Source organism: Paenibacillus polymyxa (assembly GCF_001719045.1).
GTDB classification, from domain to species: Bacteria; Bacillota; Bacilli; order Paenibacillales; family Paenibacillaceae; genus Paenibacillus; species Paenibacillus polymyxa_B.
Map to the genome: position 1 here is coordinate 2,512,059 of NZ_CP015423.1, position 230,686 is coordinate 2,742,744.

204 protein-coding genes, 5 pseudogenes and 3 riboswitches (2 of these 212 only partly in view) are annotated in these 230,686 nt (G+C 45.8%); of the genes and pseudogenes, 86 read left to right on the top strand and 123 right to left on the bottom strand.

All coding sequences use genetic code 11. The features are described 5' to 3' along the window. From AOU00_RS11230 to kduI, 5 genes are all read right to left on the bottom strand, one after another. Window positions 1-1,063, bottom strand: partial view of a winged helix-turn-helix domain-containing protein gene (locus AOU00_RS11230; protein WP_061831953.1) — the 5' portion only. It extends 89 nt beyond the left edge of the window; 1,063 of the gene's 1,152 nt are visible here — the first part of the coding sequence; the start codon lies at window positions 1,061-1,063; the stop codon falls past the left edge of the window. After that, window positions 1,044-2,282 (bottom strand): CynX/NimT family MFS transporter, encoded by a 1,239-nt coding sequence (locus AOU00_RS11235; RefSeq protein WP_061831954.1) that lies wholly within the window; start codon window positions 2,280-2,282, stop codon window positions 1,044-1,046. Before AOU00_RS11235 ends, AOU00_RS11230 begins: the two co-directional genes overlap by 20 nt. Window positions 2,283-2,528: 246 nt before the next feature. Next, window positions 2,529-3,305, bottom strand: a complete 777-nt coding sequence (gene kduD, locus AOU00_RS11240; protein WP_061831955.1) for a 2-dehydro-3-deoxy-D-gluconate 5-dehydrogenase KduD — start codon at window positions 3,303-3,305, stop codon at window positions 2,529-2,531. Window positions 3,306-3,354: 49 nt separating this feature from the next. Next, window positions 3,355-3,999, bottom strand: a complete 645-nt coding sequence (locus tag AOU00_RS11245) for a bifunctional 2-keto-4-hydroxyglutarate aldolase/2-keto-3-deoxy-6-phosphogluconate aldolase (RefSeq protein ID WP_025683172.1) — start codon at window positions 3,997-3,999, stop codon at window positions 3,355-3,357. 79 nt (window positions 4,000-4,078) lie between these two features. Beyond that, on the bottom strand, window positions 4,079-4,909 hold the full coding sequence (gene kduI / locus AOU00_RS11250; RefSeq protein ID WP_061831956.1) for a 5-dehydro-4-deoxy-D-glucuronate isomerase: 831 nt from the start codon (window positions 4,907-4,909) through the stop codon (window positions 4,079-4,081). Between the two features lie 340 nt (window positions 4,910-5,249). Here kduI and AOU00_RS11255 point away from each other — a divergent pair, with 340 nt between their 5' ends. Then, a complete protein-coding gene (locus AOU00_RS11255; RefSeq protein WP_061831957.1) occupies window positions 5,250-6,206 on the top strand; it encodes a sugar kinase in 957 nt (318 codons plus the stop codon). Here AOU00_RS11255 and AOU00_RS26240 read toward each other — a convergent pair. The 3 genes from AOU00_RS26240 to AOU00_RS11265 form a co-directional block, all read right to left on the bottom strand. Next, window positions 6,203-6,379, bottom strand: a complete 177-nt coding sequence (locus AOU00_RS26240) for a hypothetical protein (protein ID WP_155765236.1) — start codon at window positions 6,377-6,379, stop codon at window positions 6,203-6,205. The two genes, AOU00_RS11255 and AOU00_RS26240, sit on opposite strands and share 4 nt — an antisense overlap. A gap of 9 nt (window positions 6,380-6,388) precedes the next feature. Continuing rightward, window positions 6,389-7,402 carry a LacI family DNA-binding transcriptional regulator gene (locus tag AOU00_RS11260; RefSeq protein WP_061831958.1) on the bottom strand — a complete coding sequence of 338 codons (1,014 nt, stop codon included), beginning with the start codon at window positions 7,400-7,402 and terminating at the stop codon, window positions 6,389-6,391. Between the two features lie 257 nt (window positions 7,403-7,659). Next, window positions 7,660-9,069 carry an MATE family efflux transporter gene (locus AOU00_RS11265; RefSeq protein ID WP_023990870.1) on the bottom strand — a complete coding sequence of 470 codons (1,410 nt, stop codon included), beginning with the start codon at window positions 9,067-9,069 and terminating at the stop codon, window positions 7,660-7,662. A gap of 357 nt (window positions 9,070-9,426) precedes the next feature. Here AOU00_RS11265 and AOU00_RS11270 point away from each other — a divergent pair, with 357 nt between their 5' ends. From AOU00_RS11270 to AOU00_RS11280, 3 genes are all read left to right on the top strand, one after another. Next, window positions 9,427-10,434: an acrylyl-CoA reductase family protein gene (locus AOU00_RS11270; RefSeq protein ID WP_061831959.1), complete on the top strand. Its 1,008-nt coding sequence runs from the start codon at window positions 9,427-9,429 to the stop codon at window positions 10,432-10,434. Between the two features lie 235 nt (window positions 10,435-10,669). After that, entirely contained in the window at window positions 10,670-11,230 is a 561-nt protein-coding gene (locus AOU00_RS11275; RefSeq protein ID WP_025721972.1) for an RNA polymerase sigma factor, read from the top strand. Continuing rightward, window positions 11,190-12,875, top strand: a complete 1,686-nt coding sequence (locus AOU00_RS11280; RefSeq protein WP_061831960.1) for a DUF4179 domain-containing protein — start codon at window positions 11,190-11,192, stop codon at window positions 12,873-12,875. The genes AOU00_RS11275 and AOU00_RS11280 overlap by 41 nt, the downstream gene beginning before the upstream one ends. A gap of 108 nt (window positions 12,876-12,983) precedes the next feature. On the opposite strand, the gene AOU00_RS11285 is transcribed toward AOU00_RS11280, so the two are convergent. The 18 genes from AOU00_RS11285 to AOU00_RS11360 all read right to left on the bottom strand — a co-directional run bounded on the left by AOU00_RS11285 (window position 12,984) and on the right by AOU00_RS11360 (window position 34,825). Beyond that, the gene (locus AOU00_RS11285; protein ID WP_061831961.1) at window positions 12,984-13,808 is read right to left on the bottom strand and encodes a carbohydrate ABC transporter permease; all 825 of its coding nucleotides are present in this window, start codon (window positions 13,806-13,808) and stop codon (window positions 12,984-12,986) included. Continuing rightward, the gene (locus AOU00_RS11290; protein WP_069290633.1) at window positions 13,808-14,674 is read right to left on the bottom strand and encodes a carbohydrate ABC transporter permease; all 867 of its coding nucleotides are present in this window, start codon (window positions 14,672-14,674) and stop codon (window positions 13,808-13,810) included. Before AOU00_RS11290 ends, AOU00_RS11285 begins: the two co-directional genes overlap by 1 nt. A 16-nt stretch (window positions 14,675-14,690) precedes the next feature. Beyond that, window positions 14,691-15,923 (bottom strand): ABC transporter substrate-binding protein, encoded by a 1,233-nt coding sequence (locus AOU00_RS11295; protein ID WP_061831963.1) that lies wholly within the window; start codon window positions 15,921-15,923, stop codon window positions 14,691-14,693. A 330-nt stretch (window positions 15,924-16,253) separates the two neighbouring features. Then, window positions 16,254-17,636 carry a lanthionine synthetase C family protein gene (locus AOU00_RS11300; protein ID WP_061831964.1) on the bottom strand — a complete coding sequence of 461 codons (1,383 nt, stop codon included), beginning with the start codon at window positions 17,634-17,636 and terminating at the stop codon, window positions 16,254-16,256. Next, window positions 17,633-19,516 carry an ABC transporter ATP-binding protein gene (locus tag AOU00_RS11305; RefSeq protein WP_061831965.1) on the bottom strand — a complete coding sequence of 628 codons (1,884 nt, stop codon included), beginning with the start codon at window positions 19,514-19,516 and terminating at the stop codon, window positions 17,633-17,635. Before AOU00_RS11305 ends, AOU00_RS11300 begins: the two co-directional genes overlap by 4 nt. Beyond that, window positions 19,513-22,701 (bottom strand): lantibiotic dehydratase, encoded by a 3,189-nt coding sequence (locus tag AOU00_RS11310; RefSeq protein WP_061831966.1) that lies wholly within the window; start codon window positions 22,699-22,701, stop codon window positions 19,513-19,515. Before AOU00_RS11310 ends, AOU00_RS11305 begins: the two co-directional genes overlap by 4 nt. A 27-nt stretch (window positions 22,702-22,728) precedes the next feature. Beyond that, on the bottom strand, window positions 22,729-23,496 hold the full coding sequence (locus AOU00_RS11315; RefSeq protein ID WP_061831967.1) for an ABC transporter permease: 768 nt from the start codon (window positions 23,494-23,496) through the stop codon (window positions 22,729-22,731). 10 nt (window positions 23,497-23,506) lie between these two features. Then, on the bottom strand, window positions 23,507-24,307 hold the full coding sequence (locus AOU00_RS11320; protein WP_061831968.1) for an ABC transporter permease: 801 nt from the start codon (window positions 24,305-24,307) through the stop codon (window positions 23,507-23,509). Then, the gene (locus tag AOU00_RS11325; protein WP_061831969.1) at window positions 24,304-25,032 is read right to left on the bottom strand and encodes an ABC transporter ATP-binding protein; all 729 of its coding nucleotides are present in this window, start codon (window positions 25,030-25,032) and stop codon (window positions 24,304-24,306) included. Before AOU00_RS11325 ends, AOU00_RS11320 begins: the two co-directional genes overlap by 4 nt. Before the next feature lie 166 nt (window positions 25,033-25,198). Further along, window positions 25,199-25,375 (bottom strand): gallidermin/nisin family lantibiotic, encoded by a 177-nt coding sequence (locus tag AOU00_RS26245; RefSeq protein ID WP_155729784.1) that lies wholly within the window; start codon window positions 25,373-25,375, stop codon window positions 25,199-25,201. A 450-nt stretch (window positions 25,376-25,825) separates the two neighbouring features. Further along, window positions 25,826-27,904, bottom strand: a complete 2,079-nt coding sequence (gene abc-f / locus AOU00_RS11330) for a ribosomal protection-like ABC-F family protein (protein WP_069290634.1) — start codon at window positions 27,902-27,904, stop codon at window positions 25,826-25,828. Window positions 27,905-28,007: 103 nt separating this feature from the next. Continuing rightward, window positions 28,008-28,151, bottom strand: a complete 144-nt coding sequence (locus AOU00_RS26595; RefSeq protein ID WP_016822706.1) for an RAxF-45 family protein — start codon at window positions 28,149-28,151, stop codon at window positions 28,008-28,010. 80 nt (window positions 28,152-28,231) lie between these two features. Next, on the bottom strand, window positions 28,232-29,410 hold the full coding sequence (locus AOU00_RS11335; protein WP_061829462.1) for an MFS transporter: 1,179 nt from the start codon (window positions 29,408-29,410) through the stop codon (window positions 28,232-28,234). Between the two features lie 69 nt (window positions 29,411-29,479). Further along, window positions 29,480-29,579: riboswitch (purine riboswitch) on the bottom strand. A 57-nt stretch (window positions 29,580-29,636) separates the two neighbouring features. Then, window positions 29,637-30,596 carry an acetylxylan esterase gene (locus tag AOU00_RS11340; protein WP_061829463.1) on the bottom strand — a complete coding sequence of 320 codons (960 nt, stop codon included), beginning with the start codon at window positions 30,594-30,596 and terminating at the stop codon, window positions 29,637-29,639. A gap of 11 nt (window positions 30,597-30,607) precedes the next feature. Beyond that, entirely contained in the window at window positions 30,608-31,657 is a 1,050-nt protein-coding gene (locus tag AOU00_RS11345; RefSeq protein ID WP_061829464.1) for a glycoside hydrolase family 130 protein, read from the bottom strand. A gap of 60 nt (window positions 31,658-31,717) precedes the next feature. Beyond that, window positions 31,718-32,551 carry a carbohydrate ABC transporter permease gene (locus AOU00_RS11350; protein ID WP_061829465.1) on the bottom strand — a complete coding sequence of 278 codons (834 nt, stop codon included), beginning with the start codon at window positions 32,549-32,551 and terminating at the stop codon, window positions 31,718-31,720. Between the two features lie 2 nt (window positions 32,552-32,553). Then, window positions 32,554-33,438 (bottom strand): carbohydrate ABC transporter permease, encoded by an 885-nt coding sequence (locus AOU00_RS11355; RefSeq protein WP_061829466.1) that lies wholly within the window; start codon window positions 33,436-33,438, stop codon window positions 32,554-32,556. A 67-nt stretch (window positions 33,439-33,505) separates the two neighbouring features. After that, the gene (locus AOU00_RS11360) at window positions 33,506-34,825 is read right to left on the bottom strand and encodes an ABC transporter substrate-binding protein (RefSeq protein ID WP_061829467.1); all 1,320 of its coding nucleotides are present in this window, start codon (window positions 34,823-34,825) and stop codon (window positions 33,506-33,508) included. Between the two features lie 235 nt (window positions 34,826-35,060). Here AOU00_RS11360 and AOU00_RS11365 point away from each other — a divergent pair, with 235 nt between their 5' ends. From AOU00_RS11365 to AOU00_RS11375, 3 genes are all read left to right on the top strand, one after another. Next, a complete protein-coding gene (locus AOU00_RS11365) occupies window positions 35,061-36,236 on the top strand; it encodes an AGE family epimerase/isomerase (RefSeq protein ID WP_061829468.1) in 1,176 nt (391 codons plus the stop codon). Then, complete coding sequence (locus AOU00_RS11370) at window positions 36,233-37,432, top strand: glycoside hydrolase family 130 protein (protein WP_069290635.1); 1,200 nt, start codon at window positions 36,233-36,235, stop codon at window positions 37,430-37,432. Before AOU00_RS11365 ends, AOU00_RS11370 begins: the two co-directional genes overlap by 4 nt. Window positions 37,433-37,644: 212 nt before the next feature. Continuing rightward, window positions 37,645-38,658, top strand: a complete 1,014-nt coding sequence (locus AOU00_RS11375; protein ID WP_069292036.1) for a substrate-binding domain-containing protein — start codon at window positions 37,645-37,647, stop codon at window positions 38,656-38,658. Between the two features lie 155 nt (window positions 38,659-38,813). On the opposite strand, the gene AOU00_RS25790 is transcribed toward AOU00_RS11375, so the two are convergent. Both AOU00_RS25790 and AOU00_RS11385 read right to left on the bottom strand, forming a co-directional pair. Next, window positions 38,814-39,026: a cold-shock protein gene (locus AOU00_RS25790; RefSeq protein ID WP_025721956.1), complete on the bottom strand. Its 213-nt coding sequence runs from the start codon at window positions 39,024-39,026 to the stop codon at window positions 38,814-38,816. 119 nt (window positions 39,027-39,145) lie between these two features. Beyond that, window positions 39,146-39,661 carry a DUF2179 domain-containing protein gene (locus AOU00_RS11385; protein ID WP_023990890.1) on the bottom strand — a complete coding sequence of 172 codons (516 nt, stop codon included), beginning with the start codon at window positions 39,659-39,661 and terminating at the stop codon, window positions 39,146-39,148. A 156-nt stretch (window positions 39,662-39,817) separates the two neighbouring features. Here AOU00_RS11385 and AOU00_RS11390 point away from each other — a divergent pair, with 156 nt between their 5' ends. Further along, window positions 39,818-39,994: a CsbD family protein gene (locus AOU00_RS11390; protein WP_013312524.1), complete on the top strand. Its 177-nt coding sequence runs from the start codon at window positions 39,818-39,820 to the stop codon at window positions 39,992-39,994. 255 nt (window positions 39,995-40,249) lie between these two features. Further along, on the top strand, window positions 40,250-41,296 hold the full coding sequence (locus AOU00_RS11395; protein ID WP_069290637.1) for a stalk domain-containing protein: 1,047 nt from the start codon (window positions 40,250-40,252) through the stop codon (window positions 41,294-41,296). Window positions 41,297-41,377: 81 nt separating this feature from the next. Here AOU00_RS11395 and AOU00_RS27705 read toward each other — a convergent pair. Beyond that, a pseudogene (locus tag AOU00_RS27705) lies at window positions 41,378-42,175 on the bottom strand (copper amine oxidase N-terminal domain-containing protein). Between the two features lie 238 nt (window positions 42,176-42,413). Here AOU00_RS27705 and AOU00_RS11405 point away from each other — a divergent pair. Continuing rightward, on the top strand, window positions 42,414-44,969 hold the full coding sequence (locus tag AOU00_RS11405) for a LamG-like jellyroll fold domain-containing protein (RefSeq protein WP_069290638.1): 2,556 nt from the start codon (window positions 42,414-42,416) through the stop codon (window positions 44,967-44,969). A 110-nt stretch (window positions 44,970-45,079) separates the two neighbouring features. Here the strand turns inward: AOU00_RS11405 and AOU00_RS11410 are convergent, their stop codons facing one another. Then, window positions 45,080-46,261: an NAD(P)/FAD-dependent oxidoreductase gene (locus tag AOU00_RS11410; protein ID WP_061829474.1), complete on the bottom strand. Its 1,182-nt coding sequence runs from the start codon at window positions 46,259-46,261 to the stop codon at window positions 45,080-45,082. 27 nt (window positions 46,262-46,288) lie between these two features. Next, on the bottom strand, window positions 46,289-46,720 hold the full coding sequence (locus AOU00_RS11415) for a DUF1641 domain-containing protein (protein WP_013312528.1): 432 nt from the start codon (window positions 46,718-46,720) through the stop codon (window positions 46,289-46,291). Between the two features lie 501 nt (window positions 46,721-47,221). Here AOU00_RS11415 and AOU00_RS11420 point away from each other — a divergent pair. Then, a complete protein-coding gene (locus AOU00_RS11420) occupies window positions 47,222-47,617 on the top strand; it encodes a rhodanese-like domain-containing protein (protein WP_023990896.1) in 396 nt (131 codons plus the stop codon). A 24-nt stretch (window positions 47,618-47,641) separates the two neighbouring features. Here AOU00_RS11420 and AOU00_RS11425 read toward each other — a convergent pair whose 3' ends face one another. Continuing rightward, window positions 47,642-48,469 carry an HNH endonuclease gene (locus AOU00_RS11425; RefSeq protein ID WP_061829475.1) on the bottom strand — a complete coding sequence of 276 codons (828 nt, stop codon included), beginning with the start codon at window positions 48,467-48,469 and terminating at the stop codon, window positions 47,642-47,644. Between the two features lie 263 nt (window positions 48,470-48,732). Here AOU00_RS11425 and AOU00_RS11430 point away from each other — a divergent pair, with 263 nt between their 5' ends. Next, on the top strand, window positions 48,733-50,229 hold the full coding sequence (locus AOU00_RS11430) for an alpha-amylase (protein WP_069290639.1): 1,497 nt from the start codon (window positions 48,733-48,735) through the stop codon (window positions 50,227-50,229). Window positions 50,230-50,293: 64 nt separating this feature from the next. Here AOU00_RS11430 and gpmA read toward each other — a convergent pair whose 3' ends face one another. The 5 genes from gpmA to AOU00_RS11455 all read right to left on the bottom strand — a co-directional run bounded on the left by gpmA (window position 50,294) and on the right by AOU00_RS11455 (window position 56,151). Further along, window positions 50,294-51,043 carry a 2,3-diphosphoglycerate-dependent phosphoglycerate mutase gene (gpmA, locus tag AOU00_RS11435; RefSeq protein ID WP_013312531.1) on the bottom strand — a complete coding sequence of 250 codons (750 nt, stop codon included), beginning with the start codon at window positions 51,041-51,043 and terminating at the stop codon, window positions 50,294-50,296. 134 nt (window positions 51,044-51,177) lie between these two features. Beyond that, window positions 51,178-51,918 (bottom strand): Bax inhibitor-1/YccA family protein, encoded by a 741-nt coding sequence (locus AOU00_RS11440; RefSeq protein WP_069290640.1) that lies wholly within the window; start codon window positions 51,916-51,918, stop codon window positions 51,178-51,180. Window positions 51,919-52,061: 143 nt separating this feature from the next. Next, on the bottom strand, window positions 52,062-52,349 hold the full coding sequence (locus AOU00_RS11445) for a hypothetical protein (protein WP_069290641.1): 288 nt from the start codon (window positions 52,347-52,349) through the stop codon (window positions 52,062-52,064). 242 nt (window positions 52,350-52,591) lie between these two features. Continuing rightward, a complete protein-coding gene (locus AOU00_RS11450) occupies window positions 52,592-54,886 on the bottom strand; it encodes a glycoside hydrolase family 2 protein (protein WP_069290642.1) in 2,295 nt (764 codons plus the stop codon). A 200-nt stretch (window positions 54,887-55,086) separates the two neighbouring features. Then, window positions 55,087-56,151: a LacI family DNA-binding transcriptional regulator gene (locus tag AOU00_RS11455; protein ID WP_069290643.1), complete on the bottom strand. Its 1,065-nt coding sequence runs from the start codon at window positions 56,149-56,151 to the stop codon at window positions 55,087-55,089. 179 nt (window positions 56,152-56,330) lie between these two features. On the opposite strand from AOU00_RS11455, the gene pepT reads away from it, so the two are divergent. Together pepT and AOU00_RS11465 are read left to right on the top strand one after the other, a co-directional pair. Further along, window positions 56,331-57,566, top strand: a complete 1,236-nt coding sequence (pepT, locus tag AOU00_RS11460) for a peptidase T (RefSeq protein WP_069290644.1) — start codon at window positions 56,331-56,333, stop codon at window positions 57,564-57,566. A gap of 200 nt (window positions 57,567-57,766) precedes the next feature. Next, the gene (locus AOU00_RS11465) at window positions 57,767-58,603 is read left to right on the top strand and encodes a methyl-accepting chemotaxis protein (RefSeq protein ID WP_069290645.1); all 837 of its coding nucleotides are present in this window, start codon (window positions 57,767-57,769) and stop codon (window positions 58,601-58,603) included. 185 nt (window positions 58,604-58,788) lie between these two features. On the opposite strand, the gene AOU00_RS11470 is transcribed toward AOU00_RS11465, so the two are convergent. Next, a complete protein-coding gene (locus AOU00_RS11470) occupies window positions 58,789-59,664 on the bottom strand; it encodes a DNA-binding protein (RefSeq protein WP_069290646.1) in 876 nt (291 codons plus the stop codon). Between the two features lie 445 nt (window positions 59,665-60,109). On the opposite strand from AOU00_RS11470, the gene hxlA reads away from it, so the two are divergent. Next, the gene (hxlA, locus tag AOU00_RS11475; protein WP_013312540.1) at window positions 60,110-60,745 is read left to right on the top strand and encodes a 3-hexulose-6-phosphate synthase; all 636 of its coding nucleotides are present in this window, start codon (window positions 60,110-60,112) and stop codon (window positions 60,743-60,745) included. A 5-nt stretch (window positions 60,746-60,750) separates the two neighbouring features. Further along, window positions 60,751-61,308 (top strand): 6-phospho-3-hexuloisomerase, encoded by a 558-nt coding sequence (hxlB, locus tag AOU00_RS11480; RefSeq protein ID WP_069290647.1) that lies wholly within the window; start codon window positions 60,751-60,753, stop codon window positions 61,306-61,308. Between the two features lie 142 nt (window positions 61,309-61,450). Here the strand turns inward: hxlB and AOU00_RS11485 are convergent, their stop codons facing one another. The 8 genes from AOU00_RS11485 to AOU00_RS11520 form a co-directional block, all read right to left on the bottom strand. After that, window positions 61,451-63,583, bottom strand: a complete 2,133-nt coding sequence (locus AOU00_RS11485; protein WP_069290648.1) for an endo-1,4-beta-xylanase — start codon at window positions 63,581-63,583, stop codon at window positions 61,451-61,453. Window positions 63,584-63,644: 61 nt separating this feature from the next. Further along, the gene (locus tag AOU00_RS11490) at window positions 63,645-64,568 is read right to left on the bottom strand and encodes a carbohydrate ABC transporter permease (RefSeq protein WP_069290649.1); all 924 of its coding nucleotides are present in this window, start codon (window positions 64,566-64,568) and stop codon (window positions 63,645-63,647) included. A gap of 592 nt (window positions 64,569-65,160) precedes the next feature. Continuing rightward, on the bottom strand, window positions 65,161-66,141 hold the full coding sequence (locus tag AOU00_RS11495; protein ID WP_069290650.1) for an ABC transporter permease: 981 nt from the start codon (window positions 66,139-66,141) through the stop codon (window positions 65,161-65,163). Between the two features lie 14 nt (window positions 66,142-66,155). Then, a complete protein-coding gene (locus tag AOU00_RS11500) occupies window positions 66,156-67,823 on the bottom strand; it encodes an ABC transporter substrate-binding protein (RefSeq protein WP_069290651.1) in 1,668 nt (555 codons plus the stop codon). Between the two features lie 210 nt (window positions 67,824-68,033). Then, window positions 68,034-69,797 carry a sensor histidine kinase gene (locus tag AOU00_RS11505; protein WP_069290652.1) on the bottom strand — a complete coding sequence of 588 codons (1,764 nt, stop codon included), beginning with the start codon at window positions 69,795-69,797 and terminating at the stop codon, window positions 68,034-68,036. Continuing rightward, window positions 69,794-71,425, bottom strand: a complete 1,632-nt coding sequence (locus tag AOU00_RS11510) for a response regulator transcription factor (protein ID WP_069290653.1) — start codon at window positions 71,423-71,425, stop codon at window positions 69,794-69,796. Before AOU00_RS11510 ends, AOU00_RS11505 begins: the two co-directional genes overlap by 4 nt. 269 nt (window positions 71,426-71,694) lie before the next feature. After that, complete coding sequence (locus AOU00_RS11515; protein WP_069290654.1) at window positions 71,695-72,468, bottom strand: class I SAM-dependent methyltransferase; 774 nt, start codon at window positions 72,466-72,468, stop codon at window positions 71,695-71,697. A 192-nt stretch (window positions 72,469-72,660) separates the two neighbouring features. After that, a complete protein-coding gene (locus AOU00_RS11520; protein ID WP_025721355.1) occupies window positions 72,661-73,002 on the bottom strand; it encodes a cupin domain-containing protein in 342 nt (113 codons plus the stop codon). Between the two features lie 228 nt (window positions 73,003-73,230). Between AOU00_RS11520 and AOU00_RS11525 the strand changes: the two genes are divergently transcribed. From AOU00_RS11525 to AOU00_RS11540, 4 genes are all read left to right on the top strand, one after another. After that, complete coding sequence (locus AOU00_RS11525; protein ID WP_069290655.1) at window positions 73,231-74,466, top strand: FprA family A-type flavoprotein; 1,236 nt, start codon at window positions 73,231-73,233, stop codon at window positions 74,464-74,466. A 36-nt stretch (window positions 74,467-74,502) separates the two neighbouring features. Next, complete coding sequence (locus AOU00_RS11530) at window positions 74,503-75,696, top strand: NAD(P)/FAD-dependent oxidoreductase (protein WP_069290656.1); 1,194 nt, start codon at window positions 74,503-74,505, stop codon at window positions 75,694-75,696. 2 nt (window positions 75,697-75,698) lie between these two features. Next, window positions 75,699-75,869 (top strand): rubredoxin, encoded by a 171-nt coding sequence (gene rd, locus AOU00_RS11535; protein ID WP_007432984.1) that lies wholly within the window; start codon window positions 75,699-75,701, stop codon window positions 75,867-75,869. A gap of 61 nt (window positions 75,870-75,930) precedes the next feature. Then, complete coding sequence (locus tag AOU00_RS11540) at window positions 75,931-76,635, top strand: Crp/Fnr family transcriptional regulator (protein ID WP_069292037.1); 705 nt, start codon at window positions 75,931-75,933, stop codon at window positions 76,633-76,635. 131 nt (window positions 76,636-76,766) lie between these two features. Here AOU00_RS11540 and AOU00_RS11545 read toward each other — a convergent pair whose 3' ends face one another. The 4 genes from AOU00_RS11545 to AOU00_RS11560 all read right to left on the bottom strand — a co-directional run bounded on the left by AOU00_RS11545 (window position 76,767) and on the right by AOU00_RS11560 (window position 81,234). After that, window positions 76,767-78,572 (bottom strand): glycosyltransferase 87 family protein, encoded by a 1,806-nt coding sequence (locus tag AOU00_RS11545; protein ID WP_069290657.1) that lies wholly within the window; start codon window positions 78,570-78,572, stop codon window positions 76,767-76,769. A gap of 99 nt (window positions 78,573-78,671) precedes the next feature. Beyond that, a complete protein-coding gene (locus AOU00_RS11550) occupies window positions 78,672-79,382 on the bottom strand; it encodes an MBL fold metallo-hydrolase (protein WP_061829497.1) in 711 nt (236 codons plus the stop codon). Between the two features lie 510 nt (window positions 79,383-79,892). After that, window positions 79,893-80,534: an SDR family oxidoreductase gene (locus AOU00_RS11555; protein ID WP_069290658.1), complete on the bottom strand. Its 642-nt coding sequence runs from the start codon at window positions 80,532-80,534 to the stop codon at window positions 79,893-79,895. Between the two features lie 100 nt (window positions 80,535-80,634). Further along, entirely contained in the window at window positions 80,635-81,234 is a 600-nt protein-coding gene (locus tag AOU00_RS11560; RefSeq protein ID WP_061829499.1) for a TetR/AcrR family transcriptional regulator, read from the bottom strand. 247 nt (window positions 81,235-81,481) lie between these two features. Between AOU00_RS11560 and AOU00_RS11565 the strand changes: the two genes are divergently transcribed. The 4 genes and pseudogenes from AOU00_RS11565 to AOU00_RS27585 all read left to right on the top strand — a co-directional run. Next, a complete protein-coding gene (locus tag AOU00_RS11565; RefSeq protein ID WP_061829500.1) occupies window positions 81,482-82,222 on the top strand; it encodes an ABC transporter ATP-binding protein in 741 nt (246 codons plus the stop codon). Beyond that, a complete protein-coding gene (locus AOU00_RS11570) occupies window positions 82,219-82,980 on the top strand; it encodes an ABC transporter permease (RefSeq protein WP_069290659.1) in 762 nt (253 codons plus the stop codon). The genes AOU00_RS11565 and AOU00_RS11570 overlap by 4 nt, the downstream gene beginning before the upstream one ends. Window positions 82,981-83,103: 123 nt before the next feature. Next, window positions 83,104-83,451 (top strand): KGG domain-containing protein, encoded by a 348-nt coding sequence (locus AOU00_RS11575; RefSeq protein WP_061829502.1) that lies wholly within the window; start codon window positions 83,104-83,106, stop codon window positions 83,449-83,451. A gap of 411 nt (window positions 83,452-83,862) precedes the next feature. Next, window positions 83,863-84,027, top strand: a pseudogene (locus tag AOU00_RS27585) (AraC family transcriptional regulator); the annotation flags it as partial. Between the two features lie 193 nt (window positions 84,028-84,220). Here the strand turns inward: AOU00_RS27585 and AOU00_RS11585 are convergent. The 3 genes from AOU00_RS11585 to AOU00_RS11595 all read right to left on the bottom strand — a co-directional run bounded on the left by AOU00_RS11585 (window position 84,221) and on the right by AOU00_RS11595 (window position 85,631). Next, window positions 84,221-84,826, bottom strand: a complete 606-nt coding sequence (locus tag AOU00_RS11585) for an ATPase (protein WP_061829503.1) — start codon at window positions 84,824-84,826, stop codon at window positions 84,221-84,223. Continuing rightward, entirely contained in the window at window positions 84,823-84,996 is a 174-nt protein-coding gene (locus tag AOU00_RS26600) for a hypothetical protein (RefSeq protein ID WP_172828283.1), read from the bottom strand. The genes AOU00_RS11585 and AOU00_RS26600 overlap by 4 nt, the downstream gene beginning before the upstream one ends. Window positions 84,997-85,457: 461 nt before the next feature. After that, window positions 85,458-85,631 (bottom strand): hypothetical protein, encoded by a 174-nt coding sequence (locus AOU00_RS11595; RefSeq protein WP_172828284.1) that lies wholly within the window; start codon window positions 85,629-85,631, stop codon window positions 85,458-85,460. Between the two features lie 311 nt (window positions 85,632-85,942). Here AOU00_RS11595 and AOU00_RS11600 point away from each other — a divergent pair, with 311 nt between their 5' ends. Beyond that, window positions 85,943-87,124: a serine hydrolase domain-containing protein gene (locus AOU00_RS11600; RefSeq protein ID WP_069290662.1), complete on the top strand. Its 1,182-nt coding sequence runs from the start codon at window positions 85,943-85,945 to the stop codon at window positions 87,122-87,124. Here the strand turns inward: AOU00_RS11600 and AOU00_RS11605 are convergent. Then, window positions 87,110-87,553: an Lrp/AsnC family transcriptional regulator gene (locus AOU00_RS11605; protein WP_069290663.1), complete on the bottom strand. Its 444-nt coding sequence runs from the start codon at window positions 87,551-87,553 to the stop codon at window positions 87,110-87,112. The two genes, AOU00_RS11600 and AOU00_RS11605, sit on opposite strands and share 15 nt — an antisense overlap. Window positions 87,554-87,709: 156 nt before the next feature. Here AOU00_RS11605 and AOU00_RS11610 point away from each other — a divergent pair, with 156 nt between their 5' ends. Further along, window positions 87,710-88,888, top strand: a complete 1,179-nt coding sequence (locus AOU00_RS11610; protein WP_069292038.1) for an MFS transporter — start codon at window positions 87,710-87,712, stop codon at window positions 88,886-88,888. 275 nt (window positions 88,889-89,163) lie between these two features. Here the strand turns inward: AOU00_RS11610 and AOU00_RS11615 are convergent, their stop codons facing one another. After that, entirely contained in the window at window positions 89,164-90,108 is a 945-nt protein-coding gene (locus tag AOU00_RS11615) for a helix-turn-helix domain-containing protein (RefSeq protein WP_069290664.1), read from the bottom strand. A 166-nt stretch (window positions 90,109-90,274) separates the two neighbouring features. Between AOU00_RS11615 and AOU00_RS11620 the strand changes: the two genes are divergently transcribed. From AOU00_RS11620 to AOU00_RS11630, 3 genes are all read left to right on the top strand, one after another. Further along, window positions 90,275-92,473 carry a glycoside hydrolase family 52 protein gene (locus tag AOU00_RS11620; RefSeq protein ID WP_069290665.1) on the top strand — a complete coding sequence of 733 codons (2,199 nt, stop codon included), beginning with the start codon at window positions 90,275-90,277 and terminating at the stop codon, window positions 92,471-92,473. A gap of 35 nt (window positions 92,474-92,508) precedes the next feature. Next, on the top strand, window positions 92,509-94,677 hold the full coding sequence (locus AOU00_RS11625; protein ID WP_069290666.1) for an alpha-glucuronidase family glycosyl hydrolase: 2,169 nt from the start codon (window positions 92,509-92,511) through the stop codon (window positions 94,675-94,677). 307 nt (window positions 94,678-94,984) lie between these two features. Beyond that, the gene (locus AOU00_RS11630) at window positions 94,985-98,575 is read left to right on the top strand and encodes a family 14 glycosylhydrolase (protein ID WP_069290667.1); all 3,591 of its coding nucleotides are present in this window, start codon (window positions 94,985-94,987) and stop codon (window positions 98,573-98,575) included. A gap of 192 nt (window positions 98,576-98,767) precedes the next feature. Here the strand turns inward: AOU00_RS11630 and AOU00_RS11635 are convergent, their stop codons facing one another. From AOU00_RS11635 to AOU00_RS11645, 3 genes are read right to left on the bottom strand one after another with little or no spacing between them, the layout of a single operon-like run. Further along, window positions 98,768-99,502 carry an ABC transporter permease gene (locus tag AOU00_RS11635; RefSeq protein ID WP_069290668.1) on the bottom strand — a complete coding sequence of 245 codons (735 nt, stop codon included), beginning with the start codon at window positions 99,500-99,502 and terminating at the stop codon, window positions 98,768-98,770. A 28-nt stretch (window positions 99,503-99,530) separates the two neighbouring features. After that, window positions 99,531-100,241, bottom strand: coding sequence for an ABC transporter permease (locus AOU00_RS11640; protein ID WP_069290669.1), 711 nt, complete (start codon window positions 100,239-100,241; stop codon window positions 99,531-99,533). Then, a complete protein-coding gene (locus AOU00_RS11645) occupies window positions 100,234-101,160 on the bottom strand; it encodes an ABC transporter ATP-binding protein (protein WP_061829513.1) in 927 nt (308 codons plus the stop codon). Before AOU00_RS11645 ends, AOU00_RS11640 begins: the two co-directional genes overlap by 8 nt. A gap of 296 nt (window positions 101,161-101,456) precedes the next feature. Here AOU00_RS11645 and papA point away from each other — a divergent pair, with 296 nt between their 5' ends. The 3 genes from papA (at window position 101,457) to AOU00_RS11655 (ending at window position 104,961) form a co-directional block, all read left to right on the top strand. Continuing rightward, entirely contained in the window at window positions 101,457-101,606 is a 150-nt protein-coding gene (gene papA, locus AOU00_RS26255; protein ID WP_155729687.1) for a freyrasin family ranthipeptide, read from the top strand. A 104-nt stretch (window positions 101,607-101,710) separates the two neighbouring features. Then, window positions 101,711-103,114 (top strand): PapB family radical SAM/SPASM ranthipeptide maturase, encoded by a 1,404-nt coding sequence (gene papB / locus AOU00_RS11650; protein ID WP_061829514.1) that lies wholly within the window; start codon window positions 101,711-101,713, stop codon window positions 103,112-103,114. Window positions 103,115-103,230: 116 nt separating this feature from the next. Beyond that, window positions 103,231-104,961, top strand: a complete 1,731-nt coding sequence (locus tag AOU00_RS11655; RefSeq protein WP_069290670.1) for an ABC transporter ATP-binding protein — start codon at window positions 103,231-103,233, stop codon at window positions 104,959-104,961. A gap of 94 nt (window positions 104,962-105,055) precedes the next feature. On the opposite strand, the gene AOU00_RS11660 is transcribed toward AOU00_RS11655, so the two are convergent. From AOU00_RS11660 to AOU00_RS11675, 4 genes are all read right to left on the bottom strand, one after another. Beyond that, window positions 105,056-106,084, bottom strand: a complete 1,029-nt coding sequence (locus AOU00_RS11660; protein WP_172828285.1) for an NADH:flavin oxidoreductase/NADH oxidase — start codon at window positions 106,082-106,084, stop codon at window positions 105,056-105,058. Window positions 106,085-106,404: 320 nt separating this feature from the next. Beyond that, window positions 106,405-107,709, bottom strand: a complete 1,305-nt coding sequence (locus AOU00_RS11665; protein ID WP_061829516.1) for an extracellular solute-binding protein — start codon at window positions 107,707-107,709, stop codon at window positions 106,405-106,407. A gap of 106 nt (window positions 107,710-107,815) precedes the next feature. After that, window positions 107,816-109,462 carry a response regulator gene (locus tag AOU00_RS11670; protein ID WP_061829517.1) on the bottom strand — a complete coding sequence of 549 codons (1,647 nt, stop codon included), beginning with the start codon at window positions 109,460-109,462 and terminating at the stop codon, window positions 107,816-107,818. Next, window positions 109,455-111,314 (bottom strand): sensor histidine kinase, encoded by a 1,860-nt coding sequence (locus tag AOU00_RS11675; RefSeq protein ID WP_061829518.1) that lies wholly within the window; start codon window positions 111,312-111,314, stop codon window positions 109,455-109,457. Before AOU00_RS11675 ends, AOU00_RS11670 begins: the two co-directional genes overlap by 8 nt. Before the next feature lie 122 nt (window positions 111,315-111,436). Here AOU00_RS11675 and AOU00_RS11680 point away from each other — a divergent pair, with 122 nt between their 5' ends. Beyond that, entirely contained in the window at window positions 111,437-112,333 is an 897-nt protein-coding gene (locus AOU00_RS11680; protein ID WP_013312582.1) for a carbohydrate ABC transporter permease, read from the top strand. Further along, window positions 112,333-113,163: a carbohydrate ABC transporter permease gene (locus AOU00_RS11685; RefSeq protein ID WP_013312583.1), complete on the top strand. Its 831-nt coding sequence runs from the start codon at window positions 112,333-112,335 to the stop codon at window positions 113,161-113,163. The genes AOU00_RS11680 and AOU00_RS11685 overlap by 1 nt, the downstream gene beginning before the upstream one ends. 72 nt (window positions 113,164-113,235) lie before the next feature. On the opposite strand, the gene lepB is transcribed toward AOU00_RS11685, so the two are convergent. Continuing rightward, window positions 113,236-113,856, bottom strand: coding sequence for a signal peptidase I (gene lepB, locus AOU00_RS11690; protein ID WP_061829519.1), 621 nt, complete (start codon window positions 113,854-113,856; stop codon window positions 113,236-113,238). A 331-nt stretch (window positions 113,857-114,187) separates the two neighbouring features. Here lepB and AOU00_RS11695 point away from each other — a divergent pair, with 331 nt between their 5' ends. From AOU00_RS11695 to AOU00_RS11705, 3 genes are all read left to right on the top strand, one after another. After that, complete coding sequence (locus AOU00_RS11695) at window positions 114,188-115,540, top strand: right-handed parallel beta-helix repeat-containing protein (protein ID WP_061829520.1); 1,353 nt, start codon at window positions 114,188-114,190, stop codon at window positions 115,538-115,540. A gap of 112 nt (window positions 115,541-115,652) precedes the next feature. After that, window positions 115,653-117,185: an MFS transporter gene (locus tag AOU00_RS11700; RefSeq protein ID WP_061829521.1), complete on the top strand. Its 1,533-nt coding sequence runs from the start codon at window positions 115,653-115,655 to the stop codon at window positions 117,183-117,185. Window positions 117,186-117,234: 49 nt separating this feature from the next. Next, window positions 117,235-118,362: a glycoside hydrolase family 88/105 protein gene (locus AOU00_RS11705; RefSeq protein ID WP_061829522.1), complete on the top strand. Its 1,128-nt coding sequence runs from the start codon at window positions 117,235-117,237 to the stop codon at window positions 118,360-118,362. 76 nt (window positions 118,363-118,438) lie between these two features. On the opposite strand, the gene AOU00_RS11710 is transcribed toward AOU00_RS11705, so the two are convergent. The 4 genes from AOU00_RS11710 to AOU00_RS11725 all read right to left on the bottom strand — a co-directional run bounded on the left by AOU00_RS11710 (window position 118,439) and on the right by AOU00_RS11725 (window position 125,864). Beyond that, window positions 118,439-119,371 (bottom strand): polysaccharide deacetylase family protein, encoded by a 933-nt coding sequence (locus tag AOU00_RS11710; RefSeq protein ID WP_061829523.1) that lies wholly within the window; start codon window positions 119,369-119,371, stop codon window positions 118,439-118,441. Between the two features lie 195 nt (window positions 119,372-119,566). Continuing rightward, complete coding sequence (locus AOU00_RS11715) at window positions 119,567-121,525, bottom strand: acyltransferase family protein (RefSeq protein WP_061829524.1); 1,959 nt, start codon at window positions 121,523-121,525, stop codon at window positions 119,567-119,569. A gap of 274 nt (window positions 121,526-121,799) precedes the next feature. Further along, window positions 121,800-123,149: a sodium-dependent transporter gene (locus tag AOU00_RS11720; protein ID WP_061829525.1), complete on the bottom strand. Its 1,350-nt coding sequence runs from the start codon at window positions 123,147-123,149 to the stop codon at window positions 121,800-121,802. A 162-nt stretch (window positions 123,150-123,311) separates the two neighbouring features. Then, the gene (locus AOU00_RS11725; RefSeq protein WP_069290671.1) at window positions 123,312-125,864 is read right to left on the bottom strand and encodes a DUF2339 domain-containing protein; all 2,553 of its coding nucleotides are present in this window, start codon (window positions 125,862-125,864) and stop codon (window positions 123,312-123,314) included. A gap of 674 nt (window positions 125,865-126,538) precedes the next feature. Between AOU00_RS11725 and AOU00_RS11730 the strand changes: the two genes are divergently transcribed. Beyond that, window positions 126,539-126,757, top strand: coding sequence for a hypothetical protein (locus tag AOU00_RS11730; RefSeq protein WP_061829527.1), 219 nt, complete (start codon window positions 126,539-126,541; stop codon window positions 126,755-126,757). A 37-nt stretch (window positions 126,758-126,794) separates the two neighbouring features. Here the strand turns inward: AOU00_RS11730 and AOU00_RS11735 are convergent, their stop codons facing one another. From AOU00_RS11735 to AOU00_RS11745, 3 genes are all read right to left on the bottom strand, one after another. Further along, complete coding sequence (locus tag AOU00_RS11735; protein WP_061829528.1) at window positions 126,795-127,526, bottom strand: hypothetical protein; 732 nt, start codon at window positions 127,524-127,526, stop codon at window positions 126,795-126,797. Between the two features lie 539 nt (window positions 127,527-128,065). Continuing rightward, the gene (locus AOU00_RS11740; protein WP_061829529.1) at window positions 128,066-128,245 is read right to left on the bottom strand and encodes an aspartyl-phosphate phosphatase Spo0E family protein; all 180 of its coding nucleotides are present in this window, start codon (window positions 128,243-128,245) and stop codon (window positions 128,066-128,068) included. A 224-nt stretch (window positions 128,246-128,469) separates the two neighbouring features. Beyond that, entirely contained in the window at window positions 128,470-129,864 is a 1,395-nt protein-coding gene (locus AOU00_RS11745) for a helix-turn-helix domain-containing protein (protein ID WP_061829530.1), read from the bottom strand. 178 nt (window positions 129,865-130,042) lie between these two features. On the opposite strand from AOU00_RS11745, the gene AOU00_RS26775 reads away from it, so the two are divergent. From AOU00_RS26775 to serS, 3 genes are all read left to right on the top strand, one after another. Next, window positions 130,043-130,474 carry an AbrB/MazE/SpoVT family DNA-binding domain-containing protein gene (locus AOU00_RS26775; protein WP_069290672.1) on the top strand — a complete coding sequence of 144 codons (432 nt, stop codon included), beginning with the start codon at window positions 130,043-130,045 and terminating at the stop codon, window positions 130,472-130,474. 35 nt (window positions 130,475-130,509) lie between these two features. Then, a complete protein-coding gene (locus AOU00_RS11755) occupies window positions 130,510-130,956 on the top strand; it encodes an AbrB/MazE/SpoVT family DNA-binding domain-containing protein (protein WP_069290673.1) in 447 nt (148 codons plus the stop codon). Window positions 130,957-131,252: 296 nt separating this feature from the next. Beyond that, a complete protein-coding gene (serS, locus tag AOU00_RS11760) occupies window positions 131,253-132,542 on the top strand; it encodes a serine--tRNA ligase (protein ID WP_069290674.1) in 1,290 nt (429 codons plus the stop codon). Between the two features lie 112 nt (window positions 132,543-132,654). On the opposite strand, the gene hmpA is transcribed toward serS, so the two are convergent. Beyond that, a complete protein-coding gene (gene hmpA / locus AOU00_RS11765; RefSeq protein ID WP_061829533.1) occupies window positions 132,655-133,884 on the bottom strand; it encodes an NO-inducible flavohemoprotein in 1,230 nt (409 codons plus the stop codon). Window positions 133,885-134,288: 404 nt separating this feature from the next. Between hmpA and AOU00_RS11770 the strand changes: the two genes are divergently transcribed. Beyond that, complete coding sequence (locus AOU00_RS11770) at window positions 134,289-135,830, top strand: family 43 glycosylhydrolase (RefSeq protein WP_069290675.1); 1,542 nt, start codon at window positions 134,289-134,291, stop codon at window positions 135,828-135,830. Window positions 135,831-135,925: 95 nt separating this feature from the next. Here AOU00_RS11770 and AOU00_RS11775 read toward each other — a convergent pair whose 3' ends face one another. The 5 genes from AOU00_RS11775 to AOU00_RS11795 form a co-directional block, all read right to left on the bottom strand. Next, entirely contained in the window at window positions 135,926-136,636 is a 711-nt protein-coding gene (locus AOU00_RS11775) for a GntR family transcriptional regulator (protein WP_039271892.1), read from the bottom strand. A gap of 202 nt (window positions 136,637-136,838) precedes the next feature. Beyond that, a complete protein-coding gene (locus tag AOU00_RS11780) occupies window positions 136,839-138,248 on the bottom strand; it encodes a glycoside hydrolase family 1 protein (RefSeq protein ID WP_039272181.1) in 1,410 nt (469 codons plus the stop codon). 72 nt (window positions 138,249-138,320) lie between these two features. Further along, window positions 138,321-139,649, bottom strand: coding sequence for a PTS cellobiose transporter subunit IIC (celB, locus tag AOU00_RS11785; protein WP_039271894.1), 1,329 nt, complete (start codon window positions 139,647-139,649; stop codon window positions 138,321-138,323). A gap of 84 nt (window positions 139,650-139,733) precedes the next feature. Next, window positions 139,734-140,066, bottom strand: coding sequence for a PTS sugar transporter subunit IIA (locus AOU00_RS11790; RefSeq protein ID WP_013312602.1), 333 nt, complete (start codon window positions 140,064-140,066; stop codon window positions 139,734-139,736). After that, on the bottom strand, window positions 140,059-140,376 hold the full coding sequence (locus AOU00_RS11795) for a PTS sugar transporter subunit IIB (protein WP_039271896.1): 318 nt from the start codon (window positions 140,374-140,376) through the stop codon (window positions 140,059-140,061). Before AOU00_RS11795 ends, AOU00_RS11790 begins: the two co-directional genes overlap by 8 nt. A gap of 317 nt (window positions 140,377-140,693) precedes the next feature. Here AOU00_RS11795 and AOU00_RS11800 point away from each other — a divergent pair, with 317 nt between their 5' ends. Continuing rightward, a complete protein-coding gene (locus AOU00_RS11800; protein WP_039271898.1) occupies window positions 140,694-141,407 on the top strand; it encodes an SAM-dependent methyltransferase in 714 nt (237 codons plus the stop codon). A 193-nt stretch (window positions 141,408-141,600) separates the two neighbouring features. Beyond that, window positions 141,601-142,716, top strand: coding sequence for a WG repeat-containing protein (locus tag AOU00_RS11805; RefSeq protein WP_061829534.1), 1,116 nt, complete (start codon window positions 141,601-141,603; stop codon window positions 142,714-142,716). 73 nt (window positions 142,717-142,789) lie between these two features. On the opposite strand, the gene AOU00_RS11810 is transcribed toward AOU00_RS11805, so the two are convergent. The 4 genes from AOU00_RS11810 to AOU00_RS11820 form a co-directional block, all read right to left on the bottom strand. Further along, window positions 142,790-143,227 carry a hypothetical protein gene (locus AOU00_RS11810; protein WP_061829535.1) on the bottom strand — a complete coding sequence of 146 codons (438 nt, stop codon included), beginning with the start codon at window positions 143,225-143,227 and terminating at the stop codon, window positions 142,790-142,792. 161 nt (window positions 143,228-143,388) lie between these two features. After that, a complete protein-coding gene (locus tag AOU00_RS26605; protein WP_172828237.1) occupies window positions 143,389-143,538 on the bottom strand; it encodes a hypothetical protein in 150 nt (49 codons plus the stop codon). A gap of 9 nt (window positions 143,539-143,547) precedes the next feature. Next, window positions 143,548-144,114, bottom strand: a complete 567-nt coding sequence (locus tag AOU00_RS11815; RefSeq protein ID WP_061829536.1) for a hypothetical protein — start codon at window positions 144,112-144,114, stop codon at window positions 143,548-143,550. Between the two features lie 13 nt (window positions 144,115-144,127). Beyond that, the gene (locus AOU00_RS11820) at window positions 144,128-145,714 is read right to left on the bottom strand and encodes a DUF4153 domain-containing protein (protein WP_061829537.1); all 1,587 of its coding nucleotides are present in this window, start codon (window positions 145,712-145,714) and stop codon (window positions 144,128-144,130) included. A gap of 147 nt (window positions 145,715-145,861) precedes the next feature. On the opposite strand from AOU00_RS11820, the gene AOU00_RS11825 reads away from it, so the two are divergent. Then, on the top strand, window positions 145,862-147,598 hold the full coding sequence (locus tag AOU00_RS11825; protein ID WP_039271905.1) for an ABC transporter substrate-binding protein: 1,737 nt from the start codon (window positions 145,862-145,864) through the stop codon (window positions 147,596-147,598). Between the two features lie 210 nt (window positions 147,599-147,808). Here AOU00_RS11825 and AOU00_RS11830 read toward each other — a convergent pair whose 3' ends face one another. Beyond that, window positions 147,809-149,209 carry a transcriptional regulator gene (locus AOU00_RS11830; protein ID WP_039271907.1) on the bottom strand — a complete coding sequence of 467 codons (1,401 nt, stop codon included), beginning with the start codon at window positions 149,207-149,209 and terminating at the stop codon, window positions 147,809-147,811. Between the two features lie 213 nt (window positions 149,210-149,422). On the opposite strand from AOU00_RS11830, the pseudogene AOU00_RS11835 reads away from it, so the two are divergent. Next, window positions 149,423-149,668 (top strand): annotated as a pseudogene (locus tag AOU00_RS11835) (DUF6953 family protein). A 104-nt stretch (window positions 149,669-149,772) separates the two neighbouring features. Here AOU00_RS11835 and AOU00_RS11840 read toward each other — a convergent pair. Then, window positions 149,773-149,985 (bottom strand): annotated as a pseudogene (locus tag AOU00_RS11840) (helix-turn-helix transcriptional regulator); the annotation flags it as partial. A 112-nt stretch (window positions 149,986-150,097) separates the two neighbouring features. Here AOU00_RS11840 and AOU00_RS11845 point away from each other — a divergent pair. Then, window positions 150,098-150,848: pseudogene (locus tag AOU00_RS11845) on the top strand (Gfo/Idh/MocA family protein). Window positions 150,849-150,895: 47 nt separating this feature from the next. On the opposite strand, the gene AOU00_RS11850 reads toward AOU00_RS11845, so the two are convergent. The 14 genes from AOU00_RS11850 to AOU00_RS11915 form a co-directional block, all read right to left on the bottom strand. Continuing rightward, window positions 150,896-151,912: an asparaginase gene (locus AOU00_RS11850; RefSeq protein WP_039271910.1), complete on the bottom strand. Its 1,017-nt coding sequence runs from the start codon at window positions 151,910-151,912 to the stop codon at window positions 150,896-150,898. Between the two features lie 230 nt (window positions 151,913-152,142). Beyond that, window positions 152,143-152,910 (bottom strand): amino acid ABC transporter ATP-binding protein, encoded by a 768-nt coding sequence (locus AOU00_RS11855; RefSeq protein ID WP_029518797.1) that lies wholly within the window; start codon window positions 152,908-152,910, stop codon window positions 152,143-152,145. Window positions 152,911-152,914: 4 nt separating this feature from the next. Continuing rightward, window positions 152,915-153,631 (bottom strand): amino acid ABC transporter permease, encoded by a 717-nt coding sequence (locus AOU00_RS11860; protein WP_013312615.1) that lies wholly within the window; start codon window positions 153,629-153,631, stop codon window positions 152,915-152,917. 30 nt (window positions 153,632-153,661) lie between these two features. Beyond that, window positions 153,662-154,471 carry a transporter substrate-binding domain-containing protein gene (locus AOU00_RS11865; RefSeq protein ID WP_039271912.1) on the bottom strand — a complete coding sequence of 270 codons (810 nt, stop codon included), beginning with the start codon at window positions 154,469-154,471 and terminating at the stop codon, window positions 153,662-153,664. Between the two features lie 143 nt (window positions 154,472-154,614). Continuing rightward, on the bottom strand, window positions 154,615-155,424 hold the full coding sequence (nikE, locus tag AOU00_RS11870; RefSeq protein ID WP_039271913.1) for a nickel import ATP-binding protein NikE: 810 nt from the start codon (window positions 155,422-155,424) through the stop codon (window positions 154,615-154,617). Window positions 155,425-155,462: 38 nt separating this feature from the next. Continuing rightward, window positions 155,463-156,287 (bottom strand): ABC transporter ATP-binding protein, encoded by an 825-nt coding sequence (locus tag AOU00_RS11875; RefSeq protein WP_039271915.1) that lies wholly within the window; start codon window positions 156,285-156,287, stop codon window positions 155,463-155,465. A gap of 20 nt (window positions 156,288-156,307) precedes the next feature. Next, complete coding sequence (gene nikC, locus AOU00_RS11880; protein WP_039271917.1) at window positions 156,308-157,138, bottom strand: nickel ABC transporter permease subunit NikC; 831 nt, start codon at window positions 157,136-157,138, stop codon at window positions 156,308-156,310. Beyond that, window positions 157,138-158,082 carry a nickel ABC transporter permease subunit NikB gene (gene nikB / locus AOU00_RS11885; protein WP_039271919.1) on the bottom strand — a complete coding sequence of 315 codons (945 nt, stop codon included), beginning with the start codon at window positions 158,080-158,082 and terminating at the stop codon, window positions 157,138-157,140. Before nikB (AOU00_RS11885) ends, nikC begins: the two co-directional genes overlap by 1 nt. Window positions 158,083-158,128: 46 nt before the next feature. Beyond that, a complete protein-coding gene (nikA, locus tag AOU00_RS11890) occupies window positions 158,129-159,754 on the bottom strand; it encodes a nickel ABC transporter substrate-binding protein (protein ID WP_069290676.1) in 1,626 nt (541 codons plus the stop codon). A 142-nt stretch (window positions 159,755-159,896) separates the two neighbouring features. Next, a complete protein-coding gene (locus AOU00_RS11895) occupies window positions 159,897-160,673 on the bottom strand; it encodes an ABC transporter ATP-binding protein (protein ID WP_069290677.1) in 777 nt (258 codons plus the stop codon). Next, window positions 160,670-161,587: an ATP-binding cassette domain-containing protein gene (locus tag AOU00_RS11900; RefSeq protein ID WP_069290678.1), complete on the bottom strand. Its 918-nt coding sequence runs from the start codon at window positions 161,585-161,587 to the stop codon at window positions 160,670-160,672. Before AOU00_RS11900 ends, AOU00_RS11895 begins: the two co-directional genes overlap by 4 nt. Next, window positions 161,587-162,402: an ABC transporter permease gene (locus AOU00_RS11905; protein ID WP_069290679.1), complete on the bottom strand. Its 816-nt coding sequence runs from the start codon at window positions 162,400-162,402 to the stop codon at window positions 161,587-161,589. Before AOU00_RS11905 ends, AOU00_RS11900 begins: the two co-directional genes overlap by 1 nt. A 14-nt stretch (window positions 162,403-162,416) precedes the next feature. Next, the gene (gene nikB, locus AOU00_RS11910) at window positions 162,417-163,346 is read right to left on the bottom strand and encodes a nickel ABC transporter permease (protein ID WP_039271928.1); all 930 of its coding nucleotides are present in this window, start codon (window positions 163,344-163,346) and stop codon (window positions 162,417-162,419) included. Between the two features lie 15 nt (window positions 163,347-163,361). Further along, window positions 163,362-164,942, bottom strand: a complete 1,581-nt coding sequence (locus tag AOU00_RS11915) for an ABC transporter substrate-binding protein (protein WP_039271930.1) — start codon at window positions 164,940-164,942, stop codon at window positions 163,362-163,364. A gap of 215 nt (window positions 164,943-165,157) precedes the next feature. Further along, window positions 165,158-165,362, bottom strand: a riboswitch (cobalamin riboswitch). 807 nt (window positions 165,363-166,169) lie between these two features. Between AOU00_RS11915 and AOU00_RS27040 the strand changes: the two genes are divergently transcribed. Together AOU00_RS27040 and AOU00_RS11925 are read left to right on the top strand one after the other, a co-directional pair. Continuing rightward, on the top strand, window positions 166,170-166,985 hold the full coding sequence (locus AOU00_RS27040) for a hypothetical protein (RefSeq protein ID WP_230585071.1): 816 nt from the start codon (window positions 166,170-166,172) through the stop codon (window positions 166,983-166,985). Between the two features lie 104 nt (window positions 166,986-167,089). Next, a complete protein-coding gene (locus AOU00_RS11925; protein WP_039271931.1) occupies window positions 167,090-168,160 on the top strand; it encodes a hypothetical protein in 1,071 nt (356 codons plus the stop codon). Window positions 168,161-168,242: 82 nt separating this feature from the next. Here AOU00_RS11925 and AOU00_RS11930 read toward each other — a convergent pair whose 3' ends face one another. Both AOU00_RS11930 and AOU00_RS11935 read right to left on the bottom strand, forming a co-directional pair. Next, entirely contained in the window at window positions 168,243-169,550 is a 1,308-nt protein-coding gene (locus AOU00_RS11930; protein WP_069290680.1) for a nucleobase:cation symporter-2 family protein, read from the bottom strand. Next, window positions 169,544-170,161 carry a xanthine phosphoribosyltransferase gene (locus AOU00_RS11935; RefSeq protein WP_069290681.1) on the bottom strand — a complete coding sequence of 206 codons (618 nt, stop codon included), beginning with the start codon at window positions 170,159-170,161 and terminating at the stop codon, window positions 169,544-169,546. Before AOU00_RS11935 ends, AOU00_RS11930 begins: the two co-directional genes overlap by 7 nt. Before the next feature lie 157 nt (window positions 170,162-170,318). Beyond that, a riboswitch (purine riboswitch) is annotated at window positions 170,319-170,422 on the bottom strand. A 352-nt stretch (window positions 170,423-170,774) separates the two neighbouring features. On the opposite strand from AOU00_RS11935, the gene rhaB reads away from it, so the two are divergent. The 5 genes from rhaB (at window position 170,775) to AOU00_RS11960 (ending at window position 177,925) form a co-directional block, all read left to right on the top strand. Continuing rightward, the gene (rhaB, locus tag AOU00_RS11940; protein WP_069290682.1) at window positions 170,775-172,256 is read left to right on the top strand and encodes a rhamnulokinase; all 1,482 of its coding nucleotides are present in this window, start codon (window positions 170,775-170,777) and stop codon (window positions 172,254-172,256) included. Between the two features lie 12 nt (window positions 172,257-172,268). Continuing rightward, window positions 172,269-173,525, top strand: a complete 1,257-nt coding sequence (rhaA, locus tag AOU00_RS11945; protein WP_069290683.1) for an L-rhamnose isomerase — start codon at window positions 172,269-172,271, stop codon at window positions 173,523-173,525. Between the two features lie 53 nt (window positions 173,526-173,578). Further along, window positions 173,579-174,424, top strand: a complete 846-nt coding sequence (gene rhaD, locus AOU00_RS11950; RefSeq protein WP_069290684.1) for a rhamnulose-1-phosphate aldolase — start codon at window positions 173,579-173,581, stop codon at window positions 174,422-174,424. Between the two features lie 198 nt (window positions 174,425-174,622). Beyond that, window positions 174,623-175,516 carry an AraC family transcriptional regulator gene (locus tag AOU00_RS11955; RefSeq protein WP_069290685.1) on the top strand — a complete coding sequence of 298 codons (894 nt, stop codon included), beginning with the start codon at window positions 174,623-174,625 and terminating at the stop codon, window positions 175,514-175,516. A gap of 138 nt (window positions 175,517-175,654) precedes the next feature. Beyond that, the gene (locus tag AOU00_RS11960; protein ID WP_172828337.1) at window positions 175,655-177,925 is read left to right on the top strand and encodes a GDYXXLXY domain-containing protein; all 2,271 of its coding nucleotides are present in this window, start codon (window positions 175,655-175,657) and stop codon (window positions 177,923-177,925) included. Window positions 177,926-178,035: 110 nt separating this feature from the next. Here AOU00_RS11960 and mmuM read toward each other — a convergent pair whose 3' ends face one another. Beyond that, window positions 178,036-178,983: a homocysteine S-methyltransferase gene (gene mmuM, locus AOU00_RS11965; RefSeq protein WP_069290687.1), complete on the bottom strand. Its 948-nt coding sequence runs from the start codon at window positions 178,981-178,983 to the stop codon at window positions 178,036-178,038. Between the two features lie 334 nt (window positions 178,984-179,317). Here mmuM and AOU00_RS11970 point away from each other — a divergent pair, with 334 nt between their 5' ends. Both AOU00_RS11970 and AOU00_RS11975 read left to right on the top strand, forming a co-directional pair. Continuing rightward, complete coding sequence (locus AOU00_RS11970; RefSeq protein ID WP_069290688.1) at window positions 179,318-180,373, top strand: AEC family transporter; 1,056 nt, start codon at window positions 179,318-179,320, stop codon at window positions 180,371-180,373. 17 nt (window positions 180,374-180,390) lie between these two features. Beyond that, a complete protein-coding gene (locus AOU00_RS11975; RefSeq protein ID WP_069290689.1) occupies window positions 180,391-181,410 on the top strand; it encodes a 2-hydroxyacid dehydrogenase in 1,020 nt (339 codons plus the stop codon). A 55-nt stretch (window positions 181,411-181,465) separates the two neighbouring features. Here the strand turns inward: AOU00_RS11975 and AOU00_RS11980 are convergent, their stop codons facing one another. Together AOU00_RS11980 and AOU00_RS11985 are read right to left on the bottom strand one after the other, a co-directional pair. Then, on the bottom strand, window positions 181,466-182,203 hold the full coding sequence (locus AOU00_RS11980) for a response regulator (RefSeq protein ID WP_069290690.1): 738 nt from the start codon (window positions 182,201-182,203) through the stop codon (window positions 181,466-181,468). Next, window positions 182,200-183,849, bottom strand: a complete 1,650-nt coding sequence (locus AOU00_RS11985) for an ATP-binding protein (RefSeq protein WP_069290691.1) — start codon at window positions 183,847-183,849, stop codon at window positions 182,200-182,202. The genes AOU00_RS11980 and AOU00_RS11985 overlap by 4 nt, the downstream gene beginning before the upstream one ends. Before the next feature lie 225 nt (window positions 183,850-184,074). On the opposite strand from AOU00_RS11985, the gene AOU00_RS11990 reads away from it, so the two are divergent. Beyond that, window positions 184,075-184,257, top strand: a complete 183-nt coding sequence (locus AOU00_RS11990; RefSeq protein WP_061829813.1) for a hypothetical protein — start codon at window positions 184,075-184,077, stop codon at window positions 184,255-184,257. Between the two features lie 97 nt (window positions 184,258-184,354). Here the strand turns inward: AOU00_RS11990 and AOU00_RS11995 are convergent, their stop codons facing one another. From AOU00_RS11995 to rlmN, 3 genes are all read right to left on the bottom strand, one after another. Further along, window positions 184,355-185,287 carry a dihydroorotate dehydrogenase gene (locus AOU00_RS11995; RefSeq protein WP_061829812.1) on the bottom strand — a complete coding sequence of 311 codons (933 nt, stop codon included), beginning with the start codon at window positions 185,285-185,287 and terminating at the stop codon, window positions 184,355-184,357. Continuing rightward, window positions 185,268-185,969, bottom strand: a complete 702-nt coding sequence (locus AOU00_RS12000) for a dihydroorotate dehydrogenase electron transfer subunit (RefSeq protein WP_069290692.1) — start codon at window positions 185,967-185,969, stop codon at window positions 185,268-185,270. The genes AOU00_RS11995 and AOU00_RS12000 overlap by 20 nt, the downstream gene beginning before the upstream one ends. Window positions 185,970-186,108: 139 nt before the next feature. After that, window positions 186,109-187,206: a dual-specificity RNA methyltransferase RlmN gene (rlmN, locus tag AOU00_RS12005; RefSeq protein ID WP_023991003.1), complete on the bottom strand. Its 1,098-nt coding sequence runs from the start codon at window positions 187,204-187,206 to the stop codon at window positions 186,109-186,111. A gap of 316 nt (window positions 187,207-187,522) precedes the next feature. On the opposite strand from rlmN, the gene AOU00_RS12010 reads away from it, so the two are divergent. Then, on the top strand, window positions 187,523-188,392 hold the full coding sequence (locus tag AOU00_RS12010; RefSeq protein ID WP_069290693.1) for an AraC family transcriptional regulator: 870 nt from the start codon (window positions 187,523-187,525) through the stop codon (window positions 188,390-188,392). A 102-nt stretch (window positions 188,393-188,494) separates the two neighbouring features. On the opposite strand, the gene AOU00_RS12015 is transcribed toward AOU00_RS12010, so the two are convergent. Beyond that, window positions 188,495-189,391, bottom strand: a complete 897-nt coding sequence (locus AOU00_RS12015; RefSeq protein ID WP_069290694.1) for a LysR family transcriptional regulator — start codon at window positions 189,389-189,391, stop codon at window positions 188,495-188,497. 157 nt (window positions 189,392-189,548) lie between these two features. Between AOU00_RS12015 and AOU00_RS12020 the strand changes: the two genes are divergently transcribed. After that, window positions 189,549-190,289, top strand: coding sequence for an SDR family NAD(P)-dependent oxidoreductase (locus AOU00_RS12020; RefSeq protein WP_069290695.1), 741 nt, complete (start codon window positions 189,549-189,551; stop codon window positions 190,287-190,289). 88 nt (window positions 190,290-190,377) lie between these two features. Here AOU00_RS12020 and AOU00_RS12025 read toward each other — a convergent pair whose 3' ends face one another. Further along, on the bottom strand, window positions 190,378-190,866 hold the full coding sequence (locus AOU00_RS12025) for a DUF2798 domain-containing protein (RefSeq protein ID WP_069292039.1): 489 nt from the start codon (window positions 190,864-190,866) through the stop codon (window positions 190,378-190,380). A gap of 161 nt (window positions 190,867-191,027) precedes the next feature. Further along, window positions 191,028-191,378 carry a winged helix-turn-helix transcriptional regulator gene (locus AOU00_RS12030; RefSeq protein WP_069290696.1) on the bottom strand — a complete coding sequence of 117 codons (351 nt, stop codon included), beginning with the start codon at window positions 191,376-191,378 and terminating at the stop codon, window positions 191,028-191,030. A gap of 166 nt (window positions 191,379-191,544) precedes the next feature. Here AOU00_RS12030 and AOU00_RS12035 point away from each other — a divergent pair, with 166 nt between their 5' ends. Beyond that, on the top strand, window positions 191,545-192,255 hold the full coding sequence (locus AOU00_RS12035) for an SDR family oxidoreductase (protein WP_069290697.1): 711 nt from the start codon (window positions 191,545-191,547) through the stop codon (window positions 192,253-192,255). 115 nt (window positions 192,256-192,370) lie between these two features. On the opposite strand, the gene AOU00_RS12040 is transcribed toward AOU00_RS12035, so the two are convergent. Beyond that, the gene (locus tag AOU00_RS12040; protein WP_069290698.1) at window positions 192,371-193,150 is read right to left on the bottom strand and encodes a YheC/YheD family protein; all 780 of its coding nucleotides are present in this window, start codon (window positions 193,148-193,150) and stop codon (window positions 192,371-192,373) included. 228 nt (window positions 193,151-193,378) lie between these two features. Here AOU00_RS12040 and AOU00_RS12045 point away from each other — a divergent pair, with 228 nt between their 5' ends. From AOU00_RS12045 to AOU00_RS12060, 4 genes are all read left to right on the top strand, one after another. After that, window positions 193,379-193,924, top strand: coding sequence for a glutathione peroxidase (locus AOU00_RS12045; protein WP_069290699.1), 546 nt, complete (start codon window positions 193,379-193,381; stop codon window positions 193,922-193,924). 132 nt (window positions 193,925-194,056) lie between these two features. Further along, window positions 194,057-194,635 (top strand): TetR/AcrR family transcriptional regulator, encoded by a 579-nt coding sequence (locus tag AOU00_RS12050; protein ID WP_061829804.1) that lies wholly within the window; start codon window positions 194,057-194,059, stop codon window positions 194,633-194,635. Between the two features lie 30 nt (window positions 194,636-194,665). Beyond that, entirely contained in the window at window positions 194,666-195,406 is a 741-nt protein-coding gene (locus AOU00_RS12055; protein ID WP_069290700.1) for an SDR family oxidoreductase, read from the top strand. A gap of 36 nt (window positions 195,407-195,442) precedes the next feature. Next, window positions 195,443-195,979, top strand: coding sequence for a Crp/Fnr family transcriptional regulator (locus tag AOU00_RS12060; protein WP_069290701.1), 537 nt, complete (start codon window positions 195,443-195,445; stop codon window positions 195,977-195,979). On the opposite strand, the gene AOU00_RS25815 is transcribed toward AOU00_RS12060, so the two are convergent. The 3 genes from AOU00_RS25815 to AOU00_RS12070 all read right to left on the bottom strand — a co-directional run bounded on the left by AOU00_RS25815 (window position 195,912) and on the right by AOU00_RS12070 (window position 197,910). Beyond that, window positions 195,912-196,433 (bottom strand): DinB family protein, encoded by a 522-nt coding sequence (locus AOU00_RS25815; RefSeq protein ID WP_081330704.1) that lies wholly within the window; start codon window positions 196,431-196,433, stop codon window positions 195,912-195,914. The two genes, AOU00_RS12060 and AOU00_RS25815, sit on opposite strands and share 68 nt — an antisense overlap. Before the next feature lie 67 nt (window positions 196,434-196,500). Continuing rightward, the gene (locus AOU00_RS12065) at window positions 196,501-197,445 is read right to left on the bottom strand and encodes a helix-turn-helix transcriptional regulator (protein WP_069290702.1); all 945 of its coding nucleotides are present in this window, start codon (window positions 197,443-197,445) and stop codon (window positions 196,501-196,503) included. 108 nt (window positions 197,446-197,553) lie between these two features. Next, window positions 197,554-197,910, bottom strand: coding sequence for a nucleotide excision repair endonuclease (locus tag AOU00_RS12070; RefSeq protein WP_023991017.1), 357 nt, complete (start codon window positions 197,908-197,910; stop codon window positions 197,554-197,556). A gap of 216 nt (window positions 197,911-198,126) precedes the next feature. On the opposite strand from AOU00_RS12070, the gene AOU00_RS12075 reads away from it, so the two are divergent. The 7 genes from AOU00_RS12075 to AOU00_RS12105 all read left to right on the top strand — a co-directional run bounded on the left by AOU00_RS12075 (window position 198,127) and on the right by AOU00_RS12105 (window position 202,983). Then, window positions 198,127-198,750, top strand: coding sequence for an acetate uptake transporter (locus tag AOU00_RS12075; RefSeq protein ID WP_069290703.1), 624 nt, complete (start codon window positions 198,127-198,129; stop codon window positions 198,748-198,750). A 177-nt stretch (window positions 198,751-198,927) separates the two neighbouring features. Further along, complete coding sequence (locus tag AOU00_RS12080) at window positions 198,928-200,466, top strand: FAD-dependent oxidoreductase (RefSeq protein ID WP_069290704.1); 1,539 nt, start codon at window positions 198,928-198,930, stop codon at window positions 200,464-200,466. Window positions 200,467-200,638: 172 nt separating this feature from the next. Beyond that, complete coding sequence (locus AOU00_RS12085; RefSeq protein WP_069290705.1) at window positions 200,639-200,890, top strand: spore gernimation protein GerQ; 252 nt, start codon at window positions 200,639-200,641, stop codon at window positions 200,888-200,890. 41 nt (window positions 200,891-200,931) lie between these two features. Then, complete coding sequence (locus AOU00_RS12090) at window positions 200,932-201,312, top strand: spore coat protein (RefSeq protein ID WP_061829827.1); 381 nt, start codon at window positions 200,932-200,934, stop codon at window positions 201,310-201,312. Continuing rightward, window positions 201,309-202,445 carry a zinc-dependent alcohol dehydrogenase gene (locus tag AOU00_RS12095; protein WP_061829796.1) on the top strand — a complete coding sequence of 379 codons (1,137 nt, stop codon included), beginning with the start codon at window positions 201,309-201,311 and terminating at the stop codon, window positions 202,443-202,445. The genes AOU00_RS12090 and AOU00_RS12095 overlap by 4 nt, the downstream gene beginning before the upstream one ends. Window positions 202,446-202,477: 32 nt before the next feature. Continuing rightward, window positions 202,478-202,687 carry a hypothetical protein gene (locus AOU00_RS12100; RefSeq protein ID WP_061829795.1) on the top strand — a complete coding sequence of 70 codons (210 nt, stop codon included), beginning with the start codon at window positions 202,478-202,480 and terminating at the stop codon, window positions 202,685-202,687. Beyond that, window positions 202,684-202,983, top strand: coding sequence for a spore coat protein (locus AOU00_RS12105; protein ID WP_025719163.1), 300 nt, complete (start codon window positions 202,684-202,686; stop codon window positions 202,981-202,983). Before AOU00_RS12100 ends, AOU00_RS12105 begins: the two co-directional genes overlap by 4 nt. A gap of 99 nt (window positions 202,984-203,082) precedes the next feature. On the opposite strand, the gene AOU00_RS12110 is transcribed toward AOU00_RS12105, so the two are convergent. After that, window positions 203,083-204,069 carry an aldo/keto reductase gene (locus tag AOU00_RS12110; RefSeq protein ID WP_069290706.1) on the bottom strand — a complete coding sequence of 329 codons (987 nt, stop codon included), beginning with the start codon at window positions 204,067-204,069 and terminating at the stop codon, window positions 203,083-203,085. A gap of 175 nt (window positions 204,070-204,244) precedes the next feature. Further along, complete coding sequence (locus AOU00_RS12115; protein WP_069290707.1) at window positions 204,245-204,874, bottom strand: YfbR-like 5'-deoxynucleotidase; 630 nt, start codon at window positions 204,872-204,874, stop codon at window positions 204,245-204,247. A gap of 218 nt (window positions 204,875-205,092) precedes the next feature. On the opposite strand from AOU00_RS12115, the gene AOU00_RS12120 reads away from it, so the two are divergent. From AOU00_RS12120 to AOU00_RS12140, 5 genes are all read left to right on the top strand, one after another. Continuing rightward, a complete protein-coding gene (locus AOU00_RS12120) occupies window positions 205,093-205,788 on the top strand; it encodes a response regulator transcription factor (protein ID WP_069290708.1) in 696 nt (231 codons plus the stop codon). Then, complete coding sequence (locus AOU00_RS12125; RefSeq protein WP_069290709.1) at window positions 205,781-206,785, top strand: sensor histidine kinase; 1,005 nt, start codon at window positions 205,781-205,783, stop codon at window positions 206,783-206,785. The genes AOU00_RS12120 and AOU00_RS12125 overlap by 8 nt, the downstream gene beginning before the upstream one ends. Window positions 206,786-206,887: 102 nt before the next feature. Beyond that, window positions 206,888-207,649 (top strand): ABC transporter ATP-binding protein, encoded by a 762-nt coding sequence (locus AOU00_RS12130; RefSeq protein WP_061829789.1) that lies wholly within the window; start codon window positions 206,888-206,890, stop codon window positions 207,647-207,649. After that, on the top strand, window positions 207,639-209,579 hold the full coding sequence (locus tag AOU00_RS12135; protein WP_069290710.1) for an ABC transporter permease: 1,941 nt from the start codon (window positions 207,639-207,641) through the stop codon (window positions 209,577-209,579). Before AOU00_RS12130 ends, AOU00_RS12135 begins: the two co-directional genes overlap by 11 nt. Before the next feature lie 73 nt (window positions 209,580-209,652). After that, on the top strand, window positions 209,653-210,162 hold the full coding sequence (locus AOU00_RS12140; RefSeq protein WP_237166363.1) for a hypothetical protein: 510 nt from the start codon (window positions 209,653-209,655) through the stop codon (window positions 210,160-210,162). 6 nt (window positions 210,163-210,168) lie between these two features. On the opposite strand, the gene AOU00_RS12145 is transcribed toward AOU00_RS12140, so the two are convergent. The 3 genes from AOU00_RS12145 to AOU00_RS12155 form a co-directional block, all read right to left on the bottom strand. Further along, window positions 210,169-211,143, bottom strand: coding sequence for an aldo/keto reductase family protein (locus tag AOU00_RS12145; protein WP_069290711.1), 975 nt, complete (start codon window positions 211,141-211,143; stop codon window positions 210,169-210,171). 186 nt (window positions 211,144-211,329) lie between these two features. Then, window positions 211,330-212,292, bottom strand: coding sequence for a radical SAM protein (locus AOU00_RS12150; protein WP_069290712.1), 963 nt, complete (start codon window positions 212,290-212,292; stop codon window positions 211,330-211,332). 97 nt (window positions 212,293-212,389) lie between these two features. Then, on the bottom strand, window positions 212,390-213,118 hold the full coding sequence (locus AOU00_RS12155; protein ID WP_061829784.1) for a hypothetical protein: 729 nt from the start codon (window positions 213,116-213,118) through the stop codon (window positions 212,390-212,392). Window positions 213,119-213,329: 211 nt separating this feature from the next. On the opposite strand from AOU00_RS12155, the gene AOU00_RS12160 reads away from it, so the two are divergent. The 3 genes from AOU00_RS12160 to AOU00_RS25825 all read left to right on the top strand — a co-directional run bounded on the left by AOU00_RS12160 (window position 213,330) and on the right by AOU00_RS25825 (window position 216,047). Then, a complete protein-coding gene (locus AOU00_RS12160; protein WP_061829783.1) occupies window positions 213,330-213,806 on the top strand; it encodes a DsrE/DsrF/DrsH-like family protein in 477 nt (158 codons plus the stop codon). Window positions 213,807-213,941: 135 nt separating this feature from the next. Beyond that, window positions 213,942-215,450: an aminotransferase class V-fold PLP-dependent enzyme gene (locus AOU00_RS12165; protein WP_069290713.1), complete on the top strand. Its 1,509-nt coding sequence runs from the start codon at window positions 213,942-213,944 to the stop codon at window positions 215,448-215,450. 81 nt (window positions 215,451-215,531) lie between these two features. After that, window positions 215,532-216,047, top strand: coding sequence for a DUF1036 domain-containing protein (locus tag AOU00_RS25825; protein ID WP_081330705.1), 516 nt, complete (start codon window positions 215,532-215,534; stop codon window positions 216,045-216,047). Window positions 216,048-216,166: 119 nt separating this feature from the next. On the opposite strand, the gene AOU00_RS12175 is transcribed toward AOU00_RS25825, so the two are convergent. Further along, entirely contained in the window at window positions 216,167-217,219 is a 1,053-nt protein-coding gene (locus tag AOU00_RS12175) for an LLM class flavin-dependent oxidoreductase (protein ID WP_069290715.1), read from the bottom strand. Window positions 217,220-217,469: 250 nt separating this feature from the next. Between AOU00_RS12175 and AOU00_RS12180 the strand changes: the two genes are divergently transcribed. Then, window positions 217,470-218,225: an AIM24 family protein gene (locus AOU00_RS12180; RefSeq protein ID WP_068939217.1), complete on the top strand. Its 756-nt coding sequence runs from the start codon at window positions 217,470-217,472 to the stop codon at window positions 218,223-218,225. A 41-nt stretch (window positions 218,226-218,266) separates the two neighbouring features. Here the strand turns inward: AOU00_RS12180 and AOU00_RS12185 are convergent, their stop codons facing one another. Together AOU00_RS12185 and AOU00_RS12190 are read right to left on the bottom strand one after the other, a co-directional pair. Beyond that, complete coding sequence (locus AOU00_RS12185) at window positions 218,267-218,605, bottom strand: zinc ribbon domain-containing protein YjdM (protein ID WP_013312677.1); 339 nt, start codon at window positions 218,603-218,605, stop codon at window positions 218,267-218,269. A 293-nt stretch (window positions 218,606-218,898) separates the two neighbouring features. Beyond that, on the bottom strand, window positions 218,899-219,765 hold the full coding sequence (locus AOU00_RS12190) for an SDR family oxidoreductase (RefSeq protein ID WP_061829777.1): 867 nt from the start codon (window positions 219,763-219,765) through the stop codon (window positions 218,899-218,901). A gap of 138 nt (window positions 219,766-219,903) precedes the next feature. On the opposite strand from AOU00_RS12190, the gene AOU00_RS12195 reads away from it, so the two are divergent. Then, entirely contained in the window at window positions 219,904-220,794 is an 891-nt protein-coding gene (locus AOU00_RS12195; RefSeq protein WP_069290716.1) for a diacylglycerol/lipid kinase family protein, read from the top strand. A gap of 18 nt (window positions 220,795-220,812) precedes the next feature. On the opposite strand, the gene AOU00_RS12200 is transcribed toward AOU00_RS12195, so the two are convergent. Then, window positions 220,813-221,355, bottom strand: a complete 543-nt coding sequence (locus AOU00_RS12200) for a hypothetical protein (RefSeq protein ID WP_023991046.1) — start codon at window positions 221,353-221,355, stop codon at window positions 220,813-220,815. Between the two features lie 95 nt (window positions 221,356-221,450). Here AOU00_RS12200 and AOU00_RS12205 point away from each other — a divergent pair, with 95 nt between their 5' ends. Both AOU00_RS12205 and AOU00_RS12210 read left to right on the top strand, forming a co-directional pair. Then, window positions 221,451-222,365 (top strand): phosphatidate cytidylyltransferase, encoded by a 915-nt coding sequence (locus tag AOU00_RS12205; RefSeq protein ID WP_069290717.1) that lies wholly within the window; start codon window positions 221,451-221,453, stop codon window positions 222,363-222,365. Between the two features lie 160 nt (window positions 222,366-222,525). Continuing rightward, window positions 222,526-222,873, top strand: a complete 348-nt coding sequence (locus tag AOU00_RS12210; RefSeq protein ID WP_061829774.1) for a DUF3243 domain-containing protein — start codon at window positions 222,526-222,528, stop codon at window positions 222,871-222,873. 74 nt (window positions 222,874-222,947) lie between these two features. Here the strand turns inward: AOU00_RS12210 and AOU00_RS12215 are convergent, their stop codons facing one another. Continuing rightward, window positions 222,948-224,321 (bottom strand): MocR-like pyridoxine biosynthesis transcription factor PdxR, encoded by a 1,374-nt coding sequence (locus tag AOU00_RS12215; RefSeq protein WP_069290718.1) that lies wholly within the window; start codon window positions 224,319-224,321, stop codon window positions 222,948-222,950. A 109-nt stretch (window positions 224,322-224,430) separates the two neighbouring features. Here AOU00_RS12215 and AOU00_RS12220 point away from each other — a divergent pair, with 109 nt between their 5' ends. Then, on the top strand, window positions 224,431-225,330 hold the full coding sequence (locus AOU00_RS12220) for a DMT family transporter (protein WP_061829772.1): 900 nt from the start codon (window positions 224,431-224,433) through the stop codon (window positions 225,328-225,330). An 87-nt stretch (window positions 225,331-225,417) separates the two neighbouring features. Here the strand turns inward: AOU00_RS12220 and AOU00_RS12225 are convergent, their stop codons facing one another. Then, a complete protein-coding gene (locus tag AOU00_RS12225) occupies window positions 225,418-227,397 on the bottom strand; it encodes a PTS fructose transporter subunit IIABC (protein ID WP_061829771.1) in 1,980 nt (659 codons plus the stop codon). Between the two features lie 169 nt (window positions 227,398-227,566). Then, window positions 227,567-229,519 (bottom strand): BglG family transcription antiterminator, encoded by a 1,953-nt coding sequence (locus tag AOU00_RS12230; protein ID WP_069290719.1) that lies wholly within the window; start codon window positions 229,517-229,519, stop codon window positions 227,567-227,569. 150 nt (window positions 229,520-229,669) lie between these two features. Between AOU00_RS12230 and AOU00_RS12235 the strand changes: the two genes are divergently transcribed. Together AOU00_RS12235 and AOU00_RS12240 are read left to right on the top strand one after the other, a co-directional pair. Next, the gene (locus tag AOU00_RS12235) at window positions 229,670-230,398 is read left to right on the top strand and encodes an SDR family oxidoreductase (protein ID WP_061829769.1); all 729 of its coding nucleotides are present in this window, start codon (window positions 229,670-229,672) and stop codon (window positions 230,396-230,398) included. Between the two features lie 26 nt (window positions 230,399-230,424). Beyond that, window positions 230,425-230,686: the 5' portion of a MerR family transcriptional regulator gene (locus AOU00_RS12240; RefSeq protein ID WP_061829826.1), read on the top strand. Its footprint extends 155 nt past the window's final position; the window shows 262 of its 417 coding nt (coding positions 1-262); it begins with the start codon at window positions 230,425-230,427; its stop codon lies off the right edge, out of view.

The following is a 230,686-nucleotide window of genomic DNA, read 5'->3' on the forward strand; positions in this document are numbered from 1 at the left end:
GAGCCGCATATTTCTCTTCCAGCGTGGGATAGGTGCCACAGAGCTTCAAAAAACCGCGGATTTGGCAGACCGCCTTGATTTTTAGCAATTCCTGTTTAGCCATATCAAGGGTATCCAGCCCTTCATCCATAAGCCGCTCGGCGTTGTTCACATCTCCAGTACGCAAAAACATAAGTCCGCGCATCATGCGATAACGGCCCAGTTCGCGTAAATACGGAGCCTCCGACAGCATGCCTTCCAGACGATCAGACAGTTCCGCAGCCTTTTCCATATGATTGGAAACCAGATGCATGTACATCTCCATCAGTGCAACAGGCATCACAAATTTATCGAGATTATCCCGTTCCATTACCCTCAAGGTTAGTGGTAGACCTTCCTGTGCGCGTTCAGGTTCTCCATTTTCCACATAAGCCTCCAAGATGTTGAGAATGCGTAATTCCCGTTCCTGTTCACTGGACAGCAGCCTGCTGGAAAGCGCACACTCACATAGAGCAATCTCCTCATCCGTTACCCCTGCTGTGCCCGTAAATAGCAGCAACATCCAATACAATCGGTCTACAGGGGCAAAATCCTCCCGCTTCAAGAACCAGGACACATCCGCCTGTACAAAACGGGTATACATTTGATAAAAGGCGGACATTTGAAAACCCAACTGCTCCTGCTGGGCAGCCAGCGCTACGATGGAATTCCCCTGCCCCAACAGCTGGTATTTCCGGAAAAGTCCATGTACGGCGTCCTGCACCTCCTGATCGAGCAAGGACGGATGATTCTGTGGCTGCACGTCAGTCAAGGTCAAGCTGTAGCCATACCCTCTAACCGTATGAATACGGAGCCCATCCCATGACTTCAGTTTTTTGCGCAATCTATAGATATGATCATCCACCGTACGTTCCACCGGATACTCCAGCGGCCACACACGATTCAGCAGTTGTTCCCGGGTGAACACCTGACTCCGGTTATCGTACAGAAAGCGCAACAGCGCAAATTCTTTAGCCAACAACATAACACGATCTGCATTACAGACCACACTGTAGCCATCTGCATCAAATTGTAGCCTGATCATCCACCTCGCCTCCGACATATCGTTTCTTAGCTGCACCCAGCCCTATAAACATAAGCAACACACTCAGATACAAGAGCAGCAGCAGTGGGATTGTCCAGCCTTGCGTCGCATCATGCAAATAACCGAACAGTGTCGGCCCGGTCGCTGCTAGCAAATAACCAAAGGATTGTGCCATACCAGACAGCTCTGCTGCCTGCTGCGGTGTCCGCGTCCGCAAATTAAAGAACATCATCACTAACGGGAAAGCAAAACCACCCGCTATACCGATACAAATGACCCAAATCACACTCCACTGTGTAGCCCCAAGCAGAAATCCACCCAGACCGATAAAATACAGCGCAGCCATAATTAGAACCAATACCCGCTGATCCTTTACCCGCGCTGCCCAAATAGGCACAATAAAAGTAAATGGCATTTGTGAAAACTGCAGCACGGACAGCATCCATCCCGCAGTCTCTGAATCCATCCCCTGTCCGCTCATCATTTCGGGAAACCAAGCGGCAGGAACATAGAACAGGGCAGATTGCAGCCCCATAAACAGCGTCACCTTCCAAGCCAAAGACGATGTATACACATTCACAGTTCGGGCAGACACTGCCGCTTTATTGGCTGTTTTGCGGGCCTTAAGGAGTTGGGGCACCCAGAGTAAGATTCCTACGACACCCACAATCGCCCATATTCCCAGAGCACCGCGCCAGCCCATACCTCCGTTCAGAGCCAGCGGTATACTCAGCCCGGATGCTGTTGCAGCAACCACATTCATGGATACTGAGTATACGCCGGTCATCAGTCCGCTGTTGCGAGGAAACTCCTCTTTGATCAGACTGGGCAGCAACACATTACACACGGCAATAGCCAGTCCCAGCATGGCGGTCCCGACAAATAATGCGGTCACCCCCAGCGTTGAGCGCACCACAATACCTGCGGTCAACAGCAGCAAGGCTGTAAAAATAATAAGAGATGACCCGAAGCGGCGCGACAGTTTAGCTACAAAAGGCGACAACAGGGCAAAAGCCAGCAACGGCAATGTCGTTAATAGGCCACTCAGTGTATTCGAAATATGCAAAGAATCCTTAATCAAACCGATAAGAGGTCCTACCGAGGTAATCGAGGCGCGCAGATTGGCACCTACCAGAATGATCCCTATGGCAAGCACCCAAGGACCGGCATGCCACAAAGATTTGTATACCAAAGCTCGTTGGTGTTGCTGTGAACTCATCTCTCCATTCTCCAATCTATCTGTGTTATGCTCAAAGGCTCCAACCAAGTGTACGGCTGGAGCCTAGCAACTTTTCTCTCATTAAATTATAAAGGCATTCGTGCCATATGCATAGGACGGATCGAAACAGCGCTCCAAGTCTTCAAGTTCAGCATATAGCTTCATTAAAAAATAAAAGCTGCCTGAAAGGATAGTTCCCTTTTGAGGCAGCTTTCAGTTCATAAACTTCGATGCGACCAGCGCTGCTTAACGTACCAGCCAGCCGCCGTCCACCGCCAAGATATGACCGTTCATGTAGTCGGAACCCTGACTGGCGAGGAAAACCACAACTCCCATCAAATCAGACGGATCGCCCCAACGACCCGCAGGAATACGCGACAAGATTTCTTGATTGCGACTTTCATCCGCACGGATTGGAGCTGTATTTGCCGTAGCAATATAACCCGGCGCAATCGCATTAATCTGAACGTTATGAACCGCTAGCTCGTTCGCAAATGCCTTGGTCAAACCAGCTACCGCATGCTTGCTCGCTGTATACGGCGGAACGAACTTGCCACCCTGAAAAGCAAGCATAGAAGCGACATTGATAATCTTCCCGCTTTTTTGCTCTACCATCACCTTTGCCACTTCCTGGCTCAGGTGATATACGGCATTCAGGTTAATCTCCATAACAGCGTCCCAATCCTCATCTTTATACTCCAGCAGAGGGGCGCGACGAATCGTACCTGCATTGTTTACAAGGATATCAATTTTACCGAATTCATTGACGCATTCTTCTACAATTTTCTTAATGGATTCTTTCTCTGTCAGATCAGCCTGATAAAAGGCAACCTTCACACCCGTTGGCTCCAGCAAACGTCTTGTTTCTTCATATTCATCATTGTTAGCTACAATGAACAGATTTGCACCTGCTTTGGCCAAGGCTACGGAATATCCTTGACCCAAACCAGTGTTGCCTCCTGTTACAATCGCCGTTTTACCTTTTAGACTGAAAAAATCCAATGAAAAATTGTCCAGACCCATGCCTACGCCTCCATCACAAATTAGTATAAAAACCTATAATTCCTGAAGCCTACAGCGCTGCGCGTACTTCCTTATATTTAGCTACATAACGTGCTGCATTTTCTGTGATCAAGTCGTAGCGACCTTCCTTGGCTGGAGCCGTCAAATTACCCCCAATTCCCACGGCTACACATCCGTTACGCAGCCAGGTTTCCATATTGTCCAGATCAACGCCACCAGTTGGCATAATCTGTACATGAGGCATTGGACCTCTGACAGCCTTAACAAAGTCCGCCCCCATTGCACTGCCTGGGAACAACTTCACGACATCGCTACCCAATTTCATGGCTTCCTTGATCTCATTCAGCGTCATACAGCCGGGCATATAAGGAATCGCGTACAAATTGCATAGCTTCGCTGTTTCTTCTTCAAAAGAAGGACTCACGACAAACTCTGCTCCGGCTAGAATAGCAATTCTTGCCGTCAGTGACTCCAGTACCGTTCCTGCACCAATCACTGCCCGATCCTTAAATTCGTCTCTCAATCTTCGAATGACCTGATCCGCATCCGGCGTCGTAAACGTAAGCTCAATATTATCCAAGCCGCCTTCAATGCAGGCTTTAGACATTAGATATGCTTCCTCCGCCGTGTTTCCCCGAATGACTGCGACGACACCTACTGAAGTGATATGTTCCAAAACTTTCTTTTTCGTCATGTTCCTGATCCTTTCCACGAATGGGATGACCATGTACCCTCAGCCACTTGCAGATTCACGCCCCAATACACTAATTGGATTAACGCAACTCGCTCATGGCAACCTGATCCATGTCTTTATATGTTTTATTTTCACCGGCCATGCCCCAAATGAAGGTATAGCTGCCCGTAGCCGCACCGCAGTGGATAGACCAAGGTGGAGAAATAACGGCTTCATCATTTTTCATCACCAGATGGCGCGTTTCGTTCGGTTCACCCATCAGGTGGAACATTCTCGCATTCTCATCCAGTTCAAAGTAGAAATACACTTCCATCCGACGGTCATGAACATGTGTCGGCATGGAGTTCCACACACTGCCGTTCTCCAACGTCGTCATCCCCATAACCAATTGGCAACTTTGAATGCCTTCATCATGGATAAAGCGACGCAACGTACGGTTGTTAGCTGTTTCCTGCGAACCCAGACTTTCAGACGGTACATCGGCAAAAGACTGCTTCGTCGTCGGATACGTGGTATGAGCCAAGGCCGAAACGATATAAAATTTCGCAGGCTTTTCACTGGAATCGCTTTCAAAGATCAACTCCTTGCCCCCTCTGCCTACATAGAGACAGTCTTTTGTGGCCAGCTCGTAAGTTTCACCGTCCACCTTGACCGTACCGCTGCCGCCGACATTAAAAATGCCCAGTTCGCGGCGCTCCAGGAAAGTTTCCGCTTTGATTTGATCGTTACCTTCCAGCGCAACAGATTTATTCACGGGATAAATGCCCCCGATAATGACACGATCTTCATGCGTATAGACCAGCTTTACCTCCTCAGGTACAAACAGTTCCTGGATCAAATAGTGCTGACGCAACTCTTCAGTCGTAAAATGCTTGGCATGTTCGGGATGAGTTGAATAACGCATTTCCATAAAAACATTCCTCCTGTTTAGATAAACTTTTTTATCAACGGAATTGTTATAAAAGCGGTTTCTAACTCTACTTCTTAGCTAGAATTGTAATAATTATCTAAGAGGGTGTCAACCCAAAACTTCACTATTCCTAGAAAAACCCTTAGTACATACGAAGTTTTACACGCTTTTTACCTTTTGATAAACAAAACCACATTTTTTTATCTGTATTACCTAAAAAGTTTTTATCCAATATATCAACTTCATCATTGTGAAAAACCGATTTATGTGATAATTTCAATTTATTCAGTTGGTGCATGCGCTTACAGATTAAGTTTACTAAACATAAGGAGGAATACAAATGACCGCAACATTGGATGCTGTTACCTTCGGAGAACCGATGGCCATGTTTTATGCCAATGAAGCAGGCTCTCTGGATGAGGTGCGTTCATTCACCAAAGCGTTGGCCGGGGCAGAGACGAATGTTTCAGCCGGTTTGGCGCGTTTGGGTCTACGGGCGGGACTCGTGACCAAACTCGGCGAGGATACGTTCGGCAAGTTCATTGCCAGTGCGCTACGTGAGGAAGGGATCGACACACAGAACGTCATGTTTACCAAAGACCACTCTACCGGAATGCTGATTAAATCCAAAGTTACAAGTGGGGACCCCGAGGTGGAATATTTCCGCAAACATTCCGCCGCTTCTACATTAAGCATCGCCGATTTTAACGAGGCTTACTTTTCCGGAGCTCGCCATCTGCATTTTACAGGTATTTCTGTCGCCCTCTCCCCTGAGTGCCGTGATTTCGCACGTCATGCACGGCAATTTATGAAAAAGGCTGGCAAAACCGTATCCTTTGATCCGAACCTCAGACCTAAGTTATGGCCTGACACGAAAACGATGGTGGAGGCGATTAATGAGGCATCTGAGGGGTGTGACTGGCTTCTACCCGGCATTCATGAAGGTAAAATATTAACAGGCTACACCTCACCGGAGGATATCGCTTCGTTCTACCTCGATCGCGGCACCTCGCTGGTCATCATCAAGCTGGGAACCGAAGGCGCCTATTACAAATCCGCAGATTCGGAGGGATATGTCAAACGTTTCCGCGTAGATCATGTCGTAGATACCGTCGGCGCAGGTGACGGCTTTGCCGCAGGTGTGATTAGTGCGCTGCTGGAGGGCTTACCCCTGGCTGAAGCGGTCAAGCGCGGGAATGCACTTGGTGCGCTGGCTGTCATGTCAGCCGGAGATATGGATGGCTATCCGACGCGAGCCGAACTGGAATCCTTTTTGCTCAGCGCCAGCACAAATTAGTCCGGGTTTATTCCCCGCATAACCTTCACCGCTATAAGCGCAAGCTCAACAAGGCCGAATCCAAAGTCAGCCTTAACTTCCAATAGCCCGTATTCGCGTTTGTACGATCTGAGCAGCATACGCATACTCAGATCGTACAAAGGAATACGGGCTATTTTTATAATATATGACACATTGCTCGTCTACAGCGTTTTGACGGATTCTCCCCGATTGATATCCGGCACAAATCGGTAAATAATCGGGACTGATTCGCCGCCTTCCTCAATGCTGGACAGCAGTGTCTTTGCCGCTTGCTTCCCCATATCCGCAATGGGTTGTGTAATGGTCGTAATCGGCGGATTGTAAATATGGGCAAACTCCGCATCGTCAATCCCGATAATGGACAGCTCTGCCGGAATACGTATACGGCGGGCATTCACATACTTCAACACCTCAGCCAACACGATATCATTCCCGGCCAACAGCGCAGTCGGCGGCTCCGGCAGTTGGAACAGCTCCTTCAGCGTCTGCTGGATTTCTTCTCTCGGCACACTGTGCATATATTCTTCACGAGATGGCAAGCCATGCTCCTCCAGCGCCTTTTTGTATCCGCTGAGCCGTTCCACTCGTGGAGTAATCCGATTCAAGCCAAGGGGCAAAGTAATCAGCGCAATTCGCTCATGCTTGTGAGCCACAAGTTCCTGAATCGCCAGCTTAATCGCCATTTCGTTATCCAGTAGCAGGCTGCGCGTATTTACCCCATCTACCAAACGGTCCAAAAACACTAACGGATACTTTTCACGAATGAGTTGGTTGTAAATATCTGCATGCTTGCCTGTCGGAAAGATGATCAGGCCGTCCACCTGCCGAGCCTTGAGCATCTCAATATACTGGCCCTCCTTGTCTGGATTTTCATCGGCGTTGCAAATGATCACCTGAATGCCGAAGCGCTGCAATTCCTCCTCAATCGCACGGATAGATTGGATCGACAGCGTATAATCAATGTTGGCTACAATAACTCCCACCATAAACGTCCGGTTTTGCTTCAAGCTGCGGGCCAGCCCGTTAGGCTGATAGTTCAGCTCTTGAATAACCTCGGCAATCCGGTCTCTGGTCTGGTCGCTCATATATTTATATCGTTTGTTCAGAAATTGCGAGACAGTGCTTTTAGACACTCCTGCCTTCTGGGCAACATCTTCAATCGTCGGCTTCTTCATCGGTACACTCCTTGTCTTTCATGTACTGCGTTAGTGCAACAAAAGTATATCTTTTTTTTAGTAAATTTACCATACTTCTATTTATGAATGCCATTATGATATAAGTCGAACTTCAAAGTTGCCTATCGTGCCACCGTGTAGAAGTATGGTTCTCCAGCAGCAAAAAGAGGCAGTTCAAGATGTTCTCTTGAACTGCCTCCGCGTACACAACTCTATCGAAAAGCTAGGCTCCAGCTGGCCCTAAATGCTGCTCGACATCAATGTGCCGGAACGGGCGTTGCAGACTGATCTGGTGTATCGTGCTCGACCAGCGCATGCTTTTCCCATAATCGGCTTTTCCAGCGAGCATACATGATGACAGCACGAGTCCATTCATCAGCAGCAATCGCCAGCCACACGCCGGCGAGCCCCATGTCCAGCTTGAACACAAGCAGATAACCAAGCGGCAAGCTCATGCAGACCATGGAGATCAGACCCATAAAGACCGGGAACTTCGCATCTCCAGCAGCACGCAACGAGTTAATAATGACGATATTCGTGGTCCGGCCAGTTTCTAGCAGAATGCTAAGTAAAATGACCTGTGCTCCCAAACGGATAATTTCAGGGTTTTCCGTGAACAAACCAAGCAAGGGAACACGGAAAAAGATGACCACCGCATCAATAATCACGGTCACGAGTAGCGCCCATTTCACACTGGTCAATACACGTTTATAGGCAGTATCCTTCTGTCTGGCTCCCACGAGCCTTCCTACCACAATAGCCGTACCCATACCGACTGCCATACTGAACAAGTAAATATAGCTCGAAATATTATTCGCATATTGACGTGTCGCCATTGCTTCTGCGCCCAGATAAGTCACGTACAGTGTGAAGATGAGCTGACACGACTGATACATAATGGACTCCAGCGCGGATGGTACACCAATGCGCAATATTTTAGAAATGAACTTTTTGGACAATTGGACGTAATATTTCCACTCAACACGAACCTCTGTGACCCGGTACATCAGCCAGAAGAAGATCAGGAGACAAATAAAGCGGCTACCTACTGTAGAAATAGCAGCACCTTCTACTCCAAGTGCAGGCATTCCCCAATGCCCAAAAATCAAAACATAGTTGCCGACCACGTGGATCACGTTCATAAAAACCGAGACATACATTGTTTCTTTGGTAAAACCATGTGTACGAATAGTCGCCGCCAGCGCATTAATCAATGCTTGAAGAAAAATGGCACCTCCGACGATGCTCATATAAGACTCCGCGTAAGCCAGAATCTCACCCTGGACATTCAGCCATTGCAACATGTGCGTACCAAATACGAGGAAAATTACGCTAAGCAAAAGACCTACCATCAAATTCAACGTAATGGCCGTACCTGTAACCTGGGCCGCTTCGACTAGTTTCTTAGAACCGATATATTGAGCTACGACGATAGCAGCGCCGTTGCCGATAACCTCCAGTACAAGGATAGCAATTGAAATAATTTGATTGGACGCGCCCACACCCGACACCGCATTATCAGATACAGAACTGATCATGAATGTGTCGACGCTCCCCATTAGCATAAACAGAAACAATTCAAGGAAAATAGGCCATGTTAAACGGAACAAATTCAGTTCCTTAGCTTCGGACAATACCGAACCTTTTTTTAGTGCTCTGGTTGTCATTCATTCACCTTTCTTCATAGATTTATTTAACGATCAAAAGGTATGTTAGCACAGTCATTCTGAAAATACATCCCGTTTACGTAAAATGATTTGCAAAATGCGTAAGAATTCATTTATCACCCTCTTTATAATTGATTATCGAACTTTATTGAAACAGGATATTGCAAGAATATATCAGTAGTCTGGTCTTTTCGACGCAATTATGAGCTAAAGAGTATAATAGAATACGAGCCTGTGAGCATTGCCGCTGACAGGTTGTGAAGATTGTTGTATGCTTCCTAAGCATAATTTGTGAATTAAAGATGGAATATATAGGACATTCATAGGGTTAAAAGGTAATAAAGGAGGCTTTTACAGATGACTCAATCATTTCAAGCTCTTGTCGTCGATCAGACACAGGACGGTGAAGTTCAAGCAGAGGTACGTTCTCTGGAAGCTGGCAGTTTACCTGCTGGAGAAGTATTGATTCGTGTCGCTTATTCCAGCATCAATTATAAAGATGGGCTTGCTGCCCGCAAGGATGGCAATATTGTCAAAGCCTATCCGTTCGTACCAGGCATAGATTGCTCGGGAACCGTCGTCTCTTCGGAGGATAGCCGCTTTAGCGAAGGACAAGCGGTGCTCGTTACCGGATACGGGCTGGGTGTGTCTCAATTCGGAGGATTCAGCCAATATGCACGCGTGCCTGCGGACTGGGTGGTTCCACTTCCAAACGGACTCACGCCGAGAGAGGCAATGATTTTCGGGACAGCCGGATTCACCGCAGCCCTGTCGTTATATCGACTGGAACAAAACGGCGTTACTCCCGAGCAGGGCAAGGTACTCGTCACCGGAGCGACGGGCGGCGTAGGCGGGGCAGCCATTGCCTTGCTGAACAAGAGAGGCTACCATGTCGTAGCCAGCAGTGGTAAGGCCGATGCGCTCGATTACCTCAAGGCGCTCGGAGCAGCCGAGGTTATTTCCCGCGAGGAGGTCTACGACGGTGCGGAGAGCATCCGCCCGCTGGGCAAGCAGCTTTGGCAAGCGGCTGTTGATCCTGTAGGTGGAAAGCCGCTCGCTTCGCTGCTCAGCCAGATCGCCTACAACGGCTCCGTTGCCGTGAGCGGCCTGACGGCAGGCACCAAGCTGCCTACGACGGTGCTGCCGTTTATTTTGCGCGGCGTAAGTCTGCTGGGCATAGACTCTGTCTTCTGCCCATACGACACTCGCGTAGCAATCTGGAAGCGGCTCGGCAGCGAATGGAAGCCGGAACAGCTGGAGCAGCTCGTTGAGCGCGAAGTCGGATTGGCCGACCTGCCAAGCGCGCTCGAAGACATCCTTGCAGCCCGCTCGCAAGGAAGAACGCTAGTACGGCTGGTTGACTAAGCGGAGTAGTCCGCAAGCTATCCATTGACGTGTTTTCGCGTGAAGAAGTGTCATCCCTTAGGGTCTAGCTTAGGAACATGTAAGAAGCCTGTAAATCTGCAATTTTGAGATTTACAGGCTTCTTTTTTTCGTGTGGTACATTTGAAGCAGACGGTTTACTTTTCGCAACCAAATGAACCTTTTGAGAACCTCAGTTGTTATATAGATAAACTGCACGAGAAAGGAGAGCACATCATTGGAGAGCAATCGAGAGTTGTTTGATTTGTATCAACGAGATGTATACCGAACCTGCTACTACATGGTACATAATGCATCGGATGCAGAGGATTTAACGCAGGAAGTGTTTATCATCCTGTTTCGCAGCAATCGTGAACAGATCGAACAACTAAAAGCCTGGATTATGAAGATCACGGTCAATCATTGTCTGAATTACCTTAAACGCCAGAAAAGCCTGCATTTGAAGGTATCGGCTAATCCCTATCTATTTAGCGGGGCGGAAGGTAAACCTGTAGACAGGCTGGTGGAAGAACGCGAATCGGCAGAGGAATGGGCCGTTTATATGAATCGCCTTCCGGCCAAAATCCGCGCTGTGCTGACACTCCGCTATATGCATGATTTCACGCTGGCGGAAATATCAAAACTGCTGGAAATTCCGCTGGGAACCGTCAAATCGAGGACTCACAAAGGACTAAAGTTATTGGAGCAAATATTGCGGGATGCAGGGGTACAAATTCCCGAGATGGAAGGAGAGAACTATGAACAACATAGAAAAGGCATTGAAGCGCAAGTTAAATGATGATTCGGAAATGGCCTATCCTGACTTCGATGAGATGTGGAACCGGATGGAACAGACAGGGCATACTGCCCCTACGCTAACCGACACTTCCGATTCATTCACTCCCCACCGACACAGAAACTGGCGCAAAATAGCTATTGCCGCCTCTCTAAGCGCACTTCTGGTTGCAGTTCCTGTCTATGCCGCCATCCACTACAACTGGGACAATCTGCTACGCGGAAGAAGTGGCATCCAGACAGCATTAAAGCAAAACCTCGGGCAACCGCTGGAGCAGTCCGTGACCAGAGACGGAGTGAAGCTAACGCTGCATACAGCTATTGTCGATGAGAACCGGACCGTGATCCTGTACAGCTTGGAGGTCGGAAAACGTGCAGACAACGAGTTTTGGAATGTCAAAGGCGTATCGCTAAAAAGTGCCGCGGGGGAAAGCAATGCAGGGGAATATAACTTTCAGCAATGGGACCCGAAAAATCAACGGTACAACGGGTACTTTGAAAGTGATTGGACACCGCAGCAAGAAACAGAGAACGTGCAGCTGACCATAGATCATATAGAGCTCACCAGCGTTCAGGAACTGGATTTGCCGCTCGATATTCGGTCGCCTCAAATACAGACGTTCAAGCTGGATCGTAGCGGCTTACAAGATATGAAGGTACAGGTATTCGAACAAGGTAAGGACAAACTGATGCTGTCCTCAGCGATTACCTTCGATTCGTCCATACCCAAGAGATGGGACAATCCACAAATTATTGCCTACAAAGGCGACGAGCCTGTGATGTCGCAGCCTGGAGGGGCTTTTGGCAAACCCGGTGATAACGGGGAGTATACAGCACAGCAATATTTTTCCAAAGCGGATATGCCGGAAGGACAGACTACCTTCAAACTTCAATATGCGCAAACCGAGAAAAGTATAAATGAACCTATAAAATTTGACCTGCAGCTAAGCAAGAAGAAGATGGAAAGCGGGACGATTAAAAGTGCGCTGAATATCCCACTGGAGAAAGGCAATCCAAATGTTTTGCTAAAACAAATGATTGTCACACCTACGCAAATCCGTGTCACGATCAGAAGCAAGGAGAAGTTCGCCATGTTACCTTATCAAAAGTACTTTCTTTCTGTGAACGGCACAACATTAGAAGGTAGTCGTTGGTCTTCACCTGATCAGGAACACGATCTGAACACGATCCGTTTTGAACGACCTTCCAATCTTGTGATTACCAAGGACAGTCCTATTACTTTTACAGGCAAATACAAGGTTACGACCCATTCGGATGACAAAACGCCACAGCGTTTAACTGATATTTCTGAGCAAAAGCAGACGCTAACGACGCAAATCGGTGGCTATCCTGTGAAGTGGACCTACTACAAACAGGGATCAGACTTATTCGTAGAAACCGAAAGCGGGGATGCTCACTTTGGAGGGATTAACCAGACGCATATTGGCCTGGGTAAAGAACGGATTATCGGCAAGCCGATCACAGCCAATTTTGCCGGAGACGGCAATAACAAGGCAGTGGATGTCTACAAGAACTTCAAAAAGAAGGAAGCTTCTATCTATATGTTCTACTATACAACGGACGACCCGGAAGCAGAGACAACCGTACCCTTACAGCCTCTGACAAGCAACAGCGAAGCATCTAAATAGCAATGCTATAAAAAGAGGGTCCTCTATACCTGTGTGAACCGTGGTATAGGGGACCCCTTTTTATTTTCCTAGGAAGGCACATTCTGCCTGAAACGATTGACTCCCGTCCTACTTTACAGAGCCTTGCGTAACGCCGTTGATGATCCATTTTTGTGCCAGCAGATAGACAATAATCATTGGTAGCAAGGCCATTAGATACGAGGCAAAGGCCAAATTAAAGTCGGTATTGAACTGCCCCTGAAATACATACTGGACGAGCGGTAGCGTATATTGCTCCGCATCGCTAATAATAATGAGAGGCAGCAGGAAGTCGTTATATGTAGACAGACAAGTGAGAATTCCCACCGTAGCACTAATCGGCGCCATCAGCGGGAATATAATGCGCCAAAAAGTACCCCATGTCGTCGCACCATCTACCGTGGCTGCCTCTTCCAATGCCACCGGAATGGATCGAATATAACCGACATACACGAAAACATTAAACGCCAAACCATACACCGTATGCAGCATAATGAGACCCAACAGATTAGTCATATGAAGGCCCGAGGCCAGTTTTACAATCGGCAGCATGATGATCGGGAACGGTATAAACATGGCGCTCACAAAATAAAAATATAATCCCTTAAAAAAGCGTCGCTGCATATTACGCGCAATCGCATAAGCGACCATCGAATTGGTTAGCAAAGTCAATATGACCGTCGATGTCGTGACCATCACACTGTTCTGAAAAGCGCTGAAGAAGTTGGTCATTTCTACTGCACGACTAAAATTTTCCCAATGCAGCTCGGTCGGAAAGGCAAAGGCGGAATGTGCCATCTGTTCGGGATTTTTAAGTGCTATCGTCACCGTCATATAGAGGGGAAACAGGATAAATATTGTCCCCAACGCTACCAGAAGCAGCACAGGCCAGTTGGTACGTCTGCTTGTTTTCATCAGTTATCCATCTCCCTTCTCTGGAGGAATCGCAGCTGTAAGATGGAAATGATCGCGATCACAATAAAGTAAATAACAGAGTTAGCCGACTGATAAGCAAATTCTCCGCCTTTAAATCCCCCGGTGTATATCAGGTGGGAAATCGACTGGGTGGCTCGTCCCGGCCCGCCATTCGTCAAAGCCACGATCTGATCGAACACCATCAGGGAATTTTTCATCGCCAATACCATATTAATCGTGAAAAACGGTGCAATTAACGGAAAGGTAATGCTCCAGAATTCGCGCCATTTACCCGCACCGTCCAGGTTGGACGCCTCATACAGACTTGTCGGAATGGTTTGCAGCCCGGCCAGATAGAGAATCGTATTAAAGGCAATCCCCTGCCATACAGCTACGATGACAACCCCCACCCAAGCCAGTTGTTCGCTGCCCAAAATGTTCGTCGACAATGAGGTAATACCTAAATTTTGCCCCCAAATCGTAAACACGTTCGAGAATAAATAATTGAATATGTAACCCACGATTAGCACGCTCAAAATATTAGGCAGAAAATAAATACCGCGGAAAAAGTTACGAAACCGTATTTTAGCATTCAGCCCTAGCGCAATCAGCAAACTAAGGATATTAGTCGCAATGGTAACCACAATCGCAAATTTGAAAGTAAACCAGTATGCGTTCCCCACATTGTCGTCCTGAAACAAATTAATATAGTTCTTAAACCCGACAAAGTGATACTGATGACCAAAGCCGTTCCAGTTCGTAAGCGAATAATAAAAGCCCTGCAAGGCAGGCAAGGTCAAAAATACAAAAAACAATAGCACCGCCGGCACCGTCATCCAGTAAAAAGTCGTTAGTCGCTTATTCATGTCTCCTCCTCCTCTCCTATCGGCGGTTAGCTACCTTATCCCATTCTCGGTCCAGCTTGGCCAGATAAGCGTCGATGTCTCTGTTTTGCAGGAAGGCCTGCACAATCGAATTCAATTGGACCGCCTTGGGAATATAGTGATCGGCAAAATCAACGACGCGGCCCGATTTAAAATACGGCAACAGCTCTGCCACACTCGGATCATCCTGCGTGACTCCCTTCACCGCCGAAAACAGCGTTTGCTCTGTAATGTATTGCTTGCTGTTCTCCGGCTTCAACAAGAAGGCAATGAACTCCTCGGCTTCCTTTTTATGCGGAGTGCTCTCCGATACGGCTAATAGCGTATCTATACCGGACACCAGCTTGACTGCCTTTTCGTCATTCCCTGTTGGTAATGGGAAAAATCCAAGCTCCACTTTCGGATTGGCTTTGCGAATTTCAGATATGGCCCACGAGCCCTGAATGTACATCAATCCCTGCCCGTTAGCGAAGGCACGGTTACCGTCGGCATAGTTTTTGCCAAAATTATCACCATGTCCGTATTTCAATAGCTCCAGCTGCTTTTCAGCAACCTCGCGGTACTTGTCCTGAAAAGTGACCTGATTTTCACGCCGTTGCAGGAAAAAATCAATGCCCACCAGATTCGGGCCCAGCGCATTAAAGGGGAGGTTCGTTTGCCAATCATCTTTATATGTAAAATAGAACGGGATTTTTCCAGCAGCCTTGATCTTTTGCGCCGTTGCAATCAGCTCATCCCACGTTTTGGGCACCCGTAATCCCATTTCCTTAAAAAGCGTTTTGTTATACATCACACCATTCGCATTCGCAGCATAAGGAATTCCATACACGGGGTCGACCCCGGTTACATCCTTAAGCATTTTGAGGTAAATAGGATCAATCGTACGTGGCAATTCTGTATTCGCCAGGTCCGTAAAAATACCACTTTGTGCCAAAATGGAGTAGGTATCGGTGGCCCCAAGCCCTACAATGTCAGGTACATCGTTTTTGACAACCCGGGTCAATAACACAGTCTCTGCCTCTGGCGGATTGACCTGTGTCACTTCAATACCGGGATGTTCCTGATTGAATTGAGAGATTAGCTTATCGAATGAACCCTTGGCCTCCGGCTTGTTTTGAAAAAACTCAATTTTCACCTTACCCGAAGCATCGCCCTTGTTGCATGCGCTTACAAAAAAAGCCAATAAAAGGATCGCCGCCAGTGTAGACAGCTTTTTGACCCAACACCACATACTCATACCTCCTCTTCCCCTATGTCAATCTATGCGAGACTAGACAATTAATACCCGTCCCTTATGGAAAAGAAACGATACTGCTACAGCATGAACCATTATCTTTTATTTTCCGTCCATATGTACGTCAACTTACAACTATAACAATGGCAGGTCATGAAGCAGTCCCAAGAAAAAGGCATCGGCTATCTGGGCTCAAAGACTGCTCCGGTATACTGAGAAATAATATCAGGAGGAATTAATGTTAAAAAAGATCCTAATGACCACAAGAGTCGATTGGATCTTTTTCGCTTTTATAATGTTCAGGCTAGATAAAAAACGTGGTATATCTCAGTGAATTAGAAAAGCAGCATCCCAATCTGGATTTTTATTTCCAATTAAGGAAGCTAACGCGAGAGCTACTCCCGCACTTCCATTCAGAAGACCAGCCTCATCCACTTCTGCCAGCTTTCCATCCAATAGGCTATGATCATAGAAGCCAAACAACGAATTAGTATCGAACATATCTAATACATCTTCCAGTAATCTGTCCCGCATCATCCCTAACTGCTCGTGGGCAGTATCTGAGTACATGCGTTGAACCAGATGCAATAATCCCCCAATACCATGACACAATGTAGAAGAAGATAATCCACCTTTGCGGTAAAGCCTTTTTTCAATATCCAAATATGCGCGTAGCCCCGTTTCGATCCATTCTTCATTGCGAGCAGCTTGTCCTGCCAGCCAGATAGAACGTGCAATACCTGGTACACCGTAACACCAGGAATCACGATGATTTTGAGTACTGCCTGGAGATGGTTGGTCTTCCAGCCACTCCTCAAAAGAAACTCGACCAGGCCAAATCATACCCTCCACATCCTGAACACGCCAATGATGTATAAACTTTGCCAGTCTATGTATATCGTTTATTAAAAGAGGAGAGTCCACACCATGAAGGGCAGACAAACTCAGGAAACATAAGGGACCTGAAATACCATGCGAAAGCCCTAAATTAAAATTCCCCTGAGGATATTGTAGCTTTTCATTCTCCTGAAACTGATATTCCGAGGAAATGTGCCAAGAGGGTACAGTGTGACCATTTATATTTTTCTCACCGCACATGACATGGAACAAATCCATTGTCTTTTCCCATACCATTCGCATAGCTGGACGGTTTTGGAACAGCATAGCAATACGCCCCACCCCCGTAAAGCCAGAGATGGTGTCATATTGACTCATCTGTAACTGCCCCTTTTCCCATTCCACTTGATGTAGGGATAGACTATGTAAAGCAGCTTCTTCAAACCATGAAGCAAGCGTATCCAGCATGCCTTGATAACGTGTGCCATTCCTAGATAAGGAGTAAATGGCCAACAAAATACCTGCTAATCCACTATACAGGGATAAGTCGTGAACACCTCTTTGCTCCACCATCATACGAATTCGCTCTAAATATTGATGTCCTACAAGATCCCAATCATCCTCGGGATACAGATAATCCAGCTGACCCATAAGTAAACATATTCCCGTAAATCCACTGCCCAAACTTTCATCTGACCAACGTTCTATCTTCATTCCGTCGGTTTCTATTGGAGGTATCTTTTTCATCCATAAACGCACCTGATCCGGGTCTCTATAGCGTTCAGTAATTTCCTGCAATACTGCGGATATCTTATCCTTCATTTCTCCCTTGACGGGTATCCAGTTGTCGCATGTATATGAAGTCGTCGTCATCCTGATACTCTCCCTCCGGTTTGGACCAAAGCTTCTTCTTCATTGAATGAACTAGCTTGAATGTTGTACATCTCTGCATATAATCCATCTAGTAGCATCAGCTCCCTATGGGTTCCCTGCTCAACAATTGTCCCATTATCCATGACCACGATTTTATGCGCCAAACGTGCCGAAGAAGTTCGATGTGTTATAAAAATTCCGATGCTACCCTTCATTAACTCTAGAAATAACTCCAGCAAATCCCTTTCTGCTACTGGATCCAAGAAGGAACTCGGCTCATCCAAAATATATACATCTGCCTGGCGCAAGAAAGCCCGAGCAATTGCGATTCTCTGCCATTGTCCTCCCGAAAGCTGGAAGCCACCCTCGAACCATTTTCCGAGTTGCGTGTCTAATCCTTCCGGAAGATCGGTTATAATTTGGTCTATAGCCGCATATTGAGCCGCACGGATGAGCTCCTTGTCCTCCTCCAAACGCTCTAGCGATCCAAACCCGATATTATGACGTGCTGACATTTCATAATGCATAAAGTCCTGGAACACGACTCCTATTTTATCCTGAACTTGCTGCAGATCATAACCCTGAACCGGAAGGCCATTAATCTTAAACACACCTTCATAATTAGAGTAAAGCTGCATCAGTACTTTCATAAGCGTTGATTTACCTGAACCGTTCTTTCCTACAATGGCTATGGTTTGTCCTTTACTCATGGTTAAATGAATATCACGTATAGAGGGAACCGTTTTACCCGAGTAAGTAAAAGAAACACCTTCTATAGATATTTGCTCAATACACAAATTTCCGTTTCTATCTCGAGCAGTCGGTAGCGCTTGTTCCTTTTGCTGCCGGACCGGGTCTGATGTGGGGAGCTGTAAAAATAAAAATAGCTGCTCCATATACAAATTATTTTGAGAAAATTGTACAATTCCCTGAATCAATGCCTGCATCTGGCTTTGCGTCAGCATAATTGCTTGAATATAGCCATATAAGCTACCTATTAAAATTTTCTTCTCAAAGGTCTCCCTAATAGCCACCCATACTACTCCCAACAACACAGCAAGCTCCAACAGACTGTACATAAAAGTAATTGTGACCCGTTTACCTAGAATTCGTCGGTCCTCTACAAAAAATCTCTGCAGCAAATCCCCATATCTCTTGAGCAAATAAGAACTCATATTAAAAATTTTGACCTCCTTGACTGCACGATCATTGGTCAACAGGTAGGTCATATACCAAGATTCTCGATATAACGGAGTTCGATTCATGTAGATTTCAAATTGTTCTTTGTTTAGCTTAAAAATAGAGTATACAGACACCAGAGAGATCACAAATAGAATGATGACCACCCACCATTTCCACAGAAAAATCAAGGTTGCGGAAGACACCATGGTGACCAAGCTGGATAAAATGCCCGCCATTTGCGTATACAGTTGATACGGCCGATAAGAGGCCTCTTGGGAGGCGCGCTTTAATTGATCGTTAATTTCCGAATTTTCATAATCGGCTAATCCTAGAGAGCTCGATTTTTCCCCGATCATCATATTCAAGGACTTGGACAGCACCGCTTCCAGTGTGCCTTCAACAAACGTTTGGCTCATGGTAACTACACTTTTCAGTACGTGAATCGCTATGAACAGACCAAACTGTAACATAATCAGGGAGATGCCTTGAGTGCCAGAGGAAACAATGCTGTTAAGCAGGTTTTGCATAATTATCAGTGTCAAAACAGGCATCAAGCCCTGAACAATATGCAAAAAAATGCTGGATACCATATACGTCTTATTCATACCAAATACCAACGAAAACAGCTTTAATCCCTGTCGTACAGACCTCCAGATAGTAGAAGACTCAAGATTGGTATTCGCTTGAATATCGGTCATTGTCGATTCCCCCGATATTGAACTAAACTGTTCAAAGCATGTCTGGCCATAATCATGATCTTCCGTTCTCGATCCCTGTCTATCCCGAGCAGTCGGTTCAAATGCATATGAATCACACTTAATACAATATCTTCTCTCGTGTTAGTGGATAACCCTTCCACTTCATGCTCATAGAGTACATGGATATACTGCTCTACTGCTCCTTTTCTTATGTTGAAAATACTCTCTATAGCCTGGAGGTTGGATTGTATGGAGTCTGAAGTTTCCAGATCAGATGCCATCCATTGTAAAAAAAACTTCCTTTCTTTGCGAAAATCCTCCAAATACTCTTTGACATCGAAATATCGATTTAGTAATTTAAACGCAGCCTTCTCATGGTAACCAAACTGATAAAGGAGATTGATAACACTTAAAGTGGCTATAATATCCGCTTCTAAGGAAACTTGGTTAAATCGAATGAGGTGTACAAGCTTAGCTGTTACCTCACTGTCGCAAGAAAACATTCTTTCCGCCCAGATCATGAGTTTACTCCCACCGTATCGCTCTATTTCGGGCTCATACGTGTCGATGACCACTCTGGCTATCATCCCTTCATGCAGGAGCCTCTCTGTCCATTTATGAAACGTAGAGAGAAACTCATCTACTGTCCTATTCTTCGAAAGCTCAAATCGGACACGCAGGTGCTTGTCCGGATCGGCATATCGGATAAAATATGCCTGAAGGATGGTACCACAGTCCTGATGCTCCCGCACAAATTCTTCCCAATACCCACCTATAAACTCATTTTGCCGGCTGTTCATACCGTATAGCTTCGCGTAGAACCAAGATTCTCCAGGCAGATAAGCATGGACTGTGTTTCTCAGTTGTTGCTCACTCTCTCTTGCAACCAATTCAAGAGAAGCTGCAGTCTCTTCCATAAAACGTTGCGTATCCACAGTCTGATTTCGAACGAGCGGACAAACAAACTCAGCCGTTAAATGTCCTTTTCCACAGGAGACAGGTGAATTGTCAAGACCACCAATGTGCTCTATCAAGGTAACCTTTCCTTTAGACTGGAGATCCCTGCATAATTGTTCGATATGCAGCGGATGATCCATATCCAGTAAAATACGATTATCTGATTCAATCATATAAACATAACGTGGTATGTTCCATTTCTCCTGAAATGAACCTATCTCCTTGACGAAGTCCACCATGTTCTTCGACGGGCTACTTGCTGTCTTACTTGCAATTCTCCACGTTCCCGGATAGAGAATAATATGCTTGTACCTGAGGCGTGGAGTAAAAGGGGCCTGAGCCACAAAACCCCACTCCATAGGTGACCAATGGCGATAGCCATTATCGCTAACCTCCACGAGAAAACGGTATATATTGGGAGTCAACTCCGCATTAAGCATGTGTCCTGGACTAGCAATGACCTCTCTATTGCGGCTCTTTGATTTTAAATAAAAGTGATCGTTCCGCACACCAACGACTAGATCGGAAATATGAATTTGTCGATCTTCCGGCATTGTATGATTAGTCCCTATTGCGATCTCATAAGGTCGGGTTTGTTTCGTTAACACTACATTTGCCGATCTTCCCGAGCTCGGCAAGTAAGATATTCCAGCCAGCAGCTTTTCGGGTTGCAAACGCTGCTCTTCCAACTGGATACTAGAGAAGATATCGTTAAAAGACTCCCCGAACAGGTCCAAAAATCTACCAAACGTCTTTCCTGCTGCATCAGACCCCTGATTAGGTGCTAGGAGCAGTGTATATTGGCCTTGATCCAAAGCCTGCTGGTCGGAAGCGATTAGCTGAAAAAATAATTCCATGGAAGGTGCTGCTAGCCATTTCTCCTCTTCCTGACCCTTTATCAATTCGTCTACCATGCCATCTGTCAATACAATTTCATACTTTCCTTCATGAATAGCAGATACAAACCATTGAAACAAAAGCTTCTCCTGATGCGATCTCGACTTGGATGGAGACATGTTCTGTAACCGTACTCGACGGCTCGTGGGGTGTTTATAGCCTGCCGGAGTCCCTAGCCCTGTGTCCTCATCCAGCAAATCCAGCAAAGGCACTTCCCGATATGGTCCGTATTTCTCCAAAAATTCCACACAAAACTCATTCAAAGGTCTGTTCTCACGCGTTGAAAGTTTGGTCAATAATTCAGCAACACACTCAATATCCTTACGTATGGAGTGCGGAAGAATGATACCTTGATCTTCCAGAGAGAGGTCGATTTGCAAGCTTGATTTCGCACTGAACATTTTGTTCATTTTTTGTCTTAAACTCTCTAGCAACTGTTCCCCTTGACCTATAGGAAGAAGATTATATTTAGCAGAAGTATCTGCGATGTTATCAAGATCCTCTTTTAACTCTTCAATACCTGTTACTGGGCTCAGAACAGATCGTATATGATTTAGCGGTTCAGTAGTCGTCGTAGGTGGAATAAGTTCGGAAATCAGAAATTCTTGCTCGAAAAGTTGCCACACATAACGTTCAATCACCTCAACATTAGCACCCTCAAATGTTTTGTTAAGATGATCGACTAAATCTAGATATGGTATGAAGGTTGAGCTTGCATCCATCACACAATCAAATACCTGAGTTATACGAACAGACACACTCTGATCTTCGCCATCAACCATACTGCCATGCCTTGTCGTATAAGGAATTTTAGCTCGGTTACCCTGACGATAAATTAATGTATTACTCCGAATCTGCAGCTGACGCACAATCTCTCTACGGCTTTCGACCATCTCAACTGCTTTCATTAGCCATTCCATGTCGGGTCTTGCACGCTTTTTAAACGTGTTCGTTTCTTGTAAAAAAAGATGCGATTGTTCCCCGAATCGCCCATATGTGATACCAGATAGTAAACCAAACGGTGTTGGCCGTGTAATCATTCTAATGATATAACGCATAAATGCTTTGATTACTTGTCCTTGTTTGCGCTGATTGTCTTGATTACTGATATGTACTAAAGATTCAAGCAAAGTGGGACTGGAAGCCGCTAGCGCTTCACGAATGAACGGATCGCGGGACAATTCCAATAGACGCTCTAATGCAATCTCCCTGGCATCTTCCCCCTCTTTAATACTGACCGGAAAGCATTTAGAAAACTCTTGGACGGGTAATACAGGAGTACGAAGCATGAAAAAATCTAACGTTTTGTACAGATTTTCTGTTGTCTTCATGAGGAACCTCCGTTCTAAAACAAACTTTTAAATTATTTTTTTTTGCCAACGTACAAAGCTGATAACTGAGCCGATCAATGTAATAGCGATTAAGCACATCCAAAAATTAAAGGAACCTTCCACCCTTAAAGCAAGCACAATTTGTTGAAAGGGATCCATTAGCAAGACAAGCGGTCTAACCACCTGATAAAGAGCGGCGGATAAAACAAAAATAGCAATAAAAGCAAACAAGGGTCTTGAAATAAACAAGCATACAGCACTACTCAACAACAACTTTGCCACACAGGCCAGTGTTAAAACTAAATAGAATGCAAGTGTATATGGGATTGCATCCGATGAGGGAGACGCTGTTCCTGAACCATATTTAAAAAAGGTGGAAGTATGAGGAAAAAGCAACCAGCCAGCTACTATACCTATCACTAGGGCCGTCCCTGTAAAGACGACTGTTGTAACCGATAAAGCGAGTAGCTTGCCAAGCCAGAATTGAAAACGACGATACGGTCTCAATACATATAGCCGATATGCTCCGGTATGAAGATCGCCACTTAACTGATCGACATACAGAATAGGCAACATGGCTAAGATTAAAAATAGAGAAATCTCGCTCATCATAAGCCAAGGCAGATTCAAATTATTAACAATTACCGTCCCTTCACCAAACCGAAATCGCATTGTACCATTCGTCTTGAGACTCCATATATTCACAAAAACAATAAGAAGCATTGCTATATATAATAAAAAAGTAGATTTACGATTCCAAATTCGCTCTAATTCACTCAACCAGATTCCAGACATACAGATCCTCCTAATACAAATAATCATCAGCTGTAAAACGACGGTAAGCCCACCCTGTAAAAAAAATCAGGTGGAACAAGACGGCAATCACAATCGCACCATTAACGGACCAATTCCATATCAGCGATTGATCCAGCCCCTTGTATTGTAAATATGGAATTAATAAAAAAGTAACCAGATTCTTTAAGAGTGGAATAGAAGAGAATACAGCAGCCAACTTCAAGTACAACGGATCAAATAACAAAACACCCAGATTGTACGTCATACAAATACCAATTGCATACGTTACACTTTTACTGCACATAGCAATAAAAGAATAGAGGGAACTGATAGCTAATAAAGAGGCAAATGCCCACCCATAGTATTCAAACGCTTGGAGCCATATTTGCCCGAAAATACCCATACCGTTTATATTATGTGAGAACCTCCAGACAACAACGATTACTTGCGAGGATATAGCATATACGATCAGAAGAAGTAAAATAGAAGTGTTCACAACTAATAGCTTACTCCAGAAAATCTGACCACGGGTAAAACGACGCATAAATAACAATCTCAGCTGTCCGCTCCTAAACTCCTCCGTAAATACAGCAGCCACCAAGGTAGCCACAGCAAAATTGCATATTAAATATAGATTTTCACGCAAGCCTGCAACAATGAAATTTCTGGATAAAACCTCCACAGGAACCCTTAACGTATGCAATATATATATCCCTGTCGAATAGACCAATACAGGGGTACATATAATTAGTAACCAGAACCATTTTCTTTTCCACAATCTCTCAAACTCGCTATAAATGAGTGTCTTCATAGTCCCATCAGCCCCATAAAAGCATCCTCTAACCGTTGACCCTCCTTGACAAGTTGATCGGCGCCTCCCTTCCAAATAAGCGTCCCTTCTTTGATGACAATCAGTTCGTCACACATTTGCTGCAATTCATCTAACAGATGGCTGGAGACAAAAAAGGCATAATTGTCTGAATCACGCAAACGAAGAATTATATCTCTTAGCTCACGCATCCCCATAGGATCGAGACCATTGGAAGGCTCATCAAGCAACAATAGCTCAGGGTTACCCAACATAGATTGGGCTATACCAAGCCGTTGTTTCATTCCCAGCGAATAGGTTTTGACCTTATCATCCCCACGATTTTCCAGCCCCACCCGTTCCAACAATTCTTTAATATGGCTTTCTCGATCAGAGGATACAACTCCCGAGTGCAATCGGGACAAATTACGCAGCACCTGTCTGCCTGTCATATAATCAAAAAAGACCGGAGATTCAATGATAGCGCCCACTTTGGACAGCGCCTTTTCCCGATCCGTCTGTACATCATATGAAGCTATCCTTACAGAACCACTAGTGGGCTGCATCAGCCCCGTCATGATTCGCATCATCGTCGTTTTCCCAGCTCCGTTCGGGCCAATGAATCCATAAATCTTCCCTTTTTCAAGCTCAAAGGAAATATTATTTAACAAGCTTCTTTTGCCCACATTTTTGTTTACCTGCTTTACTTCTAATAAGAAATCGGTCATACTTTTCCCTCCATTACCAAACACAATATCCAAATATCTTTAAATATTTTATAGTTAAAAAATAAATACTTATCAAACAAGAAGAAGGGACTTTAAGGTCCCTCCTTCTTGTTTTTCTTTTATGGAGTACAATAAAAATCATTATTTAAAAAAGCAACAATCGGGATTAGCAGAGTGAACCAACGTTTGTAAAACATCTGTTGCCACAGGTTTCAACACAACTGGCAGCAGTTTTGCCGCTACCACATCCACTAGAACATGCCACAATGCTCAGAACCTGAGGCTCTACAGAACCTTGAGATTTGTTTACTTGAACGTCCAGATCAAATAAGTTTTCAGCCATTGCATTCCCCCCCTTTCGTTTAGATACACCATCAGCCTTCAACGAGATTCATGTCCCGTCGAAATACTCCCCTTCTCCAGTAGGATAGAAGGATTTATATGAACAAAATCCCGACCAGATCGTCATCCATTCGAAATATTGTCATATATGACCATGTGGGAAATCTTATGTATAATCTTTGTTGACAATACAAACTTCATCTAACAGTGATTAGTGTCGCCCTTACAAATGAAATAATATCACGTGTTGCAAAATGTAAATCTATTACTTTATATGTAAAACTAAATGATAAGAAATCATTATAATGTATTAATTTTAATATATGGTTATTATATTCCCACTTCCATTCTCATTAACAAAATAAAATAGCCCTTCAGTAAACGTTCTACCTCAGGGCTACCCTCTATATAGAATAAGCTGTTTTCTATCCAGTAACTACTAACCTGTCACCTACTCCAGTTCAATCCACTCGCCGAGCAACGTGTCCAGCTCCGCTTGCAGTCGCTCACGCGCGTCCCACAGCTCCGCCATGTGTATCGTGTCGCCGCTTGTGCCGAGCAGCTCCAGCTCGGCATCCGCCGCCGCCAATTCTGCTTCTTTGGCGGCGATGGCCCGCTCCAACCGCTCGCTGGATGCAGCGGGCGGGCGTGATGGCTTCGCGGCGGCCTTCGTTTCGCGTGCCCCAGACCCGGCAGCGGGCGAGCCCAAGCGACCTGAGCGTGCACGGCTCGCATCGTCTTCCGTAGTCGCTCCCGTATGCGCAGCCGCCCCCATGCCATTGCTCGCTGCACTGGAATGTACAGCTGTGCCCGAGCCAGAGCCGCCACCCGATGCGGCTCTGCTTGCAGATGTCGGGCGTGTCCCGGTATCCCCCTCGCTCTGTAGACGAGCGTTCTCCAGCTCCCGCTTCTTCGCTCGGTACTCATCAAAGCTGCCTAGATAAAAGGTCAGCCTTCCATCCTCCAGCTCCCACACGCGCCCTGCCAGCTTATTCACAAAGTAGCGGTCATGTGAAATCGCCAGCACCGTTCCCGTGTAGGTGTCTAACGCTTCCTCCAGTGCCTCGCGTGAGTCAATGTCCAGATGGTTCGTCGGCTCATCCAGCACCAACAAATTTGGCTTTTTCATGACTAGCAACGCCAGCCGCAAGCGGGACCATTCGCCACCGGACAGCATGCTCACGGGCTTAAACACATCGGCACCGTAAAATAAATACTTCGCTAGCAACCCGCGTGCCTCGCCTTCTTCCACCCCTGCTTCCTCCTTGAAGTAGGCAAGCACAGTTGCCCGGCTATTCCGTTCTCTTTCTTGCTGCGCCAAATATCCGTACTCCACGCGCGCACCCCACTGGACCGTGCCTGCATCTGCGCTTTCCTGACCAAGCAGAAGCTTGAGCAACGTCGTTTTGCCTGACCCATTATCACCCAGCAAGGCCACCTTTTCGCCAAATTCCAGACTACCCGTTGCCCCATTTAATATCTGTCGCTCTCCATAGGCTTTAACAATTTCTTCAAACTGCAGTACCCGGCGACCGGAACGATCCTCCAGCTTTAAGTGAAATTCCGCCCCCTGCGGGTCCAATACAGGCCGCTTCACCAGTTCCATGCGCTCCAACGCCTTACGAATGGAGGCTGCCTTTTTGAAAAACTTTTCGTTATCGCCATTGCGACCCCACTCTTCAAAACGCCGAATGGCCTCTTTCATCTTTTTGATCCGCTTTTGCTGTTCCTTATAATCTTCAAATTGTAGTAGCAATCGTTCTTCCTTTTCCTTAACATAGCCGCTGTAGTTCGTATAATACGTAAACGCCTCGCCATCCTCGAGCTCAATCATTTTAACGGCGACCCGATCCAGAAAATAACGATCATGAGATACAACCACACACGCACCTGTATAGCCCTGCAAAAATTGCTCCAGCCACTCCAGCCCTTTCAAATCCAGATGGTTGGTCGGCTCATCCAGCAGCAGCAAATCCGGTCGTCCGATGAGCTGTGATGCCAGCGCTATTTTTGTTTTCTCTCCACCCGACAGCGAGCCGAAGCTGCGCGTATACATACCTTTGGGAATACGCAGCCCATCCGCTACCTGGTCAATGTTTGCATCCATTTCATAGCCGCCATTGCGTTCAAACCGTTCCTGCAAGGCAGCATACGATTGCAGTAGCTTCTCCAGAAGGCTCGCATCCGCTGCCACAACCGGATCTGACATTTCCCGTTCCAGTGTGGTCATCTGATTGCGGCAATCCTTCAGCTCACGATAGGCGTAAGCCAGCGTTTCGTACACGGTGAAGCTCTCAAACTCCGCCGGAATTTGCGGTAAATAGCCGATTTTCGTATCCTTGGCGATGACGAGCTGCCCTTCATCCGGGCGGGACAAACGTGCGATTAGGCGTAATAGGGTGGTTTTACCGCTTCCGTTGCGGCCGATGAGCCCCACCTTTTCTCCCGTATGGATATCAAACGATGCACCATCCAAAATCAGATTGGCAGCGTGGTATTTTTTCAATTGTTGACCGTTTACTATATACATGTTCAGGCTCTCCTTTATTTAGGAAGACCCTTACCCGGGTAACACAAAAAGAGCCGCAGGAGCAACCCTGCGACTCTTCGGAAGATACAGAAATCCGTTCGAGTTAAGGTAGGCGTCTTCTCGCGATGTTTACAACCGTATGATTAAAATTGGACAGACTTCTCCCGTTGTATGGAAAAGCATGAACAATGCCAGCCATAGCAATCGGCAGCTGGCTAATACGGTTGTTCAGCATCTCGTGATTCACCTACCTCACCTCCTTCTTCATAATTGTGTGTAGTATAACATGTTTGCTCGTATTATGAAAGAGGACGATGGTCCATCGAACTATGAAACAGAGTGGTGTCCTCTGACAGCCTGCGAAGTCCCGGCTCTGGTAATCGAAAATACGCCGCAGACAAAAGCAACAATCACAAATGCCCCACCCACCCAAGCGTTCGTGGCAACAGATTCACTATTCTCAATCACTACTCCTCCCAAGGCAGAACCGAGAGCGATCCCGACCTGGAGTGCGGAGAAATTAAAGCTTTGCTGAATACTACCCGATTCGGGTGCATTTTCAATAAGATAACTTTGCATCGGGGGCGACAAGGCCCAACTCAGTATGCCCCAGATAATCAGTAGTGGTGCAAATACATAAATCGAGTGAATTGAGAATGGCAGCAAGAACATCACGGCGATAAACACGCCTACGACGACTAGAATACTTTTCGCTGTGCCGAACCGATCTGCCAAAGAGCCGCCAATAAAACCACCGCTCACTGCCGCCAGCCCAAAGACAAAATAGGCCACACTAACCCACGAAGCGGTCAAGCCCATCATATTTTCTAAAAACGGAGTGAAATACGCATATAACGTGTAATGGCCCGCCAGTGTCAGCGTGGTCACCAAATGAGCACTGATGACTTTAACATTTTTTAAGGATTTCAACTGATCACGCATAGGTACAACATGTTCTGTCGGAATCCGCTCCATAAACAAGTTGATAACGATCATAGCAACGACCGTCAACAAAGCGATGATCAGGAAAAGCACCCGCCAGCCAAATGCATTTCCAATCAGCACCCCGGCTGGAATACCTAGAACGATGGAGGAGCTAACCCCCATGGAGATGACACCGAGGACACGGGCCTGATAAGCCTTGGACACCACTTTGACTGCAATGGTCAGTGACAATGTCACGATCAGCGACCCGCTTGCAGCGGTAATGATACGGGATACAAACAAGACTGCATAATTCGGACTCCAGAAGGCCAGCAGACTTCCCAGAATAAAAATAAACATCGACCACAGGTACAGTCGTTTTCGTTCAATTTTGGCTGTCAACGCCAACAGAGTTGGCCCAGCAATAGCATACACGAGCGCATAGATCATGATAAGCTGTCCTGCCGTGCTTACGGAGACATTCAAATCCTGTGCAATTTGGGGTAGCACGCCACCGATAATCAGCTCCACCAGCCCCACCGTAAAGGTCGCAATCGTTAAAATAACTACTTTGAAGTTCATTACATTAGCTCCTTTGCTGTCATGTAAATTCCCTCGTATTACGCAAAAAAATCCTGACCACAAGAAATGTACAAGACGTACACTTTTTGTAATCAGGACTTATCGGTTCCTGGTAGAGACCCTCAAACCATATTATTGAGGTTATACAAATGGGGCATTCATTTATTACGCATTCACGAAGGTTATAGCTATTACTATAAAGGAGCCTGTGGCTAAGTTCAACCCCCTACAGCCGCAAAAATTCGCTCATAGCACGATCCGACAGATAAGGTAGGTACTCATGACCGTATTCGTGATACAGGAGCATTTCCTTGTCTGATACGATTTTATTGTACACCGCAAACTGCGTGGAAGGCGGACAGATGATGTCCGACAGTCCTGTCACAAACAACACACGACCACGAATACGATCTGCCAAATGTTGAATATCAATGTAGCCTAGTCGGTGAAACAGCTCCTCCTCGCGCAGATGGTTCGGATCAAACCAACGAAAATAATAAACCAGTTCTTCATATGCAGATGTAGTGGCATCCAGCATCCAGGCTCTTTTATAGTCCGACAGAAACGGATATACCGGAACTGCCATACGGACACGCGGCTCCAATGCAGCGCAGGCAACCGTCAGGGCCCCTCCCTGGGAGCAGCCAAATGCGCCGATCCTTTCAGGGTCGACCTGCTCCATAGACATCAGAATGCGCACCGTCTGCACGGTATCCAAAAATACATTGCGGTAATACAACCGATCCGGGTCCGGGTCGTCAATCCCTCGGATGATATGGCCGCGTACCGTCGTTCCTTGAACCTGCAAATTGTCCTCGGACAGCCCACCTTGCCCCCGGCAATCCATGGCCAGCACAGTGAATCCGTGTGCCGCATAGCTTACCTTGTCGAACCAGTCGCCACTGTCGCAGGAATATCCATGAAACATGGCCAAAGCTGGCCCTTGTTCCGTAAGGTGCTTGGGACGAGCCAGCTTCCCATGAACCTTTGCTCCGCCCACTCCAGTAAAATATAGATGGTAACACTCCACCATCGGAGAGATAAAATCAGCAGGCTCCAGTGTATAATCAAGCGGCTGCCGCTCCAGCTCCTGTAATGCCCGTTCCCAGTATGCGTCAAAATCCGGCGACTTCGGGTTACTCCCCATATATGACTGCAATTGCTGTAAAGACATATCCTCCGGCATTCAAGTTCCTCCTACATCCGACCTGACTCACGGTCGTCTGCGACCACTTCATCCGTTGCGATGACATACTTCATAATGTCGGACACTGTCGTGTATGCAATACCTACATACGTGTCAGCGGCTCCATAATAAATCGCAATCCGGCCCGTGTCCGCATCATGCAGCGTAGCACACGGGAACACCACATTCGGCACAAAACCCCGTTCTTCGTACCATTCCTCCGGGGTCAGCACGAAATTCGAGGAACGATATTTAACTTTAGACGGATCATCCAGGTCAAGAACGGCTACGCCCATACTGTATACCAGCCCATTGCACGTGCCTGTCACCCCGTGGTAGAACATCAGCCAGCCCTCTGTCGTCTCAATCGGAGCCGGTCCGCCGCCAATCTTTACCGATTGCCACCAGCCCTGTCCGCCCTTGCTCATGACATGACGGTGCTTGCCCCAATAGATCAAGTCAGGACTTTCACTCAGAAAGATGTCGCCAAACGGTGTATGTCCGCTGTCGCTCGGACGGGATAGCAACATAAAGTTTCCGTTTAGCTTGCGGGGCAACAGCACACCATTACGATTAAACGGCAGGAACGGATTTTCCAATCGTACAAAGCTTTTAAAATCCTTCGTTTGTGCTATTCCCAATGCTGCACCGTAAAAATCTGTACACCAGATGATATAATACGTGTCCTCCACGCGAACCAGACGCGGATCGTAAGCATAATTTGGCTGATAATCTTTCCCTTCCTCATCAACCAAATGCAAACGTTCTGTCTCAATGTCCCAAGCCAACCCGTCGTCACTCCAGCCTAGGTGCAAATGCGGACGTCCATTAATCGTTTCAGCCCGAAATACTCCTACAAACCGTCCCTCATATGGAGCTACTGCACTGTTGAAAATACGGGCAATGCCCGGTACCGGATTCCGTCCAATGACCGGATTCTCACTATATCTCCATACCGGAGCCTCACTGCCTTCAGGCTTATCCTGCCACGGCATTTCCGGCAGACTACCTCCCACAATTCGTACGCTATCTACTCCCAAATCCACATTCAATTTATTCATACGTGTATTCCCCTCTCACCGAGATATTTGATTCACCAAATTTTCTATTTCGCCATTGTTCTATTTCACCGAACCCTGCGCGAAACCGTTATAGATATATTTTTGTAATGATAAAAACGCAATCAGCGTCGGAATAATGGCAATGATTATGCCCGCGCTAATGACTTCCCATTGCGAGCCATATGGCCCTTTAAACTTGAACAGCGCCGTCGATATGACCTGAAGGCTTGTTTTGGGCATATACAGGAACGGGGTGTAAAAGTCGTTGTAAATATTAACGCCCTTGATAATGATCACCGTCACAATGGCAGGCTTCAGCAGAGGCAAGATAATGCGCCAGTAGATCGTCAGATAGGAGGCCCCATCCAGCATGGCCGATTCATCTAGCGCCACCGCGATGGAATCCAGAAATTGCAGAAAAATATACACCGCAATAATATCCGTTCCCAAATACAGCAAGATCGCCGCCCAAGGCGTGTTAAACAGCTCCAGCTTGTTGATTATTTGGAATGTCGACACCTGTGTCGTCACCCCCGGAATGAGCGTGGCGAGCAAGAACGCACCCAGCATGAGACTTTTGCCCTTAAATTTAAAACGGTTCAAAATATACGCGATCATGGAACCCGTCAACGTAGCTCCGATGATCGAAATCAACAGGATAAAAGCTGTGTTCGCAAATCCGGTCAGCATATTTCCGTTGATAAAGGCTTTGGTATAGTTAGCCCAATTCAGCCAGTTCACAGGGGGAGTCAGAGGACTGGTTGCCGCATATTCAGCCTTCGTCTTCAAAGATGCAAACAAAATTACGACAATCGGCAGCAGTGCAATGAACGCACCTAGTAGTAGCGCGGCATACTTGATGCTGCTACCCAGTATTCTTTTCAGCTTATACATGATTAGTCCTCCTCTCCCCGAATTAGCAACCGTTGAAGCAGTGTGACAGCAATCACGATCAGCAGCAGAACGACCGCCATCGCTGAGGCCAAACCGACCTTGCTGTATTTGAATGCCACATCAAGCGTCTGAATGACGAATGTTTCACTGCCGTTGGAGCCACCGGTCATAATATACGGGATGTCGAACGCACTGATCGCCCCGCTAATCGCCAAGATGAGGTTCAACTGCAAAATCCGCTTGATACTCGGCAAAATAATAGAGCGGAATTGATGCCAGCGGTTAGCCCCGTCTATATCAGACGCTTCATACAGATCACTGGATATGGAGGAAATCGCACCGAGAAACACGATAAAGTTAAAGCCCATGTATCTCCAGATCGACGTGCCAGCCAGCGAAATATTGATAATCTCCGGGTTGCCCAGCCACAGCTTGACATACGAACCCAGCCCCATCGCCTGAAGCAGTGTATCAAGGGTACCGTCTGGCTTAAAAAAGAATAGAAAAATAAAACCAATAGCTACCCCGTTCATCAGGGAAGGAAAAAACAAAACGCCTTTAAAGAAATTTTTAAACCAGGTTTGAAAGCTGAGAATGGTTGCAAAATAAAGGGCCAGCCCCATCTGTACAAACGTGGCTACAAAGTAATACAGACTGACTTTAAACACCGAGAAATACTCGGGGTCGGTAAAGATTTTGATATAGTTTTCAAAGCCCACATATTCCAGACGCTTACTATAGCCGTTCCAGTCCGAAAAGCTGTACTTAAACATATTGATCACTGGCAAGTACGCAAAAGTGATCAGCAGCGCTAGCGGAATAATTGAAAAGGCAACAATAATCGCCAATCTTTGTTTGGAGTAGCTGAGATTCGAAAATTTTAACATGCTGCACCTCCTGGCTATCCGTCCATCGACTGCTACGTCGATCCTTTCTTTTCGTCAGTTCAGATGGCTATTTTGCTTCCTTTGCAGCCACTTCAGCACGCGCCTTCACCCATGCGTCGTTCAGATCCTTCATAATGGTGTCATACGATTCCGGGCGGTTACCGACCGCTGCCTCAATAATGCGTTTTTTGAAGTCAGGCTGCCACAAGCCGATTTCTCCCTTTTTGTCGATTTTATCGACAATCCCTTCCTGTCCTTTTGGAGACGGAGTAAGCGTTTCAAAAACGACTCCCTGATCTTCGTATTGCTTCAAAATGCTAGGCATTGGGGCACCCTTCAGCGGACTAATGCTACCTGCCTGCTCTACGGCATAGTTGGACTTTTCGGTAAACCAATCCACCCAGGCACGGGCCGCCGGTTTATTTTCACTGTTTACGTTAATACCGAGGTTAAAATCACCAGCCAGAGGCACAAGTACCTTGGAGGCATTCGTCGGGAAAGGCATAAAACCGATATCATCCTTGTTAGCAGCTGTGCTTTTGATCTGGTCAATCGCCCAAGAGCCAAGCACCATTGTACCGATTTTGCCTTGAGCGAGATCCGCCTTGGAGGTCTCCCAATCTGTAGTGGTTGGATCTTTTTCAATCAGGCCTTTTTTAGCCGCATCGTACAGGACCTTATACAGTTCATAGTGGGGCTGGCCCTTCGTGAAATTGTCATCTGTATTCGGTTGTGTGACATTCACATATTCCTTCGTACCCGCCAATGTTGCCAGACTAGACTCCCACTGGGTCAGTGCCCAACCAGAGGCATAGTTCGTAAACAGCGGCACTGCCTTGGTTTTGTCCTTAATCTGCTGTAACGCTGTCAGGAATTGGTCCGGTGTTTTGGGAAGCTGCGTGATTCCTGCGTCCTTGAACACCTTTTTGTTATAAATCACACCAGAGTAAACCATCGCAATCGGAATACCGTAGCTGTTATGATCCACCGTACGTTCTTCAAGGCCGGTATACTTGTTTTTTATCTCCTCATAAGTACCCAGTGGCTCGAAAAAGTTGGGCAGCTCTTCAACTGGAATACTGCCAGGAATCAGCAAAACATCTCCATAATCCCTGGTCCCCATCCGGATTTTAATTTGACCCTCATAATCGGCCAATGCCTGAAAATTGACCTTCACGTTCGGATAAAGTTTGTTAAATTCCTTGGCGTAATCCTGAAATACGGTATCCACAATATCAGTCCGCTGTGTGATAACCGTAATTTCACCTTCCACACCCTTCGGATCAGAGCTGGCAGCTGGCTCATCCTTCTTTGAGGTACAGCCAGTAAACAGCCCCGCTAACAAAACCACGGATAGTAATGACATCAAAACCTTGGACAACTTCATGAGACGACTCCTCCTGTTGTTTTCAAATAAGGTTATCGTTAAAGTAACAAAATCATTTTATTATGTTAGCGCTTACTATGTCAATTGCAATATTCTTTTTGTAAAGTAGAATGGGTCACATCTTATGAAAAAACACCAATTTAGCATGGTTGACAGTTTACAAACAGCTAGATATGATAATCCTGTAAAGTTAACGATAACCTAATAATTTATTTTCCGAAGGAGGCTTTGTCTCTTGGAAACATTACTGGACGAAATTAGACAGGAATGGAAGGAACACATACTCCCATTCTGGCTTGGACTGAAGGATGAGACACACGGTGGGTTTTACGGCGAGGTGGACGTGGATCTGCACATTCATAACCAAGCCAATAAAGGCGGGATTGCCACTGCACGGCTACTCTGGTCATTCTCGGCGGCTACCCGTGTAACAGGGGAAGATACCTATGCAGAAGCCGCACGACATGCATTCACATTCCTGCGGGATCACCTGCTTGATCCATTACATGGAGGAATGTACTGGATGGTGGACTACACCGGGCAACCCGTGGACACGTGCAAGCATGTATACGCGCAGGCATTTGCGATCTATGCGATAGCAGAGTATGCACGTGCCACAGACGACCCGAATGCATTACCACTAGCTATGGAGCTGTTCCACCTGCTGGAGCAAAAAGGATATGATCCCACCCGGCAGGCATACGGCGAACAATATGACCGCTCGTGGAACACGCAGCCTAATGAGCTACTCAGCGAAAATGGGGTTACCGCGCATATCACCATGAATACGCATATTCATGTTTTGGAGGCGTACACCCAATTGCTGCGCGTCTGGCCAAATGAAGAGGTTCGAGATGCACTGACGAACGTACTGGATATTTTATATCATCGTGTTTACGATGCTTCTGCTCGACGACTGGGGGTATTTTTCGACCGTGAATGGCGCTCTCTGCTTGACCTAACCTCATATGGTCACGACATCGAAGCCAGCTGGTTGATTGAGGATGCTATGAATGTGCTGGGTTATTACCCGTCAGAATACGTGGATATGGTGATAGATATTGCCAATGCGGTAGCAGAGCGCGCTGTTCAGCCAGACGGATCGCTCATCAATGAGCGGGAAGGAGAGCGGGTGGACACCTCACGTATCTGGTGGGTACAGGCCGAGGGGATGGTTGGTTTTTATAATGCGTTTCAACGTACAAAAGACGAACGTTTTTTGCAAATTGTGAAAAATCTATGGTCCTATACCCAGCAACATATCATCGATCCGCGCCCCGGAGGCGAATGGTTCTGGTCAGTTCAAGCGGATGGTAAGCCTGATGCGAGAGAGATTGCAGGACCCTGGAAGTGCCCTTATCACAACAGCCGATTTTGCATAGAAATGCTAGAAAGGATGGAAAACCAATGATCCATAGCAAATATAATGAGCTGCGGTTGCAGCAAGAGGAACTGATTACACGCCTCAATGAGGTTAAAACTACCTTTTATAATGGTATCTACGAACGCTACATCTACCCAGTGCTCACACGCCATCATGTTCCACTTCACTGGCGGTTTGATCTGGATGCGCAAACCAATCCCTTTTTCATGGAGCGGCTGGGTGTAAATGCGGCATTGAATCCAGGGGCGATCTATCATGAAGGAAAATACATTCTTGTTTCGCGTACCGAGGGACTGGATCGAAAGTCATTTTTTGCTTTGGCAGAGAGCGATAACGGCATTGATCAATTTCGGTTCATTGACGTTCCCCTCGTATGGGAGGATATCGACCCGGAAGAAACAAATATGTACGATATGCGATTGGTAAAGCATGAGGACGGCTGGATTTACGGTATTTATTGCTCAGAGAAAAAAGACCCTGACGCGCCACCCCACGATACCTCCAGTGCTGTCGCTCAGGCCGGACTGGTCCGCACTCGTGATCTTCGTACATGGACCCGGCTTCCCAACATCACTACCCAGTCCCCCCAGCAGCGCAACGTTGTCCTGCACCCTGAATTTGTGGACGGTCAATATGCCTTCTATACTCGTCCCCAGGACGGGTTTATTTCCACCGGTTCAGGCGGAGGCATCGCCTTCGGCCTGTGCAAAGATATTACACAACCCGTGATTGAACACGAAACCGTCATTGATGAGCGCTGTTATCATACGGTGTACGAAGCCAAGAACGGACAGGGCCCTGCCCCGATCAAGACCAGTCGCGGCTGGATTCATATCGCTCACGGGGTACGCAATACAGCCGCCGGGCTACGGTATGTGCTATATACCTTTGCCACCAGTCTGGAAGACCCTACGCGCGTCATTGCTAAGCCTGGCGGGCACTTTCTGGCTCCTTATGATGAGGAACGCGTGGGCGACGTCTCGAATGTTATTTTTTGCAATGGAGCAGTCGTTAACGAACAAGATGAAGTCTTTATTTACTACGCGTCCAGCGATACCCGTATTCACGTAGCGACGACCACCATCGCTCGACTGGAAGACTACACCTTCAATACACCATCCGATCCCTTGCGCTCTCTCGGCAGCGCCGCTGTTCGCCGCGAGCTAATTCATCACAATGAAGCGCTATTGCAAGCACACTCCCGTCCTTCCCAGCGGACATAAGCTGCAGGCTTTATCCTGCTTGCGGAACCATGTATACTATCCATAGAACAACTGTTATCCGCAGGCTAATAGTTGTTCTATGGGCAGCTACGCTGCTAAGTTTTTTGGATTTTACAGGCGGCTAAGCTACTGATATATTCCCCAGCATTTTGCATCCATTCTCTGGATTAGGCAAAATGCTTATCTTTTTAAAATTGGAAGGCGGAACAGGAATGAAGAGCAACGTTACGATGCGGGATATTGCAGATAAGCTGGGAGTAAGCAGCGTGACCGTGTCGAAGGCGCTCAATGACAAGGATGGGGTTAGCGAGGAGCTAAAAGAGCGCATTAAGACGCTCGCGGGCGAAATGGGTTATCGTTTCAATACCGTTGCCAAGTCCATGAAGGAGGGCCTCACCTATAACATAGGTGTTGTCATTCCTGAACGTTTTACTGGCCCCGGCCAATCGTTTTATCTGCACATCTACCAGCAAATTTCACGAGCACTGGAGCCATACGGCTACTATGGCATTCTTCACATCCTTCATCGCGAAGACGAAGAACAGCTTAATCTGCCACGTATCTATTACGACCGCAAGGTGGACGGCTTCATTCTCCTGGGTCAAGTGAGCAAGCCATATATCGAGCTGGTACAAACCATGGATCTACCCAAAATGTTTCTCGATTTTTATGATGAACATGCCGATATCGACTCCGTGGTGACGGATAATTTCTACGGAGCCTATGAGCTGACCAACTATTTGATCGCCCAGGGGCATCGTGATATTGCATATGTAGGCAATATCTATTCCACCAGTAGTATTCAGGATCGTTTCCTCGGCTACTATAAATCCTTGCTGGAGCACAGACTGCCCCTCCGTAACGAGTGGGTGCTCAGTGACCGGGACGACGAAGGTGCTTTTGTTGAAATGGAGCTGCCTCAGCCGCTACCGACTGCCTTTGTATGTAACTGCGATCAGGTCGCTCACAATCTGGTACACAAGCTCATTGCTCTGGGATACCGCGTGCCTGAGGACTGCTCTGTAGTCGGATTTGACAACGATGTATATGCCACTCTTATTGTTCCGCAACTGACCACAGTCGGCGTAGACATCGAGCAGATGGCACGTATCGCGATTGATTCGATGATGAAAAAAATAAGCCATCCCGGCGGCCGCTTTGGTCGAGTCCTCGTGCAGGGTCATATTGTATATCGTGATTCCGTACAGCCCATCCAGAGACCATGATCAACACATACTTACTTGGGGACAGGTCACCCCTACCCCAATATTCCACAATCAAAAGCCGCTCAGCATGTCGCTGGAGCGGCCTTTGGCGTTCATAAATTCTGCAGTGTGATCATCGTACTCACTTTCAATGGTGGATTTTGCAAAATCCTGAATTAGGAGCGCTGGGCGACAAAGGAATTGCCCGCCCGATTGAGAATCGGCAGCATCCGCATTTCTTGCCCCATTGAGGCTTGGCAAAATGGACAAGCTGGCTCGTTCAAAAAGGTGAAATCCGTTCGCATCCAACCGTTGCAACCCTCGTTTGTACACGACCAAATAGCCGTATTTTCCTCTGGAATGATTTCCGGGGCCTGGCGTCTGTACATCTATATCCCCCCTCGGTTTTTATAGGGTAATATCCCCTGTCGGCTTACTGTTAATTCCCACCTGTGCGGGTATTAATATGCTCCAACCTCCAAAAAATATGCGCAATTTACCAAAATGTTTATTTACGGATAGCCTTAGTCCAGAAGCCGCCATGAAATTGCTTCGGCTCTACCGTAATGACAAAAGCCTTAGGGTCCAGCTCCAGAATGGACTGATACAGCTTATTCTGGTTTTTTCGTTTAGCCAAAATTTCCATTACCAGGCGCTCTCCATCACGTCCACTGCCCAGCCAGGCTGTAACGCCGTATCCTTTGTCCCGCAGCGCATTGGCAATTCCTCCATTGATCTCATTGCTGATCACCTTAACGGTGACATAACCGAGCGCTATTTTTTCCTCAATCCATGCTCCAATAAGAATGCCCAATGCATAGCCAATGGCGTATACTGCAAGACTTGCCACTTGATCCAGGTACTTAAGCACAACATTCAAGCCCAATACATAGACCGTAACTTCCACGGTGCTAATGAGCGCAGCAATGTACTTCTGTCCTTTCAGCGTCAGAATCATGCGCAGTGTATACGCCGATACGTAAATAATTTGAATAACGAGAATAAACAATAAAATTTTGAGCATGCGCTCACTCCCCACTTCACGTTCTGATTTAATCCGTATCCAACATTATACCCCCGTCTGTGATATACAGCCTCTGGTTTCGTATTACCCTCGCTCGGGTAATGACTAACTACAGCATGCTGAATGAAAGTTCGATCACATAAGGAGGGCTATAACATGAAGGATAACGGAACTAGCGATAAAATCAAAGGTAATGTGAACAAAGCCAAAGGTGAAATCAAGGACCAAATCGGGAACGCTACCGATAATAAGTCCCTTCAAGCCGAAGGCAAACTGGATAAGGCCAAAGGCCATCTTCAGGAAACAGCAGGCAAACTGAAGGACGGCAAATAATCCTGAATGGATAACCTCGACGCACTGTTTTACCAACAAGTCACGCTGTCTTGTGCAGCGGGCTTGTTTTGTGTTGTTCGGATACTTTTGGAAAAACTTTTGCGCAAACAGGGCAACTTTTACGGTTGCTGTTGCGTCTAACCAATATAAGCACAACCCATAATGACTCTCCAAGCTGTTGGATTTTGTAGGCATTAATGTTACTCTAGTCTATGAACCAGGCTATAATTCTTAAATAAAGGGGTAGACCAACGAATGAAATCACTGAAATCTATCAAAAAACCTGTCATCATCACTGCCGTATCCGCCTTGGCCATATCCGGGGCTCTTTTCAGCCAATCCACATATGCCGCACAAGTGACTAAGCCGATCCAAGCAGTATATAACAATATTAAAATCATCTACAACGGAACTGAGGTTCCTTATGATGCCAAAACAGAACCGTTCCTGCTGGATGGCGTAACGTATATCCCACTGAAGCTGGCAGGTACAGCTTTGGATAAAAAGGTAACATGGGATGGCACAAACAAACGCGTAGTCATTGCCGACAACGGCGTTCCGATTGATCAGTCTACAGTTACGGCGTTGAACAACCAGATTACGACGCTGACTCAAGAGCTCAACACAGCAAAAGCAGCAAACACAACGAAAGACGCCACCATCGCTCAATTGCAAAAAGACAACCAGACGCTAAAAGATGAAGCGAGTAAAAATAGCTCTAGCTCCTTGAAGGATCTTCAAAAGAAGCTGAACGATGATCACAGGGATGACTACAACACCAACTCGGATATCACTCTGGATGGTAACAAAAACGATATTACGGTGACCATCGAAATGACAAAATCCAGATGGACTGAGTTATCTGACAGCAGAAAGGAAAGCTTCCTGGAGGACATCGTGGAAGATATTTTGAAAGAGTATAAAGATGCCGATGTAGAGGGTACAGTTAAAAACTCCAGTAATAGAGATAAAATGGCGACCTTCACAACCAACAGCAGAGGCGATGTTACTTTGAAGGATGTAGCTTCTTCCTTGGATGCAAGTACGATTCAACGCGATTTGGTTAATAGATATGGCAATTACGCTGGCGTTGGCTTTGATTTCACAGTAAGAGGCGACAGCAGTGAAGCTAGCGTGGATGTATATGTAAAGACTGACGCTTGGAACAATACACTTACTAATGCGCAAAGAAACTCTCTTATAGAGAATGTTCTTTATGAGCTTAAAAACAGAAACTCGGTATCTCGAGTAGTGGGTAAAATTAAGTCTAGCGAAAACAGCAACACGATAACTTCGTTCTAAATCGCACTTTTTTCAAAAAAAGCGACAAAGGCTACAAAGCCTTTGTCGCTTTTTTATGATGTACAACCATCATGAATTCAATTATTGAATCAACCTTCCTACGGAAGTAATATATTTTATATAGTCTTTATCCGCATCGATTGTATCGATTTTTCTCGTATAAACCAGATTACCGGGACTGGTTACTTTAACTTTGTAAAACATACTGGGTTTAGAATAAGGATTTACACTATAGGTCCCTTTGCTATAAACAATCAGAGGATTAAAGTCGATTTGCCTGGAAGCAGGTGATAAGCTACTCTCGTACATAGCATAAATATTTAATAACCCTTTTTTTTGATCCCAGTCAAAGGAAGTAAGATCAAACGCATTCGCGTCAATGACTTAGGCCAAGTCTTGTCCCTTAAACCTCATAAGAACTGGACTTTCCGTAAAGCTATCATGTCTTAGTTTCAATAAGCCACGTTTGGGATCCCATTCCATCTTCGCATCTGTATCCTTCAACAAAATGGATATCGGCAAAAACATCGCGTTGCTTTTCATGATGGGGACTGTGTCCATTGTCATCGGCTCACCGTTAACTGATATTTCGGGTGATCCGATCGTAGTCGTTACATTACGGCCTAGCAAATCAACAGAAGCCGTTTTGTTCGCTGCATTATAAGTTACTTTGCCGCCCAGTATATCTTCAGCCGCTTGGAGTGGTATAAGCAGTCTGCCCTTCGTATCCACAAAGGGTGATGCAGGGTAGGTGTATAAAACATAATGATCATTGACCTTCAAGTGTATGGGGGTATGAGCTTGAGCTGATGTCGAATTGGAGCGTGCAGTAGCAATACTACATAAAATCACAAGGCAGACCAACAGTCTGATTTTCATAATGTTCTCCTTTGCTAGCGTTTAGGCTAGAACCAAAATTATTTTAAACAACCGTTCTTATTAGCCTTTTCTTAACTAGATTACCCTCACAAAATCACAACGTCAACCATAATTTATAATTTTTACCTAATAGACAATTGATTCATAAATACATTAATAATACTCATAAACATAAAGGTATTTAGCAATAAAAGCAGAATATATCACTGTACTCCAATTCAGAAAGGGGCAAATGTGTATGATGAGAAGTTTTGTTAAACGTAAGGTCAGGAAAAGTATTGCAATAACACTAACATTATTATTAGCAATCGCAAGCGCACCATTAGGTGCAAGTGCAATAGACACGGCGGTAACGGTGCCAGACCAGAACAATAAGCAGGATGCGCCAACCTTCTCTAATGTATCGGTTCATGACCCTTCCATTGTCAAAGACGGTGACACTTATTATGTATTTGGGTCACACATCTCTGCGGCGAAGTCAAAAGATCTTACAAACTGGACTTCTTTTGCAAACGGTTACACTACGCCTGGGAACACACTTTACGGGGACTTATCGAAGAATCTAGCTGGATCTTTCGCTTGGGCGGGTGAGAATGATGCGGACAGTAAGGGAGGATTCTCGGTATGGGCGCCCGATGTATTTTGGAATGAGCATTATGTCAATGAGGATGGGACAAAAGGGGCATATATGATTTATTATAGCGCATCTTCCACCTACATTCGTTCCGCGATCGGCATTGCAGTCGCACCCAAAATCGAGGGTCCATATCAATATGTGGATACAATTATACACACTGGTTTTACGAAAGAGACTGCATTCGATAAAGATAGCAAGGTAGATAAAAAGTGGACAAATACGCCGATTCAACAACTCATTAAGGAAGGCAAGCTTGAGGGCCCCAGACCGGGATGGTTTAATACCGATGGTTCTTATGCGAATCGGATGTTCCCAAATGCAATCGATGCAAGCGTTTTTTACGATGCAAACGGGCGCTTGTGGATGACGTATGGTTCATGGTCCGGGGGAATATTTTTACTCGAGCTAGATAAGGCAACTGGCAAACCCATGTACCCAGGTAAAGATGGAACTACGGAGGACGGCCGTCTGATTGATCGTTATTTTGGCACCAAGATCGCAGGTGGATACGGTGAGTCCGGGGAAGGTCCGTATATTGAATACCACCCAAAAACGGGTTATTACTATTTGTATGTAACCTATGGCGGTCTTGCAGCGGATGGAGGGTATAACATGAGGTTATTCCGTTCCAAGAGTCCGACAGGACCTTATAAAGATGCCAAAGGACAGAATGCTGTTTTGCCGGCAAACACCAAGAATACAACTTATGGAAACAAGTTGATAGGTAATTTCTTGTTCGATAGTAAAATAGGCGATTCCGGTACAGGCACTGGCTATGGCTATGTTTCCCCTGGACACAATTCTGTATACACCGATCCTGCTACTGGACAAATGTTTGTCGTCTTTCATACCCGATTCCCTCAGCAGGGGGAGACACATGAGCTGCGTGTACACCAAATGTTTATGAATCAGGATGACTGGCCTGTCGTAGCTCCTTACCGTTACGGTGGCGAGACGCTAACAAAGCTGGATGAGAAACAATTCATTGGCGATTATCAATATATTAATCATGGCAGTGATTCTTCGGCTACGATCAAGAATACACAATTCATTCAGCTTAGAGCAGATCATACCATCGAAGGCGATGTGCAAGGAACATGGCGCAAGTCGGGAGATGCGAATATCCAATTAACACTGGATGGTGCTGTATTGGATGGGGTGTTCTTAAGACAATGGGATCAGGTTACGAATCAATACATCCTGGCGTTTACAGTTTTATCGAATAAAGGTGAAATGGCTTGGGGCAGTAAGCTCCCTGATATGACCGATACGACAGTAGTGGACAGTGTGTATCGTGAGTTAGATCTTGGCGATACAAGTCGGGTGACGGCTAGCCTGAATCTTCCGAAGGAAGGCAGTCGGCAAACCCGGATTACCTGGAAAACTTCAGACCAAAGCGTCATTACGGATACAGGTGAAATCAAGCGTCCAGGAATCGGAGAAAAGGCTGCATCTGCCACTTTGACGGCTACCATTACCAAAGGACAACGTAGTCGGGACAAAGTTTTTAACATCACGGTATCCCCTTATGAGAAAGCAACATTGACTGCGTCATACACATTTGAAAATAATCTGGAGGATCAGCAGGATGCTTTTGCTAATGGCAAAGTTATCGGTGACCGAATCGATCGCCAGGGAGGAAGTGTATCCTACGCTGAAGGCGTAAAGGGCCAAGCTATAGTCCTTGATGGAAAGTCAGGCATTGCTCTACCTGGAGGACTCATATCCAGCTCAGCATATTCCGTTTCACTGTGGGTAAAACCAAGCGATTTGACTCTGCATACACCAACTTTCTTTGGAGCTATGGATAGTAACCACTGGATTAGCCTTCTGCCCAGAGGACCCGAGAAGGATAACACAATGGTCTGGTCCGGCAGCTCACTTTGGTATACCGGCAGTACTGGCCTAAAGATCAAAACAAATGAATGGACCCATCTCGCCTTCACTGTAGACCATGGGGTGTTAGCCGTGTATGTGAATGGCAAGCTTCAATTTACCGGCTCAGGATTCCCAGATGTCTTTACCTCCAAATCTGGAACATTCAGCTTAGGTGTCAACTGGTGGGACCCTGCGTTCAAAGGATCTATTGATGAGCTGAGTATATTTGAAGGTGCGCTCCCCCCTGTACTGGTGGCAGAGTTAGCGAAGATGAAGTGAATTAAGACTAATGAATCGTAAGCTACTCTAGTGTCGAAAAGAAAAGCTACAAAAAAAGAGAGCGCTGAATAGCGCTCTCTTCCAATGAAACATATAAAATATAAGGAATATTAATAGGCCAATGCAAAAAGTCCTTTGATGTGGGACAAGTAACGGATGTTACTGCCTTCCTTCATCAAAGTAGCTACAGCGCCTTTCAGTTGGGTGCCATTCGCGCCTACAGTACCGATCGCGTCTGTTCTGCCCAAGCTGCCCAGTGTACCGGAGAATACTGGTGTAAAGCGTTCCATTTTCGCTCCGTTGAAATAAGCAAAGATGTTGTAACCAACTAATTCGCCCATTTGCCAAGCCAACTGTGCAGTTGGAGGGTATGGACGCTCGCCTTCACCCGGGAACACCACTGCGCTGTCGCCAGCGAGGAAGATGTCTTCGTGAGAAGTCGATTGCAGTGCACCATTCACAGTTGCGCGACCACGGTTTACTTCGATACCAGATGCGCCAACCAGTGCATTACCTTGTACGCCGCCTGTCCAGATCAGTGTGTTCGTTTTGATCGAACGTCCGTCTTTCAAGAGAACTTCGTCAGCTTTCATTTCTGTAATCGGAACACCCGCTACGATTTGAACGCCACGTTTTTCAAGGCTTGTTACTGCACGATCAACCAGTGGTTGAGGGAAGCCTGCCAAAATAGATGGTCCAGCTTCTACGCAATACAAGTTGATATCTTCGTAGTTAATACCTTTTTCGCGACAAATTACAGGCAATTTGTCAGCATATTCACCCACCAGCTCAACGCCTGTCAGACCGCCACCACCAATAACGATTGTAGCGTCTGCTTGGTTACCGGATTGCTTGTAAGCATCCAGACGAGCTTCCACATGTGCGCGAATGCGATTGGCTTCTGCCACTGATTTCAGCGTGAAGCTATGCTCTTGCAGTCCTGGAATACCGAAGTAAGCCGTTTCGCTGCCCAGGGAAATAACGAGAGCGTCATAGCTCAACGTAGCGCCACTGGCCAAGGTTACTTTTTTATCGTCAGGCTTGATTTCGGAAACAGTATCCACTTTCAGGATAATTTCTTTGTTACGCAGCAGTTTTTCCAAAGGAAGCGCAACAGCTTTTTCAGCAATTGTACCTGCCGCCAAACGGTGCAGTTCCGTAATAATTTGGTGCGACGCAAAGCGGTTAACCACTGTAATGGTTGCTTGGCTAGCGTCCATATGCTGGCGTGCTGTAAGAGCGGCTAGCAATCCGCCGTACCCGCCGCCCAAGATCAAAATTTGCTTCGACATGTCCATCCTCCGTTCTCGATCAGGTAATTATTTGCTTTCGCGTTGGCGCTCATTCAGAATATCCAGGAAAGCCTGGCTGAAACGCAGCGTTTTTTGTACATTCGGATCTTTAAGCATTTTGAGCAGGCCAAACAGACCTACACTGCCGTCCGTAGTTTGTACACGGTCATTTGCTTCAATTGCAGCAGACGCCAATCCTTTAGCCGAATCTGTAACAGGCTTCACAAACTCTCCCATGGAGCTTTTCATATCTCCGATAAAGACAGGGTCAGTCGCTAGACTGCGAGCTACATCATAAGCATCGGTCATCAAAGTAACCATCTCAGTCAACTTGGGCAGATTTTCTACCAGCACGGTCAGCGATTGCTGAACCTCCGGTTTCATCAATTGGTCCAATACATCCCGAGACTCTTTGGTAGCTTCCTGTGTTACTGCCACCTCTTGTTGGTTTTCAGACATGCGTGAACGTCCTCCTTTACTGTGAAAATAGAAGTCCATTCCTTTCTCGTAACCTGTATCCATAAACTCTAGCAATAAAACGTTCATTGAATTCACGCCCTTAAACATGCAAGAAGCACAGCTAAAACCGGCCTATACCCTAAAGGGCAAGACTGATTTATCGCAGATGCCAATTGTATATTGCTCAGACGGTATTCTGTTGTTACTGCTGCGGAATATCCCACGAAGCGCTCCTTCGTGACTACAACAGGCCGAAACGGAACCCTATACCTCTATATTACACCTTTCACGACACAATCGTCGAAGAAATTTTAAATTTGCACAAATTTCTGCAAAATTTTTATTGTTATTTTAGATAAAAATTAGAATAAGCTCGATTTTTGTCCAAGTTTCCCTTAAAAGAAGGGTCATCTTATGCTAAAGGAGGGTAATAAAGAGAGTGAGTTTTAGTTCGATCATATGAAAATAACACAAAATATATTCATACGGAGGTTTTAAATGATGGCTAAAACATTTGGAGATATGGTTCAAGAAGCGAGGCAGCACGTTCAGGGCATTGATTCACAGGAGGCACGTCAGCGAATGGAGGCAAATCCAGATACATTCGTTATCGATGTACAGGACTCCCATGATGCAGGCGCTTGCGGTCTGATTCGCGGAAGCGCCAATATTTCATTGGGCATGCTGCCCATCCGCGCTGACTTGGAGGTTCCACAGGATTTGCGTGACGAACGTCTACGTGACCGTAACCGCCCCATTATCACCACTTGTGGGGCAGGCGGACAAGCTGCATTGGCAGCTTATACACTCCAGCAGATGGGCTTTACCAATGTAGCTTTTATCGAAGGCGGAACAACAGCCTGGAAGGAATCCGGCTTTGAAGTAGAACTGTACTAAGGGATCTACGCTCCAAGTGTCGCCCTACGTATGTAGGGTGCCTTCAGAAGCGTCAGGATTATCAGGTGCCTCGAAATCATCAGGAGACGGCTGCGGTACACCAGACTCAATGAACTCATCTACATCGCGGGCAGCCTTAACTTGATTGCATTCATTGCAAGCACATACACAATTGACCGGCGTTGTGTGCCCCCCTTTTGCCCGAGGCAGTAAATGATCAATCGTGTCACCGTAGCCCCCGCAAAAAAAGCAAGTATAACGGTCACGCTTAAGCACATATTGACGAAATTCCTTGTTGCTATACAGTCTACGCACGGTGTATGGATTAACAATCACCGCCATACGCTCTCTGACCAGGGTCATGGCCAGATCAAGCTCAATCTCTTGATGCCAGCGTCTCCCCTGGTCGGTTTTGCCTCTTAGCCGAATCATGCCATTGCGATTGAGCCGCAACGCCCGGGTATCCGCAGGCTTCAGCCTGCTAAGCAGATGCCGAACCCGTTGCCGATGGCGCTCACGCGCTTTGTCCGTGACCGGCTTCCTGCGGGGGCGTTGTGCCTCCATAGGTAGCGACGCCTCTAGGCTGTGCGCAGCCGTATTTGCTTCAAGGCTATGCTGCATCACGGGAGCAGCCGAGGGATTTGTTTCCTCGCCGGAGGGAGCGGACGTAGCCGCACGTTCTTGTGGGGCCAATCCTCGGCAGGAACGGCAAGGACCACGCCGGGAATAAGGACCAGCCCGGCGACCCGTTCTGCGCTGAAAGTCCGTTAAAGGTTTCATCTCCTGACAATACGTACATTTTTTAATCAGCGGTTTGCTCGCTTCATCCTTGTTCTGCTGCGGTTCTGTCACGTCCACTCCTCCTTTCCTCTGTTGCTCGCGCTTCACAGTTTGCCCAAAACCCGAACTATTGTTAAGTTAGATTCATTTTACCGTTTTCACGTTCTCTTTTCTAGCTACCCGAGTCGTTGTGAACACTCAGGTATAACAAATTTTAATGATTCAGCATACGTTATACAGCGATCCTTGTTCTTCATTCAGCATCATATTGACCGTCTGACGTTTAGCCCCCCTCACTTGGTGGGTAACTTGTTATATATGAAGGAGGGACGTACATGAAAAGGAACCATACGATGATGCAATTTTTCGAGTGGAATGTCGAAGCTGACGGTTCTCACTGGAAAAAGCTTACCCGCCTGGCGCCGGAACTGAAGGCCAAAGGAATTGACGCGATATGGATTCCACCTGTCACCAAAGGCCAATCGCCTGAGGATACGGGATACGGCGTCTATGACCTTTATGATCTGGGCGAATTTGACCAAAAAGGTGCGGTGCGCACCAAATACGGAACCAGGGAAGACCTGCTGGAGGCTGTTGCCGCCTGTGTTCGCCACGGCGTGTCCGTCTATGTCGATCTGGTCATGAATCATAAGGCCGGCGCGGATGAAACTGAAGTATTCAAGGTCGTCGAGGTCAACCCGGATAACCGCAATGAAGTCATTTCCGAGCCCTTTGATATCGAAGGCTGGACTAAATTTACGTTCCCCGGCCGTCAAGGTCAGTATTCCACATTTCAATGGAACTTTGAACATTTTAACGGAACCGATTACGATGCAAGCCAGGACCGGACAGGAATCTACCGTATTTTAGGTAAAAATAAAAGCTGGAGCGAAAATGTAGATGATGAATTCGGCAATTATGATTATTTAATGTTCGCCAATATTGACTATAATCATCAGGATGTGCGCAAAGAGATGATCCGTTGGGGGAAATGGCTAGTAGATACTCTGCAATGCAACGGATTCCGTCTGGATGCAATCAAGCATATTAATCATGAATTTGTACGAGAGTTTGCTACAGAAATGATTAAAAAACGCGGGCAGGATTTTTATATGGTAGGCGAGTTTTGGAAACCGGATCTGGAATCGTGTCAAAAGTTCCTGGATACCATTGATTATAAAATTGACTTGTTTGACGTATCCCTCCACTACAAACTACATAGCGCTTCCTTGGGTGGCAAGGATTTCGATTTAAGCACCATTTTCGAGGATACGCTTGTTCATACCCATCCCCTGAACTCGGTTACTTTTGTCGATAATCATGATTCCCAGCCGCATGAAGCGCTCGAATCCTGGGTGGAGGACTGGTTCAAGCCTAGCGCCTATGCACTCATCTTGCTGCGCAAGGACGGTTATCCCTGTGTGTTCTACGGCGATTACTACGGTATCCAGGGACAAACGCCCGTGAAAGGCAAGCAGGCTGAGCTAGACCCGCTCCTATATGCCCGGTACCATAAAGCTTATGGTGAGCAAAAAGATTATTTCGATGATCCCCATACGATTGGATGGGTTCGTCAAGGCGTGCCTGAGCTGGAAGGCTCCGGATGTGCTGTGGTGATCACCAACGCAAATGACGGAGAAAAGCGCATGTTCGTAGGCAAACAACGTGCAGGGGAAGAATGGATGGATTTGACCGGACATCACGATCATACCGTAAAAATTGAGCAGGATGGCTACGGCATATTTCCCGTTCGTGCCGGCAGTGTATCGGTGTGGGCACTTCCCGCAGAGGAAGACAGCCAGGAAACAGAAGAAGAGGAAGCGAACGCTTAATCTATACCCAACACAAAGAGGACAGGATGCGAGGAAGCGCCCTGTCCTCTTTGTGTATGGAAAGTCACTCCGTTACCTTGCTTTGGTTGGCCACGGCCTGCTTCTTAGCCTCTACATGACTCGGATCACCGAGATAAAAACGCCGGATGGGATCTATATGCTCATCCAGCTCGTACACCAGTGGAATGCCTGTCGGAATATTCAAATCCAGCAATGCGGTTTCGTCCAGATTCTCCATATACTTGATTAAGGCCCGCAAAGTATTACCATGTGCAGAAATGATTACTCGATCCTTTTTGAGAATCAATGGTACAATCCGCTGCTTCCAAAACTCACCGACCCGATGCACGGTGTCCTCCAGGCTTTCCCCAAGCGGCAGCTCTTCTGGCTTAATATTACGATAACGCTCTTCCCGATGCGGACTCCGCTCGTCCTTCTCATCCAGCATGGGGGGCCGCACCGTCAGACTACGCCGCCAGATATGAACCTGCTCCTCGCCATATTGCACGGCGGAATCCAGCTTGCTAAGCCCCTGAAGAGCACCGTAATGGCGTTCATTCAGCTTCCATGACTTCTGCACAGGTATCCAGAGATGATCCAGCTCATCCAAGATGTGATACAGCGTGCGGATAGATCGTTTTAACACAGAGGCGAATGCCAAATCAAACGTATAACCAGCCTCCTTGAGAATACGTCCCGCCTCAATGGCCTCATGAGTCCCTTGTTCAGTCAGGTCCACGTCCGTCCAGCCCGTAAACAGGTTTTGTCGGTTATACACGCTCTGTCCATGCCTAACCAGCACCACTTGATACATGCACTCACTCCTCTCCTGTCTGTCTTTATGTTTTACCCAACTTCTATGTATTTAACGTAAAATGCAATTTTTAAACCGTCTATTTAATACAAAAAAGGACGGCATTCAGCCATCCTTTTCTTCTTACCCTGCACTTAGTCCCTCTTACTGAATTTGGCCAACAGATCCAGAATCCGTACATACAGCCATACTAGAGTCACCAGCAATGCAAAAGCACCATACCATTCCATATATTTTGGTGCGCCTTGATCTGCTTGCTCTTCAATAAAATTGAAATCAACCAGCAGATTCAAAGCCGCAATGATCACGATAAATAAGCTAATGCCAATACCCAGCCAACCTGTTTCATGGATATAGGGAACATTCATACCGAAAAAGTTCAAGATAAAATCAACCAGCATCACCAGAAAAATCGCCATCGTACACAGGACAACGAATGAGATAAAGCCGCGTGTCACCTTGATGATTCGCTGTGTGTACATAAAGAGCATCAAGAACAAGATACCCACGGTCAGCAAAATGGCATTGGCTACAATTCCAGGGTACTCATACTCCATAAAAGCTGAAACGCCACCCAAAGCAAAACCACTCAGAATCGCATATACAGGAGAGAGTAATGGAGCCGTTTTGGGAAAAAAGGATATCGCAAGTGCTACGCCTGCCATACCAATAAAGCCTGCCGTCAGCAAGGATAGCACCTCTACGGTTCCTTCGTAGGTCATGTACCAGGTAATACTTCCAGAGACGATGAGCAGAACCAGCAGAAGCAACGTTTTGTTCACCGTTCCTCCGATGGTCATGCGTTGTTCACTTGCTTCTCTTTCATCTTCGCGCAAAAAGATGTCATCACGTAAAACCGGATTGCTAAAGCTCATACAGGGTACTCCTTTTCGATGTTGTTGTTTGCTATGCTATATGTATATATCGGCACAATATGAAAAAAGTTTCAGAAAATTTCAAAAAAACTCTAACCTTGCCACATGGCAAAGCTAGAGTTAGAGGATCAGGTCGTTACAGGTTAAAGATCAGCTGTCGCAATCTGAATCGTACCAAATGTGCCTCCGGCCGCGCTAGTCAATAAACCAGCTACCAGCAATAAGGCAACTTCCACCGTAAGACTAGTGAATGCAGGGATCGTATAGGTAATCACAGGCGCATTGACAACAGTAAGGACAAGATCAATCGGAAAGGGACCGTTATTATTAACGGTTACTGCTGCATCTGCACCACCACGCAAATTTTCATAATACGATTTACCGATACCAGCCGCTATCGTAAAGTTTTGTTGAGGTAAAAGAATCGCCATAGTTTTCACCTCCCTTGCGTTTGATAGTGTATTCTATGCTTCCAATCTACGAGCGTAACGTTAAGTGACTCAGTAATAAGACACAATTCGAAAGACTTATAGATTAACGTACCCTAACCTATGCTAAAAAGGAGTTGCCCTCTCAGATTCTTTGCAGAATCTGCGGACAACTCCTTACTAAATAATAGAAGTATCAGACAGTATAAAAGCAGTTAGCAGGATTGTATGTTGCCTTTGCTTCCTTATTGCACGTCAATGCTCAATTCCTGCAAACCGAAACGAGAAGGCGCTGAAACCTTCACGCGGATATTGCCAGCCTCACCCTTTGTACGAATCCAGAATGCAATGCGTCCACCAATTAGGGATAAGCTTGAAGGACCGATCAATTCACCCACTCCCTCGACCTCCACCGAAACAGGATCTGTATAGAACGGCAGGGCATTGCCGTATTCGTCTAGAGCATCCACTACTACTCGGGTTACGTCCCAATCGCCAGCTTCCAGTACCATATCATCTGCAGCTACCCGTAGCTCTGTCGGCACCGGATTACGTGAATAGTATTTGCGGATCACTTCTTGCCCGTCTACGTACCCAATGAATACAGCGTCTTCCCACTTCATGCCCCAGTGGCCTGTCAGCTCGTCGATCACGACAGGGGGGTGAGGAAGCGCCGGGTACTTCTCTCGGTTCGGACGATAAATACCTTTGCGCTCATGACCGTAGATGAACTCCACCTCATCGCAATTGGTGAACACGACCAGCGGCACAATGCCCCCGATATTTCGCTCGCCACGAGACCAGTAAGTGACCGGCTCCATAACGGTTTCCTGTTCGACGTTCTTCTGGCTCCGATACACGCTCGCTGCAAATTTAGGCAGGCGGAACATATCCATGACACCGTGGTAGCAGATTTTATCACCGGAACCAAAATCAGCATGCGTGTTATAGTCAAAAGCACACCAGCCAATCGCTCCGGCAATGCCCTCATCGGCATAGGAAGCGTTTTGAACCCGCGTATGGCGCAGTGCATGCTCCATTACCCGTTCCTCCTGGTCAAAACGTTTCGTCGGGTACATATGCCCGTTATATTCCGTTACCAGATAAGGGACCGGATGATCCAGCTTTGTAACGAGAGACGGCTGGCGCAAGCCTGTCGTTTCGCCATCTACGCCTTCTGTATCGTCATACGTATCAAAATTGCGGATTTCCTTCGCCAAATATTTTTTGTGCCCACCATCATGAACAAAATCATTTATCGTATATACATCTTCCAGCAGCTCACTGCCTACAATATAACGCACACCACCCGTAGCACGGGTCGGATCTAGCTTTCGTGCCAGCTCATTGGTACGCGTGTACAGATCATGGTCATCCTGCGACTCATTAATTCGTACGCCCCAGATTACAATGGAGGGATGATTACGATCACGGATAATCATGTCCTCTACGTCCCTCACCGCCTGCTCCTTCCACGCTTCACCGCCAATATGCTGCCAACCCGGAATCTCTTCGAAAACAAGCAATCCAATCTCATCACAGCGGTCTAGAAAATGACGGGACTGAGGGTAGTGGGATGTCCGTACCATATTCAGCCCCAGTTCCTCCTTGAGCACATCTGCATCACGACGCTGCGCTCTTTTGGGCATAGCATAGCCAACGTACGGATAGGACTGGTGACGGTTCAAGCCGAGCAGCTTGATCTTCCGCCCGTTCAAGTAAAAGCCGTCCGTCTGAAATTCAGCCTCGCGGAAGCCAAAGCGCACGGTCACCTGATCCAACTCCTCTCCGCCTCGTAGCAGCGTCAGCTTCGCTTCATACAGCTTGGGATCATCTATATCCCATAGCCGCAGGCCGCCCAGCTCTTTCAGCTCCAGCGTTACTTCCGCCGCCGTCACCGCTGCTAGCTCGGTCTCCGCCTTCACGCTCGCTCCGTCCAGCAATTGCAGCGCGACCGTCAAGTCGTCCTGCTGATCGCCAATGCCCTCCAGCTCCACGACCACGCGCACCGCCTTATTTGCCGCAAGCGGCGCCGGTGTCTGAATGAATATCGTTCCAAGGTGTACAGGCTCCACTATTCGCAGCTGCACTTCGCGGTAAATACCGCCGTAGGTCAGATAGTCAATGACTGCCCCAAAGGGAGGGATGTCGTCCCGTTCCGTGGAATCGACAATGACTGTGAGCACATTGGAGCCGCCATACTCGGCAAGTTCGGTCAATTCAACGCTGAACGGTGTATATCCACCTTTATGCTCCCCCGCTTTTACCTCGTTTAGATATACCTGGGCATAGGTCATGACTCCTTCAAAATCAACATACACTCGCTTACCTTTTGCATCTGCCGGAATGTTCAGCTCTCTTTTATACGTAGAAATAAACTGAAATGCCTTGTCGTCAAAATAATTATACGGAAGCTCTACATTGGTGTGCGGCAGCTGAATTGGCTCATACCGACCTGCATCAATGCCTGCGCTTATTTCGCTCTCGACATATTCAGGAAGGTAAAACCATTGGTCATTCAACGGCAAAATGGTACGCATGGGCAGTCACCTCAACCTTTTATTTTCCACTCTTATACCATAGTAAAATATTTAAGTAAAAATTACGAGTAAAACTTAGTAAAATAAATATATGTTCAATGTAAGCATTTCCAAGACAATTGTCAATCCATTTTTGTATCTTTTTATAATCAAAAAAACAGCCCCGGAAGGCGGGGCTGTCCAAATCCATAGCGTCGATTTTATTTGGCATCGGTATGCAGCGGCGCACTGCTGTTGCGAATCATTAGCTCGGTCGGAATGATGACCTTGCGCCCCACCTCGTTTGCACCGTTGCGTACCGTATGCAGCAAGAACTGAACGCCCGTTTCTCCCATCAGTTGAGTATGCGTTTTGACCGTTGACAGAGATGGGGTCAAATATTCGGCTGTCGGAATATCATTGAAGCCAACAATGGAGATACGTTCCGGCACCGCAAGGTGATGCTGCTCTAGCGCCTTCAACACCCCAATAGCCACCGAATCGCTCGCGACAAAGAAGGCTGTAGGCAGGTTTTCTGGTCCTGCCAGAATAGCCGCTTCCATCGCACGGAAGCCGTCTGCCGCTGTTCCTCCGCACACATGAATATCATCCGACGTGCATAGCCTATGCTGTTCTTGATACTGCAAAAACGTCTCATAGCGGGCATCTAGCTCGACTTGTTCGGAATCATGGGACTGCTCATCCTTACCCATACCTACATATCCGATGTGACGATGGCCCGCACCCATCAAATAGTCCAGTGCATCAGCCGCAGCGTGAGCAAGGTCAATGACCACATAGTCTGCCCCTGTACGCTCTACCGGATGATCCAGAAAGACGCAAGGAATGGGCAGTTCCAGCATACGTTCTACCTCTTCGCTGCTAAAATGCCCTAGCACGATTAGTCCATGCAGCCCTTCGGATGACGTCTTCAGCGCAGTTAGGTCCTCTCTTCTGAAAATACGCTCCAGCTGCGCCCCGCTTTGGCGGCACTCTTTTTCCACGCCAAACCGAATAGATAGATAATAAGGGTCTTCCAGTTCCTCGTACGCACTAAACCAGTGCACCATACCCAACCGGATGGGTCCCTCTGCCTTCTTGCGGGGCTGACGACCAATACCGCCATTTTTACGTTTAACCGTCGTATATTTCATGCGCTCGGCAACCTCAAAAATTTTACGCCGCGTTTCCTCTGATACAGACAGTGTTTCATCATAATTCAGCACTCGGGAGACCGTGGATATCGAAACCTCTGCCTCCTGGGCGATATCTTTTAACGTAGGCATTGCAGACTCCTTTAATCGTTTTACTCTATTTTTACTTTTATTTTACTATTATCTTACTCGTCTCCCCTGTGCAACACAACCATTCATTCCTAAAAGGGTCAACCATTTTTTTCATATTATAAGCCTAATCATGATAAAATACGTACCATAATAGAAATGACACTAAGGAGGATACACACATGAAACAGGAACTGATTGACCGCCTGACTACATATGTTCAGGTAGATACCCAATCTGATGAAAGCAGCCACACTTGCCCCACTACACCCGGACAGCTCACATTGGGCAACCTCTTGGTGGGCGAATTGAAAGCCATTGGTATGACAGACGTAACTATTGATGATAATGGTTATGTGATGGCGACCCTTCCTTCCAATACGGATAAAGAGGTTCCCGTCATCGGTTTTCTCGCTCACCTCGATACGGCTACCGAACTGACTGGCGCAGGGGTAAAGCCGCAATTGACGGAAAACTATGATGGGGGCGATATCACGCTGAATGCTTCGCTTGGTGTGGTTCTTTCTCCACGTGAGTTCCCCGAACTGACTCAATATAAAGGCCACACCCTGATCACAACAGATGGTACCACCCTGCTCGGTGCAGACAACAAAGCCGGGATCGCAGAAATCATGACAGCTATCCACTACCTGATTGACCATCCAGAAATTCAACATGGCAAAATTCGCGTTGCCTTTACACCGGACGAAGAGATTGGAAGAGGGCCGGAACGCTTTGATGTAGCCGCTTTTGGCGCTGAATATGCCTATACGGTAGACGGCGGACCGCTCGGAGAACTGGAGTATGAGAGCTTTAACGCCGCAGCCGCCCATATTACCATTCACGGTGTGAACGTGCATCCCGGTACGGCTAAAAACAAAATGATCCACGCTGCCAAAATCGCTATGGAACTGCACAGTCGGTTACCTGCAAACGAAGCCCCAGAATATACAGACGGATATGATGGCTTCTATCATCTCTTGGAGTCTACAGGTACGGCAGAACAAGCTAAGCTATACTATATTATCCGTGATTTTGACCGCGAGAGCTTTGAAAAGCGGAAAGCTTATTTAACAAATGTAGTCAAAGAACTGCAGGCCGCATATGGAGAAAACCGTATTGCGCTGGAATTGAGAGATCAGTATTACAACATGAAAGAGAAAATAGAGCCAGTCAAGCATATCGTCGATGTCGCTTATGAAGCAATGACAAAACTGAATATCGAACCCATTATTAAGCCGATTCGTGGCGGTACAGACGGTTCACAGCTATCCTACATGGGACTGCCTACCCCGAATATTTTTACAGGTGGGGAGAACTACCACGGTAAGTTTGAATACGTGTCGGTGGACAACATGGTACTTGCTACCAAGGTTATTGTGGAAATCGCACAACTATTCGAGCAACGCGGCAAGTGAACTACCTATACACAGCACTGACACGTTAAGATTAAATAGAAGGCATATCGTTCCTTAATGGAAACGGTATGCCTTTTTTTCTGAAGCTTTCATTTCCCTTTAAATTTTCAATATCTTTATAACTTTTATCCGTCTTTAGACCGACAACTATATACGAGACTATAAAAAATATATCTAGTAAAGAAAGGTAGGTTATCTATTTGAATACAATAGATGCATTAATTGCAGCCATTCCCTACATACAACAGATTATGCGTGAGAAAGTGACCCTTGCTCTCTTCGACCGCACTCATGTCCTTATGTATACCCAATCGGAGGGTATGGACCTCGGCTTTGAAACGGGCTCGGAGCTGCTCGAAGACTATAAAGATTTTGCCATGCTTAAAAATGGACGTGAGCCCAGCCTGACCCACATCCCTGCTGAAATTCTAGGGCTTCCTCTTGATATGATCAGTATTCCTGTATTTGACGAGAAAGGTGAAGTCATCGCAGCATTTGCGGCCTCTTATAATTTGACTAACAAAAATCAACTGGATCAAATCGTATCCGAGAACCTTTCCATCACCGAGCAGCTCATTGATATGGTACAGCATGTGGCGGCTCATTCCGAGGAGCTTCAGGCAACCAGTGAACAGATTTTGAAAAACACCCAAATCGCCGTACAAAACTCGGGTAAAATCAATCAGGTAGCTGTGTTCATCAAGGAAATTTCCGATCAAACCAACCTGCTTGGATTGAATGCAGCGATCGAGGCCGCGCGTGTCGGAGAAGCAGGGGCAGGCTTTGGTATCGTCGCTCAAGAGGTGCGCAAGCTATCCGTAGAATCCAAAAAGGCGACGGTCGATATTGAAGGAGCCCTTAAGGATGTACAGAACTCCATGCGTCAAATGGAGCAGGAAATTGAGCAAATTGTTTCTTCTTCTCAGGAGCAGGCGACTCTGGTAGGCTCTTTCACTGAAGTGATGGAGCGTATGCAAAAGGCGAGTGAAACGATGCAACATCTGGCCAGTCACCTGACTTCGTATGTCGTAAAATAAATCTTGGCATAAAAGAGGGGAGCACACTGATCGCAAATGCGTAAAAGTGTGCTCCTTTTATGTACAAAAGCCCTATCGGGCTTGAAGGTCTAATTCTGACTCAAGCAGTATAAGAAAAAACACCATGATTTGAAGGAATCACAGGGTCTAACCCTCCCAAAATATTTCCCAACGGAAGAGCAATACTAAGAAACGCCAAGACCATAATTACCGAGATTAATGCCTTTTTCATTATGAAGCCCCCTTAATAAAATGGTTTGGTATTGCTCTTGCTGTGATGGTGTTGCCAAAGCTCGATAAGTCTCAAACAGAGCAACCAGTGTCCTGAAATCAGCATCCGCTTCTACACTGGCAGAGAATTGCAGAGAATCAAGGACATAATTTAAGGCAACGGAGTACTGCTTCTTCTTGAAATGGTAAATGGCCAATTGGTTGACCAGTTTTAAATAATATACGCGGTTTGCTCTATCTTCATAACCTTCAAATATCTTAATATCATCGGCAAAATCGTTCAGCAGGTCGTCTATATTCCAATTATTCAGGTTAGCTGCTTCGGCAATACCAACCAATCCTGGAAGTAGCTCCTCGTCATTGTCGTGAAGAAATTGAACGTACTCAGGCAAAAGTTCCCTTCTCCCCGAAAGTAATTCAATCGTAAATAAATTGGCCTTGGCGAGGAAACGGAATCTCTCTACTTCTTCGTGACCGCTCTGATCCAGCCCCATAAACCAACCCATTTCGCTATACTTCATAATATAGTTTCTGGCTTCCTCATACTTGCCCATATTCTGATAGTAAATAGATTTCGCCAAATAACTATAAGCATAATAAAACACTAGCGGGTGTTTGGTGTCCAATGTCTCATACTTGCCGTCTGCAGCATTTCTCAGTTGGGTGTGATACAGGTTTTCAGCCAACGTATGCAGATAGTCTGCTACTTTGTTCGCTTCATCCCAATCATTATGTGTGTAGCTGATTCTAAACAACTCACAAGCTTTATCGAGTTCGTGGCTGTCCGACAACAAATAAATGGCTTCCCTTTGGTTCAGGACCTCTTCCACTAAACCCGCCTCCCTATCCTGAAAATTGCGATTACCCCTTAGCACAGCGGCTACTCTTCAGGGTAGTTATACTCTTAGCCTCCATTTTTTGTATACCATTATATTACAAATATAGTCAAAACCTAACTTGAAGTCAATTCAATCATCACTACCTTCTTTTTTTGCAACCTTACATTGCTGTGTACGGTTATCGGTTACGAATAGTTGACTCCCCTTATAGAAATAATGCTAAAGAAGACAAAATGTAGGCTCTCTCATGGATGGTTTTTATGATGCTATAGTATCGTGGGGGTAACTACGTTACGAATTAGTGCGTACTTTTCAACCGGGTAGCTGGGCCTTACAATCAAACCTGTGCATGAAACTAAAGTATAGATTTGATACTCAACAGAGCATGTACCTGTTCATCAAAATATAAATTCACTTAAGGAGTGAAGTTAATAACATGGAACTTCAATTGGCTTTAGACTTAGTAGATATCCCGCAAGGGATTGCATTGGTAAAAGAAGTAGAGTCGTATATTGATATCGTAGAGATCGGTACGCCGATTGTCATCAATGAAGGACTTCATGCAGTAAAAGCAATGAAAGAAGCATTCCCTAATCTGAAAGTGCTGGCTGACCTGAAGGTTATGGATGCAGGGGGCTATGAAGTGCTAAAAGCTTCCGAGGCTGGTGCAGATATCGTTACGATTTTGGCTGTAGCTGAAGATGCAACAATCAAAGGCGCAGTAGAAGAAGCGAAAAAACAAGGCGGCAAAAAAATCCTGGTGGATATGATCGGTGTTAAAAACCTGGAGCAACGTGCGAAAGAAATCGACGCTCTGGGCGTTGACTACATCTGTGTGCATACAGGCTACGATCTGCAAGCTGAAGGACAAAGCCCGTTCGAAGCACTGCAAACCGTCAAAAAAGTCGTGAAAAACTCCAAAACTGCTGTGGCTGGCGGTATTAAGCTGAGCACATTGGCTGAAGTCGTAAAGGCTCAACCGGATCTGGTTATCGTCGGCGGTGGTATCACTGGCGAGGACGACAAAAAGGCTGTAGCTTCCCAAATGCAACAGCTCATCAAACAAGGTTAACCCCAATGGAAACCTCTCAATATTTATCTGAGGTACTCAAGGAGCTACAATTGGTTCCACAATTGATCAGTGATACGGAATCGGAACAGCTGATCCATTCCATCGCCGTTGCCAATAAGGTATTCGTGGCAGGTGCGGGCCGCTCAGGGTTCATGATTCGCTCGCTGGCAATGCGGCTGATGCATATGGGAATTCAAGCTTACGTAGTCGGGGAAACCGTAACTCCCGGTTTGGGCGAGGGCGACCTGCTCATTATCGGTTCAGGCTCTGGTGAAACCAAAAGCCTGATCTCCATGGCAGAAAAAGCAAAGAAACTCGGAGCCTCTCTGGCGCTACTAACCACTTCTCCCGGTTCCACCATTGGCAAACTGGCCGATATCATCGTCAAGCTGCCTGGTGCGGCCAAGGACCCGTCCAACAAGGACTACCAGACGATCCAGCCCATGGGCTCATTGTTTGAGCAAACCCTGCTGTTGTACGGTGACGCATTGGTACTCAGAACGATGGATCTGCGCAAGCTGACCTCCAAATCTATGTTTGGTCAACACGCCAATTTGGAATAAAACTGCAATTCCTTTACGATAACAAAGCAGGCTGTCCTTTACATGTCACATGTGAAGGACAGCCTGCTTTTATGCTTGTATAAGGCGACGTTCGATACAGCATAGAATAAGGCAAAACAAGCCCGGCATGTATTCAAACCATTTATTCGTTATTCCCTGCTGGCAACGGCGGAACTTTGGACGGATCAGCAAGTGCCCAATAGGCATATTTGGCCTTTAACCGTTCGTCGAATAGTAGCGGCTTATCCAACCGGGCTATCGGAAACGTGCTGAGCCACGTATTTCCATCATCCGTACCCCAAATCGTCACATTGCTGATATGATTCTGCTGCCTTGAAAACATATCGAACAGCGCCCGATAGCGGTGAGCCTGCCGGATGAGCATAGATTCTGGAATCGTTTCATAGCGATCTGTGTCATTGGAATAAAGACCCATATCCAGCTCGGTAATTTGATTATCCAGACCAAGCGAAGCAAACTTCTCTATGGACTGCTCAATCTCGCTAATAGCGGGAAACTCCAGGCGGATATGCGATTGGTGGCCTACCCCGTCAATCGGTACACCTTTAGCGAGCAGATCACGTACCAAATTGTACAGAAAATCCCGTTTCTTCGGCTCATGCGTGTTGTAATCGTTAATGAATAGCCGTGCGTTCGGGCCCGTCACTTCCCTCGTGACACGGAATGCTTTTTCAATATAATCAGTACCGGTAATCTGATACCATTTGCTGCGGCGCATGCCGTCCGGCTGATCAGGATCAATGACCTCATTCACCACATCCCAATCGGTGATGACATTTTTATACCGGGCTGCAACAGCGCGAATATGCGTCTCCAGCCGATCCAGCAAAAGCTTTTTATTCTCAGCAGTCGGCGTCATCGGCTGTCCATTCTTATCCTTGAACATCCAATCCCCAGTTTGGTTATGCCACACCAAAGTATGGAAGCGAATTTCCAGTCCATGCTGTCTAGCAAACTGCACAATTTGGTCTGCTTCCTCCCAATGGAACTGTCCCTCGGACGGTTGTAAGGAGATCGGCTTCATCGCATTCCCTGCAACGACGCTGTTAAAATGCTTCTGTACCAACTCTCCGTAAGCCCCTTCGGTCTGGAAAGCTTCAATCGCCGTGCCAATGCTAAACTGTCCCCCATATAATCCATGCAAAGAAGGAATGTCCTTTTCAATAGCCAGCGGTGGTACAAGTGACAGCTCGAAATCATCCATATAAAAGGAAGACGTTCCTTCTGCCGTTTCCAAATACATAGAAACAGTGTCTGCATCATGCGCAAGCGTATACATACCAGACAAATGCATCCATCCCCCTGTCGTAGTAGCCGTGTCGCCTACAACAGTTTCATACGCACTATCCCCTTGATGATCACGCTGTACGCTGAGCCTCACCTTGGCAGGCTGCTCACCCGGCGCCAGCTTCACCCAGGCACTGACCGTATATCGGCTGCCCTTTTGCATCGTAGCAGTCACATCCAGCTTGGGTCCGGCATATGTCTTTTGTCTGCCTGTTGTCAGCAGACTGTATGAGCCGCTTCGTGCATCGGCGTCCGAAACCTGCACGGTCTCGGCACCCATACGGGACACCCATCCTTGAGCCGTACCATCTTCAAACCCGGATACGATACCATTGGCCGGCTCCGGTGGCGTCTTCGATACCTGTGTTATTTCTATCTCATCCACATAGTAGGCCTGTGCGGGATTCGAGCTTTCCACATACAGCTTCAATGCATCCATTCCCCCGGTAAAAGTATATTTCCCCTGAAGTTTGATCCACGATGTATCCGCCGTCTCCGTCTGCGCTACCGTCTTCCATGTCGTAGTCCCGCCTGTGGGCTGCTGCTCCACTGTAAGTTTAACCATGCTCGGAACCGCAGAATGACCATCCAGCTTCACATAGCCACTAATTTCATACTCCACATCCGGCTGCAACAGCGACTTCACATCCAGCTCCGCCCCGTTCCAAGCCGCTGTACGAGCGGTTGCCTTCAGACTGTGCGTGCCGCCATATGCTGCTTCCGTGACGGATGCAATTTGGGTATAAGTTCCTCGCGGCTTCCAGCCGTCGCTGTTTCCTTGCTCAAATCCGTACGTTCCAATGGTCTTATGGATACTACCCGCCGATAGCACCATATCCGAAACGGGCGGGGAATGTTCTATAGACGGAGCTGCCTTCACTACAGACGCTCCCCACCAACCGACAGGCGATAACAACAGCGCTCCAGCCAGTACCAGACAAAAAGGCTTAACCCAACATGACCGCAAAGCAATCCCTCCCGTACTCCAATTTTTGGAATTGGTATTTGGCACCATTGGTTTTCATTTACTATCCTTTGACACCGCCCAAGGTCATACCCTTCACAAAGTATTTTTGCAAAAAGGGATACACTAAAATAATAGGCACTGAAGCGACAATCGTCATCGTGGCCCGAATCGAGGTAGGCGTGACCGACTTCGCCAGATTTTCCGAACCAGCGAATTGGCTCGCATAGTCCTGACCGTTAACAGACGTGTTAGAATTTTGCAGTATTTTCATCAGCTCATATTGAAGAGTGCTCCATTGCTCATATGATGAATTGTACAAAAACACATCGAACCAGGAATTCCATTGTGCCACCGCTGTAAACAGCGACACCGTCGCCAGTACGGGAACACACAGCGGCAAAACGATGCGCATAAAAGTGGCAAACTCCCCAGCCCCGTCAATACGCGCCGACTCCAAAATCCCTTCCGGCAATCCCTCAATAAAGGAGCGAATGACAATCACATTAAACACCCCAATCAATCCCGGCACGACATACACCCAGAAAGTCCCCAGCATCCCAAGCTCACGAATCAGGAGAAAGTTCGGAATCAATCCACCGCTAAAATACATCGTTAAAATAAAAGCAATCGAAACAAATTTGCGCAGCACATATTCCGGCCGGCTGATCGTATACGCCACCATCGCGCAGCAAAACACCGAAGTCACTGTACCCACAACTGTACGTAATACAGAAATCAGCGTAGCATGGAAAATCGTCGCTTCCTTGAACACAAATTCATAATTACTCCACGTAAATTCACGCGGCCACAAATAAATCCCGCCCCGAATCGAGTCATTCGCTTCATTCAACGAAACCGCCAGCGTATTTAAAAACGGATACAGCGTGAACACCATCAGGCAGAGCATAAACACGATATTGCACGCATCAAAAATTCGATCTGAGGGGGCCCGAAATCGCCCGTGTACGGCCTTCCCTTTGCCCATGACTTCCGCTCCTTTTTAAAAAATAGCTTAAGCACCCAGCCATGTAATTCATACGATTAGTATTGTTGAAGCTCTGGTGCTATTAATTGAAACGGTTATATTAGTGGCTACAATAATAGGAATTCGAGTAAAAATCTGAGTAGCTATTTGAGCAGACTCTTATTGATTATTAGTGGCAATTAGAAGTTGTAAGGTCAGCGAAGCGGCCTGCTAAAAATCCACTGACTTGCACCTGTAGTATGCATGAGCACGCACCTTCTGTTATCGCCTCGAATAGCACTGTCCCAAAGACACCCTTCAATGGCGATAGCGAAGCTGAGCCAGCTACCATGACGCATTTACCCAAGGAAGCGCGAGTCACGCGCCTTCCTTAAACTCTCCCCTTGCCACTACCCTCAGTTCTCAAAAAAAGTGACTTTACGGCGGGTAGCAGCGGAGCGGGCGGAATTGTTCTGAAGAAGCGGAGCGTTCGCCTTTATCCCCGGATTTTAACCTATGATCTTTATTCCAATAAGAAAATACGGGGATAACAGCGATCGGAAGAACAATCCGCACGCGAAGCGGCCGTCCCCCACCATAACTCACTCCTTTTTCAGAACAATCTCTCCTCCCCTAACCGCTTCGCAATATGATTGGCGCTAAACAGTAAGATGAAGCTGACCACCGTTTTGAACATCCCAGCAGCAATGGAAAGCGAGAAATTACCCATCTGAATACCATATTTCAGCACGAAAATATCCAGATTCTCCGAGTAATCCACGTTCATGCCGTTGCCCAGTAAGTATTGCGGCTCAAAGCCGGATTCCAGTAAATTGCCAATGTTCATAATGAGCAGGATGATAAATACAGGCTTCAATCCCGGTAATGTCACATGCCAAATCCGCTGAAAACGCCCTGCTCCGTCCATCTCGGCTGCCTCATACTGCGAGGGATCAATCATCGTCATCGCGGCCAAATAAATGATGGTGTTCCAGCCGACATTTTTCCATACCTCCGATGCACCGAGAATGCCCCAAAAATAGCTTCCCTCGCCCAGCCACAGAATAGGCTCCTTAATCAACCCCAGCCACATCAGCACCTCATTGATGATGCCGCCATCCGCAGACAGCGCCGTACTGATGATGCTAGCCGCGACCACCCACGAAATAAAATGTGGCAGATAGCTGACCGTCTGCACGACCCGCTTGAACATGATCTGACGAAGCTCATTCAGCAAAATCGCTAATGTTATAGCGGTGACAAAGCCCAGCACCAGATTAATAAAGCTCATCGCCAGCGTATTGCGCATGACCCGCAGAAAGTGTTCATCCTGAAATAGAAAATGGAAATGTTTTAATCCGACCCATTGCTGATCGAGCAACTTGCGGGCAGGCTTAAAATCCTGAAAGGCAATCGTCCAACCCCAGATGGGCAAATACTTGAAGATGAACAGCCAGATTAAAAAAGGGACGGACATCCATACCAGTGCCCGTTGCTGATTCAGCTTGTGCATAAATCCCCTAAAGCCGGTTCGCCGCGAGGGCGGCAAATGATCCAAGGAGATCGTGACAGGTGGTGGTGACGAGTGGCCCATAGCTGCTTCCTCCTTTACTTTTTACCGGGATTTTCGATTTTTTTGGCAACCTCCTTCGTGATCAGCTCCTCATACGCCTTTACATCCAGCTTGTTGAATTCAGTGGTGTATTCATTCCAAATCGCATCAAACTGCTCCGGTGCAGACAGCACCAAACGCGGGAAATATTTGCGCTGTAGGTCCCCCTTCTTTTGCTGGAAGAGCTGCGCAGTTGAGCCTTGAGCAATCGGAATACTCCAGGCCGGATACCATGGGCGCTCGTCAGGTGCGGAAAACATTTGCGAGAAGGACTCTACACCATAGACTTTTAGTAGCTTTTTATCTCCCTCGGTGTAGGACATACGCGCAACCTCAGGCTGCCGTCCGGGGCCAACCGAGTTGCCGTCAGGCAGGGTAGAACCGCTACCGTATCGCGGCCAACTGTATTCAAAATATTTGAACCCGAATGATTCGCGGAACGCGTCCTGACCAGTCTGCTTAATTTGCTCCTCAGTCCGGTAAAAGCGTCCTTTTTTATCTACATCATAGGTTTCTCCCTTGATTCCCCAGTTGGATAATATCTGGTTTTCGTCCGTCAGCAGGTTGTCAAAAAATTTGATGATACGCACCGGATCCTTGGCACTGACCGTAATTCCTATGCCTCGGTTATTAACGAATGACGAAGGATCAATGTACTGATCCTTTATATTCTGGTCGTATACAACAGGCAGCCCTATATACTCCATATCATCATTGCCCGATTGCTTGGAAGCCTCTTGCAGATTATTCAGGGCCTGCCCCGCCTGCCAGCGGTAGTCGAAAAAGCCCAGCACCTTACCCGAGGTCAGCTTTGCCAAATATTGATCGTAATTGTCCACAAAGGACGATTTATCAAATAGGCCCTCTACATTGAGCTGATTTAGCTCTTTCAGATACCGCTTTGTGATTTCCATATCTCCATAATCCGTGGCCCGGTGTGTTTTCATATCAATAATCGTGCCGCCATCATTCGGATAGCCTGCCAGATGCATCGGCGCGTTCGTAAGAGCATAAAACCTATCCTGCGTGGTTAACGCTAGGTACCCAGTCAAGCCCTCATCTGCATGCTTTTTCGCATAGTTACGAATCAGAGCTAAATACTCGTCAAGTGTTTTGATTTTTGGATATCCCGCTTCTTTTAATACCCTGCGTTGCACCCAAAAGGCTCCTTGCTCTAAGTTAGGCGCAGGTAAATAATCGCCTACCACCGCACTTAGCGGCAGAAAGTAAATGTTCCCATCCTCCGCCTTCATCAAGTTGTAGTACGGTCCATATACACGCTTAATATTTGGTCCATATTTGTCGATCAAATCATTCAGGGGAATAAAAGCCCCGGCATCCAGCAGCTTATCGATCGTGCCATCCGGCACTATCACATCCGGGTAATCGTTACTGGCAATAAATGTACCGATCTTCGTATTGGAATCACCCACCAAATGCTCCAGCTTCCAGTTTACCCCCGTCTGATCCTCCAGGATTTTGCCGATCCGCGTTTCATTGGTATTAATGTCCCTCCCCGCAGTGGCATTAAAATACGTGAATGTGACCTTCTCCTTGCTATCTCCTGACGCCGGCTCCTTGCCCGAGCTCCCTGAGCAAGCAGCGATCATAGACGCCATCATAACCATTACCAGAGTGATGATTCCGAACCTTTTGCTTGTCATGCCAGACCCTCCCCTTTCGCCCTCTTTTGTCGATTGTGTGTGAATATCGTGCGCACGTACCTCAAGCACTGAGAATCCCGCACACCCTAAATTGTAAGCACTTTCATTTTATAAAATGCTGTTCATTTCGTTCACCTGTCAATCTAAAGGTGTTACTTAGAAAACTATAGGTAAAGGTCCTTCAACGCAAAATAGGTACTGCTCTCCACCTCACTCCCGATCCGCAGGAATCCTAATTCGAATCTCCGTACCCTCGCCGGGTGCACTGCGAATGGCAAGCTCAAAGCGGCTCCCGTAGTAAAGTTTAAGACGATATATGACATTTTGTAGACCTATACGCTCACCCATTTCTTCCTGCCTTTGCATGTAACCATACAAGCGTTGTATCTGTTCCTCAGACATGCCCACCCCATCATCCCGAACCGTTAGAATCAGTTGTCCTTCCTCATGCTCAAAATGAATCTCAATGCGTCCTCCATGCTTTAGCGGCTCAATGCCGTGGATGCTTGCATTTTCAACCAGTGTCAGCGCGACCATTTTGGGAAGCAGATTATCCAAGTCTTCAGAGCGCGCCTGCACTTCGTACTGTATTCGCTCACCAAAGCGATATTGCTGAATTTCCAGAAAACAACGGATCAGCTCCAGCTCCTCCCGCAAAGTAACCCGATCCTTGTTCCACACCAGCGAATTGCGGAAAATCCGTGCCATGTTATGAATAATGCGCGCTGTCTCATCCTCATGCTTCATCAAGCTCCGCATGCGAATCGTCTCCAGTGCATTGAACAGAAAATGTGGGTTGATCTGACTGTGAAGTGCATTCAACTGGGCATGCCTGCGCTGAATTTCCAGATTTTTTCGCTGTATATCGGCCATATAGACATCGTTAATCAGTCGCTTTATTTTCAGCGTCATCCGATTAAACTCCCCTGTTAATTGCCCGATTTCATCTCTCGACTCTGTACCGCGAATCAGCTCAAAATGCTGGTTTTTCACCTTCTTCATGTGCTTTAAAATACGATGAATCCTCACGTTCAACGAACGTGTAATCCAAATAATGATTAATGTAGGCAGCAGCATATTTACACAGGTTAACAAGAGCACAAAATTGCGAGATTCCTGCATTTCATACAGCACTGCATCTCTCGATACCGCAGCCACAATGCTCCAGCCATTCAGATTGCTCGTAAGCACATAATTCGTCTTGAACTCCATCGTGTCCTCGGGCAGCTTGAGAGTGTTATAGGCCACATTTTTGTGGTTTATATCCACTTTGGGGTCCGTTGTATATTCGATTCCCCCTCGTTCGTTCAGCAGAAAGAGACTTCCCTGCAAATTCAGGTTATTGAAAATCTCCCGAATGGACGACATTCGCAGTTCTATTTTCAGTATTTTTTCACGACCATTTTGGGAATAAAAGTAGTTCATCCGCCGAATCAGGCTAAAAGGGTACACCTGTTCACCTGTACTGTCATCGGTACGTACAAATATAGGCTTGGACTGGCGTCCAGGCGAGATTTTGGTATACCAGGGCAAACTTCTGACTCCCTCATCTATAAAGCTGATTCCACCGGAATTCAGCAGCGTTGAATTATTGGTGTAGATCGTAATTCCACCTACGGAATGGTATGCAGGACTGTAAGTGTTGTTCAAGATATGACGTAAATAAGAGTCATAAGCGGCGATATAGTCAGCAGGGTGGGGATATGTTTCTTCCAATACCTCATTGAGCTGATGATCCGTATAAAAGATAGACGAGATTTCCATCGCATCTTCAAATTCACGGTAAAATTCAATTTTAATCTGTTCCAGTGCGCGCGAAATATCCTGCATACGCTGTTCCTTCACGTTTTGCGAGGTGACATGGTAAAAAATCAGATTGGTCAGCACTACAGGCGTAAAAACACAGAGAAAATAAAGCAGCAGCATTTTATCTCGCAGTCGTACATGATCAAGAGTCATTCTCAGCATCTTCATTCGCCGGCCCTCTCTGACTTGTTACCAACAATCAGGCTGTTGCGGTATTCGCTTGGTGTGGCATGCGCCATCTTTTCAAACTGGGTAACAAAATAGTCTGAACTGCCGAAGCCCACGCGCTCAGCAATTTCATAAATCCGCAGATCCGTCTGCCGCAACAAGCGTTTCGCCTCCTGAACGCGCAATTTCAGCAGAAATTCGTTAAAGTACACACCATACGTTTTTCTGAACAATTGACCGAGGTATACCGGGTTCATGTAAAAGCGAGCCGCAATACTTTTCAGGCTTATATTCTCGGCGGCATGCTGCTCAATGTAAGCACGGATGTGCTGGATGCCTCCTTGCTGACAATCCTTGCGCAGAACCCCGATATACCTTCCACTTTCCTCGACAAAAGCTGTAAACAATCGCTGTAGTTCACCCAGGGACAGGTTCATGTCCTGCCAGTTCATCATCGGTTCTAGTGACTGAAGTGAGCGCTCATCTCCCTGCATGTTTTGAATGACCCGAACGATACTAAGTACGCACTGATGCAGACTCATTTTCATAGCCTCAGGAGCATAACACTCCTCCCGAAAGCTGCTAAATAAATAATTCACGGCCACACGCAGCTCATCCAACCGCAGTTCCTCAACTTGTTCCGTCAAGCGATCCAGTACGTCCTGAGGGATGGTCTTATAGTGAAGTGGTGGCATTTCCTCCTGTAGATATACAACAATACCGCCATGGTCATAAATGTATTTATGGAGCACTGCCTCCTTCGCACAGGCATAGGACTGCTGGATATCCTGCAACCGATTCACAGGCTTTCCTGCATAAATGAAAACTCGACTTCCCAGCTGATCTTTTAGTGTCTTCATCCCCTCTATCTCGCGTTGTAGCGCTTTCATAAAAACTTGGACCTTGCCTTCAAAACACTCCAAAAGGAAGTCCGGTACGATAAGACCAATCCGGTTACGATGCTCATGAACATAGAGAGGGTACTTGCCATCCATTAAACGATGAAGCGCTTGCTCTATAAGCTCCCTGAATTGTAAAAGCGATAGCATGATATTATTGTCACCGGAGCGCCAGGGATGTTGGTCATTCAGCTCGACGAGTACATAGTACATATAAGTGGCTTCCCCAAGCCGTAGCTGCTGCTCCCACTGTGTCACTACTACATCATCCACTGGGTTTATCATCACAGTCTCTAACAGCCCACCTGCATGGTGATTCTGATATCGTTGCGTATTCTGCTGTTCACGATGCAGTCTTTCACTCAGCTTGCGCAATGTAGCCGAAAAGTCCCCCTCATCAATCGGCTTAAGCATAAAATCATGAACCCCATAGCGGATTGCCTGCTGCGCATAAGCAAAATCACTATAGCCGCTTAAGATAATAAACGCGGGATGTTCTGTACTCTGTTCGAGCACAGACCGAATCAGCTCTAATCCGTCCAGCACAGGCATACGAATATCGGTAATGACCAGGTCCGGGTGAATACGGCTGATTAGCTCCAGCGCATCCTCACCGTTATCAGCTTCTCCTACGACTTCAAAACCACAGGCTTGCCAATCCATGAGTTGAAGCAGCCCTTTACGAGTAAAGGTTTCATCATCCACCACAATGGCTCGATGCAGCTTCATAACACGCTTCCTCCTTTTGAAGTATGCCTATTTTATTATTTGGGTTAACTATTCCAATGATCTCAGTCACTATGGTAATGTAAAACATCAGGAATTGGAAATTTTCGTTACGCCTATTATATGACGAATAGAGGGGTGCAAAGCATGTGCACTCCAGCAGCCAAGCCAAAGCAGCAAATATACAAAAAGGAGACGAATCCCTGAATAGGGGTTCGTCTCCTTTTTTGCTATTGCGTAAAAAGCTTTATTCTCTTATTCGTGAATTCAGGCTATCGCTCAGCGATGATACTGACCGCTTGCAGATGGTCGGCGTACTTTACAAACTGCTTGCGCATACCCATAACCCTTGTCCGGGCAGCATGGTTACGCATAAGGTTAAAGGCAATTTTCCCAAATCTCAACCAGCCCTCGTCCTGAATGATACGTAGCAAATGCAATAAGTGCATGGGAACCGTATAGATTTTAACGACCTTAAAGCCTTCCTCTTTCAGCAGCTGTTCCCACTCTGACACCGTCAACGGTGTCGCATTAACTCTCATGGCTACAGCCAAATCCTTGTAAATTTGTTTTCTGAGCGCAGGCTCAATATGGTTAGAAGCAAGGCACATCTCATGAATAGCATACTTCCCACCTGCTTTCAAAAGCCGCCTGGCTTCCGAAATAATCTGCGCCTTCTTGGCCCTTGTATGCATCGTCAGCATGGCTTCCCCATATACCACCGTCGCAGAGGCATCCGGCAACGGAACCTGTTCAGCATCGGCAATAATGACTTCCCGATTTGCTCCGCTTGCATACGTTTTTACGATAGAAGCCGCCTTCTCATTCTGTTCAATCGCAATATAACGACGGGGATTAAGCCGCAGTGTGATTTGGGCAGTTATACCCAATCCGGGGGCAAACTCAATGACCTCATCCTGTCCGGTTACGTCAAGTCCCTCTATCATCCAACGTGTCGTTTTTAACCCTCCGGGCCTAAGCACGCGCTTACCGAGACTTGCTAATATCCAGTGCCCTGGCACCTGTTTGTAATCTACTGTCTGCATTGGCTATTAACACCTCTTTTTAAAATTTGATAATGATATTCATTATCAATACGAGTGTAAAAAAAATAACCTTTTTCTTTTTTTGATATGAGCATGTTGCATCATTCAATATCTATATATTGCCGATCGGAGACCCGCTCTTACGATTTATGCCAATGCCCCATTTATACAATGATGGTGCTGTGTCCTCTTTTATATGTTCTGCGCATAGCTTTCGCTTGGCGTTTGGGTTAACACTACATGCAGACTGGAATTCGCCTCTGCACCGCCACGATAGGAAAAGTGCTCATCGCCCGTAACATGAATGATATCCCCTTGGACAACTTCCGTTGCTTCCCCGTTCACAGTTACAGTCCCGCTGCCTTCAAGAACAAGCAAATATACATTCGCTCCTGGGTGATTATGTGTTGGCAACTCCGCATTAGGAGTAAAGTTGAGAATAAAAATTACATTGTCAGCTTCCTTATGCACAATTCGTTTTGTAAACGCAGCTTCCTTATATTCCTGAAATTGAATGAGGTTTGATTTTTTCATATTGGTTCACGCTCCTGTTTGAAATTAAATTTGCTTAAGATGGATGAATACCTTTATTGTATTGGATTATTTCGCTCGACTTGTGATTGCAATCACAAAACTAAATTTAAGTAAAAAATACTTTTAATTATTTAAAAATTTGATTTCAATCATCTTTTTCACCGACACATCCAACTAGAATCGGATTATGCAAGATGCTAAAACAATAACAAGCAGGAGGTTATTCCTATGAAGCCCGGATTCAAGCTGGCAAAGGATATTTATTGGGTAGGAAAAATTGATAATCGTGAGGTTCCCTTTCATCGTCTTCTACTATCAAAGGGTACAACTTATAATGCATATCTATTAAAAACCGGAAAGCCAACCATTGTGGATACCGTGGATATGGCGTTCGGTAGAGAATTTGCCGAAGCTGTAACCGAATTGATCGATCCATTGGATATTCAATATATCATCGTCAATCACACGGAACCAGATCACTCGGGCGGATTGGCGGCACTTGCTTCCAAGGCAACGAACGCTACGATTGTCTGCACTGAGATTGCCGTTCCGGAAATTCAACAAATGTACAAGCTTCAGCATCGCAACTTCCTCGTAATCAAGGATGGGGATCAACTGGACATTGGAGGCAAAACGCTGCTGTTCAAAGAAACTCCTTATCTGCATACAGAAGAAACCATGATTACGTATTGTATAGAAGATAAAATCTTGTTCCCTTGCGATATTTTCAGTACACACGTGGCTGTAGAGCATCTATTTGCCGATGAGGCTGGTTTTGATATCACCGAGGACTTTATCGGATACTATCAGGCTATTATTCATCCACATCGCAGATATGTGCGCACATTAATCGAAGCTGTTGCCGATCTGGATATTGAGATGATTGCGCCTTCCCACGGCTTCGCGATCCGGCATGATATTGCCAAGTTTATTGATTTGTACGCCTCTATGAGTACCGAAACCAAGGAAGATAAAAAAGTAGCGATTGTCTATGCCACCCTAAAAAATAATACTAAAAAAATGGCAAACATCCTGAAGGACTGCTTTTTGGAGAACCAAATCCAGGTGGAGCTATGGGACGTGGATAAAGCGGATGAAACGGAAATATTGAATAGTATTGCCTCAGCAGATGCTGTGTTCGTTGGTAGCTCTACTAAATATGCCGATATGACGGGCAAATTGGAAGACCTATTGCAACAAATGCAAAAGATGAATCTGGAAGGCAAGCTGGCTGCTGCCTTTGGTTCCTACGGCTGGAGCGGGGAAGCCATTGAAGTTGTACAGGATTACTTGAACGGTACTAATATGAAGGTGCAAAGCACTTCAGATGTAATCAAATCAACGGGTATGACCCATGTGGAATTCCCGGTACGTATTCGTTTCTCTCCTACAGAAGTTGAAAAAGTGAAAAAAATTAAAAATGCCGCTGAATTTGTCTCAGATCTACTGCTTAGTGTTATTTAAAACACAGTAGCGTATAGCGAATAGGAGAGATACTGAATGGGTAACCAACATTACGTTATTATCGGAGGCAGTGTCGCCGCCGTCAACGCGGCAAAAGCGATTAGAGATCATGATGAGCTGGCCGAAATTTCTATTTACGGGGAGGAAGCATCCTTTCCGTATAACAGAGTCAAACTTTCCAAGGGACTATTTACTGATTTGCACAGTGACAAAATCCTGATCAAAAAGGAAAAATGGTTTGCCAATCAACGAATTCATGTGTATTCCGGCATCAAGATAACCGAGATACATCCAGAGGATTGTACTATCAAAACAATAGATGGACAAACCGTTGCTTATGACAAGCTGCTGCTGTGTACAGGAGCTCACAACCGTAAGCTTGTGCTGGATGGGGCTTCTCTAAGGAACGTTCACAATATCCGTTTTCGACAAGATGCAGATAGCCTTAAAGCGGAATTGCGACAGGGAGACCGGATATGTATCATCGGGGGCGGTATTCAAGGCGTGGAAACCGCCTGGTCCTTCCAGCAAGCCGGGTATGCTGTAACCATACTGGAAGCTTCGCATCGGCTTATGCCCCGCCAGCTAGATGAAAAGGCCTCCGCTATTTTGACCGATCAAATGACCGAACGGGGTACTCAGATCCACCTTGGGCAAGGCGTAAAACGTATTAAAGGCACAGATCACGTAGAAGGTGTGGAACTACAGGACGGCTCTGTTATCCCTTGCGAGCATGTCGTGTACTCTATCGGAATTGAACCGAATACGGAGCTTGCTCGCCAAATCGGCCTTGATATTGGACAAGGCATTCTGGTGAATGCACAGATGGAGACCAGCTCCGCCAATATCTATGCAGCAGGTGATGCAGCCGAATTTCAAAGTAGAGTAGATGGGTTATGGGAAAGCGCAATGGAGCAGGGAAAAATAGCAGGCGCTAATATGGCGGGCGCATCCGTCAGCTATCAGCGTCCCCTCTCTGTAACCCTTTCAAACTGCTATGAATCTCCTCTCTTTTCCATCGGTCTGGTAGATGAACAAGTCTGCGACACCAGCCTGATTATTAAAAATCGAGCTTCTTATACACGTATGTTCATACAAAACGGCTCTATCTGCGGCGTGATTGGCTTTGGAGATGCCCTTGCTTCACTACCATACAAAACAGCCATCATGCAGGGACTCAAACCGGACGCACCAGAGCTTACAAAAATTTTGAATGACAAGGAGAACTAGAGATGAAAAAATATGTTTGTCAGCCCTGTGGATACATTTATGATCCTGCTATCGGTGACCCCGATGAAGACGTTATGCCTGGTACAGCGTTTGAGGATCTTCCAGAAGACTGGGTTTGTCCAGTCTGCGGTGAGGATCAAAGTCATTTTGCCCCAATAGATGATACAGAATAACAACCATGCGCTATAACCTGTAGTTTCCGGTTTATGAATGGAGTGAATGAATGTGAATGAGATGTCCTGTCCCTGCCAGTGCGAAAAAGAGCCCTGTGCCCGCAAAGTGCCTATCTTTTCCTCTTTGTCCTGCGAAGATTTGTGTAAGGTCAGCTCCATGATCCGACACCGAAAATATCAGAAGGGTGAAGCCCTGATTATCGAGGAACAAGCATCCGATACGCTGTACATTATTAAAAGCGGGCATGTCAAGCTGCTGAAGATGACGCCTCAGGGCAAGGAGCAAATTCTGCACATTCTGACAACTGGCGATTTTTTTGGCGAGTTGAACATATTTAACAGCGATGAGCTGAGTAACTTTAGTGCGTATGCCTTAAAAGATACTGATATTTGTATGCTCACCAAGGATGATATGGAGCAGTTGATCCGCAACAATCCCGATATCTCTTTGAAGCTGCTCAAAACCATTACTAAACGCTTGGCACATACCGAAAACCTGGCTCAAAGCCTAGCTACCAAAGACCCGGAAATCCGCATCGCCTATATGATTCTTGAGCTTGGACATAAATATGGCAAGCCGGATGGTTCCTACATTAAAATAAACCTCCCCCTTTCACGCGAGGAAATGGCTAATTATGTGGGTGTCACCCGCGAAACCATCAGTCGCAAATTCGGAAAATTTGAACAGCTGGGGATTATTCATAGCAAGGGTACAAGAGAGATTACCATCTGCGATGTACAGAAACTGAACGAATATATGGATTGAGACACATAGATACAATGTTACTCTAACATGAGGACAACAAAAAACCGCTTCTTTAACTTATGGATTGCAGTTGATCTATCAACCACTTCCATTTCGTTAAAAGGCGGTTTTTTAGCATATTTTATACTCCACTAACTATCAATTGTCGTGTTTACACCTTGGGAAGACGCTCCCCATGCAGGCTGCGCTGAAGGAAGTTCTGGCGAAACTCTGTCTGTGGAAGGGGCAGTCTCAATCGTGGTCGATTTGGAGCAATCCCACACTACTTTGACCAAATACCCAAACAACAACACATTCAACAATGATGTCACACACAAAATAATACCGTATTGATCCCGAGAGTTGGAGCTATAGAAAATATCAAAGGTGTTCAGGAAAATCGTAAGACTGAATCCACCCGCAAGCCACAAAAATCTGTGGTCTCGTAAATACAGATACGCCAGTACAGCTAACGCGGCCGCAGGGAACAAGTACCGTTCATGCATGCTGGAAGCGAAGGTAAATACACCTGCAATGAGCACCAGTGCAGCTGCTGCTGCAAATTGTGGTTTGCGACTGCGGATATACATCCACCATGTAAATAGAGTCACCAACACAATGCAGATCATACCCCACGTATGGTAACTGAACAGGAACAGCGTTGTAGTGTCCTGCGTATAATTGCCACCGATCAATGCAAAAAAGTTATACGCGTTCACCGAAGCATACGGATACTCGCCGACCGTTCCCTTGTATAGGTCAAGTAGCCATAACGGCTCTTGCCCCCACGAAAATGGCAATATGACCAGAATGGTCGTCACAACAGCACCGCCAATGGACAACAGCCAAGGCTGTATTTTTCGTTGTCTCAGCAGCTCAAAAAACAGAACAGGCCCATAAATAATTCCCTGCGGCTTCATCAATACGGCTACCGTAAACAATACGGCGGACCAGCCGACCCGGTTTTCCACAAGCAGCACAATCATGCCCACAATCAGCATCGTAAAGAAAGAATCTACCTGCCCCCAGAAGGTCGAATTGATAAATACAGCCGGGTTAAACACGTAGAATATAGCCAATCCAAGGCTTATTCCATAGCCGACCCGTTTGCTCGCCAACCGGTACAGCATGTACGCTGTCACGATATCGGCTAATATATTGGGAAGCCGCAGCAGCACGGACATATAGGGAATGAAAGCATCCGTAGAGCCGATTTGACCAATCACATATAAAATATAAATATAGAACGGCGGATAATCACTTGATCCGTTCGTGTAAAAGCCCGATAAGCTATCCGCTGCTGTCGTAGCCCAGTTCCGGAATAGCATTAAATCCATGTGACCCGAAATCCATGGAGCGATCGCCATTCTTAAAAAGAAACCCACACCCAGCACAGTCCACAGCATCAGTCCTCGATTACGTTCCCCGAGCTTCCATTCACGAGCCCGAAACCGGTACGCAATAAACACGAACGCACCGAAGAACAAAGCGGCGAAAATCGCCAGCGGAGTAGCATAAGCAGATGAGGAGTTCCCACTTCTTCCACCACCCATACCACCGCCAGGACCGCCCATGCCAGATCCGTTACCAGACATGCCACCGGGGCCTCTGTGCTGTCCGTCTCTGGCAACACCACTGCCGCCCGATACAGACGTATCATTCCCGGTCGTTGTACCTTTGTCACCCGATGTCGATGTCCCCTCAGTGGAGGAGTTGGTAGTTTGGTCTGTCGTCCCCTGATTCTTGCTGTCAGCGCTATTCGCCGAATCCGTCCCCCTCATACCTCCGCCAGGTCCGCCTCCTCCCCCAAACCCGCCGGATGGTCCCTGCCTAACAGCCGCAGACTGGGACGCAGAACTACCTGAATAACTCCATAACGAAACGACACTAGCGACAGCACACAATATGAGACTACATAGAAGTATATATTTCAGACCGTTCGCTTTCCAAACGTTCAAACCCGATGCACCTCTCTCTGTTTCTATTTTCCCATATTGTATCTGTCTTAGCTTAGGACTTTGTGAGTTCTGGCTGAATGTTGGCTGAATACGAAATCATCACACTGAAGATTGTCGTTCCATCTCCATAATCGCCCTTTCCAGCTGAGATTGTGGATGCTTCAGCATGTTACCGTGACCGACAGCTAATAAAGATGGATTGAAACTCGCCAGCTTTTTGGCGCTTTTCAGCGAAATTTCCTTGTTCCAGGTAGCCAGTGCCGGAAAAGGAAACAGCGGCTTAAGCCTTCCCGATACCGCTATACCACCTCGGGTCTGAAAGGCGTCGCCTGCAATTAGCGCTCGGGTGCGAGTATCCAAGAATGCCATTGAGCCTGGCGTATGTCCCGGTGCACTGATCGCCAACAGCGAACCTACATGATCCCCATCCTCCAGTAAAACGTCAGGCTGGGTAAGGATATGCTTCGGTACATCGCCTCGAATAGGAGTATCCGGTTCTCCTGCCTCCAACGATACATCGCCCTGTAGCAGCGGTGCGTCCCGCCTTGAAATGAACACTTGCGCGTCAGGATACCTTGCCTTGAGCTTATCCAACGCACCCACATGATCCCCATGGGCATGGGTAAGTACAATTCGAATAATCGGCTGCCCGATCTGCGCCGCAGCTTGTGCTATACCACGGGTACTGTATGGCAATCCGGCATCTACCAAGGTGAGCCCCTCTTTCTCCTCCACCAAATAACAGTTCACCGGGAACAGCCGGGGCATAAACGTCAATTGATACACATGCTGCACCTGAACAATACGCATTTATCTCATCTCCTTGACTTAATTATAAACTAATTATATTAGTATTATAAATAATATAATTAGTTTTAAGCAAATACTTTTGCTGCTATTCAGCTGGAGTTGGAGCTTGGAACTGCTACGGGGACGGCCGTACTGAGAAAACAGCAAAAAGCATCCCCGGGACTCTGCCCCCGGGGATGCCTCTCAAAACAAGAATTAATCTTTTCCTCCTGTTATTAATAACGAAGCCTTCTTGGCTATTTCCTCTTTATCAAACGGAGTAATTCCAGATGCCCATAAATAACCAGCCTCATGTATGATGTTGGCATGAATAGGTAGGACATCCAGATATCATTGCAGAAACTTGGTACAACTTATACGAGAAAAAACACAGCTTTGAAGAAACATTCCCAAAAGAAATGGATCCAACCAAGCTGTAAAAATTATTAAAGCGAGAAGATGACCATTGTGGCCGTCTTCTCGCTTTTTTGTCATTTATAAGCGTCCTTTGGGCAACAACTTCATCCGTAATTACAGCCGGATTGCCTCAGCAATAGGCGTACTGCCAGAAACCAGATTAATTGCACGATGATACGTCCGCTGTTCCTCCAGCGCTGCTACCACCGCTGCCGCCACATCTTCACGAGAAATGGTGTGGCTGGTGAGCTCCTCACCGGTAGCAACTTTTCCGGTGCCCACATCATCCGTCAGGCCACCCGGACGAAGAATCGTGTAGTCCAGGTTGCTCGCTTCCAACAAGCGGTCAGCGTAATGCTTCGCCACATAATACGGTTTAATGGATGCAGGCCACTGCTCCCGATTCTCCGCATGTAGGGCGCTGACCATAACGAAGCGCTGGATACCCGCTTGTTCGGCGGCTTCCATCGCCTTGACCGCTCCATCCAGGTCGATAAGCAGCGTTTTATCCGCTCCTGTTTTTCCACCGGAGCCTGCTGTGAATACGACAGCATCGCTGCCTTTTATAGCTGCGGCAATATCACCAACCGTCCCTTCGAGGTCAGCTACCACCGTTTCTGCTCCCAAACGTTCAAGCGCTTCGGCCTGATCCGAATGGCGGATCAACGCCTTTACGCGATGCGATTTATTCTGCCCCAGTAGACGGACAAGATGTCTGCCTACTTTTCCATTTGCGCCAATCACCAGTACGTTCACTCATACCCCTCCTGTATTCGCAGTCTCTCATCTACATTATACAGATGTATTTTACCCTTCGGGTCTGCGACGCAATCATGTTAGCTGCATCAGGCTGAAATCAGACTTCTTTGGTAAGCTCGACATCTCGCTTTTGCCGCACACGCAGACCTGCCAAAAAGGTAGCCATCATCACCTCAATACTCCGGTCCACCTCCATAGGTAAACCAAAGCCGCCCTTTTGTTCAAGTGAGGCGAATCCATGAAGCAGACTACGGAATCCCCTCGCTGCATGAATGCAATCTTCTTCCTTAAAGCCATAACCACTGGACAGGACGGTAATGACCAGCTCAGCCACGCGATCCGCAGCCTGCCTCATTTCGGTATCATTTCGATCAGTTGCATACTGCATCGCTTCATACAAACCTGGTCGCTCGCGAGCATACCGCATATACGCGTTCCCCATAGCGGTCAGCGCATCTTCGCCCGCTCTACCAACCGCTGCGCTCATCAAAGCTTCCTCCAACTGTTCGAGGCTGTGCAATGCCAGTACTTGGCGCAGTCCATTCAATCCGTTCACGTGGTTATACAAGGACGGAGGGCGAATGTGCAGCTTTTGCGCCAGTGTGGTGAGCGTGACATCCTCCATCCCTTGTTCATTGGCAATGTCCTCGGCAGCCCGCAGGATATCTTGCAGTTTTACTCCGTTTCTAGGCGACATCATCCCGCCTCCTTCCATCTAATTTCTATGTAATCCGGTTCCTTATACATATACTGAGTCGATCCAGATTCTATTTTAACTAATCCTGTTAGTTTATACAAAGAAAATGCCGTTTACAACAGCCGACCTGCATCGAACCTTTATAGAAGAGCATAGCAGGCATTACTGATATAATAAAAAAATAAGATCATAAACGGAACGGATCTGATCCCTTTCTCGATCACTTACAAAGGAGCTAGCTATATCTATGGAACCCAAGCCACTTCCAGCTATTGAATTCAATCACATTATCAAATATTTCACCGGGTCTGGACAGCAACGTGCTGTTCTGAACGGGATTACAGCAAAAGTCTCCCCCGGCAAAATCACCACGTTGGTCGGTCCATCGGGGTCTGGTAAAAGCACGTTGCTTTCACTGTGCAACCTCCTAATGACACCGGATGAAGGAGACATCCATGTCCTCGGCAAACCTATATCGGAGTGGGAGATCCCTGAACTGAGACGGAAAGTAGCATTGGTTTTTCAGGATGCCCCCATGCTTCAGGGAACGGTCCTATACAATCTCCAAACCGTAGAACGGCTGCACGGTACAGTGCTGGATGATCCTGCCGGCCTGTTGGAACGCGTAGGACTTACTCGCGACCTGTTGGAACAGAAGGCGCAGGAACTGTCCGGCGGACAAAGACAGCGCTTGGCCTTGGCGCGGACACTCGCGAACCGTCCGGATATTTTACTGCTGGATGAGATTACTTCTGCACTGGACCCTGCCTCGGTCAAAGAGGTTGAGGAACTGTTGCTGCAAATGAACAAAGAAGAGGGAACAACGATGGTCTGGATTACGCATCATATGGAACAAGCCCGCAGGGTAGGCCACGAAACATGGCTGATGATCGACGGAAGACTGATAGAACAAGCGGATACGGAGACGTTTTTTGATGCTCCACAGCATAGTGAGACCCGCAGGTTTGTAGCAGGAGAATGGGTATGACGATTGTTGCCTTGATTCTCTCTCTCGGTTTTGTATTTATCGCCATCGTCATGTCCAAATCCTTCAAACTCGGTCTGGACCGAGACATAATTATCGCCACAATCAGAGCGTCGGTTCAACTGCTGGCGATTGGATATGTATTGCATTTGATTTTTGGGATGCAAAGCTACGGATTTATCGTATTATTCATTCTGCTCATGATTACCGTAGCCTCACAAAATGTTGCGCGCAAAGGACGATTTATCCCCGGTCTCATGTGGAAATCATTCCTGACGCTGCTGTGTGTGGAAATCGTTACACAGACATTCCTCATTGGCCTGCATATCATTCCTGCGACAGCCCGGTATATGATTCCGATTAGCGGCATGATCATTGGCAGTTCCATGATTTTGTCCAGCCTGCTGGTGTCTCGGCTCAAGTCGGAAGTCCTGCTGCGCAAGCCTGAAATCATGCTCATTCTGGCGTTAGGCGGCACGCCTAGACAAGCCATCTTCCCTATACTCAAGGATTGCATACGTTCCAGTATGATTCCAACCATTGAGGGGCAGAAAACGCTGGGGCTTGTCCAGCTTCCCGGCATGATGACCGGACAAATCATCGCAGGTGCCAATCCGATTGCCGCCGTGCGTTTGCAATTGCTCATCGTATTTACCACCATGACCTCTGCTATTTTGACCAGCGTGCTGCTCAGCCTGTTCATTTATCCGGCATTATTTAACCGCCAGCAACAACTGCACACAGAAGCATGGGAACGCTAATCAGGTGAATATCCCCAGTTATCTGTGATTTCACAAAATAAAAGAGACATGTTTAATTCCTGACACAAAGGTTAATAGATACACGTACCCGCTTTACTAAAATTCGATGAGGAGTGATTGAACATGGCTAACAACAACCAAAATGGCAAAATGAGTCGCGAAGAGGCAGGACGTTTAGGTGGAGAAGCTACTGCTAAAAATCACGACAAAGAATTTTATCAAGAGATTGGCGAAAAAGGTGGCGAAGCCACTTCCAAAAGTCATGGCAAGGACTTCTACCAGGAAATTGGTGAAAAAGGCGGCGAAGCCACTTCCAAAAACCATGACAAGGAATTCTATCAAGAAATCGGACGCAAGGGCGGCGAAGCCCGTGGCAACTCAGACCAAAGTGATAGCGACGGGAAAATGAGCAGGGAAGAAGCTGGCCGTAAAGGCGGCGAAGCCCGCGCACGTCAGCGTAGAGATAACTGACAATAGGGAGTATGTGGTCAGTGCAATTGCAATGTAGAGGCACAGACTGCATATAAACATGAAGTATAGTGGACGTTTATGTTATAAAAGCCTATCTGCCGAAACAACGGCAGATAGGCTTTTTGTGTGAAAGTTACTTTCGTCAACCGATCATACGCCTTACAATATACATAAACAGGTTAATTAACCAATCATACATATTTTATTACAAATGAACGAATATATCCGTCAGATTCTTTTCTCACGTCATCCTACTTATTGCGAACAAGACAACAAGGACTAACACAGCCCTTGGTTAAAGCTTCATGGATACAAAAGAGTGCATGCAACTCAAGTCAAATATTCCTGCATTCCGGCTGTTAAGATGGAGTCGAAAGGGAAACCTCGTGTACGAAACCCACCCTTCATTTTAAAAAAAACAATGGAGACGTTATGAGAATGGTGGAGGAGAGGGCTTGGAACTTTGACCCTAGCAGCCTGGGGTATGAATGGGATGAGGAAACAAAACAAGATTATCAGCGGCATTTCCCAGAAGGATACGGATACGCAGTGTTACGTCCAGTGAAAAAAAAGTGAAGAGAAAAAGAACCCCAAGAAGCCGCTACGATCAGGATGCTGTTCATCGTCTTGCTAAAGTCTGTTGAAAAATAATAACAGTTTATTACTAACGGATTCCATTTTGAGGTGCAATACACATCGAATTGACATTGTGGACACAATACGATGTAAATATAGAATAAACCGATCACTGAATCATACAGTGATCGGTTTATTCTTGATCAGCATTTTTATTTTGCAAGTAACTATCAATGATTTCAACCCAATCCGGTAACAACGCCACATGATGTTTTATCGTTTCACTATCTGATTCCAATACAATCACGCCATCTGAGCTGCTGTTGTCAATGACAATTAAATGATTGATAAGTTTAAGATGTAAGAGAAGATTGTCCAGCGAGGTCTGATGCCGTCTTATAATATCAGCGGTATCAATGTGGTGACCCCCATTTCGAACTCGTGCAGCAACTCGCTCGATATTAAGACGATAATCACCAAGGCCCACATAAAACATAATAACTTCAAAGCCCTTTTCTTTTGCCATTCGCATTTGTCGAATCACATTGCCACCAGCAAGTGTCGTCTCTACGGTAAAATCTCGTTTATTTCTTATACAATCCCGCGCTAGCTTAATCGCTTCCTTTCCTGCCGATACTTTGTGTCGATCAGGGTTTTCACGATCAATCCCTCGCGCTAACGCATCTGGATCGATATTAACACTTACACCAAGTTTATCAACGATTAGATTACGAATTGTACTCTTACCACTTCCATTGTTTCCTGCGAATACAAACATAGTAGCAAACGGCTCACTCATGATAAAATATCCTGCTCTTTAATTCGTTCGACTTGACCATTACTGTACTCTTTAACAAATTGACCATCCGACGTTTTGTAGACAATATATGTGCCATTTGCTTTAGCGTCCAGTTTTGCTCTATCTCCAGTTAGTTTGATTAACTTGCCTAGGTCGTGTGTACGATTCATTCAGCCATCACCATCCCATCCAAATCATATATCGAGAGTATATCATAAATCGAAAAGTCTGAAAGAATCCAGCGTCACTCAAATCCATACGAATACCGTACGGCTAAAAATCGTGACAAGTAAATAGGATCGAAATATTGTCTTTTTAATACATTTTAATAAATAAATTTGGAATAAATGCTACCTTCAGTTTTTTTATTCGTCTATAACAACAAATACAATTGCGGAGGTATAGGCAATGAAATCTTTTCGTTTTTGGCTAGTCCTAATCTCATGTCTAGTTATTACTGTAAATATTACGGGGTACGACGACTATAATATACTATTGGCTATCATTAGCCCGCTAGTTTGGATGTATGAATCATTTCGATTTGTGCGAGAGGCAGACATCCCCATAACTATTGTTTACTTCACTACACTAATTTTCTGGTATCTCATTGGATACGCTTTAGACTGTTTGATTAGAAAATTGTTTTAAAGCGATAATCATCAGACAGTGAAAGCATCTTGTCGTAATCGCGACTCATAGAAGCGTTCATATATTCTGAAAATGTCGAGACAGCAGCCTCTTGGGGCTTATCGGGAAGTTTATAAGATTCCTTACCTCCTCCAAAACCTGTAGCAATTACGGTCAAAATCCCTCCTAGGACAACCAAGCAAGCCAACTTATTACGCGATACAATCCTCAATAAATAACCCCCCCTTTGTTGTAAATTTTACCACCTATTTTCAACGTATCTCAACTTACAAAGCCACTGTAAAACGCAGCATAACTTCTTGTAAAATCGCATTCATTTAAATCCAAGGCCATTCTTTTAATATAATTTTATTTTAACGTAAATACTCACTGAATACCTTTGTTACCTTATGTAATGTCGTCTTCCCATCCTGTAAACTAAGTTCCATCAAGCGGTAACCGCTGGATCATAGAGAGGATGAGATATTTATGGGTTTGGATAATAAAGTTTTTGCGATACAAGCTGGTCTGGACGGACGTGTAAATGCAGTTATAGATCAAACCCTTGCCGAGAAGCGCCTGGTCGGCGCAGTCGTCATGATATATATGGACGGTTCACCCGTGTATGTCCGAGCGGCGGGGCTGGCTGATCGAGAAGAACAACGTCCTATGCATGAGGATGCTTTATTTCGGCTTTCTTCTGTATCCAAACCGATTGTATCTACTGCGGCTTTGGTTTTGGCAGCCCAAGGATTGATTAAGCTCGATGAATCTATTGAACGCTGGTTGCCCGATTTTCGCCCCCGATTAATCAGTGGTGAGCAGCCCTCCATTACAGTACGCCAATTGCTGACACATACTGCCGGGTTGACCTATGGCTTTTTAGAGGAAGAAGGCGGCGGCCCCTATCATCGTGCAGGCGTATCAGATGGCATGGATTTCTCAAATCTTACGCTGGAAGAGAACTTGCAACGTTTGGCTTCTGTGCCACTGTTATATACACCGGGTAAAGCGTGGGGATATTCGATTGCTACTGATGTGCTCGGCGCTATCATTAGCCGTGTATGTGGCACAACCCTTGATGCTGCTGTTAGAAAGCTCGTTACCGAACCTCTCGGTATGCACGACACCAGTTTTGCGGTCGCGGATGCTGGACGGCTTGCGGCTCCTTATGTCAACGATATATCAGAACCCCGGCGGATGCGTGAGCTTGAGGTTGCGCAGGTTTTTGAAGGCACCGCAGGACTTCGTTTTCAGCCTGCACGAGCCTTTGATCCCACGGCTTTCCACTCTGGTGGCTCTGGTATGATTGGCAGCGCAAAAGATTTCATGCGGCTGCTGGAAACACTGCGAAACGGCGGCAATCCGTTGCTTTCAGAGGAATGGGTCCGTGAAATGGGCACCATCCAGACCGGGAACCTCCCCTTGGCAGGCTGGCCGGGGCGGGGCTTTGGACTAGGATTCACCGTACTCCAAAATCCCGACGAAAGTGGAACAGCAGAATCACCCGGAACGTGGCGTCTCGGAGGAGCTTACGGCCATTCGTGGTTCGTTGATCCCGCACTAAGACTTAGTGTTGTCGCCTTTACCAATACAGCATTCGAAGGGATGTCAGGTCCGTTTACAACCGAGCTTTGCCAAGCCATTTACGGTAGCTCAAATAGGGTCTAATAAAGTGGGGGTTACATATTTATGGTCTACAGGCGAGGACAGGACAATTAACGTGGTAGAGTGCCCGTGCTTTCCACACTCATCCCCGAACTGCTCCAGCTTGAGCATAGACTCAACCATGACTTTCAGTAAGTAATTTTGCTCGCCGCTGATTCTATGGCACTCAATGACTTCAGGTGCAGATTGGCAAAACTCAACAAATGAATTGCATTGATTCGTGTGCACGAGCACGTGAGCCATGATCGGCTTTCCGACTTTCTCATGTGAAACTATGGCACGATACCCGGTGATAATACCTTTATCCTCCATGCGCCGCACTCTTTCCGTTACGGCAGGCTGGGAAAGCCCAACCTCCTTACCCAGCTCGGTCATGGAGATACGCGCCTGGTTTTGTAGACACAACAAAATTTTATGATCCACTTGATCCATCAAATCAGCCTCCTTAAGTTCAAGGTAATATTACAAAAACACAATTATTATTATGTATTATTTCGAACATTGGCTTATTATTTTATGATTCAATGAAATATTAGCATGCAAAATCAAGGACGTAAAGCAGGAAGACGTGGAAAGGGAATGAAACTAATGAAATATAGTAAGCCCCTGCTTTTCATTGCGCTTGGCCTATTTGGTGTATACACGATTGAGTTCGGTGTGGTTGGCATTTTGCCGGTCATCATTGAACGGTTTCATATTACGGCAGCTCAGGCCGGGTTTCTTGTCAGTTCATTTGCATTGATCATCGCGTTGTTCGGTCCCTTCATGGTGCTATTGATGTCCAGGTTTAACCGCAAGCGAATCATGACAATGTCGTTGTTTGTTTTTGCCATAACAAGCTTGCTGTCAGCCTATACATCCAACTTTTATCTACTAGTGATTTTACGTATCATTCCGGCTCTGTTTCACCCGGTGTATTTCTCGCTTGCCTTTGTCGCTGCCACTGCGTTGTATCCCCCGGAAAAAGCAACGCAAGCTTCCGCCAAGGCCTTTCTCGGCACGAGCATGGGAATGGTACTCGGTATTCCAATTACAGCCTATATCGCCAATCAATTTTCATACGAGGCCTCCTTCTGGTTTACTGCGGTAGCGAATGGGCTTGCAGGGATAGGTATTTTATTTATGCTGCCGGATACACCGCAAGCCGAAATGTTCTCCTATCGGAAGCAGCTTGGCATTTTGCGTAAAGTATCGCTGTGGCTCAATATCGGGGCGGCTACTTTTATTTTTGCAGCCATGTTCTCGGTGTATAGCTATTCTGCCGAATATTTGGGGCAAAATACAGGGATGAGCAGCAAGGTTATCAGTTTTCTGCTTATTATTTTCGGCATCGGCGGAATGCTCGGCAATCTGTTGGCTGGCAAGCTCATGGGCTTGCATAAGGTACGGACCGCTCTTTTTCATCCAGTAGTCTTGGGGGGCACCTATTTGTTGTTGTACGGGATCAGTTCTTCATTTATCCCTACGCTCTTCATCATTATCGTGTGGGGGGCCGTTCATACCAGCGGACTGATTGTCGCCCAGATTTGGGTGATTGATGAGGCCAAAGAAGCTCCTGCGTTTGCCAACAGTCTTTATATCTCGTTTATTAACCTAGGGGTCTCACTGGGCTCGCTGGCAGGGGGGTGGTTTATTGCCAGAGCGGGAATCCATGGGACGCTGTGGAGCGGTTTGCTGTTCGCCATGCTGGCGATGGTATGCATCGGGTCTAAGTTGATTTATCCACGTATTTTGCGAAAATATAAAGGGTTAGATGTGCAAAGCTAAAAAGTTGCAAGAGGCCCAAGCCTGTTATCATAAAAAACCGGTTCAACACTTTGTATGGTGTTGAACCGATTTTTGTTTAAAGATTGATTCCTGCCTGTCGGATTGGATCATGCCCAGCGATCACGATGCTTGCCCCTTCCTGTGCTGCTTCTATGGCTGTTGCCAGCCCTATACCTGCACTGCCGCCACGACGACACGTTGATTATGTAAAGTCACATTATTCTCAGCTCCTTTATAAGTTTTATATCATAACTATTTTTAAGACATACTCATTTTTATTCGTTTGGGCTTTCCTGTACCGTGCTTTTGCGATAGGATGTCGGCGATTGGCCCGACCAGCGCTTGAACTGTCTGCTAAAATGCGCAATATCCCCATAGCCGAGCATATCGGCAATTTGTTGCACCGACCATTGCGGATCAGCCAACAGCAACTTGGCCTCATGCAGCACAAGCTCAGATAGATATACACGGGGAGATACGCCGAAAACGCTACGGAATACACGATTACAATGGGACACGCTAATACCTAGCTCGGATGAAATCCCCTCGATCCCATCCTGTTTTTCCACCGATCCGGCCTGTCCATAAGGCTGATTCACTCTGCCCTGAAGACGACTGGCAATCTGATGGGCAAGCTCTGCCTGTACATATCCACGCCCCGGCAGATGGGCCGCTTCACTGGACACAGCCTCCCACAATGTTGCGAACAGTTCAAACACAGCAGATTGAATTCGCATACGCTTTGCCACCGAATCACTACCTATTCCTATGTCTTCTGGCGTTGAAAGATCGAGCAGCTTGCTCAACGCTGGTCCCATCTGACCTGCTACGGTGCCTTCAGCTGGAAACAGCACCTGCTCCAGACGACTCAGGAGCGAGAGAAACAGCTTATCATCAATGTCGAAATGCATACAAAAATACGTAAATCCCTCTCCGTTACTATGGCTGGAGTGGACAATCCCCGGGCGCAGCAGCACCAGATCACCCTGTCGCTGGGTATAGCTGCAACCATCCACAACCATGATCTGTTCTCCCGCAAGCACGATGTTAATTTCATATTGAGGATGCTCGTGTGGCGGATAGCTCCACTCTCTTCCGACACTTCGTGTATGAATGGCAAACAAATTGACCGTGGTCCGTACATCGGGAAAAAAGAATTCCTCTCCGGCAGCTGTAAGGTCTGGATAACGGGGAAGCTTCGGTAAACGTGGTGACGACATGTTTTCCCTCCTGGCTTACTTACATGGATATACTCCAGTATATCGCTTTCAGCGCGATTTGGATAAATAGTTGAGCGATTTGACAATGGTTCCCCGCCATTTGACATGCTAGGCTCTAAGTGAAGTTAGTCAAAGTTAAACCTTACTATGAAAGGGGTTTCATTATATGTCGAAAAATATATTTTATAACACGCAGCATGCACCGATCGGTTCTTTTTCCAGCTTTACGCTTGGGTTTAAGGGCAATCGCGGCGGACTCGGTTTGGAGCTGGGCAAGCCTGCCGATGAAAATGTATATATTGGGCTGCAATCCAGAGATGGCGGATCATACGAGGCGCTTCCCTTTTTTGCATCCACACAGGATGAAAGTGCCCGCTACGACGTGGAGAAAAAGGGTAAACGAACGGAACCACAGCTTATGGCCTTTGCCGATTCAGACATTACCCGTGAGCTAAAAGCAGGAACGGATACATGGCAGGCTGGTGATTTGACGTTCCGGCTGTACTCTCCTGTTCGCCCGGTGCCCGAGCCGGGAACCGCGGGTATGGATGAGCTGCGAGCAGCGTTGGTTCCGGCGGTATTCGCTGAGCTAACCGTCGATAACACGCAAGGAACTGCAGCACGAAAAGCTTTTTTCGGCTATCAGGGCAGTGATCCGTATAGCGGCATACGCATTATTGGAGAAGATCCGCGCAGGGACGCTACGGATTCTACCCCATTGGAGGGAAGACTCACAGGCATCGGCCAAGGGCGCAGCACAGCCATTGTGACCAACAGTAGAGAAGCGGTACCTGCCAGCGGATTTGCAATGGAGAAGCTGCTTGGGGAGACCATGGCCGAGAATTTATCCTTTGGCCTGGGCGTGACGGGTGCGCTTCTGATGGACGTTCCCGCAGGTGAGAAGCGCACGTATACCTTCGCCATATGCTTCTATCGCGGCGGCATCGTAACGACAGGCATCGAAGCATCGTATTACTATACCCGGCTGTTCAAGGATATTGAAGACGTGGGGAGCTATGCATTGAAGCATTTTACAGACCTCACCGCAGCCTGTGTTCAGGCTAATCGCTGGATGGAGTCGGCTAACCTGAGCCCAGACCAGGAATTCATGCTCGCTCAGGCGATCCACAGCTACTACGGCAGCACCCAACTGCTTAGTCACCAAGCGGACGGAGAACCGATCTGGGTTGTGAACGAAGGCGAGTATCGGATGATGAATACACTCGATTTGACGGCAGATCAGCTCTACTATGAATTGATTTTAAATCCATGGACGGTGCGCAACGAGCTGGAGTGGTTTGTCCAAAGGTACAGTTATCGGGATGAGGTACGCTTTCCGGGAGAGGAACAGACCTATCCGGGTGGTATCACGTTTACGCATGATATGGGCGTGGCCAACGTGTTCTCCCGGCAGGGATACTCCTGTTATGAGCTGGCAGGGATTGACGACTGCTTCTCTTATATGAGCCATGAGGAGCTGGTGAACTGGCTTTGCTGCGCCACGGTATATATCGAGCAGACACAGGATCAGTCATTTACAACACGCATGCTGCCTGTCTTGTGTGACTGCTTCGAAAGCATGCTGCGGCGGGATCACCCCGACCCGGCACAACGAAACGGCTTGATGGGCTTGGACAGCTCTAGAACCCGGGGAGGCGCGGAAATTACGACCTACGACAGTCTGGACGTATCTCTGGGTCAGTCCCGCAACAACATTTATCTAGGCAGCAAATGCTGGGCGGTATATGTTGCACTGGAAAAAATATTTGCCTCAAAAGGGCTTGACTCCCTCTCACAGGAGGCTGGCTTACAGGCGGACAAATGCGCAGCCGCAATCACAGCACATATGACAGACAAGGGCTATATTCCTGCAGTTATTAAGGAAGGCAATGACTCGCAGATTATTCCTGCCATTGAGGGGCTGATCTTCCCTTACTTTACAGGATGTGAGGCTGCGCTTAAGCCTGATGGACGGTTCGGTGGATATATCCAAGCACTGCGGCGCCATTTGGAAACTGTACTGGTACCGGGAGTTTGTCTGTTTGAAGACGGAGGCTGGAAGCTGTCCTCGACCAGTAACAACTCCTGGCTGAGCAAAATCTATCTGTCACAGTTTATTGCCCGTGAGTTGCTGGAACTGCCTTGGGAAGAAGCTGGGCAGGCCGCAGACGCTGCCCACGTCTCATGGCTCCTTCACCCTGAAGAATCCTATTGGTGCTGGAGTGATCAGATACTCTCCGGTATTGCTCACGGCAGCAAATACTATCCACGCGGAGTTACTGCTATTTTGTGGCTGTATGAAGGCAACGGCAACCGTCTGACTCTCCCTGAGCATATGAGTCAGGATCAGAAACAGCATGTCTGAGGATCATCTTCACCTGCCCAAAAGGAGGCTCCAAAATGAGCAAGCTTATGGATATGCCAAAAGAGAGCGGCTATGCGGCTTGGCTGCATTACAGCCGCAATAGTAAGGTAGAAAAGCTGCCCGCTTGGTGTAAGGTCATCGTGGTCCATGAGACAGATGAAGTGCTTGAATCGGCTGCGAGTGAGCTTCAGCACGGATTGACCTCCATGTTTGGACAGCAGCCGAAGATCAGCGCCGTTCCTGTGAATGCGCCATTCATTGCGCTGGGTACGTTCCCAGCGCATCCTTTGGTCGCAGAACGATTCAGCGCAGAGGAACAGGCAGAAGTGGGTGCAGAAGGCTACCGAATTCGCGGGATAGAGATGCCAGATCCGGCATATTCAGCTTCGCATGGTAACGATGAGTTCAAAGGACAATACGTTACAGTCGCAGGGCAGACCTCCAAAGGCGTATTGTACGGAGTCTTTCATCTGCTGCGCTACCTGCAGGGAGGACTAGATGGGAAGTTGAAGCCCACCACCGAATCATTGCACGCCCCCATTCTAGACCAATTATCCAACCCTGTTAATTCCATCCGCATGATCAACCACTGGGATAACATGGATGGTAGTGTTGAACGTGGATATGCGGGCGGATCTATTTTCTACGACAATAATGCCTTTACTACAAATATGGAGCGCCTGCGAGACTATGCCCGTCTGCTCGCTTCTGTAGGCATTCAAGCACTATCCATCAACAATGTGAATGTCCATCAGGTAGAAACCGAGCTGATTACAGATAAATTCCTACCGGATGTGGCTAAAGTAGCTGCGGTGTTTCGCGCCTATGGCATACAGATCTACTTGAGCATTAACTATGCCAGCCCTATTCAACTCGGCGGGTTAACCACCGCCGATCCCCTGGAACCTGCTGTAGCTGAATGGTGGCAGACCAAAGCCCAGGAAGTTTACGCCGCCGTTCCTGATCTGGGTGGTTTTGTGGTCAAAGCCGATTCCGAAAATCGGCCTGGACCGTTCAGCTACGGACGCCATCACGCCGATGGAGCCAATATGCTGGCAGATGCATTGCAGCCCTATGGCGGACGCGTGATTTGGCGCTGCTTTGTCTACAACTGCAAGCAGGACTGGCGCGATCGCAAGACGGATCGGGCCCGCGCAGCCTTTGACCATTTTAAACCGCTGGATGGACTGTTTCGAGAAAATGTCATTTTACAGATCAAAAATGGTCCTATGGATTTTCAGGTACGGGAGCCTGTCTCCCCCCTATTCGGTGCGCTGGAATCCACTCAGGTACTGCTGGAATTTCAAATTGCGCAAGAGTACACCGGCCAACAGAAGCATCTATGTTACCTTGTTCCGCAATGGAAGGAAGTATTGGATTTTGACACCTACGCCCAAGGAAAAGGCTCCACCATCAAGCGTATCGTGAGTGGCGTTCTGCATTCTCCCAAGCATACCAACTATGGAATAGCCGCTGTATCCAATATTGGTGCAGACACCAATTGGACCGGACATTTGCTCGCCCAGTCCAATCTTTATGGCTATGGCCGGTTGGCATGGGACCCGGACCTGTCCGCAGACGAAATCGCTGACGAGTGGGTTCGTCTGACGTTTGGCAGACAAGGGAATAGCGACGGCGACACAGATTTGATTTCTACCCTTAAGCAGATGCTGCTCGATTCATGGAATATCTACGAATCCTACACCGCCCCTCTCGGGGTCGGCTGGATGGTCAGTCCCGATCACCACTATGGGCCGGATGTAGACGGGTACGAATATTCTATGTGGGGCACCTACCATTTTGCTGATTGCCGGGGGATCGGGGTAGATCGCACGTCCGCAACCGGAACGGGCTATGCAGGACAATATTTTTCTCCCAATACTAATATCTACGAATCTACGGACACCTGCCCGGATGAGCTGCTTTTATTCTTTCACCATGTTCCTTATACACACTTGCTCCACTCCGGCCAAACTGTCATACAGCACATTTATGATACCCATTTTGAAGGTGCAGAACGTGCGGCCCATCTCCGAGACACATGGGTTAGTCTACGAGGGCAACTGAATGATGCCATGTATGAACAGGTGCTGAAGCGGCTGGAGCATCAGACTGAGCATGCCAAAGAATGGCGGGATCGGATCAATACGTATTTCTACCGTAAAAGCGGTATTGCCGACCAGAAGGATCGCCCTATTTATTAAGCAAGCTGCCTCGGCAATACTTTCATACAGACTGGAACAAGGCTTCTCTACGCCTAGGTTCGCTTTCTCCTATACTGGCATTGTCTATCCGCACATCATTAAAAGGCATGCGTCTTACTCAGACCTATGCCTTATTTTTTTGCCTGGAAACTTTTAAGCACACGGTTGCTTACGTAAAATGTCATATTTGTCCACTCTGAGTGTGCAATAAATTCTTCTTTTTATGCAACCGCTTGCTTTATACTATTTTTGTAGACGTTTACAAAATGTTGTCGAATTAGACTATGCTTTGGGGAGGATGATCGGTTTGACCTTGTATCGAAGTCTATGGAAAAAAGGGTGTATGCTTCTACTAAGCCTTGTGCTGTCTCTGACCGCCTTCATTGGCTCACCCTCTAATACGGCGAGCGCTGCGGTTGCAGATGATTTTCAGGCTTCCGTTATGGGGCCGCTGGCGAAAATTAATGACTGGGGTTCCTTTAAAAAGCAACTGCAAACGTTGAAAAACAATGGCGTGTATGCCATCACTACCGACGTCTGGTGGGGCTATGTGGAGAGCGCAGGAGATAACCAGTTCGATTGGAGCTACTACAAGACCTATGCAGATGCCGTGAAAGAAGCGGGACTGAAGTGGGTTCCTATCATCTCAACGCATAAGTGTGGAGGAAATGTGGGAGATGACTGCAACATCCCACTGCCAAGCTGGCTGTCGAGCAAGGGCAGTGCAGATGAAATGCAGTTCAAGGACGAAAGCGGTTTTGCCAATAACGAAGCCCTCTCTCCATTATGGAGCGGGACTGGTAAACAATATGACGAGCTATATGCCTCATTTGCTCAAACCTTTGCTAGCTACAAAAGCATCATTCCCAAAATTTATTTAAGCGGTGGGCCCTCTGGAGAATTGCGATATCCTTCATACTATCCGGCAGCGGGATGGAGTTATCCTGCACGGGGCAAATTCCAAGCCTACACTGAAACAGCCAAAAGTGCGTTCCGCACGGCCATGAATGAAAAGTACGGATCAATGGACAAGATTAATGCAGCATGGGGTACCAAGCTGAGTAGCCTTAGCCAAATCAATCCGCCGACCGATGGGGACGGATTTTACACGAATGGAGGATATAATTCCACGTATGGAAAGGATTTTCTGTCGTGGTACCAAAGTGTGCTTGAGAAGCATCTAGGTGTCATCGGAGCAGCTGCCCACAAAAACTTCGATTCTGTGTTCGGTGTCCGGATCGGGGCCAAAATTTCCGGTCTGCACTGGCAAATGAACAATCCTGCCATGCCGCACAGCACAGAACAAGCGGGTGGATATTATGATTACAACCGTCTCATTCAGAAATTCAAGGATGCCGATCTAGACTTGACATTTACTTGCCTGGAGATGAGTGACAGTGGCACAGCACCGAATTATTCGTTGCCGTCCACCCTGGTTGATACTGTCTCCTCCATCGCGAATGCCAAGGGTGTTCGCCTGAATGGTGAAAATGCACTCCCGACAGGCGGCAGCGGCTTCCAAAAAATCGAGGAGAAAATCACGAAGTTCGGTTATCACGGGTTTACGTTATTGCGCATCAACAATCTCGTCAACAATGATGGCTCACCAACCGGTGAGTTGAGTGGATTCAAACAATATATCATCAGCAAAGCCAAGCCTGACAATAATGGCGGTACAGGCAACAAAGTAACGATATACTATAAAAAAGGCTTCAACTCGCCTTACATTCACTACCGTCCTGCTGGTGGTAGCTGGACTGCTGCACCGGGTGTGAAAATACAGGATGCCGAAATTAGCGGCTATGCTAAAATTACCGTCGATATCGGTTCTGCCTCCCAATTGGAAGCCGCTTTTAACGACGGCAATAACAACTGGGACAGCAACAACACCAAAAACTACTCCTTCAGCACGGGCACTTCTACGTACACGCCCGGTAATAGTGGCAATGCAGGAACGATCACTTCAGGCGCTCCATCGGGCGCGAATCCCGGGGATGGCGGCGGTACAACTAACAAAGTAACGGTATACTACAAAAAAGGCTTCAACTCACCTTACATTCACTACCGTCCGGCTGGTGGTAGCTGGACTGCTGCACCGGGTGTGAAAATGCAGGATGCCGAAATTAGCGGCTATGCTAAAATTACCGTCGATATCGGTTCTGCCTCCCAATTGGAAGCTGCTTTTAATGACGGCAATAACAACTGGGACAGCAACAATACTAAAAACTACCTTTTCAGCACGGGAATTTCTACCTACACACCCGGCTTGAACGGAGCTGCAGGATCTATCCGAACGGGGGCACCTTCAGGAAGTGCCGTCAGCGTAGTGACTTCCACCTACACAACCGACCTCAACGAAGTGGCAGGGCCTATCCAAACAGAAAAACTTTCGGGTGTATCCTTAAATGTAAGCACTTCTACCTACACACCCAATGTTAACGGAGTTGAAGTAACTGCTCAAACGGAGGCGCTTTCGAGCGCCTTCACCTCTATAGATCCGGGTACCCTCTCCAAGCCCACTCCCCTTGGCACAGACTGGAGCAAACAGAGCATTTATTTTATCATGACAGACCGTTTCAGCAACGGAGATACATCCAACGATAATTACGGTGGCTTCAATTCCAACAACAGCGATCAGCGCAAGTGGCACGGCGGCGATTTTCAAGGTATTATTAACCAACTCGACTACATTAAAAATATGGGGTTTACCGCCATATGGATTACTCCGGTAACGATGCAAAAGAGCGAATACGCTTACCACGGCTATCATACGTATGATTTTTATGCGGTAGACGGACATCTCGGTACCATGGACAAGTTCAAAGAGCTGGTTGGTAAGGCACACGACAAAAATATCGCTGTTATGCTGGACGTAGTTCCCAATCACACCGGCGATTTTCAACCTGGGAACGGCATCGCCAAGGCTCCTTTTGACAAAGCAGATTGGTATCATCACAATGGCGACATCACAGGAGCAGACTACAGCTCCAACAACCAATCGAAAATCGAAAACGGTGATGTGGCTGGATTAGATGACCTGAATCAGGACAACCCTGCAACAGCAAATGAGCTCAAAAACTGGATCAAATGGCTGTTGAACGAGTCGGGGGTCGACGGACTGCGGGTGGACACTGTGAAGCATGTACCCAAAGGGTTTCTGAAGGATTTTGACCAAGCCGCCAATACCTTCACCATGGGTGAAATTTTCCATGGCGACCCTGCTTATGTGGGGGATTACACCCGATATCTCGATGCCGCATTAGATTTTCCGATGTATTATACAATCAAGGATGTGTTCGGACACGATCAATCCATGAGAAAAATCAAGGAGCGCTACTCCGATGATCGTTACTATCGCGATGCCCAGACCAACGGTGTATTTATCGACAATCATGATGTAAAACGTTTCCTGAATGACGCCTCCGGCAAGCCGGGTGCTAACTATGACAAATGGCCACAGCTCAAAACTGCCTTAGGCTTTACTTTGACCTCACGCGGGATTCCTATCATCTATCAAGGCACCGAGCAAGGCTTTAGTGGCGGAGATGATCCTGCTAACCGGGAAAACGTTGTGTTTAACGCCAATCATGATCTGTATCAGTACATCGCTAAGCTGAACCGTGTGCGCAACAGCCACCCTGCCCTGCAAAACGGGAGCCAAAAGGAAAAATGGGTAGACGACTCCTTTTACAGCTTCCAGCGCTCTAAAAACGGCGACGAGGCCATCGTACTTATCAATAACTCATGGAGCAGTCAAACCCGCACGATTGGCAACTTCGACAATCTGTCCAACGGTACCCGTCTGACCAACCAGCTGAGCAACGACTCCATTCAGATTAACAACGGTTCGATCACCGTGACTCTCGCTCCAAAGGAAGTTAAAGTTTTCACCAAATAAGTTACATCGAATATTCAATTGTGCTAAAATAAATGGTAGAAGGATATACTAAAAAAAGAGCAAGGATGCTGGTAACATCCCTACTCTTGGCAACAGCCGCTTTGAAGAGCGGTCGGCAGATAAGGGCTAGCTATTAGAAATAGGCCGTATTCCCCTCACCAGGGCGGTCTATTTCTTTTTGTTATACTCTACTTATTTTTCTATACGAACATAACTTCGCAACGCTAAAAAAAGTCCCAGCACAAATATAAAGAAAATACTGATGACCCCTCCAGGAACATACGTGAATGTTCTGCCCATTTGTCCATGGGGAGAAAACAATAACGGCACTGTCCATGGATAAAAGGTATTCCCCGGTGTATTAATCAAAACAAAATTTAAGCACATAACCGTACACATCCCAATAATGGCGGGTACAAATTTTTTCCAGCGAATAGCAAAGAACGTGATGATCGGGATGAGCATAGCGTGCATAAGAATCATCTTAGCGAATATCCCAAGCTGATACATAACAATTTCAAAGGTTAGCGGTCTGGTCGTAATAAACGTACCCAACATCGCAGATAGCACAAATGCTAACAGCAGGCTAACAGCGATGTACATATAGATAACGAGCAGCTTGCTGAAGTAAATCCGAGTTCGGCGAACTGGGTTTGTAAACAGTGCAATATGAGTGTTCTCCTGGTATTCTCTCGCATAGATATAGCAGGTCAAAATGTAATAGCTCATATATCCAGTTATTAAATTAATGGAGGATACCAAATCCATAAAGTATTCATTCCATCCATCACGATCCAAGGAAAGTTTAGGATTTATGGCGTAAGTACTAAAAGTCAAAAATACGGTTGCTATTAAAATAAACACACTTAGAAAAAGAATTTTAGTTCCTTTCAGCTTCAAGCACTCTGCTCTAAACAGGTCAAACATAGTAGCCCTCCTTTCAAAAAATCTTCATTTAGGCTCTTCTCTGATATGTCCATATGGATAAAAACAATCCAAGAAGAAAGATCACGGATAAGCTGAGCCATGCTATTGAAACATTGGTAGGTATAGTCGCATTTCTTTCATTAGGAGATAAGAGATAGGGCACAATCCAAGGGTACCATTCACTTTTGTATATAAAATTTAAAAATATTGCAGTACAAACTACGAGTACAACCACCATGATGCTCTTCCAGCGTATAGCAAAAAAAGAGGCGATTGGGATTAACATCGCATGCATCACACACATTTTAGCAAACACTTGGATTTGGTATACCCAGATAGCCATCGTTAAAGGTCGATCTGTAATGGACATGCCTAATAAGGCAGACAAAAACAGAATGAGAAATAAGGATACAATAATAAATCCATAAATAATGATCAATTTACTGAAATAAAATTTAACCCTGGTGACAGGCGTGGTAAACATAAATAGATGCGTGTTTTCCTGATACTCTCTTGCAAAAATATGACCGGTTAATATGTAGTAACTGATAAATCCGGCTGCAATATTGACCAAGGAAACAATATTTGTAAAATAGTAGTCCCAACCTAGATTATCAATTGAATATCTGTAAAAAATAGCGCTCGTCGCAAATTCCAACAGCACAACAGCCAGCAATATAATATAACTCAACAAGAAGGCTTTAGAGCCTTTAAGTTTAATAAGTTCTGCTCTAATCATGCCGCTCACCCTCTTCTGAAATGAGAGTCAGAAAGTACTCCTCGAGTGTCTGCTTGGAGGTGTGTATCTCATAGACTGAAAACTGATGATCTATTAACTGCTTATTTAACGCAGCTGTATTCTCAATCTGACTATGAATTCTTAGTTGTTGTGGGGATATCACATTAGATTGAAGTTGCTTCATGTGTTCTTGCAGAAATGCTTGCACTGCTTCTGCATCGTCTACCTTTACATCTGTATATTGCTCAAAACCTTCCTCTAATCGGCTCAAACGATCTTCCGCTAACAGTTTTCCATTATGTATAATCCCGATGTGTGTAGCTAACTGCTGAATTTCGCTCAAGATATGACTGGAAATAAGAATCGTTTTTCCTTCTTCCTCGCACAACCGCTTCAATAGCTGACGAATTTCCTTAATTCCAGATGGGTCCAGTCCGTTCGTCGGCTCATCTAATATAAGCAACTCAGGGTCATGAACAAGCGCCCTCGCAATCCCTAATCTTTGCTTCATCCCTAGGGAAAAATCCTTAAACTTTTTTTTGCCGGTATGCTCTAATCCCACCGTGGTTAGGGTACGTTCTATCCTTCCATCGTCCTGCACCCCCATATACATACAGCAAATTCTTAAATTATCGCGTGCACTCAAATTTTCGTATAAACCGGGCGTTTCGATAATTGTACCTATTTTCGAGAAAATAGAAGGATAGTTTTTCTCCAGCCGCTCGCCAAATAAAAAAACCTCCCCACTTGTAGGCTCAATTAGCCTCATTAGCATGCGGATAGTGGTTGTCTTACCAGCTCCATTTTCACCGAGGAAACCGTAGATACTGCCACGCTCCACATGTAAGGATATGTCGTCTACGGCTACAGCCCCCCCAAACTGTTTGCGGAGCTTTTTCGTTTCGATAATATAATCCATTTTTGTACCTCCTAATACAATAATCACCAAACATCATGCATTTATCAGAGTAAAAAAATTAACCATAAATGTAGTTTATTGTATTTTAATTAACATTTCCTATACATAACAAATTGTATTTTACATTTTTGAACGAGATGAATATATGATAAAAAACACTAAAAAATAAATAAAATAAATAAAAAATGATCGTATTATACAAAATATTGTAAAACTTAATTTCCCTTTAGTGATGTATGATTTATATATCTTACATATTCGCACACCGTATAGCTTAATAGAAGGAGGTGATAACGATGTTAAAACAAATTAACGTTATTGCAGGGGTCAAAGAACCTGTACGTGCTTATGGTTGTACGAGAAGCGATTTTTGTTTATTCTGCGATACTAGTGATTACTGCAAAAACTGTGATAGAAATGATCTTTGTATTAAAGGTGATGAATAGAATTTTTGTATCTAATTCCTAAATTAATTACGTCTAACTAACGGGATTAATTTCTTAATCCCGTTTCCACTTTATCATCCCAATATAAAAGCGAGGTCTTTGAAATGGCTAATCTGATTCAGGATAAAAAAGACGAACTCATTCAATTTCACCCTTATAAATTGTTTGAAGTTGACTCAAAAACCTTCTTTTATAACGTTGTTACAAATGCCATATTTGAGATTGACTCATTAATTATCGATATTCTACATAGTAAAGGCAAAAACGAGGAGCATGTTGTTAAGGATTTGGCCAAGCGTTATAAATTATCAAAAATAAGAGAAGCCATCCAAAATATGAAGGAAGCATACATTATTGCCACAGATACTAACATATCAGATGTTGAAAAAATGGGGATACTTGATAACTCGCAAAGAGTCTTCAAATTATCCTCTCTGACCTTATTTATGGTGCAAGAATGTAACCTTAGATGTACTTACTGTTATGGGGAGGAAGGGGAATATAATCAAAAAGGGAAAATGACTTCAGATATTGCTAGATCTGCCGTAGACTTTCTGATCCAACAATCGGGTGAAATAGAGCAATTGAATATCACTTTTTTCGGCGGTGAACCCTTGTTAAATTTCCCTCTCATACAAGAGACGGTGCAGTATGTTCATGAGCAATCCGAAATTCATAATAAGAAATTTTCTTTTTCAATAACTACAAATGGTACACTTATCACTCCTAAAATCAAAAACTTTTTTTACAAACATCATTTTGCGGTGCAGACCAGCATAGATGGTGATGAAAAAACGCATAATTTCAATCGTTTTTTTAAAGGTGGACAAGGATCCTACGATTTACTCTTGAAGCGTACAGAAGACATGAGAAATGATCGTAAAATAGGCGCGCGCGGTACAGTAACTCCTGCAGAGCTTGACCTTTCTAAATCTTTTGATCATTTAGTGAAACTGGGGTTCAGAAAAATATATTTATCTCCAGCACTTTATTCCCTCTCGGACGAGCATTACGATACTTTATCGAAAGAAATGGTTAAACTCGTAGAGCAATTCCGAGAGTTACTGGAACGTGAAGACTATGTTACAGCCAAAAAAATGTCCAATGTCCTTGGCATGCTTAGTAAAATTCATTCCGGCGGTCCTAGAATCCACTTTTGTGGAGCGGGTACGAATGCGGCCGCTGTTGATGTTAGGGGAAATTTGTTCCCTTGCCATCGTTTTGTAGGCGAGGATGAATGCTCTATTGGCAATCTATTTGATGAAGATCCATTGAGCAAACAGTATAATTTCATTGAGAATTCAACAGTAAGAAATAGAACCACCTGTTCAAAGTGTTGGGCCAAAAATCTTTGTGGTGGTGGATGCCATCAAGAGAACTTCGCGGAGAACGGAAATGTCAATCAACCTGTCGGTAAACTTTGCAAAGTAACTAAGAACTTCATTAACGCTACTATAAAATTATACCTCCAACTTACCCAGGAACAAAGAAGCATCCTTTTTGGTTAGTAATAACTACTCGGCATTGTGCCTCTAAGACTTCATATCATTTATTAACAATGCCGATCTAGCTACTCTGATTCTATCTTATCTGGCTTTATCCCTAAATATGGAGGGCCTATTTTATGTTCCAACTAATCAGAAAATACATTAAGCCTTTACTGGCACTACAAATTACTGTACTTTGTATCATTATCATAAATATATTGTTCATGATCTACCAACCTATTTTAATGCAACGGCTGATAGATTCCTATAACACAGAAACACTCTCAGCTAAAGAAATCAGCTATTTAGGTAGCCTTTTTTTATTACTACTAGTTGGTGGAGGATTCACAGGAGCACTGAGAGATTCAGTTATTTTTAAAATCAAAAATTTATTACAGTTCCGGTTGAGGAATGATATATATCAACAAAATTTAAATTTACGAAGCCACCAGCCCACCGGAAAAATTATTTCCTTGCTTTATAATGATGTGGAGGCTCTTACTGGATTGCTAAACCAAGCATTTATAGCTATGTTTACGGACTGTCTGACAATTGTCGCAACCGTTGTTGTTCTCTATTTTATGAATTGGAAACTGGCAACGGTCTCCCTGATCTTTATCCCTATTTACTTTTTCTTATACTACAATTCCAAAAAGAAAGTGTACCAATTAAATGTTGCCTACAAAAAACAATATGAAAATATGACAGAAACCCTTCAGTTAGGTTTGAAACAAAAATGGACTGCAATCAGATTCAACCGTCAAAAATATATTAGTGCCCTATTTTGCAGAGAACAAATACTTTTGGTTCGTATTTTGAAAAAACTTTTTGCGCGAGAACTGCTGCTAGGTATAATCAGTAACTTTTTAAGCGGATTTTCCCCTTTACTTTTGCTAGTTATTGGAGGTTTTTTACTGATTTATGGAGAGATTACTTTAGGTACACTGATTGCTTTCAGTACATATATAGTCAAGTTGCTACAACCGGTATCACGCTTGTCACAATTAAACGTAGGTGTGCAATCAGCGGTAGCTTCAGCTGAAAGGATTCTTAACTTTTTCAATTTAAATGATGTTTGGAACGACACAAAAATTGAGGAATTTATGGGAAATGGAATATACGTAAAAAATGTATCTTTTTCCTATAACAATCTTACTCCTGTTCTTGATGACATCTCGTTTGAAATCAAAAAAAATCAAATGTTAGGTATCGTAGGAGAAAGTGGATCTGGTAAAACGACTATTGTGAAGCTCCTAACCGGAGAAGTCATTCCGACTAAAGGCGAGATCTACTATGGGGATAACAGATTACACGATTTGAATAAAAATTACTTCTATAAAAATATAGCGGTAGTCACACAAGAAGAATTATTAACAACAGGAACCATATTCGATAATATTGCCTTTGGCAATAAAAATGCTACTTTAGATGAAGTTGTTAATATTTCAAAGAAGGTGGGGTTACATGACTATATCTCATCCCTTCCCGAAAAATATAACACTAATATCATTTCTGGAAAATATGACTTATCGGTAGGCCAAAAACAACGTCTGGCTATAGCAAGGGCATTGCTTCACAATGCCCCTGTGCTCATTTTGGATGAGCTGACCTCTGCCCTTGACGCTGAAACTGAATCTCTAATTCTGCACCTTTTAAATGAGCTTAAAGGTAAACGAACTATCATCATTATCGCTCATAAATTCCAAACAGTCATTCATGCGGACCATATATTAGTTGTTCAAAATGGTCAAATTGTAGAACAAGGTAGCCATGCGGATCTAATGTCTTATAGCAGCACTTATTCTAACTCTTATAGGAAACAAAAAGATTTTCTGCAAAATGAAGTGCAGGAGCCATCCTACAAATAAAGACAACCCATAAAACAAAACAGGCACCTGACGAAGCGTACACTTCGTTGCAGGTGCCTTGTTTATATATAAACAACGTGGGATTACTTAGGCCTCAGTAGCCACGTTGATATTGTTCAGGTATGGAAGGCTCCTCGCCCCGCAGCGCCACTGCTGCATGAATCGCCCAATATGGATCGCGCAGCAATCCGCGTCCCACAGCGACCAGATCGGCATCCTCGTTGCCGATAACGGACTGCGCCAAGGCTGGGTCATCCAACGAGCCTACAGCAATCACCGGGATGTTCAGTGCCTCGCGAATTTGGCGTGCGAACGGCACTTGATAGCCCGGATAGTTGCCCGGCTTTCTGGCGCCAGCAGGGCCTTCCCCGCCCGAGCTAACATGGATCACGTCTACGCCTGCAGCCTGATATGCACGGCTCAGCTCAATGGCATGATCCACATCGTACCCACCATCTACGTATTCCACCGCGCTGATGCGTAAGATTAACGGCATACCCGCAGGCATTTGCTTGCGTACAGCCTGAATGACTTCAACGCCGAAACGGGATAAATCCTTACCGTACTCGTCGTCCCGCTTGTTTGTAACTGGCGAATGGAATTGGTGAATCAAGTAACCATGTGCCCCGTGAAGTTCAATCGTATCCACGCCCGCTTGAACTGCACGCCGGGTAGCGTCTGCGAATTTTTGCACCATGCCACGGACTTCCTCCGTCGTAAGCGCGCGTGGCTGTTTATAATTCGCATCCGGGTATGCAATCGCGGAAGGAGCCACTGGCTCAGCTGCATCCTCAGCTTTACGGCCCGCGTGAGCAATCTGGATGCCTACCTTGGACCCGTGCGCATGAATGCCGTCAACCAGCTTCTTATAAGCTGGGATATGCTCGTCTGACCAAAGACCCAGATCATAATCTGTAATCCGTCCATCCGGTTCCACGTCCGTCATTTCTATAATAATCAGGCCCGTACCTCCAATAGCCCGACTCAAATAATGAACATGATGCCAATCATTCGGAATCCCGTCCTTGGCTGTCACCGAGTATTGGCACATCGGGGGCATCACCACACGATTCTTTAATTCCAAATCTTTCAGTGTATACGGTGTAAACAACGAATTCGTCAAAACGTTCATCTCCTTTTTATCTTCGTCACATAAACGAAAAATACGCTTCAAATTACACGGTCTATTAAAAACATAATCGGCATAGTCCAAACGGAATAAAAGAGATTCCCTCCAACGGGGGATCTCTCACATTTGCAACTTGCAGTCATTATGTATGTCGTATGGTGTAGATATATTGCACACAACCTATTATCCACAACTCAATAACTTTTTGCAAGTAAATATTTAAATATTATTAAATATTTTTTTGTCCACCCCCTCTCCGCCTCCTAGCTATAACACAAAAAGACGCCCTTACGGACGCCTCTGCGGAACCAATCTTATTGTGCTGAACCTAATTGCACCCATGCCTTCTCAATCTCTGCAACCGCCTGATCCTTATTCATGTTGCCACTGATATATGCCTGCATCAGCTCGCCAAATTTTTGGTGGAACGTATCCAGCGAGTAGTTCACAGACAGATCGCCGGACTTCGACGTTTTCAAAATGCTTTCCATTTCCTTAGGCATTTCCAGATCAGGAAGCGGTGCATCCTTAATTGGAGGAATCACCTTCGCTACCTGGGAGAACCAGTTCTTACCGTATTCCGAAGTGTACAGCCAGTTGAAAAATTCAATTGTTTCCTTGGATACTTCGGAATCCTTGTTGATACGCAGCGCCTGATCTGCACCGGTAATAATGACCGATTGATCCGCTTTGTCACTCACCGGATATCCCATGATGCCAATTTTGAGATCAGGGTTAATTTTCTTGATTGCTTCCTCATCCCACGCACCTTTACCCGTCATAAATGCAGCTTTTCCGGATGCAAAATCACTTACTTCCGCATTGCTGTCCCGTTCCAGTGGCTTATCTGTGCCATGTTTCACCGTCAAATCAATGAAGTTAAAGAAGTTGTTGTACAGCACTGGGTAGTCCTTGATTTTTGCTTTGCCTGCGATAAAATCACTAACGAGTTGCTTCGGTTCCACGCCTGCATCCTGCGCGGCAGCATCTACATAGTGTTGGAAGATATGCTTCCATACCCACCACTCTTTATATGCATTGGCAAATGGAGTAATGCCCTTCGCCTCTAGCTTGGTGACCGCATCCTGCATTTCTGCAATCGTCTTCGGCGGGGAGGTTACCCCAGCCTTGGTAAGCAAATCCTTATTGTAAATCAGCGTAAACAGGTTCCCTTTTACCGGGAGTCCCAGCACTTTGCCGTCACTGGAGCTCATATTCGCTCGAACAGCATCCGTCATGGCTGCTGCCAGCGGCTCATTGGTCAGATCAGCGCTATAATCCGCATACGTGTCGATGTCGCCTCCTGCCGTCGTTTGGAATACATCCGGTGTACTGCCTGAGGCTATTTTCGACTTCAGAATCGTGTTGTAATCTGCCTGCATGATCTCCAGATTGATCTTCACGTTAGGTTTGACCTTCTTATACTCCTCGATATACGCGTTAAAAGCATCAGTATACTCTGGTGAAGCTGTGAACATGTTTATTGTAACCGTTTTCAAATCTTCTTTGCCGCCAGCACTTTCTTTCGACGCATCCGTGCCGCCGCCGCTTCCACATCCGCTCAACAAACCGACCGTCAAAAGCAAACTGCCGGATAACGCCATCATCTTCTTTAACATGGATACTCCCCCATTTGTTTGTGATCAACGTCCATGCGATCATTCTAAAAAATATACTCCCATTTAAAAAGGCAGATTAGTGAAGCGTTAAGGGTAAAAAAGTGGTTTATTGCAGGCTCACGCGATACTCAGACGGTGACACCTGATAATAATTACGGAAAGCCTTACTGAAATAATTTTTATCTTTGTAGCCGAGCATATCCGAGATTTCCTGTATTTTCAGGTTAGAATCACCCAGCAGCTCCTTCGCCTTGTCCATTCTAACCTTCTGTACATATTCGTGAATACCGTAACCAAACTGCTGTTTGAACAGCTTCATCAGGTATTCCCGACTCAAAAAATAGGTTTCGGCAAAAAACGAAATTTTGATATCCTCAAAATAATAACGGTCGATGTGCCTTTTGATGTCCGTTATGTCAAAGGGCTGGTTCCCCGCTTGAGCATGTTGGACCCCGGCAATGTAAAGCTCCAGCATTCGATTCAATCTCTGACCGTAGTGGACAAAGCTCGTAAAATCAGCAGACAAATCGCTTTCCCCCGCGTGCTCCAGCTCTTCCAAAGCTCCATCTTGATTTAACGCTAACGTAGACGCACCCAACTCAATCGCAGCTTCTCTCAGTAAAAAATGGAACTCGTTCATCATTCGATCCGCATCCTGTAAACGGAAAATAGGGCCTGATGCCAATTGTTTCAGCAGATCGCCCAGCAGTACCTTTGCCCGGTTCGCCTGACCTGTCTGAGCATCCTTTTGGATCGACAACAGTCGCTCCGTCCATGACATTTCCTCTAACGTACCCATTTGCCGTGGCACTGTATGAAGAATGGATTCCCCTTCCAGCTTCAACACATCCGTGCTGTGAATGAGCGTCTTGGCATCCATATAAGCAGACGCTAGCTCCAATACATCTGTGCAGAGCTTACCCAATCCGGCAACTACCACCATGCTGAACAGCCCATGCAGGTTCACCACCGCCTTCTGTGTCACTTGTGCCAATAGTAAGGCCATATGTTCTTCTTGTCCTGGGGCCAAGGTACAGATCGAAACGACCTCACGCTCCCGTCGCGGATGGGAGAAGCTAAAACAACTCAACCGTTCATCCGATGTCTGCGCTAACACATTGGTTACAGCAAAATCCATCAGATCGGCATCGCCATGAAAACGTGTCCTGCGAATCTCATCCCTGTTCAGCAGCCGCAGCACGATCACCCCAAAGCGATTCCCCGGCTGATCCGCTCCGATCAATGGGAGCAACGCCGTATTGGCCTGCCTTTTAAAGCTACCGTCCAAAATGGACAAATATAGCTTCTCTTTCAGTTTCGGCAGTGACATATTCAGCGTAATGTTCTGGCTAATGAACTTGTTTTTGCTTTGCTCTCGGCTTTCCAGAATGTCCACTGCTTTGCGCAGTGCCTGATTCAGATCCTGACGATTGATAGGTTTGAGCAGATAATCCACCACCCGGGATTGAATCGCCTGCCGTGTAAATTCAAAGTCGTTGTAGCCGCTAATGACAATCGTCAGCATATGGGGATATGCCTTTTCGATAGCACGTAGAAATTCGATACCGTTCATTTCCGGCATCTTCATATCTACCATCACCACATCGATGTGATGTTGACCTAACAGTTCCATTCCCAGCCTTCCATTCGTTGCCTCATAAATATGCTCGATGCCCAGATTACCCCAGTCTCCAACAATACGAATGGCTTCGCGTAACGGTTCTTCATCGTCAATAATCAATACGTTATACATGACTGACTCCTCCCCGGGGAATTTGCATTCTCATTTCCGTTCCTGTTTCATCCGTAAGTATGAATAATCCTGCCTGATCTCCATACAAAAGCTTCAAGCGTGTGTTCAGATTTTTCAAGCCAATATGCTCGCTCTCCCGTTCTTCCCATTTTTCGTGGAACGAATCCAGCACCAGTCTCAGCTTGTCCTCTGAAATCCCAGGTCCGTTGTCCCTGACTGCAATTGTGGCATCTGTAGCACCCGATTCGGCTGAAATGACGATCAGAATATCGCTTGATACTTTTTCCAACGCATGCTTGATGGAGTTTTCCACCAACGTCTGTACAGATAATCTCGGAATCGGCAACTCCATCAGCGTTTCCTCCCATACCACCTCGACTCGCAGCCTCGCCCCGAATCTTGCTTTTTGCAGACCTATATACCGTTCAATATGCTTGAGTTCTTCGCGGGCAGCTACGATATCCTTGCCGTTGATGGAATACCGCAACGTTTGGGCCAAAGCATCCACCATATCCGCCATGTCGAACATCTCCCGCTTCAATGCCTGTGTGGATATGGCTTGCAAGGCATTGTACAGAAAATGGGGATTAATTTCAGCCTCCAGCGCCTTGAGTATAGCGTTCTTTTCGACCAGCTTCATGCGATAGCGCTCATTAATAAGTTCTTCGGTTCTTTGGACCATTTCGTTAAAATGCAGCGACAAATAGGCAATCTCGTCATGCCCCTTCACAGGTGCCCTTGCCCCAAAATCTCCAGTGCTAAACCGTTTCATCTGGGTAGACAGCTTATGTAAAGGCCGGGTAATGGCGTTCGAGGTCAGTGTCACTAAAATAATAGACACACCTAAAAATAAAGCCCCGATGACATAGCTCCAATTCCGTGTCGTCGTAGCCGCTTCATAAATTTGGCGGTATGGGATGGGTTTGATGAGCTGCCACCCGTCCTTTTCGCCAGCATCATAAACGACCAAATACTCCTGGTTGCCACTGCTATCTGACCACGTTACTTGCCCGCTTCCTCCCTTGCCGATCTGTGCCAGCACCCCGGAATCACGCATCCGCTCATATAGCGGAAAGCTGTTCACATAAAAGGGAACCCGTTCAGGGCTTATCAGCATCAGTTGGTCCCCTTTGCCCAGTGGAACGTTCTGCATGATTTCATCCACGGCGCTTGTATTGTAATAGAAGGACAACACCGCCTGCGGGTGACGGGATGCAATCGACCTCAGCACTCGATGGTAAGCCATAAAGCTGGCTTGTGGCGCCACATAGCCCATATCAGAGCGGGACCCTGCAAAAGATTGAAATGATTCGTTAGCAGTGCTGGCCATTGCCTCTTTATACCAGGAAAGCTTGGGAATATCCGTGTTTATTCCTTTGCGCACCGTAATGTTGTACGTCTCCCTAGTCACCACATAATATTGATGTCGGTCCGCCACGTACAGATAGATAGCCTCCAGATCATTGCGCGAATAAAACATGCTGCGCAAGTAATTTTCAATGACCATTCGTGAAGCATAGTCCCGATTCTCATTAGCAATCGCGTTCATGATATCGTTATAACGAAGCTGTGGAAGAGCCAACTGCTGCATTCCCTCCAAGTAATCCTCCAAATTCTGATTAACCAGCAGCAGATTATTCGTCGTGCTGGCGATGCTATGGTTAACCGACTCCTTTTCAATCATCTGATAGGAAATAATTGTGAGTGAGCCCACCACCAGAATAATCACCGAGGTAAAAAGAAGAATGAGCTTGTTCACTAATTTTTGCGTGATCCTCCTCCATATGGATCGAAGAATCGTTCCTGCACGCTCTGACATCATGATAACCGCCCCTTTTGAAAGCGTACACATTTTTACCCTCAACTGTTTTCTTAAATCCATTGGTCCGGCCCTAGGGGCTATCCTATACTTTCATTATATCTTAAACAGCTTGGAGCGAAAGAGCGGAAAATGTTGAGAAAAAGAGGTGCGTTATGCTGAAAAAAAGGGGAACTTGGGGCGACAAGGGTAGTAAACTGGAATTCGGTTTATTCACACTGCCCGTAATCTTGTGCATTACGATTGCATTTTATATTCCGTTTTTGATGACGATACGTTATTCCCTGACCAAGTGGAACGGCATATCCAAACATCCGAAATTTGTAGGTCTGGATAACTTCAAGCAAATCCTGCTCGGAGACGCCAACTTTGCACATGCAGCCTGGTTTACCGTCAAATATGCCATTCTGTACATTGTACTGGTGAACGTGCTGGCCATTTTGCTGGCGCTCGTCCTCGACATGAAGCTGAAAAGCTCGGCTTGGCTGCGGGCAGCTTTCTTTATCCCTTATATCCTCAGCCTCGTGATTGTCGGCTTTATATGGAAATTTATCTTCATGCAAGGCTTTGAGTCACTGGGACACAGTACAGGCTGGGGCATCTTCCAGCTAAGCTGGCTGGGTGAGGAAGGGCTCGCGTTTGTTTCCATTTTGGCGGTATCCATCTGGCAATCCATTGGCTTTTACATGGTCATTTATATTGCAGGCTTGCAATCTGTGCCAGAGGATTTAAAAGAAGCTGCCATTGTCGATGGCGCGGGGCCGATTCGGAGATTTTTCAGTATTATTCTACCGATGCTCGCACCTTCCATTACGATCTCAGTCTTCATGGCACTGACCAACTCGATCAAAGTGTTTGACGTCATTTTATCTCTGACCGGCGGTGGGCCAGGTGGTACAACATACAGCATTGCGTATGATATTTACCGGGACACGTTCCAGAACAATCTGTATGGCTACGGAACAGCCAAAGCATTGATTTTATTCGTTGCAGTCCTGATCATTACGATTATTCAATTGTCTATTTTCAAACGCAGGGAGGTTGAAGCCTGATGCAACGCAGCCGTACGGGACGTATTTTGCTAGAAGCGGGCATGATTGTATTATCATTGTTATTTTTGTACCCGCTGTTTCTCGCCATTAACAATTCGTTCAAAAGCTTCGCTGAGGTCATGACCGACGTCATTGCGCTGCCCAAGCAGCTTTCGCTGGATAACTACGTATATGTATGGAAATTCATTGACTATCCACGCCTATTTCTGAATAACACCATTATCACCGTCGTCGGACTGGCAGGTATCGTACTGATATCTTCCATCGCAGCCTACAAGCTGGCAAGAACCAAAAGCAAATGGAGCTCCGTGATTTACATGCTGTGCATTATGCCGATGCTGATCCCGTTTCAGTCCATCATGCTCACTGTCTTGCGACTGGCGAAAGACTTAAATCTGGCAGATAGCACTTGGGGACTTGGCTTGCTGTATTGGGGCTTCGGTGCACCGCTGGCAGTGTTTATCTATCACGGCTTTGTGAAGGGTATTCCGGCTGAGATTGACGAAAGCGCCAAAATCGATGGGGCCTCGGGCTTCCGGCTTTTCTTTTCCGTGATTTTCCCCTTGCTGAAATCAGTCACCGCCACCATTGTCATTATCGACGTGATGTGGATTTGGAACGATTTTCTGCTTCCGTTGCTCATGGTCAATGGCTCACCTAGCACCAAGACGCTGACGCTGGCCGCCTACACCTTTGTCGGACAGTATACGTCAGACTGGCAATATGCCATGACCGCGATGGTAATGGCTGTGCTGCCTTCGATCATCGTATTTATTTTTCTGCAAAAATACATTGTTAAAGGCGTCGTCGCTGGGGCCGTCAAAGGCTGAGTCAAATATTCGAAGTTTATAAAATAAATAGCGCCTTAAGTGAGGAATCCCCCCCTCTTAGGCGCTCTTATATTATTTATGCTTAACCCATTGTGCGCTATCCACCGGCCAAAAAATCACATCCGCACGGCCAACAATATCTTTAATAGAGACAAAGCCAATAGCACGACTATCCCTACTATTATTGCGGTGGTCACCCATCACAAAAATATACCCCTCAGGTACCTTGGAATCGGTTATGGTTCCATTTGGAAAATCAACATTGTTATATAGTTCTCCCTTGGCGTGCGCATCCTGAATAGCTCCCTGAATGTATGACTCCTCTACTTTCTTACCGTTCACATAAAGATTGTCGCCTTGATACTGAATCGTATCTCCAGCCACTCCAATAACACGCTTAATAAAGTCTTTTTGTTCCTTTCTCACATGGAATACAACAACCTCACTCGGCTTGGGATCACGAAAATCGTAAATCACCTTGTTCACGACCACTCGTTCATCTGTCTTGAAATTCGGTTCCATGGACGCTCCCTCAACAATAAATGGCGCAAATAATAGCCAACGTATAATGAACACGAACACAATGGCTACAATAATGGCCTTAAGCCAATCGATCATCTCATTTTTCACTCGTGGCCGCTTTTCCTGCAATTGTTCGACAGTTGAATCCGTCAAATGATTTCCACTCTCCATGCGCTAAACCCACCCTTTCCCACAGTTTTCATTCCTATTATATGTATAATGTTTAAGTATAATCAAATTTTCCCAGTCTGGCAAAACTACATTTTTAGTTGAAACAAAAGTGTGAACTTTTTTTCACAATATCAAAAAAACAGTAAAAAACTGTTGATGCAAACGTTAACATATATTACACTGTGCATATACTTCTTAGAGCGTTTTGGACTAATGGTAGATCAATCTATTCCCCCAGGAGGTGTCCTGTTTTTAGTGGAAAGACAGCATGAGTCACTTTTATAGATGCTATCTTCTTTTAAAATATGAACTCAAATAAGGAGGAAATTACATGTTTAAACGAAATGATCGTCCAAAAACCGGCTTTAACGCTCTAAGACTCGGTGTTTCTTTTGTTTTTGCTTCTTCTTGCCTTATTGGAACCGCTTACGCAGATACGTTATCCAACGACATCCCTTCTTCCGCACTCACAGAAGAGGCAGTTAGTACAACCGACTCAACCACCGTCTCCACAACGTTAGCGGCAGGTGATTTGTATGTAGCGCCAAATGGTAACGTGTCCAATCCGGGTACAATATCCAGTCCTACCACGCTCGAAGCAGCACTTACGCAAATTGCTCCTGGTAAAACCATTTACCTGCGCGGTGGCAACTACACCTACTCCTCAACGGTTACAATTCAGCGTGAAAATAGCGGCAATAACGGCTCACTCAAAGGGTTGGTCGCTTACGGTAGTGAAAAGCCGGTACTTGATTTCTCTGCTCAAGCCTTTGGTTCAGCCAATCGTGGACTTCAGCTTAACGGAGACTTTTGGCTGGTAAAGGGCCTGGAAGTCAAGGGTGCCGGAGATAATGGTATCTATATCGGCGGCAGCAATAACCGAATCGAAAACGTGGAAACTCACCACAACCGGGATACTGGACTTCAGCTTGGACGTTACTCCCCTAACGCTTCCACTAGTGAGTGGCCTTCGAACAATTTGATTTTGAATTCTTACTCTCACGATAACGCTGATCCCGATAATGGTGAGGATGCCGATGGCTTCGCTGCCAAATTGACTGTGGGATCAGGCAATGTGTTTGATAACTGCTTGGCTGCGTACAACGTAGACGATGGCTGGGATTTGTATAGCAAAACCGAAACGGGTCCCATCGGCGAAGTAACCATTTTGAACAGTGTGGCCCACCACAACGGGCAGACCGCAGATGGAACGTCTACCGCGAACAGCGACGGCAATGGCTTTAAGCTGGGTGGAGACAAAATCAAAGTCAACCATATTGTGAAAAACAGTATTGCTTTCCAGAACAAAAAGCACGGCTTCACCTACAATAGCAACCCCGGCAGCATTACGTTGACCAATAATACCTCGTGGGACAATGGACAAAGTAATTTTGCTTTTGACAAGGGTGATCACGTGTTCATTAACAATCTTTCTTTTGAAGGAACAGCAAGTGATAAAACAAGCGGTACAGATCAGGACGACTCTAGCGTTTGGTGGAAAAACAAGAAATCGACGAATGCCAAAGGTCTGGTAGTCAGTGCAGACGACTTTGTTAGCCTCACGCCTTCTATCACTCGAAGTGCAGACGGTTCCATCCAGCTCGGTGATTTCCTTAAGCTGGCCAAAGGAAGCGATCTGATCGGCTCGGGTACTCCGAGCGGAAAAAATATAGGGGCACGTTAAAAGCCCCGCCTAATCAGGACGCCCTGGCCCATCTACCAACTCAGACAATTTTGCATAATATAGCGACCGGTGATTGTCCTCATAACCAGACAAAATATGAGGTGAACAGATCATGGAACGAAGAATCACACTGAAACATACACTCGCCTATGGAAGCGGTAACATGCTAGGAAGTGGCGCACTTGCTATTAGCGGTGCATGGTTAATGTACTTTTATACAACCTTTTGCGGACTGTCTCCCGTTCAGGCCGCGGCCATTTTCTCTGTTGCCAGCATCATAGATGCAGTCAGCAATCCGGTCATGGGCTTTATCAGCGATAACTTTCACCGGACCCGCTTGGGCCGTAAATTCGGCAGACGACGCTTTTTCATCATGATGGGTATCCCGCTGATGCTCGTGTATCCGATGCTTTGGGTAGATGGGTTGGGCTTCTGGTATTACCTGAGTACGTACGTGCTGTTTGAACTGGTGTATACCTCTGTCATGGTGCCGTATGAAGCACTAGCGTCAGAGATGACACGGGACTTCGGCGCACGCTCCAGATTGACTGGATGGAAGGCTATGTTTGGCAAAATTGCCAATTTCGCCGCCGCTTTTATCCCTGGTCGCTTTATTGCCGAGTATGGCAAAGACTCTCCATTGCCTTTCTTTTATACCGGTCTAGTTTTTGCAGCTATTCTGCTGATTGCGATGGCATTCTTGTACAAAAACTCCTGGGAACGACCAAGTGAGGAACTGCAAAAGGAACTGGAAGGTGAAGCTCCGCTTTCCTTTATAGATTCGATGAAAAAGTTGTTTGTTGACATTTCCTCTACCTTCCGAGTCAAGACGTTCCGTCATCATCTCGGGATGTACCTGGGCGGCTTTTCAGCTGAGTGGCTGTTTACTTCTGCTTTTACGTACTTTATTGTCTTCTCCTTGTTCCAAAGCTCGGAGATGGTATCCAATTTGAACAGCTTTAACTCTGTCATTCAATTGATTTCTACCTATTTCTTCATCCAATTCTGCGTGCGTAAAGGGTTCCGTATGCCTTTCATCGCCGCACTCGTCGTCGTTTGCTTTAGCGTAGCAGGTTATGGCCTGCTCTATATAACGGGAGCCTCGAATACGATGGTATGGCTATATGTCATCACCCTGTTCATGGGGCTTGGTACTGGGGGCGTCTACTACATCCCTTGGAATCAATACACGTTCCTTGCCGATGTGGATGAAGCGTTGACCGGCCGTCGCCGGGAAGGTATTTATGCAGGTATGATGACTTTTGCCGGAAAAATGGTGCGGGCCGTTGTCGTCTTCATTCTCGGCTGGGTGTTACAGCATTTTGGCTTTGTATCCGGGGCTGATAGTCAGCCCGTCGCTGCTCAGCACGCCATCTTTTATGTACTCGTGGTTGGTACTATCGTTCTCGCGATCATCGGTATGATTGCTTCTGTCGTGATGAAGCTGGATATTGACAGCCACAAGAAGCTAATCGCCGAAATTGACCGCCTCAAAAACGGTGGCTCCATGAAATCAGCCAAACCGGAAGCTCGGAAGGTATTCGAGGAACTGACAGGCTTCCATTACGATCGGTGCTGGGGTAACAATAACGTGGGCTTCAAGAACAAACCCGCTGACCCTAAGACACACACTCCATCTATGTAACAACAATAACAATTACAGATTAAACATTTACTAAAGAGGTGACTGTATCATGGCAAATCCAACATCACAACCAACCACCAGTCCTACAAAAACAATTTCTTGGGCTGTACGTATGAGCGATTCCGTTCTGCAACGGAGCCCGGAATTTTATGAAAAATGGGAATATGACCACGGTGTCATTTACAGAGGTCTGGAATGGGTTGGCGAACTGACAGGCGATCCCAAGTACATGGAATTTATAAAAAAACATATGGACCATTTTGTTGACGAAAATGGCGTAATTCAGCGCTATAAAGTAGATGAGTACAATATTGACCACGTGAATAACGGCAAGCTGCTCTTCTCGCTGTATCGTGCCACAGGAGATGAACGATACAAAAAGGCAGCCTACCAATTACGCAGTCAGCTGGAAAAACACCCACGCACAAGCGAGGGCGCATTCTGGCATAAGCAAATTTATCCGTATCAAATTTGGCTCGACGGCTTGTACATGGGTGCCCCGTTCTATGCTGAATTCATCCGCGAATTCGGAGATCCGTCAGAGTTTGACGATGTGACCCTGCAATTCAAGCTCTGCTACGAACATACGCGTGATCCTGAAACAGGTCTGCTCTACCATGCTTGGGATGAGAAGGGTGAGCAGCATTGGTGCAACCCGGAAACAGGCTGCTCTAAAAATTTCTGGGGACGCTCGATGGGTTGGTTCGTTATGGCACTCGTTGACGTGCTGGACTATATTCCAGAGGATCATGCAGATCGTCCCGTTCTGATTGATATGCTGACGGAAACACTGGAAGCCCTGCTGAAAGTGCGTGATAAAGAAAGTGGAGTCTTTTATCAAGTGCTCAACCTGGGCCATGTGAAAGGCAACTATCTGGAGGCCTCTGCTTCCTGCATGATTCTCTATGCTATTGCCAAGGGCGTTCGCAAAGGCTATCTGCCAGAGCAATATCGTCAAGAGGCAGAAATCATCCGTAAGGGTATTATCGATGAATTTATCACGATCACTGAAGAAGGACTTGTGAATCTGAACAAAACGGTGCAAGTAAGCGGTTTGGGTGGCAAGGATCGTCGGGACGGTACCTTCGCTTACTATATCAGCGAGCCGATTATAACCAACGACCCCAAAGGTATCGGTGCTTTCATTCAGGCGATGGGTGAAGCAGAGCGCATCTAAAACACCCGAACGATATACCTTATTAGCAAAAAGGACGGTGGCCATCAGCCCCGTCCTTTTCTTATATAAACATATCTTACTTCATAACCTTAAACTCATATCCCTGTTTTTTTAGATATTCTATAATTTGCGGCAAAGCTTTTGCAGTTTCTTCTTTACCATAGGTGTCATGCATGAGTATGATGGCTTTTTCTCGACCTTTCACTGATCTCATAAATTGGTTGATTAGTCCAGGGGCTTTCTTGGATGCTCCCTCTGCATCCTTCGTTAATACATTCCAATCTACCTGGTGATAGTCCTTTTGCAGTAAGACTTTATCCAAAGCAGCCATCCCCTGTGGATCTCTTCTATTCCATGTCATGTGGCCCCCAGGAAACCGGATCATTCTTGTGGTGAATTCTGGCCCCAGAATACTTTTTAACACCTTATTGTTCCTCTCAATTTCCTGCATAACATGGTCCGTGCTTACCCGCCTGTTAGGATATAAATACTTATAATTATGAGAGTACGTGTGGTTTCCTATCGCATGACCCTCTTTAACAATTCTTTTGATAATGTTCCTGGTATGTTCATTTTCATCGGCTTCTTTTCCTACGATAAAAAAGGTTGCCTTGACCTTCTGTTTTTTCAGAATGTCCAATATTTTAGGTGTTACCGTCACGGATGGACCATCATCAAAGGATAAGTAGGCCACTTTTTTACCATCGGCTCCATCGGGCATCTGCCCTAGCATTTGCTGCTTTAAATATTTTTCGACAAAGGCACCATCTTCTACTTCGGGGTCGCTTTTTGGAGAGACCGCTTTACCTTTTGATGAGTCCTTGGATACGGAATCTGTTTTTTTAGCAAGCTCCTGTGTTGGCGCCTGTGTTTTGTTATCTGAGACCTTTATTGCAATGAAAGTAATACAACCTGCCACAAATAATAAAATAGCAATCCAAATGAGCCTTTTTCTGTTCCTCTTCAAGCGGTGCTCCATTGTCCTACTATGTGAATAGCCCTTTTCCATTAGCTTATGTACCTCCATACTAAAATAAGAAAAACCACCGGATCAGGGTTGATATACACACCTTAGAATAGACATTGGAAAACCCCTTAGGTTTAGCCGATGAAAATTTAGGGATGTGCTTCAACCAGAGGACAACCTACTCCCGGTGGCTTTCTTGTCTTGCATAACATAATTTATGAGTATCATTGCAGTTTATTACGATTGCTTCGTTAGGGCCTGAGCCAACAAGGACGCATAAGCTTTAGCACCTTTAGGTTTCAAATGTACTCCGTCATGCTCGAAATAGGAGTTTTTACCAGAGCTGGCTCCGTACCAGTCAATCATTGTAATTCGCGGGTCCTGGGACGCTGCTTCAGCAAGATGCTTGTTCACAATACTCTCCCACGGCCGAGGCACACGGGTATTCACAAGTATAATACGCTTCGCATCCTTCAGGCTAGCCAACAGATCGGATAACTGGTCCTTGGTAAAAGCGCCGTTCGTGCCTAGCTCAATAATAACCGTCTTACCGAGCTGTCCGTTCTGTCTTAGCTGCTCCAGTACGGCAGGCGCCTCCGCCATCTGACGGCCGATCCGCCCATCTACAACAGCTCCCGGGAAGGATTCCTGAATGTACGACTGTACATCCAACATGACAGAGTCTCCAATGGCGGTAACACTCGAGCCATCACCTGTCATAGGCGTAGCTTCTTTGGGTTTGTCCGAAGGTTCCGACGGTTTCGTAACATCGTCCGTAGTACCAGCCTGGACCGCCGTATTCTTAGGCGTCTGGGTTTGAGACGGGACTGGGGTCTGCACCTTGCTGCCCTCGGACCCTTGCAGCTTGATGGCTTGAGGCTCCTTGGAAGCCACGGATACCGTTCCGTGAAGCGGCGGCATCGCCTTTGCCTTTGCGACTGGATTCTCATCGCTTGATGCCGCCTGAATAGTTGCATCAGGAGAAGCCACGTACAGGTGGACGGTACCCACGAGAATACCTACAAACAGCACAGCCGCTGTAGTTGTAGGCATCCATCTCCATCGCGCCTGTCTACGAACCGCAGAACGGATTCCTGTGATCCAGTGGCGGAATCCTCCATGGCGGATCGGCTCCTCGATATATTTAAACGAGAGAGACGCCAGCAATACGGTAGCTAGCAATTGTAAAATGATGCGCAGCACATGCACGCCATCGGTATCTACCTGAGGCGTCGTTAGCGTGATAACCGGAACATGCCACAGATACAGTCCGTAGGAACGGGCTCCAATCCAACGTAGCGGCTTGATTCCAAGCAGACGACCAAGGTGGCTTACCGGATGTGCCAACGCTGCGACCACAATAGCAGTGACTAAAGCTATGCCCAGCAGGCCGCCCCGGTACAGAGAGGGGTCATATTCATTCGAGGCCCACGCCCAGTGACAAAGCAACAGCAAGCTTATTGCACCGATGCTATCCAAAAGCATACGCGCCTTAGCAGAAGCTTGCTCTTTCAGCTTGCCGCTTGGCCACACCAAGGCCAGCGCCGCACCAATTAGTAAAGCAAATCCACGCGTATCCGTGCCGTAATACACCCGGCTCGGGTCGCTTCCCGGTACGTAAATCACGGCCATCAGGAGCGCAGATATTAATGCCAGACAAGTTACCCAGCCTGCGAGCACAATACGCTTGGGCATGAATTTTAGCCCGAGCGCCAGCAGTAAGGGCCACAGGATATAAAACTGCTCCTCCACCGCCAGCGACCACAGATGCCCAAGCGGAGAAGGTGGGCCAAAACTTTCAAAATACGAAACCTGATGGAAAATAAACCACCAATTGCTCATATACACCAATGCGGCAGGTACATCTCCGCGCAAGGCCGTGAGCCGTGACGGATCGAAAAGCAACGAGCACAGGACAATGACAGCCACAACCGTCAACATGGCAGGCAGCAACCTTCTGGCACGACGCAACCAGAAATCTTTCATTTTAAAACTATGATATGTATCCCACTGACTCACCAAAATATCTGTAATCAGATACCCCGACAAAGTAAAAAACACGCCCACACCCAACAAACCACCCGGCAACCAATCCGGATTCAGATGATACACAATGACTGCGATGACCGCCAGCGCTCTTAAACCATCCAAACCTGGCATATAACGACGTTGTGACGACAACCGATTAGACTTCATTTCAGCCGCCGTCCTTCTTGCAAATTCAAGCTCCCTGTCTGTTTCAATGCTCTTCTGCCCTTTCCCTCTCCTGCACATCGTCTGCGATGCCCTGTAGCCTTTTCATTCATTATATAAAACTTCATAATCGTAATGATTTCAATGAAGTTAAAATTAATGACAATGTTTTTATTATATCATTCCTTTCCACAGTTAGGTAACCACTGATAGATATACAAAAAAAGGCATCTCTTCCCTTAGGAAGAAAATGCCTTTTTATTAGTATTCTATTCTCTTAAAATTTGATGATACCTGAAGTATGAAGGAAGACCAACAACATCAGGATCGGTGCAACATACCGAAGACCGAATAACCATACGTTGAACCAGAAGGGTTTGATGTTCGCATGCTCAGCCGCAGTCTTCCAGTAATAACCTGTGAATATAACAATCAACAAACCGCCTAACGGTAAGAAGATGTTGGATGCGGTAAAGTCTACGAAATCAAAGAATGATTTATCCCCTACTTTTAGTTCAGGCACCAGCCCCATGGACAATGCAGAAGGGACGCCCAGCATCAAGCACAGGACCGATACGACGAGAACGGAGCGAACCCGGCTCCAACGCATACGCTCCATGACATAGGCTACTGGAACTTCCAGCAAGGATACCATAGAACCTAATGCAGCAACCGCCAGCAGTACGAAGAACAAACCGCCGAAGAATGCACCAAAAGGCATTGCCGAGAAAGCAGCCGGTAAAGCAATGAAAACCAGCGATGGTCCTTGAGCCGGATTAATTCCGAAGGAAAAGGTTGTAGGGAAAATAATCATACCTGCGATAAACGCATAGATTAAATCTCCGCCACCAACTGCCAGCATAGCTCCACCCAGCGATTGACGGCGATCTACGTACGCACCGTACGTGATCATAATTCCCATCCCCAGTGAGAGTGAGAAGAAGGCATGTCCCAAAGCAACCAATGCAGACTCTATACTTAGCTTAGAGAAGTCGGGATTCAGAAAGAAGGATACGCCCGCACCAGAGCCTGGCAGCATAAGAGCGTTAATCATCAACACGAGCAACAGGATGACCTTGGCAGGAATCAAAATTTTATTGAACTTTTCAATCCCGTTCGATACCCCAAGAGTTACCACGACTGCTGTAAATGCAAAAACAACTAACAGCCAAACCAACGGCGCATAGCCGGAGGAAAAAGAAGCGAACTGTCCAGCAAAATCATTATTCGAAAACAGATTTCCGCTAAATGCCTCAACGGCATAATGCAGTGTCCAGCCCCCTACAATGGCATAGAACGACAAGATAACAAACGGCACGATAACAAACATGATGCTCATCTTGCCCCAAATCGGATGACCGCCTACTTTTACCATTGCAGAAGCAGCACTTCCTCGACCTGCACGACCAAGCGCAAGCTCCGCTAAAAGTACAGGCAAACCAACAAGCAACAGGCAGACAATAAACAATAAGAAAAATGCAGCTCCACCATATTGTCCTGTAATATACGGAAATTTCCAAATATTACCCAGTCCTGCCGCACTGCCGATCGCCGCCAATATAAATCCAGCAGACGAGAAGCGTTCATTTTTATCAGACAGGCTATTCTGCCCCTTGCTCAAATTCATTATATCCCCCTCATTCTCTCTACTTACGCATAAACATGAGCATGCGTACATAAATAATTTTTACTCATTATAGCGTAAGTAGGATGTAAGGTCATGCATAATTTTTCACTATTACCGGATTTATTTTCATAATGTTCGGTATCTACAAAATACAACAGAAAACTACATATTTTCTTCAACATCCTTCTTTATTATGGTCTCTCCCATGCGATTAGATACTTTTTGATAAATATACGAAATCGCCAACAGTACAACACCAAAAGAGAAGTAGGCTACAATCGTGCTTCCAGTTGTTAACAGATGTAGATCATACAACAGCAGCTTACCTGTCGACAGCAAGGTCAAGCCCAATCCAAATCTGCGAATGTAGACCACTCGCTTGAGGAAGCCGTATACAATATACAAAATGGCTAGTAGCAAATACACCAGACTGAACACAAGACCTGCATCCCCCAGACGGAACTGAACTCCGAGAAAGGCGGTTATGATGCCCAGCAAATATACACCCATAATGACCGGATACAACTCATTACTTCTATAATGTCGGGTCATCAGTGCGTTCAGGAAATCCCTGCTGCTGAAGAATACCAGCACATTAAAGGCTGCGAGTACCACCAATGCCACATAATCAGCAGCCGTATTTTGCGCATAATTTTCATGCAAGGTCGGAACCGTTACAGTAATCACCAGTGCCAGCGCGTAGCCTATGACGTACAACGCCAAGCTGTAGTATTTAATCACCCGATCATACAGCAACCTCACCTTAGGCAGGAAATAAGCCAACACCAGCGATACGCAGGCATACAACAATACTTTGTACAAGGTGTAATGAGCAAACTCGTCGGATAAGACGATGTTATACCAATGCCCGGCTTCATACAAAAGGTAGAAATATACGTTCACCAAAGCTACATATTTAAATCCTTGCATGATATGCATTTCGTACAACCGATTGTTTTTGAAAGCATTCGGACGGCTAAATTCAATCGCATAGAAGACGGTAACGATCAACATTCCCAGTGTAATGAGCGTATATTTGAGTCCGAAATAGTCTGTCTCAAATCCTGACAATAGATATATAGGGAAATCGACGAAAAAGAATGCGCCCAGACACAGTAATAAAATGCCCCAGCCAGCTCGTTCCAATTCCTTCAACCGGTAACGGTGTCCATATAATGTAAGAAGAACTGCTTCGATCAACCACCCCATAGATAACCATCTAACTCCAAACTGGAACGGAATCATGAGGATGGCAAAGGTCAAAGAAGTCGCATAAAATAATATTTTAGTTTGTTTCTCCTCTGGAATATATCGACGGACCCATTGTCCCAGACCTCCGTACACCAAGCAAAAGACCAGAGCCAGCAAGCCTTTATAATCATCCAGGCCTGCATCGCCGAATAGAGAATACAGAACGGAACAGCTCACGACTGTATTCAGAGCCAATAGGGAGAAATCCAGCCATGACAGTTTTGTTTTTAAACGGAACGGCACCCACAGTGTCATCCCGAGGTACATCGCAAATGTAATGACTGCATACAGTATGCTCGCTACGGTGCTTTCCGATAACCACGCCAGCACAATCATCAAGGGCGTATTAAGCAGAAAGCTGATATATTGCACGACGACCCAGCGTTTGCGGAAGGATACAAGCAGAATCAGCAGGTTTAACAGGAACAAATAGCCCATGGCGATATACACGGCGTTCCCTTCCAGCCCGTTGGCTGCCATATAAGAAAAGAGCGGAAGATACCCCCCTACTAAGCCGAAAGAGCATATCGTTCGAGATTCATACCTTAATGACAGTAGCACAGCGGTCACCGTAACGAGTACGGACAAGCCTATGCCTGTATACATTCCTATGATTTCTAACAAAAAGTAGCTGTAAAAAATCGATCCGTACAGTACAGAAATACCGCCGCCCAAAATACCGAGCGCAAAGGTCTGCTTCTGCTTGCGGTACAGCCATTCGCCGCCTCCTAGCATCAGCGCTCCTAGCAGAAAGAAGGCCACGCCCTTCATATTTCCTGTGAACCAGTTCGAATATGAGTATTTAAAAGCGGCTCCCACACCCAATATAATGAGCAAAATCCCCAGCTTGTTGATCCAGTTCAAGCCTAGCTTCATTTCAAACTGATTTTGCTTCATGCGCTTCTGCATCGTTTCCTCGCTGATCTCTTCTTCTCCGAGTTGCTGAAACTCGCTTGCCGTCTGATGAAGCAATTGGCGCTCGGCCTCCTGAAACCGCCTGCGTTGCTCCATGATTCGGTCTCGAATCTCCTCTGAGAACAGGCGTAATCTGGCGACGATCTCGTCCTGATCTTCTTTAAGCTCATGCGTAGTTTGCTGAATAAGCTGGTCCACCCGGTTTTTAGCCCCATATTCAAAGGATGTCAGCCGATTTTCCCCTTCTGTGGTTCTGGAAGCAAAATAGGTCTCCAGCTTTTCACGCGAAATGCGAATCATATTCGCCTTTTCGCTCAGCATTTGCTCCGTCAGCGCAGTGCGCAATTTTCCATTTTCCTGCTCAATATGTCGTACTCGCTCTTCCAAGTGAATGCAGCGAGCCTGATAATCCTCGAACTTTTTTCGCAGAACCTCATTCTCCAAAATGATATCTGAGGCTTCATAGTCCGCGATTAATGTTTGATACTCCTTGAGCAGCTTGTTCTGTTCTTCGCGGATCGTATGTAAACGATCTTTAAAATCCTCCATGTTCTCCTCCATTGCTGTCCATTTTGGTAATCATTACATTTTACATGAAATTAAAAAGTCATTATAGAGACTATAGCCCATTTTGGACGGTAAATTGGGGCTTTTACTTAAATATTCTTCCAGTTTCATGATCGCAGATGAAGTAGAATGGATATACATATGAAAAAAAGCCTACCTTTCCCCTTCGCAAACATGAAATCCGCATAGATGTGTTGCAGAGTCTACGCTGTGTATTTATTTTTATTGGAAAGATCACGATGAAAAAAAGAAAGAACCCCGTAGGATTCTTCCTTACACAAAATTAATACTTTTTCATGAAAGTCGTCACAGACTTTAGAGCTTTCTGCATGTCACTTAAAATTAGCTTTCTTATTTTTTGTAATGAGTGTAAATTTTAACGATTGGTTATTCTTCCTTAACATAAGTACGTCATATGAAATAATTACTTTGGTTTTATCTGTAGCCTCTGGAACATTGTAAACCACTTCATTTTGACTGAAGTTTTTCCACAAATAATTCATCCTTCGTTTTGATTCTGTCAGGATACTGAGAGGGGTAAAAGAAGTGATGAATATTGATAATCTCCAAAAGTTGATGTGCGCAACCTTTTGGATTATAATAATCATGTTTATATTTTTTGGATTTATTACATAAAATTATAAAGGGTGATGACAATGAATAGGGCTGCGACAGGAACAATATTTTGTTTTATATCTGCTATGTTGTATTCTTCTTATTATCTTTGTGCAGCAATTACAGGAGCCGGGCAGTTAAATCCTTTTTATGCTCCGTTTGGTTCTTTAAAAGTTTTTGCCGTAATGGCTTTGATTATTGGAGTAGCTTACTTAATTATAAGTGAATATGGATATTTGAAAAAAAAGAAGAAGGCCTAGGCCTTCTTCTTTTACATTATAACTTAATAATTAAGTACTAGAGCCTTCTTTCTACTACTGTGACTACACCTTGTACTTTACCACCCGCAAGTTTAACAGGTGATTTAATGGTAACATTTTTGATACGCTCTAATACCGTGCCCACATAATTATAACCAACCAGGTCCCCTCTAACTACTTTATAAATAGGGGTGAATTGTAATTTCGCTTGATATCCAGGCTGAACAGTTAGAGAACTATTATAAAGATGGGTTTCAGTAGTCGACCAGCCACCTCCTAGAACTTGAGTTACTGCGTCATTCCATTTAGCGGAAATGGTCATATTCGCACTCCACGAAAAACTTTTTGACCAACCTACCATTTGCGTTAATGTGGTAGTTTTACTTGAATTTTTAATATAGTCAGTTATATCGGTTTTCTGATCTACTTGTAATTGTTGAGGATAATATGCGGATTGAATTAATTTACGCTTAAAAACAAAGTCAAGACCAGTATCAGCCATTGGACTAATCCTATTTCCGCTATCATAAACTTGAGCTGTGACTGTCTGTGGCTGTTCTTGAGAAAGGAGCTTTTGATACTCATTTAACGAGATTTCTTCCAAACCACTCTCTGTAGTTATGTAGGCTTTAACTACTTCGGGCTGTGAAGTAGCTGACTCACTAATAGCAACATTAGAATTAGTTACCTCAGCATTTGCAACAGATACAACCGGAACAGAAAATAGAGCTAATGATAGAGCAAACAATGCAATACTTTTCTTTTTCAAAGCAATCCCTCCAATAATATTATTTTATAGAAACTTTTTTTGCATAGAAACTTACAAAAAAGTGACTAACAACGCTAATAAATATGTGAGTATCTAATGTTATGTAATCGAGCAAAAAGTAGAGTGAAGAAATTTGCATGAGAAACCATATAGACAAAAATATTGAAATATTATTATAATTTTTAATCAAAGGAAATATTTATAATAATGATTGTATCACAAAACTTCTATTTTCCTACCATAAAATTCAATAATCCCCTATAAATGAATCCCCTCTCCTAGATAGCTAACCTTCCAAAGCTTTTAACAAGATGGAATTGCCATTTCCTTTAGGTCAAAGGATAGATTTTAATGGTCATTGGTTGGTTTTTGAAATTAATATATGCATCAATTCTTACCTACACCTCAAATTATTACATTTTATGACATGTTAATGTATTTTCCTCTTAAAAAAGCCATTATATAGAATGATTATATTAGTTAGATGAGAGGAGGAATAGTTTTGCATACAATGGCTCTGAAAGTATGATGTTATCAGGTTACACCAGTTGGGTCTGCTTCCTGGTCTGAAACATACGGTTGTACTGATTAATCAGTTCATCCAAAAACATAGACTGCTCCAGCACACGGGCATGTCCGAAACCATATAGTCCATAAAGCTCATGCAATCGTTGCCTAGCATCTTCCAACTGTTGATTTAACGTTTCATCTGGATTCATAGCGCATTCCCTCCTAATGAATCTCATTTTAGGTTGAAATGTGGAAATATGGATCGCTATTTTAGCAATCAAAAAGTCAGCATAATATAACAAAAAAAGACCAGCGTCTAGGCTGGTCAATAGTAATGAATTAGTGCTCGGATCAAGCTGAACCAATGTGTTCCTGCGGTTTGAATGTGCCAAGGGTCGGATCTTTAGCCTGAACTGGTAGTACCAGTACAAAGCTAGCTGCTGCCAAGAGCAAAGCCATCTTTTTGATCATTTTCTTTCCACACCTCCTGGTAGGTAGAATGATACTGAGCCAATATTTCAGGAGCGGCATATGCCCTGAAGCAGTCAAATAAACCTGCACAATTGGCAATAAGTAGTACGTGATTAATTGTACCAGCTTTTTCTAAAGCGTCTATTAAACATTTGAAGCCATATGAATATCTTCCTTTATTTAGGCTGTATTTAGCCATCTTGTACCAAAACCGTGCATACTGCTGTGGCAAATATTGTTGCCTAATGTCAGCAGGGGACGGCTCCTGATACGCCGTAATTTGAGGTTCAAAGCGCTGAAGGATATGATCCACATCAATATGATAACGATTGGCTGCTTCAATGACGTTTAAGAGTTCGTTGAAAATATATTTTTCGCCTGCCATATATTCTACATAATTGGGCAGGACACTCACATCTCCCGACATCAGCTTGTTCACGTACGTATTAATTTTTGCCCAATGCTGAAATAAACCCAACCAATGGAGCGTGTCCGGGTCACTCTCCTTGACCCAGCTTAGATCAGCATAGCCTTGAAGGTGTACTAATGCCTGCTCATGATCTCCCTTCGCATCACAGGCATTAGCACACATCAATTCGGCGTAAGCTATGTATACAAACAGCGGCCTGCTTAGCTTCTTTTGTGGTTCTTTTTCCTTGCGCTCAGAGTTATGAACCATCTCATAGTATATTCCACCTAGCTGTCCCATCTGCTTTGCATACTTATATACCTTGTCCCACTGGCTCAATGCTCTGTACACATTCGCCAAATCTTTCAGCCCATCCAGTTGGTCCACTTCATGCAAACGATGGACGAATGATTCAAATTTGGCCGCTGCGTCGAAATTGAGATTCTGGTCTTTTCCTATCGCAATAGTGAACAAGCGATAATGGCAGAGTGCAAGTCGTTCCGAATGCTGCTGTTTTTCGCCCTCGGCGATGTTCTCGTATAAGTAAGCCGCTGCTTCCCGATAATCTTGTTCATAACAATCCTCTGCTAATGCAAAGAGATAAGGAATATAGCCCAGATTATCCAGCAGTACACTTACTACTTTTTGCAAACAGTCTACACGCTGAAACTGCACACAGCGGTACAAGAACGGGCTAATTCTTTTCCAGTTCAGCGGTGCATCTATCACACTTTCTTCAATATATCTTTCATAGAAATGGTCTGTTGGTAAATTCATTCCTAACGTAATGCGATCCAATTGGTGCACCGAAATGGTACGATTACCTGTTATAATACCGCTCACCGTACCCGGATTCATGCCAGCAATGTGTCCAAACTCGGTCATGCTCAAGCCTGCTTGTTTTAGGTATCCTTCTAATTCTGCTCTAATCTTAGGTGTGATTTCCATAAATAAACCACCCTTTCAGCGTGAACTTTAATATGATACACATTTTTTCAAAAAATATATTTTGGAAACTTATAATATAATAAAAGTTTTGACTATCCTGATAATACCACTTTTTGGAATAACAATAAATACTTCTATTTTATTGCTTTTTATCTTGATAATAGGAGGTCTTTTGGCAATGCCTCATGTAAAAATGACAAAAAACTTAGACCCTACAGGGCGCTTGGTCATTCCCAAGGAAATCCTGTATACATGCGGTATTTTTCACGGTCATTCTATTGAATTTTTTGCAGATGAAAAGACGGGTACGCTATTACTACAAAGACACTACGGTCAGTCTTGTCATTTTTGCCTCTCTACCGAAAAATTAAGTAAATTGAAAGGCTTTCTGATATGTAAAAATTGCAACTATATGCTCAAGATCGTATCTATGCGTGAACAAGTCTTTCAACCCAAAGAGATCATGGCCCAACTTCTTTTAGATCTGTATGAAAACCATCCACATGCTACACAACAGCAATATGCTAGCATGTTGGGTATCTCAGAAGCTCGCATAAGCCAGCTCATACAACAAGTGTTTAATCAAGCAAGTACCCCACTGGAGAAATGAGCTTTGCCAAGTCAGGTGAAGAAGGAGGACATCTTATGAAGAATACAGGTATGACTCGCTCTTTAGATTCGTTACGACGAATCGTTATTCCTAAAGAAATGCGGATGTCTATGGGGATAGATGTTGGCGATCCTATAGAATTTTATATGGATATCGAAACGGTTTTTTTGAGTATGCGAAAGTATATCGGGGTCGCTTGTAACCTATGTAATGCTGATGAAGATCTGACCTATTTTAGGGATTCACTTTTATGTAAGACCTGTATACAAGAGTTCAAAGAAAATATAGCCGTAAGCCGCACTCCTGCTCCAATGGCTAAGAAACCTGTGCACAAAGGAAAGAGAGTAAACCAATCATCACAAAAATTAATCCAACACCTAAGGGAACTTCTGCATGAGCATCCCCATGCCAAGCAGGGCGAATATGCACAATGGCTTGGCGTGTCAAAAGTCCGTATATCGCAGCTTAAAAAGTTGTTGTAGCTTGATTAACCTGCCGAAAATCCGTATACTAACAAAAAAGCAAACGATATTATGCCTGTGAAGAGCATCCAACTCGGAGGCGTTTACGCCAAGGACCATACGTTAGCGTAGGATATGGCGATATGTACCTAAGTAAACCGGACCCGCCCGTTACAGCGGAGCAAAGTGGATTGGAGAGTCATGACATCTGTCATGCTGTCCGGTCAATTTGGGTGGCACCGCGAGATCAAAGCGCTCCTCGTCCCATGTGGATGAGGGCGCTTTTTGTATTTTTATCCGAAAAGGAGTGCGGTGTCATGTTGGATATCAAATGGATCAGAGAGCATCAAGAGCAAGTTCAGACGGCAGCAGACGGCAAAGGAATACAGGTATCGGTCGTGGAGCTGTTGACCCTGGATGATCGGAGAAAACAGCTACTTCAGGAAGTGGAACAGCTTCGACAGAAGCGTAATCAGTGTAGTCAGGATATTGGTGCGCTAATCCATGCCGGCAAGAGTGAACAGGCAGAAGGGGCAAAGCGGCAGGTTAAAGAAATTAACGAACGGCTAGATCTTCTGGAAGCCCCGCAACAGGAAGTAGAGGAACAGTTTCAACAGCTTTTGCTTCTGATGCCTAATATCGTATCGCCAGATACGCCACGGGGAAGATCGGATGACGATAATGTAGAACTGGAGCGGGTCGGGTCGGTTCCGAACTTCGGATTTGAACCAAAGGATCATATGGCGCTCGGTGAGCTTCACAAGCTTATCGACGTCCCTCGGGGTGTCAAAACAGCCGGTACCCGTACCTACTATCTGACGGGAGCAGGGGTTGCATTGCATCGGGCTGTGCAGCAGCTTGCGGTGGATTTGCTGACTGCACGCGGATTCCAGTTGTTGGACGTTCCACTGATGGTACGTGCAGAGGCGATGCGCAGCACTGGTTTCTTCCCGCTCGGACTGGATCAGACGTACCGCATCACAGGAGAGGATCAGTGGCTTGTAGGCACTTCGGAAGTGCCACTGGTCTCGTATTACAGCGGTGAGATCGTGGATGTTACGGACCCGATACGGCTGGCAGCCGTGTCCGTATGCTTCCGCAATGAGGTCGGCTCGGCCGGAAGGGATGTGCACGGACTGTATCGTGTGCACCAGTTTGCCAAGGTTGAGCAGGTCGTCATCTGCGAAGCTAGCCTGGACGCTTCGGAACAGATGTTTCAAGAAATTACGCGCAATGCGGAAGACCTGCTTCAACAGCTGGAGCTGCCTTATCGCAAGATGGCTGTCTGTACAGGCGACATGGCGCAAAAAACCTACAAGCAGGTGGACATTGAGACATGGATGCCCAGCCGCCAAGCTTACGGCGAGACACATTCGTCGTCCCAGCTGCTTGATTTCCAGGCGCGCCGTTCCAACATCCGGTACCGCAATGCGGATGGCAAGCTGCAATATTGCTACACGCTCAACAACACAGCGGTCGCTTCGCCCCGGATTCTGATTCCGTTGCTGGAGCATCATCAGCAAGAGGACGGTTCGATCCGTATTCCGGAGGCTTTACGCCCATATATGCCGCGAAGTATGGAATTTTTGCGTACTCCCTTGTTATGAAAACAGGAGCGCACTTTGAAAAGTAGTACCCAATGAGCAGGATTTTCGATCGTAATCATCGCAAAAAAGACGAAGGACAAATATCCTTCGTCTTTTTTGATGTTTCATTGTGTCATTGTGCTTCTGCTTCCCATGCGCTGGCAGGACCAAAGAATTCATAGTGGATATCCGAAGTAGGGATATTCCACTCCTTCAACAGGCCGTATACCGATTGCATGAATCCCTCAGGGCCGCAAAAATAATATTGGGCGTTCCGATCCGGTATCACGGATTGTAACCAGGCCAGATCCAAACGGCCTTCCTTGTGAAAAGCCTGTGCCAGCCGATCCTGCTCCGTTGGTCTGCTGTAACACCAGCGAACTGCAGCCTGTGCATGTGTGGCGACCAGCTTTTCTACCTCATTACGCAAAGCATGGTTATCCCCATTGACTGCTGCGTGGACAAAAGTGATAGGCCGATGCGGAGCAGATTTCACCAAAGAAGCCAGCATACTAACCATCGGGGTTAGCCCGACCCCACCGCTGATCAGCACGACAGGTCTGCGATCTGTCCGATCCAGCGTAAAATCACCCGCCGGTGCAGATACTTGAAGCACATCGCCCTCTTGCACCTGCTCATGCAGATACACGGATACTTTACCTGCCGGGCGGGACTCTACAGCATCCTCACGCTTTACAGATATCCGGTAGTGAGATTGGCCCGGTGAATCCGAAAGACTGTATTGACGAATGTGGGTATTGTGTTCGCCCGGAATTTCCATCTTTAAGCTGATATATTGTCCAGGCTCGAATTCAGGCAACACCTGCCCATCCTGCGGCACCAAATAAAAGGACGTAATTTGGTCGCTTTCCTTAACCTTTTTCTGCACAACAAAGCTCTTAAAGTCTGACCAGCCTCCCTGCTGCTGTCCAGCCTCCTTGTACATTTCAGCTTCCATGTCTATAAATACGTTAGCGATCACACCGTAGGCTTCGGCCCATGCGGCAATGATCTCGTCTGTAGCAGCATCTCCCAGTACGTCCTTGATCGCAGCGAGCAGATATTTTCCGACGATAGGATAATGCTCGGGCTTAATTCCTAAACTGCGATGCTTATGTGCAATCTGGCGTACCACCGGAATAATTTCCTCCAGGCGGTCAATGTGCTGTGCAGCCGCATATACAGCATTGGCCAGCGCTCCCTGTTGACGTCCTTGCTTCTGATTCGCGTGATTGAATATATTGAGAAGCTCGGGATGGGCCTCAAACATCATCTGGTAAAAACGCTTGGTGATTGTAGTTCCGTGTACCTCCAAAACAGGTACAGTCGATTTGATCGTTGCAATGGTTTGCTCACTTAGCATCTTTGTATCCCTCTTCTCTCCAAAATAAGATAACAAAGGGTATTTCAACATATGTCCCATTTGTTAATCCTCAATTTAAAACCCAGTATACCCACATAAAGTAACCGTTTATGTGATTCCAGTCACTTTAAATTTGAAATAATGTGAACGTGTCAATGACAAAACGCACAATTACAACCACTTCCCACATAACTGACGAGCTTTCCCCAAAGTTTCAAATATCTATATACCTATTTTGTATGTAATGATCAGATTTGTCCTTTCTCGTAACAACAGTTTCACCATGCTAAGGACTTCAATTTATTCCACTTGTAAACGCTTCCAGTTAGGATAAAATCGAAGATGAGGTGCCGGACAAGCCGTTTCGGCCCATCCTATCCGTGTTAAAGGAGGCAGACGATATCGTGAAGTGGATCAACAGCAGCAAATGGTTAGCCGCATGGATTTGTATCCTATTCTCAGTGGCCAGTGCGGGTCTTCAACCCGATACAGCACATGCCCATACAACAGGCGTTACGCAAGCAACCTACGGGACCGAGGTGAACCAAGCGCTGAATGGTTTGGACGTCGCCAATGCTGAACTATCCCTGAGCGCAACAGCAAGCACAGCCATTACGAACGGAACGGATTGGAAAGACACCGCAGGTAACCCGATTCAGGCGAACAGCGGTAATATTCTAAAAGTAGGTTCTACTTATTATTGGTACGGCGAGCACGCCGAAAACTGGAAATTTGAAAAAGTGAACGTATATACCTCAACCGATTTGAAAAATTGGTCCTTCCGCAGCAGTATTCTCACCAAAGATTCCGCCCCTGAGCTGAATTCGAGCAAAATCGAGCGTCCCAAAGTCATCTACAACAAAACCACCGGAAAATATGTACTATGGGCGCACTATGAAAATGGCACGGACTACTCACTCGGTCGTGTAGCCGTCGCTACCAGCGATACACCCGACGGAAATTTTGCCTACCAAGGCAGCTTCCGCCCGCTGAATTACGAGTCTCGGGATATGACGGTGTTCACGGATACTGACGGTAGCGGTTACCTTATTACAGCTTCCCGTAAAAATGGCGGCGCCAACGATACGATGGCCATCTTCAAGCTGACAGCCGATTATACAGGCGTACAGTCGTTCGTTGGCTGGATTTTTGAAAATGGCTATCGCGAAGCGCCTGCTGTTGTGAAAAAGAACAATACCTACTACCTGTTCACCTCGCAGGCATCCGGCTGGTATCCGAATCAGGGCGCCTACGCAACCGCCAGTTCCATGACTGGGAGCTGGTCTGCTCTGTCGCCCTTCGGTGACCCGGCAGCTTACGGCTCGCAAATCCATTCCATCGCCACAATTACGGGTAGCGCAGGAACCAGCTACATCTATATGGGCGACCGCTGGAATCCGCTCAATCTGAGCGACCACAAATTCATCTGGTTGCCGCTAACTCTGAATGACTCCAATAAAACAGCAACCCTGAACTGGTGCAGTAGCTGGGATCTGGATGCTGCGACAGGCACAGTAATCCTACCGTCCCTTGTGAATCACGCACAGGGCAAAACAGCGACTGCGAGCTCAGCCGCATCCAGTTCTCCAGCTTCACTGGCGAACGATGGCAACGCCCAAACCTCGTGGAAAGCTGCTTCCGCATCCTGGCCCGCTTGGTGGCAGGTCGATTTGGGCAGTACCAAGACCATCAGCGAAGTGGATATTTCATGGTTTATGTACAAAGGATCTGAAGCGTATTACAAATATAAAATTGAATACAGCACGGATGGAGTTAACTACTCCACGATTGACCGCACAGGTAATACCACGTATGGTTTTACCAGTGACAAAGTCAACTTTCAAGCTCGCTACGTGCGAATCAACCTTGTAAATGCAGTGCTATTCAATAATCCGAACAACTGGTATACCCCGACGGTGCATGAAGTAAGATTGCTTGGCAATTAACTTGCTTCATTAAAAAAGAACATGGCAGGAGAATCCCATATTAGATAGGCTTCTTCTGCCATGTTTGCTTTACCACCTGTTTCGTACTCATTCGCTCAACGTACCCGATTTACTGTGGTAAACACAAATTTATCATACCGATGCCGTGAGAATGAGTATTCAAACGGTATACCCGTATCCAGATAACCTACCTGCTCAATTTCTAAAACCGGATCATCCGCACCACAATCCAAATACTCCCAATCTAGCTCGGTCGACTTGGACGCGCGGATGGTACGATGTGAACTGACAATATTAAGGCCCAGCTCCTCCTTAATATGTTTGTACACTGAGCCGTGCAACACCTGCTCGGTAATACCGCTGATCAGCTTCGTAGGCATGTATGTGCGCTCTATCACATACGGCTCGCCCTCTACAATACGCAGACGGACTACACGATACACAGGAGAATTGGCATCAATAAATAGATGCGCCGCTACCTCTTCAGATGGAAATTGAACGTCAAAGGCTATGATTTTACTTTTGATTTCTTTCCCGCGCAGCACGTTTGTCAGCCCCAGCATTTCATTCACAACGACATTAACCGGGCCATTGTAGATCGATTTTACGATAAAGGTTCCGTGTCCTCTTTTACGATTCAACAGCCCTTCCGACACCAAGGTATCCAATGCCCTCTTAATCGTCATCCGACTTACCCGGAACTCACTGGCCAGTGAAATTTCATCGGGAATCGGATCATCACTGCTATAGGTCTTGTCTATAATACGCTTCTTGACCTCTTGTGCAATCCGTTCGTATTTGTTCATTGGTCTACCACCTGTACTAAAATTTGTTTTATGTCAGCATTTTACCAAAACATCGGTAGCGCTGGTTCTTTTGGTTCTGCAGGCGGGACGTTAAGGTATCACGGTATAAGTAAGTATACCGAACATTATACTTTCTCACCAGCGGCGTACAGCACAGTTCTTTGATGATGATGAAGAAAAAAAGGCGGTCCAGAGGACCACCTTAGAATCCGTTATTCTCGATCACCTGTTTGAACCAGTGCCCACTCTGTTTAACGGATCTCTTGCCACCGTTCTGAAGATCGACAGACACAAAACCATAGCGATTTTTATAAGCATTCGTCCAGGACCAGTTGTCCATAAACGTCCATAAGTGATAGCCCTTCACATTGGAGCCCTCTGAGATGGCCCGTTGAACCCACTTGAGATGCTCACGGATAAAATCAATGCGATAGTCATCGCGGATCATGCCCTGTTCATCTCTGAACTTTTCTTCACCTTGAACGCCCATTCCATTTTCTGAAATGAAGCATTCAATGTTGCCATAATTTTCTCTGACATTGGTCAGGATGTCGTAAATGCCTTTCTCATAAATCTCCCAGCCCCGCATCTCATTCATCTTGCGGCCAGGCATGACGTAATAATCGAAGAAACGTTCCGGCACAAAAGGAGCATCCGGGTTCGGCAGACTTTCACGAGCCTTGACTCTGCGCGGCTGATAATAGTTAATACCCAGTAGGTCCACAGTGCCCTGGCGTATAATCTCCCCATCTCCGTCTTCCATGCTTGGTACATATCCCTCTTGGCGTAACAGCTCCACGAGCAAAGGATTGAATTCTCCCGTCACAGATGGGTCTAAAAAGGAACGGTTAAAGAACGCATCGCATATTTCAGCAGCCTGCACGTCTGCCGGATGCTGACTACGCGGATAAGTCGGCGTCAGGTTCAAAATAATTCCGATTTTCCCCTTATAACCGCCCTCTCTGTAAGCCTTAATAGCACTGGCGCTCGATAACAGGGTATGATATCCCACCTGTACGGCTTTACCGAAATCCACTTCATTCGGATAGTGGAAATCGTATAGATAGCCGCCTTCCACCGGGACAATCGGCTCGTTATGCGTAAACCATTTGGCTACACGATCCCCGAATAGCTCAAAGCAAGTGTTAGCGTAATCTACGTAAGCTTCGACCGTCTCCCGGTTCACCCAGCCTCCTTTTTCCTGTAAAGCCATCGGCAAATCAAAATGATACAAACTCACAAATGGCTCAATCCCCGCCTGATGCAACTCTGCAATGACGGCATTATAGAAATCAATCGCCTTCTGGTTCAATTCACCTCTCCCTGCCGGAAACAGACGTGACCAGGAAATAGAGAACCGGAAGGAGTTGTGACCAAGCTCTTTCATGAGTGCAATATCTTCTTTGTAACGGGTATAGAAACGGGACGTTTCGCCAGGTCCAACGCCGTCATAAAAACGGTTCGGCTCCTGCTCAAACCAATAATCCCAAATATTCGGTCCTTTGCCGTCTCCCTCCACGGTTCCTTCTGTCTGGGTAGCCGAGGCCGATGAGCCCCACCAGAAGTCGGATGGAAAACGGTATTGAATGGTTTGCTGCTCTATATCTTTCATTTCGGTATGATTCACAGCTCTACTCCTCTCTCTTTTGCATGAATAAGCTGCTAATCTAGCAGCTTATTCACATTACATTCCAACAGTTTGATCCTTACCTGCAATGGCTGTTTGGTTAAGCTCCTCTTCCTGCTCTTTACGAACGTTCATCCGATCAATAATTTTTAGGAACGGGAACCAGATGACAAAGACGACAGCCATATTAAACAACTGCAGTACGCCTCCCATCAGAGATCCCGTAGCCATCATTCCACTAAAGAACAACGGCATCGTCCAAGGAACCTGTATTCCGTTTGGCGGCGGTACAATCCCAGTAGACATGGCGAAGTAAGTAATCAGCGTAACGATCATTGGAGCAATGACCCATGGGACAAAAATAAGCGGATTCATCACAACCGGCAAACCGAATATGACGGGCTCGTTGACATTAAACAGACCCGGTCCAAGGGCCAGCTTACTGACCTGCTTCAATTGCTTACTCTTCAGGAAGATCAGAATCGTGAGCACTACGGCCAGTGTCATACCTGTACCACCGATACCTACGGTATAAATATCCACAAACTGCTTGGTGATAATATGCGGCAGTTCCGCTCCTTTGGAGTACGCTTCGTAGTTTTCAAGTGCCAGCGTATTCCAGATCGGTTCCATGACTGAGTTGATAATAATCTGACCATGAAGCCCAAAGAACCATAAAAGCTGAACAAAGAAAATAGCAATTAATGTAGGTATAATACCACTGCCCAAGTGCACCAGAGGTGCCTGTACAGCATGATAAATCAGATCATGCAGGTTATTATGAAGAGTCAGTGTAACTACAACATTAATGATCAAAAATATGCCCAATGTAATACACGCCGGAAGCAAAGCGGCAAACGATTTGGCAACGGCTGGCGGAACGCCTGGAGGCATTTTGATAACAATGTTCCGCTGTGTCACTCTTCGGTAAATTTCAGCAGCTATAAAAGCAACGATCATGCCAAGGAACATGCCTTTGGCCCCAATCCGATCCAACGGAATGACACCAGCAATCGTGGCACCGCTTTCTTGTGTCAGCACAAACGGGGTGAGCATCAAGAAGCTGACCAACGCGATCATGCCACCGAATATGGGCTCGACCTTATAACTTCGGGATAAATAATAGCCGATCCCGACAACCACGAATAAGGTCATGATGTTCAGGGTGGCACTCGGCGCAATGTTCAGCAGACTGTTAAAAGTCGCATAATTACCGTCGCCCATCCAATCTTTTAGAAACGGCAGATTGATAATAACGACAATGATGGAGCCAAAAACTGTTAATGGAAATGACAACATAAATGCATCACGCAGTACAGTAAGATAGCGGTTGTTGTTCAGTTTACCGGCAATAGGTATCAGTATCCGGCTTAATTTCTCAAACAAAGCCTATTCCTCCCCGCGAAGTGACTTGCATCAATAGGGTTGCAAGCTTTTCATGTCCCAAATTTCACAAACTTACATGTTCCGTTATAAATTTCTGGATTTGAACAGCTCCAGCAATTCTAGAACCAGATCCTTCATGGTAACCGTGGACATCAGATGATCCTCGGCATGCATTAGAAGGAGCGAGAAAGGGGTTTGGGTACCTCCCGCTTCCTTCTTAACCATTTGAAAATGGATATCATGCGCAGCACGTAAATCCTGCTTGGCTTGTTTGAGCAGTTCGTCCGCACCCTCTACATTCTCATTTCGATATTCGGTCAGCGCCTGAATCACTTTACTGCGAGCGCTTCCACTATGAAGAATAAGTTGGAAACTAATTTGCTCTTCCGTCAGTTCGGCTATATTGACTTTATCCATTTTTGCGTTCCACCAGCTTCACTGCTTGCTCATAGGCTTTCTTACCGTCAACCATCCCGTATGCCATCATGTCAATCACTTCTACATAAATACCATATTGGGCTGCTTCCTTTTCCAGCTGTCCTTTAAGAAAACTCATTTGCGGGCCAATCAATACTGCGTCAGCCTTAGCCATGTCTTCTGCCGCCTGATCTTGACCTACTGCCCAAATTTCAGCCTCGTCTCCAATGGACTTAGCATAATCCTGCATCTTAGTAACCAGCAAACTTGTAGACATACCTGAGCTGCACGCCAGCAAAATTTTCTTCATGATTGTTCCTTCCCTTCAAGTTCTGATTGGATGTTAACTACTAGAAAACGTTTACAGCGTAATTATAAATCCAGTTTTTTGATTTGTCTATACATTTAATATATATGTATAGACTTTTTTTAAAATGACACTGTTTCTTCACTTTTTTCTTGAAAATGAACGTGATCTCTTATCTTTAATCTCTCAATAGAATCGATTTTCACTATAAGAAGTTTTGCCAAATGATATGTTATTCGATTCTGTAAAATGTTAACATGAGCTTACGGAGTAAACATAATAGCCCCTCCGTAGCCAAAGAATAGCTGAGGTGAGAAGAGATGAGTAGAGATGAGAAGAGTCAAAGTAAAACCAAGCAAGAGTTAGACCGGGTCGTGTTCATCGGCCGCACGTTTGAGGAGTACGTCCAAATGTTCAATTTGCAAATTTCTGAACTTGTAGGCAAAAAGATTTTGGACTGTCCTGCGGGAGCATGTTCCTTCACCGCTCTGGGCACCAAAGCCTCGCTGGATATCACCGCAAGTGATATCGCCTACGACCACAAGATTGATGATCTGAAACGCAAAGGCCTATTGGATATTGAGCATGCAATGGAAACGCTAGAACGTGCAAAAGATAATTATGTTTGGAGCTGTTATGGAGATGTGCAAGGGCTTAGCGAGCAGCGCCATCAAGCACTGCAGGATTGCACCCAGGATATGAGGAAGCACCCAGAACGCTACGTTGCTGCGGTACTGCCGAAGCTTCCCTTTGGAGATGAACAGTTTAATATCGTGCTGTCTGCCCATTTTCTGTTTATGTATAGTGATCGACTCGACTATGAGTTTCATAAGAATACGGTACACGAACTGCTGCGAGTGGCTTCAGAGGAAGTTCGCATTTTTCCTCTGACCGATTTAACGGGAACTCGTTACGATCTGCTAGATCGTTTGATTCTTGAGCTGGAGGCAGAAGGCTTACGGGTGACAGAGGCCAAGGTTCCGTATGAGTTTATGCGTAACGGCAACTCTCTGTTAAGCATACGAAAGATATAGGGCAGGTTTAGGTGTAGAGGGAGCAAGCGATTAGCTTGCTCCCTTTCTGGTTATTGAGATGAAAATTAGAAAAATTTAGAATATCAAGAAACATTCCCACATTTTTATCGTCTATATTATGGAATACCTTACGTATGAAGGTAAGATTTTTCAAAGCCCGAAGGTAAAAATCAACTCACAAAGGAGCTTATGCATGTTAAAAAAGTTAGGATTAGCTGCATTGATTCTGGTTACTAGCCTCTCCGTTATGGGAACAGGCTGGGCCGCATCCGGCACAACAACCATTGAAGTTTCTAAAACTGCTCTGGATTACAACGTTGCTCGCCCGCTGAGCGATGGTGCTTTTCATGATGGCTTATTGGCTGCTGAAACATCTGCTGGAAACCTCGTGTATTACAATACCAAAGGAGAGAAAGCTTTCTCACTTCCCGCCGAGCTTAAACCCATTGGTGATTTTCATGAGCAGCGAGCCGTAGTCAAAAATACAAAAAACAATCTCTATGGATACATTAACACCAAAGGGACACTGGTCATCCCTTGCCAATATACCGAAGCCAATTTCTTTTCCGAAGGAAAAGCCAAGGTTACCATAGCAGACACCAAAGAAAATGCAATTATAGATCGAACGGGAAAAATCATTTCTCATTTTAAAGAAAATGGGGATTCAGAATATATATTTACGGACGGTCTGGCTCTTGCCTACGCCCCCAACACTGGCAAGATCGGTTTTGTGAATGCCTCTGGTCAACTAGCAATTCCCTTTAAATATAAATACAGTCGTGGTTTCTCGGATGGCTTGGCTATTGTTCAGAATAGCCAAGGGCTATACGGATATATCAATACAGCAGGGAAAGAAGTTGTTCCTCCTCAATATAAATCCGGTGGAGACTTCTCGGAAGGATTGGCCCCTGTGCAAAATACTAAGGGAAAATGGGGATTCATCAATAAACAGGGAAAAGTCGCGATTCCCTTTAAATTTACGGATGCCCAGGATTTTAGTGAAGGCCTGGCGAGTGTGAAAAATGCAAAAAACGAAGTCGGATTTATTGATAAAAACGGAACGCTGGTCATTAAATATCAACAAAAATATGATGTTGCCTCTCCGTTCAAAGAAGGCTTAGCTTTAGTCGGTAAACAAACACAATCATCCGTCTCAGACGGCAAATTTGGCTACATCAATCGTCAAGGGCAACTGCTAACTAAACTTGAGTACAGATCCGAATCTTCTTCCTTCTCTAATGGCTATGCTGTTGCTTTTATCAAGCCAGGCAAAGCGTTTATTGTATCTAAACATTCCGTTTCAAAATAAAAAAGACGACCCCGGAGGCAGATCGAGTGGATCTGCTTCCGGGGTCATTAGATTTCCAATATCTCGTATACAATTAGTCGTGTGTGTAGAATTTTACCCCAGGCAGATCTGCTGCCACCCACGAATAATTAATGGTATTACTGTTGTAATTTTTGGTCCCCGCCTGTGCAACCTGTACCTCCTTCAAAATCGTGATCGATGAACCCTTCGGTCTGACAACGACCACATGACCATGCCCATCTGCTTTTTTGATTCCGATGGTAGGATACCCGAGATTTGCTCTTTTTTGAGCATCCTGAAAGGTTACATTGTACCATCCCGGCGCATTGTTACCCAGTAAAGCATCAGCCATTTGATTGGCTAAGCCACTTGGCAGGGAAGCCGACATCGCAGACATCACATCTTGTGCAAAAATATTACACTTCGTTCCACCTACTGGCGAATACTTTTTGTTCGTTTCTACCTTAAAACCGTCAATTACAGATGCGTAAGTACTTGCACTTCTAGCCATTGAAATTCCCCCTGAATATAAGTTGTAGAGGAAACGACGGAGTCGCTTGAACATCTGAATGGCTCCACATTCATTGATGTTGGCCTCAATTCCCTCTCAACTATTAGGGTGATTTCCGGCTTACTTTAACAACGTAATACTACAAAAAATCGACTTCATTCTCATAACTGAAGGCTTTCTTCACTGATTACGGTTGGAACGATAAGCTCAGGAGTAGTCGTAGGCTTAGCTTGTGTTAAATAGTCTGCTGCCCCCATCATCAGAGCGATGCCGATAAATAGCACGACCCAATTACGATTCTTTTTCATCATCTGTACCTCTCATTCTTCACTGCGCCCGTTCAGCCACTTGAACCAATGGAGCAGATGACTGAATCGGTATTCATGCTGCGAAGCGTACGTCCATACTTCTGGCTCTTCACCGGGCTCCTTCCAGACGAGCATGGAAAAGTGACCTTCTTCCTCGCTCGCAACCGACAGCAGCGAAAGACGATCATCTCCGAATCGGTATGGAGCCGATTCCACCCAGTAATTCCGCATATCGCTGATCCAGCTGCGGAACTGCTCTGTACCTGCGATCCGTAGGACTTCATCAGGTAGTAGCAGATGCTCGTCGATATCCTTCCAATCCCCCGCATATCGGTACCGCGCTGCCAGCATTGGACTGAGTGGTCGGATTTTACCGGGAGCCAACGTAGGCATATAGGCGACGGGAACGACCGGACCGATACTCTGGATAGCATAAGACCGAGCTTCCTCCTCACTCATTCCGTAAGACATAGCCTCCACGAGAAAATCGTTCCGTCTTACACCAAACTGATGCTGATACTGTGACATTTCATCCTGTAGCTCCAGTACCATACCCTGTGCCGTTTCTGTTCCGATCATTCCCAAACACCTCTCATTCCAAAATATAGTCGTGCAATTCCCGTTGCGCTCGATACTTTGCCCAATTGAATTCAGGCCAAGCCGATTCTTCTCTCGTCATGCTCGTCAAACGGGCTTGTAAAAACTCATCTAGTGATCCATGTTCCTTACGGCTAAAGTCAATCAGCAGCGGAATCGCGTCCGCCGATAGCTCACTCAAATATTCCTTATCTATCACCGATGTCGTGCGATACCGTTCGAGATTATTTTCAGCAATCCGTATATCAATGCCCACATAGTTCACGACGACATAGGCGACCAGAGCGAGTACAATATAATATTTCGCCAACGGCAGTTGACGGAAATGAATGCGCATTGCTGCAATAAGCAGTAGCAAGCCCAGAAAAATCATAAACGCGTGTACCAAATAGCGGGTATACGTATAGCCGTATGCTTCTTCGTACATAACCAGCCGGGTATATCCCGAATACAGCATCACACCCGAACAACCCACGAGTATGTACAGCAGGCCGCTGTTCATTTTTTGCACTATACCTGAGCCAAATTCAGTCCACTTCAATACACTGATCATCAGCACAAAGTTGATACCTGTTACCATAACCAGCTCCCCGAATCCTCTTCTCGCATATTCGGCATACGAGGTTCCTTCGGGCAGAGCACCTTCCCATGCACCAAACAAATATCCGAACTGCAACACAACGAACACAACATACACCAGATTCATGACAATCAGCACCGTAGCGGTAATGACAGGGTCAAATTTAATCGCGACCGGCTCGTGGTAAGGCACCGTTGGTCGGTCAATCATCACTGAAGAGTGACCATCATGCTCGGTGGTTTGGCCATTCGTGCGCTCATTTAACCCGTGCCATGATTGGGTCTCTCTCTGCGTATTACGCGGAGCAGGCTGTACAAATCCCCACAAATAACAGAAGAAACAGAAGGTGAAAAAGCAGGTCCAGATCAGCCGCAGCATGCCATTCCCAAAGGACAGCGTTCCGATCCATTCGGGTACTCCAGCTAACAACTTTTCGAACATCCCATCCGCCGAAGCCAGCAAAGATATAATAATGAACAGTAGCGGCAAGGCAATAAGTAAACCGATCAGCACTTTTCCCAATACACGCTTACGCTCATCCTTTACATTTCGAAGGGCTACTGTCTTGACCATCCGAAAGGGGGTCACGATATGACGAAAGTTTTGATAAAACCAATGGCTTAACGCCTGACCGATAATACCGGGTTCTGACCAGCCATGCCTTTTCTCCCCGAACAGCAGCACCATATGTACGCTAATCAGAGCAGGTATCGCCAGCGCATTTAACACGTATAGGACCGGATTATTGAACAGCGCGTATGTCAATGCCAGCATGAAAATGATCACAAACAGCAAACGCCCTATCCATGATCTGGACTGGAAACGATCTCGGTTAAAGGCATACATATAGGCGTAAAAACCAATAACAAAAATTGGCATAGACACGCCCAGCCCATGTCCGTAAAACAGATATTGATGAACCAGCGCCAACACAATTGCGCCAGCAAAGGCGGACAGAAACGACGTTTTCGGCAAAGACGTTCCATTCATCTTGTCATGCATGGTAAATACCTCCACAAATATGCTTTATAACCCTTATTGTAGATGATAAAATAAGAAGATAAAGAGAAATTAATTCAAACAAAATTTCCTATTTTATAAAAGTGACTACGCTTTTAATCAAATATAGAGGAAACGGAGCAACCTTGAATGAAACTCCATGCCCAATTTTTACGGCTTCACTCCCACGCAGCTGACAACAAGGACGATAACCATACCATAGAGACGACGCTGGATGAGCTTGCGGCTATTTTTGACTGTACTCACCGCAACGCCTTGATGATCATTCAGAAAATGGAGCAGCATGACTGGATACAATGGACTCCCCGCCGAGGCAGAGGTCGTCGCTCCAGTCTGCGCTTCCTCATTCAACCGGAAGACATTGCCGTGCAATCCATGATGCAAGCCATAGACCGCCATGATATCAAACGCGCGCTGGATGAAATTCGAGTCCATTCACGCTCCTCCACCATGCAGGAGCATTTGCAAGGCTGGTTGCTGAATTATTTTGGGCATCACGCAGAGGTGCGCAGTGATCAGCAGCAGATCGACACGCTGCGTCTGCCTATTCGCCAGCAGCTCTATACGCTGGACCCGTTGTATTTGAACTGGCTCGCCGAGTCCTTCGTATCCAGCCACGTCTTTGATGGTCTGGCCCGCCGGGCGAACGAAAGCGGCGAGATTTTGCCGGGATTGGCGCACGCTTGGGAGGTGGACACCACTCGTACACAGTGGACCTTTTTCCTGCGTAAAGAAGTGCTGTTTCATAACGGAAAAATACTGACCGCTGAAGACGTCGTCTATACCTTTGAGCGACTGAGTCGGGCGCCGGGAAGGAGACTTTACCATTTTATCGTCCGGCAAATTCAGCACGTCCAGGCGTTAAGTCCGACGATAGTACGCTTCGTACTAAAGGAGCCGAACGAGCTGTTTCTATCCTTCCTGTGTACCAGCCGGGCTGCGATTGTGCCGCGTGAACTTAATCAGGTGGGTGAAGCCGCCTTTGGCATCCGCCCTGTCGGTACAGGGGCTTTCAAAGTCACGGAAATGAACGAAAGCCTGTGTACACTGGAGGCTTTCGCACCTTATTTTCAAGGCCGGGCTCATCTGGACCGAGTGGAAATTGTCCAACTCCCATGGGCGACTAAGCTGGAATCGTCGGATACGGAAGACACCGCTTCTTCTTTTCACATTATCCATAATCCCGTATCGGCGGGAGATACGGATACCGCATGGAGCCAGATTCACTCGGCGGCTTCGGTACGCAAATTTATCACATGTAATACACACAAGGATGGACCACTACGCAATCCAGAAATACGTGCCCGCATTGTAGCATGTCTGGATCATCGCTCCCTTCCTCCAGCAGTGGATTCATCTAACGATTCTTATGAACCACTGGCGGCGCTGCAAATTGCTACCATTCCCGAGTATAAAGCAGACGCAGACCGGGTTGCGGCTCAGCTCGAATCCTGTGGGTATACCTGTAACATCGTGGCTGCATCTATGAACGAATTCAAAAGCTCATCTATCCGTATGGAGTCAGACTTAATCATCTTTTCTCTCTTTCGTGACCGTGACGAGCAATTACGCCTGTTTGACTTGTATCTCAATGTATCTGGGCATGTGGAGCCTCATAGCCGTGTGGATATCGAAAGACTGCTGCGTGAAATTGCACGGGAGGCCGATCATACTGTTAGGGCGCAGCAATTCGAACATATCGAAACTCGGCTCATGGATGAGCACCAGCTGCATATTTTATATGAAAAGCCCGTTCAGACGGCCTATCTCCCTTCTGTACGTGGCGTATCTTTTAACAGTCAGGGCTGGGTGGATCTGCGTCATGTCTGGTTTCCGCCTGCTCAACTTCCAGCTCCCCACTCTTGACGGCAAAAGTGCTCCTTCAAATGCACTTCACATCAAAAAAAGGTATCCTCTTCTTCATAAGAGAATACCTTTTTGAATGCCGCTTTCTAGATCCTCTAAGCGGATGGTTCAAGGGATGAAAAAGCCCATCCCCCCAACCCATGACTGTGGACGTCGCTAGGATCTTCCATAGGGGGAGTAACGGGTGAAAAATTCAATAGGACAAAAACATTAAATGCGAGCAGAGAAAAAACGATCTTTTTTATCATGGATGTACTCTACCTCTCCAAGTAAGTTTTTATATTCCTCTTTGTCCTCAGAAGTGGCAGTATGCCGATACTTTTCAAATAGTCCTACACATTTAATGGTGACAGGATTACCATTCAGCACTACAGAATAGGAAAGACTCTCAAGCAAGAATTTCATGCCTTTGGTATAACGGTGTTTGTTGAGATCATAACAAGCCATCTCTGCCAAAAATCGTGCATAAAGATCTGCTGACATTTGCTCCGTATAGGTGCCTACCTTGACATGCTGATCTGCAAATGCCTCAATTTGTTTTTCAAAGTGCAACAGTACATGATCTACATTAAAATCATAACGGTTGGCCGCTACCATAATTTTATGCAACCCCACCAGAATTTCGCCTTCGTTTTTTTCCAAATAATCCACATATTGCGGAATCACATCCAGGCTGCCTGACATCAACTGATACAAATACCCGTTGGCCTCAGCCCAGTTGCTACAAAGGGCCTTCAAACGCCGAGCTTCTTCCGTATCCTCTTGCACCCAGCTCAAATCAGAGTATAGCGATACATACTCCAGCGCCTTCTGATAATCCCCGCGCTCATCCCACACCCCGGCACGCAACACGTAAGAGTATACAATATACATAAACAAAGGACCCTTAGGTTCCTTGCCACGCTCCGGTCTTCTGGTATTTCCGTATTTTTGCTCGTATTGTACCTTGGCTTTTTGAGCCATTTTTTCAGCAAACCATTCTACTTTATCCCAACGCCGCAAGGAGGCATAGGTATTAGCCAGGTCTCTTAAGGCATCCAGTTGGTCTGCTTCACCCAGTCGGTCCACAAAGCTTTCGAAGTGTGTGGCTGCCCATAAATTTTCGTCCTGGTCATCGCCAACGGCAATCGTAAATAAACGATATTGGCAGAGCGCCAGACGCTCTGAATGTTGGTACTTCTCACTTTCGGAAACATTTTTATAAATAATTGCCGCAGCCTCAAGCTTACCTTCACTGAATAATTCTTCTGCTGTCTCAAACAAAGCTGGGGCGTATATGAGATAGTCCATCATAAACTCCACGACTTGCTTAATACAATCCAGTTTGTTCAGCTCTGCACAGCGATGCAAAAAGGGACGAACCCGTCGCCAATTCGGTGCCGTATTCCGTATAAATTCATCAATGTATAACTCATAGAGGCTCCCTTCTTCAAGCCCCATGCCTGCACCAATCCGATCCAACAGCAGCATCGCAATCGGACGATTACCGTTAATAATGGCACTGATCGTTCCTGCATTAATACCTGTGTTCTCCCCAAACTTACTAATCGTAATTCCTTCTCGTCTGATGTACTGCTCCAGCTCTGCGCGAATTGTGGTTGTTTCCTTCAAATCAGGCACCCCCAGGGATTACTTGCATGATTACAATACAAAAAAAGAAAATTCCCGTGAATATTCCCTTAATTATACAAAAGAAAGCCCACTTAGCCAACCGCTCAAGTAAATTTATATCAAAAAATTCAATAATTCTCCGAATTGCCGTATACTACGGGGAGGTGAGCCGAACAGCTACACCCAATCGGTACGCAGGAAAGGATACGACAAATGGACAACACCCCTACAACAGAACAAGAGATTGCACAATGGATGGTCGCGCAGATCCGTGAAGTGGGCACCCTGAAACAAGAAGATGCAATTGCATATGTACGCTCTGAGTATGGAGAGTAGTATGTGTTTATAAGCGAGCATGGTCATGTATCTCTGGAAAAAGAAATCAAAAAAGCATTCCGCAAGCTTCATGGTGGCAGAATTGCCTGGGATCGTGACGGATTTCTCTGGGCCTGGACTTAACAAGCAAAGCATCTGCCCTAGGCAGGTGTTTTTTTAATCATTTATCCATATATCCTCTGGAGTCGGTTAATTTCTTCCTTCACAAACTGTCGGAGTGTTACAGGCTGTTTCAAGTTCGCCGTATAACCCTCCATTAAATAAATTCCGCCCTTCGGGCCGGATGCGGTAACAATCGGAACGCCGGCTTCAGCCAGGAGATCGATGTCCCTGTAAATAGAGCGTACAGAGGTTTCCAGTGCCAACGCCAATTCTTTGGCCTTCATTCTCCCTCTAGATTCGATACATAATAAAATCGCGATTAAACGATGCAGTCTCACAATCATACCTCCACAATAGATGGTTAACCCGAATTGAAAAGATGATGCAAAGATTGTTGACACCCTGTTGGCAGTAATAGGTGTGTATCATAGAAGTAAAGGGGTGTAATGGATGATGAATATTGGAATATTGGGGACGGGATTCGGCGCGTATCATGCCTCACTGTTAAACAACCATCCCAAAGTAAACAGAATCATGGTATTTGGAAGGAACGAAACCAAGCTGCAAAAGCTGAAAGAGGAGCTAAACGTAGAAGTCACACAAAATATAGAGGATATTCTGCTGGACCCAGACGTGGATATCGTCGATCTATGCCTGCCCTCCCAGCTGCATAGGTCCTATGCCGTGGATGCGCTGAAGCACGGTAAGCATGTATTTTGTGAAACACCGGTTTGCTTTGATCTCGAAGACGCTCTTCTTATGCAACAAGCTGAGAAGCAATATGGTAAAAGGATTCTGGTCAACCAGTTCATTAAGTTTGATCCGGCCTATACCTATCTGTATGAGGCATACCGCCAACAGAAATACGGGAAGCTCATCTCCTTATCTTTGAAAAGAGAAACGCCTCCTCTGTGGGGGGATCTTGGACTAAGCTCCATTCCTACTCAGTTCATGAAAGGCCAAGCTGGCATTTCATGAAAGCGACGAAAACGATCTTATACCTACCGCATTATATGAGTATACCGCATCAGGACAGCAAAAAATCAACCTCGAATCTGCCAATCCATATGAAAAAAGTTTGGATCATGCACTTGAATGCTTTGGCGGACATTCGGAAAGCCTGATTCCACTGGAATCGGCTGTACAAACGCTGAAAGTGGCTATTGAGATTACAAGCAGACTGGGGCAAGCCCAGCGTTAATCCCGTATTTTTTCTTATGCCTGTTCTTATCTACGGAAATCAGCTTCCTATAAGGAAGCTGTATCCGCAGGCAAGGAAACTTCGTCTGCGTAGTTCGTTGCCATAATCTTGGCTACCCCTGCCGGGTCGGTCGTCTGTCCCAACGCCCACATCATTTTCGTCACCAGCGCTTCCGTCGTCATGTCATACCCCGGAATAACGCCCTTCTCCAGTACCTTTTGCCCCACTTCGTAAATCGTCAAATCCCCGCCCTCATAAGGACATTGAGTAGTCACGACAATACTCATACCGTCCTTCATCAGCTCCTCGATTTTGCTGATCAGGCTTCTTTCTTTAAAAGGAACGCCACCCATACCAAAGCCCTCAATGACGATACCTTTATAGCCCAAGCCCTGAATGGCATCGAAAATCGCCGGATTCGTACCCGGAATCAGCCTGAGCAGAAATACCTCCGAAGCATACCCGTCGTTGTATGGGTGACGAGTGGTACCGCGATTTGCAAATACGCCCTCCGTATAGACCACCTTACCGTTCTCCACGAGTCCGATATACGGATAGTTAATACTCTCAAAAGCATTATAGCTGCGTGTTCTGATCTTCGAGCTGCGGCTGCCGTTAATAATTTTGCCGTTAAACACGACAAAAACCCCGGCCACCTCGCCACATGCGGTCAGGAATGAGTCGATTACATTTTTTTTGGAATCGCTGTGCTCCGCCAAAATGGAAACCTGCGAACCTGTCACGACGACGGGTTTGTCTACGGTTCCCAGCATGAAGCTCAAGGCTGAAGCCGTATAAGCCATCGTATCCGTGCCGTGTGCAATGACAATACCGTCGTATTGATCGAGCGAACGATGTACCATCCGGGCGATAGAAGCCCAATCCTCAGGTTGTGTATTTGTGCTATCAATGCTCATCAGATTGTGGGCATCAATCTCGCAAATCTCCTTCAGCTCCGGAATTTCCGCCAAAATATTTTCAGCCGATTGGGTCGGTGTCAGGCCGTTTTCCTGATAGGAGGAAGAAATGGTCCCTCCGGTATTAATGAACAAAACCTTTTTCATATGCCAATGTTCCTTCCCGATTACATCTTCACTGTATTGTTCTTAGAATTTATCATGAATAAGTGTGATAAGCTACTTTGTAATGGAAAAGAATTGGTGATATGGGGGCCAAAAAAGCACGACAAACAAGCGCGGGCTTTCCTTCCTCCTGCGACTTGTCTAACGTGCTTTTTACTATAGGTGCAATACTCTACAGCGCTGCACATACCTATAGCCCATCTACGTACTTCTTATGGGGATACAGGCTGCTCCTGTGGCGCTCTCTGTACCAACGCTTTGCCCAGAAACTGCCGTGTCCGTTCTTCCTTCGGATTGGTGAAAAACTGCTCGACGGGTCCCTGCTCCACGATCACGCCATGCTCCATTAGTACAACCCGATCCGCTACATCTCTCGCAAAACCAAGCTCATGTGTGACAATAATCATCGTATTGCCTTCACTCGCCACCTTTTGAATCACGGACAGCACTTCATCCACCAATTCAGGATCAAGTGAGGATGTCGGTTCATCGAACAACAACACCTGTGGATTTAGTGCTAAAGCACGGGCAATCGCAACTCGCTGCTGCTGTCCACCCGAAAGCTGGGCAGGATAATAAGTCATACGATCCTTTAACCCGACCTTTTCCAGAATGCCTTCACTGATCTCTCTCGCCTGCTTACGATCCAGCTTTTTCACACTGGTCAGACCAATCATCACATTGTGGAGTGCATTCAAATTTTTAAACAACTGATATTGCTGAAATACCATTGCCGTTGCCATCCGTAGTCCGAGAATGTCCTTTTTTCCCGCCTTGGCGGCATCGACCTTTACACCGTCAATTTCAATAACACCACTGGTCGGCTGTTCCAAAAAATTAATGCTGCGCAGCAGCGTGGACTTCCCCGATCCGCTTGGGCCCAAGATCACTACGACTTCTCCCTTGCCTACCGTCAGGTCTATGCCCTTCAACACGTGATGCTGTCCAAAATGCTTATGAATTTGATGAAGTTGAATCATACCCTTACTCACTTCTTTCGTAAATTCGAATACGCTTCTCCAGCACGACAAGCCCGCGCTCAATAATAATGCACACCAACCAGTAAATCAGAGACACCGCAACATATACCTCAAAAAAAGCCAACGCTCGCGCGCCCATAATTTTAGCCTGTCCCATCATATCGACGACACCAATCATAAAAATAAAAGACGTATCCTTCACCGTACTGATCAGCGTGTTTCCCAAATTGGGCAAAGCGACCGTCAACGCCTGCGGCAATACAATTTTGAGCATAATTTGTGTTTGGCTCATACCGATGGAATTGGCAGCCTCAAATTGTCCCCGGTCGACTGAATGAATCGCCGCCCGGAACGTCTCCGACAAATATCCCCCGAGGTTCAATGAAAATGAGAGCAACGCAAACAGCTCGGGCGGAATGACATAGACATTGAATTGCTGTAAGAATCCATACTCGCTCTGGAAATAATACAGAAACTTGGGTATTCCGTAATATACGAGAAACAACTGCACAATGAGCGGTGTTCCCCGAATGTACGAGACATACAACGTAGACAATGGCGCCAAGACAGGCACCTTGTATATCCGGATTAAGGCCGTAGCTAACCCGATGATCCCACCCAGCAGCATGGACACAAACGCAATCCATAAGGTCACGGGGAGATACTCGACGATCTGGGGAAGGCTTTTCAGCATATAATCAAGATCAAACAGCTTTTCCATAGGAACCCCACTTTACCCTTTACATTGTTATTACTGAGGAATAAATTCTCCACCTGTCCACTGTTCAGACAATTTTTTCAGTGTTCCGTCCGCTTTCAGCTCTTTAATAATCGGGTCGATTTTAGCTTTCAGCTCTTCGCCCTGCTTATCCTTTTTGAACACCAGGTTGATGTTATCGCTTTGCACCGGCTCACCCACAGCTTCCACCTGCAAGCCTTCCTTCTTGATCGTTGCCGCCGCCATAACCGGATCATTCACATAAGCGTCCACTCGGCCATTTTGCACGTCTTGAAGGTTATCGGACGAAGTACCTGTATCATTGTATTTCAAAATAATTTTATTTCCGTTCTCCGCATTATACTGTTCCAGCAACTGTGTGTAGGAGTCGCCTACCGAGGCCGCTACCTTCTTGCCCTCCAAATCCTTGAGGGAATGAATATCCGTTCTACCCTTTTTCACAATAATAACCGACTGAGCCGAGAAATAGGACTCATCCGAGAACAAATACTTCTTCTCACGTTCGGGATTTTTGGCAACTTCATCGGCGATCATCTGAACTTTATTTGAATCTAGTGCAAGGAATATCGCATCCCAGCCCGAAGGTACAAATTCAATCTTATAGCCGTCCAGCTTCTTGTCGATCTCCTTGACTACTTCCACATCGTATCCAGTCAGCTCGTTTTTATCATTCGTAAAAGCAAACGGTGGGTAGTCATTTTGTGTGCCGACATAGATTACCTTATCCCCCGATGCCGCATCCTTCGAGGAACATCCACTCAAGGCACCCGTTAATAACACAAGAGATAGGCCAATCGCTGCTACCAAAGCAGATTTCTTCATATTATGACATCCCCTTTTTAATATCCAAGTAATTTACTATGATTTTATATTATAACGGGTTATTCAAATAATACAACAAGTAAATTTCATATTGATTATTTAGCTATATGTTGCACAAAAAAAGGACCCTTGCGGGTCCAATGTCATCCATGAAGCGGAAAACGCTCTGCTGGATGTTCCGGCAAAATGGACGAGATCAACCGTCGTACAGCCGGATGAGCAGATTCAAAAATCTGATCCTTCTCATCACAGCGCTCGATCAGTCTCCCCTGCTCCATCACAGCAATGCCATCGCAGACAGCATAAGCTGCCCGAATATCATGCGTGATGAACAGATATGACAATCCAAACGAAGATTTCAGTTCTCCCAGCAGGGATAAAATATGCATCTGGTGAACCATATCGAGGCTGCTGACGGACTCATCCAGCACGATCAGCTTTGGTTTGAGCGCAATCGCCCGTGCAATGTTGATCCGCTGCAATTGTCCGCCACTGAACTGATGCGGATATTTAATCCGATCCTCCGGCTTGAGACCGACCCGTTCCAGTAGGCTTTCGACCGTTCTTTTTTGTTCCTGCACCGATAACCGTTCGTAATTGTCCAATGGCTCCCCAATAATCTGCCCGGCGGTCATTCGGGGGTTTACAGCAGAGTAGCAGTCCTGAAATACGACCTGCATATCCCGTCGCATTCCCCTGCGGACTTGAGGGCTCGCATTATAAATGTCCTGTCCCTGGAACAGCACCTGACCCTCCTGCGGCTTCTCCAGCCCCAGAATAACCTTGCCCAGCGTGCTTTTACCGGCTCCACTGGTTCCAAGTAAGCCTAGGCAAAACCCACTCTCTATAGTAAGTGAAACGTTAGCCAACACAGGGGGGCGTGGTTCAGAACGGCCCAGCCATTTGCGCCTTCCATAGCTATGAGTTACTTTCTTCACTTGTAGCATACGCATTCGCTCCCCTTTTGAAAGTGTAACTGTCGAACAGGCGACTAACCACCTACCTGATTCATGCCCCGAATGGACAACTTGGGTCTGACTTGTAGCAGCATTTTGGTATATTCATCCTGCGGGTGATCGAACAACTGATGGACCTCAGCCTGCTCAACAATACGACCCTGCTGCATGACAGCCACTTCATCCGCCAATTGGGAAATGACGCCCAGATCATGCGAGATCAGCAAAATGGACGTATTGTATTCCGTACGCAAGCGATCCAGCTCTCTTAGCACCTGTAGCTGATTGACCACATCAAGCGCCGTCGTTGGTTCATCCGCAATAACCACTGCTGGGCGCAGGCACATGGAAATGGCGATCATGACCCGTTGCAGCATCCCGCCGCTCAACTGAAACGAATAACGCTTCATCAGCTTGGCTGGATCGGGCAAATTCATATTTTCCAGAGCCGTTATGGCAAGATCACGGGCCTGTCGTTTGGTTAATCCGGTGTGCGTGCGGACCGTTTCCATAAACTGAGCTCCGATCGTATACACTGGCGTAAAGGCGCTCATCGGATTTTGCATAATAAATGCGATTTCCTTGCCCCGAATACGCCGCATTTCCTCGGCCGCCATTCCGTTCAGTTCACGCCCGTTCAGACGGACACTACCTTCCACGTCCATCGTCTGGCGATCCAGCAGTTGGAGCAACGCTTTACAAGTCACCGTTTTGCCGCTTCCACTCTCACCGACAAGACCCAGAACTTGTCCCCTTTTCAGCTCAAAATGAGTTGGCTCCAGCAGAGATACCGCCCCGGCATCGGTTTTGAGCTTCACCTGTAAGCCGCTGACCTCCAGCACCTTCGCCCTGTCGTCCATCGTTGTAACTCACTCCTGTTTTACTGACGTTTGGCAATTCCGTATCGGTCGGACAGCGCCTCCCCCAATATATTGAAGGCCATCACCACCACCAGAATCATAACTCCCGGATAGATCATTAATTCCGGATGACTGCGAATGTATCCCGTTCCCTCATGAATCATGGCTCCCCATTCAGGGGTCGGCGGCTGAATGCCTAGACCAAGGAACGACAACGCGGAAATATCCATGATCGCCCAGCCCATTTCCAGCGTACCAATGACCACAATCGGCCTTAGTACATTTGGAATGATATGCCGGCGGATAATGGCCCCTGAGGAGGACCCGCTAATCCTTGCGGCAGCTATAAAATTTCGTTCTTTCAGACTGACGACCATATTGCGGCACATTCTGGCATAATACACCCACTGCACCATCATTAAAGCAAGCAGCACCTGCATGAGGCCCGGCCCAAAAATACCGACAATGCCCAGCACAAGCACCAAATTCGGAAACGCCATAATACCTTCGCAAAACCGCATCAACACACTATCGACCCAGCCACCCACATAACCTGCAAGCGACCCGATCACAACGCCGATACTAAGCGAGGACAGGAAAATTAATGTCGCAAAGCCGAGGGAAATCCGCGCTCCATACAGCAACCGGGATAAATTGCATCGACCCAAATGATCGGTCCCCAGCCAGTATTCTTTCGAAGGTCCCTCCAGCTTGTGCAGTAAATTGACTTTAACCGGATCATGGGGAGCCAGCCAAGGAGCTAGCGCCATAATGATAAAAAGAGCAACCAGTACGACAGAGCAGACCACGATTACCTTTTGACTTTTGAACATTGTACGCAACCTTATCATCACTGCTCTGCTCGTCCCTTCGATGAAATTCGGGGGTCCATATACAAATGCACCAGATCAACGAGCAAATTGCATACGATGAACAGGCATGCCGCCAAAAACACATAGCATTGTATGACGGGAATATCCCGGTTAAAAATCGCTTCCACAAAATAACGGCCAAACCCGGGCCATGAAAACACCTGCTCCACAATAATTGTTCCGGTCAGAAGCTTGCCCAGATTCATACCCATACTTGTAATTAGTGGAGCAATGGCAATTTTCAGTACATGCTTGAGCATGATCACCCGCTCACGGATTCCTCTAGTTCTGGCATACTGCACATACGTTTCCTGAAGCTGCTCCAACACACTGGAACGCAGCAGGCGCGTATATAAAGCAATCAGAACCAGCGACAGGGTTAACGTGGGCAACACCAGATGCTGCCACGTTCCTCGCCCCTCTACAGGGAGCCAATCCAATCGGACAGAGAAAAAGAAGATTAACAAATATCCCAGCCAGAACTGGGGTATAGACGCGCCAAAATATGAAATTCCTCGACTAAGCATGTCGATCCAGCCATTTTTACGCATCGCCGCCAGCACGCCCAGCGGAATACTTACCACAATAGATAGCAACATACTGCTCACAGCCAATTCAAAAGTGGCGGGCAGCCGAACCTTGACCTCATCCCACACCGGCTTGTTGGTTAGATACGAAGTACCAAAGTCCAATTGACTGATTCTTTGAAGTGTATGCATATACTGCGTCAGCAAAGGCTGATCCAGCCCGAACTCATGTCTTTTCTGCTCCAGAATCTCTGGAGTAGGGTAAATATGAGCAGCCGTCAAATAGGCCTCGGCCGGATCAACTGGTGAAATATGAATGAGTGCAAAGGTAACGAGGGTGGCAAAGAGAACAATAGGAATGACCGCTACCATTCGCTTCCCGATATAGCTGATCATGAGTTGTCCTCCTATCCTGTAAACTACCGTTACCTATCGGCTTCAGCTACTTTCCGATTTCAATTCCCTCAAACGGATTTTCATCCCGATTAGCCGGGAATACAAAGTTTGTAATCTTTTTCTGGTACACTGCCGTTTTCTTAATATACGAAATAGGCACAATGGCAGATTGCTCCTGGAGCGTCTTCAGAATCGAAGCATACAGCTCTTGGCGCTTGGTTTCATCTGTCGATGAGAGCGCTTGGTATACTTGCTGATCCAGGTCTTTCTTCATCGGAAGGGCGCTCAGCACCTCGGAAATTCCGAAGCTCTTCTTAGCAATGACATTAATAAAGGAATGCGGATCATAAGGCGCACCATAGTTGTACCAGAAGTACAGATCAAACTGGTTGGATCTAAGGCGCTTAATTTGAACCGTCAGCTCCAGTCCGGTCAGGTTTACTTTGACACCCAGTTCTCCCCATTCAGCCTGAATGGTTTCAGCCATCGCCTTTTGGATCGGATCAGTCTTATCAAAAATCAGCTCAAAATCCAGCTGTTGTCCGTCTTTTTCCCGTACTGTACCGCCTGCAGGCAGCTTCCAGCCAGCCTCATCCAGCAACGATTTGGATTTTTCCACATCATAGCCAACAGGCTGTAAGTTTACATTCGTATACGGATAGTTTTTGGATAAAACCGTATCCGCTGTTTCCTCCAGACCTGAGGTTACACCTTCCACCATTGCCTGCTTGTTAAAGCCATGCTGGAGTGCCAGACGTACCCGAAGGTCTGCCAGCTTGGGATTGGATGAGTTGAGTAACAGGCTTCTTGTACCGACAGGCTCGGACAGCGTGGTAACATACTGATTCGTGTCGCGAAGCTGTTTGAAAGCATCCAGACTAATGACACCCTCTCCATAAATCAGATCCAGATCGCCTTTTTCAAAGGCCATTACACGGGTTTCGCCATCGGGAATGATTTTTACCGTAATTTTATCCACCTTTGGTGCAGTGCCCCAATAATTTGGATTACGCTTAAAGGTTGCATATTCATCTTGCTTGTATTCATCCAGCATCCAAGGTCCTGTACCTACAGGTTTCTTGATTCCTTTGGACGTATCTCCATCATCCGGGAACCCCGCTTCACCCAGAAAACGGAACGGGCGAACGACAGACAAATCCTGAAGCACTGGGTAGTATGGTTCTTTGAGTGTCATTCGGAAGGTGCTGTCATCTACAGCTTCAGTTTTGTCGAGAACGCCTACTATACCAAGCCAGCTGTGCGTTTTCTCATTTTTCATAATAGCGTCAAAGTTCTTTTTGACAATGGCTGCATTAAATAGCGTTCCATCCGAAAATTTCACACCTTTGCGCAGCTTAAACGTATATATCTTGCCGTCCTTGGAAATAGTCCAGGATTCAGCCAAAGCAGGCTCCAGCTTGCCTCCTTGCTTGTAGCTGACTAACGGCTCATAAACCATGGATTGTGCAAAAAGTTGGGAAGGATTGTATACGTGAGGATTCATCGTACCAATGTCACGCGGCCACGATAGCGTGATCGACTTTTCATTGGCAGCTCCGTTAGTAGAGGTGGATGCAGGTGTGTTCTCCTGCTTCGCGCAGCCCAAAACAACGGATAATAAGAGGAGCACCACCAACATAAGGGTGGCAGTCTTGCGGTGTCGAACGGACATCAATGTATTTCCCCTTTTCTATATATGTGATAATGATTATCATAATCATATTTAGAATAGGTACCACGTTCCATTTTGTCAACAACATTCGACAAGTCATCCTCTTATTTATTTTAAATTTGTAGAATATTAAATTTATGGCTTAATTCGCCAACGTTTGAAACAGAGTACGTGTGTACTCATGCTGTAACAAGTCTTTATCCCATTCCTTAAATATTTCCACGATCTCCCCCTGAACCATAACGGCAACGCGGTCACAAAACTGACGAGTAGATTGGAGATCGTGAGTGATGAATAGGTAGGACAACTCACGTTCCTGCTGCATTCTCTTAAGCATGCCCAGCACGGAAAACTGCGTTGTCGTATCCAGATTGGCGATCGATTCATCGAACAAGATAATATCCGGCTTCACCGCCAACGCTCGGGCAATACATACCCGCTGTTTTTGCCCGCCACTCAGCTGTGCTGGGTATTTTTCCAGACTGTCAGTCTCCAATCCTACCGATTCCAATAGGGACAGACAAATATCCAGCGCCTGCGCTTTTCGTCCGGGAAAATAGTTGTGGATTGGCTCCTCCAAAATATCTCGTATGGTCATGCGAGGATGGAGCGAGGACGACGAATCCTGTGCGACCAGTTGGATTCGTTTGTACAGATGGATATCCTTCATCCTTCCGGTGTGAATGGGCTGGTCATCCAGCCAAATCTCTCCTGAAGTCAACGACTCCAGCCCTAGAATACATTGTGCCAGCGTGCTTTTGCCACTTCCACTTTCTCCAACCAGTCCGAGACATTCCCCCTGTCGTAGCTCCAGACTCACCTTCTTCACGGCCTGCTCGCTATCTTGCGTGCTGAACCAGCCTTTTCTCCGTTTGCGGACAGGGTATGCTTTGGTCACATTCTTCAATTCCAGCATCACTGGTGCATCCTCCCTTCCGGGCTCATCTCCAACACTCGATCTGCTATGCGGCTCATACCCTGGCGATCATGTGAAATCAACAATATGGTGAGATCAAAGTCTTCTCTCAATTGTTGCAACAATGCCAGAACCTTGTCGCGGTTGATAACATCCAACGCCGTAGTAGGCTCATCGGCAATAAAGAGGCTCGGACCGGAGCTTAACATTGCAGCCAGCAGCACCCTTTGACACATGCCTCCGCTTAGTTCAAAAGGATATGACGACAAAATATGCTCAGGATCTGCAAACCCAACCTTTCGGAGCAGAGAGCGCAAATAGGTCTCCCGCACTGGAGTAGCGCCTCCTCTGGCTATCTCCGTGGCACGGCTCAGCATCTGCCGCATCCGTGGCAGCACGCCCAGCGGGTGGACTTGCTGCGGTGCAGTGTGGGATGGGACAGCATCAGCGTGCTCCGGCTCCATTTGGTCATGCGGCATCCGACGCCGCCCGTGCAGTCTAAGCGTGTCCATCAGCTGGGCGCGGACAGTCCGGATCGGGTTCAACCCGCTCAGCGATTGTTGAATGAGCAGGGCAATATCCTCTCGGCGCAGCCTTTGCCAGCGCCGTTCCTGGAACGGGAGAATGTCTTCCCCGTTATAGTAGATACGCCCTTGCGTAACATTAATACCTGGCTCCAGCATGCCTGCGATTGCGTGTGCGGTCAGGCTCTTGCCGCATCCGCTCGGTCCGGTCAGGGCCACAATCTCCCCTGAATATATGGAAAAGCTCACATCACGCAGCAGTGGTTTGCTCCCGCTTCCGCTTGCTCCTACGCCTGTACGGCAGATTTCCAAATGTTCCACGTGTAACAACGGTTTTCGCCCTGCCACTTGCTCTATCGTATCCTTGCACCCAAGGGCTGTTTGATCCTCCACTATTTGGCCGCTCCCTTTTCCGAAAAGCGGTCGCCCAAAAGCTGGCAGGCAAGTACGAACAACATAATCGCCAAGCCCGGGAAAATCATGACATGCGGAGCCACCTGAAAATACGAGGTTGCATCATGCAGCATCACGCCCCACTCTGGCTTGGGCGGCTGTACACCCAGTCCAAGAAAGGACAGCCCAGCGATCATCAGCACCACGCGTCCGATATCCCATACCGCATAAACCAACAACTGCGGCAACGCTTGTGGCAATACATAACGGCTCAGTATACGTACGTGTGAATTGCCGGATAAACGGGCATACCTAACGTAGTCCTCCTGACAGGCTTTTTGAACCAGACTACGGACATACCGAACATAGCCCGCCCACCGTACCGCAATAATCGCAAGGGTCATGTTAACAAAACCTGGACCCAAAATGCCCACAATTGCCACCGTTAAAATAATATCAGGAAAAGCCAGTACGCCGTCGATTCCACGCATAACCAGCTGATCCACGCGTCCGCGCACATAACCAATGAGCAACCCTATAGGCAGACTGAAGCACAACGTAGCTACAGTAATTGTACATGCGATTAGCACGCTCATCCGAATCCCGTAAATTAGCCTTGACAGCACATCCCGACCCAGATGATCCGTACCGAAAGGATATTTCCGACTGGGTGGTGCCAGACGGTTCAAAAGATCCACTTGAAGAGGATCATGAGGAGCGACCCATGGAGCTAATAACCCAAGCAGCACGATCAGACCAAACAGTACGCCTCCTGCCAGCAAGCTCCCTTGAAAGGAAAGCCGTATCTTTTTCATTTTCAGCTTCCCCCTTAACGCAAACGCAGCCTCGGATCTATCGCCGTCTGGACCACATCCACCAAACACTGAACTCCTACAATTAAAAATACAGCAAAAATAACATACCCCTGAATCACCGGATAATCTCGCTGTGTAATCGCATCTATAAAATACTTGCCCAACCCCGGCCATGAAAAAATGGTCTCTACGATGACATTACCTGCCAGCATAAATGATAGATTGGTACCTAGCAGTGTAATTATAGGCAGAACCGCATGCTTAAATATCTCAAAAAACAGGATATGCATACGGGAAAAGCCTCGAGCCTTCGCTGCTTTCACAAAATTCCGGTCACCCAGCTCCAGCATTTGAGCGCGCAGTACACGTGCTTGCACAGCTCCCAAGCCTGCACCAAGAGTCAGCGCTGGGAGCACTAAATGTGTCCAATCCTCCCTTCCCATGGATGGGAGCCAGCCCAAGCGAACGGAGAATAGATAGATCAACAGAAACCCAAGCCAAAAAGAGGGGATCGACGATCCCAGCAGGGCGAACAGCCTGCCCAGACGATCCAATGGGCCGCTAATTTTTAGCGAGGCAGCCAGCCCCAACCCCAGCGTAAGCACCGTCATGACGGCAAAGCCCGCAGCAGCTAGCTCCACAGTAGCAGGCAGTCTGTTCCACAGTTCGGCTAGCACAGATTCCTTGGATACATACGAGGTGCCCCAATGCCCTGTGAACACATCCCGCAGCCAGTTCACATATTGAATATGAAACGGTTCGTTTAAGCCTAGTTCCTGCCGTAGCGTCGTCAACGCCTCCTCAGAGGCAGGGACATTATGCGCGGTGAGCAAAATGGTAGCAGGGTCTCCAGGAGCCAGCCGCATCAGTACAAAAGTCAGCGTGGATACAACGAATACAATGATGAGCAGCTGCGCCACACGTTCCAGTATAAAACGAATCATAGGATACGCCGCTCGTTATTCCGCAATATCGGATTGCGCTGTAATGTAGTAATACTCGATCGGATGGGGTGTAAAACCCTCTACCCCTTTTTTCACACCAAACACATTGTCAGGATGCACAATGAAGGACTGTGGCAAATCCGTATTGATGATATCCAGCGCTTGTAGTGTCACAGCATTACGCTGCGCTGTATCCTTCGCCAGCTTCAAGCTGTTAAGAATACTCTCCAGCGGTTTGGAACTATAACGGCTTACATTGGCTTCGCTTTGCGAAGAATAAAACATGTCCATAAAATATTGTGGCTCTCCTGTATGAGCAGTAAGCATACTGTACATAGCAAAATCCCAATCGTTTTTGGTCAACGCCTCGTCGATATTTTCCACCTTGCGAATCTTGACCTGGATTCCCTCTTTCAGCAATTGGCTTTGGATGACCTCAGCCATAACAGAGAGCTCTGGACGCTGAGGAAAAGTCAGCAGCGTAACCTCGAACGGCTTGCCTTGCTTAGTCCATGTCCCTTGGGCGTCCTTCTGCCAGCCATCCTTCGTTAACAGCTGATCCGCCGTTCCGTCCAGCGCTTTACGCTCAACTTTACCGAAGGGAAGAATGCTCGGGAACGGACTGCTTGCTTCCGTACCGAAGCCCCTCATGACGGCGCTCACAATCGATGTGCGTGGAATCAGGCTGTCCACCACCTTACGGTTCGCCGCATCCTTGAATACTGGGGATTCCATATTATACACGAGCATATGGGTGCGCAAGGAGGGAGCCGACAGCACCTGTAGCTTGTCGTTCTTTTTCAGTACCTCTGCGTTATCAACCGGAATATCCGTCGCTACATCCACCTCGCCGGATTGCAGCGCCATCAGGCGCGAATTCCCGTCCGTAATGAACTTCATCGTCGCTTCAGCCAATCGTGCCTTCTCGCCCCAATATCCGTCATAACGCTCTACGATCAAGGATTGGTCCTTGTTGAACGCTTTAATTTTAAAGGCGCCTGTCATCGCTGGGTAACTCTGCTCATCTTTCATCGATGCCACATCCAGTACAGTCGTCGATGGATCAGCTAGATTGGACACCAGCGCCGCATTCGGCTGGTTTGTCGTGATCTTTAAGGCCAGCGGGCCGCTTACATCAATGGACTTCACATTCAGTAAATCCTTCGCCAGATGGCTTTTCTCGATAGAGCGTAGCAAAGATGCTTTTACACTTGCTGCATCCATACTTTTTCCATTATGAAAAGTGACTTTATCCTGCAAGCTGAACGTCCAAACTGTAGGACTATCCTGCTTCCACTCCTTTGCCAGCCAAGCCACAGGCTCCAGCTTTTCATTCAAACGTACCAGTGTCTCACCTGCACCGGATCGCATCACATCCCAGCTATTATCTCCGTGTGGGTCAACGCCTGACGGTTTCCATGTATACGCCATTACCAGCTTTTTACCTGTAGCCGTTTGTTGTGCTGACGCGTTCTCATCTTTGCCGGAGCTATTCGACGTCTTATTGCTAGTACATCCCGAAAGAGCCATAACTGCCAGTAACAGCATCACCCCTGTACATATCAACCATGAGCGCCTGCTATGATTGCTAATCATTCGATGAATCCCCCTCTATCTTGTAAAATCATATAAACTTAACGCAAAACGCGAAAAAAGCATTCCGGACCACTTGATCAGCAGTCAGAAATGCTTTCATTATAAAATGTCAAAACACCCTCGAAGCCAACTCCAAAAACATAGAAGGGATCAGATCGGTTTCAGACATTCCGTATGCAGCACGCCTAACCACCTCCCCAGCATCCCGTGGGTCTGACAGTGATGTCAAAACAGGCAGGTCTCCTGACTCCAGGCGTATCTTTCAGGCCTTCCCGGTTCTTCACAGTTCCAGTGGCTGTTCTGAAAGCTCCAGCAGTATCCTGCTGATGCCTGTATACAGTGGCGGGCCCGTGTCGGAATCAACCGAACTTCCCTTTTAAGTGAACACGCTCAACAACTATCCACATGGTCTCAACAAAACCCCGTACATAGAGTCGTCCGGCTCACACCTGTTTTCTTCCTTTATTTCTTTCCATTACGATCTTATTTTGTTGTCATTGGCTTGTCAATAAACGCTGCACAATAATTCAAATTTGAACGATAAGGTAGAAACAAGACATAACCTTCAATTGCGTGCACGCAATTGAAGTGTTAAAATTAGGTATAGAGTAAACCACCGTGTCCATATACTAAAAAGAGCCTTCGCCGCGCCAACGGCAAAGACTCTTAGGACTTGAAAGGCTGTGGATCACCACGGCGCGCTAAATACTTAGCTAAACCCACCGTTAGGCGCCTAACCTAATTACGCGGTGGGTTTTCGCTTGTTCCGAAATTTTCGACGTAGCCAGCGATAAAGTTTACGAATACTAAACACTAGGCTTAGTAACGTAACCATCCAACGCAACACATCGTAGCACGACACAAGGTTGACCATCGGCTTCACCCCCTTTCGGGAAGCTGCACCGTGGTCCGAAAACATCCACCACTATTCAAAATCCATAATTTAGATTATACCATGCCCCTTCCTACCACTCTAGCAAATTCTTCTAGTAGATTATCAAGCTCCTAATATTCATTTGGGGAACTCCTTCAGCTTCTTACTCCTGCTTGACTATCAATTCCGCTTTTATAAGGCTGTCATTAAATGTCGTATATATCAGACTAATGGACTCTTGCTAATACAAATACAGATAAATATATTCATATATACCATTAAAAGGTTGACATGGTGTGTAAAATCCTTTATTCTATCTATGTATTTACAAATTTTTCAAGGAGGCACTTTGTATGAAAGTAAAGTTTCTACCACAAGCTTTTCTGGCTGCAACGTTACTCATCTCTTTGGGGGTCGTCAGTCCAGCAATCTCCCATGCTGAGAAAGGAGAAAAAATCCCTGACCAGATGTTGGCGGGTACTATCATCCAATATGATGAGAACAATAATATGGTTGTACTAGAAAAGGGAACTCCAGTACCTGAACCACAAAAATCTCTAGCTGCTATTGCCCCACTTACTGCTGAACAACAAATTGAGCTAGAGAAGGAAGAAGCACGAGTTAAGGAAATCAAAGAAGAAGCCAAATTACTGCCGGTATATCATATTGATAACCCTGACCCTCAACCTGGTTTAAAAGTAATTTATGATGGCGAAGGTTACATCAAAGATATCATCTTGCCTGATCAAAAGGAAAATGCGATTACTACTAATAATGTATCACTTCAGGCACTACCACGCGGAACACGCAAAGCACCTGGGACTTATACATACGGAGCACATAATAATGAAATTGTCATCACCGGAACTTCGAGCGGTAAGGTTCAAGGCACAGGAAGAGGGACAAACTTTACGGACTCAACTGGTGAAAATTCCAATTCACTAAAAAGAGGCGACTGTGCAACAAAAGGGGCTATTGATAATCCTGAGTTTGGAACAAGCATTGCAGTAAGAAATATAGATAACAATATTTCTACTAGCTTTGTCAAAGCTGATAATGGAAGTCTTCCAGATGCAGTCATTGATATTTGGAAAACAGGTGTGCAGGATTTAGGGTTGACATGGAGTTCTTCTCTTTCATTTTCAGGAAGATATTTCTACACATTCTAATACCTCTTTATCCTCAAAAAAAGGGATAGGGCCTATGTTCTGTCCCTTTTGCCCTTTTTTTAATTTATCATAATCAAATCCACATCTTAGAAAGGATGTTCCTTTTGAAAGAAAGAAGTTATGGATTCATTATACTTTCCTTGCTCGTTCCAGCTCTATTATCATCCTGTTCTCCATCCTCTACTCCATCAGTAGAACCAGTCCCATCCAAACAAGTCCAATCAGGGGAAAAGACAGCTCTAGCCGGACAGGGCCAATATCTATCCATGACCTATACAGAATATGTGAATGGGAAAAATACAGATAAAGGTATGGTTATGCGGGTCATGACGTATGACTTAAGCAGTAAAAAAATGACCAAACTGGCCGATGTTCCTTATACCTCTCAATACCCACTTTCCGTGGTGTCCTTACCTGATCACAAAATTTATTACTCTGCCGATGTGGATGATAAGGGAGACCAACTATTTTCGTACGACTTAAATTCAAAAAAAACTGAACAATTATCCGATAATTTATTTGCCATTAATCGTATAGTGCCAACTACTCCGGAAGGTCCACTTATACTAGCTGCAGTCAAAAAAGGAGAGCGTACACTTAAAACGATTTTCTACAATAAATCGACTCATACAATGCAGTTCTTACATGATGAAAATCAGGATATGAATACTTGGTCTGTATCTTACAACTCCAGCAAAAGCGCAACGTACATTTCCCAATTTTCCGAAAATGGACGAGATAAACAAAGAGACATCGCAACCAAGAAACAGTCCACTATGCTCCCTCCGGACTACAAGGTTACAGAAATCAACAACGCCACTAAACAAGAGCGGTCTGTCATTACACTAAAGAACGAACAAATCTTATCATTGTCCAGCAGTAATGATCAGTTGCTCCTAGTCACTGCCCGTTTCATTAATCACGGCAACCCCGAGTATAGCCTTGTCGATATTGTGACTGGAAAACGCACCAAATTAGAGCTACCCATTTCATCCCGCAGCTTTATCTATATGTCCCCAGACGGCAAGGGTATCTACTATTTAGGCAGCGCCTCTCAGAAAAATCAGGAGGAAGGACGCGGCGTGTACTATTATGACTTTACTTCGAAAATTCAAACCCCGATCTTTATACAGGAAGAGGGTTTCATCAATAACTTCATGCTGCTTAATAAATAACCAGTTCTGGATAACTCCATGCCAAAAAGCCGGAAAAGAGGCATACGTCCTCTCTCCGGCTATCTTTATTTATTCCTAATCATCAAACCTTCTGTGGAACCTCCGAAACCGTCACGCTTTTGACCGATTCCCCTTGTTTTCTCGTCAAAACAATGTTCAAGACAATCGCTGTAATCGAACCCGAAACGATACCATTTTGCAACAGCATTTTGGCAAAGCTCGGCAGCTGGTCGAACATTTGTGGCAGAACGGCAGAGCCTAGGCCCACGGCAATACTGCATGCTGCGATCAGCAGATTGCTTTCCTTCCGCAGATCCACTTCTGACAAAATAGACATGCCTGATGCAGCAACCGAGCCGAACATGACGATCATCGCTCCGCCTAGCACAGCGTTAGGAATCACTGTCGTTAAGGCAGCCAGCTTAGGCAGCAAACCGAGAACAACCATGATCCCGCCCGCAGCAAAAATAACGTTACGCGATTTGACGCGTGTGAGTGAAATCAGACCCACATTTTGCGAGAAAGCTGTATAAGGAAACGCGTTAAAAATCCCCCCAAGCATAATCGCAAGTCCTTCCGAACGAAGTCCATTGACGATCTGCTTTTGCTCCACCTTTTGATCAATCGCCTTACCTACTGCCAGATAAACACCCGTAGACTCGACCATGCTGACAATATTGACAATAATCATCGTACATACCGCCATAATGCTAAACTCTGGCTTACCAAAATAAAACGGCTGCGCAACACTCACCCATGACGCATCGGCCACGGGAGCAAAATGCACCATTCCCATCGCATAAGCAACCACCGTGCCTGCAAACAGACCGATGAGCACGGAAATCGAGCGCATAAAGCCTTTTGCCAACCGATTCACAAGCAAAATAACCAGCAAAGTAACCAGCGCCAGCAGCAAATTACGCGGCTGTCCAAAATCCGCGCTGCCCTGGCCACCTGCTACATTGTTCATCGCCACCGGAATAAGAGATAGACCGATAATCGTAACGACCGAACCCGTAACAACCGTCGGGAAAAAGCGTAACAGCTTGCCATACAACGGTGCTGCTAATACCACGAATATACCGGACAAAATAATAGCACCGTACGCTGTCGCTAAATTTGAGGTCGAAGCAATCGCGATAATGGGCCCTACTGCCGTAAACGTACAGCCTAAAATGACAGGCAGTCTACTACCGAAAAAGCGTGTCCCCATAATCTGTAATAACGTAGCAATCCCGCAAGTGAACAAATCGGCAGCCACCAAATAAGCCATCTGGGCTGGCGTCAGGTGCAATGCTCCCCCTACAATTAGAGGTACAGCAATTGCTCCAGCGTACATCGCCATGACATGCTGGAAGCCCAGCGCGAATAACTTTTGTTTACTTAGCATCCCACATTCTCCTTAACGGGAGGAATCGCCGCTCCAGCTTCCTCTATAAAATGAACCTCGCCTGGTGCCATGGAAGCGATACGCGCAAGAGAACGGACGGCAATGCCTCTTTGCTCCAACAGTCCACGACCTTCCTGGAAGCTCTTTTCAATCACACAGCCAACCCCGGCCAGCTCCGCTCCTGCTTCCTTCACAATATCCGTAAGTCCAACCAAGGCTGCGCCAGTAGCCAGAAAATCATCTACGATCAGCACATGGTCGCTGGCATCGAGATATTTTTGGGAAATGCTCACCTGATAGGTTTCCTGCCGAGTGAACGAATGAACCTCTGCGAAGTATACCTGCTCATTCAGCGTGATTGCCTTCTTTTTCTTCGCATAAATGAACGGGACCCCCAAGGCAATAGCAGTAGCCATAGCAAATTGAATACCACTAGCTTCAATTGTAAGTACCTTGGTGATCGGAGCACTGCCGAAAAGGCGTGCAAACTCCTTACCAATCTCCAATGCTAATGCTGTATCTACCTGATGATTCAAAAATGAATCTACCTTTAATACGGTGTCAGATAAAATTTGTCCCTCTTGACGAATACGTTCCTCCAAAGCTTTCATTATGCGAGTATCGCTCCTTCTGTACTTTAAAATAGTATAAAACCTGCCAAAACCAAAAAAGGACAGGCTCCCTTGAGTTGTTTCTCAAGTGAAGCCTGTCCTTGGGGTTGTCATCCCTGACGGATTGGCGCGCAAATAAATGCCCGCATTCATCCAAAGCCGATGCGCTATCACTCATAGTCGGACGATTACAGTGGTCATCCGGTAGAAACTTTTGGGCCATATCCCCAATATTATACGAGTCATATGAAATTGATATCTTGTATACTACACCCTCTGGCGGGCGGTTTCAAGACTATTTTTCATACAGACAGCGGCATTTGGAGAACCTTCCACAATTGGAATATCGTAAAATCAAATCGACCTTTGTTCGAGGTATATATATTGTGAGGACTTTGCATTATCCTGATTGTAGAAAACAGATAAAAAAACAAAAATGCATACAAAACAACACTTAATTTTAATTATAATTTTATAAAACAAAAATAAAACCACAAATACTACTTCCGTTTCTGTTGACCGCAAAGAAAAACGGAAGTAGTATGGAGTTAGTTAAGAAAACAAAAGGCAGATTTCAGGCTGCCCGTATTTTATCCATGCAAGGAGATTGGATATGAATAATTATCTTGCTGTTGATATTGGAGCTTCAAGCGGAAGGCTCGTAAGTGCAACTCTGCAAGGTGACCAGCTACACTTGCAAGAGCTTCACCGTTTCAACAACTCCTTTACCGAAAAGGACGGACACGATTACTGGAATATCGACGAACTATTGAATGAGATTATTCAGGGCTTGCAAAAAGCTAAACAAAAAGGGATTCATTCCTGTACGCTCGGCATTGATACATGGGCTGTAGATTACGTGCTGCTTGATCAGAAAGGTAACCGCATTCATGAAGTATACGCTTACCGGGATGCACGTACCCTCCATGCACCCGACAGGCTGCATCAGCTCATCAGTCGAGAGGCTGTGTATGAGAAAACAGGCATTCAGGAATTAAACTTTAATACCCTGTATCAACTGTTCGTCCATGATCGGGAACAGCTTGCCCAGGCGGATAAAATATTGATGGTTCCCGATTATCTGTACTATCGCCTGACAGGCATCATGATCAATGAAATGACGAATGCGTCCACGATGCAGCTTCTCAACGTGAACTCCCGAGAGTTTGATGAAGACCTGCTCTCCCTGCTCCAACTGCGACGCAATCAGTTTTCAGAGCTTGCCGAGCCTGGACGGGTTCTGGGTTCTCTTTTGCCGGAGCTTGTTCAAAAATACGATCTTCCGAACTGTCAGATCATTCTAGCGCCGACTCACGATACTGCATCGGCTGTTGCAGGTGTTCCGTCACAGCGGGAAGAACCTTGGGCTTATATTAGCAGCGGAACGTGGTCACTACTGGGAATGGAACGATCCGAAGCCTTGAATACCAAGGCAGCCATGCAGGCGAACTACACGAATGAGTGGGGCGCTTACGGTACGTACCGTTTACTGAAAAATATTATGGGATTATGGATGATTCAGGAGGTTAGAAGAGAGGGCGGTTCCGCACATAGCTTTGCCGAATTGGCCGAACTAGCTTCAGCAGAGGCACCGTTTGTCAGTCTCGTCCTCTGTAACCAGTCATCCTTTTTAAACCCGGATTGTATGACCGTTGAAATCCAGCGATTCTGTGAAGAAACAGGCCAGCCCATCCCCAGGACGCCGGGTTCACTCGCCCGCTGTATTTTTGACAGTCTGGCCTTAAGCTACCGCGATGCCTTACACGAACTGCAATGTTTAACAGACGAAACAATTACCAGATTGCACATTGTCGGCGGAGGCGCTAACAACGAATTACTATGTCAGCTAACCGCCGATCTCTTGGGAATTGAGGTTCAGGCAGGTCCTTCCGAATCTACGGCCATCGGCAATATTGTCGTGCAATTAATTAGCTCTGGTGTTCTTGAGGATCTCAAAGCTGCTGGCCGAACCATCGCCCGCTCCTTTCCGACTCGGCTCTATGAGCCACAATCGGTGGAAGACGTGCAAGATCTTTTGGGTCGCTGGGAGCACCTTAAGATACAAGCAACATCCTCTATTCACATATCTCAATAAAGGAGTAAAGCCATGAACGAAGCTATTGAAGCCAGTTATAACGAAGCGAAAAAGCTGTATGCCCGCCACGGTATTCAAGTTGACGACATTTTACGGAAGCTTTCACAAATCAAAATATCACTGCACTGCTGGCAGGGAGATGATGTTCAGGGATTTCTGTTCAAAGACAAACAGCTTAGCGGGGGGATTGCCGTAACGGGTAGCTACCCGGGCAGAGCAGGCACGCCGCATGAGTTACGTCAGGATTTAGAAAAAGCTCTAGCACTCATTCCGGGTAAACACAAGGTCAATTTGCACGCAATCTATGCGGACACCACAGAACAAGTGGATCTGGATCAGCTGGAGCCACGCCATTTTCAGAACTGGGTAGACTGGGCTAAGCAGCAAGGGCTTGGGCTTGATTTTAATCCAACACTGTTCTCCCATCCCAAAGCGGAAGACGGCTTCACATTGAGCCATAAGGATTCGGAAATCCGTGATTTCTGGATCACACACTGCAAAAAATCACGCAGGATTGCAGAGCATTTTGGAAAAGAACTCGGTCAGCCCTGTGTCACAAACCACTGGATGCCGGATGGCTATAAAGATACTCCGGTTGATCGGTTGGCTCCAAGAGAACGTCTGCGTGATGCGCTGGACGAAATTTTCAGCGAGAAAATCAGCGAGGAATACAACATCGATGCGGTTGAAAGCAAGCTGTTCGGCATCGGCTCGGAAAGCTATGTCGTGGGCTCCCATGAATTCTATATGGGTTACGCCCTGACACGCGGTAAATCTATCTGTCTCGACGCTGGTCACTTCCATCCAACCGAAGTCATTTCGAACAAACTGTCCTCTGTGCTGATGTTCACCGATCAATTATTGCTCCATGTCAGCAGACCGGTTCGCTGGGACAGTGATCATGTCGTGACGATGGACGACGAATTGCTAGACATTGCCCGTGAGCTGGTTCGCGGTGAATTGCTTTCCCGAACCCATATCGGTCTTGATTTCTTTGATGGAAGTATCAATCATGTAGCAGCATGGATCATCGGAACACGCAACACGATCAAAGCGCTGCTTCGCGCTATGCTCGAACCGATTGAAGCATTAAAGCAGGCGGAAGAGGAACGGGACTTTACCACTCGTCTTGCTCTGGTCGAAGAGTTTAAATCGTATCCGTTTGGTGCCATATGGGATTACTATTGCGCTCAAAACGGCGTTCCTGTTCGTGAGGAATGGCTGGCCGAAGTTAAAAATTATGAACAACAGGTACTGCTGAAACGTTAACTACTGTACTGATAATGCTTATATTCATATCATCCAAAAGGGAGAGATTATCCATGACTACTGTACTGGAGAATCAAAAAGAACGAAAATCGGGACTGGATATCCCATTTGTTCGCGAGATGGCGGAAATTACACAAAACATGTGGAAATTCGGCTGGGATGAACGCAATGGAGGTAATGTAAGCTATATTCTGGATGAAGCTGAGGTTGCAAAATATATAGATATTCATCAGGTCATTCGGACGATTAAACCTGCTTTCCCGGTGAATGAACTGGCTGGTAAATATTTTATCGTCACCGGATCAGGGAAATATTTCAAAAACGTAATTGCAGATCCAGAAGCTAACTTAGGAGTCCTTCGTGTCTCCCAGGATGGCGAGCAATTGGAAGTCTTGTGGGGCCTCAAACATGGCGCAGTGCCTACCAGTGAGTTGCCTTCCCATTTTATGAGCCACATTGAGCGCTTGAAGGTCGATCCTAGCCATCGTGTTGTGATTCATAATCATGCCACCCATGTTATTGCCATGACCTTCATTCATAGTCTGGACGAAAACCAATTCACCAAAACGCTGTGGGAAATGTGTACTGAATGTATTGTCGTCTTCCCAGACGGTATCGGTGTAATCCCTTGGATGGTACCGGGTTCCAGCGAAATCGGCCGCGAAACGGCAAAAAAAATGAAGGATCATCACGCTGTATTATGGCCTCATCATGGCATTTTCGGAACGGGCAGCTCCATTGATGAAGCATTTGGCCTGATTGAAACGATTGAAAAAGCGGCTCAAATTTATATGCTCATTGCTCACCATAATATTCAGCAACGGATTACAGATCAGGAATTGGCCGATCTGGCCAAAGCCTTCAACGTTACTCCAAAAGAAGGAATCCTGAACGTATAAATATAGACTAATCTCCATCTCATAATATAGAACTTAAAAGGCTCCAAGGCTCGTCTCAAATCGGCCATGGAGCCTTTGGCATACCTCGTTTTAATTATATAACCCTTAATTCCAATGAATTAACTTGTAATTATGCTTTCCTTTATATACAATAAAATCAAAATTCCCTTATCTCCACCAAAGGAGAGGTGACAAGTTATGAAAAGAGCAAAAAATGAAGATCACTTCGACATCGTGGAAGACCATTATTTCACAGCCACCGAACTGGAAAAATCCAGCGCCGTTTGGCCTGTCAGACTAGGTATGGATATTTCGAAAACAAGCTGCCATGTCGGTCCCAAGGCTGTTCCTTATTTTTATTTGATTTTTGTACTTGAAGGTCAGGCTGAGTTTATTTATAAGCAACAAAAGTACCGCGTCCAAAAGTCTGATTTATTCTGTTTTTTTCCGCATCTTGCCCATGAATATTACACCGATCAGGAGCACCCGTTGCAAAAGGTATGGATTGCCTTTGAGGGACCCAAGTCCCTCGCATTGCTGGAGCGGATCGGAATTAATCCCTCTACGCCATTGATGGCTAACGCAGTGAGCGAGGAAATCCTCGGACTTATCTCCAACCTGTTTTCCATCGTACACGACAACAGCAGACAGGGCAGCGATCTGGCCCGCTTGATTACACTGCACCAGATCTTCGAGGAATTGTCCCGCAACACATCTGACGTGCTGCGCAACTTTGTATGCTCTGATTATTGGCTCCAGCAGGGGAAAGATTACATTGAAATGCATTATTGTGACCGTGTTACGATTGAACAAATTGCCGAGCATGTAGGTGTGGATCGTGCGCATTTCTCACGTAAATTCCATTCCACCTTCCTCATCTCTCCCGCCAAGTATTTGCAAAACCTCAAGATTAACGAAGCCAAAAGATTACTGGAGCAGACGACTTACAATTTGTCGATCATAGCCCAGTCCATCGGCTATACCGATATGTCCACCTTTTCCAAGGCATTTAAGAAAACAGCAGGGATTCCACCGCGTGAGTATCGCTTCCGACATCAGTCCCGGCAAGAGATTCGTACCGTCAACGCTTAGTCGGAATCCAGTAACATTAAAGAGAGCCGCCGTATACGGTGTCTCTTTTTTTATGACCTGATCCTAATTCCCACTTGGTTCTGAGCCCTTTCAACGCTATAATAGGCATCAAACCAACAGGAAAGGTACGTGAAATCCATGCTGCGATTCAATGCGATACGTACGGGCTATCTGCTGGGCATCTCACTGATACTGGCCGCAATTATTTATTTTTTCGCCTCCAATTGGGGCGGACTGGATCGGACATTCAAGATTGTACTTGCTGCTGCGCTTATTGTTCTGTTCTATGGCTTGTCTTTTGTATTTACACGGATACGTGCTGTTCCCGGTCAACAAGCTTTTCTGTCTAATATGTTTTTGGTGGCTGGCTGTATAGCCTTTGGCGTTTCCGTGGCATTGCTCGGTCAAATTTACAATTCCCATGCCGACAGCTACGGATTGTTTTTCATTTGGTCGGTGCCGGCTCTACTGCTTAGCTGGATTACTCGCTACAATCCTTTTTATATGCTGTCTTATGTACTAATTCATCTTGGTTTGTGGCTTTATTTTTACCCTACGATGCAAAGTGTGCCTTATAGCGAGCTGGAATCGTTGTCCATTGCCGGAATGTTCGCAATAGTCAATCTGCTGCTATTTTTATTGGCGTTCCTCCATCGTATACATTCTGCTCCACTACAATATATGAGCTTTACGGTTTTCCATATAGCTATGTTAGCGATGACCAATTCCTTTGCATTTGATGAGTATGGCATGGTCATGAATGTACCGCATATTGCTGTGATTGCTTTAGGATTTTATATATTTATCAAGGTGCGGCTGAATAAAACGCTACTGACCTTGAATGCATTGGCACTTTCGGCGTTTGCTGTCTTTAAATTTATAGAGCTGGCTGAGGCGTACTCCTCATCTCTGTTTTTTGTTTTTGGTTTGATTTTTGTGGCGTTGCTGCTGACGGGTAACGTGTGGTTTTTCCGCTATTTGAATCGTTTGGGGAAAACACTGCCGGAAGCAGGGACAACGGACATCAGTACATCAAAGAATGAGACGACCGTCCACGAGGAACATGGCAGTGAATGGATTAGCAAAACCGTATCCCGTGTGATCAAAGTGGTTGGAGTGCTGATCGGTAGTATATCTCTCATCGGATTGATTATGATTAGCACGAATGTAAACCACACCGAATACGTACTGTTGGTTGTGTCGTTGCTGCTTATGATTTTGATGATTGTCATACCGGAATCCAAGCTGGATTCGGTAATACGTTATACACTGCTGACCATCAGCTATATTACAGGCTTGGCGGCCATTCTATGGTCAGATCAGTCGCTGCTTTCGGTATTATTTCTGATCGTTTCCATCGCTGGATGGTTTCGCTCCAAGGGGAAAAGGCAGTTGTTTTTTGCCTACACCTTTGTAAACCTGAATCTGGCGACCATTTTATTTCAGCAGTATCAGGAGTGGGATGGTTGGAACTGGACCTATAAGTTCATCATCTTCTCTCTTTTCATCGTCAATGCCGTGTTATATGGGGTAAGTTACTTTATATCCAAGACAGAGTTAAAAGAACATCTACGGAATAGCTCATTATTTTTCAGCTTGCTGTTCCTGTTTTGGGCGACGTTTTTCGAGGATGTCGTTCCACACTCTTATATGTTCATTAACATTTTTTATTTTGTTATCGTTACCGGGATAGTCTTTGCCTTTGCCCGTCTGAAACAAAAATCGGAGGCCATCACGAGCGTTGTCTTCTGGTTTATTTTTATCGTCTTCAAATACTATGATTTATTGTGGACGCTACTGTATAAATCTTTTACGCTGGCGCTACTGGGGATCATTGCGCTCGGAATTACCTGGTGGGCGGATCGGCGAATGGCCCATAGCGGCAAAGCAGCATTCGATGCTGACCACCGCAGCTTTAGCTTTATGCGCTTAAGCCCGTTAATCATTGCCATTGTCATCGTGCTACAGCTGGGGATCATCGGCTATCAGACGGCGAGAAGTGAAACCCTGCTCGCCACAGGGGCTTCCATTAAGCTCAAACTAGCTCCTGTAGACCCGCGCTCCCTGCTGCAAGGCGATTATGTGGCACTGAATTACGACATATCTACCCCGCCTTCCAAGCCCTCTCTTCAGGAGGAGGAAAGGAGCCGAGGCAAGGTCAAAGTCGTTCTCACACCAGATAGCCAAGGAGTATACGTCGCGGATCGCCTATATCAAGATGGTGAAAAACTTGCCAGCCATGAGGTCATTCTAAATGGACAATGGTATGGTTCCCGTATTCTGTACGGTATTGAGAATTATTTCATTCCTGAGGGAACCGGACGTACTGTAGAACAGAACGCACATTTTGCCCATATTCGGGTGAGCCGCAATGGAGACGCGCTGCTGGAACGTTTGGCAGCAAGCTGACCGGATCGGCGAAGGTAGTAGACAAAGCAGGCTGAACCAAGCCCCTCCATTACTGGAGCACAACTTGGTTCAGCCTGCTTGTTTTTTTTCGGACCATCGTTTATCTCCGTTTATACATTTCTCGACCATGATGCTATTTCCTCAATATCCAGCGGCTGAGTCCGGCAACAACCGCCAATCAGACGAGCTCCCGCTTCATACCATTGGCGGGCACTTTGTCCGAATGTCTCTGTACAAGTGCTGCCATGCCATGTCTTGGTGACCGGGTCATATTCCTCCCCCAGATTGGGATATACCACCACAGGCTTATCCGTGTGGCTGCGTATTTCGTGAATAAGCGATGGAATGAATTTCGGCAAAGTGCAATTGATTCCTACAGCAGCCACTTGCTCATGCCCATTCAGCCACTCAGCACATGCAGCGGCAGACTCACCATTGCTAATATGCTGCCCATCCTTTGCGCTAAAGCTGATCCAGGCATACGTGCCAGGGAATTCCTTCAGCAATCGGGCGATGGCCTTGGCTTCAACCAGACAGGGTATCGTTTCACAAGCTAAAATATCTGCACCTGCCTCAATCAGAGCTTTCATACGCGGCCTGTGGAACTCTACTAGCTGTTCCTCGCTCAGCTTGTAATCGCCGCGATACTCTGATCCATCTGCCAAAAACGCCCCGTAAGGGCCTACAGAGGCCGCGACTAGCGGCTTGGGACGATGTCGCTGACTTGCAGTAGCCGTCACGTCAGCCCAAAACTCATCGCGTGCCTGCACAGCAATCCGCACCGATGATTGAATCAACTCCAGCGCCTCATTTTCGCTTAGGCCTCGTTTAACATAGCCTTCAACGGTAGCCTGATAGCTCGCAGTAATCGCACAGTCTGCCCCAGCCTCAAAATAATCTCTATGCACACGCTTGATCGACTCCGGATGCTCATGGAGGATTTTAGCTGACCATAAGCTATCGTTCAGATCATGTCCATGACGCTCCAGTTCGGTCGCCATCGCGCCGTCCAGCACGATCAGCTGAAATTCGTCCAGTATATGTTGTATCGGATTCATGCGGCCCCTCCTGCTCGTCTTTTCTACTAAACCCACTAATCAAGTGGGTTTTAATGATTTACATTATAGCACGAATGTTGATGAGCACTCACAAAGCCAAGAAATAATCATTCCGTGAAGACGTCCCCTTTCGTTTCATTTGCCATCTGATGTAACGTATAAATTTTTTAAATTAGTTTCATAAGTTAAATTAATTAGATATTGTTCTTTTTTTCACAAAGTCATTTTACTATAAAAGTGCAAACCAACACTTTGGCCAAAAGATCAGGGAATTGCATCGTCACATTCTGCATCGTCATTTATGTGAAAAAAGGTACAAGAGAGGGTTTTATCTATGTCTTTACTAGAAATGATTACAGCGACCTTAACAGATAACAAAATTGTCAGTTCTATCGCTTCCACCGTTTTTATTATCCTTCTTGGTTTCTTTTGCCGCAAGAAGGGGATTTTTAACGCAGCAGTAGGAAAGATGTTATCCAAGGTTGTTCTAACCGTGGCTCTACCGGCACTAGCCTTTAATTCTTTCATGCAGGACATTAATCCTACAATGTTAAAACAAGGAATGAATGTTTTAATATGGGGAGTTCTAATTTATATTATTCTCATCTTTATTTCTAAACCGTTCTTTCTGAGCTACAACAAGGATAAACAGGATGTTTTGCGGGTGTTAACCATTTTCGGTTCTACGACTTTCTTCGGAATTCCAATTGTCGGAGCCATTTACGGTCCTACCGGAGTGATGTACAGTTCCATTTTTAACATAGGGTACCGCATTTTCTTATACTCCTATGGCTATATCAAAATGAGCGGCTTAAAAATGGAGCTTAAAAATCTCAAAACCATGTTTTTGAATCCAATCGTTATCGCCACGTTTCTAGGCTTGTTTGTTTGGTTGTTTCAAGGTTATTTGCCACAGATGAGTGTAGCTACAGAGGATGGGGCCATTCAGCAGTTCGCCTTTCTAAGAATTGATCAAACCGCTGTCTGGCTGTTCAAGCCCATGACCTACCTTGCCGGACTAGCTTCTCCGTTAGCCTGGTTATCGATTGGCTCGACATTAGGGGAGATCAGCTTCAAGTCTGCAGCTACTGATAAGACCTCTTGGTATTACAGCATAGTTAAGGTTTGGCTTGTACCTATTGTTAACATCGTTTTGCTGGCTTTGTTGACTGTATCTCATATTCTGTCAGTCGATTCTGTCGCTTTAGCTACTATTGTCATCATGATGGCTACTCCAACAGCTACCGTAGCCGCAGCCTATGCGATCAGTTTTGATAAGGAAGCCATATTGACCTCCAATGCATCGCTTCTCTCAACTATTACTTCTGTCGTCATGATCCCAGTGTGGATCGTTACGCTCAATGTCATTGATAAAATTGGAATTTTCTAAATCAGGGGGAAAACAACATGTTAAAAATCATTTGCTATGGTGTCCGTTCTTATGAGAAACCCTATTTCCAGGATCTCAATAAATATAACTTTCAACTAACGCTGGTAGAAGAGTTGTTAACCACTAGCAATGTAGAATTGGCACAGCATCACGATGCCGTTTTGCTAAGAGGAAACTGTGCTGCCAATCGGGAAAATATCACAAAATTCAATGAATACGGCATTCGATATGTTTTTACCAGAACAGTCGGAATCAACCACATTGATTTGGATGCCTGCAGCGAATTCGGAATGAAGGTGGCACGCGTGCCATCCTACTCTCCGAATGCCATCGCCGAGCTCTCCTTAACCTTAGCAATGATGCTGTTCCGACACACCGCTTATATGACTACCAAAAGCTCGTTCAAAAATTTCATTGTGGACGAGCATACATTCAGCAAAGAGATCCATAACTGTAAAGTTGGGATAATTGGGGTCGGCCGCATTGGTCTGACAGAAGCCAAATTATTTAAAGGATTAGGTGCTTCTGTTATCGGCTATGATGTGTACCAATCTGACGCGGCCAAGGAAGTCATTCCATTCACAACCTTGGATGAATTACTGGCAGAGTGTGATGTCGTTAGTGTGCATGTTCCTTATCTGCCGGGACAGAACGACAAAATGATTAACGCTAGCTTTTTAGCAAAAATGAAAAAGGGATCTATTCTCATCAATACATCACGTGGAGAATTACAAGATAACCAAGCCATTTTGGACGCTTTGCTCAGTAACCATCTGGAAGGCTTTGCTACGGATGTCTTCCCTAAGGAAGATGAATTATTCTTTAGAGCCTTTGAACCATGGCAAATGCTCCCGGACCCAACGATCCAGAAGCTTGTGGAGCTGTATCCAAGAGTTTTGGTAACGCCTCATGCTGGCTCGAATACCGTTACGGCGTTATCCAACATGATTGAAACTAGCTACGACAACTTCCATGATATCGTTACAACTCATTCTTCAGATAACCTAGTCCCACTTCCTGTTCTCTCTATGAAATAAATAATTAGGAAGCTCGGCACTCTTGTTGAACAAAAAAAGAACCGCTATTTCCAGATTACAATGGAAATGGCGGTTCTTTTATATCAGAATTCAACTGATAGAGCATTAGCGGCCTGCCAACCTTGTGGTATTCTATCGATTCAACCAGGAAGCCATCGTCCACCAGGAACTGAATATATTTTTTTACCGTGATACGGGACAAGTCCACTTCTCTGGCTAACGTTTCAACCGAGAATGGTCCGTCCAGTTCTTGAATACTCTTCAGTATCGTGGTCATGGTCAGTTTGGACAAATTTTTAGACAGGTTTTTCGGTAGATTATGCGATGGATGTTCAACAGTTTTTTTCTTTTCCACACCCGCATGCTCTTCTTTATTAAAATAATGGTCAATGACAGCTTGATTAATTCCGTTCCCTTCCTCCATCACCGTGGCTAGGCGCTGGATTTTCTCAACAGCCAGTCTAAAGCGTTCGAATGTAAAGGGTTTAATTAAATAGTCTGCAACACCATAAAAAACAGCTTCCTTCACCGTCTGAATATCTTTTGCAGCCGTAATTAAAATAACCGAAGCATGATATTGATGCTCCTGCATATGTGATAATAAAGTTAATCCGCTTTTTCCAGGTAAATAAACGTCCAGTAATACCAGGTCCGGTTTCCATTTTTGAAGACAGTCCTGTGCTTTTTTGACGGTATCCGCCTTACATACAACGTCCAAATTGTCCATGCGCTCGATAAACTGTTGATTGAGCTCAGCAACCATCGGATCATCCTCAACAATTAGAACTTTCATTCATTTGTCACCTCCAATGTACAGGGCAACTCTACATAAATACTTGTTCCCAGACCCGGTTGGCTATCAAGCTCAATGATTCCTTGATGATTTTCCACCATGGTTTTAACCAGATTCAAGCCGTAGCCTCTATCTTCTCCTTTGGTTGAAAAGCCATGCTCGAATATTCTTTTTTGCATCTCAAAATCAATCCCCAACCCATTATCTTTCACTTTCAAAATAAATACATTTCCCTCACACTCATAGTTCAATTTCAGCTCAATTTTGCCGGGTTCTTTTTTTTGTAAGATGGAATCTATGGCGTTGTCAAAAAAATTACCCAGGATGTGTATGACATCATGAACGATATCCTGCATCTCCACATTAGAGACATTCGAGCTTTCTGCAAGAAGAACCGAAATATTCTGTTCGCGTGCTTCGTTGATTTTACCCATAATAAAACCTGCTAATGCCGGAACTTTAATTCTCTCAGTCAGAAAGCCTACCTCGTCTTGATACCGGTGATTTAGCTGCTGAATATATTGACTGACCTCCGCATATTTCCTCATTTCAATCAGCCCGGATATTACGTGCATTTTGTTCATAAATTCATGGGTCTGTCCGCGAAGGGAGTTAATATAATATTTTGTACCACTTAACTGGTTACTAAGATGAATCATCTCGGATTGGTCGCGCAACGTTGCAACCGCCCCAAAAAACTCATTTTCAATATATATAGGGGTTACTGTCGCAATGACTTCTATACCATTCACATAAAATGAGCGATCCTTGATCTTCTTCTTATCATCAAACACTCTCTTGAAGAGTACGTTATAAAAGTTGGTATCTAGCTGCTCGCCAATCGGGGCTTTTATCTCTTGGTTCGCCAGTTGGTACTTGGCCTGAGCTTCTTTGTTCATGAGCATAATTTTCTTGTCCGCCGAAATGGCTATAATTCCTTCAGCGACCTCATTTTCAATAATTTCTTTTTCGCGCAATCGTGTTGCTATCTCTTGCGGCTCAAGCCCAAATAAAATCGTTTTGATTTTCTGAGCCAGAATGATCGCGCCCAAAACTCCACTAAAGAGTCCCAGCATCAGCCCCCCAAAAATGGTATACTGCGCCTGCATCAAATCATGATTTAGGGTCCTCATGGTCAGCCCTACACATACAATGCCAATGACCTCATGCTGTTGATTAAATATCGGCGTAAAATATCGGTAACCTTTGCCCAAAATACCTATATTCTCAGAAAAATGTCCCTGACCGGATAGCGCTCTTCTGGCATCATTCAAATCAGAGAAAGGTTTGCCAACCATCGTTGCATTCGGATGAGATAGCCGAATTAAATCGTGGTTCAGAATGACTACAAAATCCACATTAACGTTGTGCATGACTCCAAGCGAGTAGTCTTGGATCTGCTTCACAGGGACTCCCTGCTCAACATTACGAATAACATCGTTGTCACTAGCGACCACCTTGGCAATACCCGAAAGTTTTTCCTTCGTATTATCAAAATGTTGGTTAATTACGAAATTACGAATGAGAAGCAAGGATATAATTAAGGAAATAATAATAACTAAAACAACCAAAATAATAATCATGAATTGTAGCGAAACTTTGAATTGTCGTCTCGGCTTCGACTTACCTATTAACCGCAACCCCATCACCCAGCTTCTTTGTCAAGCTCTCCATTAGGAAAAAGAGCCTATCTCTTTCCCTATAATCCCTTGTTATTCGACACCGTTTGACAATTTCCTTCTTCATCTGCAAGCTCTATGCATTCCAGCGACAACAACGTAAACTTTATCTGAATTAAGACAATATGCTGAATAAGGAAGTATCAACTCTCCATAATAAGGACGTATACCTAACGAAATGGAGGATATAGGATGATCGAAAATCTCGAAAGTAACTACAACTGCGCCAATGCAGGGCAGGATCTTCATCAACTAAAACAGGAACTCGCCGCGCTTCAGGAACAAGGTGCGAACGACCAGGCATCCGAGGATGCCATCCATCGACTGGAAAATCAAATTTCGTTCATCTTGAACAAGTGCGATATTAACCACTAGTTGAAGCTTGGCTATTTCAGTAAATAAATAAAACCGGCTTGTCTTTTAAAGACAAGCCGGTTCTATATGAATTAGTGTATGCTAAAAGGTTTCAAATTCACAAAATTCCCCGTATCTCATCCAATGACTGCACCTTTTCCCGCTGCATCCATTGTTCAAGTCCATGTACCAGTTCAGCCCCTGCATGTAAATGGACAAAGTTGTACGTTCCCACCTGAATGGCAGCGGCCCCTGCCATGGTGAATTCAATAATATCCTCTACCGAGCTAATCCCGCCCATCCCGATCACCGGAATCGACACCGCCTGTGCCACCTGGTGAACCATGCGCAAGGCAATTGGCTTAATTGCCGGGCCGGAAAGACCAGCATACGTGTTGGCGAAGACACTGCGACGCCGGCGTATATCTATTTTCATCGCAGAAAATGTATTGATCAGCGAAACTCCGTCTGCGCCTTCTTCCTCGCACATAACCGCCATCTGCGTGATGTTCTCTGCGTTTGGAGACAGCTTGACGACCAACGGAAGCGCAGTCACATTGCGCACCTGACGCACAACCTCCCGCGCTACCTCCGTCTGGATACCAAATTGCATTCCACCCTGCTTCACATTGGGACACGAAATGTTCAATTCCAGCATATCGACGCCTCTTCGATTCATCGTGCGTCGTTTTTGCGCGTTTTCCGTAATCATCGCTACGGCCTGAACATATTCCTCCAGATTGGAGCCGCCTACGTTGGCAATAATAGCCGTGTTCCAGTGAGTCATGTCATCCAGTTCATCCTTCAAAAAGGCGGCAACCCCCGGATTCTCCAGCCCTACACTATTGAGCATGCCGGATGCTGTCTCATGTATTCGTGATCCCGTATTACCAGCCTTCGGATGCAGGGTTAGTCCCTTGCCGACGATACCGCCCAATAATTCAGGAGAATAAAATTCCGCATACTCACGTCCGAATCCAAACGTACCGGAAGCCATGATGATTGGGTTCTTGAACGGTACACCCGCAATATTACACGCCATGGAGATCATCGAACTCCACCTCCTCCACCGGGAATACAGGCCCTTCTTTACATACCCTCCGATTGCCTCCACGGGTACGCATCGTACAGCCCAAACATGCGCCAATACCACAGGCCATGTGTCTTTCAGTTGAAATATATAAACGGGACGACGTATCCACCGTTTTCATGGCGAGTGCTTGCAACATCGGAGTTGGCCCGCAGGAGAACATATTTGCATAAAGCGTCGGATCGACCTGTTCGACGATGCTTCCCCCTACCTTGACCTGTACAGATGCCGCCACAGCTTCGAACGCTTCAACCCCGAAGGCTTGCTGTGCAAACCCCAGGTAAACATGCGCATGCGGGTAGTACTTTGCAGCCAACAGCAACGGAGCTGTACCCATGCCACCGCCGATTAAAGCCAAACTACCCTCTACCTGCGGAAAACCGTTTCCGAAAGGTCCTTCTAACTGAATCTCCTGACCAGGCTGTAATTGGGAAAACAAATTTGTCCCCTCTCCAACAACCCGGTACAAAAAGGAAATACTCTCTTCCCCGATATCATAAATGCTGATGGGTCTGGGCAGCAGTGGATAACCTGTCCCGCTGCGCAGCATGTAAAACTGCCCCATGTTCCCTTTAAACTTTCCCTCTATTTTCATCACATAGATGCCCGGAACGAGCGCCACATTCGAAATTACGTTAGCCATATAACCCCTCCACTAACCACTCACTATAACGTAAAAGCAGCAACTATTACGTGACTATTTTCACATTTTAGGGCAACGTTTCGCCCTACGACTCGTGATATAAAAAAGCGTACTCCTGTTAGAGAGTACGCTTGTGTATTTAACTAATGGCTTCGCGCTCCGCATTGCGGCTACCCTTGGCATCCTTGCGAATTTGCTTGCTACGTAGCTGTCCGCAGGCTGCGTCAATATCGACTCCATGCTCCAGCCGAACACTACAGCTAATGCCTTGTTTTTTCAGCACATCATAGAAGCCCGTAATCGACTCCGACTCACTCCGCTGGTATTGGCTATGCTCATCCACCGGATTGTACGGAATCAGGTTTACATTGGCCAGATTACGACGATGGCCCACCAGCTCAGCCAGTTCGAGCGCATGCTCCTTACCGTCATTAACATCCTTCAGCAGGATGTACTCCAGCGTAATCCGACGATTGGTTTTGTCCAAATAATAATCAATCGCCTGCATGAGTTTCTCAATCGGAATCGCACGGTTGATCTTCATAATGCGAGTACGAATCTCATTATTCGGAGCGTGGAGGGAGATCGCCAGATTGACATGCAGGTCGGAATCTGCAAATTCAATGATTTTATCGGCAAGTCCACTTGTGGAAACGGTAATATGCCGCGGCCCAATCGCCAGCCCTTTGTGATCCTTAATGACCCGAATGAAATCGGACAGGTTCACGAAGTTATCAAACGGTTCGCCAATTCCCATCACCACGACATGACTGACTTGGTCGCCCGGACGTTCCTGATCCAGATACAGCTGGACCTTCATAATTTGCTCTACAATTTCACCGCTGGACAGGTCACGGCTCTTCTTCAACAATCCGCTCGCACAGAAGCTGCACCCAATGTTACATCCTACCTGCGTAGTCACACAAACGGATAAGCCAAACTTATGCCGCATCAATACCGTCTCAATCAAATTACCATCCTGAAGCCGGAACAAGAACTTGACCGTCCCGTCTGCTGACTGTTGCTTCACGTGTTCTTCAAGTGTTTCAATGGAAAAGTGCTCTGCCAACAGGCGAGTACAATCCTCATGAACCTCTGCCATCGCTGCAAAATCAGTAACCCGCTTCCGGTACAATGCGTCCCATACCTGCAATGCCCGGGATTTCTTATGTCCATGCTCGATGAGCCATGCTGTCAATTGATCTAGCGTTAATCCATAAATGGATTCTTTTTTCATGTTCGATCCTCTTTTCAAAACATTCAAATTCGTCTTCCTCTATATAAAACTAAGCACGCACCATTCGTCTCAACCATCATTGCATCATAGCATGTTTAAGCAATCTGCGCTATTTAAGCGCCTCTTTCATTGTCCCAAATTTTAATTATGAACACAAGGGGGCAGGCACATTGTTTCTCCAAAATTTTAGCGTAAAATTATGTCTTGAAACCAAGTACAAGCCACATTAAACTAGGCGACAGAACCTGTTCAACAAGAGCACGCAAAGACAGGATTACAGATACTCCTAATGATATGATTACAACCAAGGAAGGTGATGCGGTTGGAATGGTTGCTTCGGATCAAGAACGCACTCGATCTGATGGAAGAGAGAATGCAGCAGCCCCTCGATATCGATGAAAATGCAAAGGCAGCCTATTCGTCTCCTTTCCATTTTCAGCGTATGTTTCATATGCTAACCGGCGTCACGGTAGCAGAATATGTGCGTAAACGTCGATTGACCTTGGCTGCTCAGGAATTGAGTCTTTCTTCCGCCAAGGTGCTGGATGTAGCGTTCAAATACGGATATGATTCCCCCGAATCTTTTTCTAAAGCGTTCCGGAAGGTACACGGTATTTCTCCCTCTGAGGCCAGAAGCCCTGGGGTAAACCTGAAAGCCTTTCCACGCATCACCTTCCATCTATCGTTGAAGGGAGATCAGGAAATGGATTACAAAATTGTAGAGAAAGCGGCCTTTACGGTCATTGGTAAGTCCATTCAAGTCACCACTAAGAACGGCGATAATCTTCGAGAAATCCCAAAATTCTGGAACGAACTGAATGCGGATGGTACATCGGATCGTATTCATGCCTTGGGGACAGGCGACGATATACTCGGTATATGCTTGGACATGAAACATGGGGAGGAGACGTTTAGTTACTTAATCGCCGCAGAAGGCAGCGAAGACGTAGCGACCGCGAATGGGCTGGAATCCAGAACCATTCCGGCTTCAACCTGGGCAGTGTTTACATCCATCGGCCCTATGCCTCACTCGATCCAAAAGGTATGGCAAAGAATTTTTCAGGAATGGTTCCCTGCCAGTAATTATGAGCATTCAGGCGGCCCGGAACTGGAAGTGTATACTATGGGAGATTCACATGCTGAAGACTACCGAAGTGAAGTTTGGATTCCGATTAAGAAAAAGTAAACAAACCGAACCGACTGCGTATCGCAGTCGGTTTTATACCGTACTGCATTTACATCATAAGGTGACAGAAAACACAATTCCCTGCATACTCGCTACTCTAGCTCAATGCACCGAGGACCATTCCCCAAGCTCCTCCTTCAACACAGAATATAGCCTTGAGCTTGCCAGCCTTAGCGGATAGTCTGTTGCTTTGCAAAGAAGGCCGAAAGTCATATCGATCAGGCTGCCGCTTAATTCCCTCACCGCTACTCCTGCCGGGATAGGACTGACCAGAATTTGTGGCACAAGGGCAGTACCCAAACCGCTTTCCACATAAAATTTCAGAGCCGTCATGCTGCCAATCTCCATCGTATCTAGCGTGGTTATTCCATATTCCTTCATGACCATTTCAAGTTTGCGACGATATGGACAGGTGGCCGATGTAATAAGCAACCGATGCCCCTGTAAATCCTCTGGCCCAATGTTTTCTTTTTCCGCAAGCGGGTGACTTTCAGGTATTAAAACTACAAAATTCTCCTTAAATAAAGGTTCAAAATATAGCTCTGTGCCCACATCCGGTGTGGAACACAGCGCTAAGTCAATATCTCCCTTGAGAATACGCTCGCTTAAAGTAGGGGTATTCCCAAACTCAACAGAAACCCGAATATTCGGATAATGGGTTAAGAAGCGTTTTAAAATTTCTGGTAGTCGATAACTGGCAGTCGGTTCGGTCACTCCTATACGAATGTTACCTGTAGTCCCTCTTTGCAGATTGTCCATATTTTCATGCAATTGCTCCATATCCTTTACAATATGTAGACTTTGCTCGTAAAACATCCTGCCCGCTTCAGTTAACTTTATTTTCTTGCCCCGTTCGATCAGTTGAATTCCCATATCGGACTCCAGCTTCTGTATTTGCATCGTCACGGTAGATTGTGCATAATTCAACTCTTCCGCTGCACGCATAAAACTCCCGTAATTCACAATCATTTGAAATGTTTTGAGCGTTTTAATGTCCATTCTCAGTCTCCTATATACACAATTAATTCAATTTTATTGAATCATAAATTCAGTTAATTCAATTATACAGAACACAATACATCCTCTACAATGATACATATCAGATCATATTATTTTCAGACGCAAAATGAACTGGTTGGAGAAGGAGCGAATATCTATGGATTTACAGCAAAAAGTAGCACTGGTTACAGGTGGAGGTACAGGAATTGGGAGAGCCGCATGTATGGCCTTGGCAGATCGAAAAGCTACGGTAGTCGTAAACTATTCCCGCTCTAAAAACGATGCTGAGGAAACTGTACGTATGATCCTTGAAAAGGGTGGACGTGCTATCGCATTACAGGCAGATGTTTCCCGAGATCAGGAAGTTCGAATTATGGTTGACCAGATTGTCCAGCAATTCGGTACGATTGATATACTCGTGAATAACGCTAGCATTACACATCACATTCCTATGGATGATCTGGAGGCAGCCACGGAAGAGGTATGGGATGATCTATTTGATGTAAATGTAAAAGGCATGTTTTACTGTGCCAGAGCCGTAGCTCCTTTTATGAAGCGTAGTAAACAAGGGGCTATCGTCAATCTGGGAAGTATAGCAGGGCAAACAGGGCTAGGTTCCTCTCTTCCCTATGCGGTATCCAAAGCGGCCGTCCACGGGCTGACCAAATCTTTAGCACGAGCACTAGCACCGGATATTCGCGTCAATTGCATCGTGCCGGGAGCCGTAGCGACAAGATGGTGGGCAGGCAGGGAAGAACAAATGAAGCAACTGTTTCCTCATTTGCTCCTACAGCGCATTTCTACGCCGGAGGATATTGCCAGCATGATCTGCTCTGCTTTGGAACAGGAAGCCATGACAGGCCAGATTATTACGGTGGACAGCGGACAAACACTTTAAAGATACTGAGACTTCTGCGTAAAAAACAAGCCGCCTTCTCAGACAGAAGGCGGCTTTTGAGCTATCGTATACCGTCGTTGACTACGTTTTAGCTTAAAGATACCGCAATTCGTGTACCTTTCACGAATTTAGCAAATAAGTACCGAACAAGCGGCCCTACAATTAAGAGCTGCAGAGGGAAAGCAAAAATAAAATTCTTAAAAACTAAAGACAAGTAATTTTTAAATAATGAGTCTCCCGAAAGACCATTAAAAAAGTAAGCTGTCCCCAATCCATAAAGTGACATACAAAGAACCATTCCAATGACCATACAGCATGAAAGGGACAGAATCACAAATACCTTTTTAGATTTGTCGTATGGTAATGAGAAGGCTATTTTCTTTGCTAGTGGACCGACAATAAATAATTCCAATACGAAAGCAATGACAAAACATAAAATAAATTGAAGAAACATTACTTTTAGAGATATTGTGCCAATCAAGTCATTTGTATATAGATTATAAAATGTCATGAATACGACCATCCCCAAGCACATCATTAAACCAAAATAAAAATCTTCTTTCTTCGTTGTTGGCAATTCCATCATCCCTTCTGTGTACCTTGGTAATTATATAAATAGTCGAAACCTCCACATAAGTGAACTTTCTGTGAACTTTATAGTAAGCGCTTCCCTTTATATATATAAGAAATAGGCATCGTTCAGCTCAACGATACCTCGGAATGTTGCAGTCATATCCCTCAATGATCTGCTTCTAAATCTAAGCCAAATCTCTTCAGCTCAATAAAAACACTTTCCAGTCGCTTCCCTTTTTCCGTTAACGAATATTCAACTCGCGGTGGAACCTCGGCATATACCTTTCTTTCTAACAGACCATTATCTTCAAGTTCCTTCAGGCGTAGGGAAAGTGTTTTGGGACTAATCCCCTTCATGGACTTCTGAAGTTGGCTGAATCTCAGTGTTCCTTCGATAAGCAGGTCGCGGATGATTAAAAAAGTCCATTTCGTTCCGATCAAATCAAGTGTTTGGGCAATAGGGCACGGCTTGCCTGGTATTCCTTTGGTCAATTCAATAGGTTCTTGGGCATGCATGGGAACTCCTCCAAAAATCATCTGTTAAAACCAATGGTATCACAATAGTTCCTTTTAGGAAACTATATGAATTAAATATCACTACTTCCCTAAATAAACTTACTACATATACAATATCGCTGTAGCAAGCAAGTCATGTTTTCTCTAATACGAGGAGGTAATCCATTTGCAAAACAAAAAGATTGTCATTATTGGTGGAAGCTCAGGTATCGGTTTAGAAACAGCTAAGCAAGTCATTTCGCTTGGAGCGGAAGTGGTAATCGCCAGCCGCTCGGAGGATAAATTGCACAAGGCCAAAGAAATGCTGGGCCCTCGTGCTGCAATATATGTGCTGGACACGTCAGATGAGCAGCAGGTAAAATCTTTCTTCGAAAAAGTCGGTCCCTATGATCATCTTATCGTTAGCGCCGCAGAAACATCAGGCGGGTCATTCCTTCAGTTGGAGACGGATCAAGCCCGCAAGCTATTCGAAAACAAATTTTGGGGCCAATATTATGCAGCTAAATACGGGGCTTCCCAACTCTCAACCAAGGGTTCCATTACTTTATTTTCAGGAGTGGTGGCATACAAGCCGATGATTGGATCCTCTGCGCTCGGTGCTGTGAATGCAGCGGTTTCGAATCTTGGTCAAATCTTGGCGTTAGAACTTGCTCCCATCCGCGTGAATGTCGTCTCACCCGGCATTATTGATACACCTTCCCGCAGCAAAATGCCTGAAAATACGCGTAATCAATTCTATGATACGGTCGCGCATAAGCTTCCTGTGAAGCGAGTTGGACTTGCGGAGGATGTTGCACGAGGTGTACTTTATTTGATTCAAAATCAGTTTGTGACCGGAACCGTCCTTCATGTGGATGGCGGACACATTTTAACATAAAAGCTTCGTCTCAAATCCGTCAGTCATTTAACAAAAAAAACGGAGAACGCTCCCGCATCTTTGCTTGGGCGTTCTCCTCCTTTTCTTATCAATGAATGATTTCAAAAACTTTATCCTAATGATGAATACGACGTTTGTTTCTCAAAATGTTGCGAATCATCTTGTGATTGGGGAGCTGCCTGAACAACATATGTCCGGGATGCGGATTAGCCTCGATAATCCAGATTTGACCGCTCTTTTCAATAGCAAGATCGATGCCCAACTCGCGAACCGGATGATTTTTATCTATCGTGTCGGCAATGATTCTAGAAAGCTCGATGATCTGGTCCAGAATCTCTTTCATTTTTATTCTGTCATTTTTAAAGACCCTTAAAAGCACTTTGGACAACGGCGCCGCATGTCCTCCCTTCCGATAGTTGGTAACGACTTTTCGAGGTGCAGCGACACGACCGGTTATTCCTGAAATGACCCATTCCGATTCCGGCTTCTGCATATACACTCTGGCATCAAAAATGGAACCTCTGTACTTGGCTAACTTAAGTCCTTGCTGTACCAAATAACGACGATGAGGTCTCCGATAGGTTCTAACTGCTCTTCTTACGGCGTGGGATCTAACGACTCTGCGACTGGAGCCACAACGAACCTCATACTTCCTCCCCAGCTTTTTCGCACGTATGATGCCAGTTCCTCCACTCCCATAATTAGGCTTGATAAAGACTGTGCGATAGGTATCCAGCATCCGTAAAGTCCTTGCATTACTGATCCAGCGGGTTTCGGGCAAGTGAGAACGTAAAATGGGATGTTGTTGCATTTCCTTGTATTGAATCATCTTTCCAATGGGCACGAATATCCCTCGATTCTGTTGGGTTTTTGCACACATTACATGAATATGCATCTATATTCTATCTTGGTAACGGCGAATGCCACAGTTTGCTATGAAAGAGGCAAATCTCCTACTTTCTTTAAGGCGAATCTTCTTTGATTTCAAGAGAGAGATGGACAATGTGTTCTGCAAGACGAAGTTATTGTAAATACCTATAAAGTTGATCCTAATAATATATTAGACCAATAATAATTCTGGATATATGATGTATTAAATAATAACGTGAGGAGGAACGTTAACATGTCTATTTATGATTTTCAAGCAACCTCAATTAACGGGAAACCGATTGAATTCTCAGACTACAGAGGAAAGGTTCTCCTCATTGTAAACACAGCCAGCAAGTGTAGCTTCTCCAGTCAATTCGCGGATCTGCAGAGGCTCTACGAGAGACGGAGGGAACAAGACTTTGAAATCCTCGCGTTTCCTTGTAACCAATTCAATGAAAAAGAGCCAGGTAGCAATTCGGAGGTTCAGGGATTCTGTCAAATTAACCATGGAGTAACCTTCCCGCTCTTTGAGAAGACAGATGTAAGAGGCTCATCTCCTCATCCTTTATTTCAATATCTGACCCAACAGGCACCGTTTCAAGGCTTCGATACCCAAACCAAAGACGGTCAATGGATGGAGGATTTCCTGCGGGATAAGTATCCAGAAATATACGCTGGCGACGGTATCAAGTGGAATTTTTCTAAATTCTTGGTCGATCGCGATGGCCAGGTAAAAGGGAGATTTGAAGTAACAACGGAGCCCTCTGCCATTGATCCTGTCATCGAATCGCTATTGTAATTTTTCCGTTCACTTCTTTGGATTCTTTAAAAAAAGAGTATTAAATGACAAAAACGAATATTTGTCATTTGATACTCTTTGTGTTATCCTGACTTCAAGGAGGTGACTCACACGGTACTTGACCGTGTCCCTATGGAAAAATCCTCAGATGTGCTAACCAAGGAACAGATTCTCATTGCTACTGAAGACACACTTAGGCGTTTTGGTGTAGCCAAAACCTCCGTAACCGATGTTGCCAAAGTATTGGGAGTAAGTCATGGCACCATTTACCGACACTTTAAAAGTAAGGCCGAGCTTCTTGAAGGCGTGACCGAGAAATGGCTGAATGAAAAGATTATTGGCCCGTTAACGGAGGTCTGTCAGAATTCATCTATACTGGGAACGCCACATTTAAAACGATATATACAGACCTTGGTTGAACTCAAACAGTATTATGCTCGCGACGACGAGGAAATGTTCGAGATGTATACGAGGGTCACCGAGCAAGCCGCTGATTTAATCGACCAGCATATCGCCCACATTGTGGATCATCTCGCTGATATCATTGCACGCGGGGACATCATATCAGATCAGCCAGCCCAACTGGCGCGTACCCTTTTCTATGCCACAGCCCGTTTTCATCACCCCGCTCATGCTTACGAATGGAAGAGCCCTGTGATTAATCAGGAGTTTTCGGATGTGTGGACGCTTTTAGAAAAAGGAATCACTTAAAATAGATATGGAAAGCAGGGCTGAACACATATGAAGCATTTGGACGGAAAAACAGCAATTATCACCGGGTCCTCCAGAGGGATTGGACGTGCCATTGCCGAGCAACTGGCTGATCTAGGCGCTAATGTAGTCATCAATTATGCCAGCAGTCCGGACAAAGCCCAAGAAGTCATGGAGAGCATTATCCAAAAAGGCGGCAAAGCCATAGCACTTCACGCTGATCTGGGCAAAATGAGTGATATTGAAGCATTATTTACAAATACGATTGCTAAATTTGGTAAAGTGGATATTCTGGTTAACAACGCTGGGCTGATGATCACCCAACCTCTGGCTGAGGTAACCGAAGCTGATTTTGACAAACAATTCGCACTGAATGTAAAGGGTACTTTCTTTGCCTGTCAGCAAGCCATGAAATATATGGAGGACTACGGAAGAATCGTGAACCTGTCCACATCCGTAATCGGACAAATGTTCCCGGCATATAGCGTATACGCAGGTACCAAGGGCGCAGTGGAGCAATTTACACGTCAGCTAGCCAAGGAGTTCGGAAGCAAGCAAATTACGATCAACGCCGTGGCTCCCGGTCCTGTGAACACCGAGCTTTTCCAAGCAGGAAAAACCGAGCAGCAAATCGAAGGCATGAAAAAAATGAATGCTATGGGTCGGCTCGGCGAACCGGAAGATATCGCTGATGTGATTGAGTTCCTGGTCAGCGCCAAATCACAGTGGGTTACCGGACAGACGATCCGCGTCAATGGCGGGTTCATCTAAAAGCTGGAATACATGGAATGGAGGCTGTTTACGTTCATGATATTACACAAAGGCGAGACCTTATTTCGACAAGGAGAATCCGGTCCTTTATATCACTTAAAGAGCGGCTTGTTAAAAATTGTCCGAGTCCATGAAGACGGCTCGCAAATTTTAGTTAATGTGATTGTGCCCGATGAAATCATCCCGCACCACTCCCTGATCAGCCCCAATCCTTATTATGGTACAGCGGTGGCGTTGGTAACCTCTGAGATTGGGGTTTTGTCGCAAAAAGAATGGTATCTAAAGCTGGAGCAAGACCCAGCTCAATGTCGGGAGATCGCTTTGCAGCTACAGGACAAGTTGCGCATGATGCAGCAACGAATTGACCAGCTCACCGAGGTGTCACCTGCCGAGAAGCTTCGGAAGCTTCAACGCTGGTTCCACTCCTACATCGCACCCGCCACGTTAACGGACGTGCTGACGCAGGAGGAAATCGGCCAGTTTATAGGGCTGCGTCGGGAGACGATTAATCGGCTATTGCGTGCTTCAAGCGCTCCTTCTGCAAAAGATGATGACGATAATGCATCTCGATGAGCGAAAACCACTCTCCAGCATTCAGCGCGCCGAATCTGGGATGAGAGACGGTAGACGGCCCTGTTGATTTCCCAACGGTTGGCTCAATCTCTCTCATCTTGCGGATCACGACGTTTAATCCCTCCACAATTTCTTCTTTGCTAGTGGGTTGTTGGGGAGTGTACTGCGGGGATGGTGGAACTTGGATACGCATTGGTGGAAAGCTCCCCAGATTAAAAATGGCCGTGCCTGCCTCCGTTTTAACTCCTGTCTCCCCATTAGGCTGTAGACAAAGATCAATGTTCTTAAGATGCATATACAGTGCAGAGTTCACCAAATGAAGATACATTTGTCCAAGCGACCATTGCCCCTCCTGAGGTGTGTACTGCAGTTGCTCCAAGCTAAAGCTGTCCAATTCAAGAAGATAGTGTTGTGCCGTTTCTTCGAAACGCTGTAATGTTTCAGTTGTATTCATATATTAATCATTGCCCCTCTCTATCAAAGTAGCTTTACTATACAAAAATGCTACTGACAGCATTATGTCAGTAGCATTTCAACATTTTTTCCACTTCTGTACGTATCCGCTCCCGGAGCGACTCAGGCTCCAGCACAACCATATCCGCGCCCCATCCAAGTACCCATTGCAGTAATTCCTCCGGCTGTCTGACGCGGAAGAGTATATGTAGTCCATCTGCACGCTCCTCTATGGCCTCCATATAAAAGTTGTTCGCTTCCTTCACCTTATCTGCGATATCCGAACGTGCTAGTATGCAAACAGTTACATGACGGTCATCGGTTTGCTTGTAATCCTGCAAATGAAAATCGACAGGCAACTGAAACCTGTCCTCCAGCACGATAAGCTCGTCCATACGTGACAGACGGAAATGGCGAAGCTGCTGCCTCAATTCACATTGCCCAATTAACACCCAAGAACCACGGAGTAGGACAAGACCATAAGGAGCGACCACACGCACACTTTGACGATTCCCGTCAGCCTCTGGCATTCTTTTGGAGTAGCCAAACTGTACTTTCCGTTTTTCCAATACAGCGAGACGCAGCGTTTCCAAATAGGTTTTCTCTCTATGGTTTGCTCCTTCACCCACCGCGAGCAGTCTGATGGTCGTACGCACCCGGGAGACTTCCCTGCGAACGTTCTCCGGTAAAATGGCTTCAATCTTCCTGCGGGAAGTTTGCGCCTTGATACCGTAGTCTGTATCAAATTTTTGTTCGACAAAATCCGTTCCGATTAGCAACGCCACAGCCTCTTCTGCGGTAAAGCTCAAGGGGGGCAGGAAGTACCCCTCCATCAAGGAATATCCAATGCCCGGTGCTCCTACAATCGGTACGCCCGATTCACTTAGAGCCTGAATATCTCGATAGATGGTCCTCACACTCGTTTCGAATATGGCTGCCAAATCCTCGGCTCGTACAATATCCTTACGCTGCAACTCTAGCAAGATCGCTAGCATACGATCTGTTTTATTCATACCACGGCCCCTCTCTGGAAGGATCAAAAATGCAGAAATACAAAAAAGCAATAAGGGCAGTACAGTCACTGCGACTTATTGCTCTTTTTTCATATGGAAGTTACTCCATTACTTAAAAAATACTTTTTCGACGTTATATTTAGCCTTTTGTGAATTGATGATGTAGGTTTCATAAATTTCTCGCTCTACTGCATCTTCCACAATACAAACCTCAATAATCGCTACTTCGTTCCGCTTGTCCTTGATCGGCGATACGGTATCTTCAAAATGCTTTTTGATTCTTTGTCTCAGCTTTCTTGCTTTACCAACAAACAGCAATTCCTCCTGGGTGTTGTAGAACATAAAGATACCAGCCTTATCTCTAGGGATCAGGTGAAAGTCGGTAAATCCGTAAATATGGCTAAGCTCAGGGTTAACCTGTTTGGTAATCGTGATATCCGGAGTTGGAATTGTTATATTAATCACTATGTCACTTCCTCATTCTATATAGGTGTAAATATTATCACAAATCCTGCGGTAACACCATTTAATAATCCTTGCCCCATCACAAGACAGATCGGTAGAAATTTTATAACTTACCTACTATGCGAGTACGTCGGTTTCCGTTACAATATGTCAGTGTGATTCTGGCATCGGCAGATTGACGCGTACTTGAACATTATTGGAGGCTCCTATTTTTTTATGCAAAATGAATCTCATTCTAACGTAAAAATCATAACGGCCGATCCGAGTGCGATCGGCCTGTTTGGCTTGGCTATTGTAACGCTTGTGGCTTCATCCCAAAAGCTTGGCCTCACCGAAGGCTTAAGCTTCATCATCCCTTGGGCTATATTTCTCGGTGCTTTTGCACAGCTATTTGCTTCCATTCAGGATGCAAAACATAACAACACCTTCGGCATGACGGCATTTGGTGCTTACGCCTTCTTCTGGTTGGCTGTAGCCAGTAGCTGGATGATTAAAATGGGAGTATTCGGCTCAGAGCTGGCATCTGCTGTAGATGGCAAACAGCTCGGCTTTGCCTTTGCGGGCTATCTCATCTTTACGCTTTTCATGACCATTGGAGCGATGGAGACGCATAAGGTTTTATTCTTTATTTTTGTGTTGATTGATTTTCTGTTCCTCGGTCTTAGCTTCGATGCATTTGGCGTTGCCCCAGAGGTGTTCCATACCATCGCCGCTTATGCTGAAATGGGCATTGGTCTGCTCTCACTGTATGGTACAGGAGCTGCCGTTCTGAATGCTCATTTTGGCCGTACATTCCTGCCCGTCGGGCGTCCTTTCGGCATTTTTAAGCCACGTCCTTAGCTGTATATGTAAACCTACAAAGCCGCCTTTCGCGCCGATCCGCGTTAAGGACGGTTTTGTTTCTTTTCCATCACTCCCTCCGTATCAAAAAAATACTAAAGAGAGTCGTTTAGTGAATATAAAAGCCCACAATGATAACAATATACATAAATTGTAATCAAAGGGGTATTTGTAAAAATGACACAAGGCGAATCTCGTACCACATTTCCGCAATTTCCCGAATCATATTGGTTAGCTTCAACTGACATCCCCAACTTTCCCAAACTTAGTGAAGATATTCAGGTGGATGTTGCCATTGTAGGTGCGGGGATTACTGGTATTACCACTGCTTATTTACTTTCTAAAAAAGGACTAAACGTCGCAGTCGTCGACGCAGGGCGGATACTTCATGGAACAACGGGCCATACGACCGCCAAAATTACCGCACAACATGATTTGATCTACAGCGAGTTTCTTTCACATTTTGGCAAGGAAAAAACCCGGCTCTATTATGAAGCTAACCGCGATGCTCTTGAATTTATCAGACAAACGGTAGAAGAGTACCATATCGATTGTCAATTTACAGAAGAAGATGCCTACGTTTATACATGTGCGGATACGCATGTGGAAAAAATCAACGACGAATATAAAGCTTACAAGGAACTTGGCATCCCGGGAAGTTATATCGAACAAACGCCTCTGCCCTTTTCAACTAAAGCAGCTATTATGATGGAAAACCAAGCTCAGTTTAATCCGATTCCTTTCTTAAGGTATCTAGCCAATCAAGTCATCCGGCAAGGCGGGAAGATTTATGAGCAGACCACCGTTGTAGGTGTGGATAAGGGAACCCCCTCCATTATTAATACAAGCGACGGGCACAAAATCACCTGCAACTATGTCGTATCCTCCTCGCATTTTCCGTTCAATGATCCAAACAGTCTTTATTTTGCGCGATTGCATGCCGAGCGATCTTATGTACTAGCGGTCAAGACGGACAAAACCTATCCGGGTGGTATGTACCTAAGTGCGGAAACCCCCAAACGTTCGCTTCGCTCTGTACTAATAAACGGAGAACCGATGGTTATCGTCGGTGGGGAAGGCCACAAAACGGGACAAGGAATCTGTACTTTCCAGTACTATGAAGCTTTACAAAAGTTTGCGGAGCAAACATTTGGATTAAAGGAGATCGTTTATCGCTGGTCGGCCCAAGACTTGTATACGCTAGACAAACTCCCTTATATTGGGCAGGAACTATCTAACACTTCTAACATCCTCGTTGCTACGGGGTATAGAAAATGGGGGATGACCACAAGTGTAGCGGCGGCTTTATTAAATACGAATCTGATTACCAGAGAGGAAAGCCCGTATCAGGATCTTTTCTCCCCTTCAAGATTTCATATGGACCCTGACATTAAAACATTTGTGACTCAAAATGCGAATGTGGCTAAACATTTGATTGCTGGGAAATTGGGGATCAACTACAAAAAAGCCGAAGAACTGCAGCACGACGAAGGGGCGGTCATTCGGGTGAACGGCAAAAGAGCGGGCGCATACCGCGACCCACAAGGAGCATTACACCTAGTGGACACAACATGCACCCATATGGGTTGCGAAGTCGAGTGGAATGAGGCGGAAAGAACATGGGATTGCCCTTGTCATGGCTCACGCTTTTCATATCAAGGCGAAGTCATTGAAGGTCCGGCCAAAAAATCGCTTGGCAAGGTTGAAGGGGAATAGCACCAACCTTTGTATGCTTAAGGAGACTCAAGAGCACAGGCCTTACTGGAATAGCTCGCTGTTCTTCCAAAAGAGTCCCCCTCGTTCGGTAACCCAACCTTTTCATAGCTCTGAATAAACAAAGTTACGCTGGACAACATACCTTTGAGAATCATAAAAGAAAGGTGATCCTATGATAAGCCAACAGTCTGCATTAGCGGCGCATGAGTCCCTAGAGATCCACGAAGCGCTTAATTTTAAAACGTTATGCTTAGCTAAGTCCAAATTAATGCAGGGCTTAGTATTCGATCAAGAGCTAAAGGATTTAATGGAAAAAGATGTTCAGCAATCTATACAAGCTATTGCCGATTTGCAAGCATTGTATGTTAAAGCACCGTTTCAGGCACCTGTTCCAGAATTCCGACCAACACCAATTTTAAGTTGAGGTGAAATGATGTGACATTAAATCAGACCCAGTCCGCAAGAATGGATTATGTGGATCCAAAAAACTCATTAAATATGCCGGAAATGGCAGACATGACATTTGCGATGGACTTTCTGATTCGCGTCAAGGAAGGGGTTCGAAATACAGCCATAGCCTTGACGGAAACCGTCTCTCCAGATGCTAGAACTCTGTTGCGCACTCAATTGCATCAAGGCATCGCGTTTCATCAGGAAATCACTGATCTTATGGTACGAAAAAAATGGTTTCATCCCTATGATCTGCAAAAGCAGTATCAATTGGATCAACTATCAGCCAACAAGACGGTGGACATCAGTAAAATGAAACTGTTCCCAGACGATACCACCCGCAAAGGTATGTTTGATCGCACGCCGGACGAACATATGGGAGGAAACCAGGCATGAAAGCAGTGACCTACCAAGGTATCAAAAACGTGGTGGTTAAAGATGTTCCAGACCCGAGTATTCAAAAGGCCGACGATGCGATTGTCAGACTGACGACAACCGCTATTTGTGGTTCAGATCTGCATCTCATTCACGGAATGATTCCGAACTTACAAGAAAATTATGTAATCGGTCATGAACCGATGGGGGTTGTAGAGGAAGTCGGCAGCGGCGTAACCAACTTGAAAAAGGGAGACCGCGTAATCATTCCGTTCAACATAGCCTGCGGTGAATGCTTTTATTGTAAAAACCAATTGGAAAGCCAATGTGATCATTCTAATGAGCATGGAGAAATGGGCGGTTTTTTCGGCTATTCAGGAACAACCGGTGGATATCCGGGTGGACAAGCTGAATATTTACGTGTGCCTTTTGCCAACTTCACTCACTTCAAAATTCCGGAGAGTTGTGAACATCCTGACGAGAAGCTTTGCCTGATTGCTGATGCCATGACTACTGCATTTTGGAGCGTCGATAATGCCGGAGTGAAGAAGGGGGATACTGTCATTGTTATTGGCTGTGGGCCGGTAGGTTTGTTAGCGCAAAAGTTCGCCTGGTTCAAAGGGGCAAAACGAGTCATTGCGGCAGACTATCTGGATTATCGTCTGCAACATGCGAAGCGTACAAATCAAGTGGAGATTGTTAATGTGGAAACGCAAGAAAACGTTGGCAACTACCTGAAGGAGATGACCAAAGGAGGCGCGGACGTAGTTATTGATTGCTCCGGCATGAGCGGTAAAATGTCTCCGCTGGAATCCTTGGCTTCTGGTCTCAAACTTCACGGTGGAGCTTTAGGAGGATTGGTCATAGCCACACAAGCTGTCCGCAAAGGCGGGACCATTCAAGTTACCGGGGTATACGGCGGACGATATAACGGTTTTCCTTTGGGAGACATTTTTCAGCGAAATGTTAATTTACGTACGGGACAGGCTCCCGTTATTCACTATATGCCATATATGTATGAGCTGATTGATACGGGAAAGGTGGACCCCGGAGACGTTGTTACACACGTCATTCCGTTAAGCGACGCCAAACGTGGATACGAAATTTTCGATACCAGACAAGACAATTGCATCAAAGTGGTACTTAAACCTTAACTATATATTGGAGTATTGGAGGTAAACGTCATATGGTGTATGGCCTGCATGAAACCCTTGAAGTCCATGAACTGTCAGCGTTCAAAGCAGTATGTCTTACCAAGTCCAAAACAATGCAAGCATTAATCTCTGATCCGACTCTCAAAGCTATATTACAGCAGGATGTTGACTTATCGACCCGCCAATTACAAGAACTCGGCACCCTCTTAGATCAAGCCATTTCACAGGAGGTTAAGCCATGAATACACTGTTGGAGCATTTGACCGGACTGCATACCTTAACGGACCAAGTCATTGCAGCTGATTTTCTGAACGCGGCCAAAAGCGGTGTGAGAAATTACGCTATGGCCGTAACAGAAGCGGGAACTCCAGAAATTAAGGCAATTCTTACAAAGCAACTGGATGAAGCTATTGATACGCATGAGCAAATTTCCACATACATGATTGAACGCGGCTGGTATCACCCTTGGAACGTAAAAGAGCAGCTTTCGATGGATCTGCAAAATATCAATACTGCATTGCAAGCTCCCGTTTTGTAAAAAGAAAAAGTATGTTCTTGCTAATCTATGAAACCCACAAAGCCGCCTTTCACGCCGATTCGCGTGAAAGACGGCTTTGGGTTTATCTCATTATCTTCATTATTCGGCTTGCCAATTTGGCATCCGCTCGGCCGGGTAACGAAGGCCTGCTGCCATTCCTTTGGGGATGATTGCGTTAATAGTCTCCATTTCTTCTGCGGACAAAACAACATCAACTGCTCCTGCATTTTCCTCTAAATACGTAACCCGCTTGGTTCCCGGAATCGGTACAATTCCCTCTTGCGCAAGCAGCCATGCCAACGCCAGTTGAGAAGGTTTGACCCCTTTTTGGGCAGCAAGGTCCCTAACATGCTGCACGAGATCCAGATTTTTCTGGAAATTCTCAGGTTGAAAACGTGGCACAGAGCGACGGAAATCATCTTCAGCAAAATCATCAAACTTCTGAATTTGCCCGCTCAAAAAGCCGCGTCCAAGTGGACTGTAGGCCACAAATTCGATGCCCAGTTCCTTACACGTCGGTATAACTTCATCTTCTGCTTCCCTGCTCCATAAGGAGTATTCCGTTTGCAGGGCTGTAATCGGATGTACCTTGTGAGCGCGTCGAATGAGCCCAGGAGAAGCTTCGGACAGCCCCAAATAGCGGACTTTTCCCGCCTGAACCAGGTCACTCATCGCACCCACCGTTTCCTCGATAGGTACATTCGGATCGACACGGTGCTGGTAGTACAAATCAATCACATCTACTCCCAGTCTTTGCAAGCTGCGGTCGCATGCCTCTTTTACGTATTCGGGACGGCCGCTTACCCCCATAAATGCGCCATCTTCCCCACGCATAATAGAAAATTTAGTAGCTAACACCACTTCGTCACGGCGGCTCCGTAAAACTTGGCTAATCAGTTTTTCATTTTTCCCCACACCGTAGACATCGGCAGTATCCCAGAAGTTTATCCCTAGCTCCAGCGCACGATGAAGCGTTTTGATCGACTCCTGATCATTCAACTCACCGTAATATTCGGACATTCCCATGCAGCCCAGACCCAGTGCAGATACTTGAAGGTCGCTGTTACCCAGTTGTTTCTTTTTCAATTTGTATCACTCCTCAATTGTTAGAATAGTCATCGCATTTCCTAATCACTACGTCACATTCCGTATGTTACTACTTAAAGTTAACTTGAAGTCAAGCGTTGTCTGGTTTTGAAAGGGGAATTATTATGTATGAACAGAAGCGCTTCAGTAGCTTCTGGACGGTAGGGGAATTCATTTACAAAGCTAAGGCTTCTTCCGTAATCTTTTTGATATCAATGGATGAGGGCGTTTCTTCCTTGACCATATCGGGCAGGATATTTTCCAAAAAATAATTAACGCAGTGTAATTGAATATTCTTGATTTTCACAAGTGCATTACGGTACATGACTATAAATTCCTTTTCAGTATTTCCCCGCTGAAGCTCAGCAAATGCCTCGTACACCTGATCCATTTTGTCCGCAACTTCAAGGATTAAACCTTCTACAGAATCATCTTTACCCTCCCTTAGCTGTTTGCGAAAAATGGCTTTAAAATCCTCGGGAATATTCTCTTCAATAAAATACTCAACCATACCTTCTTCGACCTGCTGGATTAATAGCCGTAGTTCCTTAGAGGAATGCTTAACTGGCGTTTTGATGTCTCCAATAAAAATCTCCCCGTAATCGTGACTGCTCGTAATCTCGTATAGCTTTTTCCAGTCAATACTGACACCATTTCTTTCTTCAATATCAGCCAGCGTTTTGGCATATTGCACCACTTTCCAGGAATGAGCCGATACGCTGTGTTCCTCAAATTTAAACTTACCCGGACAACGGATGATTCTTTCCAGTTCATTTAGCGACCGAAAATACGTGTGAATTCCCATCATTGCATCCATCCTTTAAAATATATGAGATAATCAATATAAACCCACTATAAACCTCAACTATTAACAGTAGATTATCGCAATATCAAGTTGAGTCCACCATGTAGCACATACACAATTTTTGCTATACACTTTATAAAAGAGGAGTTTGCAAAATCCAATAAGCGACTGGAATCGAATTTTCCAAAAGCCAAAAAAAGTAAAAAGTGGTGAAATCGTTGTTCAAAATCTTACTAATTGAAGATGATGAAACTTTGTTCCATGAAATGAAGGATCGGTTAACTCAATGGAACTATGATGTGCATGGCATCCATGACTTTAATAAAGTCATTCAGGAATTCACAACGATAAAGCCTGATCTGGTCGTGATAGATATTCAATTGCCGAAATTTGATGGGTTTCATTGGTGTCGAATGATTCGATCCCACTCTAACGTCCCCATCCTTTTCTTATCGTCACGGGATCATCCTACGGATATGGTGATGTCGATGCAGCTTGGAGCGGATGATTTTATCCAAAAACCGTTTCATTTTGATGTACTCATTGCAAAATTACAGGCGACACTCCGCCGCGTATATAATTACAATACAGAACCCGTCTCCCTGAAAACATGGTGTGGAGCGACGGTCGATTATGAAAAAAATGTAGTAGCCAATGAGGCTGGCTCCATCGAATTAACCAAGAACGAGATTTTTATTTTGAAGTTGCTAATCGAACAAAAAAATAAAATTGTCGCACGAGAGGAATTAATTAAAAGCCTCTGGGATGATGAACGTTTTGTCAGCGACAATACCCTGACCGTCAACTTGAACCGCCTGCGTAAAAAATTAGACGAGCTGGATTTGGGCCGTTTCATTGAAACGAAAGTCGGGCAAGGCTACATGGCTACAGAAGAGGCACCTTCCTATGATTAAAAAATATCTTATAGAGAGGCGGAGCTGGATTCTACTGTTTGTATGCCAGCAATTTCTGATCCTGTTCATTGCTTATGTGGATGCAGCAATTCCGTTAATGCCCATCCTTTATATCGTCTTCTTATCCATGATGATTTTCTTGGTTTTTTTAATCATTCGCTATCCCAAGGAAACCAAATTCTATACAACACTAGAAGAATGGAGGAGCCCTCTTGAACTAACGGGTATAGGCGAACCGGAGAGTCCGTTTGAGCAAATCATTGAACAAAAAATCACTGACCAGACCGAACGGTTACAACAGATCATCTCGCAAAATCAATTGACACTTGAACATGAAAAAGATGAACTATTATCCTGGATTCATGAGGTAAAAACGCCTTTGACCACCATGCATTTGATGATTGAGCGGTTGGACGATAAGCCCCTAAAAGCTCAGTTAACCTATGAATGGCTACGAATCCACTTACTGCTGGATCAGCAGCTCCATCACAAACGCATATCCTTTATTGAAAATGATCTGTATGTCGAGCAAGTGAATTTAAAATCTCTGGTTTTTAATGAAATCAAAGCATTACAGTCATGGTGCATCCAAAAAGGGATCGGTTTTGACATCCAATTGGAGCACATGGAAGTGCTGAGTGATGCCAAATGGCTGGCCTTTATCATCAGACAGCTCTTAACCAATGCCATCAAATATAGCGATGCCAGTGATATTATCATTCACAGCTATGAACAGAGGGATCGAATACAACTTGAAGTTCAAGACTTTGGGCGCGGTATTGATCCGAAGGATATACCCCGTATTTTCGAGAAAGGTTTTACCTCCACAACCCAACATTCTGATCATACTTCAACGGGCATGGGGTTATATTTAACGAAAAAGGCAGCCCAGTCCTTGCTCATACATATAGATGTGCACTCCAAACCGAACGTGGGTACTACCTTCACTTTAATTTTCCCCAAACGAAATGATTTCGTGAGTATGGTAAGCATGTGACAGAGATGTCACATGCTTTTATGTATTGTTCGCCCAATCAAAGGAAAAACATCGGCTCTATTTTTATAATAAGGCTACAAGAACAATAAGGAGTGCATCGAAGTGAATATTTTAGAAGCCCATAAAATTCATAAAAGCTACGGTAATAAGTTAAATATGCAGGAGGTTTTGAAGGGAATAGATATCGTCATTGAAGAAGGGGAATTTGTCAGTATTATGGGAGCCTCCGGCTCAGGTAAAACCACACTGCTGAATGTTCTTTCCTCTATTGATAAAGTGAGCCAAGGTTCCATTAAAATCAATGATATCGAAATGACGAAAATGAAAGAAAAGCAACTGGCTGAATTTCGCAAACAGCATTTAGGCTTTATTTTTCAAGAGTATAATCTGCTGGATACGCTAACCGTGAAGGAGAACATTCTCTTACCCTTATCCATCACCAAAACGCCTAAAAAAGAAGCCAACCAAAAATTTCAGGAAGTAGCTACAGAACTGGGAATTTATGAGCTCAAGGACAAATACCCCAATGAAATCTCGGGTGGACAGAAACAGCGTACATCTGCGGCCAGAGCATTTATTCATGAGCCCAGTATTATTTTTGCCGATGAACCTACGGGTGCGCTGGATTCCAAGTCTGCTTCCGATTTATTAAATAAGCTGGGCCAGTTGAACCAAAAACGCAAGGCGACCATTATTATGGTCACGCATGATCCTGTCGCAGCCAGCCATTGCAGTCGGGTCATTTTTATTAAGGATGGGCAGATGTATACGCAGCTTCATAAAGGCGAGCAGGAAAGACAAAGCTTCTTCCAGGATATCATGAAAACCCAAGGGGTCTTAGGCGGGGTCCAATATGAACATTAATCTGCTCATTCTAAAGAATTTGAAAAAAAATCTAAAGAATTATTACCTGTATGTTTTTGCTCTCATTTTTAGTGTTGCGCTCTATTTCGCTTTCGTCACATTACAATACGATCCTTCCATGGACGAAGTGAAGGGTTCTGTTAAAGGGGCAGCTTCCATACGGGCAGCTTCCGTTTTACTGGTCGCCATTGTCTGTATCTTCCTTTTATATGCTAATAATATCTTTATAAAAAGACGCAGCAAAGAAATTGGCCTATTTCAATTGATCGGAATGACCAAAAACAAAATTTTTCGCATCCTGAGTGCTGAAAACTTAATTCTATACTTCAGTTCCCTGTTTATTGGAATCGGAGTTGGATTTTCCTTTTCCAAATTAGTGATCATGATCTTATTTAAGACGACAGGCGTCGAAGCCATTGCCACTCTATATTTCTCTAACCAAGCACTGATTCAAACACTCATCGTTTTTTGTATCATCTACCTGTTGATCATGCTCATGAATTATTCCTTTATCAAGAGACAAAGTATTTTATCTTTGTTCAGAGTGAACTCAACCACCGAAGGGAAAATCAAGAAAATAACGATCTATGAGATGATCATCGGGATCATTGGCATCTCTCTCATCGCTTTAGGTTACTATGTTTCCTCCAAATTATTTGGCGGAGACTTTACATCCATGAATGAATTGTTTATGGCTATGGTGTTTATTTTGGGCACTGTCATCATCGGAACACTACTTTTTTATAAAGGATCTATCCGCTTTATTTCCAATATCATCAGAAAAAGTAAAGGCGGCTATTTGAACATTAATGAGGTGCTATCTCTCTCATCCATTATGTTCCGCATGAAATCCAATGCTTTGTTGTTGACCATTATTACAACAGTATCGGCACTTGCCATCGGTTTACTTTCCTTAAGCTATATCGCCTATTATTCTGCGGATCAATCAGCTGAGGACAATGTACCTTCCCATTTTGCAATGACGAATGAACCGGATGCTGAGAAATTCAAAACGTTACTTCAGGAGCATGACATAAAGTATCGTGAGAAGCAAATTGAAGTTATTCAAGTCAGTGTGGACACAGCGCAAATCATGGAGACTCCTCTGGAAGGGTTAAATATCGGTGCGAATTCCATGACGTTGCCTGTCATAAGCGATCAATCTGTGGAGGGTACGGATGTATCTCCAGGTCAAGCAATTTTAATGGGCTATAATGATTTGTTACAGAAATTTATGTCCTTGAAAAACTTTGGTCCATTGGATTTGAAGGGAAAAAAAGAAGTCATACATCAACAATATTTGGGTCTAAAAAAGGAGTATGTGATTCCCTACTATTTTACAGCCGGGGGACTACCCACTGCCATTGTAGACGAAACCATATTTGAGCGGTTAAAGAAAGATATAAATCCTGAGATTCAAAAGAAATCATCCTTATATATTGGAATTGATATGATAAATGCAGAACAGATTGAAGAAGCGAATCGTCTCTTTGCAGCTGCGGATTTTAATGATCAACAAACATCACGCCTTGAAATGAGCAGCAATCAGAAGCGGAACATGGGAGTGATCATGTTTGTAGTTGGATTTTTAGGACTCACCTTTCTCATTACATCAGGCTGTATCCTTTATTTTAAGCAAATGGATGAGAGCGAAGACGAAAAAGCCAATTACACCGTGTTAAGAAAGTTAGGGTTCACTCAAAGTGACCTGCTTAGAGGCATTAAAATAAAACAACTCTTTAACTTCGGCATCCCATTAGTGATTGGCCTTTCACATAGCTATTTCGCCGTCCAATCCGGCTGGTTCTTGTTTGGAACTGAAATTTGGATGCCTATGATCATCGTTATGGTGCTGTACACCGCCTTATATTCCATTTTTGGGATACTATCCATCCTGTATTATAAAAAGGTCATTAAATCAGCATTGTAATTGGTAAAAAGCAAAAAAGTCCCAGGCGAAAGTGCTGGGGCTTTTTCAAATATTTGAGCATTTTCGTTCCTACATGTACAATAAAATAACTATCAGTCGTAACCCCAAAGGTGGAGAGCTTATTTTATTATTAATCATCAATGGCATCGGCATCTTAGCCAATATCATACTCGGTTCCTCTGTAGGCGTGGCTATTATCGTAGGAATCGTCTTTTTCCTGATTGGCCTGCCTGAGTTTAAAAAATCGCCGAGACTTACGAAAGAGGCTAAAAAAGATATCACCTATATTATGTCAACCCTATTAACTCTTCTTATATTCGTAGTTATCGTTTCTTGGAACCTCCATACTTCAGGTGACCTGTTTCTTGAAGGTCCGCTAACACCGCAAATGAAGTTTCACTGGGGACAAAAGGTGTTGATGCTAGGATTACTGGAGGGTTTATGGGCTGTCATCAGCCTAAAATGGCTGTTGCCCATCTTTTTTGATCCGCTGGATCTCAGTAAGAAGCAAATCCTTGTTTTAGTGAACGGGATCGTATTTAGTGTGGGTTCAGGTATTTATGCCATGCTTGAAGCAAGTTAAAAATGCTTAACGCAAAGGTTCAAAACCCTCTGCTTGCTTCAGAATTCGCTCAATTTCCACGCATGTCTCCGGTTGTAGCGTCACTTCGACTGCTTTCACATTTTCTTCAATTTGTGCCGGTTTAGTAGCCCCAATGAGTGCAGCGCTGATACCCGGTTCTCTCAGAATCCAGGCAAGCGCGAGCTGTGACAGGGTGATATCCAGATCCTTCGCCAGCTTATCCAGATCCTGAACACAGTTTAGAACGGTATCGTTCATGTAACTGCTGATGACATTATTGACAGAGGCATCAGCCCCGCGGCTACCCGTCGGTAAAGGCTGTCCCGGCTTGTATTTACCCGTGAGGATACCTTGGGCCAGAGGCGAAAATACAATTTGGCCGATACCTACCTGCCCGGATACGGGAAGTACCTCATGTTCGATATAACGTTCGAACATATTATAGATCGGCTGATTGGCAATCAGCGGGCGCAAATTCAGCCTTTTTCCAATCCCATAGGCATCCGTGAGCTGGGCAGCACTCCATTCACTGACAGCAGCGTACAGAATCTTACCCTGAGCCTGAAGGTCATCGAGCGCTCGCAGCGTCTCTTCCAAAGGAGTATCCGAATCATAACGATGACAGAAGTACATGTCGATATAATCCGTACCAAGACGCTTCAGACTCGCTTCACATTGCTCCATAATGTGCTTGCGTGACAGTCCCCTGTCATTGGGACCGGAGTCCATAGGGAAGTACACCTTGGTAGATAACACATAGCTCTCTCTTCGATAAGGCTTCAGGGCAGCTCCCATAGCCTTCTCGCCTTCTCCCCGGTTATACGCGTTCGCGGTATCAAAGAAATTAATCCCAAGTTCAAACGCTTTGGCAATACAGGTATGAGCTGCTTCCTTCTCGGCGGCTGTACCGTACGTCAACCAGCTCCCTAGACCGATTTCACTAATTTTAAGACCACTGTTGCCTACATTTCTATATTTCATATCTACTCCTTCTTTCATAAGAGGATCATATTTTTATATTTTAACATGTAAACCCTTTCATTAAAACAAATGAGGATTTTGCAAAATCCTGAAATAATAAAGGATTCATGGAGTTACATGAAGGACATCTACCATCCAACCTATTTGGATGGTAGATGCTCATAGCCTCACAATCTTAAATCATGTCTACTTGCTTCCTACAGGAAAAAGCGCATCATATGCAGGACAAGGCAGTTTATCGAGAAACTCCTGAAGCTGCTTCGGTTTATTTTTGTAAATATCCTTTAGGGATGTTCCATTATAAATATTGCCGATGACCACAGGGTGGCATAGCTCACAGATCAGGATGTCCCCGTTCCCGTGAAGATGGAGCTGTTTTTTACCATCAACGCAGTTGGAAAAATAAACACCCGGCTGCTCCTTGAAGCCCAGTGCTTCTGCAAAACGGTCCATACAGGTGAAATACAACACAGTATCGTCCTTTTTATGTGCAATCAGGTCATGAACGGACCGAATGAGCGCTTCCTTGGTAGAAATAGCGTTCCAGTTCGTATGATCCATTACGATACTGTTTTGGATTTCATGGATGCGCACACCGAGTTCATATACCTTTTCACTAATGGCTGGCATGTTGTTCTGCGTCTCTGCAAACAGCAACGTCTCCAGCACCGTTTCTAGCTTGGCTTCGGTACATAACCGAATATTCTGTACAATTTTCTCATACATGCGAGGATGTACATGATAATAGGCTGCATACTTATCGGCATCCGTGAAGTTGAAGGAGATATGAATATTGGAAAGTCCTGCATCACGCAGTCTCTCAATTCGTTCAGGGCTGAGCAAGCTGGCATTGGTGTTGAGCTGGGTAGCGATGCCCTTGCTTGAACAGTGAGCCACGATGTCCAGACAATCCTCATATTGCAAGGTCACTTCTCCCCCGGACAGTCGCACACGTTTTAACGTTGGAATGTCATCAATAATATCAATGACCTCTTTGCTGCTGATGCATTGCCCGTCGTTCCGCTGATACGCACAGCAGTAATCACACTTGAAATTGCAATTGGAGGTAACCCCGACTTCCAGTCCCTCCAGCTCGTAGATGCCTGGATTTTCCAGTTCAAGTGCTTTATATTTGTTGTCTATACTCACTTTCTCATGATCCTCCCGATCTCAGGCTTGTGTCTTGAATTCCCTTGAGATTATACAGATGGGAGCGGTTTGTAGATATGACATTGGTAACGGCGGGCTACTTGACAGAAGTAAGAAATTCTTTATCTACATACTTATAAGCCTCAAATAAACCTTGAGAGCCATAAGGTACATCTAATTCATGTCCATTCAAAGTAATATAGGATTGCCCTGTTACAGCTAACTCCTGATGAAAGGGATCTATCTTTTTAATGTTTTCTACATTTGTAAATGAAAAAACCCATGTCTCAGCATTCGTAGCCAAGTCACCCGCTGCAATGACTATCTCGTTAGTTCCATCATGATCAAAGTCGTAAACACTCGCTTGAAGCCTATAGCCTGCTTTCAATTCCCCAAACTCGTCAAAGGCTTCCGATTCTCCAGTTGAAGACAGGTCGAGCGGCCAACCTGTAGACTCGGAAGGGAATACCACCAACGTTTTCACCCCGTTAGGATGATCCATCCCTAATACGAGTTCAGCCTTAGTTGCCCCCATTTGGAGGGGTAACTCCACATCAGGTTGGCCTGACGTCCAATCTGCATGAACTAACGAATTTCCCTCTTCTGAACGTATAATAGCTTTTTCTTTAGGTGCGACTACTTTCATAGATTGGCCTGCATCAGTTGCATTTCCCTTCTTCTCTTCAGAATTTATCGGTTGCTCGGAGGACAAATTTTTGGAGATCGAAGCTTTTGAAGATGAATCCAGATTATTCTCTTGATGGGTTCCACATGCTGTCACAATCAGCAATAAAAATAAAATTATTATAGACGATGTTTTTTTCATAAATTTCAAACCCCGTTCCTTTCACATTTATCCTACTAATACTCCATAAAACAATGGTGCTATGTAATTTCCATAGATAATAATAACATATATTGAATAGTGCTCTTGAATCCGACACATGTCCTGTAATTGTGATCAATATGTGAACTGGGCATACTTCTCATTCCCAAATCCATACTGAATATATCTGTTGGTAATGGAGGCGGGAATTATGGATAAAAGGATGAATCTGCTTATGTTCAGCGGCGATTATGATAAGGCAATGGCTGGACTGATTCTGGCAAATACGGCACGGGAATTGGACGTGGAGGTGACGATGTTTTTTGCGTTCTGGGGACTATTTCTGGTTCGTGACCCTGACAAGATGACGTTTGAAGACAAGACGATTTATGAAAAAATCATGGGCTGGATGACTCCAAAAGGACCCGAGGAGCTGCCATTGTCCAAAATGAATTTTAGTGGCCTTGGCAAGCTGATGCTGACGGAAATGATCGAAGATAATGAAGCCCCGAAGCTCATTCATTTCTTGAAAGGAGCGCGAAAGAAAAATGTAAAATTTTATGCCTGTAAGCTATCGGTCGATATTATGGGTTTTAAACCGGAAGAATTTATACCTGAACTGGAAATTATCGAGGCCAAAACGTATCTAAAAGATGCGCTCGAATCCGATATGCAGTTGTTTATATAAGATAGACCTACTGCCTTATCCCGCTTTTGGATGAGGCTTTTATTGTGACTAAATGATGACACTCGCCTATTTTTTTTAACCCATTCGGGCCTACCTACGTACCCTAAGAAGACAGAACGACTTGGGAGGCGCCGTATGCTCATGGCTCGAATTGGAAGCAGTAATTGTAGGTATCAGCCTTCTAACGAGGCTTATTTCCAAAGGTATCGTGAAAGTACAATCGGATATCACCAGACCTTTGAATCTCCATACGGGCAAAAAAAGCTGATTTATGCGGATTGGGCAGCCAGTGGCCGTCTGTATGGACCCATCGAGTCGAAAATAGCAAAAGAATTAGGCCCTTTTGTGGCGAATACGCATACGGAGTCTAATTTGACAGGAACTCTGATGACCCAAGCCTATGAAGAAGCGAAACAAATCATTAAGGGCCACGTTCATGCCAATGAACATGATATCGTCCTGTTCGCCGGGTCCGGTATGACAGGTGCAGTGAATAAGCTTCAGCGGCTGTTAGGATTGAAAATACATGAAAAATTAAAGCCCCTCTACCCCATCGCCGAAAAAGAACGTCCCGTTATCTTCGTTACCCACATGGAGCATCATTCCAATCATATTTCCTGGGCAGAAACCATTGGAGACGTTGTGTGTCTTCCTCCGGGTCCCGGCGGAATGGTCGATCCAACTCATCTCGAACGACTGCTGCTTCAATTCCAGCATCGCCCTATCAAAATCGGCGCCTTTACCGCTTGCTCCAATGTTACAGGGTTCGAAGTACCGATTTACCAGCTAGCCCGCAAAATGCACGAACATGGTGGCGTTTGTTTCATTGATTTTTCGGCAAGCGCACCTTACGCCGAGATCAACATGCACCCCACAGATCCGCTTGAGAAACTGGACGGGATTGTATTTTCACCCCACAAATTTCTTGGGGGTCCCGGTACAAGCGGCGTTTTAATTATGGATTCGAGGCTGTGCCTCCATTGTGCTCCAGATCAGCCCGGAGGGGGCACAGTTAGCTGGACCAATCCTTGGGGTGGATACGAGTATAAAGATAATATTGAGGCCCGTGAGGATGGAGGGACGCCTGCCTTTCTACAGGCCGTTCGAACCGCGCTCTGCATTCGGCTGAAGGAACAAATGGGACAGAAGCGCTTGTTGGAGCGCAAAAAGGAACTGACATCATTATTACTAAAGAACTTGAGTACCATACCAGGGCTACACATCTTAGGAGGAGGCAGCCAAGAACGAATGGGAATCGTTTCTTTCGTTGTCGGCCATATTCACTATAACCTGATTGTAAAACTATTGAATGATCGGTTTGGCATTCAGGTCCGGGGCGGCTGCTCTTGTGCAGGCCCCTACGGACATTATTTGCTGGGCATCGACCACCAAACATCTAAACAAATGACAGACCTGATCCATGCGGGAGACTTATCTCGAAAACCGGGCTGGGTGCGTCTGTCGCTCCATCCCATGATGACGAATCAGGAAGTCTCCTATATCGCCTCTTCCATACGGGCAATCGTGGAAAACATCACGACCTGGCAAAAAGATTATACCTATCAACCAGAATCAAACGAGTGGCAATCTATGAATGAACATCACAAAATAGACATCAGCAAATGGTTTAATTTTAGTGATTAAGAGACTCCTGTCCGTTCCCTTCTTTCAAAACTCTCATAGAATATTCCGTAGGATTAATATATGAGGAAAGAAGTGACGACAATGGGTTTCAATTTTCGCAACAGTACTAATGCGGCTATCTATATTGCTTACGCTTATCCGAACTTCAACTGTAGTCCTATCAACTATGCCAAGATTGGCTGGTATCGTGTAGATCCTGGGCAGACAAGAGAAGTTTGGAGTGGATATGCCGGAGGCAATACGTTCTATTACTATGCCGAAAGTAGCTTTGGACGCACATGGTCAGGTTCTTATTTTACCCAGCTCCCTAGCCAGGCCTTCCATTGGTGTTGGAACGTAGGATGTACGACCTGTAGGAATTTAGGTATGCGGCGGATTCCTGTCAGTCCAATCTACGCAAGTTACACCATCAACCTGGTTAGCAGCGCTAGCCAAAGCGCACCTCAATCCGGGAATATCCGCATAGCCTTGCCTTCCAAACAAAGCACAGAAGGATCCTTAGTTGTAAGAATACCTAGAACGGCTAAAAAATTGAAACAGGGAAAACCTCTGTCATCCAACCGTGTTGCAGTACCTACAAAACTGAGAAAGAATTGATGTAGAATTCCTAATTCGCAACATTGCATGAGATCTAAAGCAGTCATATTTTTTATTAAAAGGAGCGACCTCACTCCCATGGTCTGCTCCTTTCTCTTTTATCTATGAAGTAATTCCGTTTATTTACTTTCGGATTCCCACTTGGATATCTCTTCACGCACCCGTGGTGCTACCTCTGTTCCCAATAGCTCAATAGCTCTCATGACATCATCATGCGGCATCGTCCCGACGGGTACGTGGAGCAGAAAACGTGTAATGCCTACCTGTTTACGCAGATGGATGATTTTCTTGGCAACCGTGTCGGAATCGCCTACATACAACGCTCCTTCAAAGCTGCGTGCGGCATCGAAGCTGGAGCGAGTGTAAGGACCCCACCCCCGTTCACGCCCAAGCACATTCATGCTCTGCTGAGTAGAAGGGAAGAACTTATCCGCTGCCAGCTCAGTCGTCTCTGCGATAAAACCATGTGAGTGTGATGCAACCGGAAGCAGCGATGCATCATGACCGGCATGCCTAGCGGCTTTTTTATACAGTTCCACCAACGGGGCAAACTGTACAGGACTACCCCCAATAATCGCCAGGACTAACGGCAATCCGAGCAAGCCTGCACGAACCACAGATTCCTGATTACCCCCACTCCCAATCCATACGGGCAACGGATTTTGAACTGGACGCGGATACACGCCCAAATTGTTGATTACCGGCCGATGTCCGCCTTTCCAGGTAACTTTCTCGGATTCCCGTATTTTCAATAATAGCTCCAGCTTTTCATCGAATAACTCATCGTAGTTATCCAAATCATACCCAAATAAGGGGAATGATTCGATAAAAGAACCCCGGCCTGCCATAATCTCAGCTCGTCCATTCGAAATGCCGTCCAGTGTAGCAAAATCCTGAAACACACGTACAGGATCATCCGATGAAAGCACCGTAACTGCACTGGTTAACCGAATTCGTTGGGTCTGCGCAGCAGCAGCAGCGAGGATAACAGCCGGAGCAGATGCTGCATAATCTTTACGATGATGCTCCCCTACGCCGTACACATCCAGCCCTACCTGATCTGCAAGCACAATCTCCTCGACAACTTCACGTATTCGTTGTGCATGACTGATGACCTCACCCGTTTGGGGATCCGGCGTTGTTTCTACAAACGTGCTTATCCCTATCTCCACTTGTTCTACCCCCTATTTTCATGCCCTATTCTCATACGGCTGCTTTCGAAGCCAATCATTTTAAAAACCGATATCTTTATATTGAACCTTTTTTGCATCTTTTTCAAGCTCTCTTTTTCTGAGTCTGAAAACCATCCAAGGGAAGTGTCTAGATTCGCCGCAGGAAAAGATGTCTCTTTGTCGAATATTGTATGGAATAAAGAAGATTCCCATCCCACAACATGAATACAACAAGGAGGCACATACATTTATGGCTTTTGTCATTAACAATTTAAAGGATAACAGCAATGTTGCCATCACTGACCAATTAGGCGGATTTACGGTACTGGAATACATAACAGATTTGAGTTCCACCTCGGTGGAGGCTGCGAAAAACAACTACTATATGAGCAAAAGTAATATGCGCCGCAAACAACTCATGATCGAAATCAACAATAGCGAGATTATGATGAAGGCGGGAGCCATGCAATATACTGTGGGTAGCATGGAAATGACTACCGGTGTAAAAGGCGTTGGAGGCTTAATGCGAAACTTGGTGTCCGGTGCTGTAACCGGGACAGGTGCCATTAAACCACACTATAAAGGCACGGGTACCATCATGCTGGAGCCTACCTACCAATATATTTGGCTTATTGATGTGGACAATGATGATATTGCCATCGAAGACGGCTTGTTTTTGGCTTGTGATACGACGCTAGACATATCCGTTGTTGCACGTAGTAATCTTTCCTCTGCTGCACTGGGCGGAGAAGGGTTATTTAATTTAAGCGCCCGCGGGAAAGGAGTGCTGGCACTTCAAGCTCCGATCCCTTCCGAGGAAGCGGTCGTTATAGAATTGCAAAATGATGTGCTGAAGGTGGATGGTAACTTTGCCCTCATGTGGTCCAATACCTTACAGTTCACCGTCGAAAAATCCGGGAAAACCAAAATGGGTTCTGCTGCTTCCGGCGAAGGGCTGGTAAATGTGTACAGGGGAACAGGAACCGTATGGTTAGCACCATTATAAACATAAGAAAGGAGAAGCCCCGGCTTCTCCTTTCTTACATTTTAATTCTTTTTTACAAACTCCGATTTTAGCTTCATTGCTCCAAAACCATCAATTTTGCAGTCAATATCATGATCGCCATCCACCAGACGGATGTTTTTTACTTTGGTCCCGATTTTCAAGACGGATGAGCTTCCCTTCACTTTAAGGTCTTTAATGACCGTTACAGAGTCACCATCCTGCAGGATGTTACCATTCGCATCTTTGACGACCTTTACGTCTTCACTGCTTGCTTCTGACTCGGTAGACCACTCATGAGCGCATTCCGGGCAAATGAAAAGACTGCGATCCTCATAAGTGTACTCTGAATTACATTCAGGACAATTTGGTAAATTAGACATGGTATTATGTACTCCATTCATTTTCAAATTCTACTGCTATGCTAAGCTTCCTGGATAGACCAAGCCTGCTCCAAGTCTCCCTTGGAGTTCCCTACAAGTATATTGGATAAACAGTCACGATTCCACTCATGGATGAAATTAATCTGAGTTTTGTACCGATACGTAAGCGCCCTGCCTCTGAAAATACCCAGAGGGTGAACATGTAACTAAAACGGATGCTGACCTCTCTAGGCAGCATCCGTTTTAGACATAAGCAGTATCATATGTTGAAATTGTACTCTACGGCACGTTTATTATGCTTGGGTTTGCTTGATCAGTTCACTCATTCCTTGGCTAAGCGGCGTAAGGGGGCGTTTCAACAGCTTCTCGAAATCGTTGCTTACGACATCCAGGGCTCCTTCACGAATCGCTTGTTGAATACCGACCACAATAGGGATTGCACCTTCCGGGACTCCCGCACCGAGCATAACCTCGGCATACGTAGCATCATCCACCTGCTGTACAGGAACGTCTTTGCCCAGAACCTCAGCCAGTATCGCTGCAAACTCTTCTTGGGTAATCGGCTTACCGGAGAGCTCGTATATTGTATTCTCATGCCCTTCGCCAGACAAAACGGTTGCAGCTGCTTGCGCATAATCTGCGCGGGTAGCCCAACCTACTTTACCGGACCCTGCCGAGGTTAGCCAAGGAGCCCCCGCGAGTACGGATTGGATCGTGCCTGCCTCATTTTCCAGATACCAATTATTACGCAGGAAGGAGTAAGGAATGCCTGACTCACGAATGAACTCCTCCGTGATGCGATGTACGGGTGCAAGGAATAGAGTGCTGTCAGCGGCATTGGCAGCGCTAGTATAGGCGATGAAGCCTACTCCAGCACGTACAGCAGCATCAACAGCCGCTTTATGCTGACGGATTCTAGTATCATTATCCCCGTCTGCGGATATAATCAGCAACCGGTCTACTCCAGCAAACGCCTGATCCAGCGTCTCCGGTTTATCAAAGTCGCCATGACGAACGTCGACGCCACGAGACCTTAAGTTCTCTGCTTTTTCTGGATTTCTTACGCTAACAATAAGATCGTTTGCGGAGACAAATGTAAGCAACGTATCTACCACGATGGAACCCAGTTGCCCCGTTGCTCCTGTTAATGCGATTTTCATATGAAATCCTCCATTCAGATTTTATTTACTTTTATATAGTAACTAAAAATATAACACATGTCTAATCTAGAGTCTAAAGGTCTGCTTTTCGGGTAAGAGTGGGTAACCCAAACTTTCCCCAGAGAAAGGAACCTGTATATGAAGAAAGCTATGATCATTGTAAATCCCTCTTCTGGCAAAGAGGAATCCCTCCAACATGTCAGCAGCGTAGAAGAAATTCTACGTGATCAAGGATACGTTGTTACGGTTAAAGAGACGGCAAAGGAACTGGACGCCACCCGTTTTTGCGTTAATGCGTGTGAGGAAGCTTGTGACCTAGTCGTTTCCATCGGTGGGGATGGCACACTTCACGAAACCATCAACGGCTTCATTGATCAAGACCATCGTCCACGACTGGGTGTCATCCCCCTTGGGACAGTCAATGATTTTGCCCGTGCCTTACAAATTCCGCTAAGTCCTGAGCTGGCGATCCGTACACTGACTTCTACCCGCGTGAAAAACGTAGATACGGGCCTCTTAAACGGCCGAATGTTTGCCAATGTGGTTGCCACAGGTTCGCTTGCTGAATCGCTATCAGCTGTATCATCAGACGATAAATCCATGTTTGGCACGTTTGCCTACTTCAAAGAAGGCATGAAAGAGCTTATCAGCCATCCTGCCCACTCACTTATCGTCCGCTATGATGACAAGACCTGGGAAGGGAAATCTCCACTCTTTTTGGCTACGTTAACCAATTCAGTTGGCGGATTCGAGAAACTGGCTCCCGATGCAGCTGTTGACGATGGTCTACTTCACTGCTTTATTTTCAAAAACCTCAATATATTGAACACCGTGACGGCCAGCATATCCTTATTTTTAGGCAACCTGAAGGATCATAGTGATATCGTTTACTTTACCGCAAAGCATGTAAGTGTCAGCTCCGCAGAACCGGTCAGTACGAATGTAGATGGTGAGGAAGGGCCGTCTTTGCCTATCGAGCTTGGTATTTTACCGCGTCATATCGAGGTAATTGTGCCGGAAGAGGTTTAAGTAATGCGGTGCTGGTCCTCAAGCTTGAGGATCATACTCGCTCAATTTCCCCTCGTAGATCAAATGGAATCGATCACTTTGACGAAAATCATCTGGCGTAACAAGAGCGGGCAGTTTGTTCCATATTTTTATGCCGGATCGCTGTAAAATTTCCGCGACGAATTGGGAACAAAAATAAGAATTGCTGAACTCCACTGGTTCTTTGAGTGCAATACCAATCAAACCCAGTAAGTTATACATATATTTTTGACGACTTCGGATAAATACATGTAAAACTCGCTTCATTTTTTCAACTTCACGGTCGGTTACTTGAAGCTCGTAGATAACGCATGTCGTATTCGGAAATCTGCTGTATGTACCTGTCTTAATATCCTCTTTCACGAAACCACCATCCAGAGGGTTATTAGGGGTCTTTCTCCCGAAGCTGTATAACTCCGAAAGTTCCCGGTTGAAGGAAATGGAGGCGTGATTGTATGGCGCTCTCGTATAGCTTTTAATGACTCTCGTAAGAAACGTTCCCGTATTCGTAAGCAAGATAAAGACGGATTGATCTGCTACCATTTACGAAATTTCCCCTTATCAAGTTTGAATTATTCCTTCATAATAACATAGGTACCCTAACGGAACCCTATTTCGCGATAAGTTGGTGAGTGGTAATGGATAGTTCGCTATTAACGTTAATCCTTATTTTTACAGCCTTATTGGTCATCCATCTGATTTACATAGTAGTAGTCAAAACACAGCCAGACAAAGACTATGCAGCTATTGGGCTTCGCATCAAGACATGGTGGGGCATGTTCTTTATCTTTTGCTTGGCAACTCTTTTCAATCCGATCGTTTCACTGCTTTCCTTGATGGCACTCACCTTTTTTGCGCTAAAAGAATACTTTTCCATGATTAGATCCAGAAAAGCTGACCGCAGATTGTTTTTATGGGCGTACTTGGCGATTCCCGTACAATTTTATTGGATTTATATCGGGTGGTACGGAATGTTTATTGTCTTTATCCCTATCTATGTATTCTTGCTGCTACCGCTTCCGCGATTGATCAACAAAGGAACGGTTGGTTTTTTGCGCAGTGTCAGCTCGACCCAATGGGGACTCATGCTGATGGTTTTCGGGTTGAGTCATCTGGCCTATTTTCAGTTTGCTACGCCGCAATACGGAGCGAAACTTGTACTTTTTCTAGTGGTACTGACGCAGCTCAATGATGTCGTACACTATCTAACATCACTCTATTTCGGAAAGCGGAAAATCGTCCCGACATCCAATCCCAATATAACTTGGGAAGGCTTTGCATTCGCTTTTCCCGTAACTACAGCGGCTTCCTATCTCATCTATCCCTACCTGACGCCGTTTGACCTGAAATTTGGAATTATTTTCGGCATGCTGATCAGCTTGAGCGGTTTCTTCGGCAGCTTAACGGTTTCCGTGCTGAAGCGGGATTTATTAATCGGCGATGATGATAAGTTCGATGCTTTGAAAAAAAGCTACTTAAGCCGGGTGGATAGCTTGACCTACACCTCGCCCGTCTTTTTCCACGTAATCCGTTATTTTTTTGACTTTATGTAGGATCAACTGTATTTTTCTTGGAATCTCTCTACTCTGTTTTCCTTCATCACTCCACGATACTCTGCTTGCTTCTCACGTTTTCACTTTAGTTAGTCGGGGTAAGTACACTATATCGGAAAAGTCCTTATCCCTTAAAAACAATCTTGAGGAGGCATTAGAAATGGCAGAGCACAATCATGTTGTAAATAAGGAAGGCGAATTGGCATTGAACAAAGTAGATAACGCATTAAATCGGATAGACGACAGCAAAAAGGATGACATTCTGAACAACTTTGACTCATTCAAAAGTTATTTGAGCGACAAGATTAAAATGGCTCAAAATATTGGTCTGAATGAAGAATTGATCGCAAAAGCAGCTGAGAAGATAGCTGGATATCTGGCAGCCAAAGAAGAACCTCGAAACAGCGAGGAGAAGCTCCTCCAGGAGCTGTGGAAAGCGGGGGACAAAGAGCAGCAGCATGCGCTTGCCCATATGCTAGTACGCATGGCACAATCCTCGTATAAATAGTGATGATGGAACACAATATCTTGCTATGAAAAGGGCAGCCTATCCTCACCTAAGGATAGGCTGCTTTCGGTTTACTACCGTTGCAGTGCGTTCCTGATTCTGCGAACCCCTTCACGAATTTCATTTTCCTTTAGATGCCCATAGCCCATGAGCAGCCGGTTCCCTTCAAGCTGTGCCGCAAATACATTTTGACTATGGAGACATTTCGGCAAATCCTCTCGGAACGGGAACTGAAACTCTGCTACCAAATGTAAACCCGCCGATCGGCCACACACCCGATATTGCCCTGTAAAATGCTGTTCCAGGCTATTAAGCAGGACCTGACGACGCTTGGCGTACACTTTTTTCATCTTATGTACATGCTTATGAAGGAGTCGCTTCCTGATATACCGACTCAACACAATTTGTTCTAGGCTCGCTGTCTGGTAATCCGCCAGTTGCTTTAAACGGATAAAATCAGCGACTCGTGACGAGGGAAGAACAATATAGCCGATCCGCAGCGCAGGGAACAATATTTTGCTAAACGTCCCGACATATAGCACCCGTTCTGGGTCCAGACTCTGCAAGGAGTGGACGGGCGCCCCGTCATACCGGAACTCACTGTCATAATCATCTTCGAGCAGAAGACATCCTGTCCGGGCTGCATACTGAATAAGCTCGATCCGCCTTTGGATCGGCAAGATACCCCCCAGCGGGAACTGGTGCGAGGGTGTCAGATATGCCAGTTTGGGGTGTCTCTTTTGCGGCAGATCGGCTGTTATAACTCCCGAATCATCAACAGGCATACTCCGCAATGTGGCTCCTGTGGCCGCCAGAATGCTTTTTAAATCTTCATTTGTCGGTTCCTCTACAAGGGCTTCGTCTCCAGCTGACAGTAACAGACGGGTGACAAGCTGAATCGCTTGTACTGCTCCGCTAGTGATTACAATATGTTCCGGGCTGGCTTTCACTCCTCTGGTGTGAACCAAATAGTCGGCCAGCTCCCTGCGTAACTCAGGCTCTCCAGCAGGATCGCCATAACCTAGTGCCAGATCAGGAGCCTCTTTGCATACGCTCTGAAGCAAGTCAGCCCATGATTTGCGCGGAAATAATTCCAATGCAGGAAGGCCTGTCCGGAAGGAAATTACCGACATCTTATTTGAATATGCAGATTCCACTGCAGACGCAGGCGCCTCGATAGGCGGTGCGGATACATAACCTGGAAGGACGGCCCCTTCCGCTACATAGGTACCTGAACCCGAGCGTGCAATGGCTAAGCCTTCGGCTAGCAGCATTTCATAAGCTTCGAGGATAACATTCCGGGAAACATTCAACTGTAAGGCCAGCACCCGGGTCGAAGGAAGTTTATATCCTGCATGCAGTTCTCCAGCTAAAATACGGTCCCGTATCGCTTGATACACCTGACGCAGCATCGGAACTGTCACACTCTTATCGATAGATAACCACATAGGTTGCCCCCTCAAGCGGTACTGTCAAAAACCTCTTCAACTGGATCTACAAGTGCCCAGTTTCTATTGCTACAGTATATATCAATATCTGTACAAGAGGTGAGATGAAATGAACAAACCAACCTTTTCGACTTACATGGAATTAGTGATCGCAACCTCCATTGTTGGCAGTTCTGTAGTAGTCGGTAAACTGGTCGTGATGCGGCTGCCTGTTTTTTTATCGCAATCTGCCAGTCTGGCCGTTGCCCTTCTGTTCTTGGTACCCATTGTATTCATTAAGAAATATTCACTAAGGATCAGCAAACGGGATGCCTTAATCCTGTTCATTCAGGCCCTGATCGGCATGTTTCTCTTCCGCGTCCTAATGCTGTACGGGCTGGCCTACGCCTCTGCTTCCGAAAGCGGAATTTTAACTAGCTTAACCCCAGCTATCGTTGCACTTCTTTCGTATGTGCTGCTGAGAGAAAAGATTACGCTCCGCCCCGGTCTCGGGATTGCCTGTTCTCTGATCGGTGTTTTGGCGTTGCAAGTGCCTCACATATCGGCGCTCTGGTTCAATGCTCCCAACGCAACCTCGTTCATTGGCATGCTGCTTGTTCTGTCTGCTGTGTTCGGAGAAGCGGCACTGACAGTGTTACGCAAGATGCTATCCAGCCATGTCTCTTCCCTGCTTGGAACCATGTATATAACACTCTTTTCATTCTTCATGTTCCTGGCTTGTTCATTTGTGGAGGCCCAACAGTTCAACTTTAACCACGTTGGTGTAGGAGAGATGGGGCTAGTCTTATATTATGGTATCTTTGTCACCGCATTAGGCTACGTATTATGGTTTCGGGGTGTATCAAGAGTACCGGCTAGTACAGCAGCTGTATACACAGGTTGTATTCCCGTCAGTACATTGCTGCTGTCCTATATCATCCTCCGTGAATCCTTCTCATTTGCTCATCTGGCTGGTGCAGGCTTTGTGTTTCTGGGCATCATGCTCATGTCACGCAGTGAACGCCGCTGACTTACGCAAAGACCTTCTCAAAAAAGAGGCTCCCGGCTGAAACTTCGGGAGCCTCTTTTCTTTGATTCAAGTTCTTATCGCTTTGAATTAATGCACCTGATCCAGCAATTGATATGCTTCTTCCTTCGTTTTAACCGCCAGGAGCGCTTCTCTGAAATGATCGTCCATCAGCTTACGCGATAACATTTGCAATACTTTCAGATGCGCATTTTCCTTGCTATTGCGCGGTACGGCAATCATGAAGATCAGTTTTGCTTCACTTCCGTCTGCACTATTCCAGTCAACACCGCCCTGCTTGATGCCGAAGACCACGCTTGGCTTCAGGACCGCTTCCGATTTGCCATGAGGAATGGCAATATTCATTCCAATGCCTGTGGAGCCTTCTTCCTCTCTGGCTAATATCGCCTGTTTGAAATCACTGGCAGAGCTTACGGCTCCAGTTCTCTCAAGTACTCCGATCATTTCATCAACCACAGCATCTCGTGTCGTTCCTTCCAGATCCAAATTAATCAGATCCATCGTTACAATATCCGTCAGTTTCTCAATGTGAATGGCTTGTGGAGAAACGGCTGGCCCATTATTTGTAACAGTTGTTGAAGCAGATGACTCCGTAGCGGCCGTTGTAGTAATCGCAGATTGTCCAGCTTCCCCAGCAACATCAGGAGTTACAGTTGCTGCAATATCTTTTTTCAGCAAGCTCACCAGGACAACCGATACAGCTACGCCGACAATAACGGCGATGAAGAACATGAGCACATGGTCCACTGCACCAAGTACAGCTACAATCGGTCCACCGTGAGCTACCTTGTCACCTACATTCCCCAACATCGCAATGACTGAACCGACCATGGATCCTACCATGATACTAGGAATAACACGTAGTGGATCTTGCGCCGCGAATGGAATTGCACCTTCGGTAATACCGAACAACCCCATTGTGAATGTTGCCTTCCCAGCCTCGCGTTCCGCAGGTGCAAATTTACGTTTGTTGATCATCGCTGCAAGTCCCATCCCAATCGGCGGAATACAAATCGCAACGGCAATTGGCCCCATAATTTCATAATTCCCTTCGCCGATCATGGCCGAACCGAATAAGAAAGCAACTTTGTTCACAGGGCCGCCCATATCAAAGGAGATCATCGCACCTAGAATCAATGCCAGTAGAATTGAACTTGTACCTTGCATACCTGCAAGCCAACCTGTTAAAGCTTCAAACAATTGTGCGACTGGAGCACCAATCACAAAGACAAAGATTAATCCAACAATTAACGATGCCAATACAGGGATAATAATTATAGGCATGATCGGCTGTAATGCTCGGCCAACCTTGATTTTCCGAATCCCAAGTGCAACATAACCGGCCAAGAAACCAGCGATAATGCCGCCGATAAATCCAGCCCCCGCCTCACTTCCATAAAAGCTGCCGTTCGCAGCAATGAATCCGCCAATCATACCCGGTGCAAGCCCCGGTCTATCTGCAATACTCATCGCGATAAATCCGGCGAGGATCGGTATCATAAAGGTAAACGAAGCCGAACCGATATCCTGAACCGTCTTCCAGAATGAACCGTCCGGTATAACCAGACCGCCTGGTGTCTTCTCACCGCCTATCGTCAACGCAATGGCAATGAGCAATCCCCCAATGACGATGAAGGGTACCATATAGGATACACCGTTCATCAGGTGGCGGTAGATTGGATTTTGTTTCGGTTTGTTCTCCTGTGAGCTACCTTCGGCAGAACGTGACTCTGCTTGGTACACAGGTACATTACCCTTCATCACCCGCTGGATCAATTCTTCTGGACGGCGAATGCCATCCTGTACGCCAACGACCAGCAGTTTCTTACCGACGAAGCGGTCTTTAACCACCGTTTTATCCGCTGCAATAATAATGCCATCTGCCTCACGGATCTCCTGCTCGGTCAGTTGATTTTCGACTCCAATGGAGCCTTGTGTCTCGACCTTCATCTCGATGCCCAGCTTTGCTGCTGCCTTTTGCAGATTCTCAGCTGCCATATACGTATGTGCAATTCCGTTAGGACATGAGGTAATCGCCAAAATCTTCATAGTCATTCCCCTTCTCTCTGTTGTTTCCGCTTACATTGATAGTATAAACGCCTATCTTGCTGTTATCGGACGAACTTTTTACCGGAACTTTCGGAAAAACGGAATTATACCAACAAAAAACAGGACTTATCTATAAGTCCTGTTCCAGAGCACAGCTTTTGATTTTAGTTTATCCCTTCATTCTCCCTAATAATCTCATCGCATCGGTCTCATTAGATAAGGCATGAACCAAAGCAGGCTGCTCACTGATCAGGGACAATTCCTTAAATAACTGGCGCATTTCTTCCCGCCCATCCTGTTTGACCGCAAGCAAGAACACAAGCTCTACTTTCTCGGTTCCCCAGGTAAGCGGCTGCTTCAAGGTAGCGATTACAATGGAGGACTGCCTTATCCACTCAGAACCGCCATGCGGGATGGCTATGCCTCCCCCAATCGTCGTGGCCGACATTTTTTCTCGCGCCAGTACGCTGTCCACATAACCAGGCTCTACATATCCTTTGTCCTCCAGTATTTGCGCCAGCTTGGAGATCAATTGTTCCGGATGCTGCACTTCCTGCTGGGGAAAGACCAAAAAAGGTGTTGTATATTTAAAAAATACCGATTCTTCTGCTGCCCTATGTTCCGGCTCATCCAGTCGTCGGATCACTTGCTCCAGTCGACGTTCGTCCTTGGCATCCAGCAAGGGAGAGACGAGAATGTGCGGAATGTTCATCTCTGGGAGATCTACAGTGGTAATGACGAGATCCACCTCCTGGGCTGCCAGATAGTCCTGGACTTCTGCTTTGGAAAGGGTTGTCTCCACATGTACAGCCGGAAATTTACGTTCCACCTTGGTGCGTAGCAGTTGGGACATACCGATGCCCATGTGACACACGATGATGGCTCTCTGGGGATGACTCTCTTTCTGGTGCAATCGCTCCACAGAAGCCTGAAAATGCAGCGTTAAATACGCCGCTTCCTCCTCGGGGAAGGATAGCCGGGTCCATTTCCCCACCTCTTCCAGTGTAATAATAACTCGGTCGAACATGTAGGGGTACATCTTCTTGATCTCGGCCAGCATAGGATTGGACACGGTCAATCCATATTGAAGACGGTTCAGGGTCGTATATAAATGGACATTCAACCCTTTCAGTAACATCTTGTCTTTAGAAAAGGCAATCATATTCAGCTCGGACATCCGCCGGACTAACTGCTCAATCAACTCAGGCAAAAGCGGGTGGCTATCTGCCAGCTCACCTTGTTTTCCTGTTCTTCCCTCCTGCTGGTAACGGAACTTCCCGCTAAGCAGATGCAGAGTTAAATACGCCGTCTCTTCCTTGGAAAAAGGCACAGCAAACAACTTTTGCAACTGCTGCAAAAAAGACGTAGCCCATGTAAATTCACGTCTCTCCTGCAAAAAGGCAATGTCCTGCTTGGAGAGCGAAATGGGTTGTCCCATCTTGGTTCGTTTGACCATTAAGAGGATATGCAGCATGAGAGCTTCGAAAGCTTCGTCAGTAAAGCTGAGCTCATGGCGTTTTTGAAATGCTTTTAATTCATGATTTATGGTTGTAATCTCGTGCGATTCAAACTGTTTGCGCATCATCTGTCCTGTTAACTCAGGACTGTCAATCAGCTGGTTCATACGCGCCAAAGCGATGCGCTTATTTTTCTCAGAGCCTAGAATGGTCAATCCAACGCGCTGCTTGGTAATCAAGGCCAGATCAAAGCTGTGCAGCCAGCCATCGATCTTCTCCATATCTCTACGAATCACCGTCTTGTTCACATAATACTGTGAAGCTAGATCCTGGATGGTCACAGGCTTGGCATTCATCAAGAGCCGATAGGCGAGATGAAGCACCCTTTCCTCATCCGACTCATGTTGGGCTGTACTCTCGTCCGCATACAGTCGATGGAACAATTCATTCTGATCCGCTTCACCCATCTCCAGATAAATGCCGCGTCCCGGCCTTCTCACCAGATTGGCATCAGAATGCTTGACGATATAATCTTCAATTACTTTCAGATCGTTGCGGATCGTCTTTTCAGAGCAGTCGGTCAGATCCGCCAGATCCTGCGCTAACCACAACCGGTCCGGTTCAGTTAACAACATGCGTAAAATTTCCATTTGCCTTTTATTCATTCCATTCTCCCATCTTCCAAAATAAAGAATGTCCAGGGCATTTCGATCTATATTTTTGCTGGTTTTGTGTTGACTTTAAGTATACTCCAAGTAGTACATTTAAAGCATGGTGGCCGCCAAATTCAAGAATAATGAAAAGAGGAATCGCTCATGACCATTGGGAAAACAGCTCTTATTACTGGGGCCAACAAAGGCATCGGGTATGAAACAGCCAGACAATTGGGGGGTATGGGTCTTACAATCCTGATTGGCTCACGGAATGAGCAGAGCGGCCGGGAAGCGGTGGCTAAGTTGGCTAATGAGGGAGTAGAAGCCCGATTTATTTTGTTAGACGTGACGAATCAAAGTACGATTGATTCCGCAGTCCAACAGATCAAACAAGAATTCGGTTCCCTTGATGTACTCATCAACAATGCCGGCATATCTTTAGGAGGAGCCACTCCTCCAAGTCAGTTCTCTTTGGACGATTTAAGAGAAACGTATGAAACGAACTTGTTCGGTTTGGTCGCCGTGACGCAAGCCATGCTACCTTTATTGCAAGAATCTCCATGCGGTAGAATCGTTAACTTGTCGAGTGGCCTTGGTTCGTTAACCTATAATAGCGATCCTGAGCATAAGCATGCCCAATTTAATTTGCTTGCCTATAATAGCAGTAAAGCAGCGGTTAATATGTTCACCGTCACCCTTGCCAAAGAATTCAAAGACTCACCTCTCAAAATCAATTCGGCTGACCCTGGCTTTACCGCCACTGACTTAAATGGCTTTACAGGACCGGGTTCGGTACAACAAGCTGCTGCTGTCGTTGTTCGTTTAGCCACTTTAAATAATGACGGGCCGTCAGGAGGGTTTTTCGACTCGAATGGAGAAGTGCCTTGGTAATCGTTACAATTAAGGAGTGGGATACTTTGCAGGAAATTCCGGAGACCATAACCTCTATTAGTCAAGCTGCAAAACTAACAGGTTTAACAGAAGATACTATACGCTATTATGAGCGAATTGGCTTACTGCCTTATGCAGAACGAAAGGCTAACGGACACAGGTTCTACAGTAGAGATCAGATTCTGGGGATTATCTTTTTAACCCGATTAAAAGCTACTGGAATGACTATAGAGGAAATGAAGCATTATCGAGAACTTTCGATGCAAGGCAACAGCACCATTCCGATCA

Excerpts from the sequence above, each read along its gene's own strand:
- AOU00_RS12115 (WP_069290707.1), bottom strand. The coding sequence starts at position 204,874 with ATGGGAATTCACACGTATTTTCGGTCGCTAAATGAACTGGAAAGAATC.
- AOU00_RS11540 (WP_069292037.1), top strand. The coding sequence starts at position 75,931 with ATGTCCTGTCCCTGCCAGTGCGAAAAAGAGCCCTGTGCCCGCAAAGTG.
- AOU00_RS12055 (WP_069290700.1), top strand. The coding sequence starts at position 194,666 with ATGAAGCATTTGGACGGAAAAACAGCAATTATCACCGGGTCCTCCAGA.
- AOU00_RS11370 (WP_069290635.1), top strand. The coding sequence starts at position 36,233 with ATGATCCATAGCAAATATAATGAGCTGCGGTTGCAGCAAGAGGAACTG.
- gpmA (WP_013312531.1), bottom strand. The coding sequence starts at position 51,043 with ATGTATCAAGTGGTGCTGGTTAGGCATGGACAGAGCGTGTATAACCGA.
- AOU00_RS11875 (WP_039271915.1), bottom strand. The coding sequence starts at position 156,287 with ATGGACGACAGGGCGAAGGTGCTGGAGGTCAGCGGCTTACAGGTGAAG.
- AOU00_RS11740 (WP_061829529.1), bottom strand. The coding sequence starts at position 128,245 with ATGAATCCAGATGAAACGTTAAATCAACAGTTGGAAGATGCTAGGCAA.
- AOU00_RS12200 (WP_023991046.1), bottom strand. The coding sequence starts at position 221,355 with ATGGTAGCAGATCAATCCGTCTTTATCTTGCTTACGAATACGGGAACG.
- AOU00_RS11500 (WP_069290651.1), bottom strand. The coding sequence starts at position 67,823 with ATGACAAGCAAAAGGTTCGGAATCATCACTCTGGTAATGGTTATGATG.
- AOU00_RS11410 (WP_061829474.1), bottom strand. The coding sequence starts at position 46,261 with ATGTCGAAGCAAATTTTGATCTTGGGCGGCGGGTACGGCGGATTGCTA.
- AOU00_RS11335 (WP_061829462.1), bottom strand. The coding sequence starts at position 29,410 with ATGAACTTCAAAGTAGTTATTTTAACGATTGCGACCTTTACGGTGGGG.
- AOU00_RS11575 (WP_061829502.1), top strand. The coding sequence starts at position 83,104 with ATGGCTAACAACAACCAAAATGGCAAAATGAGTCGCGAAGAGGCAGGA.
- AOU00_RS12040 (WP_069290698.1), bottom strand. The coding sequence starts at position 193,150 with ATGCATATTCATGTAATGTGTGCAAAAACCCAACAGAATCGAGGGATA.
- AOU00_RS11635 (WP_069290668.1), bottom strand. The coding sequence starts at position 99,502 with ATGTTTGACCTGTTTAGAGCAGAGTGCTTGAAGCTGAAAGGAACTAAA.
- AOU00_RS11980 (WP_069290690.1), bottom strand. The coding sequence starts at position 182,203 with ATGAAAGTTCTAATTGTTGAGGATGATCCGATGGTTGCTGAGCTCAAT.
- AOU00_RS11305 (WP_061831965.1), bottom strand. The coding sequence starts at position 19,516 with ATGACCGATATTCAAGCGAATACCAATCTTGAGTCTTCTACTATCTGG.
- AOU00_RS11420 (WP_023990896.1), top strand. The coding sequence starts at position 47,222 with ATGGCTAAAACATTTGGAGATATGGTTCAAGAAGCGAGGCAGCACGTT.
- nikB (WP_039271919.1), bottom strand. The coding sequence starts at position 158,082 with ATGATCAGCTATATCGGGAAGCGAATGGTAGCGGTCATTCCTATTGTT.
- papB (WP_061829514.1), top strand. The coding sequence starts at position 101,711 with ATGGCTAATCTGATTCAGGATAAAAAAGACGAACTCATTCAATTTCAC.
- AOU00_RS11995 (WP_061829812.1), bottom strand. The coding sequence starts at position 185,287 with ATGATCTCCATGGCGTGTAATATTGCGGGTGTACCGTTCAAGAACCCA.
- AOU00_RS11985 (WP_069290691.1), bottom strand. The coding sequence starts at position 183,849 with ATGGGGTTGCGGTTAATAGGTAAGTCGAAGCCGAGACGACAATTCAAA.
- hxlB (WP_069290647.1), top strand. The coding sequence starts at position 60,751 with ATGGAAACCTCTCAATATTTATCTGAGGTACTCAAGGAGCTACAATTG.
- AOU00_RS11725 (WP_069290671.1), bottom strand. The coding sequence starts at position 125,864 with ATGGAGGATTTTAAAGATCGTTTACATACGATCCGCGAAGAACAGAAC.
- AOU00_RS11805 (WP_061829534.1), top strand. The coding sequence starts at position 141,601 with ATGTTAAAAAAGTTAGGATTAGCTGCATTGATTCTGGTTACTAGCCTC.
- AOU00_RS12075 (WP_069290703.1), top strand. The coding sequence starts at position 198,127 with ATGCAAAATGAATCTCATTCTAACGTAAAAATCATAACGGCCGATCCG.
- AOU00_RS12100 (WP_061829795.1), top strand. The coding sequence starts at position 202,478 with ATGGTGTATGGCCTGCATGAAACCCTTGAAGTCCATGAACTGTCAGCG.
- AOU00_RS11360 (WP_061829467.1), bottom strand. The coding sequence starts at position 34,825 with ATGAAGTTGTCCAAGGTTTTGATGTCATTACTATCCGTGGTTTTGTTA.
- AOU00_RS12230 (WP_069290719.1), bottom strand. The coding sequence starts at position 229,519 with ATGAATAAAAGGCAAATGGAAATTTTACGCATGTTGTTAACTGAACCG.
- rhaD (WP_069290684.1), top strand. The coding sequence starts at position 173,579 with ATGACTACTGTACTGGAGAATCAAAAAGAACGAAAATCGGGACTGGAT.
- AOU00_RS11955 (WP_069290685.1), top strand. The coding sequence starts at position 174,623 with ATGAAAAGAGCAAAAAATGAAGATCACTTCGACATCGTGGAAGACCAT.
- rhaB (WP_069290682.1), top strand. The coding sequence starts at position 170,775 with ATGAATAATTATCTTGCTGTTGATATTGGAGCTTCAAGCGGAAGGCTC.
- AOU00_RS11290 (WP_069290633.1), bottom strand. The coding sequence starts at position 14,674 with ATGAATAAGCGACTAACGACTTTTTACTGGATGACGGTGCCGGCGGTG.
- AOU00_RS12030 (WP_069290696.1), bottom strand. The coding sequence starts at position 191,378 with ATGCATGCCCAAGAACCTATTGAATTGACCAAAGGAATACCAGGCAAG.
- AOU00_RS12155 (WP_061829784.1), bottom strand. The coding sequence starts at position 213,118 with ATGAAAAAAACATCGTCTATAATAATTTTATTTTTATTGCTGATTGTG.
- AOU00_RS11510 (WP_069290653.1), bottom strand. The coding sequence starts at position 71,425 with ATGAAGCTGCATCGAGCCATTGTGGTGGATGATGAAACCTTTACTCGT.
- AOU00_RS11280 (WP_061831960.1), top strand. The coding sequence starts at position 11,190 with ATGAACAACATAGAAAAGGCATTGAAGCGCAAGTTAAATGATGATTCG.
- AOU00_RS11525 (WP_069290655.1), top strand. The coding sequence starts at position 73,231 with ATGAAGCCCGGATTCAAGCTGGCAAAGGATATTTATTGGGTAGGAAAA.
- AOU00_RS11450 (WP_069290642.1), bottom strand. The coding sequence starts at position 54,886 with ATGCGTACCATTTTGCCGTTGAATGACCAATGGTTTTACCTTCCTGAA.
- AOU00_RS12010 (WP_069290693.1), top strand. The coding sequence starts at position 187,523 with ATGCGGTTGGAATGGTTGCTTCGGATCAAGAACGCACTCGATCTGATG.
- AOU00_RS11815 (WP_061829536.1), bottom strand. The coding sequence starts at position 144,114 with ATGATCGGAACAGAAACGGCACAGGGTATGGTACTGGAGCTACAGGAT.
- AOU00_RS11325 (WP_061831969.1), bottom strand. The coding sequence starts at position 25,032 with ATGACCGATTTCTTATTAGAAGTAAAGCAGGTAAACAAAAATGTGGGC.
- AOU00_RS12065 (WP_069290702.1), bottom strand. The coding sequence starts at position 197,445 with ATGAATAAAACAGATCGTATGCTAGCGATCTTGCTAGAGTTGCAGCGT.
- pepT (WP_069290644.1), top strand. The coding sequence starts at position 56,331 with ATGAAACAGGAACTGATTGACCGCCTGACTACATATGTTCAGGTAGAT.
- AOU00_RS11315 (WP_061831967.1), bottom strand. The coding sequence starts at position 23,496 with ATGTCTGGAATCTGGTTGAGTGAATTAGAGCGAATTTGGAATCGTAAA.
- AOU00_RS12125 (WP_069290709.1), top strand. The coding sequence starts at position 205,781 with ATGATTAAAAAATATCTTATAGAGAGGCGGAGCTGGATTCTACTGTTT.
- AOU00_RS11600 (WP_069290662.1), top strand. The coding sequence starts at position 85,943 with ATGGGTTTGGATAATAAAGTTTTTGCGATACAAGCTGGTCTGGACGGA.
- AOU00_RS11800 (WP_039271898.1), top strand. The coding sequence starts at position 140,694 with ATGAGTAGAGATGAGAAGAGTCAAAGTAAAACCAAGCAAGAGTTAGAC.
- AOU00_RS11720 (WP_061829525.1), bottom strand. The coding sequence starts at position 123,149 with ATGAATTTGAGCAAGGGGCAGAATAGCCTGTCTGATAAAAATGAACGC.
- AOU00_RS11430 (WP_069290639.1), top strand. The coding sequence starts at position 48,733 with ATGAAAAGGAACCATACGATGATGCAATTTTTCGAGTGGAATGTCGAA.
- AOU00_RS26600 (WP_172828283.1), bottom strand. The coding sequence starts at position 84,996 with ATGAATCGTACACACGACCTAGGCAAGTTAATCAAACTAACTGGAGAT.
- AOU00_RS11505 (WP_069290652.1), bottom strand. The coding sequence starts at position 69,797 with ATGAAGATGCTGAGAATGACTCTTGATCATGTACGACTGCGAGATAAA.
- AOU00_RS11960 (WP_172828337.1), top strand. The coding sequence starts at position 175,655 with ATGCTGCGATTCAATGCGATACGTACGGGCTATCTGCTGGGCATCTCA.
- AOU00_RS11915 (WP_039271930.1), bottom strand. The coding sequence starts at position 164,942 with ATGATTAGCAATCATAGCAGGCGCTCATGGTTGATATGTACAGGGGTG.
- AOU00_RS12000 (WP_069290692.1), bottom strand. The coding sequence starts at position 185,969 with ATGGCTAACGTAATTTCGAATGTGGCGCTCGTTCCGGGCATCTATGTG.
- AOU00_RS11515 (WP_069290654.1), bottom strand. The coding sequence starts at position 72,468 with ATGCAGACAGTAGATTACAAACAGGTGCCAGGGCACTGGATATTAGCA.
- AOU00_RS11700 (WP_061829521.1), top strand. The coding sequence starts at position 115,653 with ATGGAACGAAGAATCACACTGAAACATACACTCGCCTATGGAAGCGGT.
- AOU00_RS11605 (WP_069290663.1), bottom strand. The coding sequence starts at position 87,553 with ATGGATCAAGTGGATCATAAAATTTTGTTGTGTCTACAAAACCAGGCG.
- AOU00_RS12140 (WP_237166363.1), top strand. The coding sequence starts at position 209,653 with ATGTACAATAAAATAACTATCAGTCGTAACCCCAAAGGTGGAGAGCTT.
- abc-f (WP_069290634.1), bottom strand. The coding sequence starts at position 27,904 with ATGTATATAGTAAACGGTCAACAATTGAAAAAATACCACGCTGCCAAT.
- AOU00_RS11820 (WP_061829537.1), bottom strand. The coding sequence starts at position 145,714 with ATGCATGACAAGATGAATGGAACGTCTTTGCCGAAAACGTCGTTTCTG.
- AOU00_RS11695 (WP_061829520.1), top strand. The coding sequence starts at position 114,188 with ATGTTTAAACGAAATGATCGTCCAAAAACCGGCTTTAACGCTCTAAGA.
- AOU00_RS11530 (WP_069290656.1), top strand. The coding sequence starts at position 74,503 with ATGGGTAACCAACATTACGTTATTATCGGAGGCAGTGTCGCCGCCGTC.
- AOU00_RS11745 (WP_061829530.1), bottom strand. The coding sequence starts at position 129,864 with ATGGAAATCACACCTAAGATTAGAGCAGAATTAGAAGGATACCTAAAA.
- AOU00_RS12180 (WP_068939217.1), top strand. The coding sequence starts at position 217,470 with ATGGCTTTTGTCATTAACAATTTAAAGGATAACAGCAATGTTGCCATC.
- AOU00_RS11675 (WP_061829518.1), bottom strand. The coding sequence starts at position 111,314 with ATGTGTACGCTTTCAAAAGGGGCGGTTATCATGATGTCAGAGCGTGCA.
- AOU00_RS11260 (WP_061831958.1), bottom strand. The coding sequence starts at position 7,402 with ATGAAGAAGCCGACGATTGAAGATGTTGCCCAGAAGGCAGGAGTGTCT.
- AOU00_RS11665 (WP_061829516.1), bottom strand. The coding sequence starts at position 107,709 with ATGTTAAAGAAGATGATGGCGTTATCCGGCAGTTTGCTTTTGACGGTC.
- AOU00_RS11585 (WP_061829503.1), bottom strand. The coding sequence starts at position 84,826 with ATGAGTGAGCCGTTTGCTACTATGTTTGTATTCGCAGGAAACAATGGA.
- AOU00_RS25790 (WP_025721956.1), bottom strand. The coding sequence starts at position 39,026 with ATGTACAGACGCCAGGCCCCGGAAATCATTCCAGAGGAAAATACGGCT.
- nikC (WP_039271917.1), bottom strand. The coding sequence starts at position 157,138 with ATGATAAGGTTGCGTACAATGTTCAAAAGTCAAAAGGTAATCGTGGTC.
- serS (WP_069290674.1), top strand. The coding sequence starts at position 131,253 with ATGTTGGATATCAAATGGATCAGAGAGCATCAAGAGCAAGTTCAGACG.
- AOU00_RS11905 (WP_069290679.1), bottom strand. The coding sequence starts at position 162,402 with ATGAAAAAGATACGGCTTTCCTTTCAAGGGAGCTTGCTGGCAGGAGGC.
- AOU00_RS11265 (WP_023990870.1), bottom strand. The coding sequence starts at position 9,069 with ATGACAACCAGAGCACTAAAAAAAGGTTCGGTATTGTCCGAAGCTAAG.
- AOU00_RS12135 (WP_069290710.1), top strand. The coding sequence starts at position 207,639 with ATGAACATTAATCTGCTCATTCTAAAGAATTTGAAAAAAAATCTAAAG.
- AOU00_RS11990 (WP_061829813.1), top strand. The coding sequence starts at position 184,075 with ATGATCGAAAATCTCGAAAGTAACTACAACTGCGCCAATGCAGGGCAG.
- AOU00_RS11490 (WP_069290649.1), bottom strand. The coding sequence starts at position 64,568 with ATGGGCAAAGGGAAGGCCGTACACGGGCGATTTCGGGCCCCCTCAGAT.
- AOU00_RS11615 (WP_069290664.1), bottom strand. The coding sequence starts at position 90,108 with ATGTCGTCACCACGTTTACCGAAGCTTCCCCGTTATCCAGACCTTACA.
- kduD (WP_061831955.1), bottom strand. The coding sequence starts at position 3,305 with ATGGGTCTGGACAATTTTTCATTGGATTTTTTCAGTCTAAAAGGTAAA.
- AOU00_RS11520 (WP_025721355.1), bottom strand. The coding sequence starts at position 73,002 with ATGAAAAAATCAAACCTCATTCAATTTCAGGAATATAAGGAAGCTGCG.
- AOU00_RS12215 (WP_069290718.1), bottom strand. The coding sequence starts at position 224,321 with ATGTGGTTATCTATCGATAAGAGTGTGACAGTTCCGATGCTGCGTCAG.
- AOU00_RS11710 (WP_061829523.1), bottom strand. The coding sequence starts at position 119,371 with ATGGAAAAGGGCTATTCACATAGTAGGACAATGGAGCACCGCTTGAAG.
- AOU00_RS11560 (WP_061829499.1), bottom strand. The coding sequence starts at position 81,234 with ATGTCGCCTAGAAACGGAGTAAAACTGCAAGATATCCTGCGGGCTGCC.
- mmuM (WP_069290687.1), bottom strand. The coding sequence starts at position 178,983 with ATGAATCCGATACAACATATACTGGACGAATTTCAGCTGATCGTGCTG.
- AOU00_RS11855 (WP_029518797.1), bottom strand. The coding sequence starts at position 152,910 with ATGATTCAACTTCATCAAATTCATAAGCATTTTGGACAGCATCACGTG.
- AOU00_RS11810 (WP_061829535.1), bottom strand. The coding sequence starts at position 143,227 with ATGGCTAGAAGTGCAAGTACTTACGCATCTGTAATTGACGGTTTTAAG.
- AOU00_RS11625 (WP_069290666.1), top strand. The coding sequence starts at position 92,509 with ATGAGCAAGCTTATGGATATGCCAAAAGAGAGCGGCTATGCGGCTTGG.
- AOU00_RS12080 (WP_069290704.1), top strand. The coding sequence starts at position 198,928 with ATGACACAAGGCGAATCTCGTACCACATTTCCGCAATTTCCCGAATCA.
- AOU00_RS11385 (WP_023990890.1), bottom strand. The coding sequence starts at position 39,661 with ATGCTCAAAATTTTATTGTTTATTCTCGTTATTCAAATTATTTACGTA.
- AOU00_RS11570 (WP_069290659.1), top strand. The coding sequence starts at position 82,219 with ATGACGATTGTTGCCTTGATTCTCTCTCTCGGTTTTGTATTTATCGCC.
- AOU00_RS11245 (WP_025683172.1), bottom strand. The coding sequence starts at position 3,999 with ATGACGAAAAAGAAAGTTTTGGAACATATCACTTCAGTAGGTGTCGTC.
- AOU00_RS12160 (WP_061829783.1), top strand. The coding sequence starts at position 213,330 with ATGGATAAAAGGATGAATCTGCTTATGTTCAGCGGCGATTATGATAAG.
- AOU00_RS11670 (WP_061829517.1), bottom strand. The coding sequence starts at position 109,462 with ATGTATAACGTATTGATTATTGACGATGAAGAACCGTTACGCGAAGCC.
- AOU00_RS11975 (WP_069290689.1), top strand. The coding sequence starts at position 180,391 with ATGTTAAAAATCATTTGCTATGGTGTCCGTTCTTATGAGAAACCCTAT.
- AOU00_RS11780 (WP_039272181.1), bottom strand. The coding sequence starts at position 138,248 with ATGAAAGATATAGAGCAGCAAACCATTCAATACCGTTTTCCATCCGAC.
- AOU00_RS11345 (WP_061829464.1), bottom strand. The coding sequence starts at position 31,657 with ATGAATAAATTGAATGTGGATTTGGGAGTAGATAGCGTACGAATTGTG.
- AOU00_RS12050 (WP_061829804.1), top strand. The coding sequence starts at position 194,057 with ATGGAAAAATCCTCAGATGTGCTAACCAAGGAACAGATTCTCATTGCT.
- AOU00_RS11550 (WP_061829497.1), bottom strand. The coding sequence starts at position 79,382 with ATGCGTATTGTTCAGGTGCAGCATGTGTATCAATTGACGTTTATGCCC.
- AOU00_RS11295 (WP_061831963.1), bottom strand. The coding sequence starts at position 15,923 with ATGTGGTGTTGGGTCAAAAAGCTGTCTACACTGGCGGCGATCCTTTTA.
- AOU00_RS12020 (WP_069290695.1), top strand. The coding sequence starts at position 189,549 with ATGGATTTACAGCAAAAAGTAGCACTGGTTACAGGTGGAGGTACAGGA.
- papA (WP_155729687.1), top strand. The coding sequence starts at position 101,457 with ATGTTAAAACAAATTAACGTTATTGCAGGGGTCAAAGAACCTGTACGT.
- AOU00_RS11355 (WP_061829466.1), bottom strand. The coding sequence starts at position 33,438 with ATGTTAAAATTTTCGAATCTCAGCTACTCCAAACAAAGATTGGCGATT.
- AOU00_RS12165 (WP_069290713.1), top strand. The coding sequence starts at position 213,942 with ATGCTCATGGCTCGAATTGGAAGCAGTAATTGTAGGTATCAGCCTTCT.
- AOU00_RS11865 (WP_039271912.1), bottom strand. The coding sequence starts at position 154,471 with ATGAAGAAATCTGCTTTGGTAGCAGCGATTGGCCTATCTCTTGTGTTA.
- AOU00_RS11270 (WP_061831959.1), top strand. The coding sequence starts at position 9,427 with ATGACTCAATCATTTCAAGCTCTTGTCGTCGATCAGACACAGGACGGT.
- AOU00_RS11285 (WP_061831961.1), bottom strand. The coding sequence starts at position 13,808 with ATGAAAACAAGCAGACGTACCAACTGGCCTGTGCTGCTTCTGGTAGCG.
- AOU00_RS11795 (WP_039271896.1), bottom strand. The coding sequence starts at position 140,376 with ATGAAGAAAATTTTGCTGGCGTGCAGCTCAGGTATGTCTACAAGTTTG.
- AOU00_RS12205 (WP_069290717.1), top strand. The coding sequence starts at position 221,451 with ATGGATAGTTCGCTATTAACGTTAATCCTTATTTTTACAGCCTTATTG.
- nikA (WP_069290676.1), bottom strand. The coding sequence starts at position 159,754 with ATGTCCGTTCGACACCGCAAGACTGCCACCCTTATGTTGGTGGTGCTC.
- AOU00_RS11825 (WP_039271905.1), top strand. The coding sequence starts at position 145,862 with ATGAAACTCCATGCCCAATTTTTACGGCTTCACTCCCACGCAGCTGAC.
- AOU00_RS12045 (WP_069290699.1), top strand. The coding sequence starts at position 193,379 with ATGTCTATTTATGATTTTCAAGCAACCTCAATTAACGGGAAACCGATT.
- AOU00_RS11935 (WP_069290681.1), bottom strand. The coding sequence starts at position 170,161 with ATGAAAGCTTTGGAGGAACGTATTCGTCAAGAGGGACAAATTTTATCT.
- hxlA (WP_013312540.1), top strand. The coding sequence starts at position 60,110 with ATGGAACTTCAATTGGCTTTAGACTTAGTAGATATCCCGCAAGGGATT.
- AOU00_RS25815 (WP_081330704.1), bottom strand. The coding sequence starts at position 196,433 with ATGAATACAACTGAAACATTACAGCGTTTCGAAGAAACGGCACAACAC.
- AOU00_RS11350 (WP_061829465.1), bottom strand. The coding sequence starts at position 32,551 with ATGTATAAGCTGAAAAGAATACTGGGTAGCAGCATCAAGTATGCCGCG.
- AOU00_RS11645 (WP_061829513.1), bottom strand. The coding sequence starts at position 101,160 with ATGGATTATATTATCGAAACGAAAAAGCTCCGCAAACAGTTTGGGGGG.
- AOU00_RS11970 (WP_069290688.1), top strand. The coding sequence starts at position 179,318 with ATGTCTTTACTAGAAATGATTACAGCGACCTTAACAGATAACAAAATT.
- AOU00_RS12220 (WP_061829772.1), top strand. The coding sequence starts at position 224,431 with ATGAACAAACCAACCTTTTCGACTTACATGGAATTAGTGATCGCAACC.
- AOU00_RS11415 (WP_013312528.1), bottom strand. The coding sequence starts at position 46,720 with ATGTCTGAAAACCAACAAGAGGTGGCAGTAACACAGGAAGCTACCAAA.
- AOU00_RS26605 (WP_172828237.1), bottom strand. The coding sequence starts at position 143,538 with ATGATGAAAAAGAATCGTAATTGGGTCGTGCTATTTATCGGCATCGCT.
- hmpA (WP_061829533.1), bottom strand. The coding sequence starts at position 133,884 with ATGCTAAGTGAGCAAACCATTGCAACGATCAAATCGACTGTACCTGTT.
- AOU00_RS12235 (WP_061829769.1), top strand. The coding sequence starts at position 229,670 with ATGACCATTGGGAAAACAGCTCTTATTACTGGGGCCAACAAAGGCATC.
- AOU00_RS11440 (WP_069290640.1), bottom strand. The coding sequence starts at position 51,918 with ATGAGCTTTAGCAATCCGGTTTTACGTGATGACATCTTTTTGCGCGAA.
- AOU00_RS11775 (WP_039271892.1), bottom strand. The coding sequence starts at position 136,636 with ATGAACAAATACGAACGGATTGCACAAGAGGTCAAGAAGCGTATTATA.
- AOU00_RS12225 (WP_061829771.1), bottom strand. The coding sequence starts at position 227,397 with ATGAAGATTTTGGCGATTACCTCATGTCCTAACGGAATTGCACATACG.
- rlmN (WP_023991003.1), bottom strand. The coding sequence starts at position 187,206 with ATGAAAAAAGAATCCATTTATGGATTAACGCTAGATCAATTGACAGCA.
- AOU00_RS11610 (WP_069292038.1), top strand. The coding sequence starts at position 87,710 with ATGAAATATAGTAAGCCCCTGCTTTTCATTGCGCTTGGCCTATTTGGT.
- nikB (WP_039271928.1), bottom strand. The coding sequence starts at position 163,346 with ATGATTCGTTTTATACTGGAACGTGTGGCGCAGCTGCTCATCATTGTA.
- AOU00_RS12095 (WP_061829796.1), top strand. The coding sequence starts at position 201,309 with ATGAAAGCAGTGACCTACCAAGGTATCAAAAACGTGGTGGTTAAAGAT.
- AOU00_RS11715 (WP_061829524.1), bottom strand. The coding sequence starts at position 121,525 with ATGAAGTCTAATCGGTTGTCGTCACAACGTCGTTATATGCCAGGTTTG.
- AOU00_RS27040 (WP_230585071.1), top strand. The coding sequence starts at position 166,170 with ATGAAAGTAAAGTTTCTACCACAAGCTTTTCTGGCTGCAACGTTACTC.
- AOU00_RS11620 (WP_069290665.1), top strand. The coding sequence starts at position 90,275 with ATGTCGAAAAATATATTTTATAACACGCAGCATGCACCGATCGGTTCT.
- AOU00_RS11930 (WP_069290680.1), bottom strand. The coding sequence starts at position 169,550 with ATGCTAAGTAAACAAAAGTTATTCGCGCTGGGCTTCCAGCATGTCATG.
- AOU00_RS11685 (WP_013312583.1), top strand. The coding sequence starts at position 112,333 with ATGCAACGCAGCCGTACGGGACGTATTTTGCTAGAAGCGGGCATGATT.
- AOU00_RS11455 (WP_069290643.1), bottom strand. The coding sequence starts at position 56,151 with ATGCCTACGTTAAAAGATATCGCCCAGGAGGCAGAGGTTTCGATATCC.
- AOU00_RS11235 (WP_061831954.1), bottom strand. The coding sequence starts at position 2,282 with ATGAGTTCACAGCAACACCAACGAGCTTTGGTATACAAATCTTTGTGG.
- AOU00_RS11300 (WP_061831964.1), bottom strand. The coding sequence starts at position 17,636 with ATGACGACGACTTCATATACATGCGACAACTGGATACCCGTCAAGGGA.
- AOU00_RS11375 (WP_069292036.1), top strand. The coding sequence starts at position 37,645 with ATGAAGAGCAACGTTACGATGCGGGATATTGCAGATAAGCTGGGAGTA.
- AOU00_RS12195 (WP_069290716.1), top strand. The coding sequence starts at position 219,904 with ATGAAGAAAGCTATGATCATTGTAAATCCCTCTTCTGGCAAAGAGGAA.
- AOU00_RS12105 (WP_025719163.1), top strand. The coding sequence starts at position 202,684 with ATGAATACACTGTTGGAGCATTTGACCGGACTGCATACCTTAACGGAC.
- AOU00_RS11730 (WP_061829527.1), top strand. The coding sequence starts at position 126,539 with ATGAATAGGGCTGCGACAGGAACAATATTTTGTTTTATATCTGCTATG.
- AOU00_RS12090 (WP_061829827.1), top strand. The coding sequence starts at position 200,932 with ATGGATTATGTGGATCCAAAAAACTCATTAAATATGCCGGAAATGGCA.
- AOU00_RS11640 (WP_069290669.1), bottom strand. The coding sequence starts at position 100,241 with ATGATTAGAGCAGAACTTATTAAACTTAAAGGCTCTAAAGCCTTCTTG.
- AOU00_RS11680 (WP_013312582.1), top strand. The coding sequence starts at position 111,437 with ATGCTGAAAAAAAGGGGAACTTGGGGCGACAAGGGTAGTAAACTGGAA.
- AOU00_RS11255 (WP_061831957.1), top strand. The coding sequence starts at position 5,250 with ATGACCGCAACATTGGATGCTGTTACCTTCGGAGAACCGATGGCCATG.
- AOU00_RS11405 (WP_069290638.1), top strand. The coding sequence starts at position 42,414 with ATGATGAGAAGTTTTGTTAAACGTAAGGTCAGGAAAAGTATTGCAATA.
- AOU00_RS12210 (WP_061829774.1), top strand. The coding sequence starts at position 222,526 with ATGGCAGAGCACAATCATGTTGTAAATAAGGAAGGCGAATTGGCATTG.
- AOU00_RS12145 (WP_069290711.1), bottom strand. The coding sequence starts at position 211,143 with ATGAAATATAGAAATGTAGGCAACAGTGGTCTTAAAATTAGTGAAATC.
- AOU00_RS11340 (WP_061829463.1), bottom strand. The coding sequence starts at position 30,596 with ATGCCGGAGGATATGTCTTTACAGCAATTGCAGTCATATATGGGGAGT.
- AOU00_RS11310 (WP_061831966.1), bottom strand. The coding sequence starts at position 22,701 with ATGAAGACAACAGAAAATCTGTACAAAACGTTAGATTTTTTCATGCTT.
- AOU00_RS26245 (WP_155729784.1), bottom strand. The coding sequence starts at position 25,375 with ATGGCTGAAAACTTATTTGATCTGGACGTTCAAGTAAACAAATCTCAA.
- AOU00_RS11860 (WP_013312615.1), bottom strand. The coding sequence starts at position 153,631 with ATGGAAAAGCTGTTTGATCTTGATTATATGCTGAAAAGCCTTCCCCAG.
- AOU00_RS11445 (WP_069290641.1), bottom strand. The coding sequence starts at position 52,349 with ATGGCGATTCTTTTACCTCAACAAAACTTTACGATAGCGGCTGGTATC.
- rd (WP_007432984.1), top strand. The coding sequence starts at position 75,699 with ATGAAAAAATATGTTTGTCAGCCCTGTGGATACATTTATGATCCTGCT.
- kduI (WP_061831956.1), bottom strand. The coding sequence starts at position 4,909 with ATGGAAATGCGTTATTCAACTCATCCCGAACATGCCAAGCATTTTACG.
- lepB (WP_061829519.1), bottom strand. The coding sequence starts at position 113,856 with ATGGAGAGTGGAAATCATTTGACGGATTCAACTGTCGAACAATTGCAG.
- AOU00_RS11395 (WP_069290637.1), top strand. The coding sequence starts at position 40,250 with ATGAAATCACTGAAATCTATCAAAAAACCTGTCATCATCACTGCCGTA.
- AOU00_RS11850 (WP_039271910.1), bottom strand. The coding sequence starts at position 151,912 with ATGAAAAAGGTTTTGTTCATTAATACCGGAGGGACCATTTCTTCCTCC.
- AOU00_RS11320 (WP_061831968.1), bottom strand. The coding sequence starts at position 24,307 with ATGAAGACACTCATTTATAGCGAGTTTGAGAGATTGTGGAAAAGAAAA.
- AOU00_RS11390 (WP_013312524.1), top strand. The coding sequence starts at position 39,818 with ATGAAGGATAACGGAACTAGCGATAAAATCAAAGGTAATGTGAACAAA.
- AOU00_RS12015 (WP_069290694.1), bottom strand. The coding sequence starts at position 189,391 with ATGGACATTAAAACGCTCAAAACATTTCAAATGATTGTGAATTACGGG.
- AOU00_RS25825 (WP_081330705.1), top strand. The coding sequence starts at position 215,532 with ATGGGTTTCAATTTTCGCAACAGTACTAATGCGGCTATCTATATTGCT.
- AOU00_RS12060 (WP_069290701.1), top strand. The coding sequence starts at position 195,443 with ATGATATTACACAAAGGCGAGACCTTATTTCGACAAGGAGAATCCGGT.
- AOU00_RS11755 (WP_069290673.1), top strand. The coding sequence starts at position 130,510 with ATGAAGAATACAGGTATGACTCGCTCTTTAGATTCGTTACGACGAATC.
- AOU00_RS26775 (WP_069290672.1), top strand. The coding sequence starts at position 130,043 with ATGCCTCATGTAAAAATGACAAAAAACTTAGACCCTACAGGGCGCTTG.
- AOU00_RS12190 (WP_061829777.1), bottom strand. The coding sequence starts at position 219,765 with ATGAAAATCGCATTAACAGGAGCAACGGGGCAACTGGGTTCCATCGTG.
- AOU00_RS11655 (WP_069290670.1), top strand. The coding sequence starts at position 103,231 with ATGTTCCAACTAATCAGAAAATACATTAAGCCTTTACTGGCACTACAA.
- AOU00_RS11705 (WP_061829522.1), top strand. The coding sequence starts at position 117,235 with ATGGCAAATCCAACATCACAACCAACCACCAGTCCTACAAAAACAATT.
- AOU00_RS12085 (WP_069290705.1), top strand. The coding sequence starts at position 200,639 with ATGATAAGCCAACAGTCTGCATTAGCGGCGCATGAGTCCCTAGAGATC.
- AOU00_RS12185 (WP_013312677.1), bottom strand. The coding sequence starts at position 218,605 with ATGTCTAATTTACCAAATTGTCCTGAATGTAATTCAGAGTACACTTAT.
- rhaA (WP_069290683.1), top strand. The coding sequence starts at position 172,269 with ATGAACGAAGCTATTGAAGCCAGTTATAACGAAGCGAAAAAGCTGTAT.
- AOU00_RS11495 (WP_069290650.1), bottom strand. The coding sequence starts at position 66,141 with ATGGGCCACTCGTCACCACCACCTGTCACGATCTCCTTGGATCATTTG.
- AOU00_RS11565 (WP_061829500.1), top strand. The coding sequence starts at position 81,482 with ATGGAACCCAAGCCACTTCCAGCTATTGAATTCAATCACATTATCAAA.
- nikE (WP_039271913.1), bottom strand. The coding sequence starts at position 155,424 with ATGCGTATGCTACAAGTGAAGAAAGTAACTCATAGCTATGGAAGGCGC.
- AOU00_RS11790 (WP_013312602.1), bottom strand. The coding sequence starts at position 140,066 with ATGGATAAAGTCAATATAGCCGAACTGACGGAAGAGCAAATTAGTTTC.